Source organism: Streptomyces sp. NPDC050759, from assembly GCF_044456945.1.
Classification (GTDB): domain Bacteria; phylum Actinomycetota; class Actinomycetes; order Streptomycetales; family Streptomycetaceae; genus Streptomyces.
The window spans coordinates 109,575-300,619 of the sequence record NZ_JBITGI010000003.1; the positions used below are offsets into that span (position 1 = coordinate 109,575).

A 191,045-nucleotide genomic window follows, 5' to 3' on the forward strand; every position below is an offset into this window, starting at 1 on the left:
CCCTACCTGTACTTCCGGGTCCGCCCGCAGCGGGTGCAGGCCTGGCGGGAGGCCGATGAGCTCACGGGGCGTGAGCTGATGCGGGACGGACGGTGGCTGGTCGCCGACTGAATCGGCCGTGCCGGGATATCCGCAAGGTACAGGGCCGGGGCGCCAACACCCCGTGGCCGAACCCTTCGGAGGAGACATGGCACTGGTGAAAGCGGGGGTCGTCGTGCTCGACTGTGCCGAGCCCGAGAAGCTCGCCGTGTTCTACAAGGAGCTGCTGGACGCCGAGGAGACGGACGCGACCGCCAACCGCGTGGAGATCAGGGGCGCGGACGGCTTCCGGCTCGGGTTCCGCCGCGACGTGAACGCGGCCCCGCCGAGCTGGCCGCGCCCCGAGAACTCCCTCCAGGCCCACCTGGACTTCGTGGTGGACGACCTGGACGCGACGGAACGCAAGGTGGTGGAGCTCGGCGGACGTCCACTGGAGACCAAGGACGCCTCGGGGCCGTACGAGGAACGCGGCTACGCCGACCCCGCCGGCCACTCCTTCACCCTGCGCATGGTCACACCGACCGCGCCCAAACAGGGCTGAGTCAGTCCCGGCCACCCTTCTCGGAGGCCGGCCAGGTGCCTGTGGACCGCTCGATGGCCTTCGCGCCGGTGCGGTCCACGGCACTGCGCACCGCGGCGAAGATGGCGCCCTGGATGGCGGCCGCCAGGAGGATCTCCCCCCAGCCGCGGTCCCGGTCCAGGGCGTCGGGCGCGTCCTCCTCGTGCCGGATCGCCATCCACGTCTTGCGGAAGGCGAGACCCGCCAGCCAACCGCTCGACCAGCCGAGGACGAATCCGAGGGGCTGGTAGGCGAGGGGCAGCTTCAACTTCTTCTTCTTGGCCATGTGGGTCTCCTGGGTCGAGTGAGTCGTGGGTCGGGGGACGATCAGGGACGTCCCCGCGCCGGCACCTGCTCCTGCGGGGGAGGCGGCCCCGGCGGGGTCCCGTCGCCGAACGGGCGGCCGCCGAGCTCCTCACGGTGATGCGGCGTCAGCCAGCCCGCCAGGTCCGGCCCGAGCGGCACGATGCCGGTCGGATTGATGCCGGTGTGCACCTGGTAGTAGTGCCGCTTGATGTGGTCGAAGTCGACGGTGTCACCGAAGCCCGGCGTCTGGTAGAGGTCGCGGACGTACGCCCACAGCACCTCGTTCTCCGCCAGCTTCCAGCGGTTGCACTTGAAGTGACCGTGGTAGACGGCGTCGAAACGCACCAGCGTCGTGAACAGCCGGATGTCCGCCTCGGTGATGGTGTCCCCGACGAGGTACCGCTGCCCGGCCAGGCGCGAGGTCAGCAGATCGAGCCGGCGGAACACGCCCGCGCACGCCTCCTCGTACTCCTCCTGGCCGGTGGCGAAACCCGCCCGGTACACACCGTTGTTGACGTCCTCGTAGACGTCCGCCATCACCGAGTCGATATCGTCGCGCAACGCCCGCGGGTACAGATCGGGCGCGCCGTCCCGGTGCAGGGCCGTCCACTCGGTGGCCAGGTCAAGGGTGAGCTGCTGGTAGTCGTTGGTGACGAGCTTCCCGCTGGGAACGTCCACGAGCGCGGGCACGCTCACCCCGCCCGGATAGTCGCTCTCCCGCTTGTCGTAGGCCTCGCTGAGGTAGCGGATGCCGAGCACCGGGTCGCGGTCGTCCGGGTCCAGGGTGAAACGCCAGCTGCGGTCGTCCTGGATGGGATCGGCGATCGCCATCGACAGCGCGTCCTCCAGTCCGAGCAGCCGTCGCGAGATCACCGCCCGGCTCGCCCAGGGACACGCACGGCTGACCACCAGCCGGTAGCGGCCGGCCTCCACCGGCCAGCCGTCCCTGCCGTCGGCGGTGACCCGGTCCGCGAAATGGCTCTTGGACCGCTTGAACGCCTTCCGGCCGTACGAGCTGTTGCCGTCGTCGGCGCTGCCCATGCTTCCTCCCGTAGTACGCCTTTCCTGGTGGACGCGTTCCCCGTTTTCGGCAGTCGGCACGGTGTGAGTGCCGGGGAGCCGGGCAGTCGGCGAAGGTGAGCGGGACATCGAAGAACAACACAGCGGACCGGAAAACACGCGTCACCGTGCTGGTGGCGCTCGCGGCGAACCTGGTGATCGCGGTCGCCAAGGCCGTCGGAGGCCTCCTCGCGGGCTCTCCCGCGCTGCTGTCGGAGGCGGCGCACTCCGTCGCGGACAGCCTCAACGAGGTCTTCCTCCTGGCAGCGCTGCGCCGCAGCCGTCGCCCCGCCGACCGGCGACATCCCTTCGGCTACGGCAAGGAGCGGTTCTTCTGGTCGTTGATCGCGGCCGTCGGGATCTTCGTGATGGGCGGCTGCTTCTCCTTCTTCCAGGGCGTCGAGGCGCTTCGCAACGGCGCCGAGGAAAAGCTCAGCGGCTATGTGGCCGGCCTGATCGTGCTGGGCGTGGCCTTCGTCGCCGAGGGGATCTCGCTCGTGCGGGCGCTGCACCAGGTGCACCGGCAGGGCGGGGCCGCCCAGGGCATGCGGGACCCCGCCCTGCGCACGGTCGTCGCCGAGGACGGCACGGCAGTGCTCGGTGTGACCCTCGCCATGGCCGGCATGGCGCTGCACATGGTCACCGGGCAGGTCGTGTGGGAGGCGTCCGCCTCACTGGCCATCGGTGTGCTGCTCGTCTACGTGGCCTACCGGCTCGGACGCGAGGCCAAGGGACAGCTGATCGGTGAGGCCGCCGACCCGCAGGCCAGTGCCCGGATCCGGGCAGTGCTGGACGCGCAGCCCGAGATCGACAGCGTGGAGGCACTGTTCACCATGAAGATGGGGCTGGACTCGGTCCTGGTGGCCGCCCGTGTGGACCTGGTGCCGGGCCTGGACAGCGAACGGGTCGAGGAGGTCGCCGTACGCATCAAGCGGTCCGTCGCCCGGACCGTGTCCGAGGCGGACCAGATCTTCCTCGACGTGACCGACCGGCCGGCCGCGGAAGCACGAGAAAGCCCCGCCGCGACGGGGGAACGCGGCGGGGCCTGACGCACGGGTGCCCGGCCGACACCGGTTCATGCGTCGTCGACGGAAGATTTTCCCGAAGCCGCTCAGTCCTCTTCGGCGGGCTCCAGGACGAAGACCGGGATCACCCGGTCCGTCTTCTTCTGGTAGTCGGCGTACGGCGGGTACGCGGCGACGGCCCGCTCCCACCACTCGTCCTTCTCCGCGCCGGTGACCTCGCGGGCCGTGAAGTCCCGCTTGACCGGGCCGTCCTGGAGCTCGACATGCGGGTCGGCCTTGACGTTGTGGTACCAGACCGGGTGCTTGGGCGCGCCGCCCAGCGAGGCGACCACCGCGTAACGCCCGTCGTGCTCGACGCGCATCAGCGGGGTCTTGCGGATGCTGCCGCTCTTCGCGCCCCGGGTGGTCAGCACGATGACCGGCATCCCCGTGTCCATGAGCGTGTTCCCCTTGGTGCCGCCGGAGCTCTCGTACAACTCCACCTGCTCACGCACCCACTGGGTCGGGCTGGGCTCGTACTCGCCCTCAAGAGGCATGGTTTCCGTCTCCTCGTCGTCCGTTGCGGGGGTCTCGTTCAGGACTACAACACCGTCCTCGACGGCAATCATCCCCACGCACTCATGCCCACGCACGTGGTGGTACACCCGGGACCGCCCGACGGCGTCGATCCCCGGCCAGATCGCCCCCGCCACCGATCTGGCCGAACTTGTCGTCGCCCTATAGGTGCCCCGAGCATCTAATGAAGATCTGCACGACGCCCCCTTCGTCTGCGAGGTCTTCCATGACGGAAACGGAACCTGTCGCCTTCCCCCAGGACCGGACCTGCCCCTACCACCCGCCCACCGGCTACGAACCCCTGCGCGCCACCCGCCCGCTGTCCCGGATCACCCTCTTCGACGGCCGTCCGGCCTGGCTGGTGAGCGGACACGACACCGCCCGCGCCCTGCTCGCCGACCCCCGGCTGTCCACCGACCGCACCCGCGACGGCTTTCCCGCGCCCACGGCACGCTTCGCGGCGGTCAAGAACCGGAGGACCGCGCTGCTGGGTGTCGACGACCCGGAGCACCGGGTCCAGCGACGCATGATGGTCCCCAGTTTCACGCTCCGGCGGGCCACCGAACTGCGTCCCCGCATCCAGCGGATCGTCGACGAACGCATCGACGCGATGATCGCCCAGGGACCGCCCGCCGAGCTGGTGAGCGCCTTCGCGCTGCCCGTCCCGTCGACGGTGATCTGCGCCCTGCTCGGCGTGCCCTACACCGACCACGACTTCTTCGAAGGGCAGTCCCGGCGGCTGCTGCGCGGCCCCGCGGCCGAGGACGTCATGGACGCCCGCGATCAACTGGAGGCGTACTTCGACGACTTGATCGACCGCAAACAGAAACATCCGGAACCGGGCGACGGCGTACTCGACGAACTCGTCCACCGGCAGCTGCGGGACGAGGAGCTGACCCGCGAGGAACTGATCGCGCTGGCGATCATCCTGCTGGTCGCCGGCCACGAGACGACCGCCAACATGATCTCGCTCGGCACCTACACCCTCCTCCAACACCCCGACCGGCTGGCGGAGTTGCGCACCGACCCCGCGCTGATCCCGAACGCGGTCGAGGAACTGATGCGCATGCTGTCGATCGCCGACGGACTGCTGCGGATGGCCCTGGAGGACATCGAGGTGGCCGGGGCGACGATCCGGGCGGGCGAGGGAGTCGTCTTCTCCACCTCGGTCGTCAACCGTGACGAGGACGTCTACGCCGACCCGGACAGCCTGGACTGGCACCGCCCCGCCCGCCACCACATCGCGTTCGGCTTCGGCATCCACCAGTGCCTCGGCCAGAACCTCGCCCGCGCCGAACTGGAGATCGCCCTGCGCACCCTCTTCGACCGGCTGCCCACCCTCCGCCTCGCCGCCCCCGCCGACGAGATCCCCTTCAAACCCGGCGACACGATCCAGGGGATGCTGGAACTCCCCGTGACCTGGTAAGAGGCCCGCCCATGCACATCGACATCGACAAGGACGCCTGTATCGGGGCGGGCCAGTGCGCGCTCGCCGCACCGGGCGTCTTCACCCAGGACGACGACGGCTTCAGCACCCTCCTGCCCGGCCGGGAGGACGGCGGCGGCGACCCCATGGTCCGGGAGGCAGCCCGGGCCTGCCCCGTCGCCGCCATCACCGTGTCGGAGACGCTGAGCTGATCCGCTCAGGCGGGTCGAGTACCCCGAGCTCGACCCGCCGCAGCCGGGCCGGCTCGGCGACGACGTCGTACGAGGTGATCCGTCCGCCCTCGACCGTGACGGTGAGCGCGAACAGCAGCCGCCCGCGCGGGGCGACGACGAGGCCGACGTCCCCGTCGACCAGGGTGACGGCCGCGAACCGGGACCGCTCGCGCAGCGCCACGGTCCCCTCGGCCACCGCGCGGGCCCCCCGCAGTTCCACCGGCACCCCGGGCGGCAGCGCGGCCGGGTCCGCCCGGCGCACCACGTCCGGGGCCAGCGTGTCCAGGAGCCCACCCAGGTCACCACCCCGCGCGGCGGCCAGGAACGCCTCCACCAGCCGCCGATGCCGGCCGAGCTCGGCCTCCGGGACGGCGGGAGTACCCCGGACCTTCAGCCGGGCCCGGCTGGCGAGCTTCTTCGCTGCGGGCTGAGAGCGGTCCAGAATCCGGGCGATGTGCTCGAAGGGCACCCCGAACAGGTCGTGCAGCACGAACGCGACCCGCTCGGCCGGGCCCAGCCGGTCCAGCACCACCAGCAGGGCGAGCCCCACCGATTCGGCGAGCACGGCCTCGGCCTCGGGCGACACGGAGGGTTCGGGGGAGCCGGGCGAGCCGGAACAGGCCCGTTCCGGCACCTCCTGGCCGTACGGCTCCTCGCGCCGCGCCGCCCGCGAGCGCAGCATGTCCAGGCAGATCCGGGAGACCACGGTCGTCAGCCAGCCGGAGAGGTTGTCGATGCCGTCACCGCCGGCCCGCTCCAGCCGCAGCCACGCCTCCTGTACGGCGTCCTCCGCCTCGTCGAGCGAGCCCAGCATGCGGTGCGCCAGCGCCCGCAGCCGCCCGCGATCGGCCTGGAACCGTCGTGCCGGCCCGTCGTGCCCGTCCATCGGTCACCTTTCTCCGCCGTGCCCCGTCACCCCACTGACGTTTCCCACAGCACCGAGGTGACCGACATGACTCTCCTGCACATCGACTCCAGCGCCGACACGGCGGAGGACTCCGTCAGCAGGCACCTGACCGGCCTGTTCGCGACGACGTGGCGGGCCCGCAACAGCGCGAGCCCCTACCGCCACCGGGACCTGTGCGCCGACCCGGTCCCCGCGCTCGGCCCGGCGTACGCCACCCTCGGCCGCCGAGTGGAACGTGAGGGTTTCGTCGCGCCCGACAAGGTGCCGGCGCTCATCGAGAACGCCGCCGAGGAACGGGAATGGGCCAACACCGTGCCCTTGATCGACGAACTGCTCGCCGCGGACACGGTGTTGCTGGGCGTCCCGATGTACAACTTCTCGATCCCCGCCTCCCTGAAGGCCTGGATCGACCGTGTGACCTTCCCCGGCGCGTACGCCGATCCCGCCACCGGCGAGAGCCTGCTGCGGGATACCCGGGTGGTCGTGGTCATGGCACGCGGCGGCGGATACGGCCCCGGCACACCGCGGGAGCCGTACGACTTCCAGAGGCCCTATCTGGAGGCCTACTTCGGCGAGATCGGCGTACGGCACCTGCATGTCGTGGCGGCCGAGCTCACTCTGGCCGGTCTGCTGCCGCACCTGGCGGGTCTGAAGGATCTCGCGGCGGACTCCCTCATCCGGGCCCGCGCGCAGGTGACGGCACTCGCCGCCGCCTGACCTCAGCGTGGCTCCAGCAGGATCCGGGCCGCCTCCCGCGCCTGCGCGGCGGGCCGTGTGCTGCGCGTGATGCCCGCGGTCACCATGGCCCCCTCGGCGAGCAGGAAGAGCGGTCCGGCCAGCGCCGCGGGCCGCCCGGCGGCGGTCACCAGGGAGGCGAGGTAGGCCCCGAACGCGCTCTTGTGCGCCCGGACCTGGGCCGCCACCCGGTCCGAGGTCGCGCCCAGCTCGCCGTACGAGTTGATCCACGCGCACCCGCGGAAGCCCTCCTCGCCGAACCACTCCTCCAGCCAGTCGAAGACCGCGAGGATCCGTTCCTCAGGGGTCGAGCGGAGTTCCACGAACTCCGCCAGCCGCCCCCGCCACCGGCCGTCCCGCCGCTCCAGATAGGCCTCCACCAGCTGCTCCTTCGCCGGGAACAGCTGGTAGAGCCGCTTGAGGGAAACGCCGGACGCGCCCCGTATGTCGTCCATGCCGACGGACTGGATGCCCCGCCCGTAGAACAGCTCCTCGGCGGCGTCCAGCACCTGCTCGCGGGCCACTGCGCTGTCCATGGACCCCACCACTCCTTGACGTGAGAACGAGCGTTCTCCTACGGTAGCAGGCAGCCGGAGAACGCACGTTCTCTCCTTTCCCTGAATTTCCCCGACCGCTTCGGCCACGGAGGACGACATGACCGACCGCCCGCCCCTGCCGCCCTTCACCCGTGAGAGCGCCGCCCAGAAGGTGCAGGCCGCCGAGGACGCCTGGAACACCCGCGATCCGCAGCGAGTGGCGCTCGCCTACTCCGAGGACTCCGTGTGGCGCAACCGCGGCACCTTCGTCACCGGGCGCGCCGAGATCGTCGAGTTCCTCACCGCGAAGTGGGCACGCGAGCGGGAGTACGCCCTGCGCAAGGACCTGTGGGCCCACGACGGCAACCGCATCGCGGTCCGCTTCCAGTACGAGTGCCAGGACGCCGAAGGGCAGTGCTGGCGGTCGTACGGCAACGAGCTGTGGGAGTTCGACGAGCACGGGCTGATGACCCGGCGCGAGGCGAGCATCAACGACGTGCCGATCGAGGAGAAGGAGCGCCGGATCCTCGGACCGCGCCCCGAGACCGAGCGGGGGCTGTCCTTCCCGCTTCAGTAGGGTTCCGGCGTGACCGAACAGGACGAGATACCGCCCTTCTTGTACGTCGTCGTGTGCGCCGCCGGCATCGCGGCGGACGTCGGCAAGCTGATCACCGCCGCGCAGGAGCGGGAGTGGCAGGTCGGCGTCATCGCCACGCCCACCGCCATGAACGGCTTCTTCGACACGGCGGCCGTCGAGGCGGCCACCGGTCACCCGATCCGCTCCGCGTGGCGCCGGCCGGGGGACCCGCGGCCCTTCCCGGACCCGGACGCGGTCGTGGTGGCCCCGGCCACCTTCAACACGATCAACAAGTGGGCGGCCGGTATCGCCGACACCCTCGCGGTGGGCACGCTGTGCGAGGTGGCCGGCCGGGGCGTCCCGATCGGGGTCCTGACCTGTGTCTCCGACGACCTCGCCGGCCACCCCGCCTACCGGGAAAGCCTGATCCGGCTGCGCGGGATGGGGGTGCGTTTCGGATACCCCTACCAGGGCACCGAGGGCGAGGAGTTCGGGTGGGAACGGGCGCTGGATCTGGTCGAGCCCGGAGGATGGTGAAGCGCCACGTCGTACGCTCCTTTTCGGACCTCTCTCGACGTCAGGAGCAGCAACGATGCAGTACGTGAAGCTCGGCTCGACGGGCCTGGACGTCTCGCGGATCTGTCTGGGCTGCATGTCCTACGGCCTGCCGGACCGCGGCGTGCACGAGTGGACCCTCGACGAGGAGGCGTCGCGGCCACTGATCCGGCAGGCCCTGGACGCGGGCATCAACTTCTTCGACACCGCGAACGTCTACTCCGACGGCACCAGTGAGGAGATCGTCGGCAAGGCGCTCACGGACTTCGCGAACCGCGACGAGATCGTGCTCGCGACGAAGGTGAACGGCCCGATGCGGTCCGGGCAGAACGCCGCCGGACTGTCCCGCAAGGCGATCATGACGGAGATCGACCACAGCCTCAGGCGCCTCGGCACCGACTACGTCGACCTCTACCAGATCCACCGCTTCGACCCGCGCACCCCGGTCGAGGAGACGATGGAGGCGCTGCACGACCTGGTGAAGGCGGGCAAGGTGCGCTACCTCGGGGCCAGTTCGATGTACGCCTGGCAGTTCTCCAAGATGCAGTACACGGCCGAGCGGCACGGCTGGACCAAGTTCGTGTCCATGCAGAACCACTACAACCTCCTCTACCGCGAGGAGGAGCGCGAGATGCTGCCGCTCTGCGCCGACCAGGGCGTCAGCGCCCTGCCGTGGAGCCCGCTGGCCCGCGGCCGCCTGACCCGGGACTGGGGCACGGTCACCGACCGCAGCTCCACCGACAACTTCGGCAGCCGCCTCTACCAGGAGGGTGACCGCACCATCGTCGAGGCCGTCACCCGCATCGCCGGCGACCGGGGCGTGCCGCGCGCCCAGGTGGCTCTGGCCTGGCTCCTGGCCCAGGACACGGTGGCCGCCCCGATCGTGGGAGCGGGCAAGCCGCACCACATCGAGGACGCCGTGGCAGCGGTCGAACTGGAGCTCAGCGAGAAGGAGATCAAGGAGCTGGAGGGGCCGTACACGACCCGCCCGATCGTCGGCCACAGCTGACTAGTGCGGCCCGTGCGGTGCGAACTCCGTGCCGCACGGCCCGGCCCCCTCGCTCTCCGGCAACGGCACCCGCGCACCGCTCATCGACAACGTCCGGTAGTAGTGCCCGATCCGCTCGGTGGAAGCCCCCACGTAGTGCCCGATGAACGACCGACGGAACCGGTCGGCCGTGCGGTTCGGCTGCGAGCCGTGCACCAGGCTCCCGTTGAAGAACAGAACATCCCCCGGCGCCATGTCGACGGGAACCGCGGCGAGCCCCGGTGGCGGTGCCACGTACTCCCGCGCGAACGACACCTCGGAGTCCGCGAGTTCCGGGCAGAACAGGTCCATCCGGTGGGTACCCGGGACGACCTCCAGCCCTCCGTTGTCCCGGTCGATCACATCGCAGGCCACCCAGGCCGCGACACACGTGCCCGGTTCGACCCGCAGATAGAAGTTGTCCTGGTGCAGCGCCTGCCCCCGCGCCCCCGGCGGCTTGAAGTAGAACATGCTCTGCGCGGCCAGCACCTCCTCCCCGAGCAGCGTCTCCAGCACCTCCCGCAGCCGGGCGTCCAGCAGGACCTGCAGCGCGAGGTCGTTGATCTCGTGCGGCTGCATCACCCGCGGATACCTCCGCAGCGGATCCGTCGACTCGCTCGGCGCACTCGGCTCGAAATGCCCCGGCACCGGCCCGCCGGAGTGCAGTGCCGTGAACTCGCCGCACAGCCGGTCGATCTCGTCGCGTGCGAACAGCCCGCGAACGACCATGAAGCCGTCCTCCTGGAACTGCCGGACCCCTGTCTCGATGTCTGTGACTGTCATGCGTCCCCTCCTTGGTGAGATGTGTTCCACTCGTCACGCTAGGCCGCAGCCCGCCCGAGGAGGATGCCCGTGACCGCCGACGGATTGCCCGAGACTGCCGCCCACGGCGACCCCGGCCCGCCACCGGGCCTCGTGGTCGTCGGCCGCTACGACGAACTCCCGGGCTACGCCGTCCAGCGACCGCGCGGCGCCGACAGCTGGCTGCTCACCTGGACGGTGAGCGGCCGGGGCACCCTGCGCCAGGGACGGACCGAGACCGGGGCGGGTGCCGGGGACCTGGTGGTACTCGCGCCCGGCACCCCGCACCGCTACGGCGTCCAACAGGGCGCCGACCACTGGGAGTTCTGGTGGGTGCACTGCGGAGCCAGACGGACGTGGACCGCCTGGCTCGGACCGCACGGCAGGGGCGACGGCATGTACGTCGTCACCCCGGACCCCGCGGACGCCGGGACCGACGGTTCGCGCGCCCGCATCGAGGCGGCCTTCCACCGGATGCTCGCCGACGCCCGCTGGACCGGCACCGGCGCCCCGCCCGAGAGCGCCCCGCCCGCGTCCGCACCGGCCGACGACCGGGTCGCCGTCGCCGTGGCCCATGGCGCCGCCGCCCGCGAACTCGCCCTGTGCGCGCTGGAGGAGGTCGTCCTGCTCACCGCCGGCGCCGCGTGCGGGACCCGGACCGGGACCGGCGTCGACCCCCGGTTACGGCGCGCCCAGGAGCTGATCGCGGCCGATCCCGGCGCCCCGCACAGCGTGCGGTCGCTCGCCGCCGAAGTGTCGCTGTCGCCCTCCCGGTTCGCCCACCTCTTCACCCGGCAGCTGGGCCGGTCACCGATGCGGGAGCTGCGCGAGGCGCGCCTGAACCATGCCGCCCGACTGCTGGAGAGCACCGACCTGTCCGTGGAACGCGTCGCCGCCGCTTCGGGTTTCGCCAGCCCCTTCCACTTCAACCGGGTATTCCGTGCCCGCTACGGGACCCCGCCCGGGGCCTACCGGACCACCGGGCCAATGGTTGGGACGTGACCTCGCGGGGCGAACCGGACGCGGTGTGGAGTGGCGATTCAATGGTTGGTGCGGATGGGGTGCCGCGCCAAGTGAATCCCGTTTCCAAATGCGGTGGCCGAATAAAGCCACAATCCCGAGCCGTCGGGCTTGACCAATCGTCAAACCTCCACAGGCCGAACGCTATGCACAAAACCGAGGGATCTCTTGTTACGCCTCGCTGACCTGTGCAAAGGTGTGCGTTGTCGGCGCACGGACAATACATTTTCCCCCCGTGCGCTCTCGACCCCTCCGTACGCCCTTCACGCTTCAAAAGAGCTGTCCCAGGCGGACGTACCCATTGGTGTGGACTTTATGCAACGCAGCATGCCCTCGGGAGGAAATGCCGCCGTGAACGACGCAGGCCTGTCGCATTACCCGTCTCCGGTTCGGCCGTACGACGTCACGGACGAGCAGCTGAGCGCCGAGCTCAAGAAGTGGAGCGGCACGACGCCGGCCCTGCAGCCCGTCGGTGAACTCCTCGACCGGCACTGGGAAGCCGCCTTCGCCTACGCGCGGCTGTGCACCGACGGTCCCCGTCCCGCGGGCATGCTCACCACGGCCGCGTTCACGCGCCTGTTCGGCGAATCCCTGCGCCACACGGGTCCGACCGCCGCCTGGCGGCCCCATCTGCTCGTCACCGTCCGCCGGATCGCGGCCGAGTGGGACTCCGACGGCCGACGGGAGATGCTCCACCCCGCGCTGAGAACCGAGGCGGGCGGCGACAGAGCCGCGGCCCGCCTGTTGCCCCCCGCCGAACGGCGTCTGCTGTCCGGTGCCTTCCAGCGGCTGCAGCAGTCGGCCCGCTGCCTGCTGTGGCACACCGAGGTCGAGGCCGAGCCGCTCGGGGCCCCCGCGGCCCTCCTCGGCCTGGACGAGGAGGACGCCGCCGTCGAACTCCGCCGGGCCCGCGACCGGCTGCGCGAGGAGTGCCTCCAGGTCCACCGCGAACTCGCCCCCGAACAGGAGTGCCGGCACTATCTGCGGCTGCTCGACGTGACGTTCCGGCGCGGCGGTGCCGAGCTCGACCCCGATCTGCGCGAGCACCTGCAGCGGTGCAGGCACTGCATGCACACCGCCGACCAGCTGCACCAGTTCAACGGGCAGCTGGGCCTCGCCCTCGCCGAGGCCGTGCTCGGCTGGGGTGCCGCCGCCTACGTGGAATCACGGATGAGCGTCGACGACGCGGGAGCCGCAGAGGAAGCGCAACGACACGCGCCGAGCGGAGCGTTCGCGGGTGAGGCCTTCGGCGTTCCGATGCCGCCCGCCGCCCCGGCCCAGGGCCCCGCTCCCACGGGTCGGGCACCCGCCGCCCCCGGCCCCCGCGGCCGGGCGCGCTCCGCCTCCCGCCACTCCGCCCACAAGGCCGCCCGCCGCACCTCCCGCCGCAACCTCACCGCGGCCGTCCTGACGGTGAGCGGGCTCGTCGTCCTCCCCCTGGTCATGTGGTCCTCGTTCCACTCGGACGGCAGCGGTCCGGCCGAGGCCGCCCCCTCCGAGGCGCCCGGCGCCGACACGGCCTCCTCGACGACCGACCCGTCCCGGGCCGGGGCGGGCGAGGCGCGCCAGGGCGACCTGCGCGGACGCCTGCACAACGTCGAGTCCGGGCTGTGCGTCGGCGTCGTCGGCAAGAAGATCGCCCAGGGCGTCGAGACCGGGCTCGCCGAGTGCTCCGGGGCCGAGGGCCAGCAGTGGACGTACGAAACGGACGGACTGCTGCGCAGCGCCGCCGACCCCGACCTGTGCCTGGACTCCCACCTCGGCTTCTCGGTGCGGCTCGCGCCCTGCACGGGTGCCACCTCGCCCGGCGCCAAGAACGTCCGCTACGACTTCACCCTGCAGGGCACCCTCGTACCGCGCTGGAACCAGGACCTCGCGCTCACGCCGGCCGCCACCGACGGGTCCGGCGCACTGGTCCTGAAGAACCGCGACGACGGCCCCGCCCAGCGCTGGGTCTTCGACACCTCGAAGACCGACCCCCAGATGGAGGCGGTCAACTGGGACGCGGACAGCAGCCCCACCCCGACCCCGAAGTCCGCCCCCGCGCCCTCAAGTACGCCTACACCGACCCCGACGGCGTCCGCCACACCGACGGCCACGCCGACACCGCCGAGCAACCCGTACCCCGGCGACAACTGCTCCACCAACCCGTACTCCTGCAACTGGGGCGGCCAGCCCGGGGGCGGCTACGGCGGCGGGTACGGTTACCCGGGTGGCTACGGTTACCCCGGTGGTTACGGATACGGCGGCGGCTACGGAGGCGGGCGCTGACCCCGCTCAGGCTCCGACGAGCTGCAGCGAGCCCCACAGGGCCACCACCGCGGCGGCGAGCGCGGTCGGCACGGTCAGCAGGCCGAGCCGGGTGAACTCCCCGAGCTCCACCTCGTGCTCGTCCCGGTGCAGGATGCGCCGCCACAGCAGCGTGGCCAGGGAACCGGCGTAGGTGAGGTTCGGGCCGATGTTCACCCCGAGCAGCACCGCGAGGACCGCGCCGGGCCCGGCCGCGGCGGTGAGCGGCAGCAGGACCAGGACCGCGGGCAGATTGTTGATCAGGTTCGCCAGTACGGCGGCCAGCGCGGCGATCCCGAGCAGCGCGACGATTCCCGTCCCGTCGGGCAGGACGTGGTGCAGGGCGTCGGCGAGCCCGTTGTCGACGACCGCGCGCACCACGACGCCGAGCGCGAGCACGAACGCCAGGAAGGCCGGGGCCGCCGCCCGCACCACCGTGACCGGGGTGGCCTGCCCGCGGACGACGGCGCGGCCCGCCAGGACGAGCGCGCCCGCGCAGGCGACCCAGGCGGGATCGACGCCGAACGCGGAGGCCACCACGAACCCGGCCAGCGTGCAGCCGACCGTGACCAGCGCGAACAGCGGCAGCGCGGGCTCCTCGGACGGCTCGGGGGAGTGGTCGACGACGGTGAGGTCGGTGTCGAAGAATCGCCGGAAGACCGCGTACTCGACGGCGATCGCCGCCAGCCAGGGCAGCGCCATCAGCAGCGCGAACCGGGTGAAGCTCACCCCGCTCGCCTCGAAGGCCAGCAGATTGGTGAGGTTCGACACCGGCAGCAGCAGCGAGGCCGTGTTCGACAGATGCGCGCACGCGTAGACGTGCGGCTTCGCGCGGGCCCCCATCCGGGAGGCGGTGACGAGCACCACCGGAGTCAGCAGCACCACGGTGGCGTCCAGGCTGAGCACCGCCGTGATCGCCGACGCCAGCCCGAACACACCGGTCAGCAGCCGCCCGGGCGAACCCGCCGCCCGCCGGGCCAGCCAGGCCCCGCAGGCCTGGAACAGCCCCTCCACGTCACAGAAGTGCGCGAGCACCAGCACCGCCGCCAGGAACCCGACCACCGGTCCCAATCGCTCGGCCTCCGCCCACGCATGGTCCGGGGAGATCGCCCCGGTGAGGACCGCCAGTCCCGCCGCCGGGACCGCGACCACGGCCTCCGGCCATCCGAAGGGGCGCAGGACCGCCCACACGAGTACGGCGACGAGCAGGGCGACGGACAGGACTTCGGCGAGCGGGGTGTTCAGGGCAATCCTTCGGGACGCGGGCAGATCGTGCCCGGTCATGAGATCAGACCTGGGTAAGAAGCCGGTCAGGGCCCCGACCGTGACCCGCGCCCGCTCAGGCTCCGGTGCCGGGGCTGAAGGGGATCAGCCGCACCGACGACTCGTTCCCGGACACCGGGACCTCCCCGGACTTCCACGCCACCTTCAACGGGTCCTCCTCGTCCGGCGGGGTCACCACCAGGGCGGCAGGGGTGGCCGTTCCCGCCCCGCTGACCTCCGGGTTCGCGAAGGACAGTCCGGCCCAGGCGCTCTGGCCCGGCGCCAGCCTCACGGTCTCGGGCTCGGCGGTGGAGCGCTTCGGGTCCGGTCCCAGCTGCTTGCCGGACGCGTCGACGAAGGCGGTGCCCGGATAGCCGTGCAGGGTGCAGGTGCGGTTCGACTCGTTCGTCAGCACGACCGGGAAGTTCTCCTGCCCGGCGCCCGGGTTGTTGCGGCCGACGGAGGCGCTCAGTTCGGAGGTGTGGCAGCGGGTTCCGCCGGCCGGGGACCGCGGTGCGGACGGGGTGAGGGAGTTGCTCACCGCGTCGGTCGGCACGCCGCTCGGCACGCTGCTCGCGCCTTCTGTGGGCGAGACGGACGCGGACGCGGTGGTGGCACCGGTCGCGGGCGCCGCCGTGTCGTCGCCGCTGCCGCAGCCCGCCAGCAGACCGAGCGTCGCGACCGAGCCGGCGAGCAGTGCCGCCCGCCGTACACCGAGGGACCTGTTCGTCATGTCTCCACACTCCCGGAGAATTCACCCACGCGCGTGTACCGCGCCTTGTGCCCCGCCACAGAGGTCCGACGCGGCACGGCCGGCAAAAGTTCACTCACTCCTCGTCGAGGAGTGCGATCTCGGCCCAGATCGTCTTGCCCTCGGCCGTGTGCCGGCTGCCCCAGCGCTGGGTGAGCTGTGCGACCAGGAGCAGACCCCGGCCGCCCTCGTCCCAGGTCTTGGCGCGGCGCAGGTGCGGGGCGGTGTGGTTGGTGTCGGAGACCTCGCAGATCAGCGTGGTCTCGTCATGGATGAGCCGCAGCCGGATGGGACGGGCGCCGTACCGGATCGCGTTCGTCACCAGCTCGCTCACCACCAGCTCCGCCGTGAACGACGCCTCGCTCAGGTCCCAGCGATCCAGCTGCTGGACGACCTGCTTGCGGACGGGCGCCACCAGCGCCGGGTCGGCCGGGATGTCCCAGGTCGCCACCTGGGAGGCGGGCAGGCCCAGGGTGCGGGCCAGCAGCAGGGCCACGTCGTCCGAGGCGCCGCCGGGCGGGAGCAGCGCGTGCAGCAGCCGGTCGCAGGTCTCCTCCAAGGAGTCGGAGGGAACGGCCAGGGCCTCGCGCAGCAGGGCGTGACTGGCGTCCAGCTCCCGCTCCCGGGTATCGATCAGGCCGTCGGTGAACAGGGAGAGCACGCTCCCCTCGGGCAGTGCCAGCTCGGCGGACTCGAACGGCAGCCCGCCCAGGCCCAACGGCGGCCCCGCGGGCAGGTCCACCTCGCGTGCCGCGCCTCCCGGCGTCAGCATCACGGGCGCCGGATGCCCGGCCCGGGCCAGCGTGCAACGCCGCGACACCGGGTCGTAGACCGCGTAGAGACAGGTGGCCCCGACCTCGCCGGGGCTGCCCTCGTTGCCGGCCTCCGCGGACAGCCGTACGACGAGGTCGTCGAGGTGGGTGAGCAGTTCGTCCGGGGCCAGGTCGATGTCGGCGAGGGTGCGGACGGCGGTGCGCAGCCGGCCCATCGTCGCCGAGGCCTGGATGCCGTGCCCGACCACGTCCCCGACGACCATCGCGACCCGCATTCCCGACAGCGGGATGACATCGAACCAGTCGCCGCCCACCCCGGCCCGCGCCGCCGGAAGATAACGCGACGCCGCCTCCACGGCGGCCGTGCGCGGCAGGGAGCGGGGCAGCAGACTGCGCTGCAGCGCGAGGGCGGTCTCACGCTCGCGGGAGAACCGACGGGCGTTGTCGATGCAGACGCCGGCCCGCGCGGTGATCTCCTCGGCCAGCAGCACATCGTCCGGGGTGAACGGGTCGGGCCGCCGGTAGCGGGTGAGGACCGCGACCCCGAGGGTCTGGCCGCGGGCCTGGATCGGTACGGACATCGTGGAGTGGACGCCGAACTCCTTGACCCGCTCGCCGCGGATTCTGTTCCAGTTGAGCCACTGGTCCAGGCGCCCGGACGCCACCGTGGCGACGATGGTGCGGCCCGCCACCAGCGAGTCGGCCTGCGGCGAGGTGGCCGGATACAGCTCGGTGTGCCCGGGCTTCGTCACGGCCATCGGATTGCCGGGGTCCACGGAATGGTGGGCGGCGCGCCGCAGTTCGACCGGCGCCGCGAGCTCGGTCGGGGCCTCGCCGCTCTCCTGCTGGTCCAGCAGGTCGACGCTCACGAAGTCGGCGAGCGCCGGAATGCAGACGTCCGCCAACTCCTGGGCCGTACGGGTGACGTCGAGGGTGGTGCCGATCCGCACGCTCGCCTCGTTGACCAGCTGGAGCCGCTCCCGGGCGAGGTAGTGCTCGGTGAAGTCGTGTCCGGTCAGACAGGCTCCCCGCACCCGTCCCGAGCCGTCGGTGAGCGGGGCGATCCGGGTCAGCATCCCGGCCGCGCGGTCGAGGCCGCTGGGACGGACGTACCCCTCGACGTCGCGTGCCCGCCCGGTGGCGAGCACCTCGGCGAGGAGTTCCTCGACCTCCGCGTTCTGCCGGCGGACGCCGATGTCCGTGATCCTCAGTCCCCTGACCTCGTGGTCGGGCAGGTCGATCAGCGCGGCCATCCGGTCGTTGATCCACCGCAGGCGCAGCCGCTCGTCGCAGACCAGCATGGGACAGGGGGACTGGGCCAGCGCGGCCGCGGTCACCACGTCGTCCGGCGGGTCGAGCTCCGCGTGGTCGGGGCGGACGACGGCCCGCCAGTCGGCCCGGCCATCCCGCGACGGTCTGCGGAGGGCGAGCAGGTGGACAGGGACCGTGCGTCCGTCCCGGTGCCGCAGAGCGAGGTCGCCGCTCCAGCGTGGGCCGACGGGGGCGGGCAGGGCATCCGGCTCGGCCAGCAGGGCCGCGGCGGGGCGGCCCAGCACCTCGGGGGCCTCGTACCCCAGCAGCCGCTGGGCACCGACGCCCCATCTGGCCACGGCGCCCCGGTCGTCGATGACGGCCCGCGCGGTCGAGGCATCGTCGAACGGATCCACCGGCCTCATCGTCGCCACTCCATCGCGCCTACGCACAGTGAACAAGTGCGTAAATTGGGTCCCAGCCTAGTGCGTCCCGCCCGCCAGTGAACGCCGATCCCACCTGTACGGGGCGGCGGCGCGCGGAGGCGAATGGGCCGTCCGTGGGGGCGGCCGGGACAGAAGGCGCTTTCCGCACTCTTGACGGGCCTGAGTGGCACGTCGTCAGATTCTGTGTGTTCACGATCAGTTGTGAGTACTTCTGGGCCCTGATGAGGGAGAGCCGCCATGACCGTCACGCGCAGATCGGTTCTGCTCGCTTCCACGGCCGCCCCGGCCGCGGGCGCGCTGCTGGCCACCCCGGTGGCCCAGGCCGCCGAGTCCGCCGGGAACGCGTCCGGCCGCCGTACCGTCGCGCTGCGCGACGGCTGGCGCTTCGCGCTGGTCGACCCGGGCGGGATCACCGATCCGACGGGGGAGTACACGGACGCCGCGGCCCCGGGCTACGACGACTCGGGATGGCGCGAGATCGCGGTGCCGCACGACTGGAGCATCGAGCTCGCCCCGACCACCGAGAACGGCACCACCAGCGGTACCGGCTTCTTCCCCGGCGGCCTGGGCTGGTACCGCCTCGCCTTCACCCTGCCGCCCGCCTTGTCCGGCAAGCGGATCTCGGTGGAGTTCGACGGCGTCTACATGGATGCGTACGTCTACTGCAACGGCACCGAGGCCGGCCGTCACCCCTACGGCTACACCGGCTTCGCCCTCGACCTCACCGACCTGCTCCACACCGACGGCACCACCGAGAACGTGCTCGCGGTCAAGGTGCAGAACCGGCTTCCCAGCAGCCGCTGGTACTCGGGCAGCGGAATCTACCGCGAGGCCCGCCTGGTCGTCACCGACCCGGTGCACGTGGAGCGCTGGGGCACTCAGGTCACCACGCCGGAGATCACCGCCGAGCGGGCCCGCGTCAGGGTGCGGACCTCGGTGGTCGACCGGTCCGGCACCGCGGGGCCGGTCGAGATCCGCTCGCGGATCAAGGACCCCCGGGGCCGGACCGTGGCCCGCACGGCCACCATGATCACGGTCGGGACACAGGCGACGGAGACCCATGAACTCACCGTCCCCGAACCCCGGTTGTGGGACATCTCAGCGCCCCACCGCTACACCCTGGAGACCGAACTCCGCCGCGAGGGCAAGCTGGTCGACACCTACCGCACCCCCTTCGGCCTGCGCACCTTCCGCTTCGACCCGGACGAGGGCTTCCATCTCAACGGCACCCACCACAAGATCAAGGGCGTCGACCTCCACCACGACCTGGGCGCCCTCGGCGCGGCCGTCAGCATCGACGCGATCCGCAGACAGATGACCATCATGAAGTCGATGGGCGTCAACGCCTTCCGCACCTCCCACAACCCGCCCTCCCCGGAGATGATCCAGGTCTGTGAGGAACTGGGCATCGTGATGCTGGTGGAGGCGTTCGACTGCTGGCGCACCGGCAAGACACGCTACGACTACGGCCGGTTCTTCGACGAGTGGTGCGAGAGGGACGCGACCGAGATGGTCCTCGCGGCCCGTAACTCGCCCGCTGTGCTGCTGTGGTCGATCGGCAACGAGATCCCCGACTCGACATCCACTGCCGGACTCGCCATGGCCGACCGGATCATCGCCGCGATCAGGGCCGTCGACGACACCCGCCCGCTGATCATCGGCTCCGACAAGTACCGCCGCCTGCCCGCCAAGGGCTCGGCGGCCGACCTGATGCTGGCCAAGCTGGACGGCCTCGGTCTGAACTACAACACGGCCAAGTCGGTGGACCAGCTGCACGCCGCCTACCCGCACCTCTTCCTCTTCGAGTCCGAGTCGTCCTCCGAGACCTCGACCCGCGGCGCCTACCAGGAGCCCGAGCACCTCAACACCGGCGAGAACCACACGCCGGGCAGGCGGGAGACCTCGTCGTACGACAACAACCTCGCCTCCTGGACCATGAGCGGCGAGTACGGGCACAAGAAGGACCGGGACCGGAAATGGTTCGCCGGGCAGTTCCTCTGGTCGGGCATCGACTACATCGGGGAGCCCACGCCCTACGACGTCTTCCCGGTGAAGGCGTCCTTCTTCGGCGCGGTCGACACCGCCGGCTTCCCGAAGGACATGTACCACCTCTTCCGCAGCCAGTGGGTCGACGAACCGATGGTCCATCTCGTTCCGATGACCTGGAACCATGCGGAGGGCGACACGGTCGAGGTGTGGGCGTACGCCAACGTCCCCACCGTCGAGCTGTTCCTCAACGGAAAGTCCCTCGGAACCCGGACCTTCGACACCAAGAAGACCACCGACGGCCGGCTGTACCTGGAGACCACGGAAGCCACCGGCGACGACAAGACCTTCACCGACGGGCCCTACCCCGGCAGCTACACCAGCCCGAACGGCAGCGCGGGCAAGCTCCATCTGACCTGGAAGGTGCCTTACGCGCCGGGTGAGTTGAAGGCCGTGGCCCGCAGGAACGGCAAGGTGGTCGCCACCGACGTGCTGCGTACGGCGGGCAAGCCCCATGCCGTACGCCTCACCGCCGACCGCCCTTCGCTCGCCGCCGACGGCCGTTCGCTGGTCTTCGTCACGGCGGACGTCGTCGACTCCCGGGGTGTGGTGGTGCCGGACGCCGAGCACCTGATCTCCTTCACGGTCACGGGCGGCTCCCTCGCCGGTCTCGACAACGGCCGCGAGGAGAGCGCCGAGCGCTACCAGGCCTCCACCCGGACCGCCTTCCACGGAAAGGCCCTCGCGATCGTGCGCTCCGGTACCGAGCCGGGAGTCCTGAAGGTCACGGCGAGCGCGGCGGGCCTTCGGGCGGGCAGCACGAAGGTGCGTACCACCCCGTCCCGGTCGGTCGCCGTCACCGAGCCGGCTGCCTTCACCCCCGATCATCCGGCGCCCCCGAACTACCCGCAGGCGGACGCGAGTTACTCCGGCCGCCCGGACACCCTCCCGGCCGCGATGCTGGACGGGGACCCGGCCACCGGCTGGTCCAACGCCTTCAGCAAGGCGGCCACCGCCCTGCTGCCCGCCTTCAGCGGCGCGAGGGCGAAGGACTGGGTCTCCGTGGACTTCGGACGGACCCGCACCTTCGACCGGGCGGAGATCTCCTTCACCGTGAGCGCGACCCACAGCTTGCCCGCGGCGGTGGAGGCCGCGGTGTGGGACGGGAAGCGGTATGTGCCGGCCGAGGGCGTCTCGGTCGCCTGGGCCACCGCCTCCGACCAGCCCACGGTGGTCACCTTCGACGCCGCTCGCGGCTCCCGGCTCCGCCTCACGCTGACCAGCGCGTATCCGGGCGAGACCAGGGGAGCCGTGCGCATCAGCAAGTTCGAGGTGCCGGGGAGCTGACTTCACCGGCAGCGGTCCGGACGGGAAACCAGTCCCGTCCGGACCGTTGACTGGGTGTCATGCCTGCAACAAACATGGCCTGCGACCGTCAGTTGGGAGCGCTCCCATTGTGAGCGCCGCCCGTACCTCCCCCGAGGAGACCGGACGTGAACAGACGCAGAACCGCCCTGTTGTCCCTGACCGCTCTGCTGGGAGCGGCTGTTGTGGCCTCGCCCGTGTCCCCGGCCGCCGCGGACGAGGTCGAGCAGCTCAAGAACGGCACCTTCGACACCGCCATCGCGCCCTGGTGGACGAGCAGCAACGTCACCGCGGGCCTGTCCGCCGGGCAGCTGTGCGCGGACGTGCCGGGTGGCACCGCCAACCGCTGGGACGCCGCCATCGGCCAGAACGACGTCTCCCTGGTGAAGGGGGAGTCGTACAAGTTCTCCTTCACCGCGAACGGTTCGCCGGAAGGGCACGTCCTGCGGGCGATCGTGGGGCTGCAAGTGGCGCCCTACGACACCTACTTCGAGGTGAGCCCCCAGCTGAGCGTCTCCGGGAACTCCTACTCCTACACGTTCACCTCGCCCGTCGACACCGCGCAGGGCCAGGTCGGCTTCCAACTCGGCGGCAGCGCCGACCCGTTCCGCTTCTGCATGGACGACGTCTCCCTCCTGGGAGGGGTCCCGCCCGAGGTGTACGAGCCCGACACCGGACCGCGCGTGCGCGTCAACCAGGTCGCCTATCTGCCCGCCGGGCCGAAGAACGCCACCCTGGTCACCGACGCCACGACGAAACTGCCCTGGCAGCTCAAGAGCGCCTCCGGAGCGGTCGTCGCCCACGGTTGGACCGTGCCGCGCGGCACCGACGCCTCCTCCGGGCAGAACGTCCACTCCATCGACTTCGGCGCCTACAAGAAGCGCGGTGAGGGCCTCACCCTGGTCGCGGACGGCGAGACCAGCCGGCCCTTCGACATCGGCACGGGCGCCTACGAGCAGCTCCGCCTCGACGCGGCGAAGTACTACTACACCCAGCGCAGCGGCATCGCGATCCGCGACGACCTGCGCCCGGGCTACGGACGCGCCGCCGGGCACGTGAACGTGGCCCCCAACCAGGGCGACAAGGACGTGCCCTGCCAGCCGGGAGTGTGCGACTACACCCTCGACGTCACCGGCGGCTGGTACGACGCCGGCGACCACGGCAAGTACGTCGTCAACGGCGGCATCTCCACCTGGGAGGTGCTGAGCACGTACGAACGCGAACTGCTGGCGCGCACCGGGCAGCCGGCCAAGCTCGGCGACGGCACCCTCGCCATCCCCGAGAGCGGCAACAAGGTGCCCGACATCCTCGACGAGGCCCGCTGGGAGCTGGAGTTCCTGCTCAAGATGCAGGTACCGGACGGGCAGCCGCTGGCCGGGATGGCCCACCACAAGATCCACGACGAGCAGTGGACCGGTCTGCCGCTCCTGCCGAGCGACGACCCGCAGAAGCGTGAACTGCACCCGGCGTCCACCGCGGCGACCCTGAACCTGGCCGCGACCGCCGCGCAGGCCGCCCGCCTGTACAAGCCCTACGACAAGGCGTTCGCGGCGAAGGCCCTGGCGGCCGCCCGCAAGGCCTGGACCGCGGCGCTCGCCCACCCCGACCTGTACGCCTCGGAGAGCGACGGCACCGGAGGCGGCACCTACGCCGACAACAACGTCACCGACGAGTTCTACTGGGCGGCGGCCGAGCTGTACCTCACCACGGGGGAGAAGGCGTTCCAGGACCACGTGCTCGCCTCACCCGTCCACACCGCAGACATCTTCACCCCCGTCGGCTACGACTGGGCCCGTACGGCCGCGGCGGCCCGCCTGGACCTGGCGACCGTGCCGAGCAAGCTGCCCGGCCGCGACAAGGTCCGGCAGTCGGTCGTCAACGGCGCCGACCGCTACCTGGCCACGCTGAAGGCCCACCCGTACGGCCTGCCGTACGCCCCGGAGGGCAACCTCTACGACTGGGGCTCCAACCACCAGATCCTGCACAACGGGATCGTCATCGCCACCGCCTACGACCTCACCGGCGCCACGAAGTACCGGGACGGAGCCCTCCAGGGCATCGACTACATCTTCGGGCGCAACGCACTGAACATCTCGTACGTCACCGGATACGGCGAGGTCAACTCCCATAACCAGCACGCCCGTTGGTACGCCCACCAGCTCGACCCGAACATGCCCAACCCGCCGAAGGGCACCCTCGCCGGCGGGCCGAACTCGGGCATCCAGGACCCCTACGCACAGAGCAAACTCCAGGGCTGCGTCGGCCAGTTCTGCTACATCGACGACATCCAGTCCTGGTCGACCAACGAGCACACCATCAACTGGAACTCGGCCCTGACCCGGATGGCGTCCTTCGTGGCGGATCAAGGCTGACGTTCGCGTGCTCCACCAGCTCACCGGGCCGCTCGTGCGCGGTGAGCGTGTGGAGCCGGGACTGATCGAGCGGCTGGTGCACCTCGACGTACTCACCGTGCGGCAGCCGCTTGATCACACCGGTCTCCCGGCCGTGCAACACCAGCTCCCGGTCGCGGAGTTGAAGGCCCAGGCAGATCCGCCGGGTGGCGACGAAGACGACCGCCGGGACGACGAACATCCCGATCCGGACCGCCCAGGTGACGGTGTTGATCGACAGGTGCAGCCGGGTCGCCACGATGTCGTTGCCGCCGCCCGCCAGCAGGATCAGATACAGGCTGATCCAGGACGCGCCGATCGCCGTACGGACCGGACGGTTGCGCGGGCGGTCGAGGAGGTGGTGCTCCCGCTTGTCCTTGGTGAACCGGGCTTCCAGGAACGGATAGACGCCGATGAAGACCAGGAGGAGCGGGAAGATCACCACCGGGATCAGGACCCCGAGGACCAGCGTGTGGCCCCACAGGGTGACCTCCCAGCCGGGCATCACCCGCACCAGGCCCTCCGCGAACCCCAGGTACCAGTCGGGCTGGGCGCCGGTGGAGACCTGGTCGGCGCGGTAGGGGCCGTACGACCAGACGGGGTTGATGCTCGCCACCGCCGCGATGAGCGTGAGCGCCCCGAACACCAGGAAGAAGAACCCGCCCGCCTTCGCCAGGTACACCGGGAAGAACGGCGTCCCGACCACGTTGCGTTCGGTCTTTCCGGGGCCCGCGAACTGGGTGTGCTTGTGATAGACGACCAGGATCAGGTGGGCCACCACGAGCGCCGCCATGATGCCGGGGATCACCAGGATGTGCAGCGAGTAGAAGCGGGCCACGATGTCATGGCCGGGGAACTCGCCGCCGAACAGGAACAGCGCCAGATAGGTCCCGACGATCGGCACCGACACGGTGGCGCCGTAGACGAACCTCATGCCCGTGCCCGACAGCAGGTCGTCCGGCAGCGAGTAGCCGAAGAGGCCCTCGAACAGGCCCAGGAACAGCAGTGACCAGCCAAACAGCCAGTTGACCTCGCGCGGCTTGCGGAACGAGCCGGTGAAGAAGTGCCGCATCATGTGCGTGAGCATCGCGGCGACGAAGATCAGGGCCGACCAGTGGTGCAGCTGCCGGATCAGCAGCCCGCCGCGCACGTCGAAGCTGATGTCCAGCGTCGAGGCGTATGCCTCCGACATGCGCACGCCGTTGAGGGGCGTGTAACTGCCGTGGTACGTCACCTCGTTCATCGACGGGTGGAAGAACAGGGTCAGCCACACCCCGGTGAGGATCAGCACGACGAAGCTGTACAGACAGATCTCGCCGAGCAGGAAGGACCAGTGGTCCGGGAAGACCTTGCGCAGGTACTTCGCGCCCAGCGTGCGGGTGCCGAGCCGTCCGTCGAGCCAGCCGGACAGCCGCTCGCCCTTCCCCGGCTCCGCCGGGCGTTCCACGGCAGTCACGCCTCCTCCTTGTGTACATGCGTGAGCTTGTCGGGATTGGTCACGACGAAGAGGTTCGAGACCCGGTCGCCCTCCGGTGTGAGGTCCAGGACGATCACCGCGTACGGCGAGTCGTGCTCGAACAGCACGGCCGCGTCGTCGCCGTTGACGCGCCGGTAGCGCAACTCCAGGCCCTGGCCCGGAACCTGCGCCCCGCCCCGCTTCGCGTAGCCGGTGAGCAGCCGGGCCGCCTTCTCCCGGCCGTGCACCGGACGCAGGGCCTGCTTGCGCATGCCGCCGCCGTCCGTCCACACCGTCACGTCCGGCGCGAGGATCTCCATCAACTCCGCGATGTCCCCGCCGAGGGCGGCCCGCACGAACCGTTCGGTCGCCTCCCGGCGGACCCGGGGATGGGCCTCGTACAGCGGGCGGCGGGCGTGCACATGGGCCCGCGCGCGGTGCGCCAACTGCCGTACGGCGGCCGGGGTGCGGTCGATGATCTCCGCGATCTCGGGGTGGGCGTAACCGAACACCTCGTGCAGCACGAACACCGCGCGCTCCAGCGGGGACAGCGACTCCAGGACCACCAGCATCGCCAGCGACACGGACTCGGTGCGCAGCGCGGGGTCGTCGGCGCCGGTCTCGTCGGTCATCAGGGGCTCGGGCAGCCACGGGCCGACATACGTCTCGCGGCGGCGGTTGACCACGGCCCGCCGCTGGAGCGCGTGGTTGACGGCGATCCGGACCAGATAGGCACGGGGGTTGTCGATCCCGCCGGCGCCCCGGCGCGACCACGACAGCCAGGTGTCCTGGAGCACGTCCTCGGTGTCGGTGACGCTGCCCAGCATGTTGTAGACGACGCCGAACAACAGCTCCCGGTGCTCGACGAAGACACCGGTCGCCTCTTCGGTGTCGGGAACGGAGATCTCGGACATCTCGTGTGGCCTCCCAGTAGCGCGCTCACTACTGCGAGGCCGTCGGGCCCCGGAATGTGACATCGGGCGGCCGAATGTGACCCACGCCTCACCGAGGTCGATCGTGGCCCGCCGCGTGACGCGGCCGGACGGGCCGTGCCGGTGCCGACCGCGACCGGGCCGGGCCGTGTCCCGGGCGGCCGTGAACGCGAAACCGGATCGCCCGGCGGTTCCGGCGCCCTCGGCCACGTCGGGCGGACATCGACGATCCGGACGAATGCCGCCGGATTCCCGCACCGCTTGGAGGGCGCCCTCTCGAAGCCCGGCCGGCCGTGTGCTAGGACGCGTCGTGGAACACGAGTCCGAGCGCGTGCCGCCGGCCGGAGCGCACGACGCTCACGCCGTGTCGCATCGCCCCGGCCGACCAGCCGCGCTTGCTGCGCACCGGCCGGTCCCGGGTCGTGAAGACCACGCCGTGGCCCCGGGGGAGGACGGTCGCCGTGCCCCGGGACTGGGCCCGGGGACGCTGCTCGACCATCAGGAACTCGCCGCCGGTGTAGTCGGTGCCGTACTCGTCGAGGCCGACCACCACCTGCAGCGGGAAGACCAGGTCGCCGAAGACGTCCCGGTGCAGCGCGTTCCAGTCGCCCCGCGTGTAGCGCAGCAGGATCTGTGCCGAACGGTCCTGCCCGGCCGCGTGGCAGCGCTCCAGCCACTCCTCCAGGGAGTCAGGCCACGGCGCCGGGCGTCCCAGACGGGCCGCCCAGTCACGGGCGACGGGCAGCAGGCGGGGGTAGAGCGCGGCGCGCAGTGCGGACACCGGGGCCGGCAGGTCGTGGGTGAAGTAGCGGTACTCACCCGACCCGAAGCGGTGGCGTGCCATGTCCACGGTGGTCCGGAAGAGTTCCGGCTTCTCGTAGAGCGCTGTCAGGTCCCGGCATTCGGCGGGCGTCAGCAGCGGTGCCGTCGGGGCGCAGCCGTGCGCGTCCAACTCGACGGCGAGCGCGGCCCAGTCGGTCTCGGCGACCCGGGCGGCGGCCAGGTCGGGGGTGACGGTCATGTCGTTTCCTCCTCGCCTTCGAGTGTGGGTCGCCCCTCGTCGCGCGTCCGGCGGGAATCGGACACCGTGCTCGCACCTCTCCGGTACCGCTCGACGGATGATCTGACCTGCGGATATTTACGGTTGAGTACCTGAGAGGTACCGTGAAGGCATGCCAGCTCTCAACGTGGAGTTCAGCGATCGCGAGCTAGAGGACCTGCGGCAGATCGCCAAGGAGCGCGGTACGTCGATGAAGGCCCTCGTGCGGGAGGCCGCCGCGGCCGACATCGCCCGGCACCGGGCCCTGCAGGAAGGCGCGGAAGCGTTCCGGCGGTTCTTCTCCGCCCACGCCGACGAGTTCGCCGCCGCCTTCCCGGAGGACGAACCGGCCGCCAGGGGTGCGGGGCGGGTCGGCTGACCGATGGCTTCCGTCGTTCACATCGACGTGCCCTGGCTGCTCCAGCGGCACGAAGAGGTCCTGCCCGACCAGCCCACGATCAACGACTTCTCGGCCCTCGTCGCCGCCGTCGCCCGGCATCGCGTCGACCCGCCCCGCCTGGGCGTCGACTCCGACCCCGCCTGGCGCGCCGCGGCCCTGCTGCACACCCTGGCTCTGCTCAAGCCCTTACCGTCGGCCAACGCCCGCTTCGCCTGCGCCACCGCCGTGGCCTACATGTTCGTCAGCGGCGTCGGCATCGACCCGCCCTACGGCGCCCTCGTCGACCTCGCCCGCGATCTGATCTCCGGCAAGACCGATGTGTACGGGGCGGCGGACCGGCTGCGCTCCTGGCAGATCTGAGGCCGCCCGGCCGTCCCGCCCCCGGGGCCGCCGACCGAGGGCGGGAGGAACGGGGTCGGCGGCCGGGGTTTCGCGCGGGAGAGCCGCCGTCCAGCGCGGGGCCTCCGAGAAGGGCCGCCTCCAGTGGACTACCGGTCGCCGCCCGGGGGGAGCGTGCGTTGCGCTCCGGCGCGTGCGCGCGTTTCACACGGGGCGCATGGAATGTCGAAAGCCGGTGCGAGCGCACGCAGTTGCGACTCCATCCGGCTGTCTTTCAATTGGCACGGATGTTGCTCTGGTGCCCTTGTTGGCCGTGAGTGACTTGTGCAAGGGTGAACCACCTATGTGGGGGGCAGGGGCCGGGTCGCATTCGTCCCGTGGGGAACCGGGGTGGAGGGGCGTCGGCGAATTCGTGCTTCCCACGCCCGCGCCCAAAAGGGATGCCCCGTTCGGCACTTCTTTTCGGCAACGAGAACTTCTGTGAGTCCCATGTCCGTGGGAAGGAATCCGCTCAGTGCCAACCCCCCACCCACCGCTCCCTCCTTACCCGCCGCCCGGCGGCGCCTCCGGAGAATCCGACGAGGATCTCGCCGCCCGGCTCAGGGGCCGTCCCGACGGTGAGGCCGCCCAGTCCGTCGCGCTCCTCATGGCGCGCCACTGGAAACCGGCGCACGAGTACGCGGTCATCTGCCTCGCCTCCCCGTCCGAGACCGCCTCCATGGTGGCCGCGGCCGCCTTCCACCAGGTCCTGGACCGGCTGGCACTCGGTGAACCGGCTCTCGCGCTGCGCCCCAGAACCCTCGTGGCCGTGCGGGACACGGTCAGGGAGTGGACGGCCGAGGACCGGATCACCGATGTTCTGCCGGACCTGGTGAAACCGAACGGTGGCCGCGGCATGCGGGCCGCGAAGTCCATGACCCCCGAAAATCGCAAGCTCGCCGAGCGGTCATTCCAGTCCCTTCCCGGACTCGCCCGCTGCCTGCTGTGGCACACCGAGGTGGAGGCGGAGTCGATTGTCGTGCCCGCCGCACTCCTCGGCATGGCCACCGACACCGCGTCGGCGGCGCTCGAACAGGCGCGTGAAAAATTCCGTGAAGGATGTGTACATGCCCATCGGGAACTCGCGCCGACCAAGGATTGCCGCTTCTACAACCGGCTCCTCGACGTTCCGATTCGCCGCGGCGGAGCCCTGCTGCCGGATGTCCAGCAGCATCTCGCGGAGTGCCGCTACTGCCGTTCCGCCGCGGAACAACTGAGCCATTTCGAGGGCGGCTTGGGCGTGCTGATCGCCGAGGCCGTGCTCGGCTGGGGTGCCCGTCGCTATCTCGAACTGCGCGCCGGGCGTACGCCCCAGACCGCGGCCCGCGGCCGTGGCACCGGCCGGCACGGCGCGGAACGCCGCCGCATCCTCGCGCGTATCCCCACCCCTGGCCGCCGCGCTCCCGGTGAGGGCGGGGGCCTGCGGTCCTCACGGACGCTGCTCACCGGAGTGGGCCTCACCTCCGCCGGCCTCCTCGCGGCCATGCTCGCCGCCGGGCTGTGGTCGCACGACGGCGGCGCCGACCCTGCCGCCTCCACCAGCGCCACCGGCGGCGACACGGCCCCGGGCGCCGACACACCGACGCCCGGCACCGCCCAGCTGCCCACCGCACCGGCGGTGACCCGGCTGCGCAACGCCGCCGCCGACCTCTGCCTGGACGTCCGGGGCACGGTGAAGGAGGGCGCCGGCACCGAACTGGCGGCCTGCTCGACCGAGCGGACCCAGCAGTGGTCGTACGAGAAGGACGGTCTGCTGCGCAGCGAGGCGGATCCGGAGCTGTGCCTGGACTCGCGCGGGGACGCGGGCGTGGTCATCCTCGGCACCTGCGCGGGGGACAGGGCGAAGCGGGCCGACGACGTGCGCTACGACCTCACCGTGCAGGGGGAGTTACTGCCCCGCTGGGACGAGCGGCTCGCCCTCGCCTCCACCACCGAGGACCCGGGCGCCGACGTCGTCGTCAAGGTCCGCGACCACTCGGACCAGCAGCGCTGGCTGACCGACCCGGTCTCCAGCGCGAGCCCCGGCTCGCTGTCGGTCACCGGGAGCGAGGCCCCGCAGGCCCGGCCCGCGGAGCTCACGGACCGGATCTAGGACCAGGGAGGCCTCCGCTCACGGAGGCCTCCCCTCAGGCGGGGCCCTCCACGAGGTCGTCGGGGCCGACCGTGGCCGGGCTCGCGTGGCCCGAGAGGGCGAGCGTGAGGTCCAGCTCCGCGAGCAGACAGCGGATCACGTGCTCGACGCCCGGCTGTCCGTCCAGGCCGAGGCCGTAGACGTACGGCCGCCCGAGGAGCACCGTGCGGGCGCCGAGCGCGAGGGCCTTGAAGACGTCGTCCCCGGTGCGGACCCCGCTGTCGAAGAGGACCGTGAGCCGGTCACCGACCGCCTCCACCACCCGCGGCAGCGCGTCGGCCGCCGCGACCGCCCCGGCGACCTGGCGGCCGCCGTGGTTGGACACCACGACCCCGTCCATCCCGGCGTCGGCGGCGAGGCGGGCGTCGTCCGGGTGCAGTACGCCCTTGAGGACGATCGGCCCCTCCCAGTTCTCCCGCAGGAACGCGAGATCGGGCCAGGTCTTGCCGGGGTCCGCGAACATGCCGACGAAGTGCAGCACGGCCGCGTTGGGATCCTCGTGCACCGGCTTGGCCAAGCCCGCCCGGAAGGCCGGGTCGGAGAAGTAGTTGGCGGTGCCCACGCCGTGCAGGAACGGCAGATACGCCTGGTCGAGATCGCGGGGCCGCCAGGACAGCAGCGGAGTGTCCAGGGTGACGACCAGGGCCGTGAACCCGGCGGCCTTGGCCCGGTTCAGAAAGCTCAGCGCCACCTGCGGGTCCTTCGGCCAGTACAGCTGGAACCAGCGCTCGGCGTCCCCCATCGCCTCGGCGACCTGCTCCATCGGCGTGCTGGAGGCGGACGACAGGATGTACGGCACGCCCTGTGCCGCCGCTGCCCGGGCCGCCGCCGGCTCCGCGTCCGGGTGCATGATCGACAGGACGCCGACCGGCGCCAGCGCCAGCGGGGCGGGCAGGGAACGCCCCAACACCTCGACGGACAGGTCGCGTTCGTGGACGTCCCGCAGCATGCGCGGGACGATCCGGCGCCGCTCCAGCGCCGCGCGGTTCGCCCGCGCCGTACTGCCGTCGCCCGCACTGCCCGCGACATAGCCCACCGGCCCGGGGCCCAGGCGCTGCTCGGTGAGCTCCTCCAGCCGGGTCAGGTCGGTGGGCAGCCGGGGCACCGCACCCGACATCCCGCCCAGGTAGATCTCGTACTGGAAGTCCGCCCAGTGCTTGGCCATCCGTCCGAACCGCCTCTCGTCGTCGGGTGCGCCGACGATATCGGCGGGCGGGCGCCGGCCAGGAGGGGAGGACCGTGTCTAAACGGACTCGGTGAGGATCCGGGCCAGTTCGCGCGGCTGGGAGAACATCGGCCAGTGGCCGGTGTCCATCTCGACCAGTTCCCAGCGCTCGCTCTGGAGCAGCTCGGCCACGACGGGCATCGGCTCCTCGTCGTCGAGGAGGCACTTGATGTAGGTCGCCGGAAGCTCGCCCAGGGGACGGGTGAGGACGGCGGGCTCGGTGAGCGTCGGGCCCGGGTGCGGGGACGCGCATTCGATGATCCGGGCGATCTGCTCGTCCGTCAGGCCCTGCCCTGCGAAGTGCTCCGGGCCCACCGGCAGCCAGAAGCCGTCGTTCTCCTCGATCGCCTTGCGGACGTGGTCGCTCGGCCATCCCGACAGGAACGACTCCCCGTCCACGGGCACACTGGAGTCCACGAACACCACCCGCGCGAGCCGGTCACCGATCCTCTCGGCGGCCTGTCCCACGGGTATGCCGGAGTAGCTGTGTCCGACCAGCACCACCTCGCGCAGGTCCAGCCGCTCCACCTCGTCGACGATGTCCCGCACATGGGTCTGCTGGCCGGCCGGCACGCCCCGCTTCTCGGCGAGGCCCGACAACGTCAGCGGACGGGGTTCGTGCCCGGCCGCGCGCAGCTCGTCCGCGACCTCGTCCCACGCCGACGCGCCGAGCCTCGCGCCCGCCACCAGTACGAAGTTGGTCATGCCCGCAATGTAGCCGAGGGCACCGACACCGCCACCGGTCCGGGGTTCGGGAAGGCCCTGCCGACTGTACGGTCATCCATCCTCCGGGTCCCCGGTGGAGGAATCGGCCACCTCCTCGCTGTCCGGACCCCGCTCCCGCACCCGCTGGACGTGTTCCAGGGAGTCCCGCAGCTCGGCGAGCCAGTCGTCGGTGTGCCGCTGGACCAGCCGGACGCACCAGGCGAGGGCATCGCTGCGGCTGCGGGCGACCCCGCCGGCGATCAGGGTGTCCAGGACCTGGCGCTCGGGCTGGCGCAGCCGGGTCATGACGGGCGCGGCCACATGCGTGAACAGGACGCGCTCGTCGTCGCACTCCACGCCCCAGGACACCTTCCGGCGGAACTTGTGCTCGGCCTCGCGGGCGACCTCGATCCGATCGTCCCGGGTGCGCTCCCGGAACTCCTGGATCCTGCCCTGTACGGCCGCCTCCCGCTCGGCGGCCGAGACGTCCTCGGCGAGCCGGGGGCCGGGGATGCGGCCGATCACGGTGATCTCCTCGCGGTCGACGACCACCTCGGCCAGGGCCTCGAAGAGGTCGTCGGGCAAGCGGCCGGTGAACCAGCCGCGCAGCTTCTCTCGTTGTTCGTCAGTAATCATGTAATGACGATTACTCCATTGCTTCGGGAACGCAAGGGGCTGTGACGGTGTGCGCTCACGGCTGAAGCGGAATGTTTCAGGCCTATTGCTCAGGCGGGGTGTTCAGGCCATCCGGCCGGATCGGGCGATCAAGAACCGCCCGGTTGAGGGGCTCGGCTGTTCGGATGATGTGACTTCACGCCACTGATTCAACACGCAAGGTTACTGAAAGCCGTGGGGTCGATGTGAAGTTCGGGCCAGGACTCGGCAGACTCGCGCTCGCCGCTCCGGCACCGACCGAGTCGGAGGGCACACCCTCGAATCCAGCGGAAGGATGCACACAATGCGGAACACCGCGCGCTGGGCAGCGACCCTCGGCCTCACGGCCACCGCCGTCTGCGGACCCCTGACCGGGGCCGCTCTCGCCGAACCGGCCGCCGCCTCAAGCCTCTACGCTCCCTCGGCCCTCGTGCTGACCCTCGGCCACGGCGACAATGCCGCCACCGTCACCCCGGAACGTGCCGTCACCCTGACCTGCGCCCCGACCTCCTCGGGCACCCATCCGGCAGCGCCCCTGGCGTGCGCCGAACTGCGCGCCGTGGGAGGGGACTTCGACGCCCTCGGGGCCAGACCCGACGCCCTGTGCACCAGGGAGTACGACCCTGTGGTGGTCACGGTCGACGGCGTATGGCGGGGCAAGCGGGTCTCCTACGAGCGCACCTTCGCCAACGAGTGCGTGAAGAACTCCTACGGGACGAGCGTCTTCGCGTTCTGAGAGACCGGGATCGCGTGGTCCCGTGACCTGCCCGAGGGGCCCGCAGTTGGGGAGTGCCGCCCCTCTCACGGAACCCCGTGATCCCGCACCGAGGGCCGGCGGACGGAGTGGGGCCGTCCGCCGGACCCTCGGGTCACGCCTTCTCCGGGAACTCCGGGCACTGACTCCTTACTGGGACCGAGTCCGCTCCCGGTGGCTGGTGTCGCACCACGGATAGCGACGACTGCGCCGACAGGTGCACAGGGCCACCCGGAAGCGGTCGGAGACGACGGTGCTGCCATCCTCGAGTTCCACTTCCACGGGGCCCTCCACGAGCAGCGGGCCCCGGTGCTGGACCCGGATGCGGCGCGGTCGGCCGGAGTCAGAGGGGGAGTTCGGCACGGACGACCACCAGCTCTTCCTTTTCGTCGTGGGCGGCGTCGGCGGGCAGCAGACCGCGCTCGCGCAGCCATGCCTCCCGGGTACGCAGCACCGGTCCGTACGCGATGCGGTGACGGCGGGTCACGGCGGCCTTGAGGCCTGCCGCGCGCAGATGCCCCACCGTCCGTCCGGAGTCGCTCAGTTCGGAGTGCACGATCAGCAGCACCCCTCCGGGGCGCAGCAGGGCGGGCGCCTCGCGGCAGACGCGGTCCAGCACGAACCGCCCGTCGTGACCCGCGTCCCAGGCTCGCGCCCTTCCGCGCGGCGGCCGGACGTCCGTCGGTGCCGGCACATACGGCGGATTGGTCAGGATGAGGTCGAACGACTGGTCCCGCACGGGGTGGAAGAGGTTCCCGCGCCGGACCCGGACCCGCGCGCCGGTCAGCCAGGCGTTCGCCCGGGCCGTGCACACCGCCCGCCACGACACGTCGACCGCGGTCACCCGGCTGCCCCGGCGCGCCGCTTGAAGAGCGAGAGCACCGGTCCCGGTACCCACGTCCAGAACGTCCGCGCCCGGCGGCAGCGGTTCCTCGGACAGGGCTCCGGCCAGCAGCGCGGTGTCCTCCTGGGGGACGTAGACACCGGGAAGAGTCAGAGGGGGAATCAGCGATCTCACGGTGCCCAAGTACCCCGACATTCAGGAAATATGGTGGATTTCGGAGAGCGTGGGTGCGCGCAGGGACGAGCGTCCGTCCGTCCAGTCGCGCAGCAGACGCTCGGCGAGCCGGTCCTCGACGAGTCCGGTGACGTCGATACCGAAGGCGACGTCGTGGGCGAGGTGCGGTTCCTCGGCCAGCAGACCGCCGATGACCTCGTGGCGTACGACCTGTTCGTGGACGGCGTCGGCCTCGACGTGCTCGTCGTAGAAGTGCTCGGCGGCCGGTCCCGCGCCGGTGCGGCGCATCGCTTCGGCGAGTCGCCGGGAGCCGGGCGAGGAGGTGATCTCGACCGCTGCGAAGTGGCCCACGAGGGCGCCGCGCAGGCTGCGGTGCAGGCCCAGCAGGGACATGAGGTTCACCGTCGCGAGCATCTCCGCGCAGGCCGCCTCCAGGTAGTACCCGTACGTCGTGTCCAGGCCCAGGTCCGTCATCAGGTCGGCGAACAGGCGGGCGTGGACGCGGTCGGGGCGGCCGCCGCCGAACTCGTCGAACTCCACCGCCGCCATGCCCGCCTTGGCCCGGCCCCACAGGCGCGGCAGCACCCACGCGTGCGGGTCGGCTTCCTTGAGGTGGTAGAGCGAGCGCTGGGCCGCGTATTCGCGTACATGCCACAGTTCGCCCTCCTTGCTCAGGAAATGGCTGAGTCCCGTGCCGTCGACCGGCTCCACGAGGAGCCCGGCGAGCGCGTCCTCGACGCTGTCGTGGACCGGGGTGTCCGTGCGCAGGGCGGACAGGAAGCGGTGCTCGAGGACCGCCCTGGTGCGCAGCAGCCCGGGGTCCCACTCGTGGTCGGAGGAGACGCCCGAGAAGCCGCGGTAGTGCAGTTCGTAGCAGATGTACAGGGCGAGCTGGAGGTCGTCGCCGTACACGTCCGCGCCCGCGACGGCCTGGTGACGCGGGAGCGGTCCGGCGCCGAGCAGATACTCCTGGACGGCGGCGGAGACCGGGCCCCGGGCCGGCGGCAGCGGCGGTTCTTGGCGGTCGTGATCCATGCGCCCCGGGTACCCGTGAGGCGGGAGGTCACCCGCCTGCCCGGAGTGGGCCGGGGAGGTCGTCGCCGGCGGCCCGCCCGCGGGGCGCGCCGCCGGTGGGTCACTCGCCCTCGGACTCCTCCTGGGCCCGGGTGTTGGGGGTGATGGCGTCTGCGGCCTCACCCTTGTGCCCGCGCTTTCCGTCGGGGTCCTGGACGCGCTTCTCGGCGTCCTCGAACTCCTGCAGGACCTCGTCCAGGGCGGTGTCCGGCTTCTGCTTCTTCTCCGGCACGGCTGTCTCCTCTTTCCTCTTTCTCTTCGTTCAGGTCGTGGCGGTCGCGATGCGCAGGGGGACCGGCTCCACGGGAGGCGCGTGCTCCTCGTTGCGGCGGGCGATCTCGGCCCACCAGGAGGCGCCGTCCTCGATGTGCCGCAGCAGGACCCCCTCACGGATCGCCCAGGGGCAGATGGTGACGGTCCTGATGCCGGTGAGCTTCATCGCCGTGTGCCCGACCACCGCACCGGCCAGGCTCTGCGCGGCGCGCGGCGCGGAGATGCCGGGCAGTTCGGCCCGCCGTGCGGCCGGGAGGACGGCCAGGCGCTCGACGGCCTCCCGCAGGTCGGCGCGGTGCATCCGCCGCTCCACGAACGGGCCGCGCCGGCCGGGCGGGGTTCCGCACAGCCGCCCCAGCTGCTCGAAGGTGCGCGAGGTGGCCACCGCCGTGCGCGGTCCCTCCCAGCGGATCCGCGACGCCACGTCCCTCAGCTGGTGGCGGACCTTGCGGCGCAGTGCCCGCACCGCCTCCGGGGGCGGCGGGTCCTGCCCCTCGAAGAACTCATGGGTCAGTCGGCCCGCGCCCAGCGGCAGCGAGGCCACGTAGTCCGGCAACCGGCCGCGTCCGAAGGCGACTTCGAGCGACCCGCCGCCGATGTCGAACAGCGCGAGGGGTCCCGCGCGCCAGCCCATCCAGCGCCGCGCACCGAGGAACGTGAGCTCCGCCTCCACCTCGCCCGGCAGGGTGTACAGCCCGACGCCGGTCCGCGTGCGGACGGTGCGCAGCACCTCCTGACGGTTCGGCGCGGACCGCACGACGGCGGTCGCGAACGCCAGCGGCCCGGCCGCGCCCCACTTGGCGGCCGTCCGGCTCGCCCCTTCCACCGCCTCCACCAGCCGCTCCACGGCCTCCTCGGGCACCGGTCCGCCCGGCCGTACATGATCGGAGAGTCTCAGCCGCCACTTCGCCGTGTGCACCGGCAGTGGCACCCCGCCCTCGGCGTCCGCCACCACCAGCCGGACCGTGTTCGATCCCACATCCACCACGCTTATCCGCATGGACCTGTGGGTACCCACGGACGACCGCCTCCAACGTCAGCGGTCCGGTCGGGCGTCGCTCTCGGCCACCGGCCCGGCACACCGCGTCGCCGTCGCCTTGCTGAGAACCGCGAGAGGGGCCGCCGTCTCCCTGCTGACGGCGGCCCCTCGGACCAAGCGGCTCGTGCTGCGGCTACTGCTTTGCCGCGGTTACTACATGTGGACGACCGGTGCGGCGTCCGCGTCCTGCTCCGGCACCCCGCGCCGGAAGAGCAGGAAGGTGATCAGCGTGCCGGCGGCGAAGAGGCCGGCCGACCACCAGAAGGCGGTGGTGTAGCTCTCGATCGTCGCCCCGGCCTGGACCAGCTTGTTCGTCGGGTCCTTGCCGACCAGGTAGTCGGCGGCGGCGCTCGCGGCCAGCGTGTTCAGCAGCGCGGTGCCGATCGAACCGCCCACCTGCTGCATGGCGTTGACGGTGGCGGAGGCGACCCCCGCGTCCTCAGCGGCGACCCCTCCAGTGGCCAGTTGCATGGCCGGCGGCATGACCAGGCCGAGGCCGAAGCCGGTCACGATCAGCTGCGGCAGTACGGCGGACACGTAGCTGGAGCCGACGTCGATCCCGGTCAGCCAGACCATGCCGACCGCGGCGACCGCGAAACCCAGCGGGATGACCAGCTTCGGTCCGATCCGCGGGACCAGCATCGTGGTGCTGACCTGGGCCGCCACCATCAGCGCGGCGACCATCGGCAGGAACGCCGCACCGGTCTTGGTCGGGCTGAAGCCCAGGTTCAGCTGGAGGTAGTAGGTGAGGAAGAGGAAGACACCGAACATGCCGCCGCCGGAGATCAGCACGGCCAGGAAGGAGGCCGCCCGGTTGCGGTCCGTCAGGATGCGCAGGGGCAGCAGCGGGTGCGCGGCACGGGTCTGCCACCAGGTGAAGGCGGCCAGCAACGCACCGCCCGCGACCAGGAAGCCCCAGGTCTCGGGAGAACTCCAGTCGTGCGTCTCGGCGTTGGAGAAGCCGTACACCAGGGAGAAGAGGCCGGCGGCGACGAGCAGCGTGCCGGGCACGTCCAGCTTGGAGTTCGCGGCGTCGCGGTGGTTGTGCAGCAGCAGCCAGCCGCCCGCGAAGGCGACGACGGCGATGACGACGTTGACGTAGAGGGTCCAGCGCCAGTCGAGCGCGTCGGTCAGGACGCCGCCGAGCAGCAGACCGACCGCACCGCCGGCACCGGCGATGGCGCCGTACACGCTGAACGCCCGGGCCCGTTCGCGAGCGTCGGTGAAGGTCGTGTTGAGCAGGGACAACGCGGCCGGGGCGAGGAGCGCGCCGAACGCGCCCTGCAGGGCGCGGGCGGTGACCAGCATCTCGAAGTTGGTGGCGGCACCGCCGAGCGCGGAGACGGCCGCGAAGCCGACGACACCGATGAGGAAGGCCGTCTTGCGGCCGAAGAGGTCTGCTATCCGCCCGCCGAGCAGGAGCAGGGAGGCGAACGCCAGCGCGTAGGCCGTGACGATCCACTGCCGGTTGCCGTCGGAGAAACCGAGGTCGGCCTGGGCCGAGGGGAGGGCGATGTTCACGATGGTGGCGTCCAGGACCACCATCAGCTGGGCGAGGGCGACGACGGCGAGAATCCACCACCGCTTGGCCGAAGCGGCGGCCGGTGCCTCGACGGCGCCCTCCTGCCCGCTCTCGGTCAGAGTCTTCTGGGACATGGGAAACAACTCCAGGGAAAGTTGGCTGTGCCCGACCGGCTCATAAACGAAACCGTTTCGTACACGTCGAGGCTAGACCATGCCGAGCGAAACGGCAACGTTTCGCTGAGGGGGGGGGCGGCGACCCGAGCGCCGCTACGCCATCTGCCGCCGCACCAGCTCGTGCAGCCGACCGCCCGTGTCCGCGAGGAGCTGAGCGGGCGGCCCCTCCTGGGCGACCTTGCCGTTCTCCATCACGATCACCCGGTCGGCGTCCAGCACCGTGGACAGGCGGTGGGCGATGACGATCCGGGTGGCGTTGAGGGCCTTGGTGGACTCGATGACCGTGCGCTGGGTGTCGTTGTCCAGGGCGCTGGTCGCCTCGTCGAAGAAGAGGATGCGCGGCCGACGGATCAGCGCCTGGGCGATCATGAGCCGCTGGCGCTGGCCGCCGGAGATCGCCCCGCTGCCCGAGACGATGGTGTGCAGCCCCATCGGCATCCGCTGGATGTCCTCCGCGAGCCCCGCCATCGCGGCCGCCGCCATCGCCTCCTCGGGCGTGTACGGCTCGGTGCCGCAGATGACGTCCAGGATGGAGCCGGTGAAGGGCTGGGCGTGCTGGAGGACGACACCGCACTGCCGGCGCACCGCCGACTGGTCGAGGGCGGCCAGGTCCTGGCCGTCGTAGAGGACACTTCCGGAGACCGGGCGGTCGAAGCCGATCAGCAGCCGCAGCAGGGTCGACTTGCCGCAGCCGCTCGGGCCGACGATCGCCACGAACTCACCCGGCCGGATCTCGAAGGACACGTCGTCCAGGACCAGGGGACCGTCCTCGGAGTACCGGAAGGAGAGCCTGCGGGCCTCCATCGCCCCGGTCAGCGGGCCCGGCCTGGTGCTCGCCGTGCGCACCTCCGGCTGCGCCTCCAGGACCGGCTTGATCTCCTCGAACAGCGGCAGCGCGGCCACCGCCGAGACGAAGGCGCCGGTGAGCTGGGTGACCGCGGTCAGCAGCATCGTCACCGAGGTGTTGAAGGTGAGGAACTCCGCCGCCGACATCGAGCCGCGCGCCGGGCCCGCGAGCAGCATGAACATCAGCAGCGTGCACAGCGGGAGATAGACCGAGCCCATCACCGAGGTGAGGTTCTTGATCCGGCCGACCTTCTGCTGGAGCTCGCGGCTGCGGGCGAACTCCGAGGCCCAGGCCGCGTACGCGTAGTTCTCCGCGGCCGCCACCCTCAGCTTGGGCAGACCGCGCAGGGTCTGGAAGGCCTGGTTGTTCAGCTTGTTGCCGAGCACGACCAGTCGCCGCTGCCAGCGCACCTGCCACAGCCCGAGGCCGAGGAAGCCGGCGGCGATGACGACGAGCATGCCGATCGCCGCCATCGCCATCGGGACGCTGTACCAGAACAGCAGGCCCAGGTTCATCGCGCCGATGGTCACCGACTGGGCGACGGTGGGGCCGATGCCCGCCATCATCCGGCGGATTGAGCTGATGCCCATGGCCTGGCTGGCCAGTTCGCCGGTCGAGCGCTCGGTGAAGAACTTCGTCGGCAGCCTCAGCAGCCGGTCCCACACGGCCGGTTGCAGGGTCGCCTCGATACGGCCCTCCAGACGGAGCATGGTGAGGTTCTGCAGCAGCATGAAGGCCGCCGTCACCACCCCGCTGACCATCACGGCCAGACACACCTGCACGATCAGAGCGGTCTGCGCCTTCGGCACGAACTCGCCGAGCACCTTGCCGGTCGCGATCGGGACCAGCGCGCCGATCGCCACCGTCACCAGACCACTGAGCAGCAGGTTCGTGACATCGCCGCCGGTGCCGCGCATGCTGAACCGCAGCAGCCCGAGCGGGCTGAGCTTCCGGTCGGGCAGCGGGCGGTAGAACATCACCGCGCGCGGCTCGAACTCCTCCGCGTTGTCCTTCTCGATCGGCGTCTCGCGGCCCGTCGCCGGATGCACGGCCACATAGCCGCCGCGCCGCCACAGCAGCGCGACCGGCGCACCCGACAGCGCCCGGTGGCCCACCAGCGGGCCGACGTTGTCGCGCCACCAACTGCCGTCCAGGCGCACCGACCTGATCCGGACGCGGGAGGCGAGGGCGATCCGCTCGACCGGGTCGAGACGGTCGCTCTCGGTGCCGCTGTGCGCGTTCTCGGCGAGCGGGATCCCGGCCGCGTCGGCGACCAGCTTGCAGGCCGCGTAACTCGCGTCGGCGTCGGCCGTCGTCGTGCGCTGCTTCGACTTGCCGATGGACGCCAGCAAGGTCCGGTCGGCCTGGGCGCGCACGGCCTCACCCGCCTTGATACCGGCGGCCGTCCGGGTCTCGTGGGTGCGCTCCAGCTGCTCGATCCAGCGGTCAAGCGTGGTCAGCAGCCGGTACTGCTGGTCGACCATGGACTGCCAGACCGCCGGGTCCATCAGCAGGTCGGCGGCCGCCTCGGCGCCGTAGAGCGAGCCGTACTGCACGCTGCCCGGCGGCACCTGCATCCAGAACACGTCGTCGTCGGTCGGGGCGGCGGCCCGCTCGTCGGCCATCGGCGCCTGGAAGAGGATGGACAGGCTCCGGCCCACCCCGAGGGCGAGGGCGTACTCCAGCGGGCTCGTCGTCGGGGGCACGTACTGGGGGTTGCCGTACTCGTCGTACGACCACGTCTGGGTGTTCGCCGGCTCGTACAGTTCGCGCAGGCCGATGCGGTGCAGCACGCAGTCCCTGAGGGGCCGAGCCACCAGGGTGTGCTGCGGTCCCGCCACCGGCCCGAGCAGCAGCGCGCCCGGCTCCAGACGGCCCAGGTGGTGCCAGTGGCCCTGCTGCCCGGCGTCGACCGCGAACAGGTCCACCGCGCCCGACACGACCAGCCAGAGCACCTGCGGCCCTTCGAGGTCGATACGGCTGAAACCGGCGCAGTCGACCCGCGTGCCCATCTGCCCGAGAGCGCCCAGGACCACATCGCCTTCGTGTGCGGTAGTCATCTCACCGTTCCTTGACCAGCGCCGCGTACGCGCCACCGCGCGCCACCAGCTCCTCGTGCCGCCCGCGTTCCACGATCGTGCCGTGCTGCAGTACGACGATCTCGTCGCTGTCGCGCACGGTGCTGAGCCGGTGCGCGATGACCACACAGGCGCAGCCGCGCTTGCGCAGGTTGTCCATGACGACCAGCTCGGTCTCCGCGTCCAGCGCGCTGGTCACCTCGTCGAGGACCAGGATGCTGGGCCTGCGTACCAACGCCCGCGCGATCTCCAGGCGTTGGCGCTGCCCGCCGGAGAAGTTGCGGCCGTCCTGTTCGACCTTGCTGTGGATGCCGCCGGGCCGCCGCATGACCACGTCGTACAGGGCCGCGTCCCGCAGCGCGTCCACCACGGCCTCGTCCGGGATCGACGGGTCCCACAGCGCCACGTTGTCGCGGACCGAGCCCTCGAAGAGGAAGACGTCCTGGTCAACGAAGGACACCGAGGACGCGAGCGCGCCACGCGGGATGTCGTCCAGGCGTTGTCCGTCGATGCGGATCACGCCCTCCCAGGGCGCGTACAGCCCCGAGATCAGCCGGGAGACGGTCGACTTGCCGCTGCCGGAGCCGCCGACCAGCGCCACCTGCTGGCCCGGGCCGACGGTCAGGTCGAAGCCGGTCAGCAGGGGCTTGTCGAGCGGGTTGTAGCCGAAGGTGATGTTCTGCAGCTCGACATGGCCGTGCAGCCTGCGGGTCGAGTCGCCGGCGCCGGGGCGGCCGTAGAGCGGGTCGGCCTTGAAGTTCTCCACGTCCTTGAGCCGGGCCACGTCGGCCGCGAAGTCCTGGATGCGGCCGGCCACGCCGTTCAGGCGGGTGATCGGCGCGGTGAAGCGGGTGACCAGGGCCTGGAAGGCGACCAGCAGGCCGACGGAGATACCGCCCTCGATGGCCCGCATGCCGCCGATCCACAGGATGAGCGCGCTGTTGAAGGTGGCCAGCATCGGGGCGACCACGCCCAGCCAGGCGCTGGGCACCCCGAGCCGCTGCTGCTCCTCGAGGGTGGTGGCGTGCTGCCCGGCCCACTTGCGGAAGTAGCCGTCCTCGCCGCCGGTCGCCTTCATCGTCTCGATCAACTGCAGCCCGGTGTAGGCGGTGTTGGTGAGCCGGGCGCTGTCGGCGCGCAGCTTCGCCGTCCGGGTTGCGCGCAGCCGGATGACGACCCGCATGGCCACCACGTTCAGCAGGGCCACTCCGATGCCGACGTAGGTGAGCTGGGGGTCGTAGGTGTAGAGCAGGATCGCGTAGAGGACGACGACCACGGCGTCGACGCCCGCCGCCGCGAGGTCACGGGCCAGGGTCTCGGCCACCTGGTCGTTGGACTGCAGGCGCTGCACCAGGTCGGCCGGGCTGCGCTGCGAGAAGAACGTCACCGGAAGGCGCAGCAGATGGCGCAGGAAGCGGGCGCTGGACAGCGTCGAGGAGATGATGCGGCCGTGCAGCAGGTTCGCCTGCTGGAGCCAGGTCAGGGCGAGAGTGAGGGCCACGCAGGCGCCCATCGACGCGAACAGCACGCCGAGCAGCGAGGTCTGCCCGCCGATCAGGAACATGTCGATGTAGGTGCGGCTCAGCGCGGGGGTGGCCGCGCCGACCAGCACCAGCAGCAGGCTCGCCAGCACCGCCGTCGGCATGGTGCCCGCGGTGCCGCGCAGCCGGGCCGGCATCGCGCCGAGGACCCCCGGCTTGCGGCCGCCCCGGGTGAAGCCCTCGCCGGGCTCCATCACCAGCACGACGCCGGTGAAGCTGCCGTCGAAGTCCTCCATCGGGACGAAACGTCGGCCCTTGCCGGGGTCGTTGATGTAGACACCACGGCGGCCGAAGCGGCGGCCCATGCCGTCGTAGACGACGTAGTGGTTGAACTCCCAGAACAGCACCGCCGGCGTCTTCACCTCGGCGAGTGCGGCCGTGTCCATCTGCATGCCCTTGGCCGTCAGGCCGTAACTGCGGGCCGCCTTCAGGAGGTTGCTGGCGCGTGAGCCGTCCCGGGAGACACCGCAGGCGATCCGCAGCTCCTCCAGCGGGACGTGCTTGCCGTAGTGGCCGAGCACCATCGCGAGGGAGGCCGCGCCGCATTCCACGGCCTCCATCTGGAGGACGGTGGGCGTACGGACCGTCTTCGCCTTCCCCTTGGGGACCGGGCGTCTGGGCGGGGCGGAGCGGCGCCTGCTCCGGGTGTCCTGTGCGGTGCTCACGGCAGCAGCCAATCGACGGGACGCTGATCGGCCAGCCGGATCGAACCCGAGGCCACGGTCATGGAGGTGAGGGCGAACGGCGGCCCCTCGGCGGAGGACCACCGGTAACCGCTCTTCGTGGCCTTGGACTTGTCCAGCCTCACGAGTACGGCGACCGGCCGGCCGTCCTTGGTGAACTGCTCGCCGAGCTGGCTGTCCCCGAGGAACGCGGCGATCTGCTGCGCCGACTGGGCCGAGCGGTCCACCGACTTCACATGGCCGCGCAGCACGCCGTACTCCTGGGTGGGCACCGAGGAGACGGTGAGGTCCACGGCGGCGTCCTCGGGAATGGAGGCAGCGTTCTCGGCGGGCACGTAGACCGTGGCGTACATCGGATCGGAGGCGTGGGCGACCTTCTCCACGGCGGCGACGTTCGCGCCGGTCGAGATGATCTGCCCGATGGTGGCCGCCAGTGCGGTGAGCCGGCCCGCGGCGACCGTGCGGACGACGGAGTCGCCGTCGGCGGTACGGACCTTCAGTACGGGGGAGTTGGCGGGCAGCTGGGTACCCTCCTTGGCGATCACCTGGGTGACCTGGCCCGCGACCGGGCTCTGCAGGATGTAACTGCCCTGCCCGTGCGTGAGGATGGCGGGCGCGCTCACCGTGGAGGCCACCGAGCCGGTCACCGCCCACACGGAGGCGACGGCCATCACGACCACCGTCACGGACATCACCAGCCAGCCCTGCGGACGGGCGAAGCGCACCGGAAGGTCGAGCTCCTCCGGTGACTGGAGCTTGGCGAGGGCCTGTTGGCGGAACTGCACGGGACTTCCCTCACCTGCGAAAGCTGAATGCTGCCAATGAGAAAGGACCGGCTCGCGTGAGCCGGCCGCATTACGGCACCCAAGAGTCCCGGAACCGCCGGTTTGCGGCTCCGGGACGGGTCGACCACAAAATAGTGATCAGATCACAAAGAAGGTGATCAGAGACCGGAGACCAGGCCGGAGACCGGGGCGGTGTTCAGGCCGGTCACACCCTCGACCGTGCCGACGACCGTGTTGACCAGGCCGGAAACCGGGGCAACGCCGTCCACCAGGCCGGTGACGGTGCTGAGGGCGTTCAGCTGCAGGCCGCCGGAGACGTTGTCGAGGTCGGCGTCCGAGATCTCGACGGTCTCAACCTGGGGGGTGGAGTTCATGATGGAACTTCCCTTCGTATGGGTATTTCACAAGGGGGGAGCGGCCCCCTCTGGGGACAGATGACGGCCGCATCGCATGGCGCCGGATCCCGTTTCCGGAAACCCCGACGGCCTTGCAGTGCGATGGATCAAAGCACGCGGCGGCTCCGCCCTTCCAATTAACCACCCGTCTCACCAGGGAACTTGAGTCACAGAAGCCTTCATCCGTGCAGGCTTGCGCACGCCTTGGTGCCGACTTCTTCACAGGTGATGTTGCGGCGGCGTGAAGGGGCCCTTGCCGTCGTCATGGCGAATGCGACACTCCTCGCCAATGACATGGGTGCCGGTCCGCGCTTGTGCAGAACTTCCGCTCCGGGTGCCGTGGTTGCGCATTCGATGTGCAGATTCGTTGGAGAGAGGATTCGGGGCGCTGTTCACAACGGACCGTCGCCGACCGTTTGCTGAGCGTGTCAGCCCAGAAGTGCGTAGACCGTGGTCGCGCGGGCCGCGAGGTCACCCGTCGCCGAGTCGGTCATCGTGATGTCGGCGAAGGCCATGCGGCGGCCCAGCTTGGTGACGACCGCCTTGATCAGGACATCCGAACCGGACACCGCCCGCTGGAAGCTGGTGGACTGCTGCACCGTCGTCATCGGTCCGTAGGCGCCTCTGGCCGCCGAGACGGCGATCACGGTGGCGGTGTCCGCGGCGGCCATCAGGGCCTGGCCCGACAACCCGCCGCCCTCCCGCGCCAACCGCTGTGACCAGGGAAGTCGCAGGACCGCATGGTCGTCGCCGAGCGTCTCGACCGACAGGCCGAGGTCGAGGACCCAAGGGGCGAAGTTGTCGGCGAGGACCTTGTCGGCTTCGGCGGGCGTCATCGTCATATGGGGGATTGTTCCCACCCGCGGCCCGACCGGCACGGCCCGTGGCCGAATCGGCGTGGCAATCGGGGCGTAAAGAATCGGCATTGAACGCCCCGCGTGCACCGTGCGTACCCATGGCCATCCAGGCGCCCCGAACAACCAACTGCCCTATGGCGGTTACAGACTCCGGTCCCCCAGGAGGTCGAGAAGTTTGAGTCACAAGCGAATTCCGAAGCGCAAGGCCGCGTTCGCGGCAGGCACCGTGGTGGCGCTCGGAGCTGCCGCGATTCTGCTGCCCAACGCCAACGCGTCCCAGGACGGCTCGTCGAACGACGCGGCGGCCATCGCGCCGAAGACGCTGAAGGCGACGGACGCCTCGGACCTCGCCTCGCAGCTCGAGAAGATGCTGGGCGACGCCTTCGCCGGGTCCTACTACGACTCCGACAGCCAGCAGCTCGTCGTGAACGTCATACCCGGCGACAACAACAACGTCGTCGTGCAGGCGGAGAAGGCCGGTGCGAAGGTCCGCGAGGTCGACAACAGCCTCACCGAACTGGCAGCCGGCGCGAAGACCCTCAAGGAGGAGGCGACCATCCCGGGCACGTCCTGGGCGGTCGACCCGCGCACCAACAAGATTCTCGTGACCGCCGACAGCACGGTCACCGGCGACAAGTGGAACACCATCGAGTCGACCGTGAAGAGCCTCGGCTCCGACATGGCGACCATCAAGAAGTCGGCCGGCACCTTCAAGACCTTCGTGTCCGGCGGTGACGCGATCTTCGGCGGCGGCGCCCGCTGCTCGCTCGGCTTCAACGTCACCGCGGGCGACGGCAGTCCCGCCTTCCTGACAGCGGGTCACTGCGGGGTCGCGGCCGAACAGTGGTCGGACACCCAGGACGGCCAGCCGATCGCCACCGTCGACCAGGCCACCTTCCCCGGGGACGGCGACTTCGCCCTGGTCAAGTACGACGACCCGGCGACCGTGGCGCCCAGCGAGGTCAACGTCGGCGGCGGCCAGACCGTCGCGATCAGCCAGGCCGCGGACGCCGAGGTCGGCGCCCAGGTCTTCCGGATGGGCTCCACCACGGGCCTCGCCGACGGCCAGGTCCTCGGACTCGACGCCACCGTCAACTACCCGGAGGGCACCGTCACCGGGCTCATCCAGACCGACGTCTGCGCCGAACCCGGCGACAGCGGCGGTTCGCTGTTCACCCAGGACGGCTCGGCGATCGGTCTGACCTCCGGCGGCAGCGGTGACTGCACCGTCGGCGGCGAGACCTTCTTCCAGCCGGTGACCACCGCCCTGCAGGCGGTCGGCGCCACGCTCGGCGCGGGTGACGCGGCCGGCGGCGCGGGCGCGGGCGACGACCAGGCCGGCGGCGAGGAGGCCGGTGCCGGTGCCGGTGCCGGTGACGAGGCGGGCGCCGGTGGCGACGCCGGGGCCGGTGCGGGCGAGGAGGCCGGAGCCGGTGGCGACGCGAGCGCGAGCCCCGGTGAGGAGGCCGGCGCCGGCCAGGAAGTCGGCGGCGAGCAGGCCGGCGGTGACGTGATCGGCGGCGAAGAGGCCGGAAACGGCCAGGAGACCGGCAACGGCGCGGGCGATGCCGCGGGCGATGCCGCGGGCCAGACGCACAACTGACCCCCTCTGTCCGGCACCGCACCTTGAACCGGCCGCGTCGGCAGCGGCCCGCCCCCCCACCCTCCGCTGCCGACGCCGGCCCGCACGACCACCTCCCGGCCACACCGCGGTTCCGGCCCGGGAGGTGCAACGGTCCGGCCCTCCGGCGGGAGGGCCGGACCGGCGTGTTTCCACCGGGCGGGCCGTCGACTCTCCGCCCGTAGCCCGTGTCAGTCCCGGGCCCGCAGCAACAGCAACGCCACGTCGTCGATCCGCTCCCGGGCGGCCGCGCTGCGCCGGACGAGTTCGTCGGCCAGCTCGTCGAGCGGACGGTCACCGGCCTCGGCGAGTTGCCGTCGCAGGTCGGCGAGCGCGTCCTCGATGTCGACACCGGGGGACTCGATCAGGCCGTCGGTGTAGAGGGCGAGGACGGAACCGGACGCGAGGTCCACCTCCGTCGTCGGGTAGACGGCCGAGCCGTCGATGCCCAGCAGCGGGCCCCCGGCCAGGTCCAGCACCCGCACCCGGCCGTCCGGCCGCCGGAGCAGCGGGGGCGGATGCCCGGCCCGCGCCATGACGGCCCGTCCCCGCCGCGGATCGAGCCGCAGATACAGACAGCTGGCGAACAGCTCGGCACCGAGGTCGATCAGCAGCCGGTTCGTCGAGCGCATGACCTCCGCCGGTGTCTGGCCGACGGTCGTGTACGCCCGTACCGCCGTCCGGATCTGCCCCATCAGCCCGGCCGCCGTCACGTTGTGTCCCTGCACGTCCCCGATCACCGCCGCCGCCAGGCCGTCCACCGGCACCAGGTCGTAGAAGTCGCCCCCGATGTCCATGCCCTGCGTGGCCGGCAGATAGCGGGCCGCGGCGTCGATGCCGGGCAGCGAAGGCAGGCTGTGCGGCAGCAGGGCCGCTTGCAGGCCGTGCGCCAACTGGTGCTTGGCGTCGTACAGGACGGCCCGTTCCAGGGCCTGCGCGATCAGCCCGCCGAGACTCGTCAGCACCGCCCGCTCGTCGGCCGGGAAGGGGTGCCGTTCGGTGTAGGCGAGCACACAGGTGCCCACCGGGCGCCCGGAGGCGATCAGCGGCAGATAGGCCCAGGCCTCGAATCCGTCGGGGGTGGCGTGCCGCCTCGGATACAGGCGCTCCAACTGCTCCGGGGAGTCGAAGAACGCCGGCACCCCGGTGGTCAGGGCATGCGTACCCGGCGTCGGTTCCGACAGCGGCAGCCCGTCGAACCGCTCCACGACGTGCGCGTCCGGATATCCGCGATGCCCCAGCACGCGCAGCCGCCCCGCCCGTGAACCGAGCACGACCAGTGCCTGGCTCCCCACCGCCGGGGCGATCTCGTCCGCCACCAGCTGCACCACGTCCTGCACGCCCACCGCCTCGGTCAGCGCCCCGGCCAGGCTCAGCAGCTGCGAGATCGTGACCAGTCGGGGCGGCGAATCGCCGGGCTGCGGACCGGACCGGTTCATCTCCGTCACCGCCCGGGCCCGGCTGACCCGGACGCTCAGCCCGGTCGTGCTCGGGTACAGCCGGAACGACAGCCAGTCCCCGGGCGGCCGCAGCGCCACGAACGACGTGCTGTGCTGGCTGAGCAGCGCGGCCCGGTAACGGTCCTCGTAGACCGGGTCGTTGAGCCAGGGCACCGCCGCCCACAGCTGCGAGCCCAGCAACTGGGAGACCGGGACACCGATCAGCTCGGCCGCCGCGGCGTTGGCGAAGGAGATCCGCCCGTGCAGATCGAGCGAACACAGTCCGTACGGCAGCCTCGCCACCATCCGCGCCGCCTCCACCGTGCCCAGCGTCCCGGCCGCGCTTCCGACCTGGGCCGCGCCCAGCAGATCCGGTTCGGCGTGCGGCGACAGGTTGTCCTCCACCGCCCGCTCCAGCCGCACCGCGAGCCGCCCGCAGGCCGCGATCAGATGCTCCCGTTCCCGGTCGGACAGGTCCGGCGGGTGCGAACCGGGCCAGGTCACGAAGACGGCGCCGTACACCTTGGACGAGGTTGCCACCGGCACCGCGGCCAGGGCGAAGGGATACGGCAGCACCACGGCGATCCGCGGATAGCGGCGCGCCATCTCGTGCTCGCCGCCGACCCACACCAGCCGCCGCTCCCGTACCGCCTCCGCGACCGGGATCGGCGCGCTCAGCCCCACCCGCTCCCAGGGCGCCGCGAACGCCCGCGGCAGGCCCGCCATCACCGCCATCTCCAGCACGGGTTCGTCGGCGGCCAGGAGATACACCGCGCCGGAGTGGGCGTGCACCTCGTCCATCATCGACGCCAGCGCGAGGGAGAGCAGTGGACGTCCCACCCGGGTCCGTGCGCTCGCCGGCGCCTGGGCGGACCTGTGCCCGTCGGACACGCCGACCACCTCCTCGCACGGGCGCGTCCCGCAAGGGGCGCGGGCCGCTGTCGCGTGCCGGGCCCCCAGGGATCAAATCTCCTCCCTCACGGCAGGTCCCGCACGGCGAGCGTTCCCCTGCGCGGGCACACGGGTGCCCGCGCGACGGCGAGGGCGACCGCGTACCCCCTCGGCCCCGGGCCATGCCCCCTCAACGGAAGCGCGCGACGGCACACGGGCGCCCTCTGTGCGCCCCCGCGCACCCTGATGGCCAGTTCTTCGCGCCCGAGGGCGGTCCAGGACCCGAACAATGGGGCACGCGTTCATGCCACGGAAACAAGTGCAGTGAGTCGAGGGGGACGAACGGTGATCCGGGTGCTTCTGGTGCACGACGCGTGTCTGGTGAGATCGGCCCTGGCGGAGTGGCTGCGCCGGGAACCGGACCTCGGGGTGTTCGACACCCCGTGGCACACCGCGCCCGGCCGGTTGCGGGCCGTACGTCCCGACGTCTGCGCGGCCGACCTCGACTGCTCCGACGCGTACGGCATCCCGCCACTGGGCGAGTTGTCGCTGCGTGAGCCCGACCGGAGTCCGCCGCGCCTTCTCGTGATGGCCAGCGGCCATCGGCCGGGGCTGCTGAAGCGTGCCGTGGAGGCGGGGGCGCTCGGGTACGTCGACAAGGAGGGGGCGGCACCGGAGCGGCTTGCGCGCGGGATCCGGAGGGTCGCCGAAGGGAAACGTTTCGTCGACGACTCGCTGGGCTTCGGCTTCCTCCAGGCCGCCGAGATGCCGCTGACCGGACGGGAGCTGAGCGTGTTATCCCTCGCGGCCGAGGGGGCCTCCATCGCGGAGATCGCGGGAAGCCTGTGCCTGTCCCACGGGACCGTGCGCAACTACATGGCCGCGATCACCCGCAAGACCGGGGCCCGTAACCGCATCGACGCGATCCGGATCTCCCAGGGACAGGGCTGGCTGTGACCGCTTCGGGACCACGGCCGCCCAGCCACCCACGAGTTCGCGGTACGCCGGCGAGTCGCGCACCAACTCCTCGTGGGTGCCGTACGCCGTGCGCGGGCCGTCCATCAGCAGGACGCGCCCGGCGCGGCGGGCGGAGCTGATCCGGTGGGCGACGACGACCAGCGTGGTGCCCGGCCGGCTCGCGAAGGCCCGCTCGGCGCGTTCCTCGGCCTGCGGGTCGAGGTGGCAGGTGGCCTCGTCGAGCAGGACGAGGGGGGCGTACGACAGATAGGCCCGGGTCAGCGCGACGAGCTGCCGCTCACCGGCGGAGAGGACGGCCGGGTCGACGGTCGCCCCAGATCCGCCGAGGGCTTCGAGCACCGGGGTGAGTCCGACCGCCTCGGCCGCCGCGAGGAGCTCCGGCTCGGGCACCGGGTCCGGCCGCAGGTGCCCGAGGTTCTCGGCGAGGGTGCCGGTGTGGACGTACGCCTCCTGCGGAATGAGCACGCGCAGCGCGGCCGCGTCGGGGGAGGGGACGGGGTGCCCGCAGAGCAGGATCCTGCCGCCGGTGGGGTGCAGGAGCCCCGCGATCAGGGCCGTGAGCGTGGACTTCCCGATCCCGCTGGGGCCTACGACGGCCAGGTGGGCGCCCGGTGGGAGGTCGAGGTCGAGCCGGTCGACGACGGGGGTGGCGGAGGGGCCGTAGGCGAAGGAGACGGAGGCGAGGGAGAGGGCGGGGGCGCAGGTGGGGACGCGGTCTTTGGTGGGGCTGGTGGCGGAGTCGGGGGTGTGTGCGGCGGCGGCCTCGGTGGGGCCGGTGTCGCACGCGTGGTCCGCCGCCCGAGCCCGGGTGTGCGGGGCGAGGCGGCGGCCCGGCTCGGCGTCCCGACCGGCGGGCCTCGCGTCGGCGAGGCCGTCGTCGGTCTCGGCGCCGCGCGCGTCCGACTCCGCCGTAGCGCCTGCGGTGACGGCGAGGTCGTGGGCCAGGGGGTGCCTCCCGTCGCCCGGGCCGGTGGCGCAGGTGCGGATGGGCAGTGGGTGCGCGTCGTGTGTTGCCGTCTGCACGACCGACTCCTCGGTGCCCGGTTCGGCGGCGGGCTCCCGGACCAGGCGTCGCAGGACCACCACCAGCCGGGAGCCGCTCGTTCCCAGCCCGTGGACCAGGTTGCGCAGGGCGGGGAGCAGGGACTGGGTGACGTAGGCGAGGGCGCCGACCAGGGCGCCCGTGGTGACGCCCCGGGCCAGGAGCCAGGGTGCGCAGGCGAGCAGGAGGACGATCGGGAGCTGGCCGCCGAGGGCGAGGGAGATCACGCGCAGGACGGACCAGCGGGCGAGGGAGTACGCGGCCCGCTGCTCGGTGTCGACAACTCGGTCCATGTCGGCGGCGACCCGGTCCTCCGCACCGGCCGCCGTGATGTCCCGCAGCCCCGGGCAGACCCTGCCGAGACCGTCGGCCAGCGCCTCGTCGGCGACGAGGAACTCCTCCTGGCGGCGGGCCAGCGGACGCAGCGTTGCCGCGAACAGGCCCAGTCCCGCGGCGAGCGGCGGCACCACGACCAGCAGGAGCAGCGGGTCGAGCGAAGCCAGTCCGACCACCGCGCCGACGGCCGTGAACACGAACGAACGCGACACCATCACCAGCCCGGCGAACGTGTCCCGCGCGATCTCCACCTGCTGGGTCAGCCCGGACAGCGCCCCCGCGTCCGCCTCCCGCACCCCGCGCTCCACCACCCGCCCGACCAGGACGTCCCGGAGCGGCTCGACCAGCGCGGCGACGGCGGCGTACACCCGTACGGTCCCCCAGGCGCCCACGAGCACCCCGATCCCGGCCACCCCGAGCCACGCCAGTCCGACGCCGGGCCGCCCGGCCAGAAACCCCTCGTCCAGGGCACGGGCGGGCGCGTACCCGGTGAGGAAGGTCTGCCCGGTCTCCAGCACCGACCACCCGCCGAGCCGCACGAGAACCCGCCACCGGGCCCGCAGGAACCGGAGGCCGCGCGCGTATATCCCGTCGGTCACGGTGCCCTGGCTCATGACGGCCCCCCGTCCCAGCTGCCCGCCCCCTCCGACCCGCCCCCGAACACCGCCCGATACTCCGCCAGGCGCCACAGCTCCTCGTGCGGCCCCACCGCCCGCACCCGCCCCCCGTCCAGCCAGGCCACCGCGTCCGCGCGGGCAGCCGTGGCGGTGCGGTGGGCGACGAGCAGGCGGGTGCCGCAGGACCCGCCGTTCACCAGGGCCTCGGCGATGCGGGCCTCCGTCACCGTGTCGAGGCTGGAGAGGGCGTCGTCGAGGATGAGCAGGCGGCCGCCGTGCGCGAACGCCCGGGCGAGACCGAGCCGTTGGGACTCCCCGCCGGAGCGGGGGGCGTCGGCGACGAGGGTGTCGTAACCGTCGGGCAGCCGGCGCACGAAGTCGTCCGCGTGGGCCGTGCGGGCGGCCTCCCGGACCCGGGCGGGGGAGGGGGACCCGAGGGCGAGGCCGATCTCCTCCTCGATGGTGCCGCCGAGCAGAGCGGGGCGTTCGAAGGCGTACCCGATCGCACGGCGCAGTGCGTCATGGGTGAGCTCGCGCAGCGGCACCCCGTCGAGCAGGACCTCCCCGGCGTCCGGGTCGGCGAGCCGCCCGGCGACCGCGGCGAGCAGGGACTTGCCCGCCCCCGACCGACCCACCACCGCGAGCGTCGTGCCGCCCGGTACGACGAGGTCGACCCCGTCGAGCACGGCACGTGTGCCGCGCAGGGCGGTGACGCCGCGCAGTTCCAGCCGCCCAGGGCCGGGCGGCAGTCGGCGTTCGCCGTGTCCGACGGGGGGTTCGGCGAGGACCTCGTCGAGACGTCCGGCCGCCGCCCGGGCCCTGGCCAGGCCGGCGAGTTGTCCCACCAGGACGCCGACCCCGGTGGCGAGGACCGCGTACCGGGAGGCGGCGAGGACCTCGCCCACCGAGACCCGGTGCCGGGCGAGCAGCACTCCGGCCACGGCGATGACACCGAGCTGGAGCAGCGGGGCCACGGCGACGGACTGGCCGGAGGCCCGGCCCTGCACCCGCCACATGCGGTGACCGGCCTCGGACAGCTCGGGCAGCGGGCGCAGGATGCGGGCCGTCTCCCGGTCCTCCGTGCCCGCGGCCCGGATGGTGCGGTGGCCGCCGACGGCCTCCGAGAGCGCCTGCGCGATCCGGCCCTGCACCTCCTGGTAGCGCGCCACGCATTCCCGGGTGTCACGGGCGAAGGCGCGCAGCAACAGGGCGAGGAGGGGCGCTCCGGCCAGGTACACGGCCGCGAGCCAGGGGGAGACGAGGCCGAGGACCACCACGGCGCCGACCGGTCCGGCGAGCGCGGCGAGCAGTGCCGCGCGGGCCGTCGGTGCCGTGCCGGCCTGCGCGGCGTTGCCGACGAGGCGGGCGACGAGGTCGCCGGGCCCGAAGCGGGCGGTGGCGCGCGGGCCGACGGCCAGGACGTGTCCGGTGAGACGGCGGCGCAGCCAGGCGGTGGTGCGGGCGTCGACGGTGCCGCCGAGAACGGTCTCCGCCGCGTCGAGCAGGGCGATGAGCAGGACCAGTGCGGCGCAGTACAGCACCCAGCGGGTCGCCGGTGCCTGCGCGAGCAGCTGGTCCAGGGTGCGGCCGAGGGCGGCCGGCAGCAGCAGTCCGGCACCGGTCGCGGCCGTGCTCACCAGGCACAGGAGCAGACAGCGCCCGGGGGCCGGACCCAGGAGGCCGGGTGTGGTGGGCGGCGCGGGGCGAGTCGTCATACGGCGGCCTTCCGCAGATGTGCGGAACCCCGGGCGGCCCCTCCCTCGCGGGAGTGGACCGCCCGGAGTCATGGGCGCACGATGCCTGTCAGAGACAGAGCGTGACGCTCGCCGCGCTGACGCAGGACAGCAGGCTCAGCGTGCTGTTGCCGCCGCCGGTGTGCTCGTCGGACTCCATCGTCTGCAGGTCGAGAAGTGCCATCTCGGTTTCCTTTCCTCGGTGTCGTCCACCCGTGGGGACGGGGTTGGGTCACGGCTCCGTCAGGTCGCGGAACCGCGTATGGGGGGCCGCCCGAGCGGCGGCAGGAACGGCAGGTGCGCGGTGACCGGGTCGCCGGGGGCCGCGTGGGCCGCGCCGAGCGCGAGCAGGCACCCTGCCGTTCCGGTGCCCAGGTCCATCGACAGACGCATCATCTGGTGGCCGGGGAAGGCCAGTTGGCCCTGGTAGTCCATCGAGAACCAGCCGAGCCCGTCGATCTGTTCGGCGAGCCGTTCGCGGGTCGCGCCGGGGGTATCCGTGCGTGCCAGGTGCAGGATCATCCCGGCGCGGCCCTGGAAGAGTCCGGGCTGTACGTAGAAGCGGCTGGTGGCGGCGGTGAGGACCCCGGCGCGCGCCCGCTCGAACTCCCCCTCGGTGTCGGCGCCTCGGGCGAGGTAGTCGTCCAGGACCATCCCGATGCCGGCACTTCCCTCACCGAGATAGGGCAAGGTCCGCCAGCCCTCGTCGACCTCCAGCGAGCCGCTCGGGTGCGTCACGCAGCATTCCAGGTCCCGCCGCAGCGCCACCTCCGCCGCCCTCAGCAGCAGCGGCTCCCCGGTGTGTTCGTACTGCCGCAGCAGGAAGAGCGCGGGCCCGGTCCACCCCCGCAGCAGCCCGGCCCGGCGCCGCGCGGGAGTGTCGGCGAGGGGCTGCGCGAGTCGTCGTACGAGGATGTCGGCGGCCTCGGCGGCCCGCTCCCGCAGCTCCGACTCGCCCGTGGCGCGGGCCAGTTCACCCAGCACCAGACCGAGACCGGCGAGGCCGCCGTTCAGGTCGGAGGACAGGTTCTGCCAGCGTTCCGCGAGGACGCGCTCGACCAGGTCGAGGGCGCGCTGCCGGTGGCCGAGCCGGTCCAGGACGTGGGCGATGCCCGCGAGACCGTCGTAGAGCCCGAGCGGTGTGCCCGTCGGCGGTGGTGCGGTGCGGGCCAGGAGCCAGCGCTCGCCCTCCTCGTACCGCTGCGCGCCGACCGCGTCCAGCGCGTACAGCACCCCGGCCGCACCGTGTGCGAGCCCGAGGCCGCCGCCGTCGTTGAACTGCGTGATGTCGCCGGGGAAGAGCCGGTCCTCGCGCTCCGGAGTGGCCGAGGCGAGGAGCGCCTTCACCATGGAGTCACGGCTGAAGGGCCAGTCGCCGGGTTCGACGAAGGACGGGGCCGCCGTCAGGACCGTACGCTCGCCACCGGCGGTGTCCCGGGTGATCTCCGTGACCGCCTCGTCGAGGAACTCCTTCGGTACGTCCGGGAACTGACGCAGGATCACCTCGGCCAGATGGGCCGCCTTGCCCCGGTCGACCACGAACAGCGTGGTCACCGGCAGGAACAGGGCGAGCCTGAGACAGGCCAGGGCGTAGCGGTCGACGTCGATGCCCGTGCGGTCCGGCGGGGCGAAGAAGCCGGGGTGGGCGACGACTTGGCGGCCGTTCTCCTCGACCGGCGCCGCCGCCTCGAAGTCGAGCAGGGAGACCGACTCCTCGTCGGGGCCGACCATGATGTTGAAGACGTGCAGGTCGTTGAAGACGATCCCGCGCGCGTGCACCGCCTCCACCGCCCGTTCCACCGCCCCGTGGATCCGCACCGCCCACGCCGTGTAGTCGGCCACGGCCCGCGGATCGGGGTCCGGGGTGAGCAGCGGATGCCGCTCGGCGAAGAACGAGTTGAGTGGTCGCCCCTCCAGGAAGTCCATGACGAGGAAGCGGTGGTCGCCGAGCGTGAACCAGTCCCGGACCTCGGGCACCACGCCGGTCCCCGCGACCTGCTCCAGGGCGGCCTTCTCCCGCTCCAGCCGGGCGATCGCGTCCGCCCCGTCGGCCGCCAGGCCCGCGTGCGGCCGGCCCTCCTTGAGGACGACCTTGCGCCCGTCGCGGGTGTCGGTGCCCGTGTAGACCCCGCCGCCGTTGGAGAAGTGCAGCGCCTTCTCGATGCGGTACGGCAGCTCACCGACCGTCGTGGTGTTGCGCGCCTCCAGATGGGGTTCCAGGAAGGCGGGCAGCGTCACCCACTCGGGCACCTGGAAGGACGGCGCCCGGCGGTCCGGCACCAACTTGCCCTCGCCGTCCCGTACCGCGGGCACCAGCGAGCCCCGGTCGTCGACGACGAAGGTGCGCGCGACCGCGCCGTAGCGGACGTAGAGCGGACCCTCGTACCAGCGCAGGTCGGTGAGGATGTACGGCCCCTCGAAGCCCTCCAGGAGCTCGCCGAGCTCCCGCAGCACGTCGTGCAACTGCTTCTCGCCGGCCGGGTAGATCGTGACGAACTTGCCGCTGGTGTCGCGGGCCGCGTACTTGGTGTTGCGCAGGTGCAGCAGATGCGGGCCGGGCACGAACTTGAACGGGATGCGCCGGGGCACGCAGTAGTCCCACACGATCGCGGCGATCCGTTCCGCGTTCGCCCGGGTGGCCGAGGCGTGGATCTTCCAGCCCTGGGACGGGCCCGGCACCGGCTTCCCGTCCGGGCCGAGCGGTGTGAGCGTCAGCCAGTCGCCGATGCGTGCCGCGTCCCAGCCGTCCGGCACCGCGCGGCGTGCCGTCTCGTAGACGGGCGCCTCGCCGGCCGAGATCCGGTCGGGCGTCTCGTAGAAGTGTCTGTCGGCGAGCGCGTACACCTCGTAGCGCTTGTCCATGCGTCCCCTTCCGTGGCCCGTCACCGAGCCTTCCAGCGGGGTGGTGGCCACGGACAGTCACGGCTGTCACGAGATCACCGTGCGGAACGCATGCGTCAAGAAGTGTTCGACGGGTTTCGAGCGCGTCCGCCCGCCAAGGCTCCACGGAACGCTCACAGGGGCTGCGCACGTGCCGTATAAGCGCTGTAATGGCGAAGTGGTGAGCGAGGGCGCTGCGGGACGCAAAGCGAGAGCGTTGCGTGCCGAAAATGCCCTGACATCGATCACGGACGGTCCCGGATCGCCCGAAAGGCTGCGCCGTGTCCTCGAACAGGCGCTCGTCTTCGCCGGGGCCTCCCTCGCCGCCGTGTACACGCCAGGTGAGGAGGGGGACCTGCTGGGTCTCGTCGAGTCGGCCGGCGTCCCCCGAACGGTCTACGGGCTGCACGACAGCTATCCGAGCTCCGGCGGCTCCCCGCCCGCCGACGCGCATCGCTCGGGCAGGCCGCTCTACCTCGGCCCGGAGGAGGTCGCCGCCTGCTCGGAGCCCCGCCCGGCGGGCCGGCGGGACTTCCACCTGGCCGTCCTGCCCGCGCACGGCGACGACGGCCGAGCCTGTCTCGTCGCCGTCAGCGAGGACCCGCACGGTTTCGACGACGAGGACCGCAAGTGCCTCGAACTGATCGCCGACGCGATCGTCTGCCCCGCCCCCGTGGCCGCCCCGGACGGTGCGGAACTGCGCTCCGACGCCTTCAGCCTCGCCATGGACACCGGCCGCATCGAGGTCGGCGACGGGATCCTGGAGCTGTTCGGCATGAGCCGGGCCTCCTTCGACGGCAAGGTCGAGACCCTGCTCGGCCTGACCGTCCCCGAGGACCTGCCCTCGCTGATGTCGCTGTTCGAGGCCGGCCACATGTCCATCGGCGACCGTGAGCTGGAGTTCCGCATCCTCCAGCTGTCGGGGCCACCCAAGTGGCTCAGGCTGCGCGGCCGCATGCTGCCCGGCGGCGAGGGCCGGCCCTCCCAGCTCGTGGGCACCGTCGCCGACGCCTCCACCCTGCGCTCCGACGTCACCGACGTGGCCCGCGTACAGCGCCTGGCCGCCGCCCTCGCCATGGCCGGCACCGTCCGCGACGTCAGCCAGGCCGTCGTCTCCGCCCTCCGCGCTCCGCTCAGGGCCGACCGGATCGCCCTCGCCGAGCTCGAGAACGACCGGCTCGTCGTCACCGTCCTCGACCCGCCCGAACCGGAGTCCTGGCCCGAGCTGTGGCGCCTGGAGTGGCGCAGCGAGTGGCCCGAGGCGCCGGTGCGGGCCATGCCCACCCTGGCCACGGCTCTGCGTGAGGGCCGCGCCCAGATCTGGCCCGCCGGCACCGTCCTCGAACCCGCCCTGGCCGACGTCGGGCCCGGCGGCCTCGCGGTCCTCCCGCTGCCCGCCGCGGGCCGCATGGCCGGCGCCTGCCTCATCGGCTGGGACACCCCGCACCACTTCGGCCCCGACGAACGCGCCCTGCTCACCGCCTCCGCGGGCCTCGCCGGACAGGCCCTGATGCGCGCCCACGCCCTCGACGCCGAGCACGAACTCGTCGGCATGCTCCAGCGCCAGCTGCTGCCCCGCCGCCTGCCCAAACTGCCCGGCGCGGTCGCCGTCGCCCGCTATCTGCCCAGCACCGCGGGCCTGGAGCTCGGCGGTGACTGGTACGACGTGATTCCGCTGCCCGACAACCACGTCGCCCTGGTCATCGGCGATGTCCAGGGCCACAGCGCCGCCGCCGCGACCCTCATGGGACAGATGCGCACCGCCCTGCGCGCCTACGCCGTCGAGGGTCACTCCCCGGACGTCGTCGTCGCCCGAGCCAACCGCCTTCTGATGGACCTGGAGACCGACCTCTTCGTCACCTGCGTCTATGTGGACCTCGACCTGGAGGAGGGCACCGCCTGGTGCGTGCGCGCCGGACATCTGCCGCCGGTGCTGCGCCACGCCGACGGCACCACGGAGATCGCCGAGGCGGACGGCGGCCCCCCGCTCGGCGTGGTGGCCGAGGCCGACTTCCCGATGACCCCGCTGCGGCTGCGGCCCGGCACCGTGGTCGCCCTGACCACCGACGGCCTGGTCGAGTCCACCGAGGCCGACATCGACGAGGGCATGGACCGTCTCGCCCACGGGCTGGCCGTCTCCGACCCCGCCCACCTCGGCCTCGTCGCCGACGTCCTGCTCGGAGGCGCCCGCCGCAGCGACGACGTCGCCCTGCTCCTGCTGCGCTACGACGGCATGGCCACCCATCCGCTCCGGGAGAGCTGGACCGTCTGGCGGGTCCCCGAGGCCGCCCGGCACGCCCGCCGCTTCACCCGGCGCACGCTGCGCGTCTGGGGCGTCCCCGAGGACGCGATGGACACCGCCCTGCTCGTCGTCTCCGAGCTCGTCACCAACGCCCTCGTGCACACCGGCGGCCAGGTCCGCCTCGCCCTCACCCTCGTCGGCCGCCGGCTGCGCGTCTCCGTCGCCGACGCCTCGCCCCGCACCCCCGTCAAGCCCACCAACATCGGCTGGGAGGCCACTGGGGGCCGCGGCATCCTCCTCGTGGAGGCCGTGTCGGCGGCCTGGGGGAGTGTCCCCGTCAGCGGCGGCAAACAGGTGTGGAGCGAAATCGCACTGGACGCCTGAGGAGGGGTACCCGGAGCGCACCACCCGCAGAAAAGAGGTACGTCATGACTCAGCACGTCAGCGACATCATGACCAGCGCCCCGGTCACCGTGGAACCGCAGACCTCCGTGACGGCCGTCGCCCGGATCATGCGCGACCGGGACCTCGGCGCCGTCCTGGTCACCGAGGGCGACGAACTGCGCGGTCTGGTCACCGACCGCGACCTCGTGGTGCGCTCCCTCGCCGAAGGCGGCGACCCGGAGCAGACCACCGTGGTCGGCGCGTGCAGCGACGATCTGGTGACCGTCACGCCCGAGGACGACCTGGACCGGGCCATCGAGCTCATGCGCGAACACGCCGTGCGGCGGATCCCGGTCGTCGACCACGGCCACCCCGTCGGCATCATCTCCCTCGGCGACGCGGCCATGGAACGCGATCCGGGATCGGCCCTGGGCGACATCAGCGTCGCACGGCCCAACACCTGAGCCGAGCAGGCCGGTTCGGCCCCGCCGTCAAGTTCCGGTGCGTCCGATCCCCGGCGAATGTGTGTGCGGCGGCGAGGGGCTGACGGGTCTCCTGACCCGTTTGTCCCGAGCCCGCCGGGGGACCCGGAGGGCGGCATGGAAGGACGGTGAACCGTCGTGACCTCGCAGACCGTTGAGAAACCCGTCGCACGCCGGCCCGAGACGGGCTGGTCCAGGACCCGCCGCCTGCGCGGCAAGGGAGACCTGCGGACCTGCCTGCCCGCGATCGAGGACCGGGGCGCGACCACCACGGTGAGCACCGGGGAGGGCAACATCTTCCGCGGCGAGGACTGAGCGTCCACGCCGCGTCACTCCGAAGTCACCCCCCTGCCTTGGCCGGTTCCTCCGGGGCCGGGCTAAGGTGACGCAGATGAAGGCTCTCGTGCTGTCCGGCGGGGCCGGTACCCGGTTGCGGCCGACCACGCACGCCTCGGCCGAACAGCTGGTGCCCGTCGCCGACAAGGCTGTCCCGCTCCACGGCCGCGAATCCCGCGCCGACGCGGGGATCACCCAGGTCGGGATGCTCGTCGGCGACACCGCCGCGCGGGACCGCCTCGGTGACGACGACTTCGTGATGCATCTCGGCGACAACGTCGCCGCTTGCGGTATCGCCGACCTCGTCCACGAGGTCGGCGACAGCCGCCCCGACGCCCGGATCCTGCTCACCCAGGAACCCGACCCGCGCGCCTTCGGCGTCGCCGAACTCGGCCCGGACGGTCAGGTGGTCGGCCTGGAGCAGGAGCCGATCACCCACGCCTTCCAGCATCTGGTCGTGGGGGAGGGCGCGCGGGTCACCGACTCGCTCGAAGAGCACAGCAAGGTGCGGGTCCGTTCATGAGCCTTCTCGCCGCCGAGTACGCCCGCCACGGCGAGCCGAGCACCGCGTCCCTCACCCGGAAGGTCCCCTTCCGTCTTCCCGCGCTTTGCAAGCCCTTTCCCTCAGGATCACCCTCGTCGGCGCGAAGTCCTGTCATGGGGAGCTCACAGCAGGTATGTTCCACGGAACCGGTTCTGGCCAGGGGAGCCGGTACGGACCGGTGCGGGGAGCGTTCCGGCACCTCGGTCGACCCCTACCGGGCCGACCCCACCAGCAGCGCGGCCCTGGACGGGCCCGCACCACGCCCCGCCATCGGTGCCCCCGGGCACAAGCCGTGGTCGGGGGCCGCGCCGGCCTCGCGCCGGGACCGGCGGTCCGCCCTGCACGAAGCACTGTCACACATCCGCAAGGAGATTTCCCAGTGAAACGTCACGAGTTCCTGCGGGGGCTCCACAAAGCCAGCGCGAACCGCAACTACCTGGAGATCGGCGTCAACGACGGCCGCAGCCTGACGTTCTCCCGGGTACCGAGCATCGCGATCGACCCGGCGTTCAAGGTGGTCTCGGAGATCCGCTGCGACGTCCACCTGGCCAAGGCCACCAGCGACGACTTCTTCGCGCGCGAAAACCCGCTGCAGCACCTCAAGGGCGGCCGTCACCCGCTGCGCAACATCGTCCGCAACCGCAGCCCGTTCGGCTACTGGCAGGACGTCACGCTCGACCTGTCGTTCATCGACGGCATGCACCTGTTCGAGTACGCGCTCCGCGACTTCATCAACGTCGAGAAGTACTCGGACTGGGCCAGCGTGATCGTCTTCGACGACATGCTGCCGCGCAACGTGGACGAGGCGGCCCGGGACCGGCACACCAACGCCTGGACCGGTGACGTCTACAAGATGATCGAGGTCCTGAACCGCTACCGGCCCGAGCTGGTGACGGTCCTGGTCGACACCGAGCCCACCGGCCAGCTCGTGGTCTTCGGCGCGGACCCGAGCAGCACGGTGCTCAAGGACAAGTACGACGAGATCATCGCGGAGTACGTGGTCCCCGACCCGCAGAAGGTGCCCGAGACGGTCCTGGACCGGACGGTGGCGATCAAGCCGGAGACGCTGATCGACGCGGCCTTCTGGAAGCCGCTGGTGAACGCCCGCAACCGCGGCAGCAAGCGCGACCGCAGCTGGGAGAACCTGCGCACCAGCCTGAAGCAGCTCAGCGACGCCGGCTGAGCGATCGGCGGTGAACCGGGGAGGACGCGTCGGCGTCCTCCCCGGATCTGTTGCTACCTGCCGCGTGCCCGGAGCCGGGCGACCAGCCTCCCGGCCAGCCGCCGCGCCCTGCGGACCAGTCGCTTTCCGGCAGCGTCCCGGGGCGGGCGCACGGCCACGACCTGAACCTTTCCCGCCTTCACCCGCAGCGCGAACGGCAGCGGATGGAAGCGGGGCTCCGGCGCCTCGGGTGCCGGGCTCAGCGCGACCCGCCAGGGCCCTCCGGTCAGGTCGGCGACCGGCAGCTCCGCCTCCAGGAGGGCCGCGGAGCCCTGGGGACGCAGGGTGCCGGGCACCTTCGCGGACGCGGCGCCGGAGCCACGCGTGAGCTTCAGCAGCACGGGTGTGTCCCCCGGTACGTGGAACGGCACCGGCACCTCGACGCGGTCGCCGGAGACCGCGACCTCCCCGGGGGTGACCCGCCCGAGTGCCAGACGCTCGCCCGCCGTGTCGACGTCCAGGGCGAGCGTGCCCTGCTTCGCGGTCCAGTACGGCAGCACCACCCGGCCGCCCGCCACACCGGCGTCCGCGGCCGTACGCCCCTTGAGGGAGACCGGGCCCAGCCGGGACTGCTTGGTCCAGCCGCCGAGCTTGACGCGGACGAACACGTCCCACAGGCCGGCGCCGAGCGGGTCGCCGTCGGCGGCGGTGGCCGGATCCACGGCCACGGTGCCCCGCAGCACCAGCCGCACCCTGCCGTCCTCGGCCGGGACGGTCTCCCGGGTGAACTCCACCGGCTGGAAGTACTGGGCGGAGCTGGCCCGTTCGCTCAGCAGCAGTTCGACCGTGGCGCGCTTGAAGCCGGCCACGCTGTGGCGTCCGACCCAGTCCACGGCCTGCTCGACGGAGGCCGGCGGCTCGGTGAGCGGGGCGGAACTGCCCTCGGCGGGGAACGTCATCGGCGTACCGCCGGACGCGAGCTCGGCGGACAGGCCGACCCGCAGCACACCCTTCTCCCACTCGACGCCGTCCGGCTCGACCTTGGACGCGACGGAGGACTCCCACTCGGCGAACTTCACCAGGTCGTCGAGCCGGCCGTCGGCGATCAGGGCGGCGACGACCTGCTGGGTGGGCTGGAGGCCGGCCGCGACACCGGGGCCGAAGCGCTCGACGACCACCCCGCGGATCGCGGTGAAGAGCTCCTTGCGGTAGTCCTCGGGCGCGGCGAGCAGCCGCCTGCCGCGCATCCGCTCGACCATCTCGTTGCGCAGCCAGCGACGGAACAACCGGTCGCGGGTAGGCCCCGGCTCGGTGTACTTCTCGACGACGTCGAGCGCCTCACGCAGGTTCTGGAAGTAGCCCACCGGGTCGAAGCGCTGGAAGCCCGCGTTGGAGGCGTCGTCCCGCTTGAGGTGGTAGTAGCAGACGTAGTCACTGAGCACGGAGACGTTGTCCGCGCGCAGATACGCCTCCGTGACGAAGACGTGGTCCTCAAGGCGGCGTCTGCCCTCGGGGAAGCGCAGGCCGGTCCGGTCGAGGAACGCCCGCCGGAACATCTTGTGCGGTGTCAGGCTGTCGATCAGCGGGGCGTTGTCGACGGTGGCACGCGGGTGGTTGCGGCGGAACAGCTCCACCGGGACGCCCCGCCCCTTGCCGGCCATCTTGCCCACGACCACGTCGGCGCCGTTGGCGACCCCGTAGTCGTACATCCGCTCCAGGGCCTCGTCGCCGAGGTAGTCGTCGTTGTCGACGAACATGACGAACTCGCCCTGGGCGGCGGCGATCCCGACGTTGCGCGGCTTGCCCGACCAGCCCGACGCCTCCTGGTGGATGACCTTGATGTTCTCGACCTCGGCGGCCACCTCGTCCAGCCGGGCGGGCGTGTCGTCGGTCGAACCGTCGTCCACGAAGATCGCTTCGTACTCGTCGGGGGGCAGTGACTGCCTGAGCAGCGAGGCGATGCAGTCCTCGATGTAGTTCCCCGGGTTGTAGACGGGGATGACGACGCTGACCTTGACCGGCATCGGTGTCCGGACTCCTTGGGTGGCTTGTGGCTTGCGTCACGGATCGACGCTTTGTGGGCCGATGTTAACGCCGACGGGTAAGTCCCGCGTCAGCAGGCCGTCTTGGCGAGTGGATCCAGGACGTGACCGCACGGGCATAGCGTGGGCGTCGGAGGACGGACGACGGTGAGGGGAGCGGTTGTCGATGCACGAGCACCCGACGGGCGGGATGGCGGCGGTCAACTCATCGGTGGCCCACCCCGCGCGTGTCTACAACGCCTGGCTGGGTGGGCGTGACCACTACCCCGCCGACCAGGAGGCCGCGGAGCTGGCGGCCGCGGCCAACCCCCAGATCGTCCCCGCGGTCCGCGCCAACCGGGCCTTCCTGGGGAGGGCCGTACGTGAACTCGCCGGGAAGGCGGGCATCCGCCAGTTCCTCGACATCGGCACCGGCATCCCGACCGCCGACAACACCCACGAGGTCGCTCAGCAGGTGCATCCGGGCGCCCGGGTCGTCTACGTCGACAACGACCCGATCGTCCTCGCCCACGCCCGCGCGCTGCTGGTCAGCACCCCCGAGGGCGCCACCGACTATCTCCGGGCCGACCTGCGCGACGTCGACCGCATCCTCACGGCCGCCCAGGAGACCCTCGACCTGTCGCAGCCCGTCGGCCTCATGCTGGTCGCGGTCCTCCAGTACGTCCCGGACGCCGACGACCCCCACGGCCTCACCCGGCGCCTCCTCGACGCCCTCGCCCCCGGCAGCCATCTCGTGCTCTCCCACCCGGCCGCCGACATCGGGGCCGAGGAGGTCGCCGCGTCCATGCGCGTCTACAACGAGCGCGCCGCCGAACACGCCGGCGCCACTCCCCGCACCCACGCCGACGTCACCCGTTTCTTCGACGGCACCGAACTCCTCGCCCCCGGCGTCGTCCAGTTGCCCGAGTGGCGACCGGAGGCCGACTCCGACCCCGGCGCGCTGCCCATGTGGTGCGGGGTGGGCCGCAAGCCGTCCTAGGGTGATCCCGTGCGTCTGCTGCTGATGTCCGACACCCACCTGCCCAAGCGCGCCAAGCAGCTCCCGGCCCCGCTGCTCGCCGAGCTCCCGCACGCCGACGTCGTCTTCCACGCCGGTGACTGGGTGGACACCGCCACCCTCGACCTGCTGGAGAGCCGCAGCGCACGGCTCGTCGCGGTCTACGGCAACAACGACGGACCCGAACTGCGCGCACGGCTGCCCGAGGTGGCGTACGCCGAACTCGGTGGCCTGCGCTTCGCCGTCGTCCACGAGACCGGCCCCGCCCAGGGCCGCGAGGCCCGCTGCGCCGCCCGCTACCCCGACACCGACGTGCTGGTCTTCGGCCACAGCCACATCCCCTGGGACACCACCGCCCCCGGCGGGCTGCGGCTGCTCAACCCCGGCTCGCCGACCGACCGCCGCCGCCAGCCCCACTGCACGTACATGACGGCGACCGTGGCCGACGGCCGCCTCACGGACGTCACGCTGCACCGCCTGCCGCCGCGGATCGTTTCGCCCTAGGGCTCACGGGCACCCGGGAGTGTCAGTGCCGCCTGATACGACGGAGACATGGCTGCTGCACCGGTAACACTGCTCCGACGCGCGGTGCGCCCCGGGAACTCCGGGTCGCCGCGCACCGTCCTCGTCGTGATGTGCGCCGGATACTTCCTGGTGCTGCTCGACGTCACCGTCGTCAATGTCGCCCTGCCGGCCATCGGCTCGGGGCTCGGCACCGACGTCGGCGGGCTGCAGTGGGTCGTCGACGGATACGCCCTCGCCCTCGCCTCCCTGATGCTGACCAGCGGCGCGGCCGGGGACCGGTACGGCCACAAACGGGTCGTGCTGACCGGCCTCGGCGTCTTCGGCGCCGGTTCCCTGGCCTGCGGTCTGGCCCAGAGCGTCGGGGTGCTCGTGGCCGCCCGGGTGGTCCAGGGCGTCGGCGCCGCCCTGCTGTTGCCGGGCACGCTCGCCATCATCGGCCGGGCCTTCCCCGACGACGCGGCCCGGGCCCGGGCGATCGGCGTGTGGGCGGGCATCGGGAGTCTCGCCCTGCCCGCCGGCCCCCTCGTGGGCGGTGCCCTCGTCGACGGACTCGGCTGGCGGGCCGTCTTCCTGATCAACGTGCCGGTCGTGGCGCTCGCCCTCCTGTGGTCCACGGCGGTCGTCCGCGAGAGCAGGGAGGACCGGGCCAGGCCGCCCGACCTGCCCGGGATGCTGTCCGGCGGGGTGCTGCTGCTCGCCACGACCTACGCCTTCATCGAGGGCGGGCGTTCCGGCGCCGGCTCACCCCAGGTCCTCACGGCGGCGGCCGTCGGCGTGGCCGCTCTGGCGGTGCTGGCCGCGGCGGAACTCCGGCGCGGCGACGACGCGATGCTGCCGCCCACGCTGCTGCGGCGTCCCGCCTTCGCCGCGGCCAACACGACCGCGGGGATCATGAACCTGTGCACCCTCGGCACGCTGTTCGTGCTGATGCTGTTCCTCCAGTCGGTGCAGCACCGCTCGGCCCTGCTCGCGGGCCTGACCGTCGTCCCCCTGTTCGCCCCGCTCGCGGTCATGGCGCCCGTCGGCGGGCGCATCACCAGCCGGTTCGGCCCGCGGCTGCCCGCTGCGGCGGGGCTGCTGGTCGCCGCGTCCGGGCTCGCGCTGCTGGCCCGCTCCGGGGCCCACTCGGGGTATGCGGATCTGCTGCCGGCGTTCCTGCTGTGGGGGATCGGCTGCGGACTGCTGACCCCGGCGGTCGTCGCGGCGGCCATCGCCACGGTCCCCGCCGAGCGCTCGGGCCTCGCCTCCGCGGTCAACAACACCGCACGGCAGACGGGCGGCGCGATCGGCATCGCGGTGGCGGGCGCCGTCGCGGGACAGCCCGGCGACCAGGCGCGTTTCCTGCGGGGCTTTCATGCCGTCGCGCTCGGCTCGGCCTGCCTCTACGCGGCCGCCGCGGCGCTGGTGCTGACGCTGCTGCCCGGAGCCCTGACAGGGACACACCGGCACGCAGAATGAGGTCCGGGCCGCTCCGTATGCAGGGGAGCGGCCCGGACGCTGCGAGTGTGCGTTCTCACGGACCTCCTTCCCGATCGGAGGTGGGGCGAGGGTTTCGGACGCCCTCTCCCGTTGCTGGTCGCCTACCCCTTCGAGCGCGACTCACACCTGTCGATTCCACCTTCGCCGTATCCGGGTGGCCACGATCACCACGACGGCGGCCGCCGCCAGCCCCGCCGCCGCCCGCTTGGCGACCGGTACGCCGATCGCGCGCAGCAGGTCGAGCGGCTCGTCGTCGGGTTCCTGGGCGGGTGGGACCGGCTGCGGAGCACTCTCAGCGGTCTTCTGTTCGCCCAGCCGCTCCGCCAGGCACCGGGCGAACTGGCCGACCAGCCGGTCGCCGACCTCCGCCATCACCCCCCGCCCGAACTGCGCCGGCCGCCCGGTCACCGCCAGATCCGTCCGCACCGACACAGCCGTACCGCCGTCCTGACCGGTGAGCGTGCCGGTCACCGTGGCCCGTGCGGTGCCCTGGCCACGGGTCTCCCGGCCGCTCGCGATCAGCACCATGCGGAGCGCGGACTCGTCCTGCTCCTCGAAGACGGCGGTCCCCCGGTACGTCACGGTGATCGGTCCGACCTTGACCTTCACCGAACCGGTCACGGTCTTGCCGTCGTAGTCCTCGACACTCGCCCCGGGCATGCAGGGCGCGACCCGCTCGATGTCGAGAAGCGCCCGCCAGGCCTCGTCGACCGGGACCGGCACGGTGAACTCGTGGTGCAGTTCCATGACTTCCTCCAGGCAGGCTTCACGAAGACGGATGGATCGCCCCGGCCGTCGCCGTCAGCGGGGCACCGCTGCCGCCCCAGCGCAGCGCGACGATCTCGGCGGCCACGGACACGGCGACCTCCTCCGGTGTACGGGCCCCGAGGTCGAGACCGACCGGCGAGCGCAGCCGGGACAACGCGGCCTCGGCCAGCCCCGATTCGGTCAGACGCTTCATCCGGTCGTCGTGGGTACGCCGGCTGCCCATCGCCCCGATGTACGCCGCGGGCCGGCGCAGCGCCTCCTCCAGCAGGGGCACGTCGAACTTCGGGTCGTGGGTCAGGACGCAGATCACGGTGCGTTCGTCGGTGTCGGTGCCGCCGAGGTAGCGGTGCGGCCAGTCCACGACGACCTCCACGCCCTCCGGGAAGCGCTTCGGCGTGGCGAAGACCGGGCGGGCGTCGCAGACCGTGACCCGGTAGCCGAGGAAGGCGCCGATCCGGGCGACCGCAGCGGCGTAGTCGATCGCGCCGAAGACCAGCATGCGGGGCGGCGGGGCGAAGGAGTGCAGGAAGACGGTGACCGCGTCCTCGCGCCGCTCGCCGTGCGGGCCGTAGTGCCTCAACCCTGTTGCACCGAGGGCAAGTTCGCCGCGCGCGTCGGCGGTGACCGCCACGTCGAGGCCGGTGGTGCCGAGGGTGCCCGTGACCCGGTCCGGCCACACGGCGAGCGTGGCTCCGCGGGGTGCGGGGCCGTCGGTCACCGTCGCCACGGTCACCGGGCGGGCCGCCGCGACCGACTCCGCGATCTCGCCGAACGCGGGATCGAGGGCGGCCGTCACGGGACGTACGAGAAGCGTGATCTCCCCGCCGCAGGTGAGCCCCACCGCGAACGCGTCCTCGTCGCTGTACCCGAAGGTCTCCAGACGGGCCTCGCCGCTCGCCACCACCTCCTGGGCCAGCTCGAACACGGCCCCCTCGACACAGCCGCCGGACACACTGCCGACGACCTCGTCGTCCGGGCCCACGGCCATGGCCGCGCCCGGATCGCGCGGCGCGCTGCGGCTCGTCGAGACCACCGTGGCCAGTCCGAACGGCAACCCGGCCGTGTACCAGCCGCTCAGCACCGGGAGGATGTCACGCATCGTCGGCTCCTTTCACCACCGCCGCCAGACGCTCCAGCGCGGCCAGGCTGTGCCCCTCGACGAACGCGTCCACGCTCGGCAGCGCGGCCGCCATCCCGGCGGCCAGGGGCGCGTAACCGGGGCGCGCCTTGCGCGGATTGGCCCAGATCACCCGGTGCGCCAGCCGGTGCAAGCGTCGCATCTGCGCCGCGAGCAGCTCCGGATCGCCACGCTCCCAGCCGTCCGACAGCACCACCACGACCGCCCCGCGTGCCGTGCCCCGCTGCCCCCAGCGGTTCAGGAACTCCCGCAGCAGCTCACCGAGCCGGGTACCCCCGCGCCAGTCCGGCACGGCGGCGGCCAAGGCGGCCATCGCCAGGTCCGGATCGCGGTGCGAGAGCTCGCGGGTGACGCGGGTCAGCCGGGTGGCGATCGTGAACACGTCGGTGCGGGTACCGCGGGCGCCATGGGCCGCGGCGTGGGCGAAGCGCAGCAGCGCGTCGGCGTACGGCGCCATCGAGCCGCTGACGTCCACGAGCAGCACGATGCGGCGGGGCCGCTCGGCCCGTGCGCGGTGCCGGAGGCGGGCCGGTTCCCCACCCTGCCGCAACAGCTCCCGCACGGTCCGGTGCGGATCCACGGCACCGCGTCCCGCCGGGCGGCGCCGGGCCGTACGGCGTGCCTGGCCGTGCAGCGCGAACGCGGCCAGCAGGCGACGCAGGGCCGCGCGTTCGGCGGCGTCCAGATCGGCGATGTCGCGGTGGCGCAGGACCTCGGCGGAGCCGGCGAGGGCGGGTGAGGGTGGGACCGTGGGTGCGCCGGGTGTCCGGGTGCGGGCCTCGGCCAGCGTGTCCCGTGCGGCGAGCCGCTGCCCGGGAGGGGTCGCCCGTCGGCCTACCTCGGCCGACTCGCCGCCGAAGCGAGCCGCGAACACCTGGTCGTAGAGCTCCAGGTCCTCGTGGCTCCCGCACAGGGTCAGCCGCCCCGCCCAGTACACCTGCGCCGGCCCCAGCTCGGCCACCGCCCGCAGAAAGGCGTGCACCCGCTCGGCGCTCGCGTCGACTCCCGCCGTGCGAAGGGCGCGGGCAAAGGCGAGGAAGACGGCATCGGCCATCCCGGACATGGTGATCACGCACCCTGCGGAGCCGCCGGAAGCAACCCGCGCGCCCGCTCCGCGTCCTCCCGGTACTTCAGCACCGACCCCAGCGTGGCCACCGCCAGCTCCGCGTCCACCTCGCGCGCCCCCAGCGCGTCGAGCGCCTCGGCCCAGTCGATCGTCTCGGCCACGCCCGGCGGTTTGAGCAGGTCCTCGGAGCGCAGTGACTGCACCAGCGCGGTCACCTGCTCGGCCAGCCGCTCCGACACACCGGGCAACCGCCGCCGCACGATGGCGAGTTCGCGGGCGAAGTCGGGATGGTCGAACCAGTGGTAGAGGCAGCGCCGCTTCAGGGCGTCGTGCACCTCGCGGGTCCGGTTGGAGGTGAGGACGACCACCGGCGGCACCTGCGCCCGCACCGTGCCCAGCTCCGGGATCGTCACCGAGAACTCGGACAGCAGTTCCAGCAGGAACGCCTCGAACTCGTCGTCGGCGCGGTCGATCTCGTCGATCAGCAGCACCGACGGACAGGTCTCCAGGGCCCGCAGCAACGGCCGGGCGATCAGGAACCGGCGGTCGTACAGCTCGCCCTCCAGCCGGTCGGCGTCCACGGCCCCGGCCGCCTCGGCGGCCCGCAGATGCAGCAGCTGACGGGGGAAGTCCCAGTCGTACAGGGCCTGCGAGGCGTCGATGCCCTCGTGGCACTGGAGCCGGATCAGCGGGGCGCCGAGCGCCTCGGCGAGGGCCGCCGCGAGCGCGGTCTTGCCGACGCCCGCGTCGCCCTCGCAGAACAGCGGCCGGTGCAGCCGAAGGGCCAGGAAGCAGGCGACGGCCAGCCCGTCGTCGACGAGATACCCCGTCTCCTCCAGGCGGGCCCGCACCTCTTCCGGGCCGTTCACGCTCCCGTTCACCCCATCCCGGCGGCGGCCAGCACCGCCCGCCTGGTCAGCACCCGCGCCAGATGCGCCCGGTACTCGGGTGACCCGTACAGGTCCCGGGAGGGCTGGGTCCCCTCCGCCGCCGACTCCGCGGCCCGCGCCACGTCCTGCCCGTCCGCGCTGCCGGTCAGCGCCTCCTCGGTCGCCGTGGCGCGCAGCGGAGTGGACCCCATGTTGGTCAGCCCGACCCTGGCCTCGGCGATGTGCCCGCCGTCCCGCCGCACCAGCGCGGCCACGCCGACGATCGCCCAGGACTGGGCCACCCGGTGGAACTTCTCGTAGTGGAAACCCCAGCCGTCGGCCTTCGGTATCCGGATCTCCACCAGGAGTTCGTCGGGCTCCAGCGCGGTCTGGAGGTAGTCGACGAAGAACTCCCGTGCGGGGATCGCGCGCCTGCCGCCCGGCCCGGTGGCGATCAGCTCCGCGTCCAGGGCGAGCACCACGGCGGGCAGGTCACCGGCCGGGTCGGCGTGCGCGAGCGAGCCGCCGACGGTGCCCCGGTGCCGTACGGCGGGATCGCCGACCCCGGCCGTGGCGGCGGCCAGGAGACCCGCGTACCGGCGGACCAGCGGGTCGCGGATCACGTCGTGGTGGGTGGTCATCGCGCCGACGACGAGGGTCTCGCCCTCCTCGCGCACCCCGGTCAGCCCGGGGACGCGCCCGACGTCCACCACCAGTTCGGGAAAGGCCAGGCGAAGCCTCAGCAGCGGCAGCAGACTCTGCCCGCCGGCCAGCACCTTGGCGTCCTCACCGCCCTCGGAGAGCGCGCGCACCGCCTCCGCGACGCTGCTCGGACGGGTGTAGTCGAAGCTGGGAGGAATCATGCCGAGGCCTCCTTCAGTGCCTGCCAGACCCGTTCGGGCGTACAGGGCATCCGCAGGTCGCGCACGCCGAGCGGCCGCAGCGCGTCCACGACCGCTCCCACCACGGCCGGTGTGGAGGCGATGGTGCCCGCCTCGCCGACTCCCTTGACGCCCAGCGGATTCGTCGTCGCGGGCGTCTCCGTCCGGTCCGTCACGAACTCGGGCAGGTCCGGCGCCGAGGGCACCAGATAGTCGGCCATCGTGCCGGAGACCAGGTTGCCCTCGTCGTCGTAGACCGCCTCCTCGTACAGGGCCTGCGCGATGCCCTGCGCGAGCCCGCCGTGCACCTGGCCCTCGACGATCATCGGGTTGATCACCCGGCCGACGTCGTCGACGCCGACGTACGACCTGATCCGCGTCTGCCCGGTCTCGGTGTCGACCTCCACCGCGCACAGGTGCGTGCCGTGCGGATAGGAGAAGGTGTCCGGGTCGGTCAGGTGCCCGGCGTTGATGGTGGGCTCCACGCCGTCGGGCAGGTCGTGCGAGGTGAACGTCTCGAAGGCGATCTCCTGGATGGTCCTGCGGGCGTCCGGCGAGCCCTTCACGGAGAAGACGCCCTCGGTGAACTCCAGGTCCTGCTCGCTCGCTTCGAGCAGGTGCGCGGCGACCTTCCGGGCCTTGTCCACCACCTTGGTCGCGGCGTGATGCACGGCCGTGCCGCCGACCACCAGCGACCGCGAGCCGTAGGTGTCCATGCCCTGCGGAGCCGCCTTGGTGTCCCCGTGCACCACCTGGACGTCGTCGAACGGCACCCCGAGCACATCGGCGGCGATCTGGCTCCAACTGGTCACATGCCCCTGTCCGTGCGGGCTGGTCCCCGTGACGACCTCGACCTTGCCGGTCGGCAGCATGCGCACGCTCGCCGCCTCCCAGCCGCCGGCCGCGTACCGCAGATCCCTCAGCACCCGGCTCGGCGCGAGCCCGCACATCTCGGTGTACGTCGACACCCCGATCCCGAGACGCACGGTGTCGCCCCGCTGATTGCGGTCCGCCTGCTCGGCGCGCAGCTTGTCGTAGTCGAACAGCGCGAGCGCCTTGTCGGTCGCGGCCTCGTAGTTGCCGCTGTCGTACGTGAGGCCCGCGATCGTCGTGTAGGGGAACTCCTCGTGCCGGATCCAGTTCCGGCGCCGCAACTCCACCGGATCCAGGCCGAGTTCGTCCGCCAGGTCGTCCATGATCCGTTCGATGGCGTACGTCGCCTCCGGCCGCCCGGCGCCGCGGTAGGCGTCCGTCGGCGTCCTGGTCGTGAAGACGCCGGTGACGTTGAGTTCGTAGGAGCCCATCTTGTAGATGCCCGGGTACATGAACGCGCCCAGGATCGGGATGCCCGGGGTGACCAGCATCAGATAGGCGCCCATGTCGACCAGCAGGTCCGCCTTGAGGCCGAGCAGGGTGCCGTCGCGGTCGGCGGCGATCTCGACGTCCTGGATCATGCCGCGGCCGTGATGGGTGGCGAGGTATCCCTCCGAGCGGGACTCGGTCCACTTCACGGGCCGTCCGAGGCGGCGCGCGATCGCGAGGGTGAGGGCCTCCTCGCCGTAGACCTGGAGTTTGGAGCCGAAGCCGCCGCCCACGTCCGGGGCGACCACCCGCAGCTTGTGCTCGGGGACGCCGGTGACCACGGCGAGCATGACCCGGAGGATGTGAGGGATCTGGGTGGAGGAGTAGACGGTGTACTCGTCGGCTGCGGCGATCGGGGTGACGACGACCGCGCGCGGTTCCATGGCGTTGGGGATCAGCCGCTGCTGGATGTAGCGGCGCTTGAGGGTCACCTCGGCGCGCTGCCGTACGGCGGCGAAGTCCTCGCCGGTGCGCAGCGGCCAGTCGTAGCAGCGGTTGGTGCCCTTGTCGGAGTGGACGAGGGGAGCTTCCGGCAACAGCGCGGCCTCGAGGTCGAGGACCGGGGGCAGCGGCGTGTAGTCGACGTCGATCGCTTCCAGTGCGTCGGCGGCCGTGTACCGGTCGCGGGCCACCACCACTGCCACCGGGTCCCCGGCGTAGCGCACCTCGGTGGTCGCGATCGGCGGGTGGTCGGGCAGCACGATGTCCTCGGTCACGGGCCAGGCGCACGGGAGGGAACCCATGCCCTGCGCGAGATCGGCGCCGCTGAACGCGGCGACCACGCCCGGGCGTTCGAGCGCGGGGGAGACGTCGACCCGGTCGATCCGGGCGTGCGCCATGGGGCTGCGCAGGATCGCCAGGTGCAGCATCCCCGTGGCGTCGATGTTGTCGGTCCAACGGGTCTGTCCGGTGAGCAGCCGGGCGTCCTCCTTGCGGAGCCGGGCCGTACCGACCTCGGTCATGTCGTCACCCCCTGCTCGGCGGGTTCGGCGGCGGCCAGCACGGCCCGCACGATGTTCTGGTAGCCCGTGCAGCGGCAGAGGTTGCCCTCCAGGGCGTGACGCACTTCGTCCGAGGTCGGGTGCGGGTTCTCGCGCAGCAGGTCGCGCGCCGCCATGAGCATGCCGGGGGTGCAGTAGCCGCACTGGAGCGCGTGCCGCTCGTGGAAGGCACGCTGGAGGCCGGTCCACTCCCCGTTCCGGGCCAGTCCCTCCACCGTGGTCACTTCGCTCCCGTCCGCCTGGACGGCGAGCACCGAGCAGCTCTTGACGCTCGCACCGTCGAGGTCGACGGTGCAGGCCCCGCAGTTGGAGGTGTCGCAGCCGATCGGGGTGCCGGTCAGGCCCAGCCGGTCACGCAGGTAGTGGATCAGCAGAAGACGAGGCTCCACCTCGTCCTGATACACCGTGCCGTCCACCTTCACCGAGATACGGGTCATGTGCCCTCCCAGGACCACGGACGTGATGTGCGTCACTCTAGGACCGCTCCGGGGAGGGGGCGAGGGTCGGGACGGGACTGGTTGAGCGTTAATCCGTTGCCGCCGAGGGCTCACGCCTGCTGCACTTCTCGTGTCTTTGCCGTCGCACGATCCAGGAGCCGTCATGCGCACTGCGTCCATGTCCACCCCGGAAGGAATCTCCCTCTCCCCAAAGGACATGACGCTTCGTGCACGTGCTCAATCTCGGGATCCTCGCCCATGTCGACGCCGGTAAGACCAGCCTGACCGAGCGGCTCCTCCACTCGGTCGGAGTCATCGACGAGATCGGCAGCGTCGACGCCGGCAGCACCCAGACCGACACCCTCGCCCTCGAGCGCCGGCGCGGCATCACCATCAAGTCCGCCGTCGTCTCCTTCGCGGTCGACGACGTGACCGTCAACCTCATCGACACCCCCGGCCACCCCGACTTCATCGCCGAGGTGGAGCGGGTCCTCGGCGTGCTCGACGGCGCCGTGCTCGTCGTCTCGGCCGTCGAGGGCGTCCAGGCGCAGACCCGCGTCCTGATGCGGACCCTTCAGCGGCTGCGCATCCCGACCCTCGTCTTCGTCAACAAGATCGACCGGAGGGGTGCCCGCTACGACGGTGTCCTGCGGGCCGTCTCCGAGCGGCTCACCCCGGCGGTCGTGCCGATGGGAACAGTGAGCGGACTCGGCGCTCGGGAGGCCCGCTTCATCCCTGAGATCGGTGCCTACGACGTTCTCGCCGACCATGACGACGACCTGCTGTCGGCCTGTGTCGAGGGGCGGGTCGGCGCGGATCTCCTGCACCGGGCACTGGTCGCGCAGACCCGGCAGGCCCTGGTGCACCCGGTGTACTTCGGGTCGGCGGTCACCGGCGCGGGAGTGCCCGAACTGATCACCGGCATCAAGGAGTTGCTGCCCGCCGCCGACGGCGACCCGGCGGGGCCCGTCTCCGGCACGGTGTTCAAGGTCGACCGGGGCCCGGCGGGGGAGAAGGTCGCGTACGCGCGCCTGTTCTCCGGCACGCTCGGCATCCGCGACCGGGTGCCGTTCGGCGAGACGCGCACCGAGGGCCGTATCACCGCGATCAGTGTTTTCGACGGCGGCACCGAGGCCCGTAGGGAGGCGGTCCCGGCGAACCGGATCGCCAAGCTCTGGGGCCTGGCCGACATCCGCATCGGCGACGCCCTCGGCGAACCCCGCAAGGCCCACGGCCACTTCTTCGCCCCGCCCTCCCTCGAGACGGTCGTCGTCCCGGGCCCGGACACGGACGCCCGGTCCCTCCACCTCGCCCTCACCCAGCTCGCCGAGCAGGACCCGCTGATCGGCCTGCGCCACGACGAGGTCCGCCAGGAGACCTCCGTCTCCCTCTACGGCGAGGTCCAGAAGGAGGTCGTCCAGGCCACGCTCGCCGAGGAGTTCGGGCTTCGGGTCACCTTCCGGGAGACGACTCCGCTGTGCGTCGAGCGGCTGGTGGGTACCGGCTCGGCGGTCGCGTTCAACAAGCAGGACGGCAATCCGTTCCTCGCGACCGTCGGCCTGCGAGTCGAGCCGGCGCCGGTCGGCTCCGGGGTGGAGTTCCGGCGGGAAGTGGAGCTGGGCGCGATGCCGTACGCCTTCTTCAAGGCTGTCGAGGACACCGTGCGGGAGACCCTCGGTCGGGGGCTGTACGGCTGGCAGATCCCCGACTGCACGGTCACCATGACCCATTCCGGTTACTCGCCCCGGCAGAGCCACGCCCACCAGGGCTTCAACAAGAGCATGTCCAGCACCGGCGCCGATTTCCGGGGCCTGACCCCGCTGGTCCTCACCGAGGCGCTGCGGCGGGCGGGCACCCAGGTGTACGAGCCGATGCACCGGTTCCGCATCGAGGCTCCGGCGGACACCCTCCGGGCGCTGCTGCCGGTGCTGGCCGCGCTCCGGGCCGTACCGGAGGACACCGGGATCCATGGGGAGGCCTGCCGGGTGGAGGGAGTGGTTCCGGCGGCCCGGCTGCATGAACTGGAGCAGCGACTTCCGGGGTTGACCCGCGGCGAGGGCGAGATGGAGAGCGCCTTCGGGCACTACGCGGCGGTCACCCGTGACCCGGTCCCTTATCGGACGACCCCTACCCGGAAAAGCTGAAACTTACTCATCAGTCATAAGTGTTGACGGTGTGCCGGATGAGTCGGACTGTTATGGACATGCCGAATATACGCGCGCGTCTGCTCGTTGTTCTGGTTGTCCTCTGCGGATTCCTGACGGTCGCGGGTACCCCGTCCGCCTCCGCCGCCCCCATCGCCGACTCCCTGTCCTTCGACGACACCCGCCTGACCGTCCAGAACGGACGGTTCGTCGACGGCAACGGCCGCGAGGTCGTGCTGCGCGGCTACAACGTCTCCGGCGAGACCAAGCTCGCCGAGAACAAGGGCCTGCCCTTCGCCTCGGTCGCCGACGCCAAGAAGTCGGCGACCGCGCTGAGAGCCCTCGGCGGCGGCAACTCCGTGCGCTTCCTGCTGTCCTGGGCCTACGCGGAACCGGTGAAGGGCCAGGTCGACACCACGTACCTGGCGAACGCCACCGCGCAGATGCGCGCGTTCCTCGACGCGGGCATCCGGGTCTACCCCGACTTCCACCAGGACCTGTACTCCCGTTGGCTGTTCAACTCGGGCAGCTGGTACACCGGCGACGGCGCCCCCGCGTGGGCCGTGGCGCTCGGCAACTACCCCGCCGAGTCCTGCGGCATCTGCTTGCTGTGGGGCCAGAACATCACCCAGAACGGCGCGGTCAAGGCCGCCCAGTACGACTTCTGGCACAACAAGTACGGTCTCCAGGACTCCTTCCTGGCCACCGCCCAGAAGACCATGGCGTACCTCAAGGCGAACCTCGCCCCCGAGGAGTTCGCCGGCGTGGTCGGCTTCGACCCCTACAACGAGCCCTATGCCGGCACCTACGACTCCGGCCAGAACAGCCGCACCTGGGAACGCGACCTGCTCTGGCCCTTCTACGTGAAGTTCCGGGCCCGGATGGACGCGGCCGGCTGGACGGACAAGCCCGCCATGGTCGAGCCGAACCTCTTCTGGAACGGCAACGTCAGCAAGGAGGAGGGCGGCCTTCTCGACGCGGGCACGCTCGGCTCCCGGTACGTCTTCAACACCCACTTCTACGACCAGAAGGCCATCTCCGGCATCCTGATGTGGGGCAACGCCTCCGACGGCCAGTATGTCGCCGACTTCGGCACGGTACGCGACCGCGCGGCGGCCGCCGGGACGACGGCCGTGGTCAGCGAGTTCGGGCATCCGCTGAACGGCTCGACCGCCGGCAAGGCGCCGACTGTCCTCAAGGCCATGTACCAGGCCCTGGACTCCCGGGTGAAGGGCGCCAACTGGTGGTCCGCGCCCGCCGGTTCGGGGCCGGTCCTCTCCGGCACGCAGTGGCAGTGGGACCTCTACAACGGCCGCCACCACGAGTTGATGAACGACAACCCCGACAAGGTCCTCACCTCCGGCGACGCCTGGAACGACGAGGACCTGTCGGCCGTGAAGCTCGACGACTCGGGCACGCCGGTGCTCCGCCAGGACGCCCGGCTCCTCGACCGGATCTACCCGAGCGCCACCTCGGGGACGACCCTCGCCTTCACCTACGAGGACCGCTCACGCGACGGCTCCACGACCCTGACCTGGAACCCGGTGCCGAGCAGCCCGCCGAACGTGTCGTCCCTGGTCGGGTCCGGCCAGTACGCGGTGCTGGTGTGGCGCTCGGGCAGCGGCTCGGCGCCCACCGAACTCCACCTGCCCGCGTCCTTCCCCAACTCGACGACCACGGTGGTCTCCGACCTGGGCACGGTCCACGGCCCGCCCGCGTACAGCTCGTCGACGCCGGTCGGGGCGGCCCTCGAACCCGGCGGCACGGGGAGCCGACGGCTGCTGCTCACCGACGCGGACTCCGGTGTCCTGCACTACGCGCTGGTGACCAACGGGGCGAGCTCCCCGTCGGCGTCCGTGCTGAGCGCGGCCCGGTCCGAGCTGGCCAACTGGGCGAGCCAGAAGATCGGTTGACCGTCCCGGGTGTCGGGGCCGAAGCGGGCCCCGACACCCGGGCAGGTGCGTGAGCCCTTACGAGGAGGGACTCGTCCAGTCGGCGGCCACGTGCCCGAGGCGCACCCGCTGCGGATGGTCACCCACCGGCACCGACACCGTCTTCTGCCCGGTCGCGAAGTCGATCGCGGTGACCTGGTCGGCACCGCTCTCCGAGACGACACAGCTCTTGCCGTCACCGCTGACGGTGGCCCAGTAGGGCTTCGAGGCGGGGACGAGCGGGCCCTCCTGGAGGGTGGTGCGGTTGACGACGGTCGCGTAGTCGTCCATCGTGCCCGCCACGCACAGCTTGCTGCCGTCCGGGCTCATCGAGATGCCGTGGTGGCGCGAGTCGTTGACCATGGTGGTGCGGTCGTCGCTGGTCGCGGGGTTCTTCGGCAGGGTCTTCGTCCGGGTGATCTTGTCGGTGGCGACGTCGTACTCGAAGAAGCCGTTGAAGAACGACACCTGGAAGTACAGCTTGGACTCGTCGGGCGAGAACACGGCGGGCCGGACGGCGTCGGAGTAGTCCGTGAGGCCGATCGCGTTCAGCTTGTCCCGCATGTCGATCGTCTTGACCTGCTTGTAGGTGGTCGCGTCCACCACCGTGATGTGCCGGTCGCCCTTCGTCCAGTCCAGCCAGGGCGCGTCGGAGTCGGTGTTCACGTCACCGATCGCCATGTTCCAGATGTACTTGCCGTCCTTGGTGAAGATGTTCTCGTGCGGCTTGTCGCCGGTGGCGAACGAGCCGAGTTGCTTGCCCGTGTCGATGTTCAGCACGTGCACGGTGTTCGCGGTGGAGGCGGACACCGCGACCCGGGTGCCGTCGGGGGAGACCGCCATGTGGTCCGCGCGGTAACCCGACACCGGGAAGCGCCAGTTGACCTTCCCGGTGGCCAGATCGATCGACACCACGTCCGCGAAGCTCGGCCGCGAGACGACCACCGACTTGCCGTCCGGTGTGGAGTACATGTCGTCGGCGAACTGGTCGTGGCCTTCGCCGACGCTGTTGCGGATCGCCATGAAGTAGATCCACTTGATCGGATCGGCGTTGATCGCCGCCATCCGGGCGTCCTTGTCGGGGATGACGTTGATCCGGCCGACCTTCGCCAGATCGCCGGAGGACTTGATGACGTCGGCCGTGCCGTCCCAGTTGTTGGCCACGAACAGCACCTCGCGCAGGGCGGCGGCGTCCGCGGCGGAGGCGGTGGTCGCGGGGGCGGTGACGGTCAGGACGACTGCTGCGGCCATGGCCCACAGGTGTCGGGTTCTCGGAACAGGCATGACGGGTCTCCCTCGGGCGGCTCGTGACGGGGGCATGCCAAGGTGGCAAAACTGAAGATGCGTGCTTTCAGATTGAACTTACTGCAAAGTAAGGAAGGGGGGCCCTTCTCCACAAGACTGCGTACACGACAAACTTGGCGCTCATACGGAAGGCCGGACGCTCCGGCCCGGGTGGGAGGTGCGGTGACGGGCAGGCTCAGGGCCCCGACCGGTCGCTACGGCGGCAAGACGGCCGCCGAGCGGCAGGCCGAGCGGCGCCGCCGTTTCCTGGACGCGGCACTCCAGCTCTTCGGGGACACCCCCGGCTACCGCGCCACGACCGTCGCGGCCCTCAGCGAGGCCGCCGGCCTTTCCACCCGCCAGTTCTACGAAGAGTTCCGCACCCTCGAGGACGTCCTGGCCGAGCTGCACCTCGAGGTCAACGACTGGGCGACGGCCGCCGTGCTGGCCGCGGTGGCCGACGCGGACCATCTGCCGCTCGCGGAGCGCGCGGCCGCGATCTTCCGCGCCTACGCGGCGAACGTCACCTCCGACCCGCGGCGCGTGCGGATCACGTTCGTGGAGATCATCGGCGTAAGCGCGCGGTTGGAGGAGCAGCGGCTGGCCCGTCGGGCGCTCTGGGTCGATCTGGTGTGCGCCGAGGCGAACCGGGCCGTGGCCAGGGGAGAGGCGGCGCTGCGGGACTATCGGCTCGCGGCGACCGGGTTCATCGGCAGTGTGAACGGGCTGCTGCACGACTGGAGTGCGGGGTGGGTTGACGCGACCCTGGACGAGGTCGTGGAGGAGTTGGTGCGGCAGCTGCTGGGGATTCTGCAGCCGCCTGGGTGGGAGTCCGCTCGGGGGTGAGAACGGGGGCGCATGTCGCCAATACCCGGCGCCTCCGCAGGCGCGCCGTCGTCAGCTCCTCAGCCGGTTCACCAGCCGCCTGGGTGGGAGTCCGCTCGAGGGTGAGAAAGGGGGGCGCATGTCGCCGCGACCCTGCGCCTCCGCAGGCGCGCCGTCGTCAGCCTCCCAGTCGGTTCACCGCTGCCACCACGGGGGCGGCGCCGTCCTCCGCCCGGATGTGCGCGCCCACCGTCCGTGCCCGCTCCCGACATCCGGGGTCCCGCGTCGCCCCGATGAGTGCCGCCGCCAGCGCGTCGGCGGTCAGGCGCCGCAACGGCAGGGCCCGCGGGGCCACGCCCAGCGCGACCAGTCTGGCCGCCCAGAAACTCTCGTCGAACTGGATAGGCACCGGGATCGCCGGTACCCCCGCGCGCAGGCCGGCCGCCGTGGTGCCCGCCCCGGCGTGGTGGACCACGGCCGCCATCCGCGGGAACAGCGCGGAGTGCGGCACCTCGTCGATGGTCAGCATGTCGTCGCCGGTCGCGGTCAGGCCCGCCCAGCCGCGCTGGATCACACCGCGCAGCCCGGCCCGGCGCAGGGCGCGCACGATCTCGGTGCTGACCTTGGCGGGGTCCGGCACGGTCGCGCTGCCCAGGCCCACGAAGACCGGGGGCGGGCCGGCATCGATGAAGTCCCGTAGATCGTCGGGGAGCGGTGCGTCGCCGTCGTACGGCCACCAGTAGCCCGCCACGTCGAGCCCGGACCGCCAGTCGCGAGGCCGGGCGACCACACGCGGGCTGAATCCGTGCAGCACCGGCCAGCCCTGCCGTTCGCGGGCGCGGAGTGCCGCGGCCGAGCCCGTCGGGGGCAGGCCCAGCCGGGCCCGGACCGGTGGGAGGGCCGCAGCGAAGACCTGTTCCACCGCCAGGTTCAGGCCCGCCCCGGCGATCCGGTTGCCGAGGGCGCCCCAGGAGCCGATGCCCAGCATGGGCGGTGCGAACTCCCTGGTGGGCGCGAGCGGTTGAAGGTTGAGACCCAGACTGGGCAGTCTCAGGCCCTCGGCGATGGCGTGGCCCAGCGGGGCCACCGATCCGGAGAGCAGGAGCGCGTCGCTCGCCCCGGCGGCGGCCACCAGGTCGTCGGCCATCTCCACCGCCAGCGCCCGCGCCATCGCGACCACCCGCGCCAGCTTGCCCACGCCGGTCGTACTGCGGTGCAGGGCCCGCCCGCGCGAGGACTCCAGCTCCGCCCGGGGATCGACCGGCAGTGCGTGGAAGCCGATGCTGGCCCGCGCGGCCAGCGGTGCGAAGCGGCCGTGGGTCACCAGGGTGACCTCGTGCCCGGCCCGCGCCAGGCAGTGCCCCAGACCGGTGAACGGAGCCACATCGCCCCGGGAGCCCGCTGTCATGATCGCTAGCCGCACGACCGACAGTATGCGGCCGGGGGCCGTCGTCCCGCGCGAACGACCCGTGAACACCGGCCAGTTCACTCCTGTCACAGCCGTTGACTTCACCCTCTCGGGACTCTAGCTTCGGCGCGCATGGTGTTCGCATCACCGATCCCTGTTCGATATTTCGATCGGCTCGATGTTCCCCCCGCTAGAAGGAGCCGCATGTACCCCCCGCCGCGCACCGCCCGCAGAGGTCTCGCAGGACGCTTCAGAGCCGCCGCCGTCCGCGTTCTCGTCCTCGCCCTGACCGCCACCGCCGCGCTGCTCTTCGCCCAGCCGACCCCGGCGCTGGCCGCGACGACCCGGCAGATTCCGGTGCCCTCTGCACCGATGGGCTGGGCGTCCTGGAACAGCTTCGCCGCGAAGATCGACTACACCGTGATCAAGGCCCAGGTCGACGCGTTCGTCGCGTCCGGTCTCCCCGCGGCGGGATACAAGTACGTCAACATCGACGAGGGCTGGTGGCAGGGCACCCGCGACAGCTCCGGGAACATCACGGTCGACGAGTCCGAGTGGCCCGGCGGTATGAAGACCATCGCCGACTACATCCACAGCAAAGGCCTCAAGGCCGGCATCTACACCGACGCCGGCAAGGACGGCTGCGGCTACTACTACCCGACGGGCCGCCCCGCCGCCCCCGGCTCGGGCAGCGAGGGCCACTACGACCAGGACATGCTGCAGTTCTCCCAGTGGGGCTTCGACTTCGTGAAGGTCGACTGGTGCGGCGGTGACGCGGAGGGACTCGACGCGAAGACGACGTACCAGTCGATCAGCGACGCGATCGGCAGGGCCACCGCCACCACGGGCCGTCCGATGACCCTGTCGCTGTGCAACTGGGGCCGGCAGAACCCGTGGAACTGGGCTCCGGGGCAGGGCGCGATGTGGCGCACCAACGACGACATCATCCTCTACGGCAACAAGCCGTCGATGACGAACCTGCTGACCAACTTCGACCGGAACCTGCACCCCACGGCCCAGCACACCGGCTACTACAACGACCCGGACATGCTGATGGTCGGCATGGACGGCTTCAGCGCCGCACAGAACCGCACCCACATGAACCTGTGGGCCATCTCCGGAGCCCCGCTCCTGGCCGGCAACAACCTGGCCACCATGACCACCGAGACCGCGAACATCCTCAAGAACCCCGAGGTCATCGGTGTCGACCAGGACCGACGCGGCCTCCAGGGCGTCAAGGTCGCCGAGGACACCTCCGGGCTTCAGGTCTACGGCAAGGTCCTGTCCGGCAGCGGAAACCGCGCCGTCGTCCTCCTCAACCGCACCTCCTCCGCACAGAACATCACCGTCCGCTGGTCCGACCTCGGTCTGACCAACGCCAACGCGACCGTCCGTGACCTGTGGGCGCGCTCCAACCTCGGCTCGTACGGCACGGGTTACACCACCAGTGTCCCGGCGGGCGGATCGGTGATGCTCACGGTCACCGGCGGCACCGAGGCGGCGAGCAGCACCTACACAGGCACCTCGAGCTTCACCGGCGTGGTCGCCGGAAACACCGGGATCAAGACCGTCGACGTCGCCTACACCAACAACACCTCGGCGGCCCGCACCGCGACCCTCAAGGTCAACGGCCAGGGCACGACCACGGTCTCCTTCCCGCCCACCGGATCCTCCCAGGGCAGCGTTTCGGTCCAGGTCGGCCTGTCCAAGGGTTCCTCGAACACGCTGACCTTCACCGGCGCCCCGACTCTGGCCGACATCACGGTCCGCCCGCTGCCCGGCACCAACGGCACCCTCGCCGTCGGCACGCAGTCCGGCCGCTGCCTGGACATCTACGACAACACCATCGGCAACGGCACCCAGGCCGAGCTGTGGGACTGCAACGGCGGCCAGAACCAGCAGTGGACGTACACCTCGCGCAAGGAACTCGTGGTGTACGGCAACAAGTGCCTGGACGCCTACAACCTCGGCACGACCAACGGCACCAAGGTCGTGATCTGGGACTGCAACGGCCAGAACAACCAGAAGTGGAACGTGAACAGCGACGGCACGATCACCAACGTCAACGCCGGTCTCTGCCTGGACGCCTCCAACGCGGGCACGGCCAACGGCACCCAGATGGTGCTGTGGTCGTGCAACGGCCAGGCCAACCAGAAGTGGACGCTGACCTGATCTAGCTCTGCCGGGCGGCCGCCTCCGCTGCGTGGACGGTCTGCTCCAGCAGCGTGGCGATGGTCATCGGACCGACCCCGCCCGGCACCGGCGTGATCAGCGAGGCCCGCTCCACCGCGGAGTCGAAGTCCACGTCACCGACGTTCCCGGCGTTGTACCCGGCGTCCACGACGACCGCGCCGGGCTTGATGTCCTGGCCCCGGATCAGCCGGGGCCGGCCCACCGCGGCGACCACGATGTCCGCCTCCCGTACGGCCGCCGACAGGTCCGCCGTACGGGAGTGGCAGTAGGTCACCGTGGCGTCCCTGGCGAGCAGCAGCATGCCGGCCGGCTTGCCGAGGATCGCGCTGCGGCCCACGACCACGGCCCGCTTGCCGGCCGGGTCGACGCCGTACTCGTCGAGCAGCCGCATGATCCCGCCGGGTGTGCACGACACGAAGCCCGGCAGTCCGAAGCTCATCGTCGCGAAGGAGGCGAAGGTGACGCCGTCGACGTCCTTCTCCGGAGCGATCGCCTCGAACGCCGCCCGCTCGTCGATGTGCGGGCCCATCGGGTGCTGGAGCAGGATGCCGTGCACGGTGGGGTCGGTCGACAACTCCCGCAGGGTGCCGACGAGTTCCCCGGTGGTCGTGGCCGCGGGCAGCTCCACGTGCCGCGACGCGATACCCGCCTTGCGGCAGCGGTTGCGCTTCATACGGACGTAGGTGACGGAGGCGGGATCCTCACCCACCAGCACCGTCGCGAGACAGGGCGCCCGTCCGGTGCGCTCGGTGAGGTCGGCCGCCCGCTCGGCGGTCTCCTCGAGGATGCGCCCGGCGAGCGCGGTGCCGTCCATGAGCCGTGCCTGGGACATGATCCACTCCTGAGCCGATCGACGGAATCGCCCAGGCGCACGGCATCGAGTGTGCGGACCGCTCCCCGGTGGTGCTCCACCTCAGCGCCAGTCACGGTCCGTCCCTCAGGTTAGCCGACGCGCTACGGCGGTCACGCCCCGCTCTCCTGCGGCGGAGCCGTCGGATCGGCCCCCGCGAGGAAGCCGGCCGCCTGGGCGTGGACGTGATCGGCGCCGATCGCCCCCGCCCAGCGGGCTATCTCCCGTGCCAGCGCGGTCGCCCCGGCCTCGTCGCCCGTGTCGCGGGCCAGGACCGCGAGGAGCAGCTGCTGGGTGAGCACACCGGGGACCATCCCCGCCCGGGCGCTCAGGGCGGTGGCCCGCCGCCAGCGCTCCAGGGCACTGTCGTGGTCGCCGGCGTCGTGGTCGTGGTCGCCGAGATGCCGCAGCGCCTCCCGGACCAGCAGATCGTCGCCGCCCGACTCGCCGGCGCCCAGGGCGGCCTCGTAGTGGGCGGGGGCGGCCGTGCGTTCGGCGAAGAGGTTGTCGGCGATCAGTCCCAGGTACATCGAGGCCCAGCCGCGCCGCACCTCGTCCGGGGCGTCCTCGCGCAGGTCCTGCGCGTCGCGCCGCAGGCCGGCGAGTGCCTCGGGGTCCTTGCCCTCGGGGCCGGGCCGGAAGGTGCCCTCGCCGCGCAGCAGCCGGAAGTAGTCGTGCCGCAGCCGGACGAAGGCCAGGTCCCAGTCGGTGCCCGTCGACTCCTTCTCCGCGTGCTCGGCACGGCCGGCCGTGAGGTCCGTACCGCCGAACCAGTCGCTCTGCAGGGCGACCTCGGCCGCCGCGAGAGCGAGCCGGGCGCGGTCCCCGGCGGTGTCACAGGTCGTCGCGTCCAGGAGGCGCAGTGCCCGCTCCCACCGTCCCGCCAGCGACAACTCGTTGGCGGAGGCGAGGAGTTCGTCGAGTTGGACGGTTGTGCTCGTGGTGTTCGTCATGACGGGGGAAGGTAGTCAGACGAAAAACCATCCACAAGAAAACTATTGCAGGGGGCGGGTAATGCGGGACTCGGTCGACCGGCACGTCGAGGTGTGGGCGAAGGAACTCGACGGGATGGACCCCGTCAAGGAGGCGATCTTCGCGCGGCTGGCCATCCTGGCCCGGTATGCCTCCCAGGCCCGCCGCGACACCCTCGACTCCGACGGACTGCGGAACTGGCAGTACAAGGTGCTGCTGACCCTGCGCCGGCTCGGCCCGCCGTACACCGGGAGCCCCTCGCTTCTCGCCGACCACCTCGGACTGACCCGGGGAGCCCTGTCGGCCCGGCTGACGCCGCTGGAGGACGCCGGGCTGATCGTCCGCACGCACGAGGACGACGACAGGCGACGGGTTCGGGTCCGGCTCACCGAGGCCGGGCACGCCGCGTTCGAACAGCAGGTCGCCTCGGAGGAAGCGGGTGAGCTCGCGCTGCTCTCGGCCCTCACTCCGGCAGAGCGGCGAACCCTCGCGGACCTGTTGCGGAAGCTGGTCGTGGCCGCCGAGTCCTCTTCGGAAAAGCCGAGAAGGCCCAGGTCAGCAGTGATGTGACAGGGCCCTCCCGGCGCTGGTTCCTACTCGTCCCACGCCTCGATGATGATCTGCTCGGAGATCTTGCCGTCGCGCAGGGTGACCATCGACTCCGACAGGACGCGCATGCCGTCCGCGTACTGGCAGGACTCGCTGTAGGCCGCGCGATCGCCCTGGACCACGCACCCTTCCAGCTTGTGGGTCATGTCGCGGCTGTAGACGTCGCTCAGCATCGCGCCGATCTCGTCACGGCCGTGCAGGACCTTGGGGTTGCTGGGTGTGGCGTTCCGGTTGACGAGGCGTATCTCCGCGTCGTCCGCGTACAGAGACAGAAGCGTCTCCGGGGTGTGTCCTTCGATGCCCTGGCGCAGGATGTCGGTGTCGAAGCCGGGTCGTGCCGCGGTGCCCATGATGACCTCCTTCGAAGGCCCCGGCCGACAAGGAGCGGGCCGCAGGGCCTCTTTCTTCGAGACTCCTCCGCCCCGGCGGCCACGGCAAGCGCAGGCGGGCGCTCCGCCTGACGGGTGAGCGGCGCCGGGCCCCCGTGTCGGCGAGGGCCCTGCCCGCGTTGCTGCAGACATGATCTCCACTCGACGTATCGTCGCCGCCGTCGGTCTCGCCGTCGGCGTCACCGGCCTCACCGCCCCCCTCGCGCACGCGGCCGACGCGGGCGTCCCGGACGCCGGGCGGCTCAACCCGATCGCCGTGATCGACTCGCTCGCGGTGAGTGACATCCCCGCGGAGCACCAGGGCGAGGTCCCGCGTGTCTCCGAGCAGTTGGCGGGGCTCAACCAGGTCAAGAAGCTGAGCGAGCTCACCGACCTCGTCGCCCCCGTCACCGGGCTGCTGCCGGGTGTCGGGGGCTGAGTCTCCCGCACGGACACCGAGGGCCGCCCGGACGACCGGGCGGCCCTCGACGTATGCCCCCGTCTGCGGCGCCGCAGAGATCTCAACCAGCGGTCGCGAGGAACTGCGTAGCGGCCAGCTCCGCGTACAACGGATCTCCGGCGACCAGTTCCCGATGCGTCCCCACCGCGCGGACGCGGCCCGCGTCCATGACCACGATCCGGTCCGCCATCGTCACCGTGGACAGCCGATGCGCGACCACCAGCACCGTGGTCGTACGCGCCACATCCGCCACGGTGTCCCGCAACGCCGCCTCGTTCACCGCGTCCAACTGGGACGTGGCCTCGTCGAGCAGCAACAGCCGGGGCCGCCGCAGCAACGCCCGGGCGATCGCCACCCGTTGCCGCTCCCCACCCGACAACTTGGTCCCCCGATGCCCGACCAGCGTCTCCAGCCCCTTGGGCAGCCGGGCCACCAGACCGTCGAGCCGGGTCGTCTTCAGCACGCGCGTGACCGCGTCCTCGTCCGCGTCCGGATTGCCGAGCAGCAGATTCTCCCGCAGCGACCCCGACAGCACGGGCGCGTCCTGCTCCACATAGCCGATCGCGGACCGCAGTTGCGGAAGATCCCACTCCGAGAGCTCCCGGCCGTCCAGCGTGACGACCCCGGCCTCGGGATCGTAGAACCGCTCGATCAACGAGAACACCGTCGTCTTTCCCGCCCCCGACGGCCCGACGAACGCCGTCATCCCCCGCGCGGGCACCTCGAAGGTCACCCCGTGGTGGACGTACGGCAGATCGTCGGCGTACCGGAACCGGACGTCCGAGAAGGCGACAGACGCCGGTTCCGCCCCGTCGGTGGGCAACGGCGCGGGCTGAGCGGCCGGTTCGGCGGGCAGCCGTAGCGCCTCCTGGATCCGGGCGAGAGCCGCGGCCCCCGTCTGATACTGCGTGATCGCCCCGACGACCTGCTGGATCGGCGACATCAGATAGAAGACGTACAGCAGGAACGCGACCAGTGTGCCGACGTCGATCGCCCCGGTCGCGACCCGCGCCCCGCCCACCGCGAGCACCGTGATGAACGCGATCTGCATCGCGAGCCCGGCCGTATTGCCCGCCGCCGCCGACCACTTGGCGGCCCGCACGCTCTGCCGCCACGACTCCTCGGCCGCCGCGTGCAGGGTCCGTTCCTCGCGGTGCTCGGCGCCGGACGCCTTGACCGTGCGCAGCGCGCCGAGGATGCGCTCCAGCGAGGCGCCCATCACACCGACCGCGTCCTGCGCCTGCCGGCTCGCCCGGTTGATGCGGGGCACGATCACCCCGAGGACCGTGCCCGCGGCCAGGATCACCGCCAGCGTGACGCCCAGCAGCACAGGATCGACGAGGCCCATCATCACGACGGTCGCGACCAGTGTGAGCCCGCCGGTGCCCAGGCCCACGAGCGAGTCGGTGGTGACCTCGCGCAGCAGGGTGGTGTCCGAGGTGATCCGGGCCATCAGGTCGCCGGGTTCGGTGCGGTCCACGGCCGCGATGCGCAGGCGCAGCAGATACGACGACAGCGCGCGCCGTGCGCCGAGCACCACGGACTCCGCGGTGCGCCGCAGCACGTAGGAACCCAGTCCGCCCATCGCCGCGTTGGTGACCACAAGCCCCGACATGACGAACAACGCGCCGGTGATCGTGCGGTCGTGGGACAGGTCGTCGATCAACTCCCGGGCCACCAGCGGCAGCAGCAGACCGGTGGCCCCCGTCAGCAGCGAGAGGACGGCACCCGCCAGCAGGGTCCACCGGTGCGGCCGTACGTATCCGAGGAGCAGCCGCCAGGTCGGCGGGCCGGTCTCCGTCTCGGTGATGCTCACGGTGCTCCTTGGGGCCCGACGGTGTGCGGAGACTTCAGGCTACGTCCGGACTTGGCGCGTTGACGGGGTCAGCGGTGGGTGAGCGCGGCCAGGGTCGTGTCGAGGTCGGTGGCCCGTGGCCGGTTGTGCGGCAGTTTCGCCAACAGGGCCGCCATGCCGCAGGTGTTGGTGAGTGCCGAGAAGACCAGGCCGCCCGCGATCACCGCGCAGAGCAACTGCCAGGCGGGGTGCAGGAGTCCGAGCCCCAGCCCGGCCATGACGACGGTGCCCGCGGTGAAGCGGACCTGGCGTTCCATGGCCCAGACGGCACGGGTGCCCGCGGCCGGCCGGTCGAGCCGCTGCCCGGCCGCGGCCCAGCCCTGGGTGCCGCCGGTCAGGGTGACGGCCCGGATGCCGTGCTCGGAGAGGACCTCGCACGCGCTCAGCGCACGCGCGCCGGAGGCGCAGACGACGAGCAGTTCGCCGCGTACCTCCCGGAGCGCGGGCAGGGCCCGCCTGATCTGGTCCAGAGGGATGTTGAGTGCGCCGGGCAGATGTCCGGAGGCGTACTCGCCCGGGGTACGGACGTCGAGGACGGTCAGTTCGTCCAGTCGGGCGGCCGCCTGCGAGGCGTCGAGAGCGGTGGGGGGCATGTCGTGCGTGTTCCTTCCTGAGAGGCTGGTGTGACGAGGGGGCGACCCGAGGAGGTAAAATACCCCCAAGGGTATGTAGAGGAGTGATGGTGGAGCTTCAGTTCGAGGGTGATGAGCTCAAGTCCGTGCTGAACCGACTGCGCCGGGCGCAGGGTCAGATCTCCGGAGTGATCAAGATGATCGAGGAGGGCCGGGACTGCGAGGACGTGGTCACCCAGCTCGCCGCGGCGTCCCGCGCCCTCGACCGGGCCGGCTTCGCGATCATCGCGACCGGGTTGCAGCAGTGCCTGACCGACCCGGAGGGCAACCGCGTCGACGGCGAGACGACGGAGCAGATGAAGGCCCGGCTGGAGAAGCTGTTCCTGTCACTGGCCTGACGTTCACCGGACGGCGTCCGCCAGCATGAACGCGGCCACGGCCAGCAGTGCCACGGCGAACGTCCGCTGCAGTGCGCCTGCCGACACCTTGGCGGCCAGGCGCCTGCCGTCCCAGGCGCCGAGCATCGCGGTCGCCGCGAACGGGGCGACCGCACCCCAGTCGACGTCCACGCTCGTGCCGCTGCGGGCAGCCAGTGCGGCCAGGGAGTTGACGGTGATGACCAGGAGGCTGGTCCCGACGGCGGCTCTCATGCGCAGTCCGACGACATTCACCAGGGCCGGTACGGCGAGAAACCCGCCGCCCACGCCCAGGACACCGGTCACCGCACCGAGCCCCGCCCCGGCCCGGGCGACGCGACTCGTGCGCACCGGCACACCGTCCGGCCGTACGGATGCCGATGGCCGGAGCATACGGACGGCGGCGAGCGCGGCGACCACGGCGAACGCGCCCGTGAGCACGCCTGCCGGGAGCCGCCCGGACACCGCCCCGCCGATCGCCGCCGGCACGAGTCCCGCCGTCGCGAACAGGGCGCCCTCACGCCAGCGCACCGCGCCCCCGCGGGCGTGGGTGACCATCGCGGTCACGGACGTGAGGGTGACGACGACGAGCCCGGCGGTGGTGGCCGCGGCCGGACTGAAGCCGAGCAGATAGATCAACGCGGGCACGGCGAGCATGCTGCCACCACCGCCGAGCGCGCCGAGCGCCAGACCGGTGAGGCCACCGGCGAGCAGGGCGAGGACGAGGGCGCTCACGCGAGGCGGGCGGCGGCGTCGACCGTGGCTCGGTCGGCCGGGGTGCCGGGTGCCACGGGGCGCGGCGCGGGGGAGGGGCCGGCGGGAGCCGAGGAGCCGTCCGCCGAGGTGTGCGCGTGAGACATACCCGGCGAGCCGTCCGCCCTGGTGGGCCCGTCGGTGCCGCCGTCGGGGGCGGGGGGACCGTCCGCCCGGGTGGGCGTGTCGGGGTCGCTGTCGGGGGCGGGTGAGCCGTCCGTCGTGGTGAGTGTGGTGGGGTGGCTGTCGGGGGCGGGGGGACTGTCCGCCCGGGTGGGCGTGTCGGGGTCGCTGTCGGGGGCGGGCGGACCGTCGGCCCCGGTGGGCCTGTCGGGACCAGGTGAACCGTCCGTCGCCGTGAGCGTGGCGGCGTCGCCGTCAGCGGCATGCGAACCGTCCGCCCCGGAAACCGCCTCAGAGCCGCCGTCGGGAGCAGGTGAACCGTCCGTCGCCGTGAGCGTGGCGGCGTCGCCGTCAGCGGGACGCGAACCGTCCGCCTCGGGGTCGCCGTTGGCGCCGGGTGAGGTCTCCGACGCGGGCCGGCCGCCCGGTGAACCCCCCACCACCCCGAGCCCCGCCTCCACCCAGGCCCGCATCCCGCCCAGGACGTCCACCGCGTCCACTCCCCGCGCCGCGAGCAGCCCGGCCGCCTCCCGGGACCGCTTGCCCGAGCGGCAGATCGTGACCACCGGGCGGTCCTCCGCGGCCCTGGGCAGCCGGCCACCGGACGCCAGCTCGGACAGCGGAGCGTGGACAGCCCCAGGCGCGTGACCCGCCGCCCACTCCGCGTGCTCACGCACGTCCAGGAGTACGGCCTCCGCCTCCGCCCCCGTCCGCTCGTGAGCCTCCTCGGCCGTGATCCTCGCCATCGGGAGGCCGGCCGCGGCCGCGGAGGCGAACCCGTCGTCGACGGCGACCACGTCACGTCCTGCCGCGTCGAGGATCGAGGCGCCCATGGCCGCCCGCATCCCGCCCGCGCAGTGCACCCACACCGTGCCGTCCGGTATCTCCGACAGCCGGTCCCGCAGCCGGTGCAACGGAATGTGCAGCGAGCCCCGGATGTGACCGCCGGACCGCTCCGAGTCCCGCCGCACGTCCAGCACCACGACTGCGTCGGAACCCTGGGCGGCCAGCTCGGCGAACGTGCCGCGCGGGAACGAGCGCGGCGACTCCCCGTCCCGTACCCACTCGGCCGGGGAACCGGTCGCCGCGGCGGCGGGCCGGTCGATGCCGACGCGGACCAGTTCCCGCTGGGCGTGGGCCAGTTGAGCGGGCGAGGCGGCCAGCAGCGTCACCGGCCTGCCCCACGGAACCAGCCAGGCCAGATACGTGGCGAGCTGCCCCTCGGCCTCGAAGTTGAACGCCCCCGCGACATGTCCCTCGGCGAACGCGCGCCTGTCCCGCAGATCCACCACCCACTCCCCGGCCGCCAGCCGCGCCGCGATCTCCTCGGCGTCCGCCGGACGGGGCGGGGTCAGATCCACGGGGCCGGGCCCCCGCGCGTTCACCGGACCCATGTGCGCGTAGTACGCGGGCACGTCGTCCAGCCCCGCGAGCAGCTCGGCGACGAAGGTGTCGACGTCCTTGACCAGAGCCTCGTTGGAGCCGCGCTCCCGCCCGATGGTCGTCGCCGCCCCGCCGGCCGCCTGCGTGGCCGAACAGAAGCTGCCGAACCCGTGTGTGGGCAGCACCGCCGTCTCGTCCGGCAGCTCCGCCGCCAGCCGGTGAGCCGAGTCGTACTGCGCCCGGGCCAGCCGCCCGGTCAGCGCCGGCTCCACGAGGTCGGGCCGCCCCACCGTGCCGATCAGCAGTGAGCCGCCGGTGAAGACGGCCACCGCCCGCCCGGCCGCTTCCAGGACGTACGCCATGTGGTGCGGGGTGTGCCCGGGCGTGGCCAGCGCCCGCAGCGCCAGCCCGTCCTCGATCTCCGCCACGTCCCCGTCGGCGACCGGCGTCCGATCGAACGCGACCCGTGCCCCGGCCGGCACCAGATAGGCGGCCCCCGTGATCCGGGCCAGCTCCAGGCCGCCGGTCACGTAGTCGTTGTGGACGTGCGTCTCGACGACCTGGGTGATCCGCACCCCGCGCCCGGCGGCCGCCCCGATCACCCGGTCCACGTCCCGCGGCGGATCCACCACCACGGCCCCGCGGGCGCCGCCCGCCAGGTAGCCGCGGTTGCCCAGGCCGGGCACCTCGATGGTGTCGACGAAGTACACGACAGCGCTCCTCTCCTCGCGACAACCCCGGGGTCAGTTACCCCCGGGGGTATGCGTTCCACCGTAGCAGAGGTACCCTGGGGGGTATTTTTGCCTCCCGGAGTCGGTGCCGTTACTGATCAGTCGCGCGTAGGGTCGGAGGGACGTACACGGGGCGACAGAAGGGGTCAGGGCCATGGCGCAGGAGGTACGCGGAGTGATCGCACCCGGCAAGGACGAGCCGGTGCGGGTGGAGACGATCGTGGTGCCGGACCCGGGGCCGGGCGAGGCCGTCGTCCAGGTGCAGGCCTGCGGGGTCTGTCACACCGACCTGCACTACAAGCAGGGCGGGATCAACGACGACTTCCCCTTCCTGCTGGGCCACGAGGCCGCCGGTGTGGTGGAGTCGGTCGGCGAGGGGGTGACCGATGTCGCGCCCGGCGACTTCGTGATCCTCAACTGGCGTGCCGTGTGCGGGAACTGCCGCGCCTGTCTGCGCGGGCGGCCCTGGTACTGCTTCAACACCCACAACGCCACTCAGAGGATGACCCTCACCGACGGCACCGAACTCTCGCCCGCCCTCGGCATCGGCGCCTTCGCCGAGAAGACGCTGGTCGCCGCCGGACAGTGCACCAAGGTCGACCCCTCCGTCTCGGCGGCGGTCGCGGGGCTGCTGGGCTGTGGCGTGATGGCCGGCATCGGCGCCGCGATCAACACCGGACAGGTCGGCCGGGGTGACACCGTCGCCGTCATCGGCTGCGGCGGCGTTGGCGACGCGGCGATCGCCGGATCGAACCTCGCGGGCGCGGCGAAGATCATCGCCGTCGACATCGACGACCGGAAGCTCGAGAAGGCCCGCACGATGGGCGCGACCCACACCGTGAACTCCAAGGACACGGATCCGGTCGAGGCGATCCGCGAGCTGACCGGCGGCTTCGGTGCCGACGTCGTCATCGAGGCGGTCGGCCGCCCCGAGACGTACAAGCAGGCGTTCTACGCCCGTGACCTCGCCGGCACGGTCGTGCTCGTCGGTGTGCCGACCCCCGAGATGAAGCTGGAGCTGCCGCTCCTCGACGTCTTCGGCCGCGGCGGCTCGCTCAAGTCGTCCTGGTACGGCGACTGCCTGCCCTCCCGGGACTTCCCCATGCTGATCGACCTGCATCTGCAGGGCCGCCTGGACCTGGAGGCGTTCGTGACCGAGACCATCCAACTCGACGAGGTGGAGAAGGCGTTCGAGCGCATGCACCACGGCGACGTCCTGCGCTCGGTGGTGGTGCTCTGATGTCCGTCCGCATCGAACGCCTCGTCACCTCCGGGCAGTTCAGCCTCGACGGTGGCACCTGGGATGTCGACAACAACGTCTGGATCGTCGGCGACGACCACGAGGCGATCGTCATCGACGCCGCCCACGACGCCGACGCCATCGTCGAGGCGGTAGGGGATCGCCGGCTGACCGCGATCGTCTGCACCCACGCCCACAACGACCACATCGACGCCGCGCCCGCCCTCGCCGACCGCACCGGCGCCACGATCTGGCTGCATCCCGACGACCTGCCGCTGTGGAAGCAGACCCACCCCGACCGCGACCCCGACGCCCACCTGCGCGACGGCCAGGTCATCGAGGCCGCGGGCGCCGACCTCCGGGTGCTGCACACCCCCGGGCACGCACCGGGCGCGGTCTGCCTCTACGACCCGGGCCTCGCCACCGTCTTCACCGGCGACACCCTCTTCCAGGGCGGCCCCGGCGCCACCGGCCGCTCCTACTCCCACTTCCCGACGATCATCGACTCGATCCGCGACCGCCTGCTGGCCCTGCCGGCCGAGACGAAGGTCCTCACCGGCCACGGCGACCCGACGACGATCGGTGCCGAAGCCCCGCACCTCCAGGAGTGGATCGACCGCGGCCACTGACGCCGACCGGGTGACCCGCCCGTAAATCACGACAGAGGTTGTCCGGCTTCCCGGTCATGCTCGAAGAGACATCGGGCACAACGGGAGGTCGGACATGTCACAGCCGCTGCAGGGCAAGGTCGCGCTGGTCGCCGGAGCGACCCGGGGAGCGGGACGCGGGATCGCCGTGGAACTCGGAGCGGCGGGCGCCACCGTCTACGTCACCGGACGCAGCACCCGCGCCCGCCGCTCCGAGTACGACCGCCCCGAGACCATCGAGGACACCGCCGACCTCGTCACCGCGGCCGGCGGCCAGGGCATCGCCGTACCCACCGACCACCTGGACCCGGCGCAGGTCCGCTCGCTCGTCGACCGGATCGCCGACGAGCACGGCCGCCTCGACGTCCTCGTCAACGACATCTGGGGCGGTGAACACCTCTTCGCGTGGGACAGCCCGGTGTGGGAGCACGACCTCGACAACGGCCTGCGCCTGCTCAGGCTCGCGATCGAGACCCACGCGATCACCAACCACCACGCCCTGCCCCTGCTGCTGCGCCGGCCCGGCGGCCTGGTCGTCGAGATGACCGACGGCACCGACGCCTACAACCGCGAGAACTACCGCGTCTCCTTCTTCTACGACCTCGCCAAGACGTCCGTCATCCGCATGGCCTTCGCCCTGGGACACGAACTCGGCCCGCGAGGCGCGACCGCCGTCGCGCTCACTCCGGGCTGGCTGCGCTCGGAGATGATGCTCGACAACTACGGGGTGCGGGAGGACAACTGGCGCGACGCCCTCGACCGCGTCCCCCACTTCGCCATCTCGGAGACCCCGCACTATGTGGGCCGCGCCGTCGCCGCGCTGGCCGCCGACCCCGAGGTCGCCCGCTGGAACGGTGCGTCCCTCGACAGCGGCTCGCTCGCCCGGACCTACGGCTTCACGGACCTCGACGGCAGCCGTCCCGACGCCTGGCGCTACCTGGTCGAGGTCCAGGACGCGGGCAAGCCGGCGGACGTGACGGGTTACCGCTGATCCGGGACGCCCTGGAGCGTCGGCGACAGAGGCCGGCGCGCCGAGTGCCCGGGCGGCAGCGCGAGATCCTCCCGTACGGCGGCGTAGTACCCGTCGCGTCCGGCGCGCTGCCGCTCCACCATCGCCTGCCACGCCGCCGGATCTCGCGTCTGCGCGCGCAGGAACGCCTCCATCTCCAGCAGGACGACCACCCAGACGCGGGCCCGCTCCACCACCTCGGGGCTGCCCAGCAGGATCAGGGCCTCGCCCGCCGGGTCCCGTTCCATGGTGGCCTGGGTGAGCAGGGGCTGGGCCTCCTCCGGCGTCAGGGGGTGCGGGTGCCGGTCGTTGCCGTAATGGGCGGCTGCCCGGTAGGCGAGGGTGACGGACTTCTTCAACGTCCTCGCGTACTCGCCGTAGATGGCGAGCTTGCGCTCCTCCCAGCGGGCCGCCTGCTCCCGCTGGAACCGCACCCGGTCACCCCGCACGATCGCCACATACGAGCCGAGCGCGCCGATGACGACGCCGATGAGTGCGGGCAGTTGCTGCAGGAACTCCGACATGGACGCACGGTATCTGCCCTGTTGATCAGTGAGGTACTACCTTCGGCCTCATGACGCACACCAAGCGCTTTGAGGGGCACGGAGTTCTCGTCACAGGCGCCGCCCGCGGCATCGGTGCGGCGACGGCCCGTCGCCTCGCCGAGGAGGGAGCCGCGGTCCTGCTGACCGACCGGGACGGGACCGTCGTGGAGCGGACGGCCGCGCGTCTGCGTGAACACGGGTTCGCCGCACAGGCCCTGGAGTGCGACGTGGCGGACCGCCCGGCCGTCGAGGCGGCCGTCGCCCACGCCGTCGACGCGTTCGGCTCGCTCGACGTCCTGGTCAACGGTGCCGCCCGGTGCACCCCGGAGACCGCGCTCTTCGAGGACGACTCCGACGACGAGTGGGCGCGTGACCTGGACATCACCCTGAGCGGTCCCTACCGCTGCTCGCGCGCCGCGCTGCCGCACCTGGTCGCCTCCGGTCGCGGTGCGATCGTCAACATCGGCTCCGTCAACGGCCTCCAGGACTTCGGCAACCATGCCTACAGCGCCGCCAAGGCGGGCCTCGGCTCCCTGACCCGCACCCTCGCCGGGCACGCGGCCGGCCGCGGGGTACGCGTCAACATGGTCGTCCCGGGTACGGTCCGCACCTCCGCCTGGGAAGGGCGCGAGGCCGAGCTCACCCGGATGCAACGGCTGTATCCCCTCGGCCGGGTCGGTGACCCCGAGGACATCGCGGCAGCCGTCGCCTTCCTCGCCTCCCGCGACGCGGCGTGGATCACCGGCACCACGCTGGTCGTCGACGGCGGCCTCACCGCGGTCAACACCGGATTCCACGCGGCGGTCCATCCGGACAGGGGCGCTCCGTCGTGAGCATTGTCACCGTTCCGTCCCAGCGTGCCTGGCGGTACAACGAACGGGCAGGCACACCCGTCTAGCTGGTAGAGATCGCAGGACCTTACGAAGGGGGACAGGACCATGGGGGACATACGCAGACGGGGTGCCATCGCACTCGGGATCACCGGACTCGTCGCACCGCTGACCATCGCGCTGGGCGCCGCGCCCGCGCAGGCGGCGAGCTGCACCACGCAGGCGGGGCCGTACCAGAAGAAAGTGGAGAAGTTCCTGGGCCGCCCGGTCGACGGCAGGCAGTCCGCCGCCGACTGCAAGGCGATCAAGGCCTTCCAGACCAAGCACGGCATCACACCGAACATCGGCTACGCCGGATCCGTCACCTGGGGCGTGATGGACCTGATGAACAAGCAGAAGGCCGTCGGCTCGGACCCCAACAAGGACGGCAAGTGCCCGGTGAACAAGGGCCGGATCGCCTGCGTGAACCTCACCCTCCAGCTGAGCTGGATCCAGGACGGCGACACGCTCGTCTACGGCCCCGTCCCGGTCCGCACCGGCCGCGACGGCTACGAGACCCGCACCGGTCTGAAGAAGATCTACTGGCGCGACATCGACCACGTGTCGAACATCTACAACGTGCCGATGCCCTACAGCCAGTTCTTCGACGGCGGCCAGGCGTTCCACTCGGTGAACCTCAGCATGTGGAACCCGCCGGGCTCCCACGGCTGCACCAACATGACGCCCAAGGACGCCAAGAAGTACTGGTCGCTGCTGAAGAAGGGCGACGACGTCTTCGTGTACGGCCGCAAGCCGGGCACCTGAGACACCAGGCGCCCGGCGCGACGACAGCGTCACGCGTCAGGCGCGTCCCCGAAGTCCGGGATCTCCAGCCTTGCCCCGCCCTGCCGCGCGGAGTCGTGCGCGATGATGCCCGGCAGGGTGTAGCGGGCCGCCACCCAGGCGTTCACCGACGGCAGGGTGCGGCTGTTCACCGCGGTCACGAAGTCGTCCACCAGGAAGTGGTGGCTGCCCTCGTGACCGTTGTGCAGGTGGTCGAACTCCCGCGGCAGCCGCGCCCGGTCGTGCACCGGCGCCGACCCGGACGTGAACGCGGCCCGCAGGTCCGGCGCGATGTGCTGGAGTGACGGGTCGTCAGGAGCCATGGTCGGCTTGGGCTCCAGGAGCTCGCTGATGTCCTTCACGCCCTTCTTGTCCTGCCAGAGGGCGACCGTGGCGAGCTGCTCCATGCTCGCCTCGGTCCCGAAGAACCGGAAACGCGACTCGCGGATGTGGGAGGGGTAGCCCACCCGCCGGAACTCGTTCGTACGGAACGATCCGCCGCCCGCCACCTCGAACAGCGCGGTCGCGTTGGAGAAGTCGTTGCCGAACTGGCTGACCTCCTTGTCGAACACGCCGTCCCCGCGGTCGTCGACGACACCGATCGCCGACACGCTCACCGCGTGCGTCTGCCAGGCACCGAGCACCCCGCCCACCGCGTGCGTGGGGTAGAGCAGCGGGGGATAGCTGGCGGTCTCCTTCCACGTCTCGCCGCCGCTGTACTGGTACGCCTCGTAGAACCCGAGGTCCATGTCGTGGACGTAGTCGCCCTCGGCGTAGAAGAGCCGCCCGAAGGCGCCCTCGGCGATCTGGTTGCGGGCGTGCACGGTCGCCGGGTTGTACTGGCTGGTCTCGCCCATCATGTACGTCAGCCCGGTCGCCCGGACCGCGTCGATGATCGCCGCTATCTCGTCGGTGGTGATGGCCATGGGCACCGCGGAGTACACGTGCTTGCCGGCGTTCAGGCCCTGGAGCACCAGGGGGCCGTGTGTCCAGCGCTGGGTGAAGATCGCGACCGCGTCGACGTCCTTCGACTCCAGCATGGCCTCGTACGTGGGGAAGGTGCCGGCCAGTCCCTGCGCCGCTGCGAGCTGCTCGGCCCGTTCGGGCAGCAGATCGGTGACGTAGACGTCGCCGACACCGGGGTGGGCCTGGAACAGCGTGGCGAACTGGCCGGAGAACTGGCCGGCGCCGACGATGCCGAGGGAGAAGGTCATGCGGGGTGTGTCCTTCACTGGTCGCGGGATCACTGCGAGAGGATCAGGTTGATCTGGTCGTTGGTCTGGTCGAGGCTGGTCACGGACTTGCCGTTGCCGAAGATGTCCTGCATGGCGGGATGCATCAACGCGAACACGTCCGCGGCGTAGTTGGTGATGGGGTAGGAGAAGGTCGTGAAGTCCTTCTTGTCGGCGACCGGCTTCGTGAAGGCCGTGACGTCGATCCCCTTCTTCTGGTAGGCGGCCACGGCGGCCGCGGTGCCGTCAGGGGTGGCGGGGAAGACGATGCCGTAACTGCCCACCGTCTTCTGGCACTCGTTCGAGGACAGGTACTTCACCCACTTGCGGGCGCCTTCCTTGTTGCGGGCGTTCTTGGTGATGGAGTCGGCGAGACCGTTCATCATGGTCGCGCGCTTGCCGGTGGGGCCCTCGGGTGTGACGGCCGTGCGCATGTCGAGGCCCTTGAAGCCGGCGTACGTCGAGATCATCCAGGCCCCGTCGAAGGCAGTTGCCGCCTTGCCGGCCGCGACCTGGGTGTTGGCCTGGTTGGACTGGGAGTTGTAGTCGGTGAAGGGCGCCATGTAGCCCTTCTTCGCCAGTCCGAAGTACCACTTGATGGCGGACTGGAAGGCGGGGCTGTCGTACCGGTACTTCGTGCCCCACCGCTTCTTGTCGGTGTAGCTCCAGCCGGCGGAGGCGGTGAAGTTGCTCCACTGGGTCTGGCCGTCACCGTCCCCGCCGCCGTTGGTGGCGAGGCCGTACACCTTGACGTTGTTCTTGTCGAAGCCCGGCTCGTCGCCCCGCTTGCCGTTCTTGTCGACGGTGAGGTGGGCGACGGCCTTCTCGAAGGTGCCGCCGTTCTCGGGGTTCCAGGCCAGCTCGTTCAGCTTGGCCGGTGTGAGCCCGGCCGCGTCGGTCATCTTCTTGTTGTAGAAGAGGGCGACGGTGTCCCAGTCCTTGGGGGCGCCGTAGCGGTGGCCGTCCTGGCCCATCCAGTTGGCCGCGAGACCGGGCTGGTAGGCGGAATCGTCGATGCCCAGGTCGTCGAGGGGTTCGAGGACCTTCAGGTCGGCGAACTGGCCGAACTTCTGGATGTGGTCGGTGAACACGTCCGGCTCGGTGCCCGCGATGAAGCTCGCGGTGAGCTTGGTCCAGTAGTCGTCCCAGCCCAACTGGGTGATCTTCACGTGCAGTCCGGGGTTCTGCTGCTCGAAGTCCTTGGCGCAGGCCTGGTAGGCGGGCTGCTGGTTGGAGTCCCACAGCCAGTACGTCACCGTCTTCGAGGAGGACCCGGCGGAGCCGCTCTCCGCGCACCCCGTCAGACAGAGGGCCAGTGCGCCGGCCAGTGCGGTCAGCGTACGAAGTCGCATCACGAGTCCCTCACTTGATCCCGGTGAAGCTGATGGTGGACACGATGCGGCGCGCGAAGAAGCCGAACAGCAGCAGCATCGGCAGCGCGGCGATGAGCGTCGCCGCCATGAGGCCCGACCAGTCGACGCCGGACTGCGGGGTCTGCGCCCGGAAGATGGCCAGTGCGACGGTCAGCACGCGTGAGTTGTCGCTGTAGGACACCATCAGCGGCCAGAAGTAGTCGTTCCAGGACGTGATGTACGTCAGCACGGCCAGGGTCAGGACCGGTGCGGACGCCATCGGCAGCAGCACCCGGAAGAAGATCCGCACCTTCCCGGCGCCGTCCAGCAGGGCGGCCTCCTCGACCTCGCGGGGCACGTTCATGAAGAACTGCCTCAGGAAGAACACCGCGAACGGCGTCATGAACATCGTCGGCAACGCGATGCCCAACAGGTTGTCGATCAGGCCGAGTTCCTTGATGAGGACGAAGTTCGGCAGCAGCGTGAAGATGGTCGGCACCATCAGTCCGGCCAGGAACAGCGCGAACACCTTGTCGCGACCGCGCCAGCGCAGCCGGGCGAAGGCGTACGCGGCCATCGCGGAGAAGAAGATCTGGCAGACGGTCACCAGGGTGGAGACGATCACCGAGTTGAGCAGATAGCGCCAGAACTTCAGTCCGCCGCCCGCGCCGCCCTGCGCGATGGCGTCCTTCGTGGACTCCAGGCCCAGGGCGCGGGCGAACCCGGTGCCGGTCGGGTTCACCGGCAGGGGGTCGGACGCGTGGGCGGCGAGGCCGGAGTTGGTGGACAGCGCGGTGCGCAGGATCCAGTAGAAGGGCAGCAGGGTCACGAGCACGATCGCGCCCATCGCCGTCCATGCCAGGATGCGGCCGGGGGAGAGGGGGCGGCGCCCGGTGGGCCGTACGCGTGTCGTCGTGGTGGTGGTCACGGCAGCCATGTCGACTCCTTCCGGGTCAGCCGAGATCGGTCTGGCCGGCCCGGGTGAGCCGGTACTGCAGGACGGTGATCGCGCTCAGCACCACCAGGAGGGCGACGGACATCGCGGACGCGTAGCCGAACTGGAAGCGGCCGAAGGCCGATTGGTAGATGTAGAACTGGAGCACGTTGGTGGCGTTCGCCGGACCGCCCCCGGTCGTCACGGCGACCGTGTCGAACACCTGGAACGAACCGATCACCGTCATGATCAGAACGACCGCCAGGACCGGCCGCAGCAGCGGCATGGTGATCCGCCAGAACATCCGCCACTCGCTCGCGCCGTCCACCTTCGCCGCCTCGTACATGTCGTTCGGGATGGCCATCAGCCCCGCGAACAGCAGCAGCGCGGTGTAGCCGACGTGCCGCCAGACATTGATCAGGGCGATCGTCGGGATCGCCCAGGTCTCGTCGGCCAGGAAGGGGATCCGGTCGAAGCCGAGTCCGGCGATGATCTCGTTGCCGATGCCGAGCTGGTTGTCGAGGATCCACAGCCAGACCAGGCCCGCGACGACGTTCGACATCAGATACGGCGTGAGCACGATGCCGCGCAGCGCCGCGGACTGCGTCAGCCGCTGCAGCAGGACGGCGATGGCGAGGGCGGAGACCGTCTGGACCCCGATGTTGATGACCACGTACTCGACGGTGACCTTCAGCGACTCCCAGAAGATGGGGTCGTGGATCATCCGGTCGTAATTGGCGAGGCCCACCCACTCCGCCGGGGTGAGCAGGTTGAAGCGGGTGAAGCTCAGATAGATGCCCCGCAGCGTCGGCCAGAGCAGGAAGACCACGAAGCCCACCAGGGCCGGGGCGATGAACACCGCGGCCAGGCGCCCGTCACCCCCGTTCGACCCGCTTGAGCCCCGGTTCGTGTCCGGTTCGGTCCGTGCCCCCTCGGCGCCGCTGAGCGGCAGCCGCGACGGAGGGCTGCTGGAGGCGATGGTCATCGGGAGACTCCCTCGTCTTCGGTGGCTCGTCCTCGGCCACTTACTTTTGTCGCGGAAGAATCCAGGCGTCAAGAGGCCTGCCAACATCTTTTCATGGCCGCCATGGACGCCCTAACATGGTCACGTTGCTTTTATGGCGAAAGAAATCATGTGGGAGTCTGACCTTCATGACCGCAGTTGCCGCCAGCTGGCTACCCCTGAGCACCGGCGAGCGCTCGGTGGCGATCGAGGTGCTCGTCCACGGCCCGCTGTCGCGCACCGAACTCGCCCGCCGGCTCGACCTCTCCGCGGGCAGCCTCACCCGGCTGACCAAACCGCTCATCGAGTCGGGCCTGCTGATCGAGGTCCCCGAGGCGGGCCTCCCGTCCGAAGTGCGCCAGGGGCGCCCCTCGCAGCCCCTCGACGTGGTCGCCGAGTCCCGGTCCTTCATCGGCTTCAAGATCACCGAGGACATGGTCTACGGCGTCGTCACCACCCTCAGGAGCGAGATCGTCGCCCGCCACGACCGGCCCCTGGCCAGCCACGACCCCGCCGAAGTCGCCGACCTGCTCGCGGAGATGACCGTCGAACTGGCCCGCGGGTACCCGCGGCTCGCCGGCATCGGCATCGGGGTCGGCGGCTTCGTCCAGGAGCGCGCCGTGGTCGGCGAGTCCCCGTTCCTGCACTGGCGGGACGTGCCCCTCGGTGAACTCGTCGAGGAGCGCACGGGGTTGCCGGTGGTCGTCGAGAACGACGTCGCCGCCCTCGTCGAGGCCGAGACCTGGTTCGGCGCCGGCCGCGGCCTCGACCGCTTCGTCGTCCTCACCATCGGCGCCGGTATCGGCTACGGCCTGGTCCTGGGCGGCCGGCGCGTCCCCTACGCCGAGGAGGACCGGGGCTTCGGGCGGCACTGGATCATCGACCCCCACGGGCCCCTCACGCCCGACGGCAACCGTGGCAGCGCCGTCTCCCTGCTCACGATTCCCAACATCCGCTATCAGGTGCAGGCCGCCACCGGCCGCGACCACACCTACGAGGAGATCCTCGCCCTCGCCGCGGCCGGCGACCCCATGCCCGCCCGCGTCATCGACGAGGCCGGGCGCGCCCTCGGCGTCCTGGTCGCCCAGATCGCCAACTTTGCCATGCCGCAGAAGATCATGCTCGCCGGAGAGGGCGTCGGTCTGATGGACGTGGCCGGCAAGACCGTGGAGGACACGATCCGCGCCCACCGCCACCCCCTGGCAAGCCCGGTCGGCCTGGAGACCAGGGTGTCCGACTTCCACGACTGGGCCCGCGGAGCCGCCGTACTGGCGATCCAGGTGCTCGTCCTGGGTGTGGCCGAAGTGTGAACCCGGTCACGCCCCTTGACATTGGGCGCCCTCGACAGATGGACGTGATCAGCAACACGGTCCCATATGTCCTTTTCTGGTGTGATTACTCACGGCGCCTTCACTTCGACGGCCGTATGCTTCACACCATGTCCACCACTGTTGAACCCGTGACCGATCGATCGGCCGACGAGGTCAACGAGGAGATCCGGTCCCTGTGGCGCCGGGCGGGCGGGACACTGAGCGGCGAGCAGCGTGAGGAATACCAGCGCCTCGTCCTGGAGTGGGCCGCCGCCGCTCCGCAGCCGGTCCGGGCGGCCTGACCCCGACGATCGACGCGGGGCATCACCGCCCCCTCCCTGGGCACCCCTGACGGGGTGGGCCCTCTCCTCGCACTGGCCTCAGCGGTCTTGTACGGCATCGTCGACTTCACCGGCGGTCTGCTGTCCCGCCGCGCCCACTTCGCCGCCGTCACCTTCCTCGGGCAGGGCGGCGGCCTGCTGCTCGCCACCACCGCCGCACTCCTCTTTCCCGCCGACGCCGTGCGCCCCGTCGACCTCCTGTGGGGCGCGCTCTCCGGTGTCGGAAGCGGCGTCGCCATGCACTTCCTCAACCGCGGCCTCAGCCACGGCGCGATGAGCGTGGTCGTGCCCGTCAGCGCCGTCACCGGGGTCGCCCTCTCCGTCGTGTGCGGAGTGCTGCTCGGCGACCGGCCCACCGCCGTGGCCTGGCTGGGGATCGTCCTTGCGGTGCCCGCCCTCTGGATGGTCTGCGGCGGCGGCGCGGACGGCGGCGGGGGCGTCCCCGACGGGTTGCTGGCCAGTGCCGGCGTCGCGCTCCAGTACATCGCCCTCGCCCAGGCCGGCGCGTCCAGCGGACTGTGGCCGGTGGCCGCGGGACGGGTGGCCGCCGTACTCGTCCTGCTGCCCGCGGCGGCCCGACACCCTCGGCGCCTGCGCCTGCCGCCCGTGCGAGCCGTTCAGGCGGTGCTCGTCGGAGCGGGCGCCGCCCTCGGGCTCATCCTCTATCTGCTCGCCGCCCAGCGGCAGATGCTGGCCGTCGCCGTCGTCCTTGCCTCCCTCTACCCGGCCCTCCCCGTGATCCTCGGACTCGCCCTGCTGCACGAGCGGCTGAGCCGCAAGCAGGTGGCGGGCCTCGCGGGGGCGGGGGCCGCGACGGTCCTTCTCAGCCTGGGATGAGGAGGCGCGGGGACTCAGCCCCACGTCGCCGAGTAGTACCGCTGATACGCCTTGCGGTCCTGTTCCGAGCGGATGTACCGCGTCGCCACCAGCGCGATCAGACTTCCCCCGACGACCAGCAGACCGGGCCCGATGTTCCGGGTGTCCGTGAGCCGGCTCAGCAGGGGCGTGCCCTGGGCCCCCTCCACCGCCGCCGAGGAACCGGGAGATGCGGCACCGGGAGCGATCGAGCCCTGCGCCTGCGTCGAGGTGGCCGACGGAGCGGGAGACGCCCCGCCGGAGGCGGCGGCCGGGTTCGACACGATCAACTGCATGCCGAGCTCCGTCAGGGCCTTCGTCACCGGCTGGAAGAACGTCGTACCGCCCTGGGTGCAGTCACCGCTGCCTCCCGAGGTGATGCCGAGCGCGATCCCCTCGGAGAACATCGGACCACCGCTGTCCCCGGGCTCCGCGCACACGTTCGTCTCGATCAGCCCGCTGACCGTGCCCTCCGGGTAGTTCACCGTCGCGTTGACCGCGGTGACCTGACCGTCGCGCAGCCCGCTCGTGCTGCCGCTGCGGAACACCCGCTGCCCGATGGACGGATCGCCCGCACCGGTGATCTGCACGCCCTTGCCGTTGCCGATGAACACGACACCGGCTCCGTCGCCCGCCTTCCCGTCGGCGTACTGCACCAGCGAGAAGTCGTTGCCCGGGAAGCTCTGGGTGACCGTCTTGCCGAGCTGGTTGGTGCCCCCGGTGTCCGCGAACCAGGTCGAACCGGCCGGACCGCAGTGTCCGGCCGTGAGGATGAAGTCGCTCTGCCCGTTGGTCACGTTGAACCCCGCCGAACAGCGCCCGCCGGTCGACAGGATCGGCTGCGCCCCGTTCAGGCGGGGAGTGAAGGTGCCCTCCGTGCGCTCCATGCGGACGAAGCCGCCGATACCGTCCGCGACCTCGGTCATGGCGGACCAGTCGGACGCCGAGACCGTGCTGTCCCCCTGCACCACCACCTCGTTGGTCCGGTAGTCCATGGACCAGGCGGTCCCGGCGACCCGGGGCGCGGAACGCAGCGTCTTCGTCGCCGACTTGAGCTCGTTCATGCTGTGCCCGACGACCTTCGCCCTGGCACCCGCCGCGCGCACCTCCTCGGCCGCCTGCTCGTCGGTGACCGCGACGACGGGCTTGCCGTCGGTGCCGATCCAGGTGCCGGCCGTACGGGAGGAGCCGAGCCGCGACACGAGATCCGCCCCCGTCTGCCCGGCCTCCATGGCGTAGGTGTGCGGCACGGCGCTGATGGGGGGAGTCTCGCTCGCGACGGCGCGCGTGACCATCGCACCTCCCAGGAGGAGTCCGCCGACTGCCGCCAGCCGTGTCACTCGCCGGACGACCCGTCGTCGTGCGTGCCTCATGCATGGCTCCCGAACCCGAAAATGCGGTGTCTGCACCGCAGGGCCCTCCGGTCGTTGAGCGCCCTCCTTGCATACGTGGCCGGGGCCGGACGCGTTCACGACAGCCGGTGATCCTGTGCCGCGGGATACTCCGCAGGCGTGTCAACCAGCCACGCACAGGCCCTTGTTGGCCGCAGTCCCGGGCATCCGGGCCCAGCTGGGGGCGTCGATGTCACTGAAAAAGGGCAGTTCATCTGGATCAAACGCCCTCTCGATTCCTATACCGTTCCGGCATGTCCGATCTTGACGCTGAGCAATCGCTGTCTTCCGGCTCCCAAGAACCTTCCGCCCGGAAGCTCGAAGCCCTGGGCGAGCGGCTCAAGGAACGTATCTACGCGGTGATCACCATGCTCGCTGTGCTGGTCGGCCTGGCGCAGAACGTACATACCCGGCCCAGTACGGCGGCGCTGTACGTCACGGGCACCGCCGTGGGCTTGTGGCTGGCGACGTTGGTGGCCGACATGCAGGCCCAACGCGTCGTTCACCAACGGCTGGCAGACCGACGCAGAGTACGGCACCTGCTGTTCGTCAGCAGCCCGTTGCTCAGCTGCGCTGCAGGCCCGCTTCTGCTGATAGCCCTGTCGGCGGCCGGCGGCTTCGATCTGTCCACCGCGCTGTGGATCGCGGTCGGCGTGGACGTCGCCTCGATGGCGGTCTGGGGCTTCGAGGGTGGGCGGCGGATGGGTGGTGGGGTATTGCCTTCGTTCCTGGCGGGGCTGATGGACGCGGCGATCGGCTCGGGCGTCGTGATGGTGAAGGTGATCACTGGGCACTGAGCGCGCGGCAAGGTCCGAGAGAGCGTTTGATCCAGGTGGATTGGCCGGTTGTCGGTCGAGGCGACGTGGATCATGGCCTGGGAGCCGGCGGGCGCGGTCTCGTAGTCTCGGCATGATCCAACCAACACGCGAATGCCGCGAACTCCCGGTCTGTTGACTGCTGCGACGTCGCTGGATTCGGACAGCGTTCTCCGACAGGCTCGCGGCGGTGACGGTGTACTCCTCCTCGGGCGAGCGGATCCGACGTCACAGCTCCCGGATGCACTCCGCCGCGACGTCCGTCGGCAGCCGTACGCTCCCGTGTGCGAACACGTCCGCGTTCCCGGCCAGGAGGTTCTCGCCGTCCGAGCCGGACTCGTGGCACGCGATCTCTTCGTCGTCACGGCTGCGGGTCACCTGGGCCTCTGTCTCGTGCTCCACGACCAGCGGCGCGTCCCGCGTCCGCGCGGGTCGGGCGCGTTTGCCTAGACTTCCGTCATGGACAACACGCAGCTGGAGCGGCTCGGCGCGGGCAAGTACCTGCTGCTCACCAGCTTTCGCAAGAACGGCACCCCGGTCGCCACGCCCGTGTGGGTGGTCCGCGACGGAGACGCGCTCGGCGTCTGGTCGGCCGCCGACGCCTGGAAGGTGAAGCGGATCCGGGCCCGCGCGGACGTCCTCGTCGGCCCCTGCGACCTGCGCGGCAACCCGACCGGCGACCAGATCCCGGCCACGGCGGAGATCTGCGACGCGGCGACCACCGCCCGCTACCGGCAGCTCCTGGCCCGGAAGTACGGCATCGTCGGCCGCTTCTCGCTCCTCGGCAGCAGGCTGCGCCGCGGAGCGGACGGGACGGTCGGGATCCGCGTGACCCTGTGACGAACGGGGCCCGGTCGGACCGGGCCCCGCACAAGAGAGCGCTCACGAACCCCCGTACACCGTGCTTACGGTTTGTCGAGCACCGTCCCCGTCAGCACCGGCTTGTCGGGCAGCGGCTTGGCGTTGTCGTCGGTCTGCGCGAGGCGCATCGACTCGGCCGGCTCGGCCGCCTGGTCCCGCACGGTCGGCACGACGAAGTCCACGCTGGTGCTCCCGGGCGGGATGTTCATCCACACCCACAGGTTCGCGTCGGACAGCGGCCGCTCCGGGTCGGGCACGTCACCGGACCAGTCCTGGAGCCACTGCGGGTCCACGTCCTTGGTGGACAGCTCGGCGCCCTCGGTGACCGGAAGCACCCGCACCGGCGTCCAGATGTCCGCCGCCGTGGGCGCGTCCACGGACAGCCGCCAGGTCAGCGTCTCTCCCTCGGTCACCCGGTCCGCGACCGGCGACAGGGTGATCACCGGCTCGGGGTCGTCGTTCTCGACGGTGACCCCGCCCCGGTGCTTGCCGACGACGGCGTTGTGGACGGCCTTGACGGCGATGTCGTGCTCCACGTCCTCGCCGTAGACCGTGTCGCCCGTCACCTGGACCGGGACGTCGATCGCGTGACTGCCGGGCCGTACGGTCACGAGGCGGTTCTCGGCCCGGCCGCTGTCCGGATCGAGGACGTACACGCGGACCTGCCCGCTGCCGTGCCCGGAGATCTCGACCGGGATCCGGTAGGTGCGGGTGCCCGAGTCGCCTTCCTTGACGATCGTGCGGCCCACGTCGACGCGGGGCAGTGCGGCCGCCTTGACCGCCGGAGTGCCGGGCGCCCAGCCCCAGGCGTCCATCAGCCAGGCCCGCCCGGACGGCGAACGGGGCGTCAGCTCAAGGGACTTGACGTGCCGGAGATCGAGTTTGGCCCGGCTCGCCGCCGTCAGGGGGACGCGCAGCTCCTGAGCCCAGTAGGACGCGGTGTTCTCGGAGCCGGGGAGTCCGTCCACCTGGACCGAGCCCAGCGTCACCCGGCGGTCGGAGGAGTCGGTGACGGACACGTCGAACTTGGTGCCTGTGGTGTTCGGCGGCACGAAGACCCGCAGGGCGAGCTTCTGGGAGTCATGGAGGGAGAGCGGCTTGGCCGGGGTGATACGCGCGGCCGTGCCCGGCGCGGACCACTTCACGTCCACCGCGCTGCGGCCGGTCTCCTGTTCCGTCTCCCACCACGCGAAGTGCGGTGACGAGCCGGGGGTCTCCGGGTCCAGACACGCCACGGCGGGGTCCGGATCGATCGCCGAACACACCCGGGCACCGGTCACCTTCGCCCCGGCGTCCGGCAGGAAGCCGCCGGTGCGGCGGCCGCCGACCGCGTGGGTCAGCACCCGGGCCGGGTCCGCGGACGGGGCCCGCTTGCCGGAACCGTCGAGCAGCGGACGCACCCGGTCGTCCCCGGCGAGGAAGAGCCGGGCCGCGGCGGCGATGTACGTGGAGCCCGCCTTGTGCTGCTGGGCGGCGGTCAGCCGGGTCGCGGCACCGGGGGAGCACACCGGGTCCGGCTGCTCGGGGTCGGTCCAGAAGTCGTCCCAGGCCGGGGCTTCGGCCTCACCCGGGGTCCACTCGCTGTTGAAGTAGTTGTGGTTGGCGCCGACGATGTAGACCGCACTGTGCAGCGCGGTGCCCCGGCTGACGCCGCGGGTCCCGTCGACGAAGTCCTCGCCCTGGAGGTCCGACACATCGCCGTCACAGCCCGGCAGGAGCGTCACGTTCGGCACGTCGGCGACCGGATTCTGGCCGAAGATCGTCGGTCCGACGAGCACGGTCCCGCGCACCTTCCAGCGCACCGGGCCCTTATAGCCGTCCTCGGCGGCGGGCGGCGGGTAGAGGCTGTCCATGGCGGCCCGGTTGACGCCCTCGCCGCCGCGCGAGTGGCCCACCAGCAGGACCCGGGAGAGGTCGGCCTTCGCGGCCTCGCGTACCACGGCCGGGGCGGTGGAGCGGTGGGCGGTCCAGTCGGCCCAGCGGGCGAGGTGCTGACGTACCAGCGAGGAACGCGCCTGCGCGCCGGCGTCCTCGGCCTGCCAGTCCTGGGCGTTGATGCCGTTCGCCGAGATCGACACCGTCACATAGCCCTGGGAGGCCAGCAGTTGCTGGTCGGCCAGGTAGCCCTTGTCGCTGGGGATCGGCTTGTAGCCGTCCGCGCAGGGCCAGTCGCCGGTGACGTCGTCCTCGGTGCCCGGCTTGTAGCAGGTGGAGTGGCGGCCGTGCAGGAACAGCGCGAGCGGCCGGCTGCCGGTGGCGCCCTTCGGCGCCACCACCTGGGCACGCATCTCGACCGGGGTGGCGAACCCCGGCAGGCGCACGGGGTCGAGGTCGTACGCCCCGGTGACGGTGCGGTACGAGCCGGGTCTGCCCGGATCGACGCCGTTCGCCGAAGCCTTCGTGGGCACGCGTGTCCCGCGCGGGCGGGACGTGTGCGTGTCATCGGCCGCCGCGTCCAAGCGGCGCCCCGCAGCCGTCACTTGAAGATCTGACAGGTGTGTGGGCCGCGCCTCGTCGAGGGCGAGGCGGAAGGTCCGCCCGTCCTTCGCCGGCTTCGGCACCCCGAGCAGCCGGTCCCCGGTCCGGAACTCGACGCGCGCATCCCCCATGGGCACGGTCTTCGGCGCACGCCAGACCAGCTCACGCGCCCCGCTCTCCCCGTCCAGCCGCCACCCGGGCGGAAGTGAGTTGTCGTCCGTCGCGCTCAACAGCCGTGAGTCGGGCGGCTGTTCAGCCTGTGCCAGTCCGGGCGAGCCCGCCAGGGCCGCCAGCACCGCCACGGCGGTCACACATATTCGCCGGGCACGGATCAATGGTCCTCTCCTCAAAACCCCGTGCGCAGACGTCCCGTCGGTCCCGGGCGCCTCTCGCGTCACCTAGGACGAGGGAGGGGCGTCTGTGGGTTGTCTGTGAGGAGACACCGGTCGCGGGCGAGCGATGCGATCAAGCCAGTGCGGCCGTGGGGACCAAGCAGACTGGGCGATGTTCGCCACGGTTCGGCAGCGCCCCACAGGGGCGCGGGGCTGTATCTGCTTGCGGCTACCGCCGCGTGGGCGCGACAAGCCACGACGGCGCCGCAGACGATCGACGGCTCATCCCCGCACTTCCAGCGGAGCGCTTAGCGGATCACCGGACGGGGGAAGCGCTTTCCATGAGCCGAACTCCCCACCTCCGCGCAGCCGTCGTCGGCACCGGCCACCGGGCACAGCTGTTCACCCGGGCCCTCGCCGCCCGCCCCGGTCACCGCGTCGCCGCCCTGTGCGATCCCAGTCCGACCCGTATGGCCTTCCACAACCGGCTGCTCGCCGAGGCCGGCGAACCCGCCGCCGCCCAGTGGGAACCCGACCACTTCGCCGACCTGCTCGCCAAGGAGGGCATCGACGAGGTCGTCGTCACCACCGTCGACGCCGAACACGACCGCTACATCGTCCCGGCCCTGAAGGCGGGCTGCCGGGTGGTCACCGAGAAGCCGATGACCGTCGACGCGGACCGCTGCGCCCGCATCCTGGACACCGTCAGGTCCACCGGCAACTCCCTCACCGTCGCCTTCAACTACCGCTTCAACCCCGTGCACGAGAAAGTACGCGCCCTGATCGCCGACGGCGCGATCGGCGAGATCCTCTCCGTCCACTTCGAATGGCTCCTCGACACCCGGCACGGCGCGGACTACTTCCGCCGCTGGCACCGCGAGAAGCACCTGAGCGGCGGCCTCATGGTGCACAAGTCGAGCCACCACTTCGACCTGGTCAACTGGTGGCTCGCCGACGAACCGCAGGACGTCTTCGGCTACGGGCGGCTCGGCTTCTACGGCCGTGAGGCGGGCGAACGCCACGGCCTGCGCCGCGACTACACCCGGGCCCACGGGGCGGACCCGGCCGCCGACGACCCCTTCGCCCTCGATCTCGCCGCCGATGACACCCTGCGGGCCCTGTACCTGGACGCCGAGCGGGACGACGGATACGTCCGCGACCGCAACGTCTTCGACGGGTCCGTCACCATCGAGGACGACATGGCGCTCCTCGTCCGCCACGCGCGGGGCGCGACGATGACGTACCACCTCACCGCCTATTCCCCGTGGGAGGGCTACCGGGTCATGTTCAACGGCAGCGGAGGCCGCCTGGAACTGGAGGTGGAGGAGAGCCGCTGGCAGGCACCCCTGACCGGTGTCACCTCGGCGAGCGGCGCGGTGCACGGGGACACCGCGGCCGACCACGCGGGCGGCGCGCGTCTGACCCTGCGGCCCCTGTGGCAGCCCCCGGTCGACGTCCCGCTCGTCACCGCCCACGAGGCGCACGGCGGGGGAGACCCTCGCATGCTCGACGCGCTCTTCGGGCCCGTGGACACCGGCGCGGGTCCGGTGCGTGAGGACGCCGGTGCCGCGACCCACCCGACGGCCACCGAACGGGACGGCGCCCTGGCGCTGGGGGTCGGGCTCGCCGCCAACCGGTGCTTCGAGACGGGGCGGCCCGTGCGGGTGCAGGATCTGATTCCGGGGGCCTGGTGAGGCTTGAAGTCCGGTTATCCCGCGCGCGGTTGACGTCTCGTCAGTGCCAGGCGCGGTAGGGCTCGTCGAGCAGCTGGAAGACCGGCTCGCCGCGGACCGGGTCCTTGACCGTCGACATCCGTACCCGGTCACCGCTGTGGATCGCGGCGGGCGGACCCATGACCCGGCCCCGGACGACGAAGCCCTCGGTCAGCTCGATCAGCGACACATTGCGGGCGACGGGGGTGTTGCGGTGGACCACCGTGGCGTGGCGGACGGTGCCCACGCCCGCGCTGCGCTCCGTGCGCAGGTCGCCGCCCTGACAGACCGGACACAGCAGGCGGTGGTACATCGCCGTGCCGCACCAGGTGCAGCGCTGGAAGAGGATCGCGTCCGTGGCCGGGGCGAGGGGCTCGAGTACGCCCGTCGCGGAACCGGCTGACTGACGAGCAATGTTTCCTGAGTGGTGGTACACGCTGGTCAACTCCCTGCGCTCGGCCGGAATCCCACGTGCTCGGGTAACCGTGCACGGATGTGCGCGGCTCCCTGTGCCACCGTGCACGGCCTCAGCGTATGGCACTGAGTGTCGGCCGTAAAGGTACTCGGTACCCTCATCTTCCGTTGGAGTGAAGAACTCCCAGATCCGCTGTTCGGCACGCCTCGACCCGTCATGGTTCCTCTGAGGCAATTCAGGGTTGAAGGGAGCGGGATTGTGCATGTCCGGCGTATCGGAACGGTCCTGAGCGCGGTCGCGCTCACCGTGCTGGCCGTTCCGGCGAACGCTCACGCCGCGGCAGTCGCCTGCGGCGGTGGTGTGTCGACCGGCCGGGTGGCCGTCAACGGCTGCATCAGTGCCCAACGCGGCAAGGAAGGCCGCATCTACACACGGGAGATCACGGCGTACGTGAAGGCGCGCAACACGGGGCCGAGTGCGGTGAACGTCTCCTACGAGGCGTTCTTCCGTGTCGTCGACGGTGGTCACTGGGTGAAGCTGGGCGACGGTCGCACCTATGTCCCGGCAGGTGGGACCGTCGAGCCCACGGAGGTGGGGAGCTCGACCCGGGTGTGCGGCCCCGTGAAGGTCGAGATCCGTGTACACGCCCGCGCCGACGGGGGCGTCTGGAGCGGGTGGTCCACCGCCGGCACGGCGCAGTGCCAGACCTGAGCGGCCGCTGAGCGGGCGGCACGGTTCCCCGTGCCGCCCGCCCGGCCCGGCTCAGTCCCGCTCGAGCGTGGACTCGATCTCCTGGACCACCCGCCACAGAGGGGCGCCGCGGCGGGAGACGATCACCACCACGTCCTCGGGCGGCTCGTCGGCGGACGGCGCGCCGGGCGCCCCGAACGCGGCCTGCACATAGCCGAGCGCGTGCTCCACCGCCTGCTCGGCGTCGCCGTGCCCGTCCGAGCGCAGCCAGGAACGCAGGGCGTTGTTGTGCGCCGCGGCCACGGCGGCGGCGATCACGTCGGCCCGGAGCGTGCCGTCGTGCAGCCCCTTCAGACGCCCGCGCAGATACTCCGCGAAGGCACGCTCGTAGCGCCACACCACGGACAGCTCGTAGGCGCGCAGGCCGGGCACCTGCTTGGTGAGGCGGTACCGCTGCACGGAGAAGGTCGGGTTCTCGGTGTACATGCGCAGGACCAGCCGCACCGCCTCGCAGACCCGCTCGAGCGGGTCACACCCGGGGTCGCTCGCGGCCAGGAAGGCCGTCATGTCGGTCAGGCACCGCTCGTGGTCGGGGAAGACCACGTCCTCCTTGGACGGGAAGTACCGGAAGAACGAGCGCCGGCCGACTCCGGCGAGCGCGACGATGTCGTCGACGGTGGTCTGCTCGTAACCCCGTTCCAGGAACAGCTGGAAGGCGGCGGCGACCAGCGCGTCCCGCATGGCGGGCTTGGTGGAGCTCATGGTCGCGAACGTAGCACCTGAAGCCGCCATATGGCACTGGGTGCAGTGTTGCGAGGGAACTGAGTGCTGTTGGCCGCGTTGTCCGGTAGGAGAGCTGCCGCATACGATCGGCAGCCGACTGCCGAGGAGCCCCGCATGCCCCGCCCCACCCTCCTGTACGTCACCGATCTGGCCTACCAGGCCCGCGGTCGCCGCTATTGCGACGAGGACATCTTCCTCACCTCGCGTCTCAGGGAGGACTTCGACCTCGCCCTGTGCCATCCCCGGGACGCCGACACGCTGGCGGACGGCTTCGACGCCGTCGTCGTCCGCAACAGCGGGCCGGTCCTGGCGTACCAGGAGGCGTACGACGCCTTCCGTGAGCGGGCGCTCCGAGAGGGCACGCGGGTCTACAACCCGCTGACCGGCAAGGCCGACATGGCCGGCAAGCAGTACCTGCTCGACCTCACGGCCGCGGGGTACCCCGTCATCCCGACCGTCGACCGCGCCGAGGACCTGGACCGGCTGCCCGCGACGGACCGGTACGTCGTGAAGCCCAGGCTCGGCGCCGACTCCATAGGGATGCGCATCCTGACCGCCGACGAGGTGCGTGACCACATCGACGGGCACGTCCTCGTCCAGCCGTGCGTCGACTTCGCCTACGAGGTGTCCTTCTACTTCGTCGACCACGACTTCCAGTACGCCCTGTACGCCCCGCACGCCGACCGGCGCTGGGCGCTGGAGCCGTACCGGCCCACCCCCGAGGACCTGGAGTTCGCCCACCGCTTCATCCGCTGGAACGCCCTCGGCCACGGCATCCAGCGCGTGGACGCCTGCCGCGCCCCGGACGGCGCACTCCTGCTGGTCGAGCTGGAGGACCTCAATCCGTACTTGTCCCTGGACGCCCTGGACGACGAGGGAAGGGACGCCTTCGTCAGGGCGATGAAGGCATCCCTGCATGGGTTCCTCGGCTCCGTTTCCCGGTGAGCGGAGGCCCGGGCGAACAGAGCGCAGCGCTGAACTCCCGGCCCCGTGGCGCCGTATCACTCCCTGGGGGACGGCCCAGACCCGTGTGCACGGGACGGAAGGAGACCAGGATGCCGATACCGTCCGACCGAGGGGCGCCGCCGGACGGGCAGCCCATCGAACCCATCCGGGTGCTGCGCCCGCGCCGCACCGACGCGCTCGCGGAACTGCTCAAGGACCTGCCGCCCAGAGGGGCCGTCGGATACGAGTCCATCGCGCTGCCCGGTCCGCCGTCGGGAGCCGAGGACGCGACCCAGGAACTGCCGCCCGTCAGGGACCACGACCGCACCCGCCGCTCCCGTGACATCCCGCGCGGGCGGGTGCCCGGACTGCGCCGCACGGCGATCGCGGCGGCTGTCACCGCGGCCGCGGTGATCGGCTTCGGCGGTGCCCTCCTGCTGGCCGATCGCGGGGGGACCACCGCCGAGGCGGCCCCGCAGCCCGCCGCGACCGCCTCCGCGACCCCCACACCCACCCCGACGGCCTCCGGAGCCACCGATCCCGACGGGCCCGGCACCCTCCGTGAGGGAGACAACGGGCCCGAAGTCACCGAGCTGCAGGAACGCCTGCTGCGGATCCCGGATGTCTACGCCAATGGCTCCACCGACGGCACCTACGACCCGACCCTGACCGCCGCAGTCGCCCGCTTCCAACTCTGGTACGGCATTCGCGGCGACGAGGACGGGGTGTACGGCGACGACACACGACGCGACCTGGAGTCCCGCACGGGCGGCGGCTGATCGAAGAGGATGGCGGTCATGGACGCCTTCATCGACCGGCTCGACCCCGACATGTGCGTCGTGACCGCCGCGACGGACGGCGACCGCGCGGGATGTCTCGTCGGATTCGCCTCCCAGTGCTCGATCGAGCCCGTGCGGTACGTGGTGTGGCTGTCGAAGGCCAACCGCACCTATCGGGTGGCCCGCACCGCGAGCCGCCTCGCCGTCCATCTCCTCACCCGCGAACAGCGTGGCCTCGCCGAGCTGTTCGGCGGGGAGACGGGGGACCGGACGGACAAGTTCGCCCGGGTCCGCTGGCGGGAGGAGGCCGGCGGGGCCGTCGTACTGGAGGACGCGGCGGCCTGGTTCGTCGGCACGGTCGTGCTGCGCGCCGACGGCGGTGACCACGTCGGGTTCGTCCTGGAGCCACAGGCGTGGGGCGAGCGCGAGGACACCGAGGGAGCCAAGCCGCTGCGGCTCTCCGACACGAGCTCCATCTCGCCCGGCCACCCGGCGGACTGAGCCGGGACCGAAGCACCGCGCGTGTCGCGGGGGCTCACTCCGGCCCGGACGGCACCCGGCGCACGAGGTCACGCACGGCCCGGGCCAGCACGGGGGCGTCCTCGGGCAGGGCGAGCTCCGGCAGGTCGGCGAGCCGGACCGGTCCGAGCGCCGGATCCCGGTTCAGGACAAGGAAGGCCTGGGAGGACCAGCTGCCCTCGTCGGTGACCAGGTTCCAGTTGGCCCAGCCCAGGTTCCCCAGCCGCTGCACGTCCGCCAGCCGCTGTTCCTGCCGGTCGGAGGAGTCGTGCCGGACCCAGGTGACGACCAGGGCGCCGCCGAGGCGGGCCGAGTGCACCGCGTACGTGGACAGTGCGGCGGCGCCGTCCACGACCTCCTGGTAGGCGAACGGCTCGCCCTCGAACGGCTCGCCCGTCGTCAGTGTGCGCAGGCAGCCGTGCCACACGGCTTCCTCCGCCATGCTCGGGAAGCACTCCAGGATCCGTCGGCCGAGCAGTTGCCTGCCGGTGCGGCCCGCGACGCCGACCGCCTCCGCCGTGGCCGCGTCGATACGGTAGTCCTCGACCTCTCCGGAGGGGCCGCGCAGCGGCGTGAGCAGCATCGCCGGGCCCGGCAGCGAGTCGAACACCGGCTGGGCGGCGGCGGCCGAGGCGGCGGCACTGGGCTCCGACCGGGAGCCGAAGGAGCGCAGCCATCCGGCACACAGCCGGGAGACTGCCCGCAGCAGCTGCCGGGCCTGCGGTGAGAACGGCCCGCCTCGCGCGCGCAGGACCCCGATGCAGACCTCGGCCCCGTCGCCGGTCGGCACCGGCAGCCAGGCGCGGGAGAGCCAGCGCTCGGGCGGGTCCCCTATGAGCAGGTGCTGCTCCCGGTCCCTCGCGAAGTCCTCCAGCCAGCGGGGCTCCCGGGCCCGGAGCGCGTCGAGGGCGGGGATGCCGCTGAGCGGGGGAACCCGGGCCCACTGGGTGGCCAGGGTGGCTTCGATGCCGGCATGGCCGATCATCTCCAGCCCTCCGGTCGGCAGTGACCGGAAGAGCAGGAGAGCGTCGGCGTCGACGTCCGCCGCGAGTTCCTCCAGGAGACAGCCGGCCAGGTCCTGGGGGGTGGCGACATGGGCGAGGGCCTTGCCGAGACGGCCGAGGGCGGAGAAGCCGTCGTCCAGTTCGCAGGTGTCCCGCCCGGTGGGGACGGCGGCGCCCGGCCGAACGGCCCGCGGACCGGCCGGCCCGGGAACCGCGGCCAGGGGTATGCCGGGAAAGCCGTGGCCGGGGCGGGGATCCTGAGCGGCGCCGGGCAGCGCGGACACCAGGGCGCCGAGGGTGATCCAGCACTCCGCCAGCAGGGTGCGGTTGCCGGCCCTGGCGCGCTCGAGCAGCTCCTCGCCGGCCGCGTCCGGAGTGCACCCGGTCAGCGCCATGAGAGCGCCCTTGGTCCGCTCCAGCACCGCCGAGGTGGCGACCTGGTCCCGCAACCGGTCCATTTCCGCACGTTGTCTGGCCACGACCTTGGCCAGCGCGGCAATGTCGGGCGCGGTCCCGGTGTGTGAAGGGTCGGTGGACTCGCTCGTCACGCGTTGAGCATCGCACATGCGCCACCTGCCGTTCGCGCTCCTGCCGACAGACGTCCCACACACCGGTGAGCCCGCCGGTTGACGGAACCGGCCGCGCGCCCCGGTTCGCTGCGGGATCAGTGGTCGGGCGGCGGGTACAGCCACCTTCGCAGCAGCCTGCTCAGCAGGGGCATCACCAGGTACGTGAGGAGCGGCAGCAGCACCACCGGGAACACCGCGGCCCGCAGCGGCAGGGGCCAGGCGGCCGTGCGGGGCGTCACCAGCCACTGGATCAGCAGCGTGCAGGGGAAGGCGCCGAGGAACGTGGTCAGCACCATCTTCCAGCGGACCGGGGGCCGCACCGTGGTGCCGGGCAGGCTGAACCAGGTCTCGAGCCCGGTGGTCGACTGCCGTTCGCTGCCGAGTTCGATGGCGATGTCGTCGATCCGCGCGTGCCAGGCCGCCCGCTCGTCCGACTCCAGCCAGGCGGTGAGCCGGTGCGCGTCGGACCAGCGCAGCACGGCGTGGAAGCGGTGACCGTCCTCGGGACGCAGCCAGGAGACACCCTCGTTGCCCGGGAACCGTCTGGCGCAGCGGGTGATCCCGCGCGTCCAGCGCTCGAACTCCTGCTCCCGGCCGGGGCGCACCTCCCAGGTGAGGACCGTCGTGACCGGATCCCCGCGCCGTACTTCGGTGGTGCTCATGGTCACCACGGGTCCCACGTACGCCGCGGGTCATGCCCTCGGGCAGGGTCAGCGCCCGAGGTGGTGGTCGACCAGGGCCTGGGTGACCGCGCGGATGCTGCGGGCGATGTGCTGGAGCTGCAGGACCTCGGCGGCGTACAGCTTGATCGTGTGTTCGATGACCGACTCCGGCAGTCCGAGCGACGGCAGGTCCGCGCGGGCGGTCTGCAGCGCGGTGCGGGCGACCCGGATCTCGTGCTGGACCTGGATCTGCGCGTGCCGGGCGAGGAGCACGGTGTGCCGCATCAGGGCCGGGTAGCTCGCGTACCGTGCCGGCACCAGTTCGCGCAGCCACTTGGCCGCGGAGCGCTCCCAGTCGTAGCTGCCGGGCGTCTTGACCTGGCAGGGCCAGTCCGGGCCGGTACGGGTGGTGGTCCGCGTGGTCGTCAGGGGCATGGTGATCGCTTCCGGGTGTACGGCGTCGTGCGGGTGGTCCGAGGGTTGTGCGGCCCCGGTCTAGGGGATGACCGGGGCCGCCAGGGGCTCGCGTGCAGGCGAGGCCCATCGGACATCCCGGGCGCCGACGCGGGTAGGTGACGACGGCTCGGGAGGTCCGTACAGGAGCCCTCTCGGGCGGATGTGGGGGTGGGGACGGGGACAGGGGTGCGGACGGGTCCCGGAGTGGTCCCGGGGGTGATCCGTGAGAAGTATTTATATATGCCGTCCGCTTGGCAAGGCGTATGAAAACATTCATGCTCGATTTATTGCGGATGGTCCCCTTGTGAGGCCGTATGACCGGGGGTGGAGGGGTCAGTCCCTGAGGAAGAACTGGTGCTGGTCGGAGATCTGTTCGTACTCCTCGAGCCGTGCCTGGGTGCGCTCGGGGTCGGCGTCGGTCATGGCCTGGAGCAGGGCGGCGGCGATCACACCGGGCGCCGCGTAGGAGTCGAAGACCAGCCGGGACCCCGTCCCGGTGCTGAAGACGACGTCCGCCTCGTCGGCCAGGTGTCCGAGCGCCAGATCCGTGACGAGGGCGACCTTCAGGCCGGCGCTGCGGGCGACCCGCAAGGCGGTGAGGGTCTCCTGGGCGTGCCGCGGCATCGAGAACGCGAGCACCCAGGTGCCGCCCGCCTCACGTGACTGCAGGAGAGCGTCGTAGGCGACGCTGCCGCCGCGGGTGACCACCCGTACGTCGGGATGGATACGGCGGGCCGCGTAGGCGAAGTACTCGGCCAGGGACGCCGAGATGCGCAGACCCAGGACGGTCAGCGGGGTCGACTCGGACAGCTTGCGGCCGAGCTCGATCATCTGGTCGGGGTCGGCGAAGTCGCGGCGCAGGTTCTCCAGGTTCTCGATCTCCGCGTCGACCGCGGCCTGGAGTTCGTTGCCGCGCGACTCGTCGTCCGCGACCGGGCCGCCGGCGAGGGTGCTGAGCGCGATCGACTGGAGTTTCTCCCGCAGGGCCGGGTAGCCGCTGAAGCCCACGGCCGCGGCGAACCGCGTCACCGAGGGCTGGCTCACGCCGACGCGCTCGGCGAGATCGGTGATGGAGAGGAACGCCGCTTCGGTGATGTGCTCGATCAGGTACTGCGCGATGCGCCGCTGCCCCGGGGAGAGCCGGGGCCTGTCGAAGAGGGTCCTGAGCTGGGAGGCAGGGGCGGCCTCCGCCTCTGGTGCGGTCTTGCCCGAGGTGATCGCGGATGCCTGTGCGCGTGCCTGCTGCGGCGATGACACCGAGGCGCCTCCTTTGTCTGCCACGGGGAGTCAACATAGCTCACACCCCTCGTTGACCAGCGCTTGTGCGACAGCATCCGGCGACCGCCGATCGGGACGGATACGCCGTCCCCGAGCGGGAACCCGCCGCGGGACAAGACGTTCGACGACACCCGAGGAGCAGCTCCGCATGACGGTCCCCGAGGAGAACCGGCGCAAGACCGACACCACCGACGAAGTCCTGGAGAACTCCCCCGAGGAGGGCGAGGCGTCCGCCCCCGGTGGCAGCGGACGCACCCTGCGCGAGGCGTTCGAGGAAGCGCGGGTGGAGCCCGACGACTTCGCCCAGGAATGACGCCGCACGCGAAACCAGATCTTTCGGCAGGTGAGACGCAATGGGTGCGCTGAGCGCGCTGGAACAGGCAATGGAGCACGGCTGGGAGGCGCTGTGGGCGCGGGTCGTCGACCGGGAGCCCGTCGAACTCCTCGACGCGTTGCGGCGCGAGTGCGACGCCAACGTGGTCGTGTGCAGTGAGCACCGGGTGGTGGTCCCGAACGCCTACGACGTCGAGCTCGCGGACTTCGCCTACGACGAACTCGTGCGCCGGGGCAGTGACGTGGGCCAGGAGCTCACCGACCGCCTGGCCCGGCACGGCGAGCGGCAGGGTTATGAATGGGCGGGTCCGCTCACCGTGCACATCACCAGGTCCGGCCGGGTGCCCAACGGCCGTTACCGCGTGACGAGCGGGGCGATGCCGCATGTGAGCGCGGAGGGGTTCCAGCACGCGATCCGCTGAGGTGCTGATCATCGGCGATAGATCGTGATCGAGTGACCGACCTCATCGACCGGACGGCTGCTGTCGATCAGCTCGGCCAGCCGCCCCTTCGCCTTGGCGACCGAGGAGTCCGACACGACCAGCAGTCCGCGCACGTCGCCCACCGGCACCTCGCGCGGATCGGACGCCTCGATGCCGTAGGCGGACGGCAGCCCGCTGCCCTTGTAGACCAGCCAGATCCGTTCGTTCGGATAGCGCTCGCGCAGCCGGTCGGCGAGCCGGCCGAGGTCCTGTCCCCAGTCGACGTTGGAGTCGTGCAGCCGCAGATGGGTGCGGGCCGGTCCGCCGAACGCCTCGTTGGCGTACGGCAGATAGAAGGGAAAGGTCAGCAGCGAGCTGACCGCGACGAACAGCACCAGCGCCCCGGTCGCGGCCGTCGCCAGGCGTCGGCGCACCGCTACGACACACCCGGCGGCCACCGCCAGGAACATGGGCAGGAAGAGCGTGTACCGGGTGCCGAAGTCGCGTGACCCCGTCATGGTCGAGGCGAGCAGCACCCCGGCGGGCACGAGCAGATACGGCGCGGCGGGCCGCAGCCGCCGTACCGCGACCAGCACCACTGCACCGGCGGCCCACAGCGCGAGCAGGCCCAGCGGGGTCTTCACCAGGAGCGCCACCGGCAGGTAGTACCAGAGGTGTCCGGTGTACATCCGCCCGAACAGGAAGCCTTCCCAGGGGTGGTTCTCGAAACGGAACTGGAGGCGCATCCCGTCCGCGTAGGCCTGGGGGAACGGCAGCAGATCGACGAGGGTCCCCCGCAGCCCGTGCACCACCGGCACCGGGTCCTGGGACGTCCACCGCAGCCGCGGATCGACCACCAGATACGAGGCCCATACGACGGCGACGGCGGCCAGAGCCACAACGGCGGCCCCCGCGAGGACGCGCAGCAGCCGTCGGCGCGTCTCGTCACCGCGACGCGCGCTCCACACCGAGAGGGCGGCCAGTGCCAGCAGGACCGGCACGGCCGGCAGCGCGCTCATCTTGGTCGCCAGTGCCGCGCCGAGCGCCAGACCGGCGAGCGGCGCGTACCGCCGTGGCCGCAGGCGGGCCCGCCACAGCAGCCACACCGCGGTGAGCAGGAACCCGGCCGTCGGCACGTCGAGCGTGGCCAGGGAACCGTGGGCGATGACGTCGGGGGAGAAGGCGTACAGGGCGAGCGCCGTGAGGCCCGCCGCCCTTCCGGCGAGTTCCCGGGCGAAGGCGAACACGACCAGCCCGAACAGCAGCGTCAGCACGATCACCGGGAGCCTGGCCCAGAACATCAGCCGCCAGGGGTCGTTGCCCGACTCGTACAGCAGGTGGGGGCCCAGGTCGATCTGGGGCCCGTCGAACGCCGTGTCCACGTGCGGGTCGGCGATCGCCACCCCGACGGCGACGACGAGCTTGCCGAGCGGCGGGTGCTCGGGGTTGTAGCGGATGCCCTGACCGTGGAGGTACTCGGCGGCCGTGGCCACGTAGACGGGTTCGTCGATCGTCGGGGTCTGCTGCACGGCGGTCGTCACCATGGCGGCGGCCATCTGGGCGAGCAGCACGACGACGAGGAGCGGCACCAGCCACCGCCGGGCCGGTCGCGGCTGCCGCACCTCGTCGTCGCGGGCCCCGGACCCGGGGGCCGGGTCCAGGACCGTCTGCTGCTCGCTCGCCATCATCCGCCCCGCGGTGAGAGGGGCCGGGCGGTGGCGGGAGCGATCCGGGGGCACCTCATGAGGGCCACTCTCGCATCAGCTCCCGCACCGCGCGGGCGTCACCGCTTCAGGAGTCGTACCGACAGACCTTCCGTCGTGTAGACGGGTACGGCCCGCAGGGTGTCGGAGTTCAGTTCGACGCGGTCGAACTGGCCGCGCAGTCCCTGACAGCCGAGGACACGGACCGTGCGCCCGGCCGTCGGCGGCTTGTCCGCGTCCAGCTTCAGCGACAGGACGCTGCCCGCGCCGAGCACCGCGCGCCGTGTCACCTCCAGGACCGGCTCCTGGCCCGAGCGCAGGGTCACCTCCAGCGCGCCGCCCTCCTGGCTGTACGTCCCGTGGACCTGCAGCGACTTGCCGCTCAGCGTCAGCCTCCCGCCCTGCACCCGTACGTCGCCGTGGCCCAGCGCATGCGCCGAGCCGGCGACCAGCGCGCCCTCCTTCAGCACGGTTCCGCCGGTGTACCGGTTGTGGCCCGTCAGCGTGAGCGTGCCGCTGCCCCGCTTGGTCAGAGAGCCACAGCCGTCGATGTCGTTGCGCCAGGCGTCCGCCGCGTGGAAGCCGCCCGAGGCCGCGTCCAGCGTGACGGTCACGTCCGAGTCGAAGGAGCCGTAACCGTCCGCCGCGGCGAACAGGTTGAGCCGGCCCCACTGCTCGAAGCCGTCAAGGAGGACATAGCCCGAGGGCAGCCCGGTGGTCCGCAGCACCTCACGCCGCTGCGCGGCGTCCAGGTACGGCAGCCGCGTCTCCAGCAGTACCTCCGCGCCCTTGGGCACGGTGAACGGCTCGTTGCCGCCGTCCCGGTTCAGCACATAGGTCAGCCGGGGCCTGACCGAGCGGGCGTTGGCGTCCCGGTCCGCGTACGCGTCGGCGGCGTCCGAGTGGGCGTAGGACAACAGGGAGTCGGCCGTGGTGCCGGTCTGCTCCGTGAAGTACGTCAGCGCCTGCGCCCGCGCCGCGGCCTTGAGGTCGGCGTTCGCGGTGTCGGCCAGGGTGGCGGCGGCCAGTGCGGTGGCCATGATGCGACCGCCCATGACGTCGACCGTCGAGTGCATGCCGGACATGATCCGGGTGTGGCTCAGCTCGAAGGCGCGGGTGACCAGTTCCTGGAAGCGCTCCGGTACGGCGTACGCGAAGGCCAGGCCCGCCAGGTGGAAGGCGTTGGTGTGGCCGCTGGGGAAGCCGCCGTCGTCCACCGGCGAGGTGCTGCGCTGTCGCAGCAGCTGGGTGGCGACGACCACCTCGGAGTCGTAGACCGGGTAGCCGAGCGCGTCCTTCGCGCCCGTGTCGACGACCTCGCTGTCCTCGTTCATGCGCCACGGGCGCGGGTACTGGAAGGCGTACTTGCCGGGGTTGCCCGAGGCGTACGGGCCGCGCACGGTGTCGACCAGCTTGGCCACCTGGCCGAGCGAGGAGTCGTAGGAGCCCGCGCCGATCGCGGAGCCCGCGGGGGCGTCGGCCGGCACCGCGTCGCTGATCGTGGTCGGCGGGGTGGTGTCGGGTGCGCTGGTGATCGAGGTGACCGCCTTGGCACCGGACCGGTAGAGGCCGGCGAGCGGGCCGAGGCCGCCGATCATGGCGTAGCTCTGGTGCTGGCGGTCGTAGAGGAAGGCCTCCTTCGCCTGCGCCTCGGTGCGCGCCTGGGTGATGCGGGCGCAGTAGCGCATGTTGGCGCGCAGCACCTCGGGCCGCAGTGGTGTGCCGGTGTTCCAGGCGCCACCGGTCTTCCACACCTGGGTGAAGCCGCCGAGGATCCGCACCACCGCGTTGGTCTCGGGCGTCAGGTTCGCCATGACGTTGGACTTGTAGTCGTCCACGAATGCGGCGGGCGCGGTGGCGGCCTTGGCGTCCGCGGCGCCCAGCCAGGAGGCGAAGGTGGGCGCGGCCAGGACCCCGGCCGAGGCGCCCAGGGACGTCTTGAGGAATCCCCTTCGCTTCATGGCGCGTTCGGTGAGCGGCGCGGGGGAGTGCTGCCCGGCGGGTGACGGCATGGGTCTGCCTCTCTTTGGAGTTCTGCGGCCGTGCGGCCGGGGGGTGTGGTGCGGATGCGACTCATGATGCGGCAGTCGGCGGGTGCGTCGAATGCGCTTTCTGAAGTCGTACGAGCTTCGTACGAGCGAAGATCTACGGGCGAGTCATGTCGGACCGGAGGAGACTCGGCGTCCGGCGGATGTCACAGAAGTGAACGGGCCATCGCCACCGCGCCCTCCACCGGCGGCGCCCGCAGGGGACGCGGCCGTGCCGACGGCACGCCGTCGGCCAGCGTCGACTGGAAGGCGTCGTACAGCGACGGCTGGGCGAGGACGGTGCTGCCCGCGACCACGACATCGTCGACCACCACTCCGCGGGCGGCGAGCCGTTCGACGAGCCCGGCCAGGGCGCGGCCCGCCTCGGCGATCACGGTGCGGGCGAGCGGGGATCCGGCATCGGCGGCGGCGAAGACGGCCGGGGCGTGCCGGCCCCAGTCGGCGGAGGCGGCCGTGGCGTGCTCCAGCGCGGCGCCGAGCGCGGGTACTTCGGGGACACCGAACCCGGACAGCAGACCGAGCGCCAGCGGGTCGGGATCCTCCCCGCGGTCGTGGGCCGCCCATACGGCCCGTACGGCCTCGCGGACGAGGCCGGCGGCTCCGCCCTCGTCGCCCAGGAGGGCGCCCCAGCCGCCGACCTGGACCGGTGTGCCGTCGGCGAACCGGCCCACCGCGACCGATCCGGTGCCGGCCACCAGGCCGACGCCCTTGTCCAGTCCCGCCGCGGGAACGAGCAGTTCGGCGTCGCCCACGACCAGCGCGGGCGCGTCGAAGTGGAGTTGGAGAGCGGTGCGGATCTGTGCGCACTGGCGCGGAGTCTCGCAGGCGTGCCCGCCGACGGCGAGGGCGGACGGGCGTGCGCCTGCGGGAAGCGCGTCCGCGGCCAGTGCGGCCAGCCACCCGGCGGCGGCCACCGGGTCGTGGGGCCGCCAGCCGCTGCTGGACCGGACGTGATCGGCGACGAGGGCGTCGCCCGCGAACGCGCGGAGCTGTGTCTTGGTGCCGCCCACGTCGATGCCGACAACCAGGGGTGCGGTGTCCTGCACGGAACCTCTTTCGTCGTTGCGCTGTGTGCTGCGACGGTGGGCGAACCGTGCCGGAAGGCAAGGAAGTTGGAGAGCATTCGAGAGCTAGGGAAGCCCCGGGACGGGCCTCTGACGGACCACGGCAGGCGAGTACCGTGACGTTCGTTAGGAAGTTAACTAACGAAGTACAGTGCGTGTCAATAGGCGTCACGCACTCGGCTTCCCGGGCCTCCCGGACCGGGCGGGAACGCAAGACGCCGGAGCAACCCATCGCCGCCTCCCGCCGAGCCGCTCGGCCCGGGAGAGTGGCCTGTGACCTGGGGGAAGTGTGGAACACGACGTGGCTGGAGCCCCCCGTCTGACCGAAAGCGCCGGCGCCGTATTCGCCGTGCTGGCCCAGGCCGGCACCGCGACCCGGCCGCAGCTCGCGAGCCTCGCCCGGCTGTCCAAGCCGACGGTCTCCTCCGCCGTCGCCGAACTGGAGGGCGTCCACCTCGCCGCCCACTCCGGCACCTCCTCCGGCGGTACGGGCCGCAGCGCCGCCGTCTACCGCCTCGGCCCGGCCGCGGGTGCCGTGCTCGCCGTCGACCTCGGCCCCGCCGTCACCCGGGTCCGCGCCTGCGCGCTGGACGGCACCCTCCTCGCCGAGGCAACCGGCCCCCGAGAGGAGGCCGCCGACGTGGTGCGCGACGCCCTGTCCGCGCTGCGCGCCGACGCTCCGCTGCGCGCCATCGTCGTGGCCGTCGGTGACGTCACCGCACGGGCCGAAGAAGGCACCGTGCGCCCGGCGACCGCCAAGGCCGGCCCCGTCTTCGACGCGGTGGCCGTCGCGCTGCCGCCAGGAGTGCCCGTCCACCTCGAGAACAACGTCAACTGCGCCGCGCTCGCCGAACTGCACGAGGGCGCGGCCCGCGGCCGTCACACCTTCGGCTACCTGCGGATCGGCGTCGGTATCGGTCTGGGCATCGTCGTGGGAGGACACGTGCTGGCCGGGGCCAACGGCGCGGCCGGAGAGGTCGCCCGGCTGCCCTACCCCTGGACCGACGGCCTGGAGCCCCGCCACGAGGCCCTGGAGGAGTACATCGGCTCCCGGTCCCTGCTGCGCCGGGCCGCCGAGGCCTGGCCCGCGTCCGACGGCGCGTGCCCCCGCACCGCCGAGCGGCTCTTCGCCCTGGCCGGAGAGGGCAGTGCCGCGGCCCGCGCGGTCGTCGACAGACACGCCGTCGACGTGGGCCGACTGGCCGCCGCCGTGACCGCCGTACTGGACCCGGGACTGCTCGTGCTGGGCGGCAGCACCGGCGCGTATCCGCAGCTCCTGCCCGGTGTGCGGGCCGAGCTCGAGCGGCTCAGCTGGCCCACCGAGGTGGTCAGCAGCCAGGTCGGTGATCTCGGCACCGTCGTGGGAGCCGCCCGGCTCGCGGTCGCCCGAGGAGTCCAAACCGTGACCCAGGCGGCGCGGACGAAGGATTGACGGTTTCGGACTCGGTCTGCCAATGTCCGGACAAGCGCTTTCTAAGTCGGCCGGGACGCCGGCTTGGAGCGAGCGTCCCGCCCGTACTCGACGTACGGCAACCGCACCAGGGCGTGCTGGTGCGGCAGCGGCCACGACGGCCGGGGACCCTTGCTCTTCAGGATGACGCGGCCGGGCGAGGCCGCGCCCTCGGAAAGCAGAACCCTCCTGCACAATGCACCCGTGCCGCCTCCGTCGGCGCCGTGCTCCGTCCCGTACGACGAAAAAGGGATCGAAGATGACCACTGTAGGTGTGCGGCGCTCCCGCCGACTCGGCCGCGGCGGCATGCGCCGCGTGGCTCCCCTCGCCGCCGTAGCCACGGCAGGTGTCATGCTGCTCTCCGCCTGCGGCGGGGGTTCCGACTCGGGCGGCACCTCCAAGTCCCTGACGTTCTGGATCTCCACGGTTCCGGGGCAGGACGCGGGCTGGAAGAAGATGGTGGCGCAGTACAAGAAGGAAACCGGCGTCAACCTCAAGCTCGTCAACATCCCCTACGACGGCTACACGACGAAGCTGCACAACGCCGCGCAGGCGAACTCCCTGCCCGACGTGGCCGCCGTGCCGGCGCTGGACCCGATCTGGTCGAGCAAGCTGATCGACCTGAGCTCCATCGCCAACAAGAAGAGCAACAACATCAACCCCAACTTCCTCGCGAAGGACTCGTCCGGGAAGGTGCTGTCCATCCCCTCGGACGTCACCGCGTCCGGCCTGTTCATCAACAAGTCGCTGTTCGAGAAGGCGGGCGTCTCCTTCCCGGCCTCGCCGTCCAAGACCTGGACCTGGACCGACTTCATCGCCGCGGCGAACAAGGTCCGAGAGAAGACCGGCGCCAAGTACTCCCTGACCTTCGACCAGTCGCCGTCTCGGCTGCGCGCCATGGTGTACGAGATGGGCGGCCAGTACGTCCACGCGGACTCCTCCGGCAAGTTCTCGGTGGACGCGGCGACCAAGAAGGCCGTGAACACCTTCGTCGGCTGGAACGACGACAAGACCATGCCGAAGTCGGTGTGGACCAGCGGCGCCGACCCGTCGGCCATGTTCCAGAGCGGTGACGTCGTCGCCTACTGGTCCGGTGTGTGGCAGGTTCCCGCCTTCGCCGACAGCATCAAGAAGTTCGAGTGGGCGAGCGTCCCGACCCCCGCCGAGCCGGTGCAGGCCAGCGACGTCAACAGCGGCGGCATGACGGTGGGCTTCAACAACAACGGCGACGCGTCCGCCGCCGCGACGAAGTTCCTGTCCTGGCTGTACGAGCCGGCCCACTACCAGGCGCTGTGCGAGGCGTCCGGGTTCCTGCCGGTCGAGAGCGGTCTGAGCCCGAAGTACCCCTTCAAGTCCGAGGCGGCGCAGGCGGCGTTCAAGCTCTACAACGAGGAGATCCCGCTCTACGCCCCGATCTCCGGCTACTTCAACAGCGCGCAGACGAACTGGGTGCTGAAGGGCAAGAGCCTCACCGAGGACCCGACCAAGACGGAGCTCGGCAAGGCGATCAACGGCCAGCAGTCGGCCGACAAGGCCCTGCAGAACATCGTGGACGGCTACAACCAGCAGGTCGGCGGCTGAGCGTAGGCCCGTAGGCCCGGGCGGCGGGACCAAGACACCGCCGCCCGGCCTCAGGCCCCGCGTGACGCCGGGCTCATGGCCGAGCCCACAGCAACCCATTCCACCAGCACGGAGTCAGGAAGATGACAAAACGCGCCTCGGACGTGTCCGTGAGCCCGCCCAGGAGACGCAGTAAGTACACCCTTGCGCCGCTCGTCCTCATCGCGGCCAATGTGGTGCTCTTCGCGCTGTTCTTCGTCTGGCCGGCGGTGATTGGGCTCGTCTACTCCTTCACGAACTACACGGGTGTGGGAGCGTTCCAGTTCATCGGCCTGGACAACTACCACAACCTGTTCGGGGACTCCACCTTCTACGACGCGCTGAGCCGGACGCTGCTGTACACCGTCCTCTTCGTCCCGCTGAACTTCGTGGTCTCGCTGATCGCCGCCAACCTGGTGGTGAGCAAGCACGCCAAGGGCGGGTCGGTCGCCCGCGTCGTCTTCTTCATCCCGTGGCTGCTGTCGCCCATCGTCGTGGGTGTCCTGTGGCGGTGGATGTTCGGCGAGAACTTCGGACTGGTCAACTACGTCATCGAGAAGTTCGGCGGAGACGCCGTTCCGTGGCAGTCGAACGCCGACCTCTCGTTGCTCGTGGTGGTGATGGCGGCGGCCTGGGCCTGGACGGGTTTCACGATGCTGCTGTTCATCGCGGCGATCAAGAACGTACCGGTGTCGTACTACGAGGCCGCCTCGCTCGACGGCGCCGGCCCCTGGCGCCAGTTCTTCAGCATCACCCTGCCGAGCATCGCGCCCACCTCGTTCATCGTCATCCTGCTCAACACGATCAACGCGATGAAGGAGTACCCGGTGTTCGTCGCCCTCAACAACGGCGGACCCGGATCGTCGAACAACCTGCTCGTCCAGTACATCTACGAGACCGGCTTCAAACGGGGCCAGATCGGCTACGCGAGCGCCGCGTCGTTCGTGCTCATGCTCATCCTGATGGCCGTCGCGGTCGTCCAGCTGATGGTCAACCGGCGGGTGGAGAACCGATGACAACCACAGACATCCCGCGCCCGGCCGATGTCGACTCCGGACGGCGGGTCTCCAGGAAGCGGCCCCGCAAGACGGCCACCGGTGGGCTCCGGCAGGCGGTGTCCGCGACGACACTGCTGTGGATCATGGCGTGCCTGTACGGGTTTCCGGTGCTGTGGTTCGTCCTCAGCTCCTTCAAGCCGGCCAGCGACCTGTTCTCCTATCCGCTGACGCTGGTCCCGCACAACCCCACCCTGTCGGGATTCAGGGCAGCGTGGGACAGCGCCAACTTCTCCCAGTACTTCATCAACACGGCCATCGTGTGCGTGATCACGACGATCCTCACGGTGGGTGTCAGCTGCTGCACCGGCTACGCGCTGGCCAAGTACGACAACAGATGGCTCAAGGCGTTCTTCCTCTGCATCCTGGCCACCACCATGCTGCCGGGCGAGGTCATGCTCGCCCCGGAGTTCCTGGTGGTCCGCAACCTCGGCCTCTACAACTCGTTCGCCGGCATCATCCTCCCGGCCGTGCTCACGGCGACCGGCTGCTTCATGTTCCGCCAGTTCTTCCTGACGGTGCCCGACGAGCTCGTGGAAGCCGCCCGCATCGACGGCGCCAAGGAGCTGTCGATCTTCCTGCGGATCATGGTGCCGCTCTCCCGGCCCATCATGCTGACCCTCGCCATCCTGTCCTTCCAGTGGCGCTGGAACGACTACATCTGGCCGCTCCTGATGCTCAACGACCCCAACAAGTTCACCGTGCAGATCGGCATCCAGTCCATCGTCGGCGCCCAGAACATCAACTGGTCGGTACTGCTCGGCGCCTCGGTCATCTCCATGATTCCGCTGATCGCCATCTTCCTGGTCTTCCAGCGGTACGTCATGAGCGCCGACATCAACGCCGGACTGAAGGACTGACCTTGCCCACCCCGCTCGACCACGAGTTCGTCCGCGCGGCGGCCGCCGCCGCCGACCGGTCGGCCGTCCCGCCGGCGGCCGCCCCCGACGAGGAACCCGCCGGTGTGCCGCACCGTGGTCTGGCGCGGCGGGTGAAGACCCTGGTCGCGGCCTACCGTTCGCCGGACTCGGCACTGCACGGCAGCGGACAGGCCGTCGCCGCCGCGATGACCCACCTGCGCGCCCTGCGGGCCGTACAGACACCCACCGGCCTCTTCGCCGGCGGCGACAACGTGCAGTCACCGCCCGACTCCGCCTTCACCGTCAACGACGTGTGCGACGCGTACGTCCTCGCCGCCGACGCGGGGCCGGAACTGGGCGAGGCCACGGCCGCGCTCGCCGAGATCGCCGGCGCCGCCACCGCCAGTCTCCTGACCGGCGGCGTGCACACCCCCAACCACCGCTGGGAGCTGAGCGCCGCGCTCGCCCGGCTGCACCGGTCGTTCCCCGACGACCGGCTGCTCGAGCGCATCGAGGAGTGGCTCGCCGAGGGCGTCGACATCGACGCGGAGGGCCTGTACTCGGAACGGAGCGCCAACTACGCGGCCCACGTGTCCAACCCGTCGCTGCTGCTGCTGGCCGAAGTGCTCGGCCGCGCCGACCTGCTCTACGCCGTCGAACGCAATCTCGCCGCGACCCTGGACCTGATCAGGCCGGACGGCACGGTGGAGACCGTCCACTCGCGACGGCAGGACCAGAACGGCCCGTTTCCGCTGGCGCCCTACCTGCCGCACTACCGGCTGCTCGCGATCCGCACCGGCCGGGGCGACTTCGCCCGGGTGGCCCGGCTGGCGGCCGCCGGGGGTATCGACGACCCCGACCTGCTCGCCGAGACCCTCCTCACCCCGGACCTGTGCCGCCCACTGCCCGTACCGACCGAGGAGACACTGCCCCGCGACCGGTACCTCACCACCGCACGCCTCGCCGCTCGCGCCTCGGCCATCGCGCACACGGTGGTGTACGGCGGCTCCGACGTGCCCGAGCACCGGCGCATCCGCTCGGGCCTCGCCTGCAACCCCACCTTCCTGCGCCTGTTCGCCGGTGCCGCCGTCCTCGACGCGGTCCGCCTCTCGCGAGGGTTCTTCGACCTGGGCCCGTTCCGTGCCGCCGACATGGAACAGTTCGCCGACAACCGGTACCGGCTCACCCAAACCCTCACGGCCGCCTACTACCAGCCGCTCCCGAAGGACCGGAGGCGCGACGACGGCGCCTACCGTCTGGGGGACGAGGGCCGCTTCTCCGCGGCGATGGCCTTCCCCGACCGTCCTCAGGACGAGGTCTCCCACACGACCCGGGTCGAGGTCGACCTGCGGGAGGACGGGGCCGACCTGCGGATCGACATCAGCGGCCCACCGGTGCCCTGGGCCCTCGAACTGACCTTCCGGCCGGGCGGCGTGACCGAGGGCGCCGTACCGATCGGCGACGGACGCTGGTGCCTGACGACCGGGCCGATGACGTACCGGGTCGGCGACGACGAGATCCGGGTCGAGGCCGGCGTCGAGGCGGGCGAACCACTCGCCGGGCCGGACGAGAGCGACGTACTGCGGTACGACCCGGGGCAGGACTACACCGTGGTGGGCGGCACCGACGCGACGACCGGGAACCGTGTCTACATCGGTGGGCACGGACCGCAGACACTGACCCTCGCACTGCGCGCCACCGCTCAGGCATGAAGGACTGATCCCCGTGCACCTCACGCACCAGCGCGGCCCGCTGCACGACCTCCCGGACACCCCGGAGGCGTACGACGCCGTCCTCGCCGATGTCGTCGAGCAGGCCCTCGCCCGGCTGACGCCCGAGGGCAACCTCGAACACCCCGACTGTGTCGACGACATCGGCGACACCTCGCTCGGCATCACCTCCCTGCTCGCCTTCGCCTGGCAGCGCGGCAAGGACCCGAGGCTGCCGGAGGCGGTCGGCCGCAGCCTCGCCTTCCACCTGCGCGAGCGGGTCTACATCGACGACAACCCGGGCTACCCGAACCTGAAGGTGCGCAACTCCGGTCTGCCGTACGCCCGTTACACCCTGTCGCCGGGCGCACACCCCATCGGTGACTGGCCGAGCACGGTGTGGGCGCTGCTCCAGGCGGTGAACCTCCTCGACGCGGCGGATGGTCTGGTCGCCGACGGACAGCGCGCCGAACTCCTCGACACGGCCAGCGGATACTGGCACTGGCTCACCGAGGCGACCTTCTTCAACCCGCAGGAGGCCGGCAACCAGGCGATCGGCTGTGTGGTCGGCGGTCTGATGCTGGCGGCCCATCTGCCGGGCCCGGAAGCGGAGTCGGTCCGTGCGCGGGCACTGCGGCTGTACCGGGACGAGATCCGCGCCCACCGGGTCGAGGACCGAGGTGCGGCCCTGCCGCCCGAGCACGGCGGCGCCTACGACAACAACTACGGCCCGATCTCCCTGTCCTTCCTCGCCCAGGCCCACCGGATCAGCGGCGAGGAGATCTTCGCCGAGGACGGCGACGCCCTGGCCCGCTACCTCGACGCCCGTCTGACGAACGGTGGCTTCGACAACGGCGGCCCGCGCTACAGCGAGCAGCACTCCGCCTTCGAGTCGGTGCTGGGCCTTCGGTACTTCGGTGCCCGTATCGGCGCCGACCTGGGCCGCTACCGGGGCGACTCCCGCTGGGCCCGGCACGCGGTCAAGGCGGACGGCGGGGTGGACGGTCACTTCGCCTGGATGCTGGTCTGGCAGATCCAGGACACCACGCGCTGGCACCGGGAGCCGTCCACGCCGATCGCCCGTCACCAACTGCGCGCGGGTACGGTCTCGGTGGCCTTCGACAGCACGATGACTCCGGCTGTGGTCGAGGCGGCCGGCACCTACTACCTGCCCGCCGCCGTCGACCGCCGGCACGGCTTCGGCCCGGTCGTCGACGGCTTCCTGCTGTGCCGCCCCATGGGTCGGGTCCGGGTGCGTGACGTGCGTGTCGACGGCCTCGCGGCGAAGCTGGTCACCAAGCCGGTCGTCGACCGCGACCACGTCCTGCGCCACATCCAGTCCCTGTACGTCACCGACGGCACGAGCCTGTGGACCACGGTCTCGGTGGAACGGCTCCCCGGCACGCCCTACCTGCTGGCCGGTCTGCCGTACGCCGAGGACGACGGCGACCGGGTGCGCCGGACGGCCGAGGCACAGGTGGCCTCCGCGGGCACCCTGCGGCTGACGCACCCGCAGGCGCAGGGCGTGGACCACTTCGACGCGCGCTCGGATGCGACCCAGGAGCAGGCGGCGTTCGCGCTGGCCGCCGACCCCCGCGGGTACGGCAACCCCGACGAGGGCTGGCGCCACCTGGTCAGCTCCACCGCGCTGGAGGCCGGCCCCGTGCCGGACGCCCCGGACGACCTGCACGTCTTCGCCGTGCGCTACGGGCCAGGGGGCAGCTTCACGGCCACCTTCGAGCGCGAGGGCGACGGTCTCACGGTGCACACCGGGGCGTTCACCGCACGCGTCGGCGACCCGGCGGGCGACGCCCACGGTGAGCCGGAACTGACGCTGTCCGCCTGCTGAAGGGCTTACGCCCGGGTGTCGACGCGCGGCAGTGTCGCCACCGGCACCACGAGGTCGGCCCGGTCCCGGGTCGCCGTCACGAGCTCCGCGTTGCGCTGGTCCGAGCGCAGCACCCACGCCAACGCCTCCTCGTGGGTCTTGCCGAACTCCTCGTGCCGGGCGACCAGTCGGCGCACCCGCTCGTCCTCGTCGAGCGCGCAGAACCACACCTCGTCCAGAGCGGGCCGGACCCGCGCCCACGCGCCGGTGCCGAGCAGCAGGTAGTTCCCCTCGGTCACGATCAGCCGGGCGGTCGCCGGCACCGGGATCGCCCCGGCGATCGGCTGCTCCAGGACCCGCTCGAAACCCGGCGCGTACACCACGTCGCCGTCCGTCTCCTCGCGGAGCCGCCGCAGCAGGGCCGCGTATCCGCCCGCATCGAAGGTCTCGGGCGCGCCCTTGCGGTCACGCAGACCGAGGCGGTCCAGTTCCACGTCGGCGAGGTGGAAGCCGTCCATGGGGACGTGCGCCACCCAGGGCTCCCCGGGGCCGTTCAGCGCCCGCACCAGATGCTCGGCGAGGGTCGTCTTCCCCGAGCCGGGGGGACCGGCGATACCGAGGACGGCCCGCCCCTCGGGTCCGGCGAGGGAACGGGCGCGGGTCAGGAGGTCGTCGAAGGTCAGCGGCACACGCCGAGTGTGTCATTCGTCGACCACAGGTCGGCCAGGCACCCTGGAGAGCGGAAGGGGAGAAAGGAGGCCCAGCCGTGCCCCAGGACTTCGACGACTTCGAGGCTTCCCACGCCTCCCAGGCTTCCCACGCCTCCCAGGCCTCCCAGGCCTCCCATGCCTCCGACTCCTCCGACGACGAGGCGCAGATCCGTGCCCTCATCACCGGGTGGGCCGCGGCCGTCCACCGCGGCGACCTCGCCGGCGTGATCGCCGACCACGCCCAGGACCTCGTGATGTTCGACGTGCCGCCGCCCCACCACGGCATCCGGGGCCTCGCCGCCTACCGCGCGGCCTGGCCGCCCTTCTTCGCGTGGCAGGCCCAGGGCGCCTGCTTCGACATCGAGTCCCTCGACATCACCGCCGGCTCCGACGTCGCCTACGCCCACGCCCTGGTGCGCTGCGCCACCCCCGAGGAACTCGCCGAACACCCCGACTTCCGGCTCCGACTCACCTTCGGTCTGCGCAAGGAGCGCGGCCGCTGGCTGGTGGCCCACGAGCACCACTCCTTCCCGCACGACTGAATCCGCCTGTTGGCACGGCGCTTCGCAGGGAACCGTGTCCTGTATGACGGAGCTCGGTCTGCCAGAAGAGATCAAGGCCTGCCTGTTCGACCTCGACGGGGTCGTCACCAGGACGGCCGTCGTGCACGCGGCCGCCTGGAAGGAGATGTTCGACGCGTTCCTGCGGGAACGCGAGGGCGAGGACTTCCGGCCCTTCGACGACCACGACTACGACGAGTACGTCGACGGTCTGCCGCGGGCCGACGGCGTGCGTACCTTCCTCGCCTCCCGCGGCATCGAACTGCCGGACGGCGATCCGGACGATCCGCCGGGCGCGGAGACGGTCCACGGCCTCGGCAACCGCAAGAACGCCCTCGTCCTCGAGAAGATCCGCACCGAGGGAGTCGAGGCCTACGACGACACCCTGACCTACATCCGGGCGGCCCGCGCACAGGGTCTGCGCACCGCGATCGTCTCCTCCAGCGCCAACTGCCGTGACGTGCTGCGCGCGATCGACGCCGAGGACCTCTTCGACGTACGCGTCGACGGCGTGGTCGCGGCCGAGCGGCACCTGCCCGGCAAGCCGCACCCCGACACCTTCCTCGCCGCCGCCCACGACCTGGGCCTGGACGCACCCCGGTCCGCCGTCTTCGAGGACGCCCTCGCCGGCATGGACGCGGGCCGCGCGGGCGGCTTCGGATACGTCGTCGGCCTCGACCGCGTCGGACAGACCGACGCCCTCTACGAGCACGGCGCCGACATCGTCGTGAAGGGCCTCGCCGAACTGGGAGGACACGCGTGATCACCCACCGCTCCTACACCGTCGAGCCCTGGGCCGTCCGCGAGACCTCCCTCAACCTCGAGGTCCTGGCCCAGAGCGAGTCCGTGTTCGCCCTGTCCAACGGCCATGTCGGCTGGCGCGGCAACCTCGACGAGGGTGAACCGCACGGCCTGCCCGGCTCCTACCTCAACGGCGTCCACGAACTGCATCCGCTGCCGTACGCCGAGGCCGGCTACGGCTATCCGGAGTCCGGCCAGACCGTCATCGACGTCACCAACGGCAAGATCGTGCGGCTCCTCGTCGACGACGAGCCCTTCGACCTGCGCTACGGCCGTCTCGTCGCCCACGAACGCACCCTCGACCTGCGCCGGGGCGTCCTGGAGCGGTCCTGCGAGTGGATCTCACCGGCGGGATCGCGGATACGGCTGCGCTCGACCCGGCTCGTCTCGCTCACCCAGCGGGCGGTCGCCGCCGTCGCCTACGAGGTGGAACCCGTCGACAGCCGCACCCGCGTGGTCATCCAGTCCGAACTCGTCAGCAACGAGAGCCTGCCCGGGGCGAACGGCGACCCGCGCGCCTCCAAGGCCCTGAAGTCGCCGCTGGAACACGAGGAAGGCTTCGCCGACGGCACCCGTCTGCGGCTGGTGCACCGCACCCGGCACAGCGGACTGAGGGTCGCGGTGGCCGCCGACCACGTCGTCGAAGGACCCGAACGCACCACCACGAGCAGCGAGGAGACGGTGGACCTGGCCCGGCTGACCGTCACCTCCGTCCTGGAGCCGGGACAGCGGCTGCGGATGGAGAAGCTCGTCGCGCACGGCTGGTCCGGGGTCCGCTCCCGGCCCGCGATGAGCGACCAGGTCGACGCGGCTCTCGCGGCCGCGGGTCACAGCGGCTGGGACGGACTCCTGGACGAACAGCGCGGCTACCTCGACGACTTCTGGGCCCGCGCCGACGTCGAGGTCGACGGCGACGAGGAGATCCAGCAGGCCGTCCGCTTCGCGCTCTTCCATGTGCTCCAGGCAGGCGCCCGCGCGGAGCAACGGGCCATTCCCGCCAAGGGACTGACCGGGTCGGGCTACGACGGGCACGCCTTCTGGGACACCGAGACCTTCGTCCTGCCCCTTCTCACCTACACCGAGCCCGGCGCCGTCTCCGAGGCCCTGCGCTGGCGGCAGCACACCCTGCCCGCCGCCCGCGACCGCGCCGCCCAACTCGGGCTGAACGGGGCCGCGTTCCCCTGGCGGACCATCGAGGGCTCGGAGGGCTCGGCCTACTGGCCCGCCGGCACCGCCGCCTTCCACGTCAACGCCGCCGTCGCGGACGCCGTGGTGCGCTACACCGAGGCCACCGGGGACACGGACTTCGAACGCGACACCGGCGTCGAACTCCTCGTGGAGACGGCCCGGCTGTGGCGCTCGCTCGGCCACCACGACCACCACGGCGTCTTCCACATCGACGGCGTCACGGGCCCCGACGAGTACAGCGCGATCGCCGACGACAACACGTACACCAACCTCATGGCCCGCGCGAACCTCCTCGCGGCCGCCGACGCCTGCGCCCGCCATCCCGAACAGGCCGCCGCACTCGGCGTGGACGACGAGGAGAGCGCCGCCTGGCGGGACGCGGCCGAGGCCGTGCACATCCCGTACAACGACGAGCTGGGCGTGCACGAACAGCACGCGGGCTTCACCCGGTACCAGCAGTGGGACTTCGCCGGCACCCGCGCCGACCAGTACCCGCTGATGCTGCACTTCCCCTACTTCGACATCTACCGCAAACAGGTCGTCAAGCAGGCGGACCTGGTGCTGGCGATGTACCTGTGCAGTGGCTGGTTCGAGGAGTTCCACGACGACGAGCAGATCGCCCGCAACTTCGCCTACTACGAGCCCCTGACCGTACGGGACTCCTCGCTGTCGGCCTGCGTCCAGGCGGTCGTCGCCGCCCGCGCCGGACACCTGTCCCTGGCGTACGCCTACACGGCCGAGGCGGCGCTGATGGATCTCGCCGACCTGGAGAACAACACCCGCGACGGACTCCATATCGCCTCCCTCGCCGGCACCTGGACGGCCCTCGTCGCCGGATTCGGCGGTCTGCGCCGTGACGGCGACTCCCTCCGCTTCGCGCCCCGGCTGCCCGAGCGGTTCAGCCGCCTCGCCTTCAACCTCCAACTCCTCGGGCGCTGTCTGCGGGTGGAGATCGGCCCGGACAAGGCGACGTACACCCTGATGTCCGGCGCACCCTTGACGATCCGCCACCACGGCGCCGCCCTGACCGTCAACGGCGACGGCCCGGTCGTCCGCCCCGTCCCACCTCCGCGGGACCGTCCGGCCCCGAGCCAGCCGGCGCATCGCAGCCCCCACGCCCGCTGACCCCGAGGGCGCGATCCGGACAGGCACCGCTTGGCCGATCCCCACCCTGCACCCGCTGCTGCCGCGGGTTACCTTGGCCATGTTTTGTGAAGTGGATCAAGTCCCCGCGGCACACGGGGGTGAGGGGTTGACGATGGCTCACGGCGACAGCGCCCTGCTGGTCGGCGAGCGAAGACGTACGGCATTGCTCGCCTTCGGCGCGTCCCGGCCGGACGGAGGCGCCCGGCCGCTTGCCGCGGTGGCCGCCGCCTTCACCCTGGCCCAACTCGTCCTGGTCCGCCCCGGCATGGGCCTCGGCTGGGACGAGACCGTCTACGTCAGCCAGGTCGGCGTGCAGGCCCCGGCCGCCTTCTTCAGTGCCCCGCGCGCCCGCGGCGTCTCGCTGCTGGTCGCGCCGATCGCGAGCTGGTCGACCTCGACCGAACTCCTGCGCGTCTACCTCGCCGTGCTCTCCGGCCTCGGCCTCTACCTGGCCCTGCGCGCCTGGCGCGGCCTCTTCCCGGTCCGTGTCCTCGCCGTCGGCGGCGCCCTGTTCGCCTCCCTGTGGATCACTCTGTTCTACGGCCCCCAGGCCATGCCCAACTACTGGGTCGCCGTCGGCGGGCTGGGCGCGGTCGGCTGCTTCCTGCGGGCCCGCGAGAGCCCGAGGGCACTGTGGGGTGTCGTGGCGGGTACCGCGCTCATGGCGTGGATGCGGCCCACCGACGCCGTGTGGGTCGCCCTCCCGCTGCTCGTCGCCGCAGTTGTCGGCCGCCGTCCGCGGTCCTCCCTCGCCCTCGTGGCCGGACTGGTGGCGGGCGGTGCGCAGTGGGTGATCGAGGCGTACGTCAGCTACGGCGGCCTGGCCGAGCGTCTGCACGAGGGTTCCCGCATCCAGGGCGGCCTCGGCCCGCAGTTCGCCGTCGACGACCAGCTGCGCAGCCTGGGCGGCCGGGCCCTGTGCCGCCCCTGCACCGGACCGCTGCCCGACCCCGCCGTCATGGCCTGGTGGGCCGTCCTCCCGCTGCTGGCCGTCGTCGGACTGGTGGTCGCGGTCCGGGCCCGGCGCACGCGAGTCACCCTCATCCCGCTGGCCTGTGCCGCGACGGCCGCCGTGCCCTACCTCTTCCTGATCGGATACGCGGCTCCCCGCTTCCTGCTGCCCGCCTACGCCCTGCTCGCGATCCCGGTCGCCGACGCGCTGTTCCACCTGGCGACCACCCCGTCGGGCCGGTGGCGTCCGGCCGTGGCGGTACTGCTCGGGATCGGACTGGCGGGACATCTGGCCGTGCAGTACGCCGTGCTGGAGCGTGCGGTGCACCGCACCACGCGCGACCACCGCGACTGGGCTCGTACCGCGGCCGAGCTGAACCGCTTCGGGGTGCGCCCGCCCTGTCTGCTCACCGGCCGGCTGTCGGTGCCCGTCGCGTACTACGCCGGGTGCACCTCGGCGGCGGCGTTCGGCCACAACACCAACAGCACCGAGTCCGGGATCGTCGGGGCGTCCCGCCGTATGCCGGTCGCCGTCCTCACCCGGCCCGGCGGTAGCCCACCCGCCTACGCCCACGACTGGCGCACCCTGCCCGCCGCCGGGCTGGACATCCACGTCGCGCCCAACGTGAAGGGGCCCGGGCCGACATGACGTCCGGACAGATCGGCGTCGCCCTCACCTCGCTCTCACGAGTTTCCGGCCCCCGTGCCTCTGGTAGGACTTCGGGTGTCGGCCCGAGGCGAGGGGGAGTGCCATGACGTGGAACGAGAACGGCGGACGGTTGGGGGAGGAGTTCTTCACCCCGGGCTCCTCGTCCTTCACCGAGTTCCTGGCGGGCCACCGCCCCGAGCTGCTTAGCACCCGCCGCGTCCTGCCCGACGGTGTGCGGGCCGCACCGGACCAAGTGCCGCACGGCACCACCGTGCTGGCCCTCTCCTACCGCGACGGCGTCCTCATCGCCGGTGACCGCAGGGCCACCATGGGCAACCTCATCGCCCAGCGCGACCTGGAGAAGGTGCATCCCGCCGACGACCACACGGCGGTCGCCTTCGCCGGCACCGTCGGACTCGCCCTCGACATGGTCAAGCTGTACCAGGTCGAACTGACGCACTTCGAGAAGATCGAGGGCGTCGCCATGACCCTCGACGGCAAGGCGAGGCGGTTGGCCGGCATGATCCGGCAGAACCTCGGCCAGGCCATGCAGGGCCTCGCCGTGGTCCCCCTCCTCACCGGCTACGACCCCTCCGCGCCCGAGGGCGAACGCGGCCGCATCTTCAGCTTCGACATCGTCGGCGGACTCTACGAGAAGACCGACTTCCACGCGGAGGGCTCCGGATCGCCGTACGCCAGAGGCGCCCTGAAGAAACTGTTCCGCAAGGGCCTCGACCGCCGCGAGGCCGCCCTCGCGGCACTCCAGGCGCTGTGGGACGCGGCCGACGACGACTCCGCGACCGGCGGCCCCGACATCAGCCGCCGGATCTTCCCCATCGTCTCCGTCATCACCGAGGACGGCTTCGAGCGACTGTCCGAGCCGGAGACCGAGGCCCTCACCCGCGAGATGGTCGAGCAGCGCCGCGACCGGCCGGACGGGCCGAACGCGACGCCCTGACAGGGCACTTTCCCCAGCCGTGGGGAAGACCTGTCACGGGCTTTACTGCACATGACTTGCAGGTACCGGAGGATGGCACAAGGCTGCTGAGTGCGGCCGTGCCCCGAAAGAAGGATCCTCCGCCCGATGACGGCCGCCCCTGACTCCGCTCCGCCCCTCCTCCCCGCCACCGGACCCGCGAGGGGCTCGGTATGGCACCGCGTCCGTGGCTCCATGACGCGGCAGGAGTGGGTCAGGGCGGGCGGGATGGCCGGGGTCGTGGTGGCGCTGCACGTGATCGGCTGGTTCACCCTCGTCGCGATCGTCGCCCCGCACCACTACGGCGTCGGCGAGAAGTCCTTCGGCATCGGCATCGGCGTGACCGCCTACACACTCGGGATGCGGCACGCCTTCGACGCCGACCACATCGCGGCGATCGACAACACCACCCGCAAGCTGATGGGGGAGGGACAGCGGCCGCTGTCGGTCGGCTACTGGTTCTCGCTCGGCCACTCCAGCGTCGTCTTCGTCCTGGCGCTGCTGCTCTCGCTCGGTGTGAAGGCCCTCGCGGGACCCGTGCGCGACGACGACTCCCGCCTGCACGACGTGACCGCGCTGATCGGTACGACCGTCTCGGGCGTGTTCCTCTATCTCATCGCGGCGGTCAACCTGGTCGTCCTGGTGGGCATCTGGAAGGTGTTCCGACGGATGCGCTCCGGCCGCTACGACGAGGCCGCGCTGGAGGAGCAGCTGAACAACCGCGGCTTCATGAACCGCCTGCTCGGCCGTGTCATGAGGTCGATCACCACGCCCTGGCAGATGTACCCCCTCGGCCTCCTCTTCGGCCTGGGTTTCGACACGGCGACGGAGATCGCCCTGCTGGTCCTGGCCGGTTCGGGCGCGGCCTCCGGACTTCCCTGGTACGCGATCCTCACCCTGCCGGTCCTCTTCGCCGCCGGCATGTCCCTCCTCGACACGATCGACGGCTCCTTCATGAACTTCGCCTATGGCTGGGCGTTTTCGAAGCCGGTCCGCAAGGTCTACTACAACCTCACCGTCACCGGCCTGTCCGTCGCGGTGGCCCTCCTCATCGGCACGGTCGAACTCCTGGGCCTGCTCGCCGGGAAACTCGGGCTGCACGGCCCGTTCTGGGACTGGATCAGCGGCCTCGACCTCAACCTCCTGGGCTTCGTCATCGTGGGGTTGTTCGTCGCCACGTGGGTCGTCGCGCTGGTGGTGTGGAAGGTCGGACGGATCGAGGAGAAGTGGGCGGCGGGCCTGGCGGAGCCGGCCGGGGAGCGGGCCCGCGGCTGACCCCGCTGGACACGCTCAGACCCGCACCTTGAAGTCCCTGCGCCACTTCGTGAACTCGCGCTCCGGGTCCCCGGTGTACGACCACGGCGTACGGGTGCCCCGGCGGTCCAGCAACTGCAGGAGGGGGATGGCGATCTCCTGGAGGCCCGCGTGGCAGGCCGCGTGGGTCAGATAGTTGAGGTCACGCAGCTCACCCGGGGCCACCGTGTGGTCGGCCCGGCCCACGATCCAGCGCTGCCAGGTGCGCCGTACGTCGCTGACGGACCCGTCGTTCTTCCAGTGCTGCCCCAGCCCCACGGACGTCCGCCTGTCCTCGGCCGCGTCCGCCGCGGCCCGGTACTCCTCGACCCGCGCGTACTGCACCAGCACGGGCAGCGCGCAGCCCGGTGGCGCCACCCCGGCCGCGTCGCGGGCGAAGTCGTACATCAGGCCGTGCGAGCCGTGCCAGCGGGACGAGTAGTAGTGCAGCACCTGGAGGTGGCCCTCGACGCTGTACGGGTCACGCCCGTGCAGCTCGTCCCACCAGCGCCCCAGTTCCTGCCGCCGCACCCCGGCCGGGTACAGCCGCGCCACCGAGATCAGGGAGATCCACGGTGTCGGGTCGTCCACGAAGGCCTCGGCGGCCTGCAGACAGGCCATCACCGCGGCGTCGATGCGACGCTGGTCGATCGGCACACCCCGGCCCGCGGCGATGGCCAGGTTGAACGCCCTGGCCGTCTCCGTGGCCGCCCGCAGCACCAGCGCGTCACCGTTGTGCGGCTCGGCCGCCAGCCAGGACTCCACCGTCGAACTGCCCGCGCAGGCCTGGGCGAGCGTGCGCACCCGGTGCCCCCGCGAGAGCCACTCGGGCCCGGTGGCGCGCAACAGCTCCCGCAGGCCCTGCCAGCGGCCGATGACGATGTCCTGGCGGGCGGTGGTGAGCGGGACGTCCCCGCAGTCGGGGTCGAACTCGGGGGCGAAACGGTCTCTCGCCATCGCACAACCCCTCAGAAGTCGGTGGGGAGACCGTCGTGGACGAGCGAAGGCCCCGATGCCCCGCCGTCGGGTACGTAGTCCGCCTCGACAGTACGGCTCGCGTCAAGCTTCGCGGGCCGGTAGTAGTCGCTGCCCCGCCTCCAGTACCAGAACATCGGGATCAGGCCCACCGCGAGCCCGCCGACGCCGATCGTGATCGCGGCCGTGCTCAGCTCGCCCAGCGACTCGACGAAGATCCAGAACATGAACAGCGCGCCCAGCAACGGCCACAGCCCGCCGAGCAGGAAGTCGGCCGTGGACTTCAGCAGCATCTTGCGGTACGCGACGACGACCGCGAGGCCGCTCAGGCCGTAGTAGACGGCGATCTGCAGCCCGATCGCCGAGATCGCGTCGGAGAGGATGTCGCCCACCGAGCCCAGGGCGTTGGAGGCGATGAACATCATCAGCGCCACTGCGCCGACCACCACGATCGCCACCCACGGCGTGTTCCAGCGGCGGTGCACCCGGCCCAGCGCGGACGGCATCGTACGGTCCCGGCCCATCGCGAACAGCGAGCGCGTGACCTGGATCAGCGTGGTCTCCAGCGTGGCGATGGTCGACAGCATCACCGCGACGATCAGCAGCTTCCCGCCCCAGCCCGGCCAGACCTCCTCACCGAGCACGGCGAGCACGTTGGCGTCGTTCTCCTCGATCTGCTTCGAGGTGAGGATGACGTTCACCGCGATCGTGAAGACCTCGAACAGCAGGAAGACGATGCCGACCCCGATGAGCCCCGCGAGTCCCGTCGTACGGCGGCTGTTGCGGGTCTCCTCGCTCAGGTTGCTGGTGACGTCCCAACCCCAGTAGTAGAACGCGGCGATCAGCGCCCCCGAGGCGAAGCCCTGCATGCCGTCGAAGTGACCGAAGCCGAGCCAGGACCAGTCGAAGGCGCGCGCGTTGCCCGTGTGGAAGAACGCGAGCACCGCGAACAGGGCCAGTATCGCGAGCTCCACACCCGACATGACGAGCTGGGCGCGCACGGTCAGCCGGGCACCGCCGAGCACCACGAGCAGCATCAGCACGAACCAGGCCGCGCCCACGACGGTCGACAGCGCGGTGTTGTCCGCGAGGTCCTGGTCGAAGAGGGCCAGCGTCATCGAACCGGCGGGCAGCGAGCCGGCCACCATGAAGATGGTCGCCGAGATCACCAGCGCCCAGCCGCTGACGAAGCCCAGAAAGGGGTGGAGTGTGCGGCCCACCCAGGAGTAGCTGGCGCCCGCGTTGACGTCGATCCGGCTGAGATAGCTGAACGCGAGCGCGATGCCCAGCATGGGGATCGCGCAGTACAGCAGAGCCGCCGGACTGGCCAGGCCCACCGAGCCGACCAGGACCGCGGTGGTGGCGGCGATCGAGTACGCGGGCGCGCTGCCCGCGACGGCCATCACCACCGTGTCGAAGGTACCGAGGGCGTTGGCCTGCAGCCCTCTGCCCCTGCTGATGCTCATGGTTGCGCTGCTTTCGGTAGGGCACGACGCACGGCGGAGGAGGACCGTACGGCGCAAAAGGGGTGGGGGTGGCTTTGCCCCGGGCACTGAGAGGGATGGCCTCGGGCACGGGCGGTGAGGAGAGGAACCGAAGGGGGTGCGCGGAGGACCGTACGGCCGCTGCGTGGACGGCCGGTCACTCCGTGTATGCGAGTGATGATAGCCGTATTCCTTGATCCTTCAAGATTAACTGGGGGGTAACCTTCCGCCCGTGGAATGCCTTACTCCGGCGGCCTTTTGAGGTTGGAGAGCGCATACGGGGAAACGCGGATCAGGACACCGCATCGAACCGTACGCGACGCGCGAGGGAGGCAGCCCATGGGCACCGAACCGACACCCGCCGAGCCGCTGGCCGACGACGCCTACCAGCCCACCGGAACCAACGAGGAGCAGGAGGACGCGGCCCCGCTCGACCTCCAGGACGCCGTCGACGAACGGACCTACGACGACACCCTCGACGAGGGCTACTCGCCACCGGAGAAGCCCCTCGGCGTCACCCGGCACGGCACCACCGCGGCCGAACAGCATGACGGGGAGACCCTCGACGAACGCCTCGCCCAGGAGGTCCCCGAGGGGACCGAGCCCCTCGGCGACGAGATCGGCGACCTCCCCGGCGGTGAGGGCGAACCGGTCGACCCGGAGGCCGGTTCCGAGCGCGCCGGACGCCTCGTCGCCCCCGACGAGGGCGCCCACCCCACCACCACGAAGGACGAGGTCGCCGGCGACGTGGGCATCGACGCGGGCGCGGCAGGCGCGGAGGAGGCCGCCGTGCACATCGTCGATGACCCCTCCGAGGAACCCTGACGGATGTTCAGTCCCCGATCCGGTCGATCTGGCGGAGTTTGTTCGTGGCGTCCAGGGCCGCGACCTTGTAGGACTCCGCGAGCGTCGGGTAGTTGAACACCGCGTCGACCAGGTAGTCGACCGTGCCGCCACAGCCCATCACGGTCTGCCCGATGTGGATCAGTTCGGTGGCCCCGGTGCCGAAGCAGTGCACGCCCAGCAGGGTGCGGTCCTCCGGGGACACCAGCAGCTTCAGCATGCCGTGGGAGTCCCCGATGATCTGGCCGCGGGCGAGTTCGCGGTACCGGGAGATGCCGACCTCGAACGGCACGCTGTCCTCGGTGAGTTGGTCCTCGGTACGTCCGACGAAGCTGATCTCCGGGATGGTGTAGATGCCGATGGGCTGGAGATGGTGCATCTGTCCGACCGGCTCGCCGAAGGCGTGGTAGGCGGCCGACCTGCCCTGTTCCATGGACGTCGCCGCCAGCGCCGGGAAGCCGATCACGTCTCCCACGGCGTAGATGTGCGGCACCTCGGTGCGGTAGTGCTCGTCGACCGTGATCCGGCCGCGCCTGTCGGCGGCCAATCCGGCCTTGTCCAGGTCGAGTTCGTCGGTCAGGCCCTGCCGCCCTGCCGAGTACATCACGGCGTCGGCGGGTATCTTCTTGCCGCTCTCCAGGATGGTGAGCGTGCCGCGGGGATGGCGCTCGACCGCGGCGACGGTCTCACCGAAGCGGAACGTCACGGCCAGATCGCGCAGATGGTACTTCAGCGCCTCGATGACCTCGACGTCACAGATGTCGAGCATTCCGGGCCGCTTCTCGACGACCGTCACCTTGCTGCCGAGCGCGGCGAACATGGAGGCGTACTCCATGCCGATGACCCCGGCGCCGACGATGACCATGGAGCGCGGGACGCGTTCGAGGGCGAGCACGTTGTCGGAGTCCATGATCGTGCGGCCGTCGAACTCGACGGTGTCCGGCCGCGCCGGGCGGGTGCCCGTGGCGATGACGATGTTCTCCGCGCTGAGCAGACGCTCATGACCGGTGACCTCGCGCAGGGCGACGGTGTGCGGGTCGACGAAGCGGCCGGTGCCGGCGTAGAGGGCGACGTGGTTGCGGGAGAGCTGACTGCGGATCACGTCGACCTCGCGGCCGACCACGTGCTGGGTGCGCGCGGTCAGATCGGAGACGGTGATGTCCTCCTTGAGCCGGTAGCTCTGTCCGTACAGGTCGCGCTGGGTGAGGCCGGTCAGATACAGCACCGCCTCGCGCAGGGTCTTGGAGGGGATGGTGCCGGTGTGGATGGAGACCCCGCCGACCATGTCGGGGCGGTCGACGACGGCCACCCGGTGGCCCAGCTTGGCCGCGGCGATGGCGGCCTTCTGGCCACCCGGACCGGATCCGATGACGAGCATGTCGAAGTCGGGCACCCTCGGGAGTCTGACAGCCGCAGGGTCCCTTCCGAAAGGGTGAACAGGAAACCGGTCGCTGGCGGGACAGCCGCCCCTGGCTTTCGGAGAAGTGGCGCGGACCGCGACAGCTCGGGCGGACGGCGGGACAATACGGCCATGGGCCACCGACTCGCCGACACCAGCACCCCCGCCCGGCTCGCCGCCCCCGACGAGGGCATCGGCCGGGACGAACTGGCGCTCGCCACCCGCAACCACGGTCTGCCGCTCGAGGCGATGCGCCACGACCTCACCCCGCCCGGCCTGCACTACGTCCTCACGCACTACGACATCCCGTACGTCCCCGAGGACACCCCCTGGCAGCTCGGGGTCGGAGGCAGGGTCCGCCGCCCGCTCACCCTGACCCCGGCCGAGCTGCGTTCCCTGCCGCGCGTCACCACCAGGGTGACCATGGAGTGCGCGGGCAACGGCCGGGCCCTGCTCACGCCCCGCCCGGTCAGCCAGCCCTGGCTGGTCGAGGCCGTCGGCACCGCCGAGTGGACCGGCGTACCGCTGCGGCTGCTGCTCGCCGAGGCCGGAGTGGAGGCCGATGCCGTCGACGTGGTGTGCACCGGCGCCGACCACGGAGTGGAGCGCGGCGTCGAACAGGACTACCAGCGGGCCCTGCCCCTCGGCGTGGCCACCGGTACCGAGCCCGACGTCCTGGTCGCCTACGAGATGAACGGCACCCCGCTGCCCCCGCAGCACGGTTACCCGCTCCGGCTCGTCGTGCCCGGCTGGTACGGCATGGCTCATGTGAAGTGGCTGCGCGAGATCACCGTCACCGACACGCCCTTCACCGGGTTCCAGCAGACCGTCGCCTACCGGCTCCGGCAGCACCCCGGGGACGAGGGCGAACCGGTCACCCGGATCGCGCCGCGCGCCCTGCTCGTCCCGCCCGGATTCCCGGACTTCATGTCCCGGGCCCGCGTGGTCCGGCCGGGGGCCGTCACGCTGGAGGGGCGCGCCTGGTCGGGGCGGGCGCCCGTGACCCGCGCCGAGGTCAGCACGGACGCGGGACGGTCCTGGCACGAGGCGGAACTCGAACCGGACGCCGGTCACCGCTGGGCGTGGCGGCGCTGGCGCTTCAACTGGCGCGCGGAGCCCGGCGCGTACGTACTCAGCGCCCGGGGCACCGACGCCGAGGGACACACCCAGCCGCTGGAACAGCCCTGGAACCGGGGCGGCTTCGCCAACAACCTCGTGCAGCGCGTCGAAGTGCTGTGCCTGGACGAGGAGTCCGGGAACTGACGTACGGCAGCGCCTTGGATCTACGGTGCTGCCGTCGCCGTAGATCCAACAACGCCCGCGGGGCATTGGGCCGTGGTCAGGGCAGCAGCTTGTCGAGCGCTGCCGGGCCCTCCGCCGCGAGCTTGCGCCGGGCCCACTCGAGACTGTGCGGGGTGATGTCCTTGCCCGAGGCAAGGACGAGGTCCTCCGGCGACACCTCGGTGCCGGTACGGGCGTGGAGCAGGTGGTCCGGGGTGGTGCGGTCCTCGGACGACCGGGACGCGTCGGGCTGTGACGTCGGCATGATCTCTGCTCCTCGGATCCGGATCGCTGTGCGGTCCCGGTGGTGTCAACGGGTCCGCTATCACCATTCAACGCCAGGGCCGACCTTGCATCCGGAAGCAGCCGGAGCGGGCCCCGTCCGCGGTCGTCGGCGGGACGGATGCCGGGATGCCCGGATGATCCGGCAGGCGTGTAATGGGAGTACTGATCGCTCGGGGCCGGCAGGGAAGACGACACATGTCCACCACCCGCAACAGGTCCAAGGGCGCCCTGCGCAGGCTGGGGGAGTGGTGCGCCCGGCATTTCGTGATCGTCCTGGTGGCCTGGCTCGTGGCCCTGGTCGCCCTGCAGATGCTGAACCGGTCCTTCGGCGGGGACTACTCCGACAACTTCGCCCTGCCCGGCGTCCAGTCGCAGGACGGCCTCGACGTCCTGAAGAAGCACGACCCGGCGGCCGGGGGTTACGGCAGCCAGATCGTCCTCCACGACGGTGACAAGGCGCTCACCTCGCTCGACTCGCAGGTCTCCACGACCGTCACCGATCTCCAGAAGCTGCCGCACGTCCTGTCGGCGCAGAACCCGCTGTCCACGCCTGCCTCGAAGGTCGGGCCGCTGTCGTCGGACGCGAAGACGGCCTACATCACCGTCCGCTTCGACGTGCAGCCCTCGACCCTGGGCGACGGCTACCTCCATGGTGTCGACGACGCCGTACAGCCCCTGCGGGCGGCCGGCGTCGACGTCGAGTACGGCGGCCCGCTCGGCGAACTCGCGCGGCCCGCCGCCGACGACCGGGTGAGCGAGCTGATCGGGTTCGCCGTGGCGATCGTCGTCCTGCTCGTCGGCTTCGGCAGTGTGATCGCCGCCGGAATCCCCCTGCTGACCGCCTTGATCAGTGTGATCGGGGGGCTCGCCTGCCTCGGCCTGCTGGCCTCGGCGTTCACCTTCGCGACCGTTTCGCCCACCCTGGCCACGATGATCGGCCTGGGCGTCGGCATCGACTACGCGCTCTTCCAGCTCACCCGCCACCGGCAGAGCCTGATGAACGGGAAGGACCCGGTGCTCGCGGCCGGCGGGGCCACCGCCACCAGCGGGCGGGCCGTGCTGGTCTCCGGCTGCACGGTGATCATCGCCCTGGCGGGGCTGTCCGTGTCCGGGGTCTCGTTCATCGCGAAACTCGGGGTCGCCGCCGCCGTCACGGTCGTCTCCGCCGTCCTGGGCGCCCTGACCCTGGTCCCTGCCCTGCTGGGACTGATCGGCACCCGGATCGACCGCTACCGGGTGCGCCGTCCGGTCGCCGAGACGAACACCGCCGAGGGCGAGACGCAGCAGGGGACCTGGCACCGCTACGCCCAGCGGGTCGAGCGGCGGCCGTGGCGTTACCTGGCCGCGGGCGTGACAGCCGTCGTCGTCCTCGCCATCCCGGTGTTCTCCCTCCAGCTCGGTCACATCGGCGACGGCGCCGACCCCACCTCCTTCACCGACCGGCGCGCCTACGACCTGATGACCGACGCCTTCGGCCCCGGCTCCAACGGCCCCCTCACCGTCGTCATCGACCAGACGTCCGTACCGTCGTCCCAGCGCTCGTCCCTGTCCTCCCAGGCGCAGAAGACCCTCGGCGGCGTGTCCGGCGCCGCCACGGTCACCCAGCTGACCCCCACCACGGACGGGGACGTCCTGCTCGCCACCGTCTACTCCGAGCAGTCCCCGCAGAGCGCCACCACCACCGACCTCACCAACCGCCTGGTCGACACCACCCTGCCCGCCGCGGTCACCGGCACCGACGCCAAGGGATACGTCACCGGCACGACCGCGGCCCAGGTCGACTTCCGCGACATCGTCGCCGGCCGGCTGCCGCTGATCATCGGTGTGGTCGTCGCCCTCGCCTTCCTGATCATCCTCGCCGTCTTCCGCGGACTGCTCGTCGCCGTCAAGGCGGCCGTCCTCAACGTCCTGTCCATCGCCGCCTCCTACGGTGTCGTCGTCGCCGTCTTCCAGTGGGGCTGGGGTGGTCCGGCGCTCGGCGTCTCCGGCAAGGTGCCCATCGAGAGCTATGTGCCGATGATGATGTTCGCGATCATCTTCGGGCTCAGCATGGACTACGAGATCTTCCTGCTCTCCCGGATCCACGAGGCCTGGCTGCGCACCGGGGACGCCAAAGCCTCCGTCGCGCACGCGCTGGAGATCACCGCCCGGGTCATCACCTGCGCCGCCCTGATCATGATGAGCGTCTTCGCGGCCTTCATCGTCAGCGACAACATCGTGGTCAAGATGCTCGGACTGGGCCTCGCGGTGAGCGTGCTGATCGACGCGACCGTCGTACGGCTGCTCATGGTCCCCGCCGTCATGACCCTGCTCGGACGGCACGCCTGGTGGACACCCCACTGGCTCGACCGGATGCTCCCGCACATCGACGCCGAGGGGAACGGGGCGGTCAGCCGGGCTCCGGCTTCCCCGGAGCGAGAACGAGCATAGTGACGTCGTCCTGGAGCTCCGGGGCGTAGCGCACGAGGTCGGCCCACACCCCCTCGACGAGCTCCGGGAGGTCACCCGCGAACCCGGTGATCCGGTCGAGCAACGGGTAGAACACTCCGGCGGTGTCCCGCGCCTCCCAGACTCCGTCCGAGGCCAGGAAGAGCCGGTCGCCGGGCCGCAGCGGGACCGTGACGGCGGTCGGCGGCTTGGCGCCGGGCAGGCCCAGGCCGAGCGGGGTGCCGACCGGGACGTCGAGCTCCAGGGCCCGCCCGTCGCGCAGCAGAACCGGGCCGGGCTGCCCGCACGCCACGATCCGCACGGCTCTCGCTCCGACGCCGAAGTCCAGCACCACCGCTGTCGCGAACAGCTCCGAGTGCCGTACGCCCGCGGAGTCCACCACCAGCCTGCGGTCCAGCCGCGCGGCCACCGACTCGGGATCCGGCCGGTCCAGCACCGCCTCCCGGAAGGCCCCCAGCAGCGAGGCGACGGTCGAGACGGCCGACAGCCCGTGCCCCTGGACGTCGCCCATGACCACCCGCACCCCGCAGGGCCCCTCCCGGACATCGAAGAAGTCACCCCCGACCAGCGTCCCGCGCTGCGCGGCCCGGTACAGCCCCGCACACCGCACGCCTCCCACCCGCTCCGGCAGCGGTGGCACGACGGCCCGCTGCGCGGCCTCCGCGACCGCACGCTCCGTCACCAGCTGGGCGTCCCGCCGACTCCGTACGAACGACACGACCACACTGAGCGCCGCGACGAAGCCCACGGTCAGCAGATCCGTGCTGCCCGGATCGTTCAGCCGGAAGGCCGGCACGTTCAGCACGACCAGGACGGACACGCCGAGCACCGCGGTCGCCGCCGGTCCGTACGACAGCACGGCCAGCGGCGGGATGGCGCCCAGCAGGAACCCGATGTCGAGCGGACCGGGGCTGACGAGGGTCGCCACACACACCCCCACCAGCAGCACGGCGGGCAGCACCCGTACCCAGCCCGGCGGCGGCGCGCCCCGCAGCCAGCTCCGCCGGTCCCGGTCGCGCACTCCGCTCACACCACTACGCTGCTACGACCCGACCGGCCCCGCACCCCGAACCGCTCGCCGGGCCGCCTCTAGAACGGCGTGAGCGTCAGCCGGATCCCCGTCGGCGCCGTGTCCTGGATGTAGGAGGCGAAGTCGGCCACGTCGTCGAAGGCGAAGCCGTACGCCTTGCCGTCCTCCGTGGCCGCGTGCATGGCCTTGGCGTAGTGGTTGGTGAGCGCGGTCCGGTAGAAGGAGGCGGGGTCGGTGGTCGGCTGGGCGGCGGTGCTCACCAGCGTCGACCGGTTGAACCCGGCACCGAGCACCGCGGCGACCGGCCCTGTCGTGCCGTCGTTGGGAGCGGCGAGCGCGCCGTCGCAGAAGAGCACGTCCCGGGTCGACGGCCGGGCGAAGGACACCTGCGCGGGCCCGTCGAACACGAGCTGCCCGCCGCGGACCCTGCCGGTGAAGGTGCCCGCGTTCGTGGTGACGGTCAAGTCCTTGCCGGTGTACGTGCTCCACACCTCGTCGATGTACGGCGCGAAGTAGTCCGCCGGGAACAGGCCGGCGTCCAGACCGTGACCCGGCGCGATGACCCGCCTGTCGTCCACGACCAGCGGCGCGAACTCCTCCACCTGGCGTACGGCGTCGAAGGCACCGGCCCGCCCGGAGGCGCGCAGGGTGCCCGTCGTCTGGTCCCGCGCGCCGGTCAGCCGGATGCTCAGCGGCACGCTGAACATGTCCACCATGGTCGTGTTGCAGAACATGCCCGCCGAGTTGTACGTGAACTCGGCGCAGTCGTGCAGCACCGGGTAGTTCGGATCCGAGGCCACCCAGCCCGCCGGGTACTGGAGGGCGGGGTTGCCGTTGCCGTCGGTGACGACCTTGAACTTCAGCTTCGCGCCCAGGGACACGTAGATCCGGCCGGACAGGTAGGGGAGCGACAGCCGGGTCTCGCCGCTGCCGGCCAGGCCTATCGCGTAGTCGGTGTAGCCGTCGGCGCCGTTGTCGGACAGGGCGACCGGGGCGAGGGTGCCTTCCGGGGTGACGCGGACCTGCCTGCCGTCCTGGTTGCCCACGATGTAGACGTGGACGTTCGCGTTGTCGAAGGCGCCGGTGTTGTTGACGACGGTCAGCGGCAGGGCTCCGGCCGCCGTGGTGCGGTTGCCCTCGGCGAGGGCGTGGGGGGCCAGTGCGGCGACGGCGGGTGCGGCCGCCATCACCCCACCGAGGGCGAAGAGGACTTTGCGGCGGCCGAGGTGGCGCTGGTGACGAGGCGTCATGTGGGGGATCTCCTCGGAGAATTGAGAGCGCTCTCACGATGTGGACGAGGCCCGATGGTAAGGACGGCGGGCTCTTCGGCATACAGAGCGGACAGCGTTTAATCCGGCCTTAAGGACCGTTTAAGCGGCAACCGCGGGACCGTGCGTGCGCCGCGAAAACCGATGGACGCCGGCCCCGACGATCCCGTAGCGTGAGCCGCCACGCCCGGAGACCAGCGGAAGGAGGCGAGTGCCGTGCAGTTCACCCTCGTTCCGCGCTCCCTCTCCGTCGCCCCGGCGTGCCTCGTCTGACCGGGAGCGCTCCACGCAGTACGTATCCCGGAGGAATCCACCCATGACCGATCTGGTCATCCGCGCGCTCGACGAGCGCGAAGCCCCTCTCTTCGACGCTCTGCCCGACCCTCTCGGCGCCCGTGAGTCCCACCGGCTCACCCGGCACCGCCCCGACTGGAAGCGCGTCGCCCTGCGCGACGGCAAGGTCGTGGCCCGCGGCGCCTGGTGGGGCGGCCCGGACGACACCGCACCCATCAACGTCAACTGGTTCGATGTCGCCGAAGGCGAGGAGGAGGCCGGCGCCGAACTCCTGCGCACCGCCCCCTGGCAGGTCGGACTCGAGATGAACCTGCCCGCGGGCTGGCGCGAGGATCCCGAGCTGCGGGCCGCCGCCAAGGCCCGCTCCACCGCCGTGGAAAAGGCCGGGTACGAGCTCCTGGTCGAGCGGTTCCTCTACCGGTGGACGCCGGAGCGCGGGCTGCCCGAGCGGCCCGGACGCCTCGAGTTCCGGCCCGAACCGGACGACGCGGTCTTCTTCGACCTGCTGCGGCGCATCCATTCCGCCACCCTCGACGCGCACGCCCTCAAGGCCATCGAGGAGGACGGACTCGACCGGGCCGCCCAGGAGGAACTCGACTTCTTCCACTGGTGCCCCTCGCCGCGCGAGTGGTGGCAGATCGCCCACACCCCGCAGGGAGACGTGGCCGGGATCCACATTCCCGCGCACAACCCCTCCGGGCCCTGCATCGGGTTCATCGGAGTGGTGCCGGAACAGCGGGGTCACGGCTATGCCTACGACCTGCTCGCCGAGTGCACCCACTATCTGGTCGAACGGGGCGCCGAGTTCGTCTCCGGCGCGACGGACCGGGGGAACTTCCCCATGGCCGCGAACTTCGCCAAGGCGGGCTATCCCGTCGTACGGGAACGCGTGAACTACCGTCCCCTGCACGCCGGCTGAGCCCTCGTCCGGCACTGACGGCCGGTCCGGCTGTCAGTGCCGGGTGCCATGCTGGTGGTCGTGGTGGTCGTGGTGGTCGTGGTGGTCGTGGTGGTCGTGGTGGTCGTGGTGATCGTCGGCTCGGTGCGGGCAGGCGTGGTGCACTCGCCGTGCGGTCCCGTGCCCGAGTTCCTGCCGCACTTCCAGGGTGACCGGGTCTGGTCCGGTGGAGCGATGAGCTCTTCGACGAGGACGCTCCGGGCGACTGCGCCGCCGGCCTACGCCGTGGGCGCGCCGGCCCCGGCGTCCAGCAGGGCCTCCGTCGCCACGAGGATCTCGGTGACGCGCAGGCCGAACGCGGCGTCGCACGGGTGTGCCTGCCCGGTGCGGGCAGCGGCGAGCAGTCCGTCGGCGGCCCGGAGCACGGCGGGCACGACACCCTCGGACGACTCCGGGAGCTGGACGACCCCGCTAGCGCCCCGCAGTTCGAGGCCGACTCCCGCGGCCGCGGGCGGAGCCGTGAGACTCAGCGTCAGGGTGCTCGACGCGCCGCCGGTGTGCCTCAGGACCAGATGGACGGTGTCCCCGGGACCGTGCGCGGCCGCCGCCACCTCACGCACATCGCCCAGCACCGGCAGCAGCACCGACAGAGCATGGGGACCCACGTCCCACAGGGCGCCCTTCTCCTGCCGCCACGGTGAGTCGGCGAAAGGGCTGTCTTCGGTGAACACCGACCCCAGCCATTCCGCCCGCGCCGTGAACCAGCCCTCCACGCCCGCCTGTTCACCGATCCACGCCTCGGTCTCGGTGAGGAAGCGCGAGGTGAAGAACACCACCGAGGCGACCTTGGTCTCGCGGACGGCATCGACCACCGCCCGCCCCTGCTCGACCGTCGTCGCCAGGGGCTTGTCCAGCAGCAGATGGCATCCCGCCCGCGCGGCCCGCGCCGCGAGGTCGGCCTGCACGGCGGGCGGAAGGGCGACCGCCACGGCGTCCACGTCGGCGAGCAACGCGTCGACATCGTCGTACGCGCGCGTGCCGTGCTCGGCGGCCAGCTCCTCGGCGGCCTCCGCGCGACGGCCCCACACGCCGGCGAAGTCCAGCTCCGGATGCGCGCCGAGCGCGGGGGCGTGGGCCATCCTGGCCCAGGGACCGGTGCCGAGCAGTCCGATACGCATGCCGCCGCCTCTCTCGCCGTACTGCGGAATCTCACGACGACCGGACTGGATCATCTGGCGGTCGAGGCGAGGGTGTCACACCGACGCAGCGGACCCGCAACCGCGTCTCGCCACCCGGTCGGCTCGGAAGCGGCACGGTCCGGGATTCAGCACTCCCGTCGCTGAATGCGTTCTCATTCTTCTATTGGACCTTCGGCGTGTGCGGCGGCCAGTCTGAGGAGAGCCCAGATCCGCGTGACAGGCGAAAGAGGTCCAAGGCCATGCACACCCGCCGCATCGGTGATGTCGAAGTGAGCTCGATCGGTCTGGGCGCCATGCCCATGTCCATCGAGGGACGGCCGGACGAGGAACGCTCCATCGCCACCATCCACGCCGCGCTCGACGCGGGCGTGACCCTGATCGACACCGCGGACGCCTACCACCGGGACGCCGACGAGGTCGGCCACAACGAGACCTTGATCGCCAAGGCCCTCGCCTCCCACGACCTCGGCGGTGACGTCCTCGTCGCCACGAAGGGCGGGCATCTGCGCCCCGGCGACGGAAGTTGGACGCTCGACGGCAGCCCCCGGCACCTGAAGGACGCATGCGAGGCCTCGCTGAGCCGGCTGGGTGTGGAGGCGATCGGGCTGTACCAGTTCCACCGCCCCGACCCCCGGGTCCCCTACGAGGAGTCCGTCGGCGCCGTGCGCGACCTCCTCGACGAGGGCAAGATCCTCCATGCGGGCATCTCCAACGCGAACCCCGACCAGATCCGGCTGGCCAACGAGATCCTCGGCGGCCGACTGGTCTCCGTGCAGAACCAGTTCTCCCCGGCCTTCCGCTCCAGCGAACCGGAACTGCGGCTCTGCGACGAACTGGGCATCGCCTTCCTGCCCTGGAGCCCCCTGGGCGGTATCACCCGGGCGGGTGAACTGGGGTCGGCGCACTCCCCGTTCGCGCGCATCGCCGAGAAGCACGGGGTGAGCCCGCAGCGAGTCTGCCTGGCGTGGATGCTCGCCAAGTCGCCGGTGGTCGTACCGATCCCGGGCGCGAGCCGCCCCGAGACCATCCGCGACTCGCTCGCCGCCGCCGACCTCGTGCTCGGCGCGGACGAACTCGCGGAGCTGGACGCCGCCTGAACCCTCGCCCGCCCGGCCCCGCCGGTGCCTTCCGCCCGTGTGCGGACTGGCACCGGCGATCGTGGTGTCTCTAGGATGGACTACCTGTCCTGCCAGGCCAGTTGGCGGAACAAGCTGGGGGAAAGATGAGCACCGGTAAGAAGCTGTCCACGGAGATCGACGCCTCCGTACCCACGGCCGCGCGCATGTACGACCACTATCTGGGCGGCAAGGACAACTACGCGGCCGACCGGGCCGCCTGCGAGGAACTCGACAAGGTCGTTCCCAGCACCCGCAGGCTCGCCGTGAACAACCGGCGCTTCCTCCAGCGGGTGGTGCGGACCCTCTCGACGGAGTACGGCATCCGGCAGTACCTGGACCACGGCTCCGGCCTGCCCACCCAGGACAACGTCCACCAGGTGGCCCAGCGCATCGACCCCACCACACACGTGGTCTACGTCGACAACGACCCGATGGTCCTCGTCCACGGCCGGGCGCTGCTCGAGCAGGACGAGCGCACCGCCGTCATCCACGCGGACATGCGGGAGACCGATGCGATCTTCGACCACGAGGACACCCGGCGGCTGATCGACTTCTCGCAGCCCGTCGCCGTGCTGTTCAACTCCGTCATGCACTGCATCCCCGACAGCGAGACGGACGGGCCGGCCGCGCTGGCCCGCCGGGTGCGCGAGCGGCTCGCGCCCGGCAGCTTCATGGTGATGTGCCAGCTGGTCAGCGGAGACCCCGAAGTCCGCGACTTCGTCACCGACTTCATGGCCCAGGCGACCCAGGGTCACTGGGGCCGGGTGCGTGAGGAGAAGGACGTCGCCGAGTGGTTCGAGGGACTGGAGATCCTCGAACCGGGTCTCGTGGAGGTCTCCACCTGGCGCCCCGACTCCGAGGTGGCCCCCCGCCAGCTCACCCACGAGTGGATCGAGTTCGGCGGCGTCGCCCGACTCGTCTGACCCGGGGCCCGAGCGCCCCTGGCGGGAGAGGGCACGTCCTGCGCCGGTGGTGTACTCGTGTCGGCAACAGCCCGATCCGGGCCCATTCCTGGTGGGACGGCTTCTACGCGGACCGCTCCAGGCCCGTTCCCTCCTTCGTGCCGAAGCCGGACGAGAACCTGGTGTCGTACCTCGGCCGCGGCCTCATCACCCCGGGCCGCGGCCTCGACCTGGGCCGCGGCCTCGACCTGGGCTGCGGGCCGGCCCGCAACGCGCTGCATCTCGACTTCGAGGTCGACGCCGTCGCCAGGGAGCGGGCGCACGAGACGGCCGCCGACGTCCGCTTCGTGTGCGGCGATGCCTTCTCACTGGCGGACACCGGGCTTGGCGGCCCCTACGATCTGATCTACGACTCCGGCTGCTTCCATCATCTGCCGCCGCACCGTCGGGTCAGCTACCTGGCGCTCCTGGAACGGCACCTCGCACCCGGCGGCCGCTTCGGCATCGTCTGCTTCGCCGAGGGGGCCGTGGGATCGGACCTGCCGGACGCGGAGGTGTATCGCCAGGGCCGACTCGACGGCGGTCTCGCCTACTCGGCCCGGTCCCTGCGCCGGATCTTCCAGGACCTGACGGAGATCGAACTACGGCGCATGAGCGACGAGTCGCCCGACTCCTCCTGTTTCGGCGAACCCTTCCTCTGGGCAGGACTGTTCGGCCGTGACCACTGAGAGAACCTGCGTCCGCGCCGGTTCTCAGCCGCCGTAACGCTGCTCCATCGTCTGCCGCAACAGCCGCAGCGAGTCCCGGGGTTCGAGCGCGTCGTCCGCCAGCCGGTCCAGGGCGAGCCGGTACTCCTCCGTCTCGTCCCGGTCCTCCAGGAAGTTCGCGCTCTTGATGTGCTCCAGATAGACGACGTCCGGCAGATCGAGCCCCCCGAAGCGGAGGTAGGTGATCGGGATGGCCGGAGCGGACGCGTTGGTCACGTCCAAGGGGACGACCTGCACGGTCACATGGGGGCGCTGAGCCATGTCGACGAGGTGCGCCAGCTGTGCCCGCATGATCTCGCGGCTGCCCAGCACTCGCAGCAGCACCGACTCGTCGATCACCGCCCACAGCTGCGGGGGGTCCGCGCGCTGCAGCAACTGTGCACGCCGGGTGCGCAGTTCGACGCGTCGCGCCACCTCGCCGGCCGCCGCGGTCGGCAGGCCGCGTTCCACCACGGCCCGCGTGTAGTCCGGGGTCTGCAGCAGGCCGGGGACGTACTGGATCTCGAAGGTACGGATGGCCGCGGCCGCCTCCTGGAGCCCGACCAGGCGGTCGAACCACTCGGGCATCAGCCGCTTGTCGTACCGCTGCCACCAGCCCGGATCACCGGCCCGCTGCAACAGCTTGAGCAAAACGGAGGCCTCGTAGTCATCTGTGCCGTACAGCTGGAGCAGGGCGCGCACGTCACTCTCCGACGGGGGCTTGCGGCCCTTGCCCGACTCGATCCGGGACAGCTTCGCCGGGCTGAACCCGAGGGCCCGCGCCGCCTGGTCCTGGGCGAGCCCGGCATCCTCGCGGAATCCCGCCAACTGGACGCCGACCAGCATCTTCAGCAGGGTGGGAGCCGGCTCGGACCGGTCCAGATACGGTTCCAGGCGGGAGGTGCGATGGGACGCGGCGGACATCCTGACTCCCAGTAAACCGGCACAGAGACGACTCACACTATCGCACGCAGGGTGGCCGTTCCGCATCATTCCGTAGGTGCCGGTGGCGGCACGGGAGTTGGGGCCACCGGCACCACGCGTCCCGCACCTCACAGGAGGTGGTCGAACTCACCGTCCTTCGCGCCGGCGAGGAACGCCGCGACCTCGGCCGGTGTGTAGACCAGGGCGGGACCGTCGGGATCACGGGAGTTGCGCAGCGCGACGCCGCCGTCGACGAGTGTGGCCACTTCGACGCAGTTGCCCTCGGCGTTGCTGTGCCGGCTCTTGACCCAGCGGGCGTCGAGCGAACTCGCCCGCACTCCGTTCTGCACTGGTGGCACTGCAGTCTCCTTGCTGTTCACGTTCTTCGCCGGGCGCCGTGCCCGGCCGTGCGGGGTGGGGCAGGGGTGCACAACCGCAACCTTCGTGGCCCCGCCCCATGTTCGCGCAATTTCTCGTGCAATTGCACGCGGACGCCTTCAGCGTGGATAATAGCTCCAGCGTCGACCCCTGCGGTTGCGCCCCGTCTTGACGTCGCATCAAGGAGATGCCGTGTCGTCACCTGCGAATCATGCGATCCGGCCGCCGAGCCAGGCTGTGCCGGAGGCGGGTGATGCGGGCCCGGCCGGTGAGACCCCGCGGCATCCGACTCCCGCCGGCGCACAGCGGCGCCCGGGCCTCCTCGACACCGCCGCGCTGCTCGTCAGTTGCAGCAGGGAGGGTTTCGCCCGGGCCCGCGCCTTCACCCGCGAGACGCTGAGCTGCTGGTCCCTCGACCACCGCAGCGACGACGCCACCCTCGTGATCACCGAACTCGCGGCCAACGCCGTGGCGCACGCGGTGCTCCCGCCCGCGGCGGGCGGTGCGGCCGAGGTGTGGCTGGGGTTGTCCCTGGACCCCGCCCATCTGCTGGTGACCGTCTCCGACCCCGCAGACGAGCCGCCCGCGTACACGCCCGCCGACGTCACCGCCCTGCGGGAGCACGGCCGTGGCCTGTACATCGTCGACGCCCTGGCTCAGGAGTGGGGCTGGACCTCGCGGCCCCCGGCCGGCAAGTCGGTCTGGGCCAAGTTGTCGACCGCCCCTCCTCCCTGACATGACTGCCGTGGAAAGGTCTCACGCCATGCGCACCGCTCCGGACCAGCCGAGCAACGAGCGCACCAGCCGCCCCGTGCCCACGACCGGGGTGGCGTCGACCACGCCCCTCGCGGCGCTGAGCCGGGTCCCCTGGGCCGAGATCCAGGACTCCACCGGCTGCGCCGCGGCCATCCCCCTGCTCCTCAACAGCGTGGCCTGGGGTGACCCCGACACTGCCAGTGCCGCACTCGGCGACCTGCGCAAGCGGATCTGCCAGTACGGCTTCGTCGTGGAGCAGGCCACCGCCGCCACGGTCCCCTTCCTCTGGGAACTCGCCCAACTGCCCCAGGTGACCTGCCGGGCGGAGATCATCCAGCTGCTGCGGAGCATCGCCGGCGCCCGCCAGTGGGAGAGCACGGCGGCTGTCTACCCCAAGCTGCTCAACCATCGCGAGAACCCCGTGGTGTGGGAGCGCCAGGCCCGTCAGGCCGTTCGCGCCAAGAGTGGCGTCCTCAGTCGGCTGATGGCCGACGAGGACACCGAGATCGCCCACGCCACCACGGAACTCGCCCGCGCTCTGGACGAGTAGGGGTCCTCCCGGAAGCCCGGGAGTCGACGATCACACGATCGAGCTAACTCGACCTCATGCACACGTCGCGGCCAAGGCCCCCACGAGGAACTCCTACGCCGCGCCGCACGCCGGACAAGTCGCCCGAGGCACGGCCCGCCTGCCGCGCGTCACGCCGCGCTGCTCCGTGGCACCCGGCGGGGGCACGCCGAGTCGTGGTCGGTGCCGCAGCTTGTCCACCAGCGTTCACAGCACGCGGTGTCGAGCTCGGCGCGGACGATGTCGTCGGCGGCCCCCGCACCGGGCCCGCCGGGACCCGCCGCCCGCCTCCTCATGTCGGCCAGGGCGCGTCGTTGGTCGCAGAGCACGCTCTCCCGCACGACCGCGATGACCGGGACCAGGCTCGCGGCGGCGAACAGGCACACGGCCCACGGGGGTCCGTGACGCAGCGCGAGGACCGCGGTCCAGGCCAGTCCGGTGCTCGTCGCGAGGTAGAGGGCGCTGAGGAGGCCTGCGGAGCGGCTCATGGGCGTATACCGTTCATGGTGCGAGGGATGCCCCTTGTTCAACGGTTTGCGGCGCTTGGGGAAGCGGGTCCGGGCGCACGATATTGCGCCAATCGCGTGCCGGGCGGCAGCGGATGGGATTGAGCCGGTGCAGATGGGGCATACGCAGCGAAAAATTCGAGAGAGGGGCGCTTCGTGCTCGTTCCGGACCCGAAGGCCGTCAGGACCCTGCTGACCCGGTATGCGTCATTGAGGATCGCGCAGGCGGAGAGGGAGAGACCGGCGACGGCTCGCGAGCTGGAGGACGTCAGTTACACACTGTGCGTGATGATGGGCACCACCGACGTCCGTGAAGCGGTCGCCAGGGCCGACGCCCTGCTGCCGGCCGCCGGATCTGCGGACCCGGACGGCGAGAACAGCCTGCCACTGGCCGGGTGACACCGGGCCGGACCCGGCGGGCGGTCAGGAGCGCGCCCCCGCCGGGACGGCCTCCTTCGCGTGAAAGGCCGCGCGGTAAGCCTGCGGAGTGGTGCCGACGACCCGGCGGAAGCGTTCCCTGAACGCCGTGGGGGAGCCGAACCCCGCCTGCCGCGCGATCCGTTCGACCGGGTGGCCGGTGTTCTCCAGCAGGTACTGGGCGCGCCGCACCCGGGCCCGCAACAGCCACTGCAGAGGCGTGCTGCCCGTCTGTTCGCGGAATCGGCGGCTGAAGGTGCGCTCGCTCATCCCCGAACGGGCGGCCATCGCCCCGAGGGTGATCTCGTGGGCCAGATTGTCCTCGACCCACTCCAGAAGCGGCTCCAGCGTCGACCCGCGGGGTACCGGCGGGTGGTCGTACACGATGAACTGAGCCTGTCCGCCCTCCCGTTCGAGGGGCATCACCGACATCCGGGCGGCGTGCGCGGCGACCGCCGAGCCCAAGTCCCGGCGGATCATGTGCAGACACATGTCGAGGGCCGCCGCCGCACCCGCGGAGGTCAGGATCTGACCGTTGTCGACGTACAGCACGTCCGGCTGGACCTCGACGGCGGGGAAGCGCCGCGCGAGGTCGTCCGCGGCCACCCAGTGCGTGGTGGCGCGCAGGCCGTCCAGGAGCCCGGCCTCCGCCAGCACGAACGCGCCCACGCACACGGACGCGATCCGGGTGCCGGCCGCCGCGGCCTCCCGCAGTGCGGTCAGCGCGCGCGGGGAGGGCGGCCCGGCGGTGGGGGAGCAGCCCGGCACGATGACCGTGTCCGCCTCCGCGAGGGCGTCGAGCCCGTGCTCGACCCGCAGGGTGAAACCGCCGTCCGCGCGCACTTCCGGAGACTCGGCGCACAGCCGGACGCGGTAGGCGGGACGGCCGTCGGGCAGCTGTGTCCAGTCGAACACCTGCATGGGTGCCGCCATGTCGAACGGCACCACATCGTCGAGAACCAGGATCACCACGGAGTGCATGACCGCCACGATAGGCGGATTCCCGCCAGAGCAACGACCACGGGAACAGAGGGGAATTCCCTGCCGGAGGCGTTGGCGGGAATCCGTTGGAACCTGTCGTTTCAGCCCCTGTGTGATCACTCGGCGCGTTCCTAGGGTGAGCGGGCACCGCCGACCGCACCGGAGAAGGACACGCCACCCCATGACCAAGTTCCTGCTGACCCTGCACGTCCTCGTCGCCATCGTCGCCGTGGGGCCGGTGACCGTCGCGGCCAGCATGTTCCCGCCGGCGGTCCGCCGGGCCCACGAGGAGGAGGCCGGGGTCGGCACGGTACGGCTGCTGCACCGCATCTGCCGGGTCTACGCCGGCATCGGCATCGCGGTCCCTGTCCTCGGCATCGCCACCGGAGCCGCGATGGGCGTCCTGGGCGACGCATGGCTGACCACGTCCATGGCTCTGACCGCCGCGGCCGCCGGAGTCCTCGCCGCCTTCGTCCTGCCCCGGCAGGGCGAACTGCTCGAGGAACTGACCGGGCAGGGGAGCGTCGAACGCCGCAGCATCGTCCAACTGGCCATGTTCACCGGCATCTTCAACCTTCTGTGGGCGACCGTGACGATCCTGATGATCGTCCGCCCGGGGTCCACCACCGGCGCATGACCGCCCGCCGGCCGTCAAGCCCGACACCGGAATTCGTACGTCGGTGCGTGGAGGCGCCTAGACTCGTCAACCGTGCCCATACGCGTGGGCCCGCGAAAACGAAAGGCGCGTTGACGGGTGTTCCAGGATTCCCCCATCTACGACCGACTCGTCGCCGAGCGCGGCGACGTCCCCGCTCTAGTCCGCAGGGAGGCCGAGCGCGTACGCAGGGAACTGGAGTACGTCATGCGGCCGCTGCAGTCCCTCATGCCCCCACCCGTCCCCGAGCGCCCGGCCTCGCCCGGCCAGGGATGGGTGCCCGCCCTTCCGCCCGCCGCCCCACGACCCTACTGACCCGGTCTCAGGACACCGTGGTGTCCGCCCCGTTGGCGCGGGAGCGCGGGTCCGGACCGGGCCTGGCCAGCCACTCGGCGATACTGCGCGCGATCGGCTGGCCCGTCTCCACCTCGACGAAGCCGAACTGTCCCGACTGGTTGCACTCCAGGAACCACCAGGTGCCGTCCCCGTCCTCGGCGAAGTCGAAGGCGCCGTAAGCCAGTTCGGCCGCCCGGAGATAGTCCCGGACGGCCGCGGCCACCCGCGGCGGGACATCGGTGGGCTCCCAGGAGGAGGTGGGCGGGGCGAAACGGACGTCCACCTCGTCATCGGCCCCGGTGGCCTTCCGGGCGGCCAGCATGGTCTCGCCCACGACGGTCAGGCGTATGTCGGCCCGTTTGGCGACCCGCCGTTGCAGCAGTGTGGGCCCGAACGCGACGGCCGAGAAGTCGGCGTCCGGTGCGACCCGGCTGGTCGGCACCGCCCGCGGCGGATCCTGGGGGTGCGCGCCGGAGACCGGCTTGACCACCAGGTCGGGATAGCGCTCGGCGAACTCGCGGGCGGCCTGCGGGAACGTCGTCACGATCGTGGCCGGGACGGGCAGTCCGCAGCGCTGGGCCAGCCGTAGCTGCCAGGGCTTGTGACGGGCCCGGCGGGCCGGGTCGGGGTGGTTCATCCAGCGGGCGTCGCTGCCCCGGAGCATGCCGTACAGCGCCTGGGCGGACTCCTCGGTCAGCCAGTCGGAGGGCGCGGCCGCCCGCGCCGCGGGGGTGCCCGGACGGCGGACCCAGATCGAGCGCAGCCCGGAGATGCCCACCAGACGGCCGCCGACCGACAGATGGCCGCGGAAGGTGCCATGGACGTACTCCCCGGACAGTGCGACACCGTCGGTCAGGTCGGCCGGGTCGAGCCGGACCACCGGTACCCCCGTGGCGTTGAGGTGCACGACGACCATGTCGGCCGTCACGTCCTCTTCGCAGGTAAGAATCAACACGGTCATGTGTCGGCGACCTGTGTTCAGTCGTCGAAGTGAGTCTTGGAGCCCGCCGTGCTCGTGGTGGTCCCCAGTTCCCTCATCAGCGCGTGGTCGCGGGCCGCGACCCGGCCGTCCATGAGCACGTTCAACTGCAGCCCGGAGTCGTAGACGTACGGAGTGGTCGCCTCCAACGTCGCTGCCGGACGTGCGTAGTTGAGCGCGAACGGTTGCATCGTCTCTCCCTCGCCGGTACTGCCTCTCACCGACGGCCTCTCCCCACGACGCCGTCAGGTCAGCCGACTTCCTTCGGCTTCCAGAGACTTATACGAATCGAACGAGTGATTGGTTTCCTTACACTGCGTAATCACGGTCGGCGGGACGTCTCCCGGTCGCGCTCGTCGAGCCGGAGCGCCGCCCGGTCGGCGGGGGAGCCGCGCAGAGTGCGCAGGGCGAGCAGCAGGACGCCGATGTCGTCGAGGTACACCGGGTCCGGCACCAGATCGGTGGGCAGGACGAAGTACAACAGGGCGCCCCAGAAGACCCAGCGGGGCCCGGTGGGAAGCCCCGCCCGCCGCAGACCGCGCCGGGTTCTCACGAGTCGCACCAGCAGTCCCACGGCCAGCGCCAGCGCCAGCGCCGCGAGTACAGCGGCGACGACGATCAGTGCTGTGGTCGTATCCACGGGCCGACCTCCTCCTCCGGGCGCCGTGCGGCGCACTGTCTGACGGATTCCCGCATCCGGTCCCGCTAAGGCTCGCCGGAGGGCGGCAGTCACACCCATGGCTCATCCGAGTGGCACGCCGTCGGGTACCCGCTTACGAATGGGTCATCGCAACGTCGCGGTCGCACGACGGGGGCGCGTAGGAGCGACCGCACTCTTTGTCTGGAGCAGAGCATGACCACCGGCCCGTCAGCAGCCAACCCGAACGATTCCGCCATACCGATGGACGGGTCGTACGGCGATCCCGTCGGCGACCTGGTGCGTGCCGCCGTGGCCGACCGTCCCCTGGAGGACGTGGTCCACCTCATCACCCTGCTGGAAGAGTCGCCCCAGTACGCGCAGGCCACGGGTGCGGCCCTCCGTGCCGTCGGCGTGGACCGGTCCGTGGAGGACCTCACCCGACTCGTCGCCCTGCTGACCCGGCCGCCACGGGACCCGGACAGCGCCGACGAGGCGATCCGGGCCGCCGTCGAGTCCCGTCCGGTGGAGGAGGTGACCCGCCTCGTGGCCTTGCTGAACCGGTCCGAACTGCAGTCCCACTGCGGTCAGGAGGCGGTGCGCGCGGCGGCGACCGGCCGGCCCGTGGAGGAACTCGTCGAGCTCATCGGCCGGCTGGCGACGGAAAGGCCCCCGCCGCCCCCGCAGCCGTCGTACGAGGCGTACGACGGGGAGGGACGGCCCGGACCGGAGCTGCCCTGGATGCCGGGTCTGAGTGTGTTCCCGGCCCCGCCACCGCATCCCCCCGCGCCGAGGTGGCCCCGAAAGGCGCCGGCGTGGCCGGGCAGGCTCGCCGCCCTGGCGTTGCTGGTCTGCGGTGTCCTCTGCTTCCCCGTCCACCAGGAGGGGGCGTCCCTGCAGGTGTACGGACTCGCGCTCGGGGTGTCGGTCCTGTGTGTCCTGCTCGCCGTGCTGATGATCCGGCCCACCCTTCCGGTCCTGGTCCTCGCGGTCGTCGTGCCGACCGGGGTGGCCGCGGGCCAGTTGCTCGACGGGCGGTTCCGCTCCGAGGGGCTCGCCCGGGCCCTCGATTTGCCGCTCGCGCCGGCCTGGCTCGCGGGGACGGTGGCCGCGTGCGCGTCGCTGGCCGCGCTGACCGCGTTGGTGGTGCACCTCGCCTCTCCGACACCGCCGAACGGCGTCCTGACGGAGCGGCGGACGGCGGAGCCGGCCCGCGAGGCGGCCGACGCTCCGCTGGCCCCCTAGGGGCCTTCTGATGGATCTCCGTGGAAGGCCCCTAGCCCGCTGAAGAGCCGCCCCTCTCCCGGATGCCGCTCAGTACGCGGTCCGGTGTGAGGGGCAGCTCGCGCAGGCGCACGCCGGTGGCGTGGAAGACAGCGTTGCCGATCGCGGCCGCCGTCCCCACGATGCCGATCTCGCCGATGCCCTTGCTGCCCATGGGGTTGAGGCGGGAGTCGTCCTCGTCGATCCAGTGCGCCTCGATGTCGGGCACGTCGGCGTGGGCGGGCACGTGGTACGCGGCCAGATCGGACTCGGTGAAGTCACCGAACGCGGCGTCCAGTGTGCTGCCCTCGGTCAGCGCCATGCCGAGGCCCATGGTCATGCCGCCGACGAACTGGGAGCGGGCGGTACGGGAGTTGAGGATGTGCCCGGCGGCATACACCCCCAGCAGCCTGCGGACCCGGGTCTCGCCGGTGACCGTGTCGACAGTGACCTCCGCGAAGTGGGCGCCGAAGGCGTGCCGGGCGAAGGGGCTGTCGGCGTCCGCCCGGCCGGCCGTGTCGGCACGGACCTCGATCCCCTCGGCCGGCAGCGGCCCCTCGGCCAGGCGCTCCGCGAGCCGGGTGCACGCCTCGTGCACCGCCCAGCCCCAGGAGGCGGTGCCCGACGAGCCGCCGGCCAGCGACGCGGCGGGCAGCTCGCTGCTGCCCACCTCGGTCCGCACCCGGGCCACCGGCACGGCGAGCGCGTCCGCGGCGATCTGCGCGAGCACGGTCCGGGCGCCCGTGCCGATGTCGGTGGCGTTGATCCGTACGAGGAAGGTCCCGTCGGGCAGCGCCCGTGCCGCCGCCGTGGACGGCTGGACCAGAACCGGATACATGGCGGCCGCGACCCCCGACCCCACCAGGAGCGGGCCCTCGGCGCGGGAGCGCGGCCGAGGGTCCCGCTCGGCCCAGTCGAAGCGCCGGGCGCCCTCGCGCAGACACTCGACCAGGTGCCTGCTGCTGAAGGGCTTGCCGCTGTCGGGCTCGGTGCCCGGTTCGTTGACGATCCTCAACTCCACCGGATCCAGGCCGAGTTCGGTCGCCAGTTCGTCCATGGCCGACTCCAGGGCGTACATGCCGGGAGCCTCGCCGGGGGCCCGCATCCAGGACGGGGTGGGCACGTCGAGCGGCGCCACGCGGTGCGCCGTACGGGAGTCGGGGGCGGCGTACATCACGCGTGCGGGCACGGCGGCCTGCTCCACGAACTCCTTGATCCGCGAGGTGTGGGTGGTGACCTCATGGATCAGGGAGGTGAGCCGTCCGTCGGGGTGGGCCCCGAGACGCAGTCGGTGCAGGGTGGGGGCCCGGTGTCCGACGGTGGCGGGCAGGAAGCGGCGGGGGAGCGCCAGGGTGACCGGCCGTCCGGTGTGCCGGGCCGCCATCGCGGCGAGCACCACGTCGGGGCGGGGTGTGCCCTTGGACCCGAAACCGCCGCCCACGTGCTCGGCGAAAACGGTGACGTGTTCCTCCGGGAGGCCGAACAGGCCGGCCAGGACGGCGCGTACGGCCGTGGAGCCCTGTGTGGAGGTGCGCACCGTGAGCCGGCCGTCGTGCCACTCGGCCGTCGTGGCGTGCGGTTCCATCGGGTGGTTGTGCAGCGGAGGGACCCGGTAGTCGACGTCCACCCGGACCTCGGCGGACGCGAACACGCCCTCGGGATCGCCGTGTTCACGGCTTCCCGGGTATCCGCCGTTGGCCTGCTCGGGGATGTACGCGTCCGGGTGCGTGGTGGTGAGGAGGACGTCGTGGTCCTCCACGGCGTAGTCGACGCGCACGGCCGCGGCACCGGCGCGGGCGGCCTCCAGGGTCTCGCCCACCACCAGGGCGACGAACCAACCGTGGTGCGGGACACGGGAGTCGCGCAGGACGCCGAGCGTGGGGTCCTCCGGCTCGGACAGCCTCGGCGCGTTCTCGTGGGTGAGCACCGCCAGGACACCGGGCACGTCCAGAGCGGCCGCCGTGTCGATGCCGGTGACCCGGCCCCGGGCGATCGAGGCGGGCACGGGCCAGGCGTGGGCGCGGCCGGGACCGGGCTGTTCGGCTGCGTAGCGGGCGGTGCCGGTGACCTTCTCCCGGCCTTCGCGGCGCTCCACGGGAGCACCCAGAGCGGGGGCGGCGGCTTGCACAGGGGTCTCCATGCGTCCTCCTCAGGTCCTGGCGGCCGCGGTGAGCCGGGTCAGGACGTCCAGGGCGAGCGAGCGCGCCAGGGGCAGCTTGTAGGCGTTGTCCCGCAGGGGCTCGGCGGCGGAGAGCTCCAGGTCGACCGCGTGCTCGCACGCGGCCGCCGTGGGCGCGGCGCCCACCAGCGCCTGCTCGGCCCGCCGCGCCCGCCACGGCCGGTGCGCCAGCGCGCCGAAGGCGATCCCGGCATGGTCGACCACCCCGTCCGTCACCCGCACCACGGCGGCCACCGAGGCGAGGGCGAAGGCGTACGACGCCCGGTCCCTGGCCTTGCGATAGGCGGACGGCAGCCCGGCCGAGGCCGCCGGCAGCAGCACTCCGGTGACGAGTTCGCCGGGGAGGATCTCGGTGTCCCGCTCGGGATGCTCCCCCGGGAGGCGGTGGAATTCGGCCACGGGCACGCTCCGGGCGCCCTCGGTGCCGTACAACTCGACGCGGGCGTCCAGCGCGGCGAGCGCGACGGCCATGTCCGAGGGGTGGGTGGCGATGCAGTGCGGGGAGTGCCCGAGTACCGCGTGGTCCCGGTGCACGCCCTCACGTGCGCCGCAACCACTGCCCGGCGCCCGCTTGTTGCAGGGTTTGGAGACGTCCTGGAAGTACGGGCAGCGGGTGCGCTGGAGCAGGTTGCCGCCCGTGGTGGCCGCGTTGCGCAGCTGCCCCGAGGCGCCCGCGAGCAGGGCCTGGGAGAGAGCCGGGTAGCGGTCGCGGACGACCGGATGGGCCGCCAGGTCGCTGTTGCGGACCATGGCGCCGACGCGCAGCGAGCCGTCCGGGAGCTCCTGGACCTCGTCCAGGGGCAGCCGGCTGACGTCGACGAGGACGTCCGGCTGTTCGACGCCGAGCTTCATCAGGTCGACCAGGTTGGTGCCGCCGCCGAGGTAGCGGGCGCCGGGACGGGCGGCGAAGAGCTCGGCCGCCTCTTCGGGGCTGGAGGCCCGTACGTAGTCGAAGGTCTTCACCGGATCACGTCCTCGACCGCGTCGACGATGCGTGGATAGGCGCCGCAGCGGCACAGGTTGCCGCTGAGCCGCTCGCGGATCTCGTCCCGGTCCAGCGGTACGGGACGGCCGGCCGGCGCCTCGCCGGTGACGTGCGAGGGGTGGCCCGCCGCGGCCTCGTCGAGCATGCCGAGCGCCGAACAGAGCTGGCCGGGGGTGCAGTAGCCGCACTGGAAGGCGTCGCGGTCGAGGAAGGCCTGTTGCAGGGGGTGCAGTTGCTCCCCGTCGCCGCCGAGGCCCTCGACGGTCCGGACCTCGCTGCCGTCCAGGGCGACCGCGAGCAGCAGACAGCTGTTGACCCGGCGCCCGTCCACCAGGACCGTGCAGGCGCCGCACTGTCCGTGGTCGCAGCCCTTCCTGGCACCCCACAGGTCCAGATCCTCGCGCAGGACGTCGAGCAGGACGCGCCGGTGGTCCACGAGGAGGGTGTGGGGTTTGCCGTTGACCGTGAGCGTCGTCTCCGAGCAGGTGGCGTTGTCGCTGTTCTCGCCGCTCATATGGACGGTGACCTTCCGGACGGGCCGAGGTGCTGTCCCCACCGCGTATCCACAGCGGGCCCTCCGACACCTCCCGTCACCCAGGAAAGAGAGCCCTGCCTAGGCTGGCGCCATGAACGCAGACGTCTTGCGCGCCGCCTACGAGGCCTTCGCGGCCGTCGTACGCCCCCTCGGGGACGAGGAGTCCTGGCGACCCGCCGGCTGCGCGGGCTGGGCGGTCCGCGACCTGGTCTTCCACTGTGCCGGGGACGCCCAGCGCGCCCTGGTCGCCCTGCACACGCCCGCTGCCGGATGGCCCGACCGGGACGCCGTGACGTACTGGCGGGACTGGGCGCCGGACCCGGCCGGCGCGGCGAACGGACGGCGCTTCAACCGGGTGAGCGCCAGCATGTTCCTCGACTTCCGCCAGCTGCGCGACCTGTACCTGGAGACCACCGCGGCTGCCGTGAACGCCGTCACGGACGCCCGGCCGGATCTGCGGGTCGCCACTCAGGGCCATGTGCTGACGGCCGGGGACCTCATGCTCACCCTCGCCGTCGAGGCCACCGTGCACCACCTCGACCTCGTCACCGACCTGCCGGAGGCCGTCGGGCCGTCCCCGGCGGGCCTGGCCGCGGTGCGTGCCACCCTCGACGGTCTCCTCGGCCGGCCCGTTCCGCTCGACTGGAGTGACGAGCACTGCGCCCGCGCCGCCACCGGACGCACGCCGCTCACAGACCCCGAACGCCAGGCGCTCGGAGCCGACGCGGACCGCTTTCCGCTGTTCAGCTGATCTGCCTCTTCAGCTGATCTGCTGGTCCGACTCCTCGTCGCGGGCCGCGGGCTTCAAGGTGCCCTTCCAGCGCCCGAACGTCTTTGACAGCTGCTGCAACGGCGAGGTGGCCTCCGCATCCGCACGGGGCTCCGGTGCCGGGGCGTTCTCGCGGTAGATGGCCAGCGCCTCGTTCGCCCGCTCGGCGGCCTCCCGGTACAGGTCCCGGGACTTCGTCATGGCCTCCAGAGCGTCGGCGTACATCGTCACGAGCGCGCGCTCGCGTGCGAGTTGCTCCTGCAGCGTCAGCAACTGCCACTGCTCCCGCAGAGAGGTCACCGCCGCCCAGGCGTCGTCCGGCAGCGGCTTGGGCATCATGGCGTAGCGCGTCACGGTCGCGATGAGTTCGGTGGGCTCCGAGCCGTCGAGGAAGACGCTGCGGACGGAGAAGTCCTGGCCGTCGTAGCCGGGCGGCACCGGCGTCCCGGGCAGTACCACGGCACCGCCGCGCGGCACCTCCACGCCGAAGTCCTTCACGGCCCAGTTCAGGACCCGCAGCTGGTGCGGCTGCGCCCGGTGCTCGACCACGCGGTGGCGCAGACCGGGCGGGACCATGTCCGCCAGCGGGCGGCGGCCGCGCTGGCCGGTGGTCATGGCCTCGTGGACGACGACATGCACGGCCCAACTGCCCCGCACGGCCTGCCGGAGCAGCCGCCGTACGTCCTTGTCCTCCTCGGGCAGCACACTCAGGTCCCTCAGGCGCAGCCCCGTGGCGGCGTCACGGTCCCAGAAGACGTCCGCGCCGTCGGGCCAGAACATGGTCGCGGGCGACGGCCACCGCAGGTCCCACGGCTGCTCCGCCTCGGCCGCCAGCACCCACTCCTGTCCGCCGCTCGACACGGGGGCGAGCGAGAGCCGGGCCCGGACGGTCACCTCGTCGGCGACCCGCCAGCGGGCCTCGAAGATCCGGTCCCGGTCGTCCTCCGTCCCGGACGGCTCCTGGAAGTCGTCGAGGGCCGCGCTCTCCTTCAGTCGCTCCAGGTTCTGGCGCAGGACGTCGGCCGCGTCGGATCCGAGATGGCGGCCGCGGGCCAGCCAGACGGTGGAAGGTGCCGTGGGGTCTGCCTTGCGAGTGCTTGACATGGGTCCATCTGTGAGAAGGAGTGGTGCGTGCCAGTGCCAAGTATCGTCGCCGCCGACCCGTACGGACCAGGCGGGTCCGGCAGGCGGACACGTCGGGTGTGCGGTGCCCGCCAGCCCATGATCTGCCCCGCGCACACGGGGCGCACACGCTCCGCACAAGGCAGCCGCGCTTCACTCGTGCCCGGTTCGGGACCCCGCACGCCAAAATGACCTCCCGAACAGGGCCCGCCCACCATCCGCATTGGGGCGGGCCCTGTTCACCGTTCTCACTCGATCGCGCGTTTCGGCTCGCTGAATATATCGGGAGCCGATATATTCTTGTCCCATGGCATCGAGGAACATGACACAGGCGGCGTTCTTCGTTCTGACCGCCCTCGCCGATCAGCCGCGGCACGGCTACGGCATCCTGCGCGAGGTAGAGGAACTGTCCGAAGGGGCCGTGCAGATGCGCGTCGGCACCCTCTACGGCGTACTGGACCGGCTCACCGCCGACGAACTGATCGTGCTGGACCGCGAGGAGGTGCAGCAGGGCCGGCTCCGGCGCTACTACCGGCTCACCGACGAGGGCACCGCGGCCCTGGACGCCGAGGCCGAGCGGCTGGCCGCAGGAGCGAGCGCCGCGAAGAAGCGCATCGCGGAGGGGCGGCGCAGCCCCGGAAGCGCTCCTGGAACGACCGGCACGCCCGCCGCGGGCCACGGACTCGCCGGAGGTCTGGCATGACGACGCTGCTCGAAGCCCGCTACCGCGCCGTCCTGCGCCTGCTGCCCGCCTACTACCGGCGCGAGCGTGAGGAGGAGATGGTCGAGACCTACCTCTGGGACGTCGACCGGGAGACCCAGGACCAGAGCCGGCCCACCCTCGGCGAGGTGGCGAGCATCGTCGCGCTGGCCGTGCGCAGCAGGCTCGGCGCGGGCGGCGCGCCCCGCCGGTACGCCGTGCTCGGCTCGGCCGTCCGCCTCTTCGCGCTCTTCGCCGTCCTGCTGCAGGCGGCGTCCGCCGTGGTCGACCGGGTTCTGGGTCTGACCTGGGTGTCGACCCGCGGCGGCAGCCAATGGGACATGTTCACCGACGGATTCACCGGTCACGGCGTGTGGGCCGGCGCCGAAGCGGCCGCCCAGTGGTTCCTGCCGCTGCTGTGGACGGTCGCCTACTTCGCCCTCCTGCGTGACCGCCGCCGTCTCGCCCAGGTCTCCGCACTCGTGGCGGCCCTGCCGACGCTCATGCCGCTGGTCGATCTCTGGGCCCGCGACTTCGCTCCCTCGGACTCCGCCTATGTCGTCGCGGCCGCCGTGCTGGCCTGGTCGTCGGCGCTGGCACTGTGCGCGGCCCAGCACCGCGACGCGCCCCCGGCGGCTCTTCCCGCGGGCGTGCCCGGCCTGGTCTTCGCCGCCTGCTGTGTGCTGATGGGCGGCTCCGTGGTGGCACTGCCCGGCGGGGTCGACACCGTCTGGGCGCTCGTCACGTGCTACCTCGTGACGGCCCTCGCCTGGCTGCTGTACCGCGGGCGGGGCGAGCACCGCGTCCCCGCCGAAGAGGCCGCCGCCCTCGCGGCGCTGGGTCTGCTCCTCCTGGCGGTCAGGATCACCGCGGTCTACCCGTGGCTCGACGTCCTGCCCGGCGCGCTGCGCGTGGGTGTCCTGACCCAGGCGGCGGCCCTGGTCGCACTGACCGCCGCGCTGACCGTCGTGAGCGGACGCGACCTGCTCAGCCGTGGTACGTGATGTACCCGTTGCCGTCCCGGTCGTTGACGCTCTTGGTGTACGCGTGGGTGTCGGCGTGCGCACCCGACGGCTTGTACAGGTAGATCGTGTCCTTGTCGTTGTTCCACATGAAGTTGCAGTTGTCGCGGTACACGACGTTCTTCGCGTCCGAGTCGTCGCCGCGCCCGCCGCGGAGCTTGACGTAGTCGCCGGGCTGGAGGGAGTGACTGGCGGTGAAGGTGAACTTGTTGCCCGCCGCGTCCTTCACCACGTACCCCTTGAGGTTCACCGTCGCGGTCCGCGAGTAGTTCTTGATCGTCAGGTACTCCTCGTCGGTGTTGCCGGTGGCACAGCTGTTGGAGTCCCGGCCCGGGGCGTCGTACTGGACGCCCTTGATCTTCAGTGCCGACGAGTACTCGGCTGCGTGAGCCGGGACCGCGGTCAGCACGGTCAGCGCGCCTGCGGCCGCGACGACGGCTATGTGTCCTCTGCGCATGGAAAAGCCCCCCTGTGAAGGTCTCGTGAAGAAGACCTGGAGCGTATACAACGCGGAGCACCAAGGGGGCTTTTCGGTTGAATCAGTAACCGACTCGGAATGTGGCGTCCTGCTTCTCCGTGGTCGTGGACACCGGGTCGATACGCAGGACGTAGTTGGAGTGACGGATGTAGCGGGTCGGGTTGTTGTACGAGCGGAAGGACGCCCAGCTCGCGTCCGCGAGGCCCGCCGTGCGGTAGAAGGTCGCGTCACCGGCGAACGTCGACGTGCCGTCGTTGACGTCGAGGCGGAGGGCGTAGTTGTAGTGCCGCAGGTAGCGGTCGGGGTAGTTGACCGACCGGAAAGAGACTCCGGAGCTGTCTGCCAGGCCCGGGACGAGGGTCCACAGGGAGTCCTTGTACGGCTCGACCGGGTACTCGTCGATGCGGCCCGCGTAGTCGGAGTGACGGACGTAACGGGCCGGGTAGTTGTAGGACTTGAGCCGGTTCCAGGCCGGGGCGCCCCACTTGGTGAGCAGGTTGTTGTACTCGGCCGTGGTGATCGTCGCGATGCCGCAGTGCTTGGAGTTGACCGGCTGGGTGTAGGTCTTCTGATCGAGGGCGGTCCAGGTGCCGGTGGCGGGGCTGGTGGACTGCCAGGCGTAGAAGACGCCGTTGGGCGTGTAGGTGTCGCCCCAGAGCCACCAGGTGCCGGAGCTGAGGGACTTGACCACGGTGGGGGCCTCGGTGCCGCCGTGGGCCACACCCGCGCTGTACTCGGTGAAGCTGCCCGGGTTCAGGGTGGTGGACTTGGCGCTCACCAGGGTCTGGTTCTTCTTGAAGAAGAGGTAGTTGTAGCCGTTCACGCCCACGGCCATGTCGCCGTCGATGACGTCGTAGCCGGGGTCGAAGAAGACCTGCGGGGCCGAGGCGGTGACGAAGTCGCTGGTGTAGTTGACCATGATCACGTTGTGGCCGCTGGAGTTGACCGAGGAGTAGATTACCGCGTACTGGCCGCGCCCCGCGTCCCAGAACGCCTCCGGCGCCCAGCTGTGGGTCGTCATGTCGTGCAGCTTCAGGCGCCGGTAGCCGGTGAAGGTGCGCAGGTCGGCGGAGTCCCAGACGTGGATGTACTGGCTGTTGTAGCTCCAGTCGGTGCCCTTGAGGTCGGTGGCGAGCACGACGAACGTGCCGTCCTGCTTGCGCATGAGGAACGGGTCGCGCAGGCCCAGCGCGCCGGCGGTGGGGGTGACCAGGGGGTTGTTCTGGTTGAGCGGCGTCCAGTTCAGCCCGTCGGGGCTGACGGCCAGGTGCAGGCCGTAGTCGGTGCCGTCGCCGAGGTTGGTCGACTCGGTGAAGTACACCATCGCGTACGCCGAGTCGGCGGCCTGCGCGGTGCCCGCGCCGAGCGTCAGGGCGAGCGGCACGGCGGCCGTCATGCCCAGGAGGCCGCGGCGGGACAGGTGGGGGTTTGCGCTCATCGTGCTCTCCAAGGTGGCGTGCGGGGGCACCTCAATGACCGGTATTTCGAACGGAGTTCGGCAAATCGATCAGAAAGTAGGGCCTGGCCATGAGCGCGTCAATCGTCCTGTCACTCTTTTGTGATTCCTGTGCGCCCGGGGCGCGGGAGCGCCCCGGACGAGTGGGGTCAGCGCTGGGTGTAGATGAAGCCGACCTTGTCGACCTCGTCGCCGCCGCGGCCGTGGAACCCGGCGATCTGCCAGCCGGTCGGTGCGGTGCGGGTCACGCAGTCGGAGGTGGTGGTGCCGCCGGTCAGGGCGCGGCCGAGGTTGGTGGTGAACTTGGCGTAGAAGATCCGTGTGTGGCCGTCCTTCTCGGCCTGGCACAGGTTCGCCGTGGTCACGTACTCGCCGCTGCCCAGGGTCAGCGAGGACGCGGTGCCGCCGGTGCCGCCGTGGGTGAGGGTGGTGCCGTTGGCGAGAGTCAGGCTCAGCTGGTCGATGCGGGAGCCGGCCCGCAGGGCGACGGTGGTGGCGCGGGCGCCGGCGGGGACGCTGTTGATGTCGTTGTAGTAGTCGCCGTGCGGGCCGCCGTACTGGTCGCTGAGCTGGTAGGCGGCGTTGCGCGACCACGTGAAGCCGACGTTGATCGGGTCGTGGTCCGAGAGCATCAGGCCGGCGTCCGTGAGGAACTTGGCGTGCTCGTTGTTGTACGAGGTGGCGTTCAGCGAGACGAGTCTGCTGCTGCGGTAGAGGACTTTGTCGACGACCTCGCAGGTGTTGGGCACGGTCGGGCCCGTCTGGTCGCAGACCAGGGCGTCGCTGCCCTTGGCGGGCGGAGTGCCGCCGCGGACGAGCTTCACCCAGGGGTCGGTGAGGCCGTTGGCGGCGGCGAACTCGGCGATGGTGTCACCGGAGCGGGTGTAGCGGGTGTTGGTGTCGCCCATGACCACGACCGCGTTCCCTGCGGAGTGGGCCTGGATGAAGGCGGTCAGCTGGTTGAGGTTGTCGGCGCGGGAGGCGAGGTCGCCGTCGTTGGTGCCCGCGTTGGTGTGCAGGTTGTAGAAGTCGACGTAGACGCCCTCCGCGAGGCGCTCGCGCATGAAGGTGAAGCCCTTGGGGGTGAGGCAGTCGCCCGAGTCCACCTGACAGGAGTTCCAGCGCACCCGCTCGAAGTCGTCCCCGTCGTAGGGGAGTTTCGAGAGGGTGTTGAGGCCGCTGCCGATGCCGGCGCCGCCGCTGGTGGGGGTGCGGTAGGCGTGGTTCGTGTCGCCCGCGTAGAGGTAGGCGTGGTAGTTGAAGTCCTCCTCCACGTGGACGATGTCGTAGGGCGCTATGCGCTGACCGATCGCCGTGGTGCTCGACTCGCGGGGCGTCGACGCGCTGGAGATGGCCGAGGGCAGGCCGGCCACGTTGTAGCTGAGGACGCTGAAGCTGCCCGAGTCGGCGGCCGTGGCGGAGGGGGCGGCCGCGGTGAGTCCGCCGAGGACGGCGGTGGTCGCCGCCAGGGCGGCGAGGAGTCTGCGCATGGGGAGTGTCTCCTGACGGAGTGGCGCGGGTGAATGGGAGCGAGCGGGACAGAAGTTACCGCCGGTTATCCCATGTTGTCGCGGTCTCGCGTGCTCCTGTGACGCCAAGTCCCCTGCGCCTGACTGCCTGTTGATACCCCGCGCTCGCCACCGTTCATCTCTCCTTCACGCGCGATGGCTGAATCCCGGCCCTGCGGACGCCGTGGCTCCAGATCGATAAGAGTTGTGGAATTTCCGCGCGGCATATCTGTCTACGATATGAAGATCGTACGGAGAGGGAATGCGCGTGAGTGAACCACCAGTCCTCGTCTGCCCGGAGTGCGGGGCGCCCAGGGCGGCGGACGGCACTCCCTCCTGCACCTGCGCGCACCGCGCCTCCGAGGCCCACCTCGAGTCCCGTACGGCCGAGGCGGCGGCCGCGGAGGACTTCGACCCGGTGCGCATACGGCCCTTCGTGGAGGTCGGCGAGGAACCGGCGGACCCTGCCGTCGGCGAGCCAGAACCGCCGGGCGTGCCAGAGGACTTGACTGAAGTCGTCGAGGCCGGCACGGACGCGGAACAGGAGACTCTTCCACAGCCGCCCGTGGAGCCCCGGGCCGACGGCGGCCCGGACCGTCGGAGACGGCGGACGGTCATCGTCGCCGGGGCGGGAGCGGCCGCCGCCGTCCTGGTCACGGGTGGCTTCGTCGGCGGGTTCTTCACCTACGACGGCCCTTCACGGGACGGTTCGGTGGCCGGTGGCGTGCGCGCGGGTGTACCGGAGCCGCAGCCGTCGTCGAGCGGACCGTCCGTCACCGCCTCTTCTCCTACGGCCACCTCGGCACAGTCGTCCCGGCCGCCCTCCTCCTCGCCGAGCGCGGAGGCCGGCGACAGCGCGTCCCCGACGGGCACCGCCACCCCGACCGGGACGCCGTCGAGCGCGGCCGCCACCGTCACGGCGGCCCCGGGCCCGACGATGTCGAGCGGCCGGCCACCTGTCCTCAGCCTCGGCGACCAGGGGCCCGAGGTCGTCGAACTCCAGCTCCGCCTCCGGCAGGTCGGCATCTACGGCGGGGAAGCCGACGGCGACTTCGACCAGCAGGTCGAGAGTGCGGTGCGCAGCTACCAGGTCAGCCGCTTCGTCCTCCAGGACGAGTCCGGCGTCTACGGCAAGGCGACGCGCGCTGCACTCGAGTCCGAGACCTCGGAACCGTGACCGCCGAGGTCCGCTGAGTGCTATGTCCGGTCGTAGGGCCTGGGGTAATCGGCGGGGGAGTAGGGGACATAGCGGGCCGGTGATCCCGGATCGGCTTCGGTGGCGCGTGAGTTGAGTGCGGCCGGGTCGCTGCCTGCCCAGTGGCCGGTCGCGATCCGGTCCTCCAGGGTGTGCAGGGCGGCGATCTGCTCGCCGGGGCTGAAGGTGCAGTGGCCCGCGTTGTCGACATAGCGCTGTCGCAGCAGGGGTGCCGAGCCCGCGGCCGTGGCGGCCCGACGGTAGGCGCTCTCGGACTGCACCGGGATCAGCGCGTCGCCGGTGGTGTGGATGTTCAGTTGGGGTTTGGTGAGGCGGCCGGTGAAGGTGCTCGTCCGGCTCATCCAGCCGACTGCCTTCGTGTCGGCGCGGGTGCGCGGGGCCTTGTCGAGAGTGTTGAGGTCGGACTTCAGGGAGAGTCCTGCCTTCGCGTACAACTCCTTGACCTCTTTGCGGTAGGGGGAGTCGCGGAGCATCGCGTGGTAGTCGACCCCGGTGTTCCACGACATGTTGCCGCCCGCCCGGGACTCGGCCTCCTGGCGCCAGACGAAGGCGGGGAACTTCACCAGCCCGACGACGGCCTGGTACTGGCCGGACTGCTGGGCGTCCCAGTCGGTGGGCTCGGGCCGGGGCTGTGAGGGGTCGTTCCAGCCGGGGATGTTGTGCAGGGCCGCGGCGAGCGCGATACGGGCCCGGCCGTCGGCGGTCTGCTGCGCCTCGGTGAGGACGGCGGCCATGGCGTCGGACGCCTGGGTCGCGGCGGCCGGGCTCGGCAGTCCGGTCAGCCGGATCCCCGAGCCGGGTGCGAGGAGCGTCTTCAGTGCGAAGACCGGGTCCAGCGTGCTGTTCCAGTTGGCGACGCCGCCCTGGACGAGGCCGCACATCGACAGCGAACCGGCGAGACGGTTCGCGTGGCGCTCCGCGAGGGCGGTCGTGACGAGACCGCCGTAGGACGTGCCCCAGGCGATGGTGCGCCCGGCGCGTCCGAAGCGGGCGGTAAAGGCGTCGAGGGTGGCGAGTTGGTCGGGCACGGCCTCGGTCACCGCCCAGCCGGTGGTGGCGTACGAGGACCCGATGAGCGCGTAACCCTGGGTCAGCAGCAACGCCTTCGTGGTGTCGTCGGGCGCGTTGCGTGCCGGGTTGGGGACGCCGGGCGGTGTGTAGCCGTGGCTGTAGAGGAGGACCGTGCCGTTCCAGCCGGCCGGCACATCCATGAGGTAGGTCGCGCCGGACGGCAGCCGGCCCTCGACATGGACGTCCTCGGCGGCGTGGGCGGCCGGGGCGAGGGGAGCGGCGATCAGCAGTGCCGCGACGGTGACGAGCGTACGGGTGCGGATGCGGGTGCGGATGCGGTGCATCACGAGACATGGGCTCCTTGGGGGCCGTCCGCATTTTGCTGCGGTCGGGGGGACTGACACCGGCGAAAGTAGGCGTGTACATTGCGGGCGTCAATGATGTGCACAACATCAGTGGACGGGTCGTGAGGCGCTCCGACGCCTCGTCAGGAGGGCCCCATGCAAAGGCGTGTGCTCGGACTTGCCGTTGCGGTGGTGACCCTCGCGGGTGCCGCCGGATGCGGATCGTCGGACTCCGGGAGCGGCGGCACGTCGTCCGCGGGCGGAGCGAAGAAGACCCAGGTCACGGTCGGTGTCATCCCCATCGTCGACGTGGCGCCGCTCTATCTCGGGCAGAAGAAGGGGTTCTTCGCCAGTCGCGGGATCGAGCTGAAGATGGTGACCGCGCAGGGCGGCGCGGCGATCATTCCCGGAGTGGTGAGCGGCCAGTTCCAGTTCGGTTTCAGCAACACCACGTCCCTGATGCTCGCGCAGACCAAGGGCGTTCCCGTGAAGTCCGTGGTCAACGGGGCTGCTTCCAACGGCAAGGTGGGGGCCGACGTCACCGGTGTCCTGGTGAAGAAGGACAGTCCGGTGAAGTCCGCCAAGGACCTGGCCGGACGCTCGGTCGCCGTGAACACCCTCCAGAACATCGGGGACACCACGGTCCGCGAGTCGGTGCGCGAGGACGGCGGCGACCCGGCGAAGGTGAAGTTCGTCGAGATCCCCTTCGACCAGATGCCGGCCGCGCTGGACGGCGGTCGGGTGGACGCCGCGTGGATGGGCGAGCCGGCCCAGACGATCGCCAAGGCGCAAGGCGCCCGGGTCATCGCCTCGCCCTTCGCCGAGACCGATCCGAAGCTCACGGTCGCGACCTGGTTCACCTCGACGAAGATCGCGCAGCAGGACCCCGACCTGGTGAAGAAGTTCACCGAGGCCATGACGGAGTCGCTGAAGTACGCCACCGGTCACCCGGACGAGGCCCGGCAGATCCTCACCGTCTACACCAAGATCAGCGGCGACGTGCTGACCAAGCTCATCCTCCCGAGCTGGCCGCCCCAGGTGGACACGGCCTCGCTGGAGAAGCTCGCCGCCCTCGGCGAGGAGGACGGCATCTTCGGCGGCAAGAAGCCGGACGTCCAGGCGCTGTTCTCCTGAGGAGGGTCAGGCCTTGGGGCGCCGCCCGCTGCGCCGCGGTGCGGGCTCGGAGCTGCGCAGCACGGAGTGCTCCAGGTGCTGGTGCACGACAGACGCGGCCCGGGAGATGCTCGCCACGGCCGCCGTCCGCTCCCGGCGGATCGGGAAGCCACCCAGCTTCCCGGTGGCGGGCGTCGCCCCCTGACCATCCCTAGCCCTTCTCCCCTTGCCGCTCGGCCCAGAGGTCTCCGCCCCACTCCAGGAGCCGGACGAGGTCCTCGTCGGAGGGGCGGGCGGCGGGCGAGGGGGTGTGGGTGCCCCGGGAGATGTTGCCGCTGACGATGATGTTGTGCTCCACGCGCGGACGGCGGAGCGTCTCGTAGAGGGCGAGCGCGGCATCCGTGTCCGGCGCGTCCCGCAGGGACTTGGCGAGGACCACGGCGTCCTCCAGGGCCATCGAGGCGCCCTGGCCGGTCGCGGGTGAGGCCGCGTGGGCGGCGTCGCCGATGAGCAGGGTCCGCCCGGAGCGCCACGGGGTGCCGGTGGGGATCTCGGTGGCATGGGTGACCATGAGGTCGTCGCCGGTGGCCGCGACGAGGTCGGCGGCCGGGGTGGTGTCCTTGCGCAGCAGCGGCAGCAGCAGGTCGCGCCAGTGTGCGGGCGTGCCCTGCGCCAACTCCTCGGCGGGCAACGGGTCTCCGGTCACCCGGGCGAACCAGTACGTCTCCCCGTCGGGCGACGTCGCGAAGCCGAAGGCGGCCCCGCTGCCGCGGACCATGGTGATGCACGCGTCCGGGCCGGGAGGAAGCGCGGCGCGTGTGTAGCCGTAGAAGACGTACTGGCCGGCGTAGAACGGCTGCGTCCCGGGCGAGATCGACTGCCGTACGGCGGAGTTCAGGCCGTCGGCGCCGATCAGCAGGTCGCCGGTCGCGGCGGTGCCGTCGGCGAAGTGCGCGGTAACGCCGTCGGGGCCGTCCTCGACAGAGGCGAGCCGTGCGCCGTGCCGGACGGTGATGCCCCGGCGTGCGGCCTCGGCCTGGAGCGCGGTGTTGAGGTCGCCGCGGCGCAGGCACCGGTAGTGGAGGAGCGGGTCGGAGGTCTCGCCCATGGGGGCGTGCGCCGCCTCGGTGCCTGTGTCGTCCATGACCCGCAGCGAGGTCAGCGGGAAGCCGACCGCCGTCACCGCCGCGGAGGCGTCCAACTGGGCCAGGGCGCGCATGCCGTTGCTGGCCAGGGTGAGGAACGCGCCGATGTCCTCGGCCGAGTCCGGATGTGCCTCGTGCACGGCGGCCTCGAAGCCCGCCTTGTGCAGCGCCAGAGCCGCCGCCGTACCGGCGATGCCACCGCCGATGACCAGTACGCGTGCCACACCCGCCCCGTTCGTCCCGCGTTCGCCCGCACGGTCGTACGGACACGGAAGGAACGACCGGACGGCGGCGGGGGTTCCGCCGCCGTCCGGCCCGGTCAGGCGCCGCTCTCCCGCAGCATGTCCTCGCGCTCGACGAGCTTCACGCGCGCGCGGCCCTGCGGCTCGCCCAGCGCCTTCTCGGCGGCGTCCAGCTTGTACCAGCCCTCCCAGGTGGTGAAGCGGACGCCACGCTCGCCGAGAAACACGTCCACGGCCTCCGGCTCGGGCGAACCCGGGGTCTGCAGACGCTCGTTCGCGAAGTCGTCCAGGAGGTTCGAGACCGTCTCGTTGGCGTCGCCCTTGGTGTGGCCGATCAGGCCCACCGGGCCGCGCCGGATCCAGCCGGTGACGTACGTCGACTGCAGGTGCTCGCCGCTCTCCTGCATGACCCGGCCGCCCTCGTCCGGGACCGTGCCCGAGTCGATGTCCCAGGGCAGCTTGGGCAGCTTGTCGGAGAGGTAGCCGACCGCGCGGTAGACCGCGGTGACGTCCCAGTCCTTGAACTCGCCGGTGCCCTTGACGTTGCCGGTGCCGTCCAGGGCGGTGCGCTCGGTGCGCAGACCGACGACCTTGCCGTCCGCACCGAGGATCTCGGTGGGCGACTCGAAGAAGTGCAGGAACAGTTTGTGCGGACGGTCGCCGACATCGCGGATCGCCCAGTTCTCCAGCGTCTTGGCGACCATGTCGGCCTGCTTGTTGCCGCGCCGGGTCTCGATCGAGCCCTCGTCGTAGTCGATGTCCTCGGGGTCGACGATGACCTCGATGTTGGGGGAGTGGTCCAGCTCGCGCAGCTCCATCGGGGAGAACTTCGCCTGCGCCGGGCCGCGGCGGCCGAAGACGTGGACCTCCAGCGCCTTGTTGGCCTTGAGGCCCTCGTGGACGTTCGGCGGGATCTCCGTGGGCAGGAGTTCGTCGGCCGTCTTGGCCAGGACGCGTGCCACGTCGAGCGCGACGTTGCCGACGCCGAGGACGGCGACCTTCTCGGCCTCCAGCGGCCAGGTGCGCGGCACGTCCGGGTGGCCGTCGTACCAGGAGACGAAGTCGGCGGCGCCGTACGAGCCGTCGAGCTCGATGCCCGGTATGCGCAGCTCGCGGTCGGCGGTCGCGCCCGTGGAGAAGATCACGGCGTCGTAGAACGCGCGCAGGTCGTCCAGGTTGATGTCGGTCGGGTAGTCGACGTTGCCGAAGAGACGGATCTGCGGCTTGTCGAGCACCTGGTGGAGGGCCGTGATGATGCCCTTGATCCGGGGGTGGTCCGGAGCCACGCCGTAACGGATCAGTCCGAACGGGGCCGGCATCCGCTCGAAGAGGTCGATGGAGACACCGGGTTCGGTGGCCACATCGGACTTGAGCAGCGCGTCGGCGGCGTAGATCCCGGCGGGGCCGGCTCCGACGATGGCTACCCGCAGGGGGCGGGGCATGATCAGGTTCCCTTCGAGCGGTGACAGATCAACTCGAGGGAAGCCTAAGCTAAGGCAAGCCTAAGTCGGTACGCGGGTCCGGTCTATGGGGTCATAAGATCACCTTATGAGTGGCGAAGGCGCCCGAACCGGGTCAGGGCAGCGGCTGTTCGGCCCAGATGACCTTGCCCAGCGGGGTGTACCGGGTGCCCCAGCGGTCGCTGAGCTGGGCGACGAGGAACAGGCCGCGGCCGCCCTCGTCGGTCATCGCCGCGTACCGCAGATGCGGTGAGGTGCTGCTGCTGTCGAAGACCTCGCAGATCAGGGTGCGGTCGTACAGCATGCGCACCTGGATGGGGTCGCCGCCGTAGCGGATGGCGTTGGTGACGAGCTCGCTCAGGATCAGCTCCGACGTGAACGCGAGCTCGTCCAGGTCCCAGCGGGCGAGCTGCCGGGACACCGCCGCCCGGACGTCCGAGACGGCCGCCGGGTCGGCCGGGACCTGCCACTCGGCGATCCGGTCGGCGGCGAGCGCCTGGGTGCGGGCCACGATCAGCGCTATGTCGTCGGTGGCGCGGGCCGGCGGCCGTGCGTCCAGTACGGCCCGGCAGGTGTCCTCGGGCGAGGGTCCCGCCTGCTCCAGGGCCGTGCGGAGCAGCTCCAGGCCCACGTCGATGTCGCGCTCGCGGTCCTCCACCAGCCCGTCCGTGTAGAGCACCAGACGGCTGCCCTCGGCGAGTTCCAGGTCGGCCGTCTCGAACGGCAGGCCGCCGAGACCGAGCGGGGGACCGGCGGGGACGTCGGGGTACTCGACGCTGCCGTCGGGGTGGATGAGGGCGGGCGGCGGATGGCCGGCCCGGGCGATCGTGCACAGCCGGGACACCGGGTCGTAGACGGCGTACAGGCAGGTGGCGCCGGTGACGGGGGAGTTGCCGCTCTCCTCCGCCTCGTCCTGGTCGATCCGGGCGACCAACTCGTCGAGCAGCGCGAGCAGTTCGTCGGGCGGCAGATCGAGCGCGGAGAAGTTGTGCACCGCCGTGCGCAGCCGCCCCATCGTGGCCGCGGCGTGCAGCCCGTGGCCCACGACATCGCCGACCACGAGCGCGACCCGCGCACCGGACAGCGGCAGTACGTCGAACCAGTCGCCGCCCACCCCGGCCTGCGCGGGCAGGTACTTGTAGGCGATGTCCAGGGCGTCCTGCTCGGGCAGCCGGCGCGGCAGCAGACTGCGCTGGAGCGTCACCGCCATGGTGTGCTCGCGGGTGTAGCGGCGGGCGTTGTCGATGGAGACCGCGGCCCGGGTGACGAGCTCCTCGGCGAGGGCGACCTCTTCGGTGTCGAAGGGCTGGGGTTTGTCCGAGCGCCAGAAACTGACGGTGCCCAGGACGAGATCGCCGACCCGCAGGGGGACGGCGATCAGCGAGTGGATGCCGTACTCGACGACCTGGGCGGAGCGCTCCAGGTCCTGCGCGCGCCACCCGGTGGCCTCGGCGAGACGCCCCTCCAGGACGGCCCGGCCGCTGCTGATGCCGCGGGACTGGGGAGCGGAGTCGACCAGGGGGATCCGCTCACCGACCTTGTACAGCGGGGCGTCCCCGCGGATCCCGCTGAGCGCGGTGCGGCGCAGGGTGGTCGCCGCCTCCGGCTGGCCGCCGCTGAGCACCGCGTCGAACAGGTCGACGGTGGCGAAGTCCGCGAACCGCGGCACGGAGAGCTCGGCCAGTTCCTCGGCGGTGCGGGTGACGTCCAGGCTCGTCCCGATGCCCACCGTGGCGTCGTACAGCATGTCGAGGCGCTCGCGGGCCGCCTCGGCGCGCCCGGACAGGGCGCGCAGCTCGGTCGAGTCGCGCAGGGTGGCGACGCTGCCCGGTGGGCCGCCCTGGATGTCGGTGGGCCGCTGGTTGACCGCGAGGAGCCGGTCCTTGACCCGGTGCACCTCGTCGGTGGCGACCCGCCCGGAGGCCAGCAGCCCGGCGGTGTCGGCGGGGAGGGCGAGGTCCAGGACGTGCCGGCCTTCCGCGTCGGCGGGCAGGTCGAGCAGCCGGTGGGCCTCGTCGTTGGCGAGCAGCAGCCGACCCTCGCCGCCGACGATGAGGACACCCTCCCGTACGGCGTGCAGGACCGCGTCGTGGTGTTCGTACATGCGGGTCATCTCGTGCGGACCCAGACCGTGCGTCTGGCGCAGCAGCCGTCTGCTGACCAGCGCGGTGCCGCCGGTGGCGAGGGCGAGTCCCACGGCGGCGGCCATCAGGAGCAGCGGCAGCTGCTGGTTCGCGGTGCCGCCCACCTTCGCCGTGGTGATGCCGGCCGACACCAGGCCGACGACCTTCCCGTCGTCCTTGACGGGGACGACGGCCTGCACGAGCGGTCCGATGGTTCCCGTGATGTCCTCGGTCACGACGTCCCCGGCCAGTGCGGGGGCGATGTTCCCGACGAACTTCTTCCCGATGCGGTCCGGCTTGGGGTGCGTGTAGCGGATGCCGTCGGTGTTCATGACGACGATGAAGTCCACGTCGGTCGCCCGGCGGGCCGCCTCGGCGCGCGGCTGGAGCACCGCCGACGGGTCGGGGGAGCTGAGCGCCTCCACGGTGCCCGGAGCATTGGCGAAGGCCTCGGCCACGGCTACGGAACGGTTGCGGGCCTCGATGGTGCTGTCGTGCCGCACCTGGAGCACCAGCGCCACCACCGCGGCCACGACCAGCAGCAGGACGATCACGACCTGCAGGACGAACACCTGTCCGGCCACACTGCGTCCGCCGACCGCCGCCCGCAGGGCTCCCGGCCGCCGCCGTGACCGAGCCCCGTCACGCTCCACCCGCGTGGGCGAACTGCCCCTCAGCGGGCCCTCGTGCTGGTCGTGAGCGGCGTCGGATGTCTGGGACGGGCGGGGGCCGCCGGGGCGACGGGCCGGCCCGCCCCCGGAACGGCCCGGGAGTCGGACCATGTGCCCATGTCTACACTGCCGCGCCCCAGGAGGCGAGGGGCGTCACACGGTGTGACAGAACAGCCACAGGTCCTTTTCAGCGCGGTCCGGGTGGGGGTGCTGGGCGCGGGGTGGCGAGCAGTGGGGCGATGTCGTCCGTGGGGTCTGGGGGGTGCCGGGCGGTCGCTGCTGTCGTGCCCTGGGAGGCGGGGGCGTCACGTGGTGCGACGGGACAGCGACGGACTCTTCTTGGTGCGGCGCGGGTGGGGTGCCGTGCGGCGGGTGGCGAGCAGGAGTGTGATGTCGTCTGGGGGGGTGCCGGGCGGTCGCTGCTGTCGTGCCCTGGGAGGCGGGGGCGTCACGTGGTGTGACGGGACAGCGACGGACTCTTCTTAGTACGGCGCGGGTGGGATGCCGTGTGGCGGGTGGCGAGCAGTAGGGCGATGTCGTCCGGGGGGTCCGGGGCGTGCCGGGGGGTCGCCGCTGCCGGGCCCCAGGAGGCGAGGGGCGTCACACGCTGTGACAGAGCAGCCGCATGCCCTTCTCAGTGCGGCCCGGGCGGGGGTGGCGTGCGCCGGGTGGCGAGCAGTAGGGCGATGTCGTCCGGGCGGTCCAGGGTGTGCCGGGCTGTCGCCGTGAGGCGGTCCGCGACGCCTGCCAGGGATCGCCCGCCCGGCCGGGCCGCCGGAGCGCCGGCCTTCGCGAGGGCCACCCGCAAGGCGGTGATCCCCTCGTCGATGTCGCTGCCGGGCCGTTCCACCAGCCCGTCCGTGTAGAGCGCCAGGATCGCGCCGGGTTCCATCTGGAGCTCGGTCACCGGATAGCGGGCCCCCGGGTCGACGCCGAGGACGACGCCGCCGGGCAGGTCCAGGACCCGGGTGCGGCCGTCGGGGCTGCGCAGCAGGGGTGGCGGATGGCCGGCGCGGGCAGCCCTGGCCACCCCGGTGGCGGGGTCGAGACGGATGTAGCAGCAGCTGGCGAACAGGCCGGGATCGAGGTCGGTGAGGAGATGGTTGGTGCTGCTCATGACCTCGTCCGGCGGCCGGTCGCCGAGCGCGAACGCCCTGACCGCGCTGCGCAGCTGGCCCATGGTGGCCGCCGCCTGCACGCCGTGCCCCTGGACGTCCCCGATGACGAGGGCCAGGCCGTCACCGGACTCGACGACGTCGTACCAGTCCCCGCCGACCTCCATCCCCGCGGTGCCCGGCAGATAGCGCCCGGTGGTCTCCAGCTGCGGGTGTGCCGCGAGGCGTCGGGGGAGGAGCGCCTGCTGCAGGCCCCGGGCGAGCGCGGTCTCCGACTCGTAGCGCTGTGCCTTCTCCAAGGCGTGGGCGATGAGTCCGGCCAGCGCGGTGAGCACCGTGCGCTCCTCGGTGCTGAAGCTGCGCGGCCGGTCGAAGCCGAGGATGCAGGAGCCGACCGCCCGCCCGGAGGCGATCAGCGGCAGGAAGGCCCGGGCGCCCTCGGCCGCGTCCAGGGCGATACCGGGGTACGCGGCCGTCAGCTGCTCCATCGAGTCGAAGAACAGCGGACGACCGGTGGTGAGGGTCTCCACGCCGGGCAGGTGGGTGCCCAGGTCCACTCCGTCGAAGGGCGCGAGGAAACCCTTGGGGAAGCCGGTCTCCCATTCCAGGTAGAGGTGCCGTTCCTGGAGGAGGTAGATCGCGAGCCGACGGCCCCCGAAGGCGGGCAGCAGCTCCCGCATCACGACGGCGGACACCTGCCGGGCGGTGACCGCCTCGGTCAGGGCGATGGCCAGCGCGATCGGACGGTACAGGGGCGCGAGCGGGCTCCTGCCCGTCTCGGACAACTCGGCGGTCTCCTGTCCCTCGGGACTGTCCTTCACCCGGCTCGCGGGCCTGACCGTGCAGGTCAGCCGGTCCGGACCGGGATGCACGGACAGCGCGAGCCAGTTTCCTTCATACGGCTGCTGGGCGGACTCGGCGTCCTGGGCCGACGGTGGTGGCCTGGTGTCCTGGGCGGACGGTGGTGATCCGGCGTCCTGGCCCGACGGCGGTGACTCGGCGTCCGGAGCGGATCGCGGTGGCCCAGGGTCCGGGGCGGACAGTGGTGGCCCGGGGTTCGGAGCGGACGGTGGTGGCCTGGTGTCCTGGGCGGACGGTGGTGATCCGGCGTCCTGGCCCGACGGCGGTGACTCGGCGTCCGGAGCGGATCGCGGTGGCCCA

General features: G+C 71.5%; 172 protein-coding genes, 3 pseudogenes and 1 riboswitch (1 of these 176 only partly in view). Of the genes and pseudogenes, 82 read left to right on the forward strand and 93 right to left on the reverse strand.

All coding sequences use genetic code 11. From position 1 onward, the window contains the following. Positions 1 to 111 carry the 3' end of a pyridoxamine 5'-phosphate oxidase family protein gene (locus ACIBJB_RS10445; protein WP_398929818.1) on the forward strand. It extends 357 nt beyond the left edge of the window, so only the last 111 of its 468 coding nucleotides appear in the window; the start codon falls outside the window, past its left edge; it ends in the stop codon at positions 109 to 111. 76 nt (positions 112 to 187) lie between these two features. Beyond that, a complete protein-coding gene (locus ACIBJB_RS10450) occupies positions 188 to 580 on the forward strand; it encodes a VOC family protein (RefSeq protein ID WP_398928695.1) in 393 nt (130 codons plus the stop codon). Position 581: 1 nt separating this feature from the next. Here ACIBJB_RS10450 and ACIBJB_RS10455 read toward each other — a convergent pair whose 3' ends face one another. Continuing rightward, positions 582 to 884: a DUF4235 domain-containing protein gene (locus tag ACIBJB_RS10455; RefSeq protein WP_398928697.1), complete on the reverse strand. Its 303-nt coding sequence runs from the start codon at positions 882 to 884 to the stop codon at positions 582 to 584. Positions 885 to 925: 41 nt separating this feature from the next. Beyond that, the gene (locus ACIBJB_RS10460) at positions 926 to 1,945 is read right to left on the reverse strand and encodes a glutathione S-transferase family protein (protein ID WP_398928699.1); all 1,020 of its coding nucleotides are present in this window, start codon (positions 1,943 to 1,945) and stop codon (positions 926 to 928) included. Positions 1,946 to 2,040: 95 nt separating this feature from the next. Between ACIBJB_RS10460 and ACIBJB_RS10465 the strand changes: the two genes are divergently transcribed. Continuing rightward, complete coding sequence (locus ACIBJB_RS10465) at positions 2,041 to 3,012, forward strand: cation diffusion facilitator family transporter (RefSeq protein WP_398928701.1); 972 nt, start codon at positions 2,041 to 2,043, stop codon at positions 3,010 to 3,012. A gap of 62 nt (positions 3,013 to 3,074) precedes the next feature. On the opposite strand, the gene ACIBJB_RS10470 is transcribed toward ACIBJB_RS10465, so the two are convergent. Continuing rightward, positions 3,075 to 3,524 carry a nitroreductase family deazaflavin-dependent oxidoreductase gene (locus ACIBJB_RS10470; protein WP_398928704.1) on the reverse strand — a complete coding sequence of 150 codons (450 nt, stop codon included), beginning with the start codon at positions 3,522 to 3,524 and terminating at the stop codon, positions 3,075 to 3,077. 245 nt (positions 3,525 to 3,769) lie between these two features. Here ACIBJB_RS10470 and ACIBJB_RS10475 point away from each other — a divergent pair, with 245 nt between their 5' ends. Beyond that, entirely contained in the window at positions 3,770 to 4,969 is a 1,200-nt protein-coding gene (locus ACIBJB_RS10475) for a cytochrome P450 (protein ID WP_398928707.1), read from the forward strand. 11 nt (positions 4,970 to 4,980) lie between these two features. Continuing rightward, positions 4,981 to 5,181, forward strand: coding sequence for a ferredoxin (locus ACIBJB_RS10480; protein WP_398928709.1), 201 nt, complete (start codon positions 4,981 to 4,983; stop codon positions 5,179 to 5,181). Here the strand turns inward: ACIBJB_RS10480 and ACIBJB_RS10485 are convergent. Next, entirely contained in the window at positions 5,156 to 6,088 is a 933-nt protein-coding gene (locus ACIBJB_RS10485) for a sigma-70 family RNA polymerase sigma factor (RefSeq protein WP_398928711.1), read from the reverse strand. The genes ACIBJB_RS10480 and ACIBJB_RS10485 overlap by 26 nt on opposite strands. Positions 6,089 to 6,154: 66 nt before the next feature. On the opposite strand from ACIBJB_RS10485, the gene ACIBJB_RS10490 reads away from it, so the two are divergent. Continuing rightward, on the forward strand, positions 6,155 to 6,826 hold the full coding sequence (locus tag ACIBJB_RS10490; RefSeq protein WP_398928713.1) for an FMN-dependent NADH-azoreductase: 672 nt from the start codon (positions 6,155 to 6,157) through the stop codon (positions 6,824 to 6,826). Between the two features lie 2 nt (positions 6,827 to 6,828). Here ACIBJB_RS10490 and ACIBJB_RS10495 read toward each other — a convergent pair whose 3' ends face one another. After that, positions 6,829 to 7,380, reverse strand: a complete 552-nt coding sequence (locus tag ACIBJB_RS10495) for a TetR/AcrR family transcriptional regulator (protein ID WP_398928715.1) — start codon at positions 7,378 to 7,380, stop codon at positions 6,829 to 6,831. A gap of 118 nt (positions 7,381 to 7,498) precedes the next feature. Here ACIBJB_RS10495 and ACIBJB_RS10500 point away from each other — a divergent pair, with 118 nt between their 5' ends. The 3 genes from ACIBJB_RS10500 to ACIBJB_RS10510 are packed head-to-tail and all read left to right on the forward strand — an operon-like array spanning position 7,499 to position 9,521. Continuing rightward, positions 7,499 to 7,957 carry a DUF1348 family protein gene (locus ACIBJB_RS10500; RefSeq protein ID WP_398928717.1) on the forward strand — a complete coding sequence of 153 codons (459 nt, stop codon included), beginning with the start codon at positions 7,499 to 7,501 and terminating at the stop codon, positions 7,955 to 7,957. Between the two features lie 9 nt (positions 7,958 to 7,966). Continuing rightward, on the forward strand, positions 7,967 to 8,494 hold the full coding sequence (locus ACIBJB_RS10505; protein WP_398928719.1) for a flavoprotein: 528 nt from the start codon (positions 7,967 to 7,969) through the stop codon (positions 8,492 to 8,494). 55 nt (positions 8,495 to 8,549) lie between these two features. After that, positions 8,550 to 9,521, forward strand: a complete 972-nt coding sequence (locus ACIBJB_RS10510) for an aldo/keto reductase (RefSeq protein WP_398928721.1) — start codon at positions 8,550 to 8,552, stop codon at positions 9,519 to 9,521. On the opposite strand, the gene ACIBJB_RS10515 is transcribed toward ACIBJB_RS10510, so the two are convergent. Beyond that, the gene (locus tag ACIBJB_RS10515) at positions 9,522 to 10,322 is read right to left on the reverse strand and encodes a phytanoyl-CoA dioxygenase family protein (RefSeq protein ID WP_398928724.1); all 801 of its coding nucleotides are present in this window, start codon (positions 10,320 to 10,322) and stop codon (positions 9,522 to 9,524) included. A 69-nt stretch (positions 10,323 to 10,391) separates the two neighbouring features. On the opposite strand from ACIBJB_RS10515, the gene ACIBJB_RS10520 reads away from it, so the two are divergent. Together ACIBJB_RS10520 and ACIBJB_RS10525 are read left to right on the forward strand one after the other, a co-directional pair. Further along, positions 10,392 to 11,342, forward strand: a complete 951-nt coding sequence (locus ACIBJB_RS10520; protein WP_398928726.1) for a helix-turn-helix domain-containing protein — start codon at positions 10,392 to 10,394, stop codon at positions 11,340 to 11,342. 369 nt (positions 11,343 to 11,711) lie between these two features. Further along, entirely contained in the window at positions 11,712 to 13,631 is a 1,920-nt protein-coding gene (locus tag ACIBJB_RS10525; RefSeq protein WP_398928728.1) for a ricin-type beta-trefoil lectin domain protein, read from the forward strand. 6 nt (positions 13,632 to 13,637) lie between these two features. On the opposite strand, the gene ACIBJB_RS10530 is transcribed toward ACIBJB_RS10525, so the two are convergent. From ACIBJB_RS10530 to ACIBJB_RS10540, 3 genes are all read right to left on the reverse strand, one after another. Further along, positions 13,638 to 14,933: an SLC13 family permease gene (locus ACIBJB_RS10530; protein ID WP_398928730.1), complete on the reverse strand. Its 1,296-nt coding sequence runs from the start codon at positions 14,931 to 14,933 to the stop codon at positions 13,638 to 13,640. 55 nt (positions 14,934 to 14,988) lie between these two features. Further along, positions 14,989 to 15,645, reverse strand: a complete 657-nt coding sequence (locus ACIBJB_RS10535; protein ID WP_398928732.1) for a DUF4232 domain-containing protein — start codon at positions 15,643 to 15,645, stop codon at positions 14,989 to 14,991. Positions 15,646 to 15,739: 94 nt separating this feature from the next. Continuing rightward, positions 15,740 to 18,112: a SpoIIE family protein phosphatase gene (locus tag ACIBJB_RS10540; protein ID WP_398928734.1), complete on the reverse strand. Its 2,373-nt coding sequence runs from the start codon at positions 18,110 to 18,112 to the stop codon at positions 15,740 to 15,742. Between the two features lie 258 nt (positions 18,113 to 18,370). Here ACIBJB_RS10540 and ACIBJB_RS10545 point away from each other — a divergent pair, with 258 nt between their 5' ends. Together ACIBJB_RS10545 and ACIBJB_RS10550 are read left to right on the forward strand one after the other, a co-directional pair. Continuing rightward, positions 18,371 to 21,466 (forward strand): glycoside hydrolase family 2 TIM barrel-domain containing protein, encoded by a 3,096-nt coding sequence (locus ACIBJB_RS10545; RefSeq protein ID WP_398928736.1) that lies wholly within the window; start codon positions 18,371 to 18,373, stop codon positions 21,464 to 21,466. A 146-nt stretch (positions 21,467 to 21,612) separates the two neighbouring features. After that, complete coding sequence (locus tag ACIBJB_RS10550; RefSeq protein WP_398928738.1) at positions 21,613 to 23,856, forward strand: glycoside hydrolase family 9 protein; 2,244 nt, start codon at positions 21,613 to 21,615, stop codon at positions 23,854 to 23,856. Here the strand turns inward: ACIBJB_RS10550 and ACIBJB_RS10555 are convergent. From ACIBJB_RS10555 to ACIBJB_RS10565, 3 genes are all read right to left on the reverse strand, one after another. Further along, positions 23,801 to 25,330, reverse strand: coding sequence for a cytochrome bc complex cytochrome b subunit (locus tag ACIBJB_RS10555; RefSeq protein ID WP_398928740.1), 1,530 nt, complete (start codon positions 25,328 to 25,330; stop codon positions 23,801 to 23,803). The genes ACIBJB_RS10550 and ACIBJB_RS10555 overlap by 56 nt on opposite strands. Then, positions 25,327 to 26,244, reverse strand: coding sequence for an RNA polymerase sigma factor SigJ (gene sigJ / locus ACIBJB_RS10560; protein ID WP_398928742.1), 918 nt, complete (start codon positions 26,242 to 26,244; stop codon positions 25,327 to 25,329). Before sigJ ends, ACIBJB_RS10555 begins: the two co-directional genes overlap by 4 nt. A gap of 316 nt (positions 26,245 to 26,560) precedes the next feature. After that, the gene (locus tag ACIBJB_RS10565) at positions 26,561 to 27,283 is read right to left on the reverse strand and encodes a 2OG-Fe(II) oxygenase (protein WP_398928745.1); all 723 of its coding nucleotides are present in this window, start codon (positions 27,281 to 27,283) and stop codon (positions 26,561 to 26,563) included. A gap of 151 nt (positions 27,284 to 27,434) precedes the next feature. On the opposite strand from ACIBJB_RS10565, the gene ACIBJB_RS10570 reads away from it, so the two are divergent. The 3 genes from ACIBJB_RS10570 (at position 27,435) to ACIBJB_RS10580 (ending at position 30,171) form a co-directional block, all read left to right on the forward strand. Then, complete coding sequence (locus tag ACIBJB_RS10570; RefSeq protein WP_020117150.1) at positions 27,435 to 27,680, forward strand: hypothetical protein; 246 nt, start codon at positions 27,435 to 27,437, stop codon at positions 27,678 to 27,680. A 3-nt stretch (positions 27,681 to 27,683) separates the two neighbouring features. Then, positions 27,684 to 28,061, forward strand: a complete 378-nt coding sequence (locus ACIBJB_RS10575) for a hypothetical protein (protein ID WP_007386606.1) — start codon at positions 27,684 to 27,686, stop codon at positions 28,059 to 28,061. Positions 28,062 to 28,554: 493 nt separating this feature from the next. Next, a complete protein-coding gene (locus ACIBJB_RS10580; RefSeq protein WP_398928747.1) occupies positions 28,555 to 30,171 on the forward strand; it encodes an RICIN domain-containing protein in 1,617 nt (538 codons plus the stop codon). 34 nt (positions 30,172 to 30,205) lie between these two features. Here ACIBJB_RS10580 and ACIBJB_RS10585 read toward each other — a convergent pair whose 3' ends face one another. From ACIBJB_RS10585 to ACIBJB_RS10595, 3 genes are all read right to left on the reverse strand, one after another. Next, positions 30,206 to 31,375 (reverse strand): lactate 2-monooxygenase, encoded by a 1,170-nt coding sequence (locus ACIBJB_RS10585; RefSeq protein WP_398928749.1) that lies wholly within the window; start codon positions 31,373 to 31,375, stop codon positions 30,206 to 30,208. A gap of 78 nt (positions 31,376 to 31,453) precedes the next feature. Beyond that, positions 31,454 to 32,140 (reverse strand): alpha/beta fold hydrolase, encoded by a 687-nt coding sequence (locus tag ACIBJB_RS10590; protein WP_398928751.1) that lies wholly within the window; start codon positions 32,138 to 32,140, stop codon positions 31,454 to 31,456. 72 nt (positions 32,141 to 32,212) lie between these two features. Next, complete coding sequence (locus tag ACIBJB_RS10595; RefSeq protein WP_398928753.1) at positions 32,213 to 32,776, reverse strand: hypothetical protein; 564 nt, start codon at positions 32,774 to 32,776, stop codon at positions 32,213 to 32,215. Between the two features lie 322 nt (positions 32,777 to 33,098). Between ACIBJB_RS10595 and ACIBJB_RS10600 the strand changes: the two genes are divergently transcribed. Further along, positions 33,099 to 33,530: a protease inhibitor gene (locus ACIBJB_RS10600; RefSeq protein WP_398928756.1), complete on the forward strand. Its 432-nt coding sequence runs from the start codon at positions 33,099 to 33,101 to the stop codon at positions 33,528 to 33,530. 168 nt (positions 33,531 to 33,698) lie between these two features. Here the strand turns inward: ACIBJB_RS10600 and ACIBJB_RS10605 are convergent, their stop codons facing one another. From ACIBJB_RS10605 to ACIBJB_RS10655, 11 genes are all read right to left on the reverse strand, one after another. Then, positions 33,699 to 33,911 carry a CDGSH iron-sulfur domain-containing protein gene (locus ACIBJB_RS10605; protein ID WP_398928758.1) on the reverse strand — a complete coding sequence of 71 codons (213 nt, stop codon included), beginning with the start codon at positions 33,909 to 33,911 and terminating at the stop codon, positions 33,699 to 33,701. Further along, positions 33,892 to 34,587: a HemK2/MTQ2 family protein methyltransferase gene (locus ACIBJB_RS10610; protein ID WP_398928760.1), complete on the reverse strand. Its 696-nt coding sequence runs from the start codon at positions 34,585 to 34,587 to the stop codon at positions 33,892 to 33,894. Before ACIBJB_RS10610 ends, ACIBJB_RS10605 begins: the two co-directional genes overlap by 20 nt. Continuing rightward, complete coding sequence (locus tag ACIBJB_RS10615) at positions 34,588 to 35,601, reverse strand: iron-containing redox enzyme family protein (protein ID WP_398928762.1); 1,014 nt, start codon at positions 35,599 to 35,601, stop codon at positions 34,588 to 34,590. 100 nt (positions 35,602 to 35,701) lie between these two features. Further along, positions 35,702 to 35,872: a hypothetical protein gene (locus ACIBJB_RS10620; RefSeq protein WP_398928765.1), complete on the reverse strand. Its 171-nt coding sequence runs from the start codon at positions 35,870 to 35,872 to the stop codon at positions 35,702 to 35,704. 30 nt (positions 35,873 to 35,902) lie between these two features. Beyond that, entirely contained in the window at positions 35,903 to 36,913 is a 1,011-nt protein-coding gene (locus ACIBJB_RS10625; protein ID WP_398928768.1) for a Ppx/GppA family phosphatase, read from the reverse strand. Between the two features lie 192 nt (positions 36,914 to 37,105). Then, positions 37,106 to 38,608 (reverse strand): MFS transporter, encoded by a 1,503-nt coding sequence (locus ACIBJB_RS10630; protein WP_398928770.1) that lies wholly within the window; start codon positions 38,606 to 38,608, stop codon positions 37,106 to 37,108. Between the two features lie 135 nt (positions 38,609 to 38,743). Next, on the reverse strand, positions 38,744 to 41,557 hold the full coding sequence (locus ACIBJB_RS10635) for an NHLP bacteriocin export ABC transporter permease/ATPase subunit (RefSeq protein WP_398928773.1): 2,814 nt from the start codon (positions 41,555 to 41,557) through the stop codon (positions 38,744 to 38,746). A gap of 1 nt (position 41,558) precedes the next feature. Continuing rightward, complete coding sequence (locus ACIBJB_RS10640) at positions 41,559 to 43,781, reverse strand: NHLP family bacteriocin export ABC transporter peptidase/permease/ATPase subunit (protein ID WP_398928777.1); 2,223 nt, start codon at positions 43,779 to 43,781, stop codon at positions 41,559 to 41,561. After that, positions 43,778 to 44,584: an HlyD family efflux transporter periplasmic adaptor subunit gene (locus tag ACIBJB_RS10645; protein ID WP_398928780.1), complete on the reverse strand. Its 807-nt coding sequence runs from the start codon at positions 44,582 to 44,584 to the stop codon at positions 43,778 to 43,780. Before ACIBJB_RS10645 ends, ACIBJB_RS10640 begins: the two co-directional genes overlap by 4 nt. Before the next feature lie 158 nt (positions 44,585 to 44,742). Then, positions 44,743 to 44,958 (reverse strand): type A2 lantipeptide, encoded by a 216-nt coding sequence (locus tag ACIBJB_RS10650; RefSeq protein WP_398928782.1) that lies wholly within the window; start codon positions 44,956 to 44,958, stop codon positions 44,743 to 44,745. Between the two features lie 449 nt (positions 44,959 to 45,407). Further along, positions 45,408 to 45,821: a PaaI family thioesterase gene (locus tag ACIBJB_RS10655; protein WP_398928785.1), complete on the reverse strand. Its 414-nt coding sequence runs from the start codon at positions 45,819 to 45,821 to the stop codon at positions 45,408 to 45,410. 190 nt (positions 45,822 to 46,011) lie between these two features. On the opposite strand from ACIBJB_RS10655, the gene ACIBJB_RS10660 reads away from it, so the two are divergent. Further along, the gene (locus ACIBJB_RS10660) at positions 46,012 to 47,439 is read left to right on the forward strand and encodes a S1 family peptidase (RefSeq protein ID WP_398928787.1); all 1,428 of its coding nucleotides are present in this window, start codon (positions 46,012 to 46,014) and stop codon (positions 47,437 to 47,439) included. Between the two features lie 209 nt (positions 47,440 to 47,648). Here ACIBJB_RS10660 and ACIBJB_RS10665 read toward each other — a convergent pair whose 3' ends face one another. Further along, positions 47,649 to 49,796: a SpoIIE family protein phosphatase gene (locus ACIBJB_RS10665; protein ID WP_398928789.1), complete on the reverse strand. Its 2,148-nt coding sequence runs from the start codon at positions 49,794 to 49,796 to the stop codon at positions 47,649 to 47,651. A gap of 579 nt (positions 49,797 to 50,375) precedes the next feature. On the opposite strand from ACIBJB_RS10665, the pseudogene ACIBJB_RS10670 reads away from it, so the two are divergent. Continuing rightward, a pseudogene (locus ACIBJB_RS10670) lies at positions 50,376 to 50,660 on the forward strand (LuxR C-terminal-related transcriptional regulator); the annotation flags it as partial. Here the strand turns inward: ACIBJB_RS10670 and ACIBJB_RS10675 are convergent. From ACIBJB_RS10675 to lanKC, 4 genes are all read right to left on the reverse strand, one after another. After that, positions 50,583 to 52,757 carry an ATP-binding cassette domain-containing protein gene (locus tag ACIBJB_RS10675; RefSeq protein WP_398928791.1) on the reverse strand — a complete coding sequence of 725 codons (2,175 nt, stop codon included), beginning with the start codon at positions 52,755 to 52,757 and terminating at the stop codon, positions 50,583 to 50,585. The pseudogene ACIBJB_RS10670 and the gene ACIBJB_RS10675 overlap by 78 nt on opposite strands. Further along, positions 52,754 to 54,475 (reverse strand): ABC transporter ATP-binding protein, encoded by a 1,722-nt coding sequence (locus tag ACIBJB_RS10680; protein ID WP_398928794.1) that lies wholly within the window; start codon positions 54,473 to 54,475, stop codon positions 52,754 to 52,756. The genes ACIBJB_RS10675 and ACIBJB_RS10680 overlap by 4 nt, the downstream gene beginning before the upstream one ends. An 88-nt stretch (positions 54,476 to 54,563) precedes the next feature. Further along, positions 54,564 to 54,677, reverse strand: a complete 114-nt coding sequence (locus ACIBJB_RS10685) for a SapB/AmfS family lanthipeptide (RefSeq protein ID WP_057612996.1) — start codon at positions 54,675 to 54,677, stop codon at positions 54,564 to 54,566. Positions 54,678 to 54,736: 59 nt separating this feature from the next. Continuing rightward, on the reverse strand, positions 54,737 to 57,355 hold the full coding sequence (lanKC, locus tag ACIBJB_RS10690; protein ID WP_398928797.1) for a class III lanthionine synthetase LanKC: 2,619 nt from the start codon (positions 57,353 to 57,355) through the stop codon (positions 54,737 to 54,739). A gap of 196 nt (positions 57,356 to 57,551) precedes the next feature. Here lanKC and ACIBJB_RS10695 point away from each other — a divergent pair, with 196 nt between their 5' ends. The 6 genes and pseudogenes from ACIBJB_RS10695 (at position 57,552) to ACIBJB_RS10720 (ending at position 62,544) form a co-directional block, all read left to right on the forward strand. Then, positions 57,552 to 59,999, forward strand: a complete 2,448-nt coding sequence (locus tag ACIBJB_RS10695; RefSeq protein WP_398928799.1) for a SpoIIE family protein phosphatase — start codon at positions 57,552 to 57,554, stop codon at positions 59,997 to 59,999. 44 nt (positions 60,000 to 60,043) lie between these two features. Continuing rightward, positions 60,044 to 60,463: a CBS domain-containing protein gene (locus tag ACIBJB_RS10700; RefSeq protein ID WP_398928801.1), complete on the forward strand. Its 420-nt coding sequence runs from the start codon at positions 60,044 to 60,046 to the stop codon at positions 60,461 to 60,463. A 156-nt stretch (positions 60,464 to 60,619) separates the two neighbouring features. Beyond that, positions 60,620 to 60,796, forward strand: a complete 177-nt coding sequence (locus tag ACIBJB_RS10705) for a hypothetical protein (protein ID WP_398928804.1) — start codon at positions 60,620 to 60,622, stop codon at positions 60,794 to 60,796. A 76-nt stretch (positions 60,797 to 60,872) separates the two neighbouring features. Next, a pseudogene (locus ACIBJB_RS10710) lies at positions 60,873 to 61,247 on the forward strand (sugar phosphate nucleotidyltransferase); the annotation flags it as partial. A gap of 227 nt (positions 61,248 to 61,474) precedes the next feature. Further along, positions 61,475 to 61,744: a hypothetical protein gene (locus ACIBJB_RS10715; RefSeq protein ID WP_398928806.1), complete on the forward strand. Its 270-nt coding sequence runs from the start codon at positions 61,475 to 61,477 to the stop codon at positions 61,742 to 61,744. Next, positions 61,741 to 62,544 (forward strand): class I SAM-dependent methyltransferase, encoded by an 804-nt coding sequence (locus ACIBJB_RS10720; RefSeq protein WP_398928808.1) that lies wholly within the window; start codon positions 61,741 to 61,743, stop codon positions 62,542 to 62,544. Before ACIBJB_RS10715 ends, ACIBJB_RS10720 begins: the two co-directional genes overlap by 4 nt. A gap of 53 nt (positions 62,545 to 62,597) precedes the next feature. Here ACIBJB_RS10720 and ACIBJB_RS10725 read toward each other — a convergent pair whose 3' ends face one another. Beyond that, on the reverse strand, positions 62,598 to 64,547 hold the full coding sequence (locus tag ACIBJB_RS10725) for a glycosyltransferase family 2 protein (protein WP_398928811.1): 1,950 nt from the start codon (positions 64,545 to 64,547) through the stop codon (positions 62,598 to 62,600). A 184-nt stretch (positions 64,548 to 64,731) separates the two neighbouring features. Here ACIBJB_RS10725 and ACIBJB_RS10730 point away from each other — a divergent pair, with 184 nt between their 5' ends. Genes ACIBJB_RS10730 through ACIBJB_RS10740 form a run of 3 tightly spaced genes read left to right on the forward strand, consistent with a single transcriptional unit; the run spans position 64,732 to position 67,545 of the window. Beyond that, on the forward strand, positions 64,732 to 65,544 hold the full coding sequence (locus tag ACIBJB_RS10730; protein WP_398928813.1) for an SAM-dependent methyltransferase: 813 nt from the start codon (positions 64,732 to 64,734) through the stop codon (positions 65,542 to 65,544). Positions 65,545 to 65,553: 9 nt separating this feature from the next. Next, positions 65,554 to 66,066 (forward strand): metallophosphoesterase family protein, encoded by a 513-nt coding sequence (locus ACIBJB_RS10735; RefSeq protein WP_398928815.1) that lies wholly within the window; start codon positions 65,554 to 65,556, stop codon positions 66,064 to 66,066. Between the two features lie 48 nt (positions 66,067 to 66,114). Next, entirely contained in the window at positions 66,115 to 67,545 is a 1,431-nt protein-coding gene (locus ACIBJB_RS10740; protein ID WP_398928819.1) for an MFS transporter, read from the forward strand. Between the two features lie 141 nt (positions 67,546 to 67,686). Here the strand turns inward: ACIBJB_RS10740 and ACIBJB_RS10745 are convergent, their stop codons facing one another. Genes ACIBJB_RS10745 through ACIBJB_RS10775 form a run of 7 tightly spaced genes read right to left on the reverse strand, consistent with a single transcriptional unit; the run spans position 67,687 to position 75,088 of the window. Beyond that, entirely contained in the window at positions 67,687 to 68,313 is a 627-nt protein-coding gene (locus ACIBJB_RS10745; RefSeq protein ID WP_398928822.1) for an SRPBCC family protein, read from the reverse strand. A gap of 19 nt (positions 68,314 to 68,332) precedes the next feature. Then, entirely contained in the window at positions 68,333 to 69,433 is a 1,101-nt protein-coding gene (locus tag ACIBJB_RS10750) for an XdhC family protein (protein WP_398928825.1), read from the reverse strand. Further along, positions 69,426 to 70,535, reverse strand: a complete 1,110-nt coding sequence (locus ACIBJB_RS10755; RefSeq protein WP_398928827.1) for a VWA domain-containing protein — start codon at positions 70,533 to 70,535, stop codon at positions 69,426 to 69,428. Before ACIBJB_RS10755 ends, ACIBJB_RS10750 begins: the two co-directional genes overlap by 8 nt. Before the next feature lie 5 nt (positions 70,536 to 70,540). Next, positions 70,541 to 71,407, reverse strand: a complete 867-nt coding sequence (locus ACIBJB_RS10760; RefSeq protein WP_398928830.1) for an AAA family ATPase — start codon at positions 71,405 to 71,407, stop codon at positions 70,541 to 70,543. An 8-nt stretch (positions 71,408 to 71,415) separates the two neighbouring features. Further along, complete coding sequence (locus ACIBJB_RS10765) at positions 71,416 to 72,270, reverse strand: FAD binding domain-containing protein (protein ID WP_398928832.1); 855 nt, start codon at positions 72,268 to 72,270, stop codon at positions 71,416 to 71,418. After that, entirely contained in the window at positions 72,267 to 74,612 is a 2,346-nt protein-coding gene (locus ACIBJB_RS10770) for a xanthine dehydrogenase family protein molybdopterin-binding subunit (protein ID WP_398928834.1), read from the reverse strand. Before ACIBJB_RS10770 ends, ACIBJB_RS10765 begins: the two co-directional genes overlap by 4 nt. After that, entirely contained in the window at positions 74,609 to 75,088 is a 480-nt protein-coding gene (locus ACIBJB_RS10775) for a (2Fe-2S)-binding protein (RefSeq protein ID WP_266555849.1), read from the reverse strand. The genes ACIBJB_RS10770 and ACIBJB_RS10775 overlap by 4 nt, the downstream gene beginning before the upstream one ends. 227 nt (positions 75,089 to 75,315) lie before the next feature. On the opposite strand from ACIBJB_RS10775, the gene ACIBJB_RS10780 reads away from it, so the two are divergent. Further along, complete coding sequence (locus ACIBJB_RS10780) at positions 75,316 to 77,232, forward strand: GTP-binding protein (protein WP_398928836.1); 1,917 nt, start codon at positions 75,316 to 75,318, stop codon at positions 77,230 to 77,232. A 53-nt stretch (positions 77,233 to 77,285) separates the two neighbouring features. Beyond that, complete coding sequence (locus ACIBJB_RS10785; protein ID WP_398929820.1) at positions 77,286 to 79,145, forward strand: cellulase family glycosylhydrolase; 1,860 nt, start codon at positions 77,286 to 77,288, stop codon at positions 79,143 to 79,145. 57 nt (positions 79,146 to 79,202) lie between these two features. Here ACIBJB_RS10785 and ACIBJB_RS10790 read toward each other — a convergent pair whose 3' ends face one another. After that, a complete protein-coding gene (locus ACIBJB_RS10790; protein ID WP_398928839.1) occupies positions 79,203 to 80,447 on the reverse strand; it encodes a YncE family protein in 1,245 nt (414 codons plus the stop codon). 183 nt (positions 80,448 to 80,630) lie between these two features. Between ACIBJB_RS10790 and ACIBJB_RS10795 the strand changes: the two genes are divergently transcribed. Beyond that, entirely contained in the window at positions 80,631 to 81,293 is a 663-nt protein-coding gene (locus ACIBJB_RS10795) for a TetR/AcrR family transcriptional regulator (RefSeq protein WP_398928841.1), read from the forward strand. 157 nt (positions 81,294 to 81,450) lie between these two features. On the opposite strand, the gene ACIBJB_RS10800 is transcribed toward ACIBJB_RS10795, so the two are convergent. Next, the gene (locus ACIBJB_RS10800; protein ID WP_398929822.1) at positions 81,451 to 82,680 is read right to left on the reverse strand and encodes a glycosyltransferase; all 1,230 of its coding nucleotides are present in this window, start codon (positions 82,678 to 82,680) and stop codon (positions 81,451 to 81,453) included. A 204-nt stretch (positions 82,681 to 82,884) separates the two neighbouring features. On the opposite strand from ACIBJB_RS10800, the gene ACIBJB_RS10805 reads away from it, so the two are divergent. Beyond that, a complete protein-coding gene (locus ACIBJB_RS10805; protein ID WP_398928843.1) occupies positions 82,885 to 84,852 on the forward strand; it encodes a ricin-type beta-trefoil lectin domain protein in 1,968 nt (655 codons plus the stop codon). Between the two features lies 1 nt (position 84,853). On the opposite strand, the gene ACIBJB_RS10810 is transcribed toward ACIBJB_RS10805, so the two are convergent. Together ACIBJB_RS10810 and ACIBJB_RS10815 are read right to left on the reverse strand one after the other, a co-directional pair. Further along, positions 84,854 to 85,705, reverse strand: coding sequence for a bifunctional 5,10-methylenetetrahydrofolate dehydrogenase/5,10-methenyltetrahydrofolate cyclohydrolase (locus ACIBJB_RS10810; protein WP_398928845.1), 852 nt, complete (start codon positions 85,703 to 85,705; stop codon positions 84,854 to 84,856). A gap of 22 nt (positions 85,706 to 85,727) precedes the next feature. After that, positions 85,728 to 85,810, reverse strand: a riboswitch (ZMP/ZTP riboswitch). Positions 85,811 to 85,836: 26 nt separating this feature from the next. Then, positions 85,837 to 86,676: a hypothetical protein gene (locus ACIBJB_RS10815; RefSeq protein WP_398928847.1), complete on the reverse strand. Its 840-nt coding sequence runs from the start codon at positions 86,674 to 86,676 to the stop codon at positions 85,837 to 85,839. A gap of 61 nt (positions 86,677 to 86,737) precedes the next feature. On the opposite strand from ACIBJB_RS10815, the gene ACIBJB_RS10820 reads away from it, so the two are divergent. Next, the gene (locus ACIBJB_RS10820) at positions 86,738 to 87,265 is read left to right on the forward strand and encodes a MarR family winged helix-turn-helix transcriptional regulator (protein ID WP_398928848.1); all 528 of its coding nucleotides are present in this window, start codon (positions 86,738 to 86,740) and stop codon (positions 87,263 to 87,265) included. A gap of 23 nt (positions 87,266 to 87,288) precedes the next feature. Here the strand turns inward: ACIBJB_RS10820 and ACIBJB_RS10825 are convergent, their stop codons facing one another. Continuing rightward, positions 87,289 to 87,654 carry a nuclear transport factor 2 family protein gene (locus ACIBJB_RS10825; RefSeq protein ID WP_398928850.1) on the reverse strand — a complete coding sequence of 122 codons (366 nt, stop codon included), beginning with the start codon at positions 87,652 to 87,654 and terminating at the stop codon, positions 87,289 to 87,291. A gap of 169 nt (positions 87,655 to 87,823) precedes the next feature. Here ACIBJB_RS10825 and ACIBJB_RS10830 point away from each other — a divergent pair, with 169 nt between their 5' ends. After that, positions 87,824 to 88,111, forward strand: coding sequence for a hypothetical protein (locus ACIBJB_RS10830; RefSeq protein ID WP_398928853.1), 288 nt, complete (start codon positions 87,824 to 87,826; stop codon positions 88,109 to 88,111). Positions 88,112 to 88,193: 82 nt separating this feature from the next. Here ACIBJB_RS10830 and ACIBJB_RS10835 read toward each other — a convergent pair whose 3' ends face one another. Both ACIBJB_RS10835 and ACIBJB_RS10840 read right to left on the reverse strand, forming a co-directional pair. Continuing rightward, positions 88,194 to 89,948: an ABC transporter ATP-binding protein gene (locus ACIBJB_RS10835; RefSeq protein WP_398928855.1), complete on the reverse strand. Its 1,755-nt coding sequence runs from the start codon at positions 89,946 to 89,948 to the stop codon at positions 88,194 to 88,196. 68 nt (positions 89,949 to 90,016) lie between these two features. Next, positions 90,017 to 90,580 (reverse strand): rhodanese-like domain-containing protein, encoded by a 564-nt coding sequence (locus ACIBJB_RS10840; protein ID WP_398928857.1) that lies wholly within the window; start codon positions 90,578 to 90,580, stop codon positions 90,017 to 90,019. An 89-nt stretch (positions 90,581 to 90,669) separates the two neighbouring features. Here ACIBJB_RS10840 and ACIBJB_RS10845 point away from each other — a divergent pair, with 89 nt between their 5' ends. Further along, complete coding sequence (locus tag ACIBJB_RS10845) at positions 90,670 to 90,957, forward strand: metal-sensitive transcriptional regulator (RefSeq protein ID WP_028807630.1); 288 nt, start codon at positions 90,670 to 90,672, stop codon at positions 90,955 to 90,957. A gap of 3 nt (positions 90,958 to 90,960) precedes the next feature. Here ACIBJB_RS10845 and ACIBJB_RS10850 read toward each other — a convergent pair whose 3' ends face one another. The 3 genes and pseudogenes from ACIBJB_RS10850 to ACIBJB_RS10860 form a co-directional block, all read right to left on the reverse strand. Beyond that, the gene (locus ACIBJB_RS10850) at positions 90,961 to 91,710 is read right to left on the reverse strand and encodes a sulfite exporter TauE/SafE family protein (protein WP_398928859.1); all 750 of its coding nucleotides are present in this window, start codon (positions 91,708 to 91,710) and stop codon (positions 90,961 to 90,963) included. Continuing rightward, on the reverse strand, positions 91,707 to 92,597 hold the full coding sequence (locus ACIBJB_RS10855; RefSeq protein WP_398929824.1) for a rhodanese-like domain-containing protein: 891 nt from the start codon (positions 92,595 to 92,597) through the stop codon (positions 91,707 to 91,709). The genes ACIBJB_RS10850 and ACIBJB_RS10855 overlap by 4 nt, the downstream gene beginning before the upstream one ends. A 3-nt stretch (positions 92,598 to 92,600) precedes the next feature. Beyond that, a pseudogene (locus ACIBJB_RS10860) lies at positions 92,601 to 93,944 on the reverse strand (rhodanese-like domain-containing protein); the annotation flags it as partial. A 175-nt stretch (positions 93,945 to 94,119) separates the two neighbouring features. On the opposite strand from ACIBJB_RS10860, the gene ACIBJB_RS10865 reads away from it, so the two are divergent. The 3 genes from ACIBJB_RS10865 to ACIBJB_RS10875 all read left to right on the forward strand — a co-directional run bounded on the left by ACIBJB_RS10865 (position 94,120) and on the right by ACIBJB_RS10875 (position 96,843). After that, a complete protein-coding gene (locus tag ACIBJB_RS10865) occupies positions 94,120 to 95,205 on the forward strand; it encodes an S-(hydroxymethyl)mycothiol dehydrogenase (protein WP_398928861.1) in 1,086 nt (361 codons plus the stop codon). Further along, complete coding sequence (locus tag ACIBJB_RS10870) at positions 95,205 to 95,834, forward strand: MBL fold metallo-hydrolase (RefSeq protein WP_398928863.1); 630 nt, start codon at positions 95,205 to 95,207, stop codon at positions 95,832 to 95,834. The genes ACIBJB_RS10865 and ACIBJB_RS10870 overlap by 1 nt, the downstream gene beginning before the upstream one ends. Before the next feature lie 94 nt (positions 95,835 to 95,928). Then, positions 95,929 to 96,843 (forward strand): SDR family oxidoreductase, encoded by a 915-nt coding sequence (locus ACIBJB_RS10875; RefSeq protein ID WP_398928865.1) that lies wholly within the window; start codon positions 95,929 to 95,931, stop codon positions 96,841 to 96,843. Here the strand turns inward: ACIBJB_RS10875 and ACIBJB_RS10880 are convergent. Further along, entirely contained in the window at positions 96,834 to 97,385 is a 552-nt protein-coding gene (locus tag ACIBJB_RS10880; protein WP_398928867.1) for a hypothetical protein, read from the reverse strand. The genes ACIBJB_RS10875 and ACIBJB_RS10880 overlap by 10 nt on opposite strands. 50 nt (positions 97,386 to 97,435) lie before the next feature. Between ACIBJB_RS10880 and ACIBJB_RS10885 the strand changes: the two genes are divergently transcribed. Beyond that, the gene (locus tag ACIBJB_RS10885) at positions 97,436 to 98,239 is read left to right on the forward strand and encodes an SDR family NAD(P)-dependent oxidoreductase (RefSeq protein WP_398928869.1); all 804 of its coding nucleotides are present in this window, start codon (positions 97,436 to 97,438) and stop codon (positions 98,237 to 98,239) included. A 105-nt stretch (positions 98,240 to 98,344) separates the two neighbouring features. Continuing rightward, positions 98,345 to 99,040: a L,D-transpeptidase family protein gene (locus tag ACIBJB_RS10890; RefSeq protein ID WP_398928872.1), complete on the forward strand. Its 696-nt coding sequence runs from the start codon at positions 98,345 to 98,347 to the stop codon at positions 99,038 to 99,040. Between the two features lie 29 nt (positions 99,041 to 99,069). On the opposite strand, the gene ACIBJB_RS10895 is transcribed toward ACIBJB_RS10890, so the two are convergent. Genes ACIBJB_RS10895 through ACIBJB_RS10910 form a run of 4 tightly spaced genes read right to left on the reverse strand, consistent with a single transcriptional unit; the run spans position 99,070 to position 103,561 of the window. Then, a complete protein-coding gene (locus ACIBJB_RS10895; protein ID WP_398928874.1) occupies positions 99,070 to 100,272 on the reverse strand; it encodes a Gfo/Idh/MocA family protein in 1,203 nt (400 codons plus the stop codon). A 29-nt stretch (positions 100,273 to 100,301) separates the two neighbouring features. Continuing rightward, complete coding sequence (locus ACIBJB_RS10900; RefSeq protein WP_398928876.1) at positions 100,302 to 101,642, reverse strand: ABC transporter substrate-binding protein; 1,341 nt, start codon at positions 101,640 to 101,642, stop codon at positions 100,302 to 100,304. A 10-nt stretch (positions 101,643 to 101,652) separates the two neighbouring features. Continuing rightward, positions 101,653 to 102,579, reverse strand: coding sequence for a carbohydrate ABC transporter permease (locus ACIBJB_RS10905; protein WP_398928878.1), 927 nt, complete (start codon positions 102,577 to 102,579; stop codon positions 101,653 to 101,655). A 16-nt stretch (positions 102,580 to 102,595) separates the two neighbouring features. Then, on the reverse strand, positions 102,596 to 103,561 hold the full coding sequence (locus ACIBJB_RS10910; RefSeq protein ID WP_398928880.1) for a carbohydrate ABC transporter permease: 966 nt from the start codon (positions 103,559 to 103,561) through the stop codon (positions 102,596 to 102,598). 167 nt (positions 103,562 to 103,728) lie between these two features. On the opposite strand from ACIBJB_RS10910, the gene ACIBJB_RS10915 reads away from it, so the two are divergent. The 3 genes from ACIBJB_RS10915 (at position 103,729) to ACIBJB_RS10925 (ending at position 106,067) form a co-directional block, all read left to right on the forward strand. Continuing rightward, the gene (locus ACIBJB_RS10915; RefSeq protein ID WP_398928883.1) at positions 103,729 to 104,889 is read left to right on the forward strand and encodes an ROK family protein; all 1,161 of its coding nucleotides are present in this window, start codon (positions 103,729 to 103,731) and stop codon (positions 104,887 to 104,889) included. A 116-nt stretch (positions 104,890 to 105,005) separates the two neighbouring features. Then, the gene (locus tag ACIBJB_RS10920; protein WP_398928885.1) at positions 105,006 to 105,191 is read left to right on the forward strand and encodes a hypothetical protein; all 186 of its coding nucleotides are present in this window, start codon (positions 105,006 to 105,008) and stop codon (positions 105,189 to 105,191) included. 54 nt (positions 105,192 to 105,245) lie between these two features. Beyond that, entirely contained in the window at positions 105,246 to 106,067 is an 822-nt protein-coding gene (locus tag ACIBJB_RS10925) for an EamA family transporter (RefSeq protein WP_398928887.1), read from the forward strand. Positions 106,068 to 106,081: 14 nt separating this feature from the next. Here ACIBJB_RS10925 and ACIBJB_RS10930 read toward each other — a convergent pair whose 3' ends face one another. Then, positions 106,082 to 107,458 carry a S1 family peptidase gene (locus tag ACIBJB_RS10930; RefSeq protein WP_398928889.1) on the reverse strand — a complete coding sequence of 459 codons (1,377 nt, stop codon included), beginning with the start codon at positions 107,456 to 107,458 and terminating at the stop codon, positions 106,082 to 106,084. A gap of 272 nt (positions 107,459 to 107,730) precedes the next feature. Between ACIBJB_RS10930 and ACIBJB_RS10935 the strand changes: the two genes are divergently transcribed. After that, on the forward strand, positions 107,731 to 108,273 hold the full coding sequence (locus ACIBJB_RS10935; RefSeq protein ID WP_398928891.1) for a hypothetical protein: 543 nt from the start codon (positions 107,731 to 107,733) through the stop codon (positions 108,271 to 108,273). 246 nt (positions 108,274 to 108,519) lie between these two features. On the opposite strand, the gene ACIBJB_RS10940 is transcribed toward ACIBJB_RS10935, so the two are convergent. Further along, positions 108,520 to 108,693 (reverse strand): hypothetical protein, encoded by a 174-nt coding sequence (locus ACIBJB_RS10940; RefSeq protein WP_398928893.1) that lies wholly within the window; start codon positions 108,691 to 108,693, stop codon positions 108,520 to 108,522. A 57-nt stretch (positions 108,694 to 108,750) separates the two neighbouring features. Between ACIBJB_RS10940 and ACIBJB_RS10945 the strand changes: the two genes are divergently transcribed. Next, the gene (locus ACIBJB_RS10945) at positions 108,751 to 109,131 is read left to right on the forward strand and encodes a PPOX class F420-dependent oxidoreductase (protein ID WP_398928895.1); all 381 of its coding nucleotides are present in this window, start codon (positions 108,751 to 108,753) and stop codon (positions 109,129 to 109,131) included. 65 nt (positions 109,132 to 109,196) lie between these two features. Here the strand turns inward: ACIBJB_RS10945 and ACIBJB_RS10950 are convergent, their stop codons facing one another. After that, positions 109,197 to 111,941, reverse strand: coding sequence for an alpha/beta hydrolase family protein (locus ACIBJB_RS10950; protein ID WP_398928897.1), 2,745 nt, complete (start codon positions 111,939 to 111,941; stop codon positions 109,197 to 109,199). Positions 111,942 to 112,303: 362 nt separating this feature from the next. Here ACIBJB_RS10950 and ACIBJB_RS10955 point away from each other — a divergent pair, with 362 nt between their 5' ends. Then, positions 112,304 to 113,656 carry a Gfo/Idh/MocA family protein gene (locus tag ACIBJB_RS10955; RefSeq protein ID WP_398928899.1) on the forward strand — a complete coding sequence of 451 codons (1,353 nt, stop codon included), beginning with the start codon at positions 112,304 to 112,306 and terminating at the stop codon, positions 113,654 to 113,656. 40 nt (positions 113,657 to 113,696) lie between these two features. Here ACIBJB_RS10955 and ACIBJB_RS10960 read toward each other — a convergent pair whose 3' ends face one another. Next, complete coding sequence (locus tag ACIBJB_RS10960) at positions 113,697 to 114,110, reverse strand: Zn-ribbon domain-containing OB-fold protein (protein WP_398928901.1); 414 nt, start codon at positions 114,108 to 114,110, stop codon at positions 113,697 to 113,699. A gap of 237 nt (positions 114,111 to 114,347) precedes the next feature. Here ACIBJB_RS10960 and ACIBJB_RS10965 point away from each other — a divergent pair, with 237 nt between their 5' ends. Further along, positions 114,348 to 114,800, forward strand: coding sequence for a hypothetical protein (locus ACIBJB_RS10965; protein ID WP_398928903.1), 453 nt, complete (start codon positions 114,348 to 114,350; stop codon positions 114,798 to 114,800). A 51-nt stretch (positions 114,801 to 114,851) separates the two neighbouring features. Here the strand turns inward: ACIBJB_RS10965 and ACIBJB_RS10970 are convergent, their stop codons facing one another. Further along, positions 114,852 to 115,541, reverse strand: coding sequence for a TetR family transcriptional regulator (locus ACIBJB_RS10970; RefSeq protein WP_355943473.1), 690 nt, complete (start codon positions 115,539 to 115,541; stop codon positions 114,852 to 114,854). Between the two features lie 135 nt (positions 115,542 to 115,676). On the opposite strand from ACIBJB_RS10970, the gene ACIBJB_RS10975 reads away from it, so the two are divergent. The 3 genes from ACIBJB_RS10975 to ACIBJB_RS10985 all read left to right on the forward strand — a co-directional run bounded on the left by ACIBJB_RS10975 (position 115,677) and on the right by ACIBJB_RS10985 (position 117,787). Then, entirely contained in the window at positions 115,677 to 116,507 is an 831-nt protein-coding gene (locus ACIBJB_RS10975; protein ID WP_398928906.1) for a hypothetical protein, read from the forward strand. Between the two features lie 110 nt (positions 116,508 to 116,617). Then, the gene (locus ACIBJB_RS10980) at positions 116,618 to 117,286 is read left to right on the forward strand and encodes a peptidoglycan-binding protein (RefSeq protein ID WP_398928908.1); all 669 of its coding nucleotides are present in this window, start codon (positions 116,618 to 116,620) and stop codon (positions 117,284 to 117,286) included. A gap of 9 nt (positions 117,287 to 117,295) precedes the next feature. Beyond that, on the forward strand, positions 117,296 to 117,787 hold the full coding sequence (locus ACIBJB_RS10985; protein ID WP_398928910.1) for a flavin reductase family protein: 492 nt from the start codon (positions 117,296 to 117,298) through the stop codon (positions 117,785 to 117,787). Positions 117,788 to 117,821: 34 nt separating this feature from the next. On the opposite strand, the gene ACIBJB_RS10990 is transcribed toward ACIBJB_RS10985, so the two are convergent. The 4 genes from ACIBJB_RS10990 to ACIBJB_RS11005 form a co-directional block, all read right to left on the reverse strand. Continuing rightward, the gene (locus ACIBJB_RS10990) at positions 117,822 to 119,357 is read right to left on the reverse strand and encodes an ANTAR domain-containing protein (RefSeq protein ID WP_398928912.1); all 1,536 of its coding nucleotides are present in this window, start codon (positions 119,355 to 119,357) and stop codon (positions 117,822 to 117,824) included. A 116-nt stretch (positions 119,358 to 119,473) separates the two neighbouring features. Further along, positions 119,474 to 120,040 (reverse strand): antibiotic biosynthesis monooxygenase, encoded by a 567-nt coding sequence (locus ACIBJB_RS10995; protein ID WP_387725045.1) that lies wholly within the window; start codon positions 120,038 to 120,040, stop codon positions 119,474 to 119,476. A gap of 48 nt (positions 120,041 to 120,088) precedes the next feature. Beyond that, positions 120,089 to 120,475 (reverse strand): hypothetical protein, encoded by a 387-nt coding sequence (locus tag ACIBJB_RS11000; RefSeq protein WP_398928915.1) that lies wholly within the window; start codon positions 120,473 to 120,475, stop codon positions 120,089 to 120,091. Positions 120,476 to 120,829: 354 nt separating this feature from the next. Then, positions 120,830 to 121,753 (reverse strand): MurR/RpiR family transcriptional regulator, encoded by a 924-nt coding sequence (locus ACIBJB_RS11005; RefSeq protein ID WP_398928917.1) that lies wholly within the window; start codon positions 121,751 to 121,753, stop codon positions 120,830 to 120,832. A gap of 169 nt (positions 121,754 to 121,922) precedes the next feature. Here ACIBJB_RS11005 and ACIBJB_RS11010 point away from each other — a divergent pair, with 169 nt between their 5' ends. Together ACIBJB_RS11010 and ACIBJB_RS11015 are read left to right on the forward strand one after the other, a co-directional pair. Then, the gene (locus ACIBJB_RS11010) at positions 121,923 to 122,087 is read left to right on the forward strand and encodes a hypothetical protein (protein ID WP_398928919.1); all 165 of its coding nucleotides are present in this window, start codon (positions 121,923 to 121,925) and stop codon (positions 122,085 to 122,087) included. A 40-nt stretch (positions 122,088 to 122,127) separates the two neighbouring features. Beyond that, positions 122,128 to 122,529, forward strand: coding sequence for a DUF3662 domain-containing protein (locus ACIBJB_RS11015; protein WP_398928921.1), 402 nt, complete (start codon positions 122,128 to 122,130; stop codon positions 122,527 to 122,529). Positions 122,530 to 122,537: 8 nt separating this feature from the next. Here ACIBJB_RS11015 and ACIBJB_RS11020 read toward each other — a convergent pair whose 3' ends face one another. From ACIBJB_RS11020 to ACIBJB_RS11030, 3 genes are all read right to left on the reverse strand, one after another. Continuing rightward, positions 122,538 to 124,217, reverse strand: a complete 1,680-nt coding sequence (locus ACIBJB_RS11020; protein ID WP_398928923.1) for an ArnT family glycosyltransferase — start codon at positions 124,215 to 124,217, stop codon at positions 122,538 to 122,540. 95 nt (positions 124,218 to 124,312) lie between these two features. Beyond that, positions 124,313 to 126,244 (reverse strand): phosphatase PAP2 family protein, encoded by a 1,932-nt coding sequence (locus ACIBJB_RS11025; RefSeq protein WP_398928925.1) that lies wholly within the window; start codon positions 126,242 to 126,244, stop codon positions 124,313 to 124,315. Positions 126,245 to 126,426: 182 nt separating this feature from the next. Further along, positions 126,427 to 127,326, reverse strand: coding sequence for an N-acetylglucosamine kinase (locus ACIBJB_RS11030; protein WP_398928927.1), 900 nt, complete (start codon positions 127,324 to 127,326; stop codon positions 126,427 to 126,429). Between the two features lie 319 nt (positions 127,327 to 127,645). On the opposite strand from ACIBJB_RS11030, the gene ACIBJB_RS11035 reads away from it, so the two are divergent. The 6 genes from ACIBJB_RS11035 to ACIBJB_RS11060 all read left to right on the forward strand — a co-directional run bounded on the left by ACIBJB_RS11035 (position 127,646) and on the right by ACIBJB_RS11060 (position 135,867). Further along, on the forward strand, positions 127,646 to 128,776 hold the full coding sequence (locus ACIBJB_RS11035) for an ROK family protein (protein WP_398928929.1): 1,131 nt from the start codon (positions 127,646 to 127,648) through the stop codon (positions 128,774 to 128,776). A 277-nt stretch (positions 128,777 to 129,053) separates the two neighbouring features. Further along, positions 129,054 to 130,376 (forward strand): extracellular solute-binding protein, encoded by a 1,323-nt coding sequence (locus tag ACIBJB_RS11040; protein WP_062039942.1) that lies wholly within the window; start codon positions 129,054 to 129,056, stop codon positions 130,374 to 130,376. 122 nt (positions 130,377 to 130,498) lie between these two features. After that, positions 130,499 to 131,410 (forward strand): carbohydrate ABC transporter permease, encoded by a 912-nt coding sequence (locus ACIBJB_RS11045; protein ID WP_398928931.1) that lies wholly within the window; start codon positions 130,499 to 130,501, stop codon positions 131,408 to 131,410. Continuing rightward, the gene (locus ACIBJB_RS11050) at positions 131,407 to 132,309 is read left to right on the forward strand and encodes a carbohydrate ABC transporter permease (protein ID WP_398928933.1); all 903 of its coding nucleotides are present in this window, start codon (positions 131,407 to 131,409) and stop codon (positions 132,307 to 132,309) included. Before ACIBJB_RS11045 ends, ACIBJB_RS11050 begins: the two co-directional genes overlap by 4 nt. 2 nt (positions 132,310 to 132,311) lie before the next feature. Next, positions 132,312 to 134,021: a hypothetical protein gene (locus tag ACIBJB_RS11055; protein WP_398928935.1), complete on the forward strand. Its 1,710-nt coding sequence runs from the start codon at positions 132,312 to 132,314 to the stop codon at positions 134,019 to 134,021. Between the two features lie 13 nt (positions 134,022 to 134,034). Continuing rightward, positions 134,035 to 135,867 carry a hypothetical protein gene (locus ACIBJB_RS11060; protein WP_398928937.1) on the forward strand — a complete coding sequence of 611 codons (1,833 nt, stop codon included), beginning with the start codon at positions 134,035 to 134,037 and terminating at the stop codon, positions 135,865 to 135,867. 5 nt (positions 135,868 to 135,872) lie between these two features. Here ACIBJB_RS11060 and ACIBJB_RS11065 read toward each other — a convergent pair whose 3' ends face one another. Beyond that, positions 135,873 to 136,535 carry a nucleoside/nucleotide kinase family protein gene (locus ACIBJB_RS11065; RefSeq protein WP_398928939.1) on the reverse strand — a complete coding sequence of 221 codons (663 nt, stop codon included), beginning with the start codon at positions 136,533 to 136,535 and terminating at the stop codon, positions 135,873 to 135,875. Positions 136,536 to 136,612: 77 nt separating this feature from the next. Here ACIBJB_RS11065 and ACIBJB_RS11070 point away from each other — a divergent pair, with 77 nt between their 5' ends. From ACIBJB_RS11070 to ACIBJB_RS11095, 6 genes are all read left to right on the forward strand, one after another. Continuing rightward, complete coding sequence (locus ACIBJB_RS11070; protein WP_398928942.1) at positions 136,613 to 137,098, forward strand: YybH family protein; 486 nt, start codon at positions 136,613 to 136,615, stop codon at positions 137,096 to 137,098. Positions 137,099 to 137,141: 43 nt separating this feature from the next. Next, positions 137,142 to 137,879, forward strand: a complete 738-nt coding sequence (locus ACIBJB_RS11075; protein WP_398928944.1) for a beta-phosphoglucomutase family hydrolase — start codon at positions 137,142 to 137,144, stop codon at positions 137,877 to 137,879. Further along, the gene (locus tag ACIBJB_RS11080; RefSeq protein ID WP_398928946.1) at positions 137,876 to 140,230 is read left to right on the forward strand and encodes a glycoside hydrolase family 65 protein; all 2,355 of its coding nucleotides are present in this window, start codon (positions 137,876 to 137,878) and stop codon (positions 140,228 to 140,230) included. The genes ACIBJB_RS11075 and ACIBJB_RS11080 overlap by 4 nt, the downstream gene beginning before the upstream one ends. Positions 140,231 to 140,363: 133 nt before the next feature. Next, entirely contained in the window at positions 140,364 to 141,851 is a 1,488-nt protein-coding gene (locus tag ACIBJB_RS11085; RefSeq protein ID WP_398928948.1) for a hypothetical protein, read from the forward strand. Between the two features lie 103 nt (positions 141,852 to 141,954). Further along, positions 141,955 to 142,809: a proteasome subunit beta gene (gene prcB / locus ACIBJB_RS11090; protein WP_398928950.1), complete on the forward strand. Its 855-nt coding sequence runs from the start codon at positions 141,955 to 141,957 to the stop codon at positions 142,807 to 142,809. A gap of 126 nt (positions 142,810 to 142,935) precedes the next feature. Further along, positions 142,936 to 144,102: a HoxN/HupN/NixA family nickel/cobalt transporter gene (locus ACIBJB_RS11095; protein ID WP_398928952.1), complete on the forward strand. Its 1,167-nt coding sequence runs from the start codon at positions 142,936 to 142,938 to the stop codon at positions 144,100 to 144,102. A 15-nt stretch (positions 144,103 to 144,117) separates the two neighbouring features. Here ACIBJB_RS11095 and ACIBJB_RS11100 read toward each other — a convergent pair whose 3' ends face one another. Next, positions 144,118 to 145,077, reverse strand: coding sequence for a hypothetical protein (locus ACIBJB_RS11100; RefSeq protein WP_398928954.1), 960 nt, complete (start codon positions 145,075 to 145,077; stop codon positions 144,118 to 144,120). A gap of 11 nt (positions 145,078 to 145,088) precedes the next feature. Continuing rightward, positions 145,089 to 146,561 (reverse strand): APC family permease, encoded by a 1,473-nt coding sequence (locus ACIBJB_RS11105; RefSeq protein ID WP_398928956.1) that lies wholly within the window; start codon positions 146,559 to 146,561, stop codon positions 145,089 to 145,091. A 357-nt stretch (positions 146,562 to 146,918) separates the two neighbouring features. Here ACIBJB_RS11105 and ACIBJB_RS11110 point away from each other — a divergent pair, with 357 nt between their 5' ends. Then, entirely contained in the window at positions 146,919 to 147,404 is a 486-nt protein-coding gene (locus tag ACIBJB_RS11110; RefSeq protein ID WP_398928958.1) for a DUF5709 domain-containing protein, read from the forward strand. 7 nt (positions 147,405 to 147,411) lie between these two features. Here ACIBJB_RS11110 and sthA read toward each other — a convergent pair whose 3' ends face one another. Continuing rightward, a complete protein-coding gene (gene sthA, locus ACIBJB_RS11115) occupies positions 147,412 to 148,815 on the reverse strand; it encodes a Si-specific NAD(P)(+) transhydrogenase (protein ID WP_398928960.1) in 1,404 nt (467 codons plus the stop codon). Positions 148,816 to 148,953: 138 nt separating this feature from the next. On the opposite strand from sthA, the gene ACIBJB_RS11120 reads away from it, so the two are divergent. Continuing rightward, positions 148,954 to 150,084 (forward strand): sulfite oxidase, encoded by a 1,131-nt coding sequence (locus tag ACIBJB_RS11120; protein WP_398928962.1) that lies wholly within the window; start codon positions 148,954 to 148,956, stop codon positions 150,082 to 150,084. A gap of 76 nt (positions 150,085 to 150,160) precedes the next feature. Here ACIBJB_RS11120 and ACIBJB_RS11125 read toward each other — a convergent pair whose 3' ends face one another. Continuing rightward, positions 150,161 to 150,367, reverse strand: a complete 207-nt coding sequence (locus ACIBJB_RS11125; RefSeq protein ID WP_398928964.1) for a hypothetical protein — start codon at positions 150,365 to 150,367, stop codon at positions 150,161 to 150,163. Positions 150,368 to 150,582: 215 nt separating this feature from the next. On the opposite strand from ACIBJB_RS11125, the gene ACIBJB_RS11130 reads away from it, so the two are divergent. Further along, entirely contained in the window at positions 150,583 to 152,817 is a 2,235-nt protein-coding gene (locus tag ACIBJB_RS11130; RefSeq protein WP_398928966.1) for an MMPL family transporter, read from the forward strand. On the opposite strand, the gene ACIBJB_RS11135 is transcribed toward ACIBJB_RS11130, so the two are convergent. Further along, positions 152,777 to 153,856: a PP2C family protein-serine/threonine phosphatase gene (locus ACIBJB_RS11135; protein WP_398929826.1), complete on the reverse strand. Its 1,080-nt coding sequence runs from the start codon at positions 153,854 to 153,856 to the stop codon at positions 152,777 to 152,779. The genes ACIBJB_RS11130 and ACIBJB_RS11135 overlap by 41 nt on opposite strands. A gap of 68 nt (positions 153,857 to 153,924) precedes the next feature. Continuing rightward, on the reverse strand, positions 153,925 to 155,115 hold the full coding sequence (locus ACIBJB_RS11140) for a glycoside hydrolase family 64 protein (protein ID WP_398928968.1): 1,191 nt from the start codon (positions 155,113 to 155,115) through the stop codon (positions 153,925 to 153,927). A 334-nt stretch (positions 155,116 to 155,449) separates the two neighbouring features. Here ACIBJB_RS11140 and ACIBJB_RS11145 point away from each other — a divergent pair, with 334 nt between their 5' ends. Further along, complete coding sequence (locus tag ACIBJB_RS11145) at positions 155,450 to 156,346, forward strand: GNAT family N-acetyltransferase (RefSeq protein ID WP_398928970.1); 897 nt, start codon at positions 155,450 to 155,452, stop codon at positions 156,344 to 156,346. Between the two features lie 257 nt (positions 156,347 to 156,603). Here ACIBJB_RS11145 and ACIBJB_RS11150 read toward each other — a convergent pair whose 3' ends face one another. Beyond that, positions 156,604 to 157,503, reverse strand: a complete 900-nt coding sequence (locus tag ACIBJB_RS11150) for a Gfo/Idh/MocA family protein (protein ID WP_398928972.1) — start codon at positions 157,501 to 157,503, stop codon at positions 156,604 to 156,606. 260 nt (positions 157,504 to 157,763) lie between these two features. Between ACIBJB_RS11150 and ACIBJB_RS11155 the strand changes: the two genes are divergently transcribed. From ACIBJB_RS11155 to ACIBJB_RS11165, 3 genes are all read left to right on the forward strand, one after another. Then, positions 157,764 to 158,621: an aldo/keto reductase gene (locus ACIBJB_RS11155; protein WP_398928974.1), complete on the forward strand. Its 858-nt coding sequence runs from the start codon at positions 157,764 to 157,766 to the stop codon at positions 158,619 to 158,621. 125 nt (positions 158,622 to 158,746) lie between these two features. After that, a complete protein-coding gene (locus ACIBJB_RS11160; protein ID WP_398928976.1) occupies positions 158,747 to 159,565 on the forward strand; it encodes an SAM-dependent methyltransferase in 819 nt (272 codons plus the stop codon). A 38-nt stretch (positions 159,566 to 159,603) separates the two neighbouring features. Further along, positions 159,604 to 160,272 (forward strand): class I SAM-dependent methyltransferase, encoded by a 669-nt coding sequence (locus ACIBJB_RS11165; RefSeq protein ID WP_398929828.1) that lies wholly within the window; start codon positions 159,604 to 159,606, stop codon positions 160,270 to 160,272. Positions 160,273 to 160,296: 24 nt separating this feature from the next. On the opposite strand, the gene ACIBJB_RS11170 is transcribed toward ACIBJB_RS11165, so the two are convergent. Then, complete coding sequence (locus tag ACIBJB_RS11170; protein ID WP_398928978.1) at positions 160,297 to 161,214, reverse strand: helix-turn-helix domain-containing protein; 918 nt, start codon at positions 161,212 to 161,214, stop codon at positions 160,297 to 160,299. A 128-nt stretch (positions 161,215 to 161,342) separates the two neighbouring features. Beyond that, on the reverse strand, positions 161,343 to 161,573 hold the full coding sequence (locus tag ACIBJB_RS11175; RefSeq protein ID WP_306973014.1) for a DUF397 domain-containing protein: 231 nt from the start codon (positions 161,571 to 161,573) through the stop codon (positions 161,343 to 161,345). Positions 161,574 to 161,784: 211 nt separating this feature from the next. Here ACIBJB_RS11175 and ACIBJB_RS11180 point away from each other — a divergent pair, with 211 nt between their 5' ends. Together ACIBJB_RS11180 and ACIBJB_RS11185 are read left to right on the forward strand one after the other, a co-directional pair. Next, positions 161,785 to 162,327 (forward strand): ATP-binding protein, encoded by a 543-nt coding sequence (locus tag ACIBJB_RS11180; protein ID WP_398928980.1) that lies wholly within the window; start codon positions 161,785 to 161,787, stop codon positions 162,325 to 162,327. Between the two features lie 28 nt (positions 162,328 to 162,355). Further along, positions 162,356 to 162,898: a hypothetical protein gene (locus tag ACIBJB_RS11185; protein ID WP_398928982.1), complete on the forward strand. Its 543-nt coding sequence runs from the start codon at positions 162,356 to 162,358 to the stop codon at positions 162,896 to 162,898. Positions 162,899 to 163,047: 149 nt separating this feature from the next. Here ACIBJB_RS11185 and ACIBJB_RS11190 read toward each other — a convergent pair whose 3' ends face one another. After that, a complete protein-coding gene (locus ACIBJB_RS11190; protein ID WP_398928984.1) occupies positions 163,048 to 163,404 on the reverse strand; it encodes a hypothetical protein in 357 nt (118 codons plus the stop codon). 174 nt (positions 163,405 to 163,578) lie between these two features. On the opposite strand from ACIBJB_RS11190, the gene ACIBJB_RS11195 reads away from it, so the two are divergent. Continuing rightward, on the forward strand, positions 163,579 to 163,821 hold the full coding sequence (locus ACIBJB_RS11195; protein WP_398928987.1) for a DUF5133 domain-containing protein: 243 nt from the start codon (positions 163,579 to 163,581) through the stop codon (positions 163,819 to 163,821). A 24-nt stretch (positions 163,822 to 163,845) separates the two neighbouring features. Here the strand turns inward: ACIBJB_RS11195 and ACIBJB_RS11200 are convergent, their stop codons facing one another. Then, positions 163,846 to 164,820, reverse strand: coding sequence for a GlxA family transcriptional regulator (locus ACIBJB_RS11200; RefSeq protein ID WP_398928989.1), 975 nt, complete (start codon positions 164,818 to 164,820; stop codon positions 163,846 to 163,848). A 181-nt stretch (positions 164,821 to 165,001) separates the two neighbouring features. Here ACIBJB_RS11200 and ACIBJB_RS11205 point away from each other — a divergent pair, with 181 nt between their 5' ends. After that, the gene (locus tag ACIBJB_RS11205; protein ID WP_398928991.1) at positions 165,002 to 165,457 is read left to right on the forward strand and encodes a hypothetical protein; all 456 of its coding nucleotides are present in this window, start codon (positions 165,002 to 165,004) and stop codon (positions 165,455 to 165,457) included. Between the two features lie 117 nt (positions 165,458 to 165,574). Next, a complete protein-coding gene (locus ACIBJB_RS11210) occupies positions 165,575 to 165,790 on the forward strand; it encodes a hypothetical protein (protein ID WP_007386716.1) in 216 nt (71 codons plus the stop codon). 7 nt (positions 165,791 to 165,797) lie between these two features. Here ACIBJB_RS11210 and tgmB read toward each other — a convergent pair whose 3' ends face one another. The 3 genes from tgmB to ACIBJB_RS11225 form a co-directional block, all read right to left on the reverse strand. After that, complete coding sequence (gene tgmB, locus ACIBJB_RS11215) at positions 165,798 to 166,772, reverse strand: ATP-grasp ribosomal peptide maturase (protein ID WP_398928993.1); 975 nt, start codon at positions 166,770 to 166,772, stop codon at positions 165,798 to 165,800. A 17-nt stretch (positions 166,773 to 166,789) separates the two neighbouring features. Further along, entirely contained in the window at positions 166,790 to 166,981 is a 192-nt protein-coding gene (gene tgmA, locus ACIBJB_RS11220; protein ID WP_031037338.1) for a putative ATP-grasp-modified RiPP, read from the reverse strand. A 131-nt stretch (positions 166,982 to 167,112) separates the two neighbouring features. After that, positions 167,113 to 167,430, reverse strand: coding sequence for a YkvA family protein (locus tag ACIBJB_RS11225; RefSeq protein ID WP_398928995.1), 318 nt, complete (start codon positions 167,428 to 167,430; stop codon positions 167,113 to 167,115). Positions 167,431 to 167,643: 213 nt separating this feature from the next. Between ACIBJB_RS11225 and ACIBJB_RS11230 the strand changes: the two genes are divergently transcribed. Continuing rightward, positions 167,644 to 168,672 carry a hypothetical protein gene (locus ACIBJB_RS11230; protein ID WP_398928998.1) on the forward strand — a complete coding sequence of 343 codons (1,029 nt, stop codon included), beginning with the start codon at positions 167,644 to 167,646 and terminating at the stop codon, positions 168,670 to 168,672. Between the two features lie 31 nt (positions 168,673 to 168,703). Here the strand turns inward: ACIBJB_RS11230 and ACIBJB_RS11235 are convergent, their stop codons facing one another. The 3 genes from ACIBJB_RS11235 to ACIBJB_RS11245 are packed head-to-tail and all read right to left on the reverse strand — an operon-like array spanning position 168,704 to position 172,368. Further along, positions 168,704 to 170,830, reverse strand: coding sequence for a xanthine dehydrogenase family protein molybdopterin-binding subunit (locus tag ACIBJB_RS11235; protein ID WP_398929000.1), 2,127 nt, complete (start codon positions 170,828 to 170,830; stop codon positions 168,704 to 168,706). 9 nt (positions 170,831 to 170,839) lie between these two features. Then, positions 170,840 to 171,832: an FAD binding domain-containing protein gene (locus tag ACIBJB_RS11240; RefSeq protein WP_398929002.1), complete on the reverse strand. Its 993-nt coding sequence runs from the start codon at positions 171,830 to 171,832 to the stop codon at positions 170,840 to 170,842. Beyond that, complete coding sequence (locus ACIBJB_RS11245) at positions 171,829 to 172,368, reverse strand: (2Fe-2S)-binding protein (RefSeq protein WP_398929004.1); 540 nt, start codon at positions 172,366 to 172,368, stop codon at positions 171,829 to 171,831. The genes ACIBJB_RS11240 and ACIBJB_RS11245 overlap by 4 nt, the downstream gene beginning before the upstream one ends. Before the next feature lie 112 nt (positions 172,369 to 172,480). Here ACIBJB_RS11245 and ACIBJB_RS11250 point away from each other — a divergent pair, with 112 nt between their 5' ends. Continuing rightward, positions 172,481 to 173,140 carry a maleylpyruvate isomerase N-terminal domain-containing protein gene (locus tag ACIBJB_RS11250; RefSeq protein ID WP_398929006.1) on the forward strand — a complete coding sequence of 220 codons (660 nt, stop codon included), beginning with the start codon at positions 172,481 to 172,483 and terminating at the stop codon, positions 173,138 to 173,140. A 9-nt stretch (positions 173,141 to 173,149) separates the two neighbouring features. Here the strand turns inward: ACIBJB_RS11250 and ACIBJB_RS11255 are convergent, their stop codons facing one another. After that, entirely contained in the window at positions 173,150 to 174,262 is a 1,113-nt protein-coding gene (locus ACIBJB_RS11255; RefSeq protein ID WP_398929008.1) for a hypothetical protein, read from the reverse strand. A gap of 340 nt (positions 174,263 to 174,602) precedes the next feature. On the opposite strand from ACIBJB_RS11255, the gene ACIBJB_RS11260 reads away from it, so the two are divergent. Then, positions 174,603 to 174,983, forward strand: coding sequence for a PadR family transcriptional regulator (locus tag ACIBJB_RS11260; protein WP_398929830.1), 381 nt, complete (start codon positions 174,603 to 174,605; stop codon positions 174,981 to 174,983). Beyond that, entirely contained in the window at positions 174,980 to 175,984 is a 1,005-nt protein-coding gene (locus tag ACIBJB_RS11265) for a hypothetical protein (protein ID WP_398929011.1), read from the forward strand. Before ACIBJB_RS11260 ends, ACIBJB_RS11265 begins: the two co-directional genes overlap by 4 nt. On the opposite strand, the gene ACIBJB_RS11270 is transcribed toward ACIBJB_RS11265, so the two are convergent. From ACIBJB_RS11270 to ACIBJB_RS11280, 3 genes are all read right to left on the reverse strand, one after another. Continuing rightward, positions 175,968 to 176,459, reverse strand: a complete 492-nt coding sequence (locus tag ACIBJB_RS11270) for a lamin tail domain-containing protein (protein ID WP_398929013.1) — start codon at positions 176,457 to 176,459, stop codon at positions 175,968 to 175,970. The genes ACIBJB_RS11265 and ACIBJB_RS11270 overlap by 17 nt on opposite strands. Before the next feature lie 82 nt (positions 176,460 to 176,541). Then, complete coding sequence (locus ACIBJB_RS11275; RefSeq protein ID WP_398929015.1) at positions 176,542 to 177,918, reverse strand: glycoside hydrolase family 43 protein; 1,377 nt, start codon at positions 177,916 to 177,918, stop codon at positions 176,542 to 176,544. Positions 177,919 to 178,085: 167 nt separating this feature from the next. Then, positions 178,086 to 179,426: a jacalin-like lectin gene (locus ACIBJB_RS11280; RefSeq protein WP_398929017.1), complete on the reverse strand. Its 1,341-nt coding sequence runs from the start codon at positions 179,424 to 179,426 to the stop codon at positions 178,086 to 178,088. A 286-nt stretch (positions 179,427 to 179,712) separates the two neighbouring features. Here ACIBJB_RS11280 and ACIBJB_RS11285 point away from each other — a divergent pair, with 286 nt between their 5' ends. Beyond that, entirely contained in the window at positions 179,713 to 180,621 is a 909-nt protein-coding gene (locus ACIBJB_RS11285) for a peptidoglycan-binding protein (RefSeq protein ID WP_398929019.1), read from the forward strand. Positions 180,622 to 180,641: 20 nt separating this feature from the next. Here the strand turns inward: ACIBJB_RS11285 and ACIBJB_RS11290 are convergent, their stop codons facing one another. Next, positions 180,642 to 182,015 (reverse strand): alpha/beta hydrolase family protein, encoded by a 1,374-nt coding sequence (locus ACIBJB_RS11290; protein WP_398929832.1) that lies wholly within the window; start codon positions 182,013 to 182,015, stop codon positions 180,642 to 180,644. A 156-nt stretch (positions 182,016 to 182,171) separates the two neighbouring features. Here ACIBJB_RS11290 and ACIBJB_RS11295 point away from each other — a divergent pair, with 156 nt between their 5' ends. Further along, complete coding sequence (locus ACIBJB_RS11295; protein ID WP_398929021.1) at positions 182,172 to 183,149, forward strand: ABC transporter substrate-binding protein; 978 nt, start codon at positions 182,172 to 182,174, stop codon at positions 183,147 to 183,149. Between the two features lie 190 nt (positions 183,150 to 183,339). Here ACIBJB_RS11295 and ACIBJB_RS11300 read toward each other — a convergent pair whose 3' ends face one another. The 4 genes from ACIBJB_RS11300 to ACIBJB_RS11315 all read right to left on the reverse strand — a co-directional run. Further along, positions 183,340 to 184,497, reverse strand: coding sequence for an FAD-dependent oxidoreductase (locus tag ACIBJB_RS11300; RefSeq protein WP_398929023.1), 1,158 nt, complete (start codon positions 184,495 to 184,497; stop codon positions 183,340 to 183,342). Positions 184,498 to 184,592: 95 nt separating this feature from the next. After that, positions 184,593 to 185,957 (reverse strand): FAD-dependent oxidoreductase, encoded by a 1,365-nt coding sequence (locus ACIBJB_RS11305; RefSeq protein ID WP_398929025.1) that lies wholly within the window; start codon positions 185,955 to 185,957, stop codon positions 184,593 to 184,595. Positions 185,958 to 186,090: 133 nt separating this feature from the next. After that, entirely contained in the window at positions 186,091 to 188,880 is a 2,790-nt protein-coding gene (locus ACIBJB_RS11310) for a SpoIIE family protein phosphatase (RefSeq protein ID WP_398929027.1), read from the reverse strand. A gap of 523 nt (positions 188,881 to 189,403) precedes the next feature. Further along, the coding region (locus ACIBJB_RS11315) for a SpoIIE family protein phosphatase (RefSeq protein WP_398929029.1) at positions 189,404 to 191,045 on the reverse strand (1,642 nt) is incomplete at its 5' end.

Bases quoted from the DNA above. Each gene is read 5' to 3' on its own strand.
- ACIBJB_RS10475 (WP_398928707.1), top strand. From the start codon at position 3,770: ATGACGGAAACGGAACCTGTCGCCTTCCCCCAGGACCGGACCTGCCCC.
- ACIBJB_RS10615 (WP_398928762.1), bottom strand. From the start codon at position 35,601: ATGGATCACGACCGCCAAGAACCGCCGCTGCCGCCGGCCCGGGGCCCG.
- ACIBJB_RS11160 (WP_398928976.1), top strand. From the start codon at position 158,747: ATGAGCACCGGTAAGAAGCTGTCCACGGAGATCGACGCCTCCGTACCC.
- ACIBJB_RS10485 (WP_398928711.1), bottom strand. From the start codon at position 6,088: ATGGACGGGCACGACGGGCCGGCACGACGGTTCCAGGCCGATCGCGGG.
- ACIBJB_RS10600 (WP_398928756.1), top strand. From the start codon at position 33,099: ATGCGGAACACCGCGCGCTGGGCAGCGACCCTCGGCCTCACGGCCACC.
- ACIBJB_RS10955 (WP_398928899.1), top strand. From the start codon at position 112,304: ATGAGCCGAACTCCCCACCTCCGCGCAGCCGTCGTCGGCACCGGCCAC.
- ACIBJB_RS10610 (WP_398928760.1), bottom strand. From the start codon at position 34,587: ATGTCGGGGTACTTGGGCACCGTGAGATCGCTGATTCCCCCTCTGACT.
- ACIBJB_RS11275 (WP_398929015.1), bottom strand. From the start codon at position 177,918: ATGAGCGCAAACCCCCACCTGTCCCGCCGCGGCCTCCTGGGCATGACG.
- ACIBJB_RS10655 (WP_398928785.1), bottom strand. From the start codon at position 45,821: ATGACGATGACGCCCGCCGAAGCCGACAAGGTCCTCGCCGACAACTTC.
- ACIBJB_RS11235 (WP_398929000.1), bottom strand. From the start codon at position 170,830: ATGGAGACCCCTGTGCAAGCCGCCGCCCCCGCTCTGGGTGCTCCCGTG.
- ACIBJB_RS10540 (WP_398928734.1), bottom strand. From the start codon at position 18,112: ATGAGGCCGGTGGATCCGTTCGACGATGCCTCGACCGCGCGGGCCGTC.
- ACIBJB_RS10875 (WP_398928865.1), top strand. From the start codon at position 95,929: ATGTCACAGCCGCTGCAGGGCAAGGTCGCGCTGGTCGCCGGAGCGACC.
- ACIBJB_RS10985 (WP_398928910.1), top strand. From the start codon at position 117,296: ATGGCGGTCATGGACGCCTTCATCGACCGGCTCGACCCCGACATGTGC.
- tgmA (WP_031037338.1), bottom strand. From the start codon at position 166,981: ATGCAACCGTTCGCGCTCAACTACGCACGTCCGGCAGCGACGTTGGAG.
- ACIBJB_RS11155 (WP_398928974.1), top strand. From the start codon at position 157,764: ATGCACACCCGCCGCATCGGTGATGTCGAAGTGAGCTCGATCGGTCTG.
- ACIBJB_RS10880 (WP_398928867.1), bottom strand. From the start codon at position 97,385: ATGTCGGAGTTCCTGCAGCAACTGCCCGCACTCATCGGCGTCGTCATC.
- ACIBJB_RS10450 (WP_398928695.1), top strand. From the start codon at position 188: ATGGCACTGGTGAAAGCGGGGGTCGTCGTGCTCGACTGTGCCGAGCCC.
- ACIBJB_RS10680 (WP_398928794.1), bottom strand. From the start codon at position 54,475: ATGACGACTCGCCCCGCGCCGCCCACCACACCCGGCCTCCTGGGTCCG.
- ACIBJB_RS10630 (WP_398928770.1), bottom strand. From the start codon at position 38,608: ATGTCCCAGAAGACTCTGACCGAGAGCGGGCAGGAGGGCGCCGTCGAG.
- ACIBJB_RS10970 (WP_355943473.1), bottom strand. From the start codon at position 115,541: ATGAGCTCCACCAAGCCCGCCATGCGGGACGCGCTGGTCGCCGCCGCC.
- ACIBJB_RS11265 (WP_398929011.1), top strand. From the start codon at position 174,980: ATGACGACGCTGCTCGAAGCCCGCTACCGCGCCGTCCTGCGCCTGCTG.
- ACIBJB_RS10765 (WP_398928832.1), bottom strand. From the start codon at position 72,270: ATGATTCCTCCCAGCTTCGACTACACCCGTCCGAGCAGCGTCGCGGAG.
- ACIBJB_RS11045 (WP_398928931.1), top strand. From the start codon at position 130,499: ATGACAAAACGCGCCTCGGACGTGTCCGTGAGCCCGCCCAGGAGACGC.
- ACIBJB_RS10980 (WP_398928908.1), top strand. From the start codon at position 116,618: ATGCCGATACCGTCCGACCGAGGGGCGCCGCCGGACGGGCAGCCCATC.
- ACIBJB_RS11255 (WP_398929008.1), bottom strand. From the start codon at position 174,262: ATGTCAAGCACTCGCAAGGCAGACCCCACGGCACCTTCCACCGTCTGG.
- ACIBJB_RS10920 (WP_398928885.1), top strand. From the start codon at position 105,006: ATGCTTCACACCATGTCCACCACTGTTGAACCCGTGACCGATCGATCG.
- ACIBJB_RS10455 (WP_398928697.1), bottom strand. From the start codon at position 884: ATGGCCAAGAAGAAGAAGTTGAAGCTGCCCCTCGCCTACCAGCCCCTC.
- ACIBJB_RS11095 (WP_398928952.1), top strand. From the start codon at position 142,936: ATGACGGCCGCCCCTGACTCCGCTCCGCCCCTCCTCCCCGCCACCGGA.
- ACIBJB_RS10830 (WP_398928853.1), top strand. From the start codon at position 87,824: ATGATCTCCACTCGACGTATCGTCGCCGCCGTCGGTCTCGCCGTCGGC.
- ACIBJB_RS11015 (WP_398928921.1), top strand. From the start codon at position 122,128: ATGGGTGCGCTGAGCGCGCTGGAACAGGCAATGGAGCACGGCTGGGAG.
- ACIBJB_RS10815 (WP_398928847.1), bottom strand. From the start codon at position 86,676: ATGACGAACACCACGAGCACAACCGTCCAACTCGACGAACTCCTCGCC.
- ACIBJB_RS11290 (WP_398929832.1), bottom strand. From the start codon at position 182,015: ATGCACCGCATCCGCACCCGCATCCGCACCCGTACGCTCGTCACCGTC.
- ACIBJB_RS10870 (WP_398928863.1), top strand. From the start codon at position 95,205: ATGTCCGTCCGCATCGAACGCCTCGTCACCTCCGGGCAGTTCAGCCTC.
- ACIBJB_RS11205 (WP_398928991.1), top strand. From the start codon at position 165,002: ATGACCAAGTTCCTGCTGACCCTGCACGTCCTCGTCGCCATCGTCGCC.
- tgmB (WP_398928993.1), bottom strand. From the start codon at position 166,772: ATGACCGTGTTGATTCTTACCTGCGAAGAGGACGTGACGGCCGACATG.
- ACIBJB_RS10740 (WP_398928819.1), top strand. From the start codon at position 66,115: ATGGCTGCTGCACCGGTAACACTGCTCCGACGCGCGGTGCGCCCCGGG.
- ACIBJB_RS11120 (WP_398928962.1), top strand. From the start codon at position 148,954: ATGGGCCACCGACTCGCCGACACCAGCACCCCCGCCCGGCTCGCCGCC.
- ACIBJB_RS11270 (WP_398929013.1), bottom strand. From the start codon at position 176,459: ATGCGCAGAGGACACATAGCCGTCGTCGCGGCCGCAGGCGCGCTGACC.
- ACIBJB_RS10910 (WP_398928880.1), bottom strand. From the start codon at position 103,561: ATGACCATCGCCTCCAGCAGCCCTCCGTCGCGGCTGCCGCTCAGCGGC.
- ACIBJB_RS11125 (WP_398928964.1), bottom strand. From the start codon at position 150,367: ATGCCGACGTCACAGCCCGACGCGTCCCGGTCGTCCGAGGACCGCACC.
- ACIBJB_RS10900 (WP_398928876.1), bottom strand. From the start codon at position 101,642: ATGCGACTTCGTACGCTGACCGCACTGGCCGGCGCACTGGCCCTCTGT.
- ACIBJB_RS11200 (WP_398928989.1), bottom strand. From the start codon at position 164,820: ATGCACTCCGTGGTGATCCTGGTTCTCGACGATGTGGTGCCGTTCGAC.
- ACIBJB_RS10495 (WP_398928715.1), bottom strand. From the start codon at position 7,380: ATGGACAGCGCAGTGGCCCGCGAGCAGGTGCTGGACGCCGCCGAGGAG.
- ACIBJB_RS10930 (WP_398928889.1), bottom strand. From the start codon at position 107,458: ATGAGGCACGCACGACGACGGGTCGTCCGGCGAGTGACACGGCTGGCG.
- ACIBJB_RS11295 (WP_398929021.1), top strand. From the start codon at position 182,172: ATGCAAAGGCGTGTGCTCGGACTTGCCGTTGCGGTGGTGACCCTCGCG.
- ACIBJB_RS10935 (WP_398928891.1), top strand. From the start codon at position 107,731: ATGTCCGATCTTGACGCTGAGCAATCGCTGTCTTCCGGCTCCCAAGAA.
- ACIBJB_RS10650 (WP_398928782.1), bottom strand. From the start codon at position 44,958: ATGAACTCCACCCCCCAGGTTGAGACCGTCGAGATCTCGGACGCCGAC.
- ACIBJB_RS11085 (WP_398928948.1), top strand. From the start codon at position 140,364: ATGGCTCACGGCGACAGCGCCCTGCTGGTCGGCGAGCGAAGACGTACG.
- ACIBJB_RS11250 (WP_398929006.1), top strand. From the start codon at position 172,481: ATGAACGCAGACGTCTTGCGCGCCGCCTACGAGGCCTTCGCGGCCGTC.
- ACIBJB_RS10905 (WP_398928878.1), bottom strand. From the start codon at position 102,579: ATGGCTGCCGTGACCACCACCACGACGACACGCGTACGGCCCACCGGG.
- ACIBJB_RS10890 (WP_398928872.1), top strand. From the start codon at position 98,345: ATGGGGGACATACGCAGACGGGGTGCCATCGCACTCGGGATCACCGGA.
- ACIBJB_RS11020 (WP_398928923.1), bottom strand. From the start codon at position 124,217: ATGATGGCGAGCGAGCAGCAGACGGTCCTGGACCCGGCCCCCGGGTCC.
- ACIBJB_RS11190 (WP_398928984.1), bottom strand. From the start codon at position 163,404: ATGAGCCGCTCCGCAGGCCTCCTCAGCGCCCTCTACCTCGCGACGAGC.
- ACIBJB_RS10975 (WP_398928906.1), top strand. From the start codon at position 115,677: ATGCCCCGCCCCACCCTCCTGTACGTCACCGATCTGGCCTACCAGGCC.
- ACIBJB_RS10825 (WP_398928850.1), bottom strand. From the start codon at position 87,654: ATGGGCACCGCGGCACGACCCGGCTTCGACACCGACATCCTGCGCCAG.
- ACIBJB_RS11040 (WP_062039942.1), top strand. From the start codon at position 129,054: ATGACCACTGTAGGTGTGCGGCGCTCCCGCCGACTCGGCCGCGGCGGC.
- ACIBJB_RS11075 (WP_398928944.1), top strand. From the start codon at position 137,142: ATGACGGAGCTCGGTCTGCCAGAAGAGATCAAGGCCTGCCTGTTCGAC.
- ACIBJB_RS10585 (WP_398928749.1), bottom strand. From the start codon at position 31,375: ATGGCCAAGCACTGGGCGGACTTCCAGTACGAGATCTACCTGGGCGGG.
- ACIBJB_RS10895 (WP_398928874.1), bottom strand. From the start codon at position 100,272: ATGACCTTCTCCCTCGGCATCGTCGGCGCCGGCCAGTTCTCCGGCCAG.
- ACIBJB_RS11310 (WP_398929027.1), bottom strand. From the start codon at position 188,880: ATGGTCCGACTCCCGGGCCGTTCCGGGGGCGGGCCGGCCCGTCGCCCC.
- ACIBJB_RS10565 (WP_398928745.1), bottom strand. From the start codon at position 27,283: ATGACCGTCACCCCCGACCTGGCCGCCGCCCGGGTCGCCGAGACCGAC.
- ACIBJB_RS10715 (WP_398928806.1), top strand. From the start codon at position 61,475: ATGGGGAGCTCACAGCAGGTATGTTCCACGGAACCGGTTCTGGCCAGG.
- ACIBJB_RS10810 (WP_398928845.1), bottom strand. From the start codon at position 85,705: ATGTCCCAGGCACGGCTCATGGACGGCACCGCGCTCGCCGGGCGCATC.
- ACIBJB_RS11050 (WP_398928933.1), top strand. From the start codon at position 131,407: ATGACAACCACAGACATCCCGCGCCCGGCCGATGTCGACTCCGGACGG.
- sigJ (WP_398928742.1), bottom strand. From the start codon at position 26,244: ATGTCCGAGATCTCCGTTCCCGACACCGAAGAGGCGACCGGTGTCTTC.
- ACIBJB_RS10785 (WP_398929820.1), top strand. From the start codon at position 77,286: ATGGACATGCCGAATATACGCGCGCGTCTGCTCGTTGTTCTGGTTGTC.
- ACIBJB_RS11170 (WP_398928978.1), bottom strand. From the start codon at position 161,214: ATGTCCGCCGCGTCCCATCGCACCTCCCGCCTGGAACCGTATCTGGAC.
- ACIBJB_RS11025 (WP_398928925.1), bottom strand. From the start codon at position 126,244: ATGCCGTCACCCGCCGGGCAGCACTCCCCCGCGCCGCTCACCGAACGC.
- ACIBJB_RS10840 (WP_398928857.1), bottom strand. From the start codon at position 90,580: ATGCCCCCCACCGCTCTCGACGCCTCGCAGGCGGCCGCCCGACTGGAC.
- ACIBJB_RS10865 (WP_398928861.1), top strand. From the start codon at position 94,120: ATGGCGCAGGAGGTACGCGGAGTGATCGCACCCGGCAAGGACGAGCCG.
- ACIBJB_RS10625 (WP_398928768.1), bottom strand. From the start codon at position 36,913: ATGCGGATAAGCGTGGTGGATGTGGGATCGAACACGGTCCGGCTGGTG.
- ACIBJB_RS11140 (WP_398928968.1), bottom strand. From the start codon at position 155,115: ATGACGCCTCGTCACCAGCGCCACCTCGGCCGCCGCAAAGTCCTCTTC.
- ACIBJB_RS10730 (WP_398928813.1), top strand. From the start codon at position 64,732: ATGCACGAGCACCCGACGGGCGGGATGGCGGCGGTCAACTCATCGGTG.
- ACIBJB_RS11130 (WP_398928966.1), top strand. From the start codon at position 150,583: ATGTCCACCACCCGCAACAGGTCCAAGGGCGCCCTGCGCAGGCTGGGG.
- ACIBJB_RS11105 (WP_398928956.1), bottom strand. From the start codon at position 146,561: ATGAGCATCAGCAGGGGCAGAGGGCTGCAGGCCAACGCCCTCGGTACC.
- ACIBJB_RS10685 (WP_057612996.1), bottom strand. From the start codon at position 54,677: ATGGCACTTCTCGACCTGCAGACGATGGAGTCCGACGAGCACACCGGC.
- ACIBJB_RS10535 (WP_398928732.1), bottom strand. From the start codon at position 15,645: ATGACGAACAGGTCCCTCGGTGTACGGCGGGCGGCACTGCTCGCCGGC.
- ACIBJB_RS10635 (WP_398928773.1), bottom strand. From the start codon at position 41,557: ATGACTACCGCACACGAAGGCGATGTGGTCCTGGGCGCTCTCGGGCAG.
- ACIBJB_RS10750 (WP_398928825.1), bottom strand. From the start codon at position 69,433: ATGCGTGACATCCTCCCGGTGCTGAGCGGCTGGTACACGGCCGGGTTG.
- ACIBJB_RS10745 (WP_398928822.1), bottom strand. From the start codon at position 68,313: ATGGAACTGCACCACGAGTTCACCGTGCCGGTCCCGGTCGACGAGGCC.
- ACIBJB_RS10590 (WP_398928751.1), bottom strand. From the start codon at position 32,140: ATGACCAACTTCGTACTGGTGGCGGGCGCGAGGCTCGGCGCGTCGGCG.
- ACIBJB_RS11185 (WP_398928982.1), top strand. From the start codon at position 162,356: ATGCGCACCGCTCCGGACCAGCCGAGCAACGAGCGCACCAGCCGCCCC.
- ACIBJB_RS11230 (WP_398928998.1), top strand. From the start codon at position 167,644: ATGACCACCGGCCCGTCAGCAGCCAACCCGAACGATTCCGCCATACCG.
- ACIBJB_RS11010 (WP_398928919.1), top strand. From the start codon at position 121,923: ATGACGGTCCCCGAGGAGAACCGGCGCAAGACCGACACCACCGACGAA.
- ACIBJB_RS10805 (WP_398928843.1), top strand. From the start codon at position 82,885: ATGTACCCCCCGCCGCGCACCGCCCGCAGAGGTCTCGCAGGACGCTTC.
- ACIBJB_RS10530 (WP_398928730.1), bottom strand. From the start codon at position 14,933: ATGACCGGGCACGATCTGCCCGCGTCCCGAAGGATTGCCCTGAACACC.
- ACIBJB_RS11305 (WP_398929025.1), bottom strand. From the start codon at position 185,957: ATGCCCCGCCCCCTGCGGGTAGCCATCGTCGGAGCCGGCCCCGCCGGG.
- ACIBJB_RS11245 (WP_398929004.1), bottom strand. From the start codon at position 172,368: ATGAGCGGCGAGAACAGCGACAACGCCACCTGCTCGGAGACGACGCTC.
- ACIBJB_RS10945 (WP_398928895.1), top strand. From the start codon at position 108,751: ATGGACAACACGCAGCTGGAGCGGCTCGGCGCGGGCAAGTACCTGCTG.
- ACIBJB_RS10755 (WP_398928827.1), bottom strand. From the start codon at position 70,535: ATGTCCGGGATGGCCGATGCCGTCTTCCTCGCCTTTGCCCGCGCCCTT.
- ACIBJB_RS10575 (WP_007386606.1), top strand. From the start codon at position 27,684: ATGGCTTCCGTCGTTCACATCGACGTGCCCTGGCTGCTCCAGCGGCAC.
- ACIBJB_RS10515 (WP_398928724.1), bottom strand. From the start codon at position 10,322: ATGACAGTCACAGACATCGAGACAGGGGTCCGGCAGTTCCAGGAGGAC.
- ACIBJB_RS10995 (WP_387725045.1), bottom strand. From the start codon at position 120,040: ATGAGCACCACCGAAGTACGGCGCGGGGATCCGGTCACGACGGTCCTC.
- ACIBJB_RS10725 (WP_398928811.1), bottom strand. From the start codon at position 64,547: ATGCCGGTCAAGGTCAGCGTCGTCATCCCCGTCTACAACCCGGGGAAC.
- lanKC (WP_398928797.1), bottom strand. From the start codon at position 57,355: ATGGACAAGCGCTACGAGGTGTACGCGCTCGCCGACAGACACTTCTAC.
- ACIBJB_RS10855 (WP_398929824.1), bottom strand. From the start codon at position 92,597: ATGGCGAGGATCACGGCCGAGGAGGCTCACGAGCGGACGGGGGCGGAG.
- ACIBJB_RS10820 (WP_398928848.1), top strand. From the start codon at position 86,738: ATGCGGGACTCGGTCGACCGGCACGTCGAGGTGTGGGCGAAGGAACTC.
- ACIBJB_RS10470 (WP_398928704.1), bottom strand. From the start codon at position 3,524: ATGCCTCTTGAGGGCGAGTACGAGCCCAGCCCGACCCAGTGGGTGCGT.
- ACIBJB_RS10885 (WP_398928869.1), top strand. From the start codon at position 97,436: ATGACGCACACCAAGCGCTTTGAGGGGCACGGAGTTCTCGTCACAGGC.
- ACIBJB_RS11000 (WP_398928915.1), bottom strand. From the start codon at position 120,475: ATGCCCCTGACGACCACGCGGACCACCACCCGTACCGGCCCGGACTGG.
- prcB (WP_398928950.1), top strand. From the start codon at position 141,955: ATGACGTGGAACGAGAACGGCGGACGGTTGGGGGAGGAGTTCTTCACC.
- ACIBJB_RS10775 (WP_266555849.1), bottom strand. From the start codon at position 75,088: ATGACCCGTATCTCGGTGAAGGTGGACGGCACGGTGTATCAGGACGAG.
- ACIBJB_RS10675 (WP_398928791.1), bottom strand. From the start codon at position 52,757: ATGAGCCAGGGCACCGTGACCGACGGGATATACGCGCGCGGCCTCCGG.
- ACIBJB_RS10770 (WP_398928834.1), bottom strand. From the start codon at position 74,612: ATGACCGAGGTCGGTACGGCCCGGCTCCGCAAGGAGGACGCCCGGCTG.
- ACIBJB_RS11260 (WP_398929830.1), top strand. From the start codon at position 174,603: ATGACACAGGCGGCGTTCTTCGTTCTGACCGCCCTCGCCGATCAGCCG.
- ACIBJB_RS10480 (WP_398928709.1), top strand. From the start codon at position 4,981: ATGCACATCGACATCGACAAGGACGCCTGTATCGGGGCGGGCCAGTGC.
- ACIBJB_RS11100 (WP_398928954.1), bottom strand. From the start codon at position 145,077: ATGGCGAGAGACCGTTTCGCCCCCGAGTTCGACCCCGACTGCGGGGAC.
- ACIBJB_RS10500 (WP_398928717.1), top strand. From the start codon at position 7,499: ATGACCGACCGCCCGCCCCTGCCGCCCTTCACCCGTGAGAGCGCCGCC.
- ACIBJB_RS11280 (WP_398929017.1), bottom strand. From the start codon at position 179,426: ATGCGCAGACTCCTCGCCGCCCTGGCGGCGACCACCGCCGTCCTCGGC.
- ACIBJB_RS10460 (WP_398928699.1), bottom strand. From the start codon at position 1,945: ATGGGCAGCGCCGACGACGGCAACAGCTCGTACGGCCGGAAGGCGTTC.
- ACIBJB_RS10510 (WP_398928721.1), top strand. From the start codon at position 8,550: ATGCAGTACGTGAAGCTCGGCTCGACGGGCCTGGACGTCTCGCGGATC.
- ACIBJB_RS10545 (WP_398928736.1), top strand. From the start codon at position 18,371: ATGACCGTCACGCGCAGATCGGTTCTGCTCGCTTCCACGGCCGCCCCG.
- ACIBJB_RS10800 (WP_398929822.1), bottom strand. From the start codon at position 82,680: ATGACAGCGGGCTCCCGGGGCGATGTGGCTCCGTTCACCGGTCTGGGG.
- ACIBJB_RS10790 (WP_398928839.1), bottom strand. From the start codon at position 80,447: ATGCCTGTTCCGAGAACCCGACACCTGTGGGCCATGGCCGCAGCAGTC.
- ACIBJB_RS10490 (WP_398928713.1), top strand. From the start codon at position 6,155: ATGACTCTCCTGCACATCGACTCCAGCGCCGACACGGCGGAGGACTCC.
- ACIBJB_RS11110 (WP_398928958.1), top strand. From the start codon at position 146,919: ATGGGCACCGAACCGACACCCGCCGAGCCGCTGGCCGACGACGCCTAC.
- ACIBJB_RS11150 (WP_398928972.1), bottom strand. From the start codon at position 157,503: ATGCGTATCGGACTGCTCGGCACCGGTCCCTGGGCCAGGATGGCCCAC.
- ACIBJB_RS10915 (WP_398928883.1), top strand. From the start codon at position 103,729: ATGACCGCAGTTGCCGCCAGCTGGCTACCCCTGAGCACCGGCGAGCGC.
- ACIBJB_RS10570 (WP_020117150.1), top strand. From the start codon at position 27,435: ATGCCAGCTCTCAACGTGGAGTTCAGCGATCGCGAGCTAGAGGACCTG.
- ACIBJB_RS10700 (WP_398928801.1), top strand. From the start codon at position 60,044: ATGACTCAGCACGTCAGCGACATCATGACCAGCGCCCCGGTCACCGTG.
- ACIBJB_RS11145 (WP_398928970.1), top strand. From the start codon at position 155,450: ATGACCGATCTGGTCATCCGCGCGCTCGACGAGCGCGAAGCCCCTCTC.
- ACIBJB_RS10595 (WP_398928753.1), bottom strand. From the start codon at position 32,776: ATGATTACTGACGAACAACGAGAGAAGCTGCGCGGCTGGTTCACCGGC.